This is a genomic window from Micromonospora cremea, from assembly GCF_900143515.1.
GTDB classification, from domain to species: Bacteria; Actinomycetota; Actinomycetes; order Mycobacteriales; family Micromonosporaceae; genus Micromonospora; species Micromonospora cremea.
On the sequence record NZ_FSQT01000002.1, the window covers coordinates 1710719 to 1941404 of the forward strand.

General features: G+C 71.8%; 201 protein-coding genes, 3 tRNA genes, 3 rRNA genes, 1 other RNA gene and 8 pseudogenes (2 of these 216 cut by a window edge). 93 read left to right on the top strand and 123 right to left on the bottom strand.

What is annotated here, in order from left to right; all coding sequences use genetic code 11:
* The 3 genes in view from BUS84_RS21370 to hisC are tightly spaced (each overlapping or abutting the next) and all read left to right on the top strand, a layout consistent with a single transcriptional unit that may run on beyond the window.
* A protein-coding gene (locus BUS84_RS21370) for an RDD family protein (protein WP_074315035.1) crosses the window boundary here: on the top strand, window positions 1–236 show its 3' end. It extends 469 nt beyond the left edge of the window; only the last 236 of its 705 coding nucleotides appear in the window; its start codon lies off the left edge, out of view; the stop codon is at window positions 234–236.
* Complete coding sequence (locus BUS84_RS21375) at window positions 233–1285, top strand: RDD family protein (protein WP_074315037.1); 1053 nt, start codon at window positions 233–235, stop codon at window positions 1283–1285. Before BUS84_RS21370 ends, BUS84_RS21375 begins: the two co-directional genes overlap by 4 nt.
* Window positions 1282–2385: a histidinol-phosphate transaminase gene (gene hisC / locus BUS84_RS21380; protein WP_074315040.1), complete on the top strand. Its 1104-nt coding sequence runs from the start codon at window positions 1282–1284 to the stop codon at window positions 2383–2385. Before BUS84_RS21375 ends, hisC begins: the two co-directional genes overlap by 4 nt.
* 77 nt (window positions 2386–2462) lie before the next feature.
* On the opposite strand, the gene BUS84_RS21385 is transcribed toward hisC, so the two are convergent.
* The 5 genes from BUS84_RS21385 to BUS84_RS21405 form a co-directional block, all read right to left on the bottom strand.
* Complete coding sequence (locus BUS84_RS21385) at window positions 2463–3719, bottom strand: outer membrane protein assembly factor BamB family protein (RefSeq protein ID WP_074315043.1); 1257 nt, start codon at window positions 3717–3719, stop codon at window positions 2463–2465.
* A gap of 104 nt (window positions 3720–3823) precedes the next feature.
* Window positions 3824–4315, bottom strand: coding sequence for an SRPBCC family protein (locus BUS84_RS21390; RefSeq protein ID WP_074315045.1), 492 nt, complete (start codon window positions 4313–4315; stop codon window positions 3824–3826).
* Between the two features lie 135 nt (window positions 4316–4450).
* Window positions 4451–4660, bottom strand: a complete 210-nt coding sequence (locus tag BUS84_RS21395; RefSeq protein WP_074315047.1) for a DUF397 domain-containing protein — start codon at window positions 4658–4660, stop codon at window positions 4451–4453.
* 235 nt (window positions 4661–4895) lie between these two features.
* Window positions 4896–6092, bottom strand: a complete 1197-nt coding sequence (gene fahA, locus BUS84_RS21400; RefSeq protein ID WP_074315048.1) for a fumarylacetoacetase — start codon at window positions 6090–6092, stop codon at window positions 4896–4898.
* Window positions 6089–6958 (bottom strand): hypothetical protein, encoded by an 870-nt coding sequence (locus tag BUS84_RS21405; RefSeq protein ID WP_074315050.1) that lies wholly within the window; start codon window positions 6956–6958, stop codon window positions 6089–6091. Before BUS84_RS21405 ends, fahA begins: the two co-directional genes overlap by 4 nt.
* A 94-nt stretch (window positions 6959–7052) precedes the next feature.
* Between BUS84_RS21405 and BUS84_RS21410 the strand changes: the two genes are divergently transcribed.
* Entirely contained in the window at window positions 7053–8219 is a 1167-nt protein-coding gene (locus BUS84_RS21410; protein ID WP_074315052.1) for a homogentisate 1,2-dioxygenase, read from the top strand.
* Between the two features lie 137 nt (window positions 8220–8356).
* On the opposite strand, the gene BUS84_RS21415 is transcribed toward BUS84_RS21410, so the two are convergent.
* From BUS84_RS21415 to BUS84_RS21430, 4 genes are read right to left on the bottom strand one after another with little or no spacing between them, the layout of a single operon-like run.
* Window positions 8357–9385 carry a tetratricopeptide repeat protein gene (locus BUS84_RS21415; RefSeq protein ID WP_074315054.1) on the bottom strand — a complete coding sequence of 343 codons (1029 nt, stop codon included), beginning with the start codon at window positions 9383–9385 and terminating at the stop codon, window positions 8357–8359.
* Between the two features lie 10 nt (window positions 9386–9395).
* A complete protein-coding gene (gene ispF, locus BUS84_RS21420; protein WP_074315056.1) occupies window positions 9396–9881 on the bottom strand; it encodes a 2-C-methyl-D-erythritol 2,4-cyclodiphosphate synthase in 486 nt (161 codons plus the stop codon).
* A 13-nt stretch (window positions 9882–9894) separates the two neighbouring features.
* On the bottom strand, window positions 9895–10590 hold the full coding sequence (gene ispD, locus BUS84_RS21425; RefSeq protein WP_074315058.1) for a 2-C-methyl-D-erythritol 4-phosphate cytidylyltransferase: 696 nt from the start codon (window positions 10588–10590) through the stop codon (window positions 9895–9897).
* Window positions 10591–10646: 56 nt separating this feature from the next.
* Complete coding sequence (locus tag BUS84_RS21430; protein WP_007073334.1) at window positions 10647–11132, bottom strand: CarD family transcriptional regulator; 486 nt, start codon at window positions 11130–11132, stop codon at window positions 10647–10649.
* A gap of 328 nt (window positions 11133–11460) precedes the next feature.
* Here BUS84_RS21430 and BUS84_RS21435 point away from each other — a divergent pair, with 328 nt between their 5' ends.
* Window positions 11461–12141, top strand: coding sequence for a hypothetical protein (locus tag BUS84_RS21435; RefSeq protein ID WP_074315060.1), 681 nt, complete (start codon window positions 11461–11463; stop codon window positions 12139–12141).
* Between the two features lie 36 nt (window positions 12142–12177).
* On the opposite strand, the gene BUS84_RS21440 is transcribed toward BUS84_RS21435, so the two are convergent.
* From BUS84_RS21440 to BUS84_RS21455, 4 genes are all read right to left on the bottom strand, one after another.
* Window positions 12178–12819 carry a hypothetical protein gene (locus tag BUS84_RS21440; RefSeq protein WP_074315062.1) on the bottom strand — a complete coding sequence of 214 codons (642 nt, stop codon included), beginning with the start codon at window positions 12817–12819 and terminating at the stop codon, window positions 12178–12180.
* 32 nt (window positions 12820–12851) lie between these two features.
* On the bottom strand, window positions 12852–13910 hold the full coding sequence (locus BUS84_RS21445) for a type III polyketide synthase (protein WP_074315064.1): 1059 nt from the start codon (window positions 13908–13910) through the stop codon (window positions 12852–12854).
* A gap of 85 nt (window positions 13911–13995) precedes the next feature.
* The gene (locus BUS84_RS21450; RefSeq protein ID WP_074315066.1) at window positions 13996–15165 is read right to left on the bottom strand and encodes an acyl-CoA dehydrogenase family protein; all 1170 of its coding nucleotides are present in this window, start codon (window positions 15163–15165) and stop codon (window positions 13996–13998) included.
* Between the two features lie 42 nt (window positions 15166–15207).
* Window positions 15208–15984 carry a methyltransferase domain-containing protein gene (locus BUS84_RS21455; protein ID WP_074315068.1) on the bottom strand — a complete coding sequence of 259 codons (777 nt, stop codon included), beginning with the start codon at window positions 15982–15984 and terminating at the stop codon, window positions 15208–15210.
* Here BUS84_RS21455 and BUS84_RS21460 point away from each other — a divergent pair.
* From BUS84_RS21460 to disA, 4 genes are all read left to right on the top strand, one after another.
* Window positions 15983–16870, top strand: coding sequence for a UbiA family prenyltransferase (locus tag BUS84_RS21460; protein ID WP_074315070.1), 888 nt, complete (start codon window positions 15983–15985; stop codon window positions 16868–16870). The genes BUS84_RS21455 and BUS84_RS21460 overlap by 2 nt on opposite strands.
* A 140-nt stretch (window positions 16871–17010) precedes the next feature.
* On the top strand, window positions 17011–17769 hold the full coding sequence (locus BUS84_RS21465) for a hypothetical protein (protein WP_074315071.1): 759 nt from the start codon (window positions 17011–17013) through the stop codon (window positions 17767–17769).
* Between the two features lie 84 nt (window positions 17770–17853).
* Complete coding sequence (gene radA, locus BUS84_RS21470; protein ID WP_074315073.1) at window positions 17854–19311, top strand: DNA repair protein RadA; 1458 nt, start codon at window positions 17854–17856, stop codon at window positions 19309–19311.
* 131 nt (window positions 19312–19442) lie between these two features.
* Window positions 19443–20627, top strand: a complete 1185-nt coding sequence (gene disA / locus BUS84_RS21475) for a DNA integrity scanning diadenylate cyclase DisA (RefSeq protein WP_074318983.1) — start codon at window positions 19443–19445, stop codon at window positions 20625–20627.
* A gap of 6 nt (window positions 20628–20633) precedes the next feature.
* Here the strand turns inward: disA and BUS84_RS21480 are convergent, their stop codons facing one another.
* From BUS84_RS21480 to BUS84_RS21490, 3 genes are all read right to left on the bottom strand, one after another.
* Window positions 20634–21350, bottom strand: a complete 717-nt coding sequence (locus BUS84_RS21480) for an RAD23 family protein (RefSeq protein WP_074315074.1) — start codon at window positions 21348–21350, stop codon at window positions 20634–20636.
* A gap of 117 nt (window positions 21351–21467) precedes the next feature.
* Window positions 21468–22064, bottom strand: a complete 597-nt coding sequence (locus BUS84_RS21485; protein ID WP_074315075.1) for a peptide deformylase — start codon at window positions 22062–22064, stop codon at window positions 21468–21470.
* Window positions 22061–22573 (bottom strand): glycine cleavage system transcriptional repressor, encoded by a 513-nt coding sequence (locus BUS84_RS21490; RefSeq protein WP_074315077.1) that lies wholly within the window; start codon window positions 22571–22573, stop codon window positions 22061–22063. The genes BUS84_RS21485 and BUS84_RS21490 overlap by 4 nt, the downstream gene beginning before the upstream one ends.
* A gap of 96 nt (window positions 22574–22669) precedes the next feature.
* Between BUS84_RS21490 and BUS84_RS21495 the strand changes: the two genes are divergently transcribed.
* Window positions 22670–23581 (top strand): HhH-GPD family protein, encoded by a 912-nt coding sequence (locus BUS84_RS21495; protein ID WP_074315079.1) that lies wholly within the window; start codon window positions 22670–22672, stop codon window positions 23579–23581.
* A 327-nt stretch (window positions 23582–23908) separates the two neighbouring features.
* On the opposite strand, the gene BUS84_RS21500 is transcribed toward BUS84_RS21495, so the two are convergent.
* The 3 genes from BUS84_RS21500 to lysS form a co-directional block, all read right to left on the bottom strand.
* Window positions 23909–26440 carry an ATP-dependent Clp protease ATP-binding subunit gene (locus BUS84_RS21500; protein WP_074315081.1) on the bottom strand — a complete coding sequence of 844 codons (2532 nt, stop codon included), beginning with the start codon at window positions 26438–26440 and terminating at the stop codon, window positions 23909–23911.
* 519 nt (window positions 26441–26959) lie between these two features.
* On the bottom strand, window positions 26960–27304 hold the full coding sequence (locus tag BUS84_RS21505; protein ID WP_074318984.1) for a histone-like nucleoid-structuring protein Lsr2: 345 nt from the start codon (window positions 27302–27304) through the stop codon (window positions 26960–26962).
* A 111-nt stretch (window positions 27305–27415) separates the two neighbouring features.
* On the bottom strand, window positions 27416–28924 hold the full coding sequence (gene lysS, locus BUS84_RS21510) for a lysine--tRNA ligase (RefSeq protein ID WP_074315083.1): 1509 nt from the start codon (window positions 28922–28924) through the stop codon (window positions 27416–27418).
* Between the two features lie 87 nt (window positions 28925–29011).
* Between lysS and BUS84_RS21515 the strand changes: the two genes are divergently transcribed.
* A complete protein-coding gene (locus BUS84_RS21515) occupies window positions 29012–29755 on the top strand; it encodes a class I SAM-dependent methyltransferase (protein WP_074315085.1) in 744 nt (247 codons plus the stop codon).
* Window positions 29756–29774: 19 nt separating this feature from the next.
* Here the strand turns inward: BUS84_RS21515 and BUS84_RS21520 are convergent, their stop codons facing one another.
* On the bottom strand, window positions 29775–30533 hold the full coding sequence (locus tag BUS84_RS21520) for a type III pantothenate kinase (protein ID WP_074315086.1): 759 nt from the start codon (window positions 30531–30533) through the stop codon (window positions 29775–29777).
* Window positions 30534–30651: 118 nt separating this feature from the next.
* Between BUS84_RS21520 and BUS84_RS21525 the strand changes: the two genes are divergently transcribed.
* Window positions 30652–31743: a DUF5919 domain-containing protein gene (locus BUS84_RS21525; protein WP_143728472.1), complete on the top strand. Its 1092-nt coding sequence runs from the start codon at window positions 30652–30654 to the stop codon at window positions 31741–31743.
* A 19-nt stretch (window positions 31744–31762) separates the two neighbouring features.
* On the opposite strand, the gene nadC is transcribed toward BUS84_RS21525, so the two are convergent.
* From nadC to BUS84_RS21555, 6 genes and pseudogenes are all read right to left on the bottom strand, one after another.
* Window positions 31763–32659, bottom strand: coding sequence for a carboxylating nicotinate-nucleotide diphosphorylase (gene nadC, locus BUS84_RS21530; protein ID WP_074315090.1), 897 nt, complete (start codon window positions 32657–32659; stop codon window positions 31763–31765).
* Window positions 32656–34350, bottom strand: coding sequence for an L-aspartate oxidase (locus BUS84_RS21535; RefSeq protein WP_074315092.1), 1695 nt, complete (start codon window positions 34348–34350; stop codon window positions 32656–32658). The genes nadC and BUS84_RS21535 overlap by 4 nt, the downstream gene beginning before the upstream one ends.
* Window positions 34351–34456: 106 nt before the next feature.
* Window positions 34457–35352: pseudogene (locus BUS84_RS21540) on the bottom strand (septum formation family protein).
* A gap of 96 nt (window positions 35353–35448) precedes the next feature.
* On the bottom strand, window positions 35449–35877 hold the full coding sequence (gene panD / locus BUS84_RS21545) for an aspartate 1-decarboxylase (protein ID WP_074315094.1): 429 nt from the start codon (window positions 35875–35877) through the stop codon (window positions 35449–35451).
* Window positions 35878–35918: 41 nt separating this feature from the next.
* Complete coding sequence (gene panC / locus BUS84_RS21550; protein ID WP_074315095.1) at window positions 35919–36767, bottom strand: pantoate--beta-alanine ligase; 849 nt, start codon at window positions 36765–36767, stop codon at window positions 35919–35921.
* On the bottom strand, window positions 36764–37744 hold the full coding sequence (locus BUS84_RS21555) for a Rossmann-like and DUF2520 domain-containing protein (RefSeq protein WP_074315097.1): 981 nt from the start codon (window positions 37742–37744) through the stop codon (window positions 36764–36766). The genes panC and BUS84_RS21555 overlap by 4 nt, the downstream gene beginning before the upstream one ends.
* 406 nt (window positions 37745–38150) lie before the next feature.
* Here BUS84_RS21555 and BUS84_RS21560 point away from each other — a divergent pair, with 406 nt between their 5' ends.
* Both BUS84_RS21560 and BUS84_RS21565 read left to right on the top strand, forming a co-directional pair.
* The gene (locus tag BUS84_RS21560) at window positions 38151–39446 is read left to right on the top strand and encodes an SAM-dependent methyltransferase (protein ID WP_425293496.1); all 1296 of its coding nucleotides are present in this window, start codon (window positions 38151–38153) and stop codon (window positions 39444–39446) included.
* Entirely contained in the window at window positions 39443–40630 is a 1188-nt protein-coding gene (locus BUS84_RS21565; RefSeq protein WP_208869713.1) for an NADH-quinone oxidoreductase subunit D, read from the top strand. Before BUS84_RS21560 ends, BUS84_RS21565 begins: the two co-directional genes overlap by 4 nt.
* Window positions 40631–40652: 22 nt before the next feature.
* Here BUS84_RS21565 and BUS84_RS21570 read toward each other — a convergent pair whose 3' ends face one another.
* From BUS84_RS21570 to BUS84_RS21585, 4 genes are all read right to left on the bottom strand, one after another.
* Complete coding sequence (locus BUS84_RS21570) at window positions 40653–42413, bottom strand: hypothetical protein (protein ID WP_074315101.1); 1761 nt, start codon at window positions 42411–42413, stop codon at window positions 40653–40655.
* A gap of 110 nt (window positions 42414–42523) precedes the next feature.
* Entirely contained in the window at window positions 42524–43528 is a 1005-nt protein-coding gene (locus tag BUS84_RS21575) for a glycine betaine ABC transporter substrate-binding protein (RefSeq protein WP_074315103.1), read from the bottom strand.
* 226 nt (window positions 43529–43754) lie between these two features.
* Window positions 43755–44456, bottom strand: a complete 702-nt coding sequence (locus BUS84_RS21580) for an ABC transporter permease (protein WP_074318986.1) — start codon at window positions 44454–44456, stop codon at window positions 43755–43757.
* A gap of 32 nt (window positions 44457–44488) precedes the next feature.
* Entirely contained in the window at window positions 44489–45175 is a 687-nt protein-coding gene (locus BUS84_RS21585) for an ABC transporter permease (protein ID WP_074315105.1), read from the bottom strand.
* Window positions 45176–45177: 2 nt separating this feature from the next.
* Between BUS84_RS21585 and BUS84_RS21590 the strand changes: the two genes are divergently transcribed.
* Window positions 45178–46182, top strand: coding sequence for an ABC transporter ATP-binding protein (locus tag BUS84_RS21590; protein ID WP_074315107.1), 1005 nt, complete (start codon window positions 45178–45180; stop codon window positions 46180–46182).
* Window positions 46183–46204: 22 nt separating this feature from the next.
* Here the strand turns inward: BUS84_RS21590 and BUS84_RS21595 are convergent, their stop codons facing one another.
* The 7 genes from BUS84_RS21595 to folP all read right to left on the bottom strand — a co-directional run bounded on the left by BUS84_RS21595 (window position 46205) and on the right by folP (window position 50776).
* Window positions 46205–46705, bottom strand: a complete 501-nt coding sequence (locus BUS84_RS21595; RefSeq protein ID WP_074315109.1) for a hypothetical protein — start codon at window positions 46703–46705, stop codon at window positions 46205–46207.
* A 56-nt stretch (window positions 46706–46761) separates the two neighbouring features.
* On the bottom strand, window positions 46762–47070 hold the full coding sequence (locus tag BUS84_RS21600; RefSeq protein ID WP_074318987.1) for a hypothetical protein: 309 nt from the start codon (window positions 47068–47070) through the stop codon (window positions 46762–46764).
* A gap of 53 nt (window positions 47071–47123) precedes the next feature.
* A complete protein-coding gene (locus tag BUS84_RS21605) occupies window positions 47124–48338 on the bottom strand; it encodes an ABC transporter permease (RefSeq protein WP_074315111.1) in 1215 nt (404 codons plus the stop codon).
* Between the two features lie 117 nt (window positions 48339–48455).
* Window positions 48456–48995, bottom strand: coding sequence for a DUF3180 domain-containing protein (locus BUS84_RS21610; protein ID WP_074315112.1), 540 nt, complete (start codon window positions 48993–48995; stop codon window positions 48456–48458).
* Between the two features lie 19 nt (window positions 48996–49014).
* On the bottom strand, window positions 49015–49542 hold the full coding sequence (folK, locus tag BUS84_RS21615; protein WP_074315114.1) for a 2-amino-4-hydroxy-6-hydroxymethyldihydropteridine diphosphokinase: 528 nt from the start codon (window positions 49540–49542) through the stop codon (window positions 49015–49017).
* The gene (gene folB / locus BUS84_RS21620; protein ID WP_074315116.1) at window positions 49539–49904 is read right to left on the bottom strand and encodes a dihydroneopterin aldolase; all 366 of its coding nucleotides are present in this window, start codon (window positions 49902–49904) and stop codon (window positions 49539–49541) included. The genes folK and folB overlap by 4 nt, the downstream gene beginning before the upstream one ends.
* The gene (folP, locus tag BUS84_RS21625; RefSeq protein ID WP_074318988.1) at window positions 49901–50776 is read right to left on the bottom strand and encodes a dihydropteroate synthase; all 876 of its coding nucleotides are present in this window, start codon (window positions 50774–50776) and stop codon (window positions 49901–49903) included. Before folP ends, folB begins: the two co-directional genes overlap by 4 nt.
* A gap of 356 nt (window positions 50777–51132) precedes the next feature.
* Here folP and BUS84_RS21630 point away from each other — a divergent pair, with 356 nt between their 5' ends.
* The 7 genes from BUS84_RS21630 (at window position 51133) to BUS84_RS21660 (ending at window position 59632) form a co-directional block, all read left to right on the top strand.
* A complete protein-coding gene (locus BUS84_RS21630) occupies window positions 51133–51447 on the top strand; it encodes a hypothetical protein (RefSeq protein ID WP_074315118.1) in 315 nt (104 codons plus the stop codon).
* A 12-nt stretch (window positions 51448–51459) separates the two neighbouring features.
* The gene (locus BUS84_RS21635) at window positions 51460–51822 is read left to right on the top strand and encodes a hypothetical protein (RefSeq protein ID WP_007466101.1); all 363 of its coding nucleotides are present in this window, start codon (window positions 51460–51462) and stop codon (window positions 51820–51822) included.
* A 49-nt stretch (window positions 51823–51871) separates the two neighbouring features.
* The gene (locus BUS84_RS21640; RefSeq protein WP_074315120.1) at window positions 51872–55270 is read left to right on the top strand and encodes an ATP-binding protein; all 3399 of its coding nucleotides are present in this window, start codon (window positions 51872–51874) and stop codon (window positions 55268–55270) included.
* Between the two features lie 73 nt (window positions 55271–55343).
* Window positions 55344–57296 carry a hypothetical protein gene (locus BUS84_RS21645; protein WP_074315122.1) on the top strand — a complete coding sequence of 651 codons (1953 nt, stop codon included), beginning with the start codon at window positions 55344–55346 and terminating at the stop codon, window positions 57294–57296.
* Window positions 57293–57850, top strand: coding sequence for a hypothetical protein (locus BUS84_RS21650; RefSeq protein WP_074315124.1), 558 nt, complete (start codon window positions 57293–57295; stop codon window positions 57848–57850). The genes BUS84_RS21645 and BUS84_RS21650 overlap by 4 nt, the downstream gene beginning before the upstream one ends.
* On the top strand, window positions 57847–59019 hold the full coding sequence (locus BUS84_RS21655) for a M23 family metallopeptidase (RefSeq protein ID WP_074315126.1): 1173 nt from the start codon (window positions 57847–57849) through the stop codon (window positions 59017–59019). Before BUS84_RS21650 ends, BUS84_RS21655 begins: the two co-directional genes overlap by 4 nt.
* A 13-nt stretch (window positions 59020–59032) precedes the next feature.
* Entirely contained in the window at window positions 59033–59632 is a 600-nt protein-coding gene (locus BUS84_RS21660; protein ID WP_074318989.1) for a hypothetical protein, read from the top strand.
* Between the two features lie 2 nt (window positions 59633–59634).
* Here BUS84_RS21660 and BUS84_RS21665 read toward each other — a convergent pair whose 3' ends face one another.
* The gene (locus BUS84_RS21665) at window positions 59635–60192 is read right to left on the bottom strand and encodes a hypothetical protein (protein ID WP_074315129.1); all 558 of its coding nucleotides are present in this window, start codon (window positions 60190–60192) and stop codon (window positions 59635–59637) included.
* A gap of 195 nt (window positions 60193–60387) precedes the next feature.
* On the opposite strand from BUS84_RS21665, the gene BUS84_RS21670 reads away from it, so the two are divergent.
* Both BUS84_RS21670 and BUS84_RS21675 read left to right on the top strand, forming a co-directional pair.
* Entirely contained in the window at window positions 60388–62949 is a 2562-nt protein-coding gene (locus BUS84_RS21670) for an FtsK/SpoIIIE domain-containing protein (protein WP_074315131.1), read from the top strand.
* A gap of 28 nt (window positions 62950–62977) precedes the next feature.
* Window positions 62978–63697: a hypothetical protein gene (locus BUS84_RS21675; protein ID WP_074315133.1), complete on the top strand. Its 720-nt coding sequence runs from the start codon at window positions 62978–62980 to the stop codon at window positions 63695–63697.
* A 122-nt stretch (window positions 63698–63819) separates the two neighbouring features.
* Here BUS84_RS21675 and folE read toward each other — a convergent pair whose 3' ends face one another.
* The 4 genes from folE to BUS84_RS38685 all read right to left on the bottom strand — a co-directional run bounded on the left by folE (window position 63820) and on the right by BUS84_RS38685 (window position 67825).
* On the bottom strand, window positions 63820–64485 hold the full coding sequence (gene folE / locus BUS84_RS21680) for a GTP cyclohydrolase I FolE (RefSeq protein ID WP_074315136.1): 666 nt from the start codon (window positions 64483–64485) through the stop codon (window positions 63820–63822).
* 35 nt (window positions 64486–64520) lie between these two features.
* A complete protein-coding gene (ftsH, locus tag BUS84_RS21685) occupies window positions 64521–66536 on the bottom strand; it encodes an ATP-dependent zinc metalloprotease FtsH (protein ID WP_074318990.1) in 2016 nt (671 codons plus the stop codon).
* Window positions 66537–67011: 475 nt separating this feature from the next.
* Complete coding sequence (gene hpt, locus BUS84_RS21690; RefSeq protein ID WP_074315138.1) at window positions 67012–67587, bottom strand: hypoxanthine phosphoribosyltransferase; 576 nt, start codon at window positions 67585–67587, stop codon at window positions 67012–67014.
* Between the two features lie 100 nt (window positions 67588–67687).
* A complete protein-coding gene (locus BUS84_RS38685; RefSeq protein WP_167627077.1) occupies window positions 67688–67825 on the bottom strand; it encodes a hypothetical protein in 138 nt (45 codons plus the stop codon).
* A 150-nt stretch (window positions 67826–67975) separates the two neighbouring features.
* Between BUS84_RS38685 and BUS84_RS21700 the strand changes: the two genes are divergently transcribed.
* Window positions 67976–68938 (top strand): GlxA family transcriptional regulator, encoded by a 963-nt coding sequence (locus tag BUS84_RS21700; protein ID WP_074315141.1) that lies wholly within the window; start codon window positions 67976–67978, stop codon window positions 68936–68938.
* Between the two features lie 34 nt (window positions 68939–68972).
* Here the strand turns inward: BUS84_RS21700 and tilS are convergent, their stop codons facing one another.
* From tilS to dacB, 3 genes are all read right to left on the bottom strand, one after another.
* Window positions 68973–69965 carry a tRNA lysidine(34) synthetase TilS gene (gene tilS, locus BUS84_RS21705; protein WP_074315144.1) on the bottom strand — a complete coding sequence of 331 codons (993 nt, stop codon included), beginning with the start codon at window positions 69963–69965 and terminating at the stop codon, window positions 68973–68975.
* A 10-nt stretch (window positions 69966–69975) separates the two neighbouring features.
* Window positions 69976–71046, bottom strand: a complete 1071-nt coding sequence (locus BUS84_RS21710) for a zinc-dependent metalloprotease (RefSeq protein ID WP_074318991.1) — start codon at window positions 71044–71046, stop codon at window positions 69976–69978.
* A gap of 92 nt (window positions 71047–71138) precedes the next feature.
* Window positions 71139–72545: a D-alanyl-D-alanine carboxypeptidase/D-alanyl-D-alanine endopeptidase gene (dacB, locus tag BUS84_RS21715; protein WP_342199554.1), complete on the bottom strand. Its 1407-nt coding sequence runs from the start codon at window positions 72543–72545 to the stop codon at window positions 71139–71141.
* A 612-nt stretch (window positions 72546–73157) separates the two neighbouring features.
* Here dacB and BUS84_RS21720 point away from each other — a divergent pair.
* Window positions 73158–73664: an inorganic diphosphatase gene (locus BUS84_RS21720; RefSeq protein ID WP_030489937.1), complete on the top strand. Its 507-nt coding sequence runs from the start codon at window positions 73158–73160 to the stop codon at window positions 73662–73664.
* 31 nt (window positions 73665–73695) lie between these two features.
* Here the strand turns inward: BUS84_RS21720 and eccD are convergent.
* Window positions 73696–75128 (bottom strand): annotated as a pseudogene (gene eccD, locus BUS84_RS21725) (type VII secretion integral membrane protein EccD).
* A gap of 227 nt (window positions 75129–75355) precedes the next feature.
* Between eccD and mycP the strand changes: the two are divergent.
* From mycP to BUS84_RS21740, 3 genes are read left to right on the top strand one after another with little or no spacing between them, the layout of a single operon-like run.
* The gene (gene mycP, locus BUS84_RS21730) at window positions 75356–76696 is read left to right on the top strand and encodes a type VII secretion-associated serine protease mycosin (protein ID WP_074315147.1); all 1341 of its coding nucleotides are present in this window, start codon (window positions 75356–75358) and stop codon (window positions 76694–76696) included.
* A gap of 55 nt (window positions 76697–76751) precedes the next feature.
* Window positions 76752–77543 (top strand): phosphatase PAP2 family protein, encoded by a 792-nt coding sequence (locus BUS84_RS21735; RefSeq protein WP_074315148.1) that lies wholly within the window; start codon window positions 76752–76754, stop codon window positions 77541–77543.
* Between the two features lie 37 nt (window positions 77544–77580).
* Window positions 77581–78288, top strand: a complete 708-nt coding sequence (locus tag BUS84_RS21740; protein ID WP_074315150.1) for a phosphatase PAP2 family protein — start codon at window positions 77581–77583, stop codon at window positions 78286–78288.
* Window positions 78289–78300: 12 nt separating this feature from the next.
* On the opposite strand, the gene BUS84_RS21745 is transcribed toward BUS84_RS21740, so the two are convergent.
* From BUS84_RS21745 to BUS84_RS21770, 6 genes are all read right to left on the bottom strand, one after another.
* Window positions 78301–79479 (bottom strand): MarP family serine protease, encoded by a 1179-nt coding sequence (locus BUS84_RS21745; RefSeq protein WP_074315151.1) that lies wholly within the window; start codon window positions 79477–79479, stop codon window positions 78301–78303.
* A gap of 64 nt (window positions 79480–79543) precedes the next feature.
* The gene (locus BUS84_RS21750) at window positions 79544–80236 is read right to left on the bottom strand and encodes an NUDIX hydrolase (protein ID WP_074315153.1); all 693 of its coding nucleotides are present in this window, start codon (window positions 80234–80236) and stop codon (window positions 79544–79546) included.
* Complete coding sequence (locus tag BUS84_RS21755; RefSeq protein ID WP_074315155.1) at window positions 80233–80847, bottom strand: TlpA family protein disulfide reductase; 615 nt, start codon at window positions 80845–80847, stop codon at window positions 80233–80235. Before BUS84_RS21755 ends, BUS84_RS21750 begins: the two co-directional genes overlap by 4 nt.
* Complete coding sequence (gene nth, locus BUS84_RS21760; RefSeq protein WP_143728473.1) at window positions 80844–81632, bottom strand: endonuclease III; 789 nt, start codon at window positions 81630–81632, stop codon at window positions 80844–80846. Before nth ends, BUS84_RS21755 begins: the two co-directional genes overlap by 4 nt.
* A gap of 40 nt (window positions 81633–81672) precedes the next feature.
* Window positions 81673–82851: a CapA family protein gene (locus BUS84_RS21765; protein ID WP_074315158.1), complete on the bottom strand. Its 1179-nt coding sequence runs from the start codon at window positions 82849–82851 to the stop codon at window positions 81673–81675.
* 56 nt (window positions 82852–82907) lie between these two features.
* Window positions 82908–83570: an adenosylcobinamide amidohydrolase gene (locus tag BUS84_RS21770; RefSeq protein ID WP_074318992.1), complete on the bottom strand. Its 663-nt coding sequence runs from the start codon at window positions 83568–83570 to the stop codon at window positions 82908–82910.
* Window positions 83571–83713: 143 nt separating this feature from the next.
* Between BUS84_RS21770 and BUS84_RS21775 the strand changes: the two genes are divergently transcribed.
* The 10 genes from BUS84_RS21775 to BUS84_RS21820 all read left to right on the top strand — a co-directional run bounded on the left by BUS84_RS21775 (window position 83714) and on the right by BUS84_RS21820 (window position 95629).
* Window positions 83714–84391: a Crp/Fnr family transcriptional regulator gene (locus BUS84_RS21775; protein WP_007466162.1), complete on the top strand. Its 678-nt coding sequence runs from the start codon at window positions 83714–83716 to the stop codon at window positions 84389–84391.
* 135 nt (window positions 84392–84526) lie between these two features.
* Entirely contained in the window at window positions 84527–85270 is a 744-nt protein-coding gene (locus BUS84_RS21780) for a metallophosphoesterase family protein (RefSeq protein ID WP_074315160.1), read from the top strand.
* 202 nt (window positions 85271–85472) lie between these two features.
* Window positions 85473–86078: a TetR/AcrR family transcriptional regulator gene (locus BUS84_RS21785; protein ID WP_074318993.1), complete on the top strand. Its 606-nt coding sequence runs from the start codon at window positions 85473–85475 to the stop codon at window positions 86076–86078.
* Window positions 86079–86115: 37 nt separating this feature from the next.
* Complete coding sequence (locus tag BUS84_RS21790) at window positions 86116–86925, top strand: TIGR03084 family metal-binding protein (RefSeq protein ID WP_074315161.1); 810 nt, start codon at window positions 86116–86118, stop codon at window positions 86923–86925.
* 56 nt (window positions 86926–86981) lie between these two features.
* Window positions 86982–88622: an acyclic terpene utilization AtuA family protein gene (locus BUS84_RS21795; protein WP_244298888.1), complete on the top strand. Its 1641-nt coding sequence runs from the start codon at window positions 86982–86984 to the stop codon at window positions 88620–88622.
* The gene (locus BUS84_RS21800; protein WP_074315164.1) at window positions 88619–89815 is read left to right on the top strand and encodes an acyl-CoA dehydrogenase family protein; all 1197 of its coding nucleotides are present in this window, start codon (window positions 88619–88621) and stop codon (window positions 89813–89815) included. Before BUS84_RS21795 ends, BUS84_RS21800 begins: the two co-directional genes overlap by 4 nt.
* A 55-nt stretch (window positions 89816–89870) precedes the next feature.
* A complete protein-coding gene (locus BUS84_RS21805; protein WP_074315166.1) occupies window positions 89871–91472 on the top strand; it encodes an acyl-CoA carboxylase subunit beta in 1602 nt (533 codons plus the stop codon).
* Window positions 91473–91541: 69 nt separating this feature from the next.
* On the top strand, window positions 91542–93542 hold the full coding sequence (locus tag BUS84_RS21810) for an ATP-binding protein (RefSeq protein WP_074315167.1): 2001 nt from the start codon (window positions 91542–91544) through the stop codon (window positions 93540–93542).
* Entirely contained in the window at window positions 93539–94702 is a 1164-nt protein-coding gene (locus BUS84_RS21815; RefSeq protein WP_074315169.1) for an acyl-CoA dehydrogenase family protein, read from the top strand. The genes BUS84_RS21810 and BUS84_RS21815 overlap by 4 nt, the downstream gene beginning before the upstream one ends.
* Before the next feature lie 660 nt (window positions 94703–95362).
* Window positions 95363–95629, top strand: coding sequence for a hypothetical protein (locus BUS84_RS21820; RefSeq protein ID WP_074315170.1), 267 nt, complete (start codon window positions 95363–95365; stop codon window positions 95627–95629).
* 23 nt (window positions 95630–95652) lie between these two features.
* Here BUS84_RS21820 and BUS84_RS21825 read toward each other — a convergent pair whose 3' ends face one another.
* The 8 genes and pseudogenes from BUS84_RS21825 to BUS84_RS21850 all read right to left on the bottom strand — a co-directional run bounded on the left by BUS84_RS21825 (window position 95653) and on the right by BUS84_RS21850 (window position 103815).
* A complete protein-coding gene (locus BUS84_RS21825; protein ID WP_074315172.1) occupies window positions 95653–97164 on the bottom strand; it encodes a serine/threonine-protein kinase in 1512 nt (503 codons plus the stop codon).
* Window positions 97165–97194: 30 nt separating this feature from the next.
* Complete coding sequence (locus BUS84_RS21830; protein ID WP_074315174.1) at window positions 97195–97719, bottom strand: hypothetical protein; 525 nt, start codon at window positions 97717–97719, stop codon at window positions 97195–97197.
* A 350-nt stretch (window positions 97720–98069) separates the two neighbouring features.
* Window positions 98070–100061 (bottom strand): annotated as a pseudogene (locus BUS84_RS41305) (ATP-binding protein); the annotation flags it as partial.
* A 93-nt stretch (window positions 100062–100154) separates the two neighbouring features.
* Window positions 100155–101720, bottom strand: a pseudogene (locus BUS84_RS41310) (adenylate/guanylate cyclase domain-containing protein); the annotation flags it as partial.
* On the bottom strand, window positions 101717–102553 hold the full coding sequence (locus BUS84_RS21840; protein WP_074315177.1) for an MBL fold metallo-hydrolase: 837 nt from the start codon (window positions 102551–102553) through the stop codon (window positions 101717–101719). The gene BUS84_RS21840 and the pseudogene BUS84_RS41310, both read right to left, overlap by 4 nt.
* Window positions 102554–102674: 121 nt before the next feature.
* Window positions 102675–103136, bottom strand: coding sequence for a RidA family protein (locus BUS84_RS21845; RefSeq protein ID WP_074315179.1), 462 nt, complete (start codon window positions 103134–103136; stop codon window positions 102675–102677).
* Window positions 103133–103288, bottom strand: a complete 156-nt coding sequence (gene sp36, locus BUS84_RS37655) for a Sp36 family protein (RefSeq protein ID WP_088950574.1) — start codon at window positions 103286–103288, stop codon at window positions 103133–103135. Before sp36 ends, BUS84_RS21845 begins: the two co-directional genes overlap by 4 nt.
* Window positions 103289–103332: 44 nt before the next feature.
* Window positions 103333–103815, bottom strand: coding sequence for a hypothetical protein (locus BUS84_RS21850; RefSeq protein WP_074315180.1), 483 nt, complete (start codon window positions 103813–103815; stop codon window positions 103333–103335).
* Window positions 103816–104471: 656 nt separating this feature from the next.
* Here BUS84_RS21850 and BUS84_RS21855 point away from each other — a divergent pair.
* The 3 genes and pseudogenes from BUS84_RS21855 to bagB all read left to right on the top strand — a co-directional run.
* A pseudogene (locus BUS84_RS21855) lies at window positions 104472–105032 on the top strand (Rv0361 family membrane protein); the annotation flags it as partial.
* Between the two features lie 26 nt (window positions 105033–105058).
* Window positions 105059–106036 carry an ATPase BagA gene (gene bagA / locus BUS84_RS21860; RefSeq protein WP_074315182.1) on the top strand — a complete coding sequence of 326 codons (978 nt, stop codon included), beginning with the start codon at window positions 105059–105061 and terminating at the stop codon, window positions 106034–106036.
* 54 nt (window positions 106037–106090) lie between these two features.
* On the top strand, window positions 106091–107242 hold the full coding sequence (gene bagB / locus BUS84_RS21865) for an ArsA family ATPase (protein ID WP_074315183.1): 1152 nt from the start codon (window positions 106091–106093) through the stop codon (window positions 107240–107242).
* A 6-nt stretch (window positions 107243–107248) separates the two neighbouring features.
* Here the strand turns inward: bagB and BUS84_RS21870 are convergent, their stop codons facing one another.
* Window positions 107249–107569: a WhiB family transcriptional regulator gene (locus BUS84_RS21870; RefSeq protein ID WP_030328078.1), complete on the bottom strand. Its 321-nt coding sequence runs from the start codon at window positions 107567–107569 to the stop codon at window positions 107249–107251.
* Between the two features lie 405 nt (window positions 107570–107974).
* On the opposite strand from BUS84_RS21870, the gene BUS84_RS21875 reads away from it, so the two are divergent.
* Window positions 107975–110413 (top strand): penicillin-binding protein, encoded by a 2439-nt coding sequence (locus BUS84_RS21875; protein ID WP_074318995.1) that lies wholly within the window; start codon window positions 107975–107977, stop codon window positions 110411–110413.
* 109 nt (window positions 110414–110522) lie between these two features.
* Here BUS84_RS21875 and BUS84_RS21880 read toward each other — a convergent pair whose 3' ends face one another.
* Window positions 110523–110978 carry a GatB/YqeY domain-containing protein gene (locus BUS84_RS21880; RefSeq protein ID WP_074315185.1) on the bottom strand — a complete coding sequence of 152 codons (456 nt, stop codon included), beginning with the start codon at window positions 110976–110978 and terminating at the stop codon, window positions 110523–110525.
* Between the two features lie 25 nt (window positions 110979–111003).
* Here BUS84_RS21880 and BUS84_RS21885 point away from each other — a divergent pair, with 25 nt between their 5' ends.
* Together BUS84_RS21885 and BUS84_RS21890 are read left to right on the top strand one after the other, a co-directional pair.
* Window positions 111004–111897, top strand: a complete 894-nt coding sequence (locus BUS84_RS21885; RefSeq protein WP_074315186.1) for a metallophosphoesterase — start codon at window positions 111004–111006, stop codon at window positions 111895–111897.
* A 204-nt stretch (window positions 111898–112101) separates the two neighbouring features.
* Window positions 112102–112178 (top strand) — tRNA-Pro (locus BUS84_RS21890).
* Between the two features lie 800 nt (window positions 112179–112978).
* Here the strand turns inward: BUS84_RS21890 and BUS84_RS21900 are convergent.
* Window positions 112979–113401 carry an ester cyclase gene (locus BUS84_RS21900; protein WP_074315188.1) on the bottom strand — a complete coding sequence of 141 codons (423 nt, stop codon included), beginning with the start codon at window positions 113399–113401 and terminating at the stop codon, window positions 112979–112981.
* Window positions 113402–113682: 281 nt separating this feature from the next.
* On the opposite strand from BUS84_RS21900, the gene BUS84_RS36740 reads away from it, so the two are divergent.
* From BUS84_RS36740 to BUS84_RS21915, 4 genes are all read left to right on the top strand, one after another.
* A complete protein-coding gene (locus BUS84_RS36740; protein ID WP_159451057.1) occupies window positions 113683–113961 on the top strand; it encodes a TMEM175 family protein in 279 nt (92 codons plus the stop codon).
* An 11-nt stretch (window positions 113962–113972) separates the two neighbouring features.
* Window positions 113973–114299, top strand: a complete 327-nt coding sequence (locus BUS84_RS36745) for a hypothetical protein (protein ID WP_084757545.1) — start codon at window positions 113973–113975, stop codon at window positions 114297–114299.
* Window positions 114300–114389: 90 nt separating this feature from the next.
* Entirely contained in the window at window positions 114390–116987 is a 2598-nt protein-coding gene (locus BUS84_RS21910; RefSeq protein ID WP_074315191.1) for an ATP-binding protein, read from the top strand.
* A gap of 74 nt (window positions 116988–117061) precedes the next feature.
* Entirely contained in the window at window positions 117062–117886 is an 825-nt protein-coding gene (locus tag BUS84_RS21915; protein WP_074315192.1) for a class I SAM-dependent methyltransferase, read from the top strand.
* 25 nt (window positions 117887–117911) lie between these two features.
* On the opposite strand, the gene BUS84_RS21920 is transcribed toward BUS84_RS21915, so the two are convergent.
* Window positions 117912–118385: a hypothetical protein gene (locus BUS84_RS21920; RefSeq protein ID WP_074315194.1), complete on the bottom strand. Its 474-nt coding sequence runs from the start codon at window positions 118383–118385 to the stop codon at window positions 117912–117914.
* Between the two features lie 155 nt (window positions 118386–118540).
* Here BUS84_RS21920 and BUS84_RS21925 point away from each other — a divergent pair, with 155 nt between their 5' ends.
* Entirely contained in the window at window positions 118541–119824 is a 1284-nt protein-coding gene (locus BUS84_RS21925; protein WP_074318996.1) for an MFS transporter, read from the top strand.
* 241 nt (window positions 119825–120065) lie between these two features.
* Here BUS84_RS21925 and BUS84_RS21930 read toward each other — a convergent pair whose 3' ends face one another.
* From BUS84_RS21930 to BUS84_RS21940, 3 genes are all read right to left on the bottom strand, one after another.
* Complete coding sequence (locus tag BUS84_RS21930; protein ID WP_074315196.1) at window positions 120066–121793, bottom strand: bifunctional metallophosphatase/5'-nucleotidase; 1728 nt, start codon at window positions 121791–121793, stop codon at window positions 120066–120068.
* Window positions 121794–122090: 297 nt separating this feature from the next.
* Window positions 122091–122756 (bottom strand): histone deacetylase, encoded by a 666-nt coding sequence (locus BUS84_RS21935; protein WP_244298670.1) that lies wholly within the window; start codon window positions 122754–122756, stop codon window positions 122091–122093.
* Window positions 122757–122770: 14 nt separating this feature from the next.
* Complete coding sequence (locus tag BUS84_RS21940; RefSeq protein WP_074315198.1) at window positions 122771–123550, bottom strand: phosphodiesterase; 780 nt, start codon at window positions 123548–123550, stop codon at window positions 122771–122773.
* A 244-nt stretch (window positions 123551–123794) separates the two neighbouring features.
* Between BUS84_RS21940 and BUS84_RS21945 the strand changes: the two genes are divergently transcribed.
* Window positions 123795–125171, top strand: coding sequence for a GGDEF domain-containing protein (locus tag BUS84_RS21945; RefSeq protein WP_425293497.1), 1377 nt, complete (start codon window positions 123795–123797; stop codon window positions 125169–125171).
* A 153-nt stretch (window positions 125172–125324) separates the two neighbouring features.
* Here BUS84_RS21945 and BUS84_RS21950 read toward each other — a convergent pair whose 3' ends face one another.
* Both BUS84_RS21950 and BUS84_RS21955 read right to left on the bottom strand, forming a co-directional pair.
* Window positions 125325–126383: an aspartate-semialdehyde dehydrogenase gene (locus tag BUS84_RS21950; protein WP_074315201.1), complete on the bottom strand. Its 1059-nt coding sequence runs from the start codon at window positions 126381–126383 to the stop codon at window positions 125325–125327.
* A gap of 5 nt (window positions 126384–126388) precedes the next feature.
* On the bottom strand, window positions 126389–127654 hold the full coding sequence (locus tag BUS84_RS21955) for an aspartate kinase (RefSeq protein ID WP_074315203.1): 1266 nt from the start codon (window positions 127652–127654) through the stop codon (window positions 126389–126391).
* A 269-nt stretch (window positions 127655–127923) separates the two neighbouring features.
* On the opposite strand from BUS84_RS21955, the gene BUS84_RS21960 reads away from it, so the two are divergent.
* From BUS84_RS21960 to leuA, 3 genes and pseudogenes are all read left to right on the top strand, one after another.
* Window positions 127924–128712 carry a hypothetical protein gene (locus BUS84_RS21960; protein WP_244298671.1) on the top strand — a complete coding sequence of 263 codons (789 nt, stop codon included), beginning with the start codon at window positions 127924–127926 and terminating at the stop codon, window positions 128710–128712.
* A gap of 84 nt (window positions 128713–128796) precedes the next feature.
* Window positions 128797–129345, top strand: a pseudogene (locus tag BUS84_RS21965) (nitroreductase family protein); the annotation flags it as partial.
* 287 nt (window positions 129346–129632) lie between these two features.
* A complete protein-coding gene (gene leuA, locus BUS84_RS21970; RefSeq protein ID WP_074315207.1) occupies window positions 129633–131390 on the top strand; it encodes a 2-isopropylmalate synthase in 1758 nt (585 codons plus the stop codon).
* 72 nt (window positions 131391–131462) lie between these two features.
* Here the strand turns inward: leuA and BUS84_RS21975 are convergent, their stop codons facing one another.
* On the bottom strand, window positions 131463–132956 hold the full coding sequence (locus BUS84_RS21975; protein ID WP_074315209.1) for an MFS transporter: 1494 nt from the start codon (window positions 132954–132956) through the stop codon (window positions 131463–131465).
* A 107-nt stretch (window positions 132957–133063) separates the two neighbouring features.
* On the opposite strand from BUS84_RS21975, the gene BUS84_RS21980 reads away from it, so the two are divergent.
* Entirely contained in the window at window positions 133064–133720 is a 657-nt protein-coding gene (locus tag BUS84_RS21980; RefSeq protein WP_074315211.1) for an HNH endonuclease family protein, read from the top strand.
* Window positions 133702–134196: a hypothetical protein gene (locus tag BUS84_RS21985; RefSeq protein WP_074315213.1), complete on the top strand. Its 495-nt coding sequence runs from the start codon at window positions 133702–133704 to the stop codon at window positions 134194–134196. The genes BUS84_RS21980 and BUS84_RS21985 overlap by 19 nt, the downstream gene beginning before the upstream one ends.
* A gap of 70 nt (window positions 134197–134266) precedes the next feature.
* On the opposite strand, the gene BUS84_RS21990 is transcribed toward BUS84_RS21985, so the two are convergent.
* The 9 genes from BUS84_RS21990 to ffs form a co-directional block, all read right to left on the bottom strand.
* Window positions 134267–135367, bottom strand: coding sequence for an ABC transporter ATP-binding protein (locus tag BUS84_RS21990; RefSeq protein WP_074315215.1), 1101 nt, complete (start codon window positions 135365–135367; stop codon window positions 134267–134269).
* Window positions 135364–136350, bottom strand: coding sequence for an ABC transporter ATP-binding protein (locus BUS84_RS21995; protein ID WP_074315217.1), 987 nt, complete (start codon window positions 136348–136350; stop codon window positions 135364–135366). The genes BUS84_RS21990 and BUS84_RS21995 overlap by 4 nt, the downstream gene beginning before the upstream one ends.
* A 112-nt stretch (window positions 136351–136462) precedes the next feature.
* Window positions 136463–137422: an ABC transporter permease gene (locus BUS84_RS22000; protein ID WP_074318999.1), complete on the bottom strand. Its 960-nt coding sequence runs from the start codon at window positions 137420–137422 to the stop codon at window positions 136463–136465.
* A gap of 65 nt (window positions 137423–137487) precedes the next feature.
* Window positions 137488–138495 carry an ABC transporter permease gene (locus BUS84_RS22005; protein ID WP_074315219.1) on the bottom strand — a complete coding sequence of 336 codons (1008 nt, stop codon included), beginning with the start codon at window positions 138493–138495 and terminating at the stop codon, window positions 137488–137490.
* Window positions 138496–138593: 98 nt separating this feature from the next.
* A complete protein-coding gene (locus tag BUS84_RS22010; protein WP_074315220.1) occupies window positions 138594–140267 on the bottom strand; it encodes an ABC transporter substrate-binding protein in 1674 nt (557 codons plus the stop codon).
* Between the two features lie 244 nt (window positions 140268–140511).
* A complete protein-coding gene (gene recR / locus BUS84_RS22015) occupies window positions 140512–141105 on the bottom strand; it encodes a recombination mediator RecR (protein WP_074315222.1) in 594 nt (197 codons plus the stop codon).
* 8 nt (window positions 141106–141113) lie between these two features.
* Window positions 141114–141422, bottom strand: coding sequence for a YbaB/EbfC family nucleoid-associated protein (locus tag BUS84_RS22020; protein ID WP_231931157.1), 309 nt, complete (start codon window positions 141420–141422; stop codon window positions 141114–141116).
* 235 nt (window positions 141423–141657) lie between these two features.
* Window positions 141658–144420, bottom strand: coding sequence for a DNA polymerase III subunit gamma and tau (locus BUS84_RS22025; RefSeq protein ID WP_074319000.1), 2763 nt, complete (start codon window positions 144418–144420; stop codon window positions 141658–141660).
* A gap of 181 nt (window positions 144421–144601) precedes the next feature.
* Window positions 144602–144691, bottom strand: an RNA gene (gene ffs / locus BUS84_RS22030) — signal recognition particle sRNA small type.
* Between the two features lie 82 nt (window positions 144692–144773).
* On the opposite strand from ffs, the gene BUS84_RS22035 reads away from it, so the two are divergent.
* The 3 genes from BUS84_RS22035 to BUS84_RS22045 all read left to right on the top strand — a co-directional run bounded on the left by BUS84_RS22035 (window position 144774) and on the right by BUS84_RS22045 (window position 146702).
* Window positions 144774–144858 (top strand) — tRNA-Ser (locus BUS84_RS22035).
* Between the two features lie 91 nt (window positions 144859–144949).
* Window positions 144950–145666: a DUF3995 domain-containing protein gene (locus BUS84_RS22040; protein ID WP_074315225.1), complete on the top strand. Its 717-nt coding sequence runs from the start codon at window positions 144950–144952 to the stop codon at window positions 145664–145666.
* Between the two features lie 199 nt (window positions 145667–145865).
* Window positions 145866–146702 carry a class I SAM-dependent methyltransferase gene (locus tag BUS84_RS22045; protein ID WP_074315227.1) on the top strand — a complete coding sequence of 279 codons (837 nt, stop codon included), beginning with the start codon at window positions 145866–145868 and terminating at the stop codon, window positions 146700–146702.
* 8 nt (window positions 146703–146710) lie between these two features.
* Here BUS84_RS22045 and BUS84_RS22050 read toward each other — a convergent pair whose 3' ends face one another.
* A complete protein-coding gene (locus BUS84_RS22050) occupies window positions 146711–146950 on the bottom strand; it encodes a flavin reductase (RefSeq protein ID WP_074315228.1) in 240 nt (79 codons plus the stop codon).
* Window positions 146951–147148: 198 nt separating this feature from the next.
* On the opposite strand from BUS84_RS22050, the pseudogene BUS84_RS22055 reads away from it, so the two are divergent.
* Both BUS84_RS22055 and BUS84_RS22060 read left to right on the top strand, forming a co-directional pair.
* Window positions 147149–147909 (top strand): annotated as a pseudogene (locus tag BUS84_RS22055) (DUF5753 domain-containing protein).
* A complete protein-coding gene (locus BUS84_RS22060; RefSeq protein ID WP_074315230.1) occupies window positions 147900–148091 on the top strand; it encodes a DUF397 domain-containing protein in 192 nt (63 codons plus the stop codon). Before BUS84_RS22055 ends, BUS84_RS22060 begins: the two are co-directional and overlap by 10 nt.
* Here the strand turns inward: BUS84_RS22060 and BUS84_RS22065 are convergent.
* The gene (locus tag BUS84_RS22065) at window positions 148066–149301 is read right to left on the bottom strand and encodes an MFS transporter (protein WP_084757546.1); all 1236 of its coding nucleotides are present in this window, start codon (window positions 149299–149301) and stop codon (window positions 148066–148068) included. The genes BUS84_RS22060 and BUS84_RS22065 overlap by 26 nt on opposite strands.
* A 34-nt stretch (window positions 149302–149335) precedes the next feature.
* Between BUS84_RS22065 and BUS84_RS22070 the strand changes: the two genes are divergently transcribed.
* On the top strand, window positions 149336–149785 hold the full coding sequence (locus BUS84_RS22070; RefSeq protein ID WP_074315235.1) for a hypothetical protein: 450 nt from the start codon (window positions 149336–149338) through the stop codon (window positions 149783–149785).
* A gap of 180 nt (window positions 149786–149965) precedes the next feature.
* Complete coding sequence (locus BUS84_RS22075; protein WP_074315236.1) at window positions 149966–150520, top strand: hypothetical protein; 555 nt, start codon at window positions 149966–149968, stop codon at window positions 150518–150520.
* Window positions 150521–150625: 105 nt separating this feature from the next.
* Here BUS84_RS22075 and BUS84_RS22080 read toward each other — a convergent pair whose 3' ends face one another.
* Window positions 150626–152155 carry a hypothetical protein gene (locus tag BUS84_RS22080; RefSeq protein ID WP_244298673.1) on the bottom strand — a complete coding sequence of 510 codons (1530 nt, stop codon included), beginning with the start codon at window positions 152153–152155 and terminating at the stop codon, window positions 150626–150628.
* Between the two features lie 355 nt (window positions 152156–152510).
* Between BUS84_RS22080 and BUS84_RS40090 the strand changes: the two genes are divergently transcribed.
* On the top strand, window positions 152511–152999 hold the full coding sequence (locus BUS84_RS40090) for a hypothetical protein (RefSeq protein ID WP_342199556.1): 489 nt from the start codon (window positions 152511–152513) through the stop codon (window positions 152997–152999).
* Window positions 153000–153105: 106 nt separating this feature from the next.
* Window positions 153106–153648, top strand: coding sequence for a TetR/AcrR family transcriptional regulator C-terminal domain-containing protein (locus BUS84_RS40095; RefSeq protein ID WP_244298674.1), 543 nt, complete (start codon window positions 153106–153108; stop codon window positions 153646–153648).
* Between the two features lie 16 nt (window positions 153649–153664).
* Here BUS84_RS40095 and BUS84_RS22095 read toward each other — a convergent pair whose 3' ends face one another.
* Window positions 153665–154297: a TetR/AcrR family transcriptional regulator gene (locus BUS84_RS22095; RefSeq protein WP_074315240.1), complete on the bottom strand. Its 633-nt coding sequence runs from the start codon at window positions 154295–154297 to the stop codon at window positions 153665–153667.
* Window positions 154298–154424: 127 nt separating this feature from the next.
* Here BUS84_RS22095 and BUS84_RS22100 point away from each other — a divergent pair, with 127 nt between their 5' ends.
* Window positions 154425–155342, top strand: a complete 918-nt coding sequence (locus BUS84_RS22100; protein WP_244298676.1) for a TIGR03620 family F420-dependent LLM class oxidoreductase — start codon at window positions 154425–154427, stop codon at window positions 155340–155342.
* Window positions 155343–155399: 57 nt separating this feature from the next.
* Window positions 155400–156149 carry an SDR family oxidoreductase gene (locus tag BUS84_RS22105; RefSeq protein ID WP_074315242.1) on the top strand — a complete coding sequence of 250 codons (750 nt, stop codon included), beginning with the start codon at window positions 155400–155402 and terminating at the stop codon, window positions 156147–156149.
* 56 nt (window positions 156150–156205) lie between these two features.
* Here the strand turns inward: BUS84_RS22105 and BUS84_RS22110 are convergent.
* Window positions 156206–156292: transfer RNA gene (locus tag BUS84_RS22110), tRNA-Ser, on the bottom strand.
* Between the two features lie 75 nt (window positions 156293–156367).
* Between BUS84_RS22110 and deoD the strand changes: the two genes are divergently transcribed.
* Together deoD and BUS84_RS22120 are read left to right on the top strand one after the other, a co-directional pair.
* The gene (deoD, locus tag BUS84_RS22115) at window positions 156368–157075 is read left to right on the top strand and encodes a purine-nucleoside phosphorylase (protein WP_074315244.1); all 708 of its coding nucleotides are present in this window, start codon (window positions 156368–156370) and stop codon (window positions 157073–157075) included.
* A gap of 263 nt (window positions 157076–157338) precedes the next feature.
* Window positions 157339–158259: a DUF559 domain-containing protein gene (locus BUS84_RS22120; protein ID WP_084757549.1), complete on the top strand. Its 921-nt coding sequence runs from the start codon at window positions 157339–157341 to the stop codon at window positions 158257–158259.
* An 88-nt stretch (window positions 158260–158347) separates the two neighbouring features.
* Here the strand turns inward: BUS84_RS22120 and BUS84_RS22125 are convergent, their stop codons facing one another.
* The 4 genes from BUS84_RS22125 to BUS84_RS22135 form a co-directional block, all read right to left on the bottom strand.
* Entirely contained in the window at window positions 158348–158962 is a 615-nt protein-coding gene (locus tag BUS84_RS22125; RefSeq protein WP_084757550.1) for a nucleoside deaminase, read from the bottom strand.
* Window positions 158963–158990: 28 nt separating this feature from the next.
* Entirely contained in the window at window positions 158991–159518 is a 528-nt protein-coding gene (locus BUS84_RS22130) for a tRNA adenosine deaminase-associated protein (protein ID WP_074315247.1), read from the bottom strand.
* A gap of 117 nt (window positions 159519–159635) precedes the next feature.
* Window positions 159636–159803 carry a hypothetical protein gene (locus BUS84_RS38690; RefSeq protein ID WP_167627079.1) on the bottom strand — a complete coding sequence of 56 codons (168 nt, stop codon included), beginning with the start codon at window positions 159801–159803 and terminating at the stop codon, window positions 159636–159638.
* A gap of 111 nt (window positions 159804–159914) precedes the next feature.
* Complete coding sequence (locus BUS84_RS22135) at window positions 159915–160307, bottom strand: hypothetical protein (protein WP_425293461.1); 393 nt, start codon at window positions 160305–160307, stop codon at window positions 159915–159917.
* A gap of 64 nt (window positions 160308–160371) precedes the next feature.
* Here BUS84_RS22135 and BUS84_RS22140 point away from each other — a divergent pair, with 64 nt between their 5' ends.
* Together BUS84_RS22140 and BUS84_RS22145 are read left to right on the top strand one after the other, a co-directional pair.
* Window positions 160372–161136 carry a M23 family metallopeptidase gene (locus tag BUS84_RS22140; RefSeq protein WP_074315249.1) on the top strand — a complete coding sequence of 255 codons (765 nt, stop codon included), beginning with the start codon at window positions 160372–160374 and terminating at the stop codon, window positions 161134–161136.
* Window positions 161137–161165: 29 nt separating this feature from the next.
* Window positions 161166–162236, top strand: coding sequence for a PHP domain-containing protein (locus tag BUS84_RS22145; protein WP_074315251.1), 1071 nt, complete (start codon window positions 161166–161168; stop codon window positions 162234–162236).
* Here the strand turns inward: BUS84_RS22145 and BUS84_RS22150 are convergent.
* Window positions 162119–163283: pseudogene (locus BUS84_RS22150) on the bottom strand (DMT family transporter); the annotation flags it as partial. The gene BUS84_RS22145 and the pseudogene BUS84_RS22150 sit on opposite strands and share 118 nt — an antisense overlap.
* Before the next feature lie 87 nt (window positions 163284–163370).
* Between BUS84_RS22150 and BUS84_RS22155 the strand changes: the two are divergent.
* Window positions 163371–165041 (top strand): DUF885 domain-containing protein, encoded by a 1671-nt coding sequence (locus BUS84_RS22155; RefSeq protein ID WP_074315253.1) that lies wholly within the window; start codon window positions 163371–163373, stop codon window positions 165039–165041.
* Window positions 165042–165100: 59 nt separating this feature from the next.
* Here BUS84_RS22155 and BUS84_RS22160 read toward each other — a convergent pair whose 3' ends face one another.
* Both BUS84_RS22160 and BUS84_RS22165 read right to left on the bottom strand, forming a co-directional pair.
* Window positions 165101–166675 (bottom strand): DUF6114 domain-containing protein, encoded by a 1575-nt coding sequence (locus BUS84_RS22160; RefSeq protein ID WP_074319005.1) that lies wholly within the window; start codon window positions 166673–166675, stop codon window positions 165101–165103.
* Between the two features lie 77 nt (window positions 166676–166752).
* Entirely contained in the window at window positions 166753–167376 is a 624-nt protein-coding gene (locus BUS84_RS22165; protein WP_074319006.1) for a DUF6230 family protein, read from the bottom strand.
* A 381-nt stretch (window positions 167377–167757) separates the two neighbouring features.
* Between BUS84_RS22165 and BUS84_RS22170 the strand changes: the two genes are divergently transcribed.
* On the top strand, window positions 167758–168501 hold the full coding sequence (locus BUS84_RS22170; protein WP_159451058.1) for a class I SAM-dependent methyltransferase: 744 nt from the start codon (window positions 167758–167760) through the stop codon (window positions 168499–168501).
* A 54-nt stretch (window positions 168502–168555) separates the two neighbouring features.
* On the opposite strand, the gene pgfA is transcribed toward BUS84_RS22170, so the two are convergent.
* Window positions 168556–169692, bottom strand: a complete 1137-nt coding sequence (gene pgfA, locus BUS84_RS22175; RefSeq protein WP_084757551.1) for a cell envelope lipid trafficking protein PgfA — start codon at window positions 169690–169692, stop codon at window positions 168556–168558.
* 136 nt (window positions 169693–169828) lie between these two features.
* Between pgfA and BUS84_RS22180 the strand changes: the two genes are divergently transcribed.
* A complete protein-coding gene (locus BUS84_RS22180; RefSeq protein ID WP_074315260.1) occupies window positions 169829–171028 on the top strand; it encodes an acyltransferase family protein in 1200 nt (399 codons plus the stop codon).
* On the opposite strand, the gene BUS84_RS22185 is transcribed toward BUS84_RS22180, so the two are convergent.
* Window positions 170917–175191, bottom strand: a complete 4275-nt coding sequence (locus BUS84_RS22185) for an alpha-(1->3)-arabinofuranosyltransferase domain-containing protein (RefSeq protein WP_084757552.1) — start codon at window positions 175189–175191, stop codon at window positions 170917–170919. The two genes, BUS84_RS22180 and BUS84_RS22185, sit on opposite strands and share 112 nt — an antisense overlap.
* 68 nt (window positions 175192–175259) lie before the next feature.
* On the opposite strand from BUS84_RS22185, the gene BUS84_RS22190 reads away from it, so the two are divergent.
* Window positions 175260–176450 (top strand): glycosyltransferase family 4 protein, encoded by a 1191-nt coding sequence (locus BUS84_RS22190; RefSeq protein WP_074315264.1) that lies wholly within the window; start codon window positions 175260–175262, stop codon window positions 176448–176450.
* Here BUS84_RS22190 and BUS84_RS38325 read toward each other — a convergent pair.
* The 3 genes from BUS84_RS38325 to BUS84_RS22200 form a co-directional block, all read right to left on the bottom strand.
* Window positions 176435–176593 carry a hypothetical protein gene (locus BUS84_RS38325; protein ID WP_159451060.1) on the bottom strand — a complete coding sequence of 53 codons (159 nt, stop codon included), beginning with the start codon at window positions 176591–176593 and terminating at the stop codon, window positions 176435–176437. The genes BUS84_RS22190 and BUS84_RS38325 overlap by 16 nt on opposite strands.
* Window positions 176594–176629: 36 nt before the next feature.
* On the bottom strand, window positions 176630–178243 hold the full coding sequence (locus BUS84_RS22195) for an MmpA family trehalose lipid delivery protein (RefSeq protein WP_342198462.1): 1614 nt from the start codon (window positions 178241–178243) through the stop codon (window positions 176630–176632).
* Window positions 178244–178337: 94 nt separating this feature from the next.
* Window positions 178338–179075 (bottom strand): methyltransferase domain-containing protein, encoded by a 738-nt coding sequence (locus BUS84_RS22200; RefSeq protein ID WP_074315268.1) that lies wholly within the window; start codon window positions 179073–179075, stop codon window positions 178338–178340.
* Between the two features lie 247 nt (window positions 179076–179322).
* Between BUS84_RS22200 and BUS84_RS22205 the strand changes: the two genes are divergently transcribed.
* The gene (locus BUS84_RS22205; protein WP_208869716.1) at window positions 179323–180606 is read left to right on the top strand and encodes an MATE family efflux transporter; all 1284 of its coding nucleotides are present in this window, start codon (window positions 179323–179325) and stop codon (window positions 180604–180606) included.
* On the opposite strand, the gene BUS84_RS22210 is transcribed toward BUS84_RS22205, so the two are convergent.
* Window positions 180599–181360 carry an FkbM family methyltransferase gene (locus tag BUS84_RS22210; protein ID WP_208869717.1) on the bottom strand — a complete coding sequence of 254 codons (762 nt, stop codon included), beginning with the start codon at window positions 181358–181360 and terminating at the stop codon, window positions 180599–180601. The two genes, BUS84_RS22205 and BUS84_RS22210, sit on opposite strands and share 8 nt — an antisense overlap.
* 88 nt (window positions 181361–181448) lie before the next feature.
* On the bottom strand, window positions 181449–182366 hold the full coding sequence (gene nudC, locus BUS84_RS22215; protein WP_074315272.1) for an NAD(+) diphosphatase: 918 nt from the start codon (window positions 182364–182366) through the stop codon (window positions 181449–181451).
* Between the two features lie 182 nt (window positions 182367–182548).
* Here nudC and BUS84_RS22220 point away from each other — a divergent pair, with 182 nt between their 5' ends.
* Window positions 182549–184366 carry a VanW family protein gene (locus BUS84_RS22220; protein WP_074315274.1) on the top strand — a complete coding sequence of 606 codons (1818 nt, stop codon included), beginning with the start codon at window positions 182549–182551 and terminating at the stop codon, window positions 184364–184366.
* On the opposite strand, the gene BUS84_RS22225 is transcribed toward BUS84_RS22220, so the two are convergent.
* From BUS84_RS22225 to BUS84_RS22245, 5 genes are all read right to left on the bottom strand, one after another.
* Entirely contained in the window at window positions 184311–184787 is a 477-nt protein-coding gene (locus BUS84_RS22225; RefSeq protein ID WP_074315275.1) for a DUF4328 domain-containing protein, read from the bottom strand. The genes BUS84_RS22220 and BUS84_RS22225 overlap by 56 nt on opposite strands.
* Before the next feature lie 165 nt (window positions 184788–184952).
* Window positions 184953–185069, bottom strand: a 5S ribosomal RNA gene (rrf, locus tag BUS84_RS22230).
* An 85-nt stretch (window positions 185070–185154) separates the two neighbouring features.
* Window positions 185155–188263: ribosomal RNA gene (locus BUS84_RS22235) — 23S ribosomal RNA — on the bottom strand.
* A 381-nt stretch (window positions 188264–188644) separates the two neighbouring features.
* Window positions 188645–190161 (bottom strand): 16S ribosomal RNA (locus tag BUS84_RS22240).
* The 16S, 23S and 5S rRNA genes sit together here, the layout of an rRNA operon.
* Before the next feature lie 771 nt (window positions 190162–190932).
* Window positions 190933–191196, bottom strand: coding sequence for an SCO4848 family membrane protein (locus BUS84_RS22245; RefSeq protein WP_074315277.1), 264 nt, complete (start codon window positions 191194–191196; stop codon window positions 190933–190935).
* A 609-nt stretch (window positions 191197–191805) separates the two neighbouring features.
* Here BUS84_RS22245 and BUS84_RS22255 point away from each other — a divergent pair.
* From BUS84_RS22255 to BUS84_RS22275, 5 genes are all read left to right on the top strand, one after another.
* Complete coding sequence (locus BUS84_RS22255) at window positions 191806–192261, top strand: PRC-barrel domain-containing protein (RefSeq protein ID WP_074319008.1); 456 nt, start codon at window positions 191806–191808, stop codon at window positions 192259–192261.
* A gap of 281 nt (window positions 192262–192542) precedes the next feature.
* Window positions 192543–193601, top strand: coding sequence for a tryptophan--tRNA ligase (gene trpS / locus BUS84_RS22260; protein WP_074315280.1), 1059 nt, complete (start codon window positions 192543–192545; stop codon window positions 193599–193601).
* A 224-nt stretch (window positions 193602–193825) separates the two neighbouring features.
* Entirely contained in the window at window positions 193826–194173 is a 348-nt protein-coding gene (locus tag BUS84_RS22265) for a YciI family protein (protein ID WP_208869907.1), read from the top strand.
* A 2-nt stretch (window positions 194174–194175) separates the two neighbouring features.
* Window positions 194176–195456 carry an RNA polymerase sigma factor gene (locus BUS84_RS22270; RefSeq protein WP_074315283.1) on the top strand — a complete coding sequence of 427 codons (1281 nt, stop codon included), beginning with the start codon at window positions 194176–194178 and terminating at the stop codon, window positions 195454–195456.
* A gap of 42 nt (window positions 195457–195498) precedes the next feature.
* Window positions 195499–196098 (top strand): HAD family hydrolase, encoded by a 600-nt coding sequence (locus tag BUS84_RS22275; RefSeq protein WP_074315284.1) that lies wholly within the window; start codon window positions 195499–195501, stop codon window positions 196096–196098.
* 27 nt (window positions 196099–196125) lie between these two features.
* On the opposite strand, the gene BUS84_RS22280 is transcribed toward BUS84_RS22275, so the two are convergent.
* On the bottom strand, window positions 196126–196641 hold the full coding sequence (locus BUS84_RS22280) for a DUF6194 family protein (RefSeq protein ID WP_074319011.1): 516 nt from the start codon (window positions 196639–196641) through the stop codon (window positions 196126–196128).
* A gap of 43 nt (window positions 196642–196684) precedes the next feature.
* Here BUS84_RS22280 and BUS84_RS22285 point away from each other — a divergent pair, with 43 nt between their 5' ends.
* Window positions 196685–197425 carry a TioE family transcriptional regulator gene (locus tag BUS84_RS22285; RefSeq protein WP_244298679.1) on the top strand — a complete coding sequence of 247 codons (741 nt, stop codon included), beginning with the start codon at window positions 196685–196687 and terminating at the stop codon, window positions 197423–197425.
* 12 nt (window positions 197426–197437) lie between these two features.
* On the opposite strand, the gene BUS84_RS22290 is transcribed toward BUS84_RS22285, so the two are convergent.
* The 4 genes from BUS84_RS22290 to BUS84_RS22305 form a co-directional block, all read right to left on the bottom strand.
* Window positions 197438–198409, bottom strand: coding sequence for an NADP-dependent oxidoreductase (locus BUS84_RS22290; RefSeq protein ID WP_208869718.1), 972 nt, complete (start codon window positions 198407–198409; stop codon window positions 197438–197440).
* Between the two features lie 124 nt (window positions 198410–198533).
* Window positions 198534–199613, bottom strand: a complete 1080-nt coding sequence (locus BUS84_RS22295) for a COG1470 family protein (protein WP_074315286.1) — start codon at window positions 199611–199613, stop codon at window positions 198534–198536.
* A 92-nt stretch (window positions 199614–199705) separates the two neighbouring features.
* Complete coding sequence (locus BUS84_RS22300) at window positions 199706–201679, bottom strand: purple acid phosphatase family protein (protein ID WP_074319012.1); 1974 nt, start codon at window positions 201677–201679, stop codon at window positions 199706–199708.
* 141 nt (window positions 201680–201820) lie between these two features.
* Window positions 201821–203086 carry a HupE/UreJ family protein gene (locus BUS84_RS22305; protein WP_244298680.1) on the bottom strand — a complete coding sequence of 422 codons (1266 nt, stop codon included), beginning with the start codon at window positions 203084–203086 and terminating at the stop codon, window positions 201821–201823.
* A 133-nt stretch (window positions 203087–203219) separates the two neighbouring features.
* On the opposite strand from BUS84_RS22305, the gene BUS84_RS22310 reads away from it, so the two are divergent.
* Window positions 203220–203894 carry a type 1 periplasmic-binding domain-containing protein gene (locus BUS84_RS22310; RefSeq protein WP_143728479.1) on the top strand — a complete coding sequence of 225 codons (675 nt, stop codon included), beginning with the start codon at window positions 203220–203222 and terminating at the stop codon, window positions 203892–203894.
* Window positions 203895–204155: 261 nt separating this feature from the next.
* Here the strand turns inward: BUS84_RS22310 and BUS84_RS22315 are convergent, their stop codons facing one another.
* Window positions 204156–204752 (bottom strand): hypothetical protein, encoded by a 597-nt coding sequence (locus BUS84_RS22315; RefSeq protein WP_074315290.1) that lies wholly within the window; start codon window positions 204750–204752, stop codon window positions 204156–204158.
* Window positions 204753–204874: 122 nt separating this feature from the next.
* On the opposite strand from BUS84_RS22315, the gene BUS84_RS22320 reads away from it, so the two are divergent.
* Complete coding sequence (locus BUS84_RS22320) at window positions 204875–205684, top strand: inositol monophosphatase family protein (protein WP_074315291.1); 810 nt, start codon at window positions 204875–204877, stop codon at window positions 205682–205684.
* A gap of 148 nt (window positions 205685–205832) precedes the next feature.
* Window positions 205833–206486 (top strand): DUF998 domain-containing protein, encoded by a 654-nt coding sequence (locus tag BUS84_RS22325; protein ID WP_084757555.1) that lies wholly within the window; start codon window positions 205833–205835, stop codon window positions 206484–206486.
* Here BUS84_RS22325 and BUS84_RS22330 read toward each other — a convergent pair.
* Window positions 206473–207342, bottom strand: coding sequence for an aldo/keto reductase family oxidoreductase (locus BUS84_RS22330; protein ID WP_074315292.1), 870 nt, complete (start codon window positions 207340–207342; stop codon window positions 206473–206475). The genes BUS84_RS22325 and BUS84_RS22330 overlap by 14 nt on opposite strands.
* A 179-nt stretch (window positions 207343–207521) precedes the next feature.
* Here BUS84_RS22330 and BUS84_RS22335 point away from each other — a divergent pair, with 179 nt between their 5' ends.
* Window positions 207522–208388 (top strand): helix-turn-helix domain-containing protein, encoded by an 867-nt coding sequence (locus BUS84_RS22335; protein ID WP_074315294.1) that lies wholly within the window; start codon window positions 207522–207524, stop codon window positions 208386–208388.
* A gap of 58 nt (window positions 208389–208446) precedes the next feature.
* On the opposite strand, the gene BUS84_RS22340 is transcribed toward BUS84_RS22335, so the two are convergent.
* On the bottom strand, window positions 208447–209118 hold the full coding sequence (locus tag BUS84_RS22340; protein WP_074315296.1) for a helix-turn-helix transcriptional regulator: 672 nt from the start codon (window positions 209116–209118) through the stop codon (window positions 208447–208449).
* Window positions 209119–209298: 180 nt separating this feature from the next.
* Between BUS84_RS22340 and BUS84_RS22345 the strand changes: the two genes are divergently transcribed.
* Window positions 209299–209664 (top strand): hypothetical protein, encoded by a 366-nt coding sequence (locus BUS84_RS22345; protein WP_244298681.1) that lies wholly within the window; start codon window positions 209299–209301, stop codon window positions 209662–209664.
* 326 nt (window positions 209665–209990) lie between these two features.
* The gene (locus BUS84_RS22350) at window positions 209991–210749 is read left to right on the top strand and encodes a class I SAM-dependent methyltransferase (protein WP_074315298.1); all 759 of its coding nucleotides are present in this window, start codon (window positions 209991–209993) and stop codon (window positions 210747–210749) included.
* A gap of 153 nt (window positions 210750–210902) precedes the next feature.
* Here the strand turns inward: BUS84_RS22350 and BUS84_RS22355 are convergent, their stop codons facing one another.
* Entirely contained in the window at window positions 210903–211292 is a 390-nt protein-coding gene (locus tag BUS84_RS22355; protein WP_074315299.1) for a VOC family protein, read from the bottom strand.
* A 297-nt stretch (window positions 211293–211589) separates the two neighbouring features.
* On the opposite strand from BUS84_RS22355, the gene BUS84_RS22360 reads away from it, so the two are divergent.
* Window positions 211590–212225 carry a TetR/AcrR family transcriptional regulator gene (locus BUS84_RS22360; protein ID WP_074315301.1) on the top strand — a complete coding sequence of 212 codons (636 nt, stop codon included), beginning with the start codon at window positions 211590–211592 and terminating at the stop codon, window positions 212223–212225.
* A 219-nt stretch (window positions 212226–212444) separates the two neighbouring features.
* Here BUS84_RS22360 and BUS84_RS40730 read toward each other — a convergent pair whose 3' ends face one another.
* From BUS84_RS40730 to BUS84_RS22375, 4 genes are all read right to left on the bottom strand, one after another.
* Complete coding sequence (locus tag BUS84_RS40730; protein ID WP_280175147.1) at window positions 212445–212567, bottom strand: hypothetical protein; 123 nt, start codon at window positions 212565–212567, stop codon at window positions 212445–212447.
* Between the two features lie 102 nt (window positions 212568–212669).
* Window positions 212670–212831, bottom strand: coding sequence for a hypothetical protein (locus BUS84_RS40100; protein WP_244298682.1), 162 nt, complete (start codon window positions 212829–212831; stop codon window positions 212670–212672).
* Window positions 212832–213073: 242 nt separating this feature from the next.
* Complete coding sequence (locus BUS84_RS40735; protein WP_280175148.1) at window positions 213074–213205, bottom strand: hypothetical protein; 132 nt, start codon at window positions 213203–213205, stop codon at window positions 213074–213076.
* A gap of 35 nt (window positions 213206–213240) precedes the next feature.
* On the bottom strand, window positions 213241–213978 hold the full coding sequence (locus tag BUS84_RS22375; RefSeq protein ID WP_074315303.1) for a VOC family protein: 738 nt from the start codon (window positions 213976–213978) through the stop codon (window positions 213241–213243).
* Between the two features lie 335 nt (window positions 213979–214313).
* Between BUS84_RS22375 and BUS84_RS36750 the strand changes: the two genes are divergently transcribed.
* Entirely contained in the window at window positions 214314–214544 is a 231-nt protein-coding gene (locus BUS84_RS36750; RefSeq protein WP_084757556.1) for an LPXTG cell wall anchor domain-containing protein, read from the top strand.
* Between the two features lie 97 nt (window positions 214545–214641).
* Here BUS84_RS36750 and BUS84_RS22380 read toward each other — a convergent pair whose 3' ends face one another.
* The gene (locus BUS84_RS22380) at window positions 214642–215982 is read right to left on the bottom strand and encodes a sensor histidine kinase (RefSeq protein WP_143728481.1); all 1341 of its coding nucleotides are present in this window, start codon (window positions 215980–215982) and stop codon (window positions 214642–214644) included.
* A gap of 14 nt (window positions 215983–215996) precedes the next feature.
* Entirely contained in the window at window positions 215997–216926 is a 930-nt protein-coding gene (locus tag BUS84_RS40105; RefSeq protein WP_074315306.1) for an AfsR/SARP family transcriptional regulator, read from the bottom strand.
* A 351-nt stretch (window positions 216927–217277) separates the two neighbouring features.
* On the opposite strand from BUS84_RS40105, the gene BUS84_RS22390 reads away from it, so the two are divergent.
* On the top strand, window positions 217278–217967 hold the full coding sequence (locus tag BUS84_RS22390; protein ID WP_084757825.1) for a response regulator transcription factor: 690 nt from the start codon (window positions 217278–217280) through the stop codon (window positions 217965–217967).
* A 113-nt stretch (window positions 217968–218080) separates the two neighbouring features.
* Here the strand turns inward: BUS84_RS22390 and BUS84_RS22395 are convergent, their stop codons facing one another.
* Genes BUS84_RS22395 through BUS84_RS41315 form a run of 5 tightly spaced genes read right to left on the bottom strand, consistent with a single transcriptional unit; the run spans window position 218081 to window position 229500 of the window.
* Complete coding sequence (locus tag BUS84_RS22395) at window positions 218081–220273, bottom strand: hypothetical protein (protein WP_074315310.1); 2193 nt, start codon at window positions 220271–220273, stop codon at window positions 218081–218083.
* A gap of 8 nt (window positions 220274–220281) precedes the next feature.
* The gene (locus tag BUS84_RS22400) at window positions 220282–220854 is read right to left on the bottom strand and encodes a hypothetical protein (protein ID WP_074315312.1); all 573 of its coding nucleotides are present in this window, start codon (window positions 220852–220854) and stop codon (window positions 220282–220284) included.
* Window positions 220851–227846 (bottom strand): SdrD B-like domain-containing protein, encoded by a 6996-nt coding sequence (locus BUS84_RS22405; RefSeq protein ID WP_074315314.1) that lies wholly within the window; start codon window positions 227844–227846, stop codon window positions 220851–220853. Before BUS84_RS22405 ends, BUS84_RS22400 begins: the two co-directional genes overlap by 4 nt.
* A 59-nt stretch (window positions 227847–227905) precedes the next feature.
* The gene (locus BUS84_RS22410) at window positions 227906–228832 is read right to left on the bottom strand and encodes a CopD family protein (protein ID WP_074315315.1); all 927 of its coding nucleotides are present in this window, start codon (window positions 228830–228832) and stop codon (window positions 227906–227908) included.
* Window positions 228832–229500, bottom strand: coding sequence for a copper resistance CopC family protein (locus BUS84_RS41315; protein WP_084757558.1), 669 nt, complete (start codon window positions 229498–229500; stop codon window positions 228832–228834). Before BUS84_RS41315 ends, BUS84_RS22410 begins: the two co-directional genes overlap by 1 nt.
* A gap of 1078 nt (window positions 229501–230578) precedes the next feature.
* Between BUS84_RS41315 and ltrA the strand changes: the two genes are divergently transcribed.
* Window positions 230579–230686: the start of a group II intron reverse transcriptase/maturase gene (ltrA, locus tag BUS84_RS22420; RefSeq protein ID WP_074315318.1), read on the top strand. 1350 nt of this gene lie beyond the right edge of the window; only the first 108 of its 1458 coding nucleotides appear in the window; its start codon is at window positions 230579–230581; the stop codon falls past the right edge of the window.

The window sequence follows — 230686 nt, forward strand, 5'->3', positions numbered from 1 at the left end:
GCGGCGGTCAGACGATCGGCAAGAAGGTGATGAAGCTGCGTGTGGTGCCGCTCGACCCGACCCGCGCGCTGGACCGGCGGATGGCCGGCCGGCGGTGGCTGGTGCAGTACCTGGCGGCCTCGCTGGTCCCGGGCATCAGTTACCTCGACGGGTTCTGGCAGCTCTGGGACAAGCCCTGGCAGCAGTGCCTCCACGACAAGTTCGCCGGCACGGTCGTCGTTAAGGTGTCCCAGTGAGCGTGGAACCTGGCTGGTACGTCGACCCCGCCGACCCTGAGACCCGGCGCTACTGGGACGGCGAGGGCTGGCTCGGCGCGCCCATCCCCGTCGACGCGACTCCGCCGGACGGCCCACCCCCGGTGGAGCCACCGCCCGTCTCGGTCACCCCGGCCGCGCCGGCAGCGCCGGCCGCCCCCGGCCCGGTGACCGCCGCGCCAGACTGGCCGCCGCAACCCGGGCCGGGTCCACAACCGGGGCACGGCTCGCAGCCTGGGCACGGCCCAGGCTGGGCACCGCAGGCCGGTCCCCCCGGCTGGGCACCCCAGGGTGCTCCGCCCGGATGGGCACCCCAGGCCGGTCCCCCGGGCTGGGCACCGCAGGGTGCCCCGCCCGGCTGGGCTCCACAGGGCGTTCCGCCCGGCTGGGCTCCACAGGGCGTTCCGCCCGGCTGGCCCGGACGGCCACCGGAGCCGCGCCCGCACGGGCTGGAGTTGGCAGGCTACGGTCAGCGGTTCACCGCCCGACTGATCGACTTCGGCCTCGTCTTCGCGCTGAACGCACTGGTCAACGGCTGGTTCGTCTGGCGTTGGCTCCTGGAGTTGATGCCGTACTGGCGGGAGGTGCTCCGGCGCGCGCAGCAGGGCAACTCCTCCACGGAGGGGCTGCCACCGATCGGCGAGCAGGCCGGGCTCCTCCTGGTGGTGATCCTGGTGATCGCCACCGCGCTCTGGCTGGCGTACGAGGTGCCCGCCATGGCCGCTGGCGGACAGACCGTCGGCAAGCGGGTGATGCGGATCCGCGCCGTGCCGCTCGCCGCCGACCAGCCACTGGGCTTCGGCTCGGCGCTGAGCCGGTGGACCACGCTTGGCATGCCCACCCTGCTCTGGTACTGCGCCGGGCTCGGCCTGGTGTTGCAACTCGTCGACGCCCTCTCCCCACTCTTCGACCACCCGCTCCGTCAGGCGCTGCACGACAAGCGCGCGCAGACGGTGGTCGTCCAGGTCCCCCGCACCACCGGTTCCGACACCCCGAACGACCGCGACCAGCCCTCGGGAGAAACCCCATGACCGACTCCGGACGTCACCAGCCGGCGCTGCGGCTGACCCGCGCCGACCTCGACGCGCTGCCCAACTACGTACCCGGGCGCAGCCCCGCCGACCTGGCGCGTGAGCTGGGTCTGCCGGAGGCGATCAAGCTGGCCAGCAACGAGGTGCCGTACGGGCCACTGCCCGGTGTGGTGGAGGCGGTCACCGAGGCGCTCGCCGCCTCGCACCGCTACCCGGACATGGGCGTGGTCGCGCTGCGTGACGCGCTGGCTCAGCGGTACGGCGTGGAGCCCGACCGGATCGCCACCGGCTGCGGGTCGGTGGCGCTCGCCGAGCACCTGGTGCGGGCCACCTGCCTGCCCGGCGACGAGCTGCTCTACGCGTGGCGGTCGTTCGAGGCGTACCCGATCATCGCCGCGACCAGCGGCGCGACCAGCGTGCGGGTGCCCAACGACGCCGGGCACGGGCACGATCTGACGGCGATGGCCGCGGCGGTGACCGACCGGACCCGGATGATCCTGGTCTGCAACCCGAACAACCCCACCGGCACGGCGGTACGCCGGGCCGAGCTGGACCGGTTCCTCGACGCGGTGCCGGACGACGTGCTGGTGGTCATCGACGAGGCGTACCGGGAGTTCGTCACCGACCCGGAAGTGCCGGACGGGCTCGACTACCTGGACCGGCCGAACGTGGCGGTGCTGCGCACCCTGTCCAAGGCGTGGGGCCTGGCCGGGCTGCGGGTGGGCTGGCTGGTCGCCCAGCCGGTGGTGGCCGCGGCGGTCCGCAAGGTGGTGACCCCGTTCTCCACCAGCACGGCCGCCCAGGCCGGGGCACTCGCCGCGCTGACCCAGGCCACGGAGATGGAGCGCCGTTGCGCCCTGGTCGTCGCCGAGCGGGACCGGGTCACCGAGGCGCTGCGGAAGTTCGTGCCTGACGTGCCGACCAGCCAGGCCAACTTCGTCTGGCTGCCGCTCGGCGACAAGGCGGTGGCGTTCGGCAAGTCCTGCGAGGCGCGCGGGGTGATCGTCCGGCCGTTCGCCGGGGACGGGGTGCGCGTCACCATCGGCACTCCGGCCGAGAACGACGCGTTCCTGGCCGCCGCGGAGGCGGCGCTGGTCTGATCCGTGCCGGCCCGCCACTGACGACGCCGCTGGTCGACCGGGTCACTCCGGTCGCCGGCGGCGGGCCGCCGGCCCGATCAGGTGGCGGCCAGGATCACCGCCTCGGCGGTCAGGTAGTACCGCTGGTCGTCCCCGTCCGGGTCGACCGGCTCGCGAAGCCGTTCCACCGCGAGGTAGCCGTCCGCCGCCGCCACCGCCCCGGGCACCCAGCCGGTCCCATCGGAGCCGACGTTGAGCGAGAAGCGCGAGAGCCGCGTCCCGGTCACCGGGTCGAGCGTCACGAGGTCGTTCGCGTCGGTCAGCAGGTGCACCCGGCCAGGTTGGACGGCGAGCACCCGGGCCGATCCCAGCCCGTCGACCCGCCACAGCTCGGCACCGGAGCGGGCCGACCGACCAACGGCCACCCCGTCGAGCACGGTAACCGCCTGCTCGCTGGCCAGGGTCGCGCCGGAGGCGTCCAGCGCGGGGGCGGCGATCGGCTCGCCGACACCCAGCAGCCAACCCCGGCCACCCGCGTCCCCCGGCCCGGCCGTCCGCAGGCCCGGGCAGTCCGACCGGCCGGTACGGCAACCGAGCGGGGTCGCCACCAGCGCGTCCGGGCCGTTCGGCGGCCGCCAGCGCTCGCGCACCACGCCGGTCGCCGCGTCCCGGAACTCGACCGTGGTCGGCCCGGCGCAGCTGTCCACGCCGATCAGCCGCCCCGAGGAGGTGGTGCCGACGTCGCTGCGGCAGGCGCCGGGCAGGTCGACCCGCCACAGCTCCCGGCCGCCGGCCAACTCCACCCCGCGTGCCTGGGCGTCCCCGGTGACCACCAGCACCCTCCGGCCGTCCGCGAGGTCGGTGAGGTAGAGCCCGGGCGGATCCCAGACGATGGCCGCCCCGGTACGCCGGACCACCGTCTCGTCCCGGGCGGGCACCGGGCCGTCAGCTCGCCAGAGCACCCGCCCGGTCGACGCGTCGAGCGCGACCAGACGCCCGTCGGACCACCGGCTGACCACCGTCCTGCCGCTGGCCACCACCCCGGTCAACTCCGCCGGCCAGCGCCGGTACGACCAGTACGGGGTGGTCCGGTGCCGCCCGTCGACCGGCCGGTCGGCATAGACCTGGCGGTGCGCGGCGTACACCCGCAGCCGGGCGTCCACGATCAACGGGGCGACCGGCAGCCGACCGACCACGCCGACGGCCGGCTGCGCCGCGGCCGGGTACGCACCCCGAGCCTCCGTGCTCACCTCGGCCGGCGCGAGCACCCGGTGGACGATGACCGCGACCGCCGCGGTGGCGAGCAGCGCCACGACCGCCACCACGAGCCGTCGCCGGCCCTTCGGGAACCCCATGCCGCACCTCCGCCCGGCACCCTACCCAGCGGAACGCGCCGGAGCCTGGTCAGGTCACGCCGCCCCGGGCCGGGACAGCGGCGGTGGAATCGGCCGGATGGAGGTCAGGCTGCTTCGACGGAGCCGGCGGAGCCGGCCGCGTTGGCCGCGGAGGTCAGGTCGGCGAGATCACGCCGGAGCGCCACCTCGACCGCCCGGGCGGCGAGCCCACCGAGCAGCAGCGCCACCACCCGGCCGTACGGGGCGGTCGGCACCGCCTCCTGGGTGACGGTGACCGCCGTGCAGCCACGACGGCGACGCTGGACCGACCGCAGGCTCCAGGTGATCCGGTAGTCCACACCGGCCCCGGAGGAACAGAGCACCAGCCGATGCGGGGCGCGCGCCTCCACCACGAGGAACTCCTCGGTCAGCGTGCCGCCGCCCGGCTGGGTGCGCGCCTCACGCCACGCGGTGCCGGGCCCGAACGGACCCGGGGTGAGCAGCTCGACCGGGCCGGCGGCGCTCAGCCGGGCCGCACGGCCGGGCAGGTCGGTCAGTAGACGCCAGACATCGACGGCGTGCGCCTCGATGAACCCGGTAACCGCCACCGTCGACATGCCACCCTCCCGTGTCCTCGACGGTACGCGGGGTGAGGGCTGGACGGGGCCTCCGGGACGGAATTTCCACCACCCGGAGGCCACGTTGTCCGTTTCGCCCGGCCGCTCGGCGCCGGTCAGCGACCGGCCCGGCGGTCAGCGATCGAAGCGACCGCCCCGGAGCGCGCCGATGAACGCCGTCCACCCCGGCGGGCTGACGGCCAGTGTGGGACCGGCCTGGTCCTTGGAGTCGCGAACCCCGACCAGACCGAGGACGTCGACCAGGTTGTCCGCCACCTCCACGCAGAGCCCCTGGTGGTTGGAACGGCTGCTGGTACGCCATACCGCGCCCGCGAAATCGTGCATCGTCCTACCTCCGTGTGCGATGGGATGCCCCACCGCTGGGCAGCCGGGCGCGGCCCCGGCCCGTGCCACGCAGCGGGGCGATGGAATCCGCGACGATCAACGGGGTAACCCGGATCGGTCATCGCACAGCCGGTGCGATCATCAGTCCCATCGGTGAGACGGTCCGCCGGACGGGCCCACACGGGCCCGACCCGACCGCCGGACCAGTCCGGCGGTCGTTCGAGGGCGGCACGGATCAGTGGGCCGGACGGACCGTTCCGGTGACCTCGCCGAGGGCGACGGTGGTGCCGTCCGGGCCGGGAGCGGTGGCGGTGATGGTCACCGTGTCGCCGTCGGCGAGGAAGGTGCGGCTCTCGTCGCCGAGCTTCACCGGCTCCGCTCCGCCCCAGGTCAGCTCCAGGAACGAGCCGACCTGCGAACGGTCCGGGCCGGAGACGGTGCCCGAGGCGTACAGGTCGCCGGTGCGCAGGGACGCGCCGTTGACGGTGAGGTGCGCCAACTGCTGGGCCGGCGTCCAGTACATGGTGGCGAACGGCGGCTCGCTGACAGGTTCGCCGTTCCACTCGACCGCCAGCCGGAGGTCCAGCCCCAGGTGCGGCACGTCCCGCAGGTAGTCGACGACCGGCGGGTCCTGATCCGGGGCCGGCACGAATGCGTCGGCGAGCGCGTCGAGTGGCGTCACCCAGGCCGAGATCGAGGTGGCGAAGGACTTGCCCAGGAACGGGCCGAGCGGCTGGTACTCCCAGGCCTGGATGTCCCGCGCCGACCAGTCGTTGACCAGCACCACCCCGAAGACGTGGTCGGCGAAGTCGTCGACGGACACCCGGGCGCCCAGCGGGCTCGGCACGCCGACCACGAAGCCGACCTCGGCCTCGATGTCGAGGCGTACGGAGGGACCGGTGACCGGACCCTCGGCGGAGGCGCGCTGGCCGGTCGGGCGGACCACCGGCGTCCCGGAGACCACCACGGTGCCGGCCCGCCCGTGGTAGCCGATCGGCAGGTGCTTCCAGTTGGGCAGCAACGGCGGCTGGCCCGGGCGGAAGATCTGCCCGACGTTCGACGCGTGGTGCTCGGAGGAGTAGAAGTCGACGTAGTCGGCCACCTCGACCGGGAGCAGCAGCTGCACCTCGTCCAGCGGCACCAGCAGCGGTTCCACCGCGGCCCGGTGGGCCGGGTCGGTCAGCAGCTCGGTGATCCGCTGCCGCACCGCCGTCCACTGGGGACGGCCCAGGGCCATGAAGTCGTTGAGGGTGGGCCGGCACAGTGCGCCGGCGGCCAGCACCAGCTCGGCGGTCTCCGCCGCGGCCAGGTCGAGCACCCACGAGCCGATCCGCACGCCGATCCGCGGCCGGCCCCCGTCCTGCCGGAACACCCCGTACGGCAGGTTCGTCACCCCGTACGGCGAACCGTCGGCGCCGGTCACCCAGGTCATGCGTCGTAGCCCCCGTTCACCAGCCCCAGCCGGATCAGATCGGTCAGTGGTTCCAGGATGCTGCATGAGCCGAAGCCGACCCAGAGCGGGCGGGCCCCGTCCAGCCGGCCGCTCGTTCGCTCCAGCAGCGGGCGCGGGTCGGCGACGGTGAGCAGCTCGGCGACCGCGCCCACGCCGTCGCCCTCGGCCGCCGCCAACGTCGCGGCCAGCACGTTGGCGTAGCCGTGGTGGGTGAACCCGGTCTCCGGGTCGAGGTGCCGGACCGCCTGGTGCAGTCCGGCGGTCAGCTTGAACGGCAGGTCCCGGTCCCGACAGGCGCAGATCACCGCGGCCAGCTCGGCCGGGGTGGGGAAGAGCTCGGCGGCCAGGCCACCGGTGCGGAACTTGGCCGCGACCGGCACCCCGTCGGCCCGGGCTGCGGCGAGCGCGTCCAACGCGCCCATCAGCCCGAAGGTCAGCGGCAGCTCGGCGTAGACGGCCTCGACGTCCGGCAGGGAGTCGACCACCCGCAGCAACTCGGCGATGCCGGGCAGCGGGTCCTCGCCCCGTCGGGCGACCGCCACCTCGACCTGTCGGGCGGTGACGCCGTCCGGCGTCAGGAACGACAGCGCGAAGGGCAGGCTCCCGACCCCGGTGTCACCGATCACGCCGACCACCAGGCCCTCGGCCGGGTCGACGAGACCACTCAGCTCCCCTGCGGCCACGGTCGAGGCGGGGACCAGCAGCGGGCCGACCAGGTCGGCGTACCAGGCGGTGCGGTGCCGGCGGTGGGCGGCCAGCGCGTCGGGCAGCGCGGCGCTGCCCGGAGGGAAGACGGCGGCGTCGTCCACCAGGCCGTCGAGGAGTGCGGGCACCTGCGTTGACACGGAACAAGAATGTACGGGACGCTACAAGGAACGGACAACAGCGTCCGATTATCGGACGCCCCCGGCCGGCGAACGGGACATATCGGGAGGCGAAATGCCGTACTACCGCAGCGCCGGCGAGGTGCCACGCAAGCGCCACACCCAGTTCCGTCAGCCCGACGGCAGCCTCTACGCCGAGGAGCTGATGGGCCAGGAGGGCTTCTCCTCCGACTCGTCCCTGCTCTACCACCGGCACGCACCCACCGCGATCCTGGCCGCCGACGAGTTCACCCCGCCCGCGTCCACCCGGACGCCGAACCTGCCGCTCAAGCCCCGCCACCTGCGCACCCACAAGCTCGACGCCGGCGGCGCCGACCCGGTCCTCGGCCGGCAGTACCTGCTCGCCAATGACGACGTGCGAATCGGGTACGTGCTCGCCGACCGCCCCTCGCCGCTGTTCCGCGACGCCACCGGCGACCACTGCCTCTACATCGAGTCGGGGGCACTGCGGGTCGAGTCCCCGTTCGGGGTGCTGGAGGCGGTGTCCGGCGACTACATCATCATCCCCACCTCGACCATCCACCGGCTGGTGCCCACCGGTGCGGAGCCCGTCCGGCTGCTCACCATCGAGGCGACCGGGCACATCGGCCCGCCCAAGCGCTACCTGTCGGTACGCGGCCAGTTCCTGGAGCACTCGCCGTATTGCGAGCGCGACGTCCGCGGCCCCGACGCGCCGCTGCTCGTCGACGGCGAGGAGGCCGAGGTGCTGGTGCGCCACCGGCGTGGCTGGACCCGCTACGTCTACGCCCACCACCCGTTCGACGTGGTCGGCTGGGACGGGCACCTCTACCCGTGGGCGTTCTCCATCCACGACTTCGAGCCGATCACCGGCCGGATCCACCAGCCCCCGCCGGTGCACCAGACCTTCCAGGGCCCCAACTTCGTCATCTGCTCGTTCGTGCCCCGCAAGGTCGACTACCACCCGGACTCGATCCCGGTGCCGTACAACCACCACAACGTCGACTCCGACGAGATGCTCTTCTACACCGGCGGCAACTACGAGGCCCGGCGCGGCTCCGGCATCGAGCAGGGCTCGATCTCACTGCACCCGTCCGGCTTCACCCACGGCCCTCAGCCGGGTGCCGCCGAACGCTCCATCGGCGCGGACTACTTCGACGAACTGGCCGTCATGGTCGACACCTTCCGTCCGCTGGACCTCTGCGACGCGGCCCGCACCTGCGAGGACGACGGTTACGCCTGGACCTGGGCGCGTCGGGTCTAGTCGCCCTTGGGGTTTCGCCGGAGCCCACCCGCTCTGGGCGGTCAGGCTTGATCCCGACGCGGGCGGGCTCCGGCGAAACCCTGACCTGGTCGAGCCAGCCGGGCTAGTGATCTTCTGTGGTGCTGCCGGAGCTTGGGTCAGCGGATGGCGGTGCGGGTGAAGATGGCGAATTCGGCGACCGCGGTGGCGGCGATGGCCAGCACCAGCGGCCACGGCGAGCCGACCACCGCGTACACCAGGAGCAGCACCGGTGCGGCGGCCACCGCGTAGATCGCCAGGGCCAGGGTCCGGTCCGAGTGCAGCAGCTCGGGTAGGACGGTCCGGGTCAGCCCCGGCAACCGGGCCGCGAGCTGCCAGACCACGATCCCGCCGGTGAGCGCGGCGAGCACCGCCAGGACGCGGGAGAAGCCGTCGTTCGCCGAGGCGGCGAACGCCACCACCACCGCGGCCACCAGTGACCAGCCCGCGCCGTAGAGCACCAGACGGTGCAGGCCGTAGGCGATGGTCCGCCCGGAGTCCATCCGTTTCGGGCTGATCGTGGCCGCCTCGGCGAGGTGTTCCAACGCCTCCGACCAGCGGCGCTGCTCCAGCCGGATGACACCCACGTCGTGCCGGGCGTCGGCGAGGCGCGGGTCGAGCCGCAGCGCCTCGCGGTAGGCCCGCTCGGCCAGGTCGAACAGCTCTAGCCGGGCCGCGACCAGGCCGAGCACCAGGTGCGCCTGCGGTTCCTCCGGGGCCAGCTCGACCCCACGCCAGGCCGCGTTCAGCGCCGGCTGGCCGTTGCGCGAATCGGCCAGGAGCGCCGCCGCGCTGCGCTGGGCGTACGCGTCGGCCGGGCCGAGCGCGAGGAGGCGGTCGGCGGTGGCGGCCGACTCGGGGTAGCGCTCCAGGTCGGCCAGCGCCATGCCCCGGGCGACCAGCGGCGGGAGCGCCTCGGGTGCGGCGGCCACGGCGGCGTCGGCGGCGGTGAGCGCATCGACCGGCCTACCGGCGGCCAGGTGGACCCGGGCCAGCATGGTGAGTGCTTCCAGGTCATCGGGCTGCAGCGCGAGCCCAAAGGTCAGCTCCCCGGCCGCCTCGTCGTGGCGGCCGAGTTCGGCGAGGAGCTGGGCGCGCTCGAGGTAGCCGTCGGCGGCGGAACGGTCGGAGGCGGGGTCGCTGGACATCGCGGCGAGCCTAGGTGGCCGGCGCGTCGTACACCAGGGCCACGGCGATCCCGGCCAGCCCTTCCTCACGGCCGGTGAAGCCGAGCCCGTCGGTGGTCGCGGCGGAGACGGTGACCGGGGCACCGACGGCAGCGGAGAGAACCTGCTGGGCCTCCGCACGACGGCGGGCGATCTTGGGTCGGTTGCCGATGACCTGCACGGACACGTTGCCGATCTCCAGGCCGGCGGCCCGCACCCGGCGGGCCGTCTCGGTCAGCAGCGCCACCCCGGACGCGCCGGCCCACTCCGGCTGGCCCACCCCGAAGGCGGAACCGAGATCGCCGAGACCGGCGGCGGAGAGCAGGGCGTTGCAGGCGGCGTGCGCGGCCACGTCAGCATCCGAGTGCCCGGCGAGGCCGTCCTGGTCAGGCCAGAGCAGGCCGGCCACCCAGCAGGGCCGGCCGGGCTCGAAGGCGTGCACGTCGGTGCCGACGGCCACCCGGGGAACGATCATGATAAGAGGGTACGCGTCAGCCGGCGCCGGCCAGCAGGTGCTCCGCCAACGCCAGGTCGAACGGGCGGGTGATCTTCAGCGCGTACTCCGAGCCGGGCACGCAGCTCACCGTGACGCCCTGCTTCTCGACCAGCCCGGCGTCATCGGTGAGCGGGTCGCCGGCCGCGGCGTGCGCGGCGGTGAGCACGGACCGGCGGAAGCCCTGCGGCGTCTGCACCGCGCGCAGGGCGGATCGGTCCACGGTGCCGAGCACCACCTCGCCGGCGCCGACCTCCTTGATCGTGTCGACGACCGGCAGCACCGGGATGACGGCGTCGCACCCGTCGCGGACCGCCGCCGCGACGGACTCCACCAGCTCCGGCGGCGTGAGCGCACGGGCGGCGTCGTGCACCAGGATGATCGCCGGACCGGCGGGCACCGCGGCCAGCGCGGCAGCCACCGAGGCCTGGCGCTCCGCGCCGCCGGGCACCACGGTCACCGGGGCGACCGGGGCGAGCAGCTCGCTGACGGCCGTCACCTCGGCGGCCGGGGCGGCCACCACGATCGTGTGCACCGAGGGCGCAGCGGCCAGCCGGCGCACGGCGTGCACCAGTAGCGGCTCCCCGGCGAGCAGGCGCAGCGCCTTGGGTCGGCCGGGGCCGAGCCGTACGCCGGCACCCGCTGCAGGCACAAGGACCGCGACGTCACCGCGCGGATTCAGCTGCGCGGTCACGTCGCGGTCCTCGGTGGTTTCTTCGCTACGAAGTGGGTACGACGATGCTGTGCGGACTAGGCCTCGGTGAGGACCTTGTCGAGCAGCGTCTCCGCCTCATCCTTGGTGCTCTTCTCCGCCAGCGCGACCTCGCCGACGAGAATGTCGCGGGCCTTGGCGAGCATCCGCTTCTCGCCCGCGGAAAGGCCCCGCTCCCGCTCCCGACGCCACAGGTCACGCACGACCTCGGCGACCTTCAGCGGGTTGCCCGAGGCCAGCTTTTCCAGGTTGGCCTTGTAACGCCGCGACCAGTTGGTCGGCTCCTCGGTGTGCGGAGCCCGAAGAACGTCGAAGACCTTGCCGAGGCCCTCTTCGCCGACAACCTCACGCACGCCCACGATCTCGGCGTTCTCGGCCGGCACCCGGACCGTCAGGTCACCCTGCGCGACCCTCAGGACGAGGTACTGCTTGGGCTCGCCCTTGATGACCCGAGTCTCGATTGCCTCGATGAGTGCGGCCCCGTGGTGGGGGTAAACAACGGTCTCGCCGACACTGAAAACCATAGGTTCGAAACCCCTTTCGCTGTGTCTAGGGTAACACGGTCAGGCACCGATGTCTCACCGATGTCCTGACCGTTGGCGCAGCTCAGGGGCCCTGTGAGAGGTCTTTCTTCAGCTTGACAGGCGGTCAAACCGATGGTTCAAACACGCTCCGTAACGCACGGATGACTTCCCGGTACGGGTGAACAGAACGTCGAGATCAAGGGCTATGCGCTCACCTCATGGTATCCCGCCGGACGGGACCGCGCCCAGGTGTAGCGGGAGCCGCCCCTCGTGCGGGACGCTGGAGACAGCACCGCACTCCGCTCTCGAGACGCTGCCAGGGGGTCCGATGGGCAAGCCGGACGCAGAGGGCCACGGGCTGCCCGACCTGCCGCCCGAGTGGGGTCGTGTGGTCGTCCCCGACGACGCTTCCGCGCTCGCCACCGAGGCCGCCCAAGTCCGCCGTGAGCTGCGCCGGGCCGCCGGCCGGCCGGGCGGCCACCGGGCCCTGGCCCTGCCGCTGCTGGTCCTGTTGGTGGCGGTGCTCACCACGCTGGCCGGCCTGCTCGCCGTCACCTGGCCACGCGCCAACCGCGGCACCGACCGCCCGACCCCGGCCCCCTACGCGCCGCCCGCGACCCTCGCCGGACGGGCGCTGCCCGCGCTGGACCTGGTCGACGCCGGCCAGTCGCCGGTGCCGCTGCGCGGCCTGCTGCCGGCCATGATCATCTTGGTGGACGGCTGCCCGTGCCCTGACCGGGTGGCCGAGGCCGTGGCGGCGGCGCCCAGTGGAGTGGCCGTGGTCACCGTCGCCGGAGGGCGGACGGTCACGGGCCCACCGCCGGCCGAGCGCGACGTCCGGGCGCTGGCCGACCCCGCTGGCGGGCTGCGCTCGTTCCTGGGGCAGCCGGCCCGCCCCGGCATCACGACCGCACTGCTGGTCGGCCGCGCCGGCGTGGTGACCCGGGTGTTACCCGAGGTGGGGCCGGTGGAGGCCTACCGGGAAGACCTGACGGCCCTCGCCCGCTGACGGGGGCGTGGCTGCCGAACCGACAGACGGCTCGGGTCAGGGCAGCTCGACGAATTGAGCCTCGGCGTCAACCGGCTCCTCGCCCGCCGTCGACAGCGACACCCGGATCGGGCCACCGATCGCGTTCAACTCGGCCGTGCCGACCGTGCCGTCACAGTCGATCTGGGACGGTTCGGTGAGCCGGGCTCCGGTGACCACCAGCAGCATGGCGCCCGGCCGGGTGCACCGGTACTGCAGCAGATAGCGGCCGCCGTCGACCGCGGCGGACTGCCGGATCACGCTCTTGCCCGGGGTGAGCTCCGATCGCTCCCGCCAGATCGTCTCCTTGAACAGGGGCAGCCCACCCGACGGGTCCCCCTGGTAGAAGAAATCACCCGGAGTGCCTTCGACGTCGGTGATCATGCCCGTCTCCGGGTCGATCCGCACGGTCGAGCTCTCCCCCTCGCGGACGATCTCACCCGATCTGGTGTCCACCTGCACCGTGCGCCGCACGTCGGGCGCGCCGGCAGGCGTGCCGTTCGGCCCGATCTCGTCGAGCCGAACCGTCGGGGTGGGAGCCGGCTGGGCCGTCGGAGCGGGGGCAGCGGCCAGCCACCACCAGCCGCCGACGGCCAGGGCGGCCAGGGCCACCCCGACCAGCGCCGCCGACCGCAGCCGGTCGTCCGCCCCAGCATCCATGCGGCGAGCGTACCGGCCGGGCCGCGCGGCGATCAGCCCTGTCGATCGAGCAGCGCGGCGTACAGGGTGAGGCCGGGACCGAACGCCAGCATGACGATTCGCCAGGGTGCCGCCGCCGTGCGGCTCAGCCGATCCAGGATCAGCAGCACCGTCGGCGAGGAGCAGTTGCCGTGCTCGTCGAGCGTCGCCCGGGACGCCGCCAGCGCCTGCGGCGGAAGGGCCAGCTCCTGCTCGACCACGTTGAGGATTCGCGGCCCGCCCGGGTGCACCGCCCAGCCGTCCACCTCGGAGACGGTGGTGCCGTGCCGGGCCAGCAGATCGTCGACCAGCCCACGGACGTGCCGGGAGAGCACCTGCGGCACCTTCGGCGACAACCCCATCCGGAAGCCGGCGTCGGTGACGTCCCAGGTCATGTGGTCGGCCGTCGAGGTGTCGGTGATCGAGGTGACCTCACGCACGACGTACCCCGGGCCACCCGGAACCACCACGGCGGCGACCGCGGCGTCCGAGAAGAGCGCGTGCGAGACGATCTGCTGGGTGTCCACCCGGGCGCTGGACGGCTGGATGTGCAGGCTGGTCAGCTCCGCACAGAGCAGCAGCGCCGGGCGGCCCCGCGCGGTGACGAAGTCGCTCGCCGCGCCCAGCCCCGGCAGCGCCGCGTAACAACCCATGTGGCCGACGAACATCCGCTGGGTGTTCGGAGCCATACCGAGGTCCCGAGCGAGCAGGATGTCGAGCCCCGGGGTGGCGTACCCGGTGCAGGAGCAGACGATGAACAGCCCCACGTCGCCGGCGCCCAGCCCGGCCGCGGTCAGCGCACGGCCGACCGCCTCCTTGCCCAGCGGCAGCGCCTCCACCTGGTATCGGCGCATCCGGCGTTCGGTCGGCCAGTCGGAGACGTCCTCCAGCAGGGGATTGACCGCGGCCTGCCGCCGCGTCACCCCCGAGTTCGCGAAGATCCGCTGGGCCAACGACCGGGTGGTGCCGGAGAAGTGCCGGGAGAAGAAGCCCTCCCACAACTCGTCCTGCGAAGCGGACGGCGGCTGTGCCGCCCCGAGCCCCGCGATCACTGGTACGGCCACGATCCCCACCTCTCGTCCGACGCTGTCCTCCCCCGGTTCCTCCCCCCGGCCACCTCGGCCGGCCGATCCCCCGCGCTGGTCCAACCGCACCGGCTCACCAACGCGGGGCCGATCCGTCACGGTCCGGGTCCCCGCCCAGCGCGGTGATGCCGAGCCAGTCGGCGCAGACGTCCGACGTGGCCGGGTGCAGCGATCCGCAGCGGGCGTCCCGGTAGAGCCGCTCCAACGGGTGGCCGCGTCGCGTCGCCGAGGTGCCCGCCGCCTCCAGCATCGACGCCGCCACCTCGGCTGCCGTCGTGCCGGCGAGCAGCTTCGCCCGCCACACCCAGCGGTTGGTCTCCGCGTCACCCGGCATCTCGTCCACCCGGCGGGCCGCCTCGGCCACCACCAGCTCGGCCGCGGCCGTCGCCGCGTCCGCCCGCCCCAGCCGGGCGCGCACCGCCGGCAGGCCGGCCAGGTTGCGGGCGTTGAGATGCTCGGCCGCCGCGTCGATCGCCGCCCGGGCCACCCCCACGTAGACCGCCGCGTAGCTGGCCACCAACCAGTGCGGCATCAGCTGAGCGACCACCAGGGCAAGGCCCTCCACTCCACCGAGCAGCCGGTCGGCCGGCACCGTGACGTCCAGGTGCAGGTCGTGCGAGGAGGTGGCGCGCATGCCGAGCGCGTCCCAGGTCGGCTCGACGGTCATGCCCTCCGGACCGGCCTGCACCAGGAACTGGGAGACCACCGACTGGTCCGTGGTGCTACGCGCGGCCACCAGGTAGCCGTCGGCGTGCCCGGCACCGGAGCAGAAGGTCTTGCTCCCCTTGACGTGCCAGCCCGCATCGGTCGCCTCGTAGACCGTGCTGAGCTGGGAGAGCCGGGCCCCGGCGCCGCGCTCGCTCATCGCCACCGCGTACCAGGAGCCCTGCGCCGCGGCGGTGAGCAGCCGGTCCCGAGCGGCCAGCGCCTCGTCCGGCACGCCCAAGGCCTCGGCCAGCTCCTCGGTCACCGCGCCCAGCGCGCCGGTCACCGAGGCGTGCATGTTGAACACCAGGGCAGTCGCCCCGTTGCCTCGGGCAAGTTCGGTCGCCACTGCGGCGTACTCGGCGAAGCTGGCGCCCAGGCCGCCCAACGACCGCGGAACCATCAACCCGAACAGGCCAGCCTCCCGCAGGTCACGGAAGTCCTCGACCGGAAAGGAGCCGTCCCGGTCGTGCTCCGCCGCCCGCGCGGCGAACCGCGGCGCCAACCTGCGGGCCGCCTCCAGCGCGTGCACCGTCATATTGCCCCCTTCTCGGCGTCCCTTACCCCCGCCACGGCCCGACTATCCGTTGCGGACCCCCCGGCCCTGGTACAACACGGCGGTCGACCGGGTCGGCACGATGCGCGGCGCACGGCCCGTGGGCGACGCCGCACCGGACGGCCGGGCCGCGCGGGCCCGCCGCAGCAGCCAGGCGACCAGGCCACCGACCTGCGGTCGGATGCCACGCAGCCGCAACTCGACGCCGTGCCGGGCGCATTCGGCCACCAGCGCCCGGGCGTCCACGAACAACCGTGGATCGTGGATGCCGCGCGGCACGGTCGGCAGCCGCTCGGCGATCCTCACCGCGACCAGCCGGGCCAGCGCCGTGTCGTTCAGGGTGTCCAGCACCAGCAGACCGCCCGGGCGGAGCAGCCGGCACGCCTCCGCCACCGCGCGCGGCCAGGCCGGCACGTGTTCGAGCAGCTCGCCGGCGGAGACCACGTCGGCACAACCATCCGCGAGCGGGACCGCGGTGGCATCGGCCTGGATCACGCGCACCCCGTGGCCGGCGGCCTGGACCAGCGCCGAGCGGGTCAGGTCGACCCCGACATGCCGGTATCCCTTTCCGGCCAGGTGCGGCGCGAGCAGTCCGGCACCGCAGCCCAGATCGACCAGGAGCGCGTCGGGCCGGGGAGCCGGTGGCACCAGCGCCGCGCGGGCCTCGGCCAGCCAGTGCAGCATCGCGAACGCGCCATCCGGCCGCCACCACTCACCGGCCAGATCGTCGTACTGGCGCGGATCGTTGCGCGGCAGCACCCGGGGATCGGTGGACGCCGCGGCCGCAGCCACGTTTCGCATGGCTCCGAGCGTGGCACGACTGCTCGGTAACGACCAGACTTCCCTTATGTCGTCGAGGGTGTTAGGGCTGGTCAGGGCGAGCCATCCGGAACCGGCCGCGGCGGTGACCACAGTGGCGGGTCTGCTGGCCTGGGGCGTGGGGCACCGGCTGGCCGGAGTCGCGTCGGTGGTGCTCGCGGTGCTGGCCAGCCAGCTCGCCGTGGGCTGGACCAACGACGCGCTGGACGCCGAGCGGGACGCCACGGTGGGACGCACCGACAAGCCGGTCGCCGCCGGTGCGGTCGGCCGCCGCACCACCGCCTGGGCCGCGGCGACGGCCGCGGTGACCTGCCCGCTGGTAGCGCTGACCACGAACCCCACGGCGGCGTTCTGGCTGACCGTCGCCCTGGTCTCGGCACTGCTCTACGACTGGCCGCTCAAGGCCACCGCGTTCTCGGTGCTGCCGTACGCGGTCTCCTTCGGTGCGCTGCCCGCCTTCGTGGTGCTGGGCCTGCCCGGCGAGCCGACCCCGCCGGCCTGGCTGCTGGCGGCGGCCGCCTGCCTGGGTGCCGGGGCGCACTTCGCCAACGTCCTGCCGGACCTGGCCGACGACGCCCGCACCGGGGTGCGGGGCCTGCCGCACCGGTTGGGCGCCGCCGGCAGCCGGGTCGCCGCGGCCGGGTTGCTCCTCGCGGCGACCGCAGCCCTGGTCCTCGGGCCGCCCGGGCCACCGTCGGCGATCGGGCTGACGGCGGTCGGCGCGGCCGCCGTGGTGCCGGCGGTGAGCTGGCACGCCGGGCGCTCGGCGGTCCGGGCAGGCCGGCGGCCGGTGGCCGCCTTCCGGGCGGTGATGCTGGTGGCCCTCATCGACGTGGTCCTGCTGGTGGCGAGCGGTCGGGTGGTGTGACCGGCACCCGGGAAGGTGGCATTGCCCGGGTCCGCGTGCGGGCCTCGATCAGCCCCAACTACCCTGGAGCGCGGTCTGCGCGGGTATGGCCACCGTGCCCGGCGTGCGGCCGGGTGGGGATCGTGACGAGGAGGACCGACGTGACGCGCTCGATCAGGGGATCCCGGCGGGCGGCCCTGCTGCTGTCCGGGATTGCGGCGGCGACCAGCCTGCTGGCGTCCGGGTGCGGCACCGGCCAGATCGCCGAGACCGCCAACAAGGAGCCGTCGGTCCAGGGCGTCAACCTCTCGGCCGGCAACGGCGCCTTCGTGGTGCGTGGCCTGCTGGTCGACTACCCGGGCACCGAGGGTTACCGGGCGGGGCAGGACGCAGCGCTCAACGCCGTGATCTACAACGACTCGAAGGACACGGTGACGGTCACCGTCACCACCGAGAGCGCCCGCGAGGTGGTGATCAGCGGCGGCTCCGCGAGCCCGTCGCCGTCCGCCTCGGAGTCGGCCTCCGCCAGCCCGTCCGCCTCCGAGTCCGGCTCGGCCAGCCCGTCGGCGACCCCGTCGGAGACCGGGTCGTCCTCGGCCACCCCGTCCGCCCCGGAGTCGGCGCGGGCGTCGGGCTCGGCCAGCCCCTCTGCTCCGGGCCAGCCCGCCCGGATCGAGCTGGCTCCGCTGAGCTACCTCCAGCTCAACTCCGAGGCCACCCAGCAGCTCCGGCTGATCGGCCTGACCGAGGAGCTGCGCTCCGGCCAGAACGTCTTCGTGACCTTCGACTTCGGTAACGGCAACACGGTCACCGGCCCCGCGCCGATCGCGGTGCCGCTCACCCCGGCGGCTCCCCCCTCGCCGATCATCGAGCGCGAGGGCGGCTACGAGGGTGCCGAGGGCGGCACGACCCACGACTGACCGGATCTGAGATCGACGAACGCCCCGGCGTGGTGCCCACCACGCCGGGGTGTTTTCGTCGTACGCGAGGGCTAGCGTCCTGGTGTGACCACTCCCCGCTCGACCTCTCCGCGCGGCGGCACGGCCGGCGGCGCCCGCGGTCGGTCCACCGCCCGCGAGCCACGACCGGCGTACGAGTGCGACGCCTGTGGCCACCAGCCGCCCAAGTGGGTGGGGCGCTGCCCGGAGTGCGGTGAGTGGGGCTCGGTGGTCGAGTGCACGGTGACCGGGCCGACCGTCTCCGGTCGGGTGGTCAGCTCCCGACTGCCGGCCGAGCCGGCCCGGCCGATCGCCACCATCAGCGCCGCGCCCGCCCGCGCCCGGCCCACCGGGGTGAGCGAGCTCGACCGGGTGCTCGGTGGCGGCCTGGTCCCGGGCGCGGTGGTGCTGCTCGCCGGCGAGCCCGGCGTGGGCAAGTCCACCCTGCTGCTGGACGTGGCGCAGCAGTGGGCCGTCGGCGCCGGCAGTCCGTCGCTGGTGGTCAGCGGCGAAGAGTCGGTCAGTCAGGTCCGGCTACGCGCCGAGCGGATGGGCGCCCTGCACGACCAGCTCTACCTCGCGGCGGAGAGCGACCTGGGGGCGGTGCTCGGGCACCTCGACGCGGTCAAGCCGGGCCTGCTGGTGCTCGACTCGGTGCAGACCATCTCGACGACCGGCACCGAGGGGGTGCCCGGTGGGGTGACCCAGGTCCGGGCGGTCACCGCCGCGCTGGTCTCGGTCGCCAAGGAACGGGGCATCGCCACGGTGCTGGTCGGGCACGTCACCAAGGACGGCCAGGTGGCCGGGCCTCGGGTGCTGGAGCACCTGGTCGACGTGGTGCTGCACTTCGAGGGCGACAAGCACTCCTCGCTGCGGCTGGTGCGCGGCGTCAAGAACCGGTTCGGTGCGGCCGACGAGGTCGGCTGCTTCGAGATGCACGAGGGCGGCATCAGCAGCCTTGCCGACCCGTCCGGGCTGTTCCTGACCCGTTACTCCGAGCCGGTGCCGGGCACCTGCGTGACGGTGGCGATGGAGGGTCGCCGGGCCCTGGTCACCGAGGTGCAGGCGCTGATCGGCGCGGCGGTCGCCGGTTCGCCCCGGCGCACCGTCTCCGGCCTCGACTCGGCCCGGCTGGCGATGGTGCTCGCGGTGCTGCAACGCCGCACCGAGCGGCTCACCCTGCACGACCGGGAGGTCTTCGCGGCCACCGTGGGTGGCATCCGCGTGGTGGAGCCCGCCGCCGACCTGGCGGTCGCGCTGGCGGTCGCCTCCGGCGGGCTCAACCTGGCCATCGCGCCGCACCTGGTGGCGATCGGCGAGGTGGGGCTGACCGGCGAGGTGCGCCGGGTCGGGGCGGTGCCGCGCCGGCTCGCCGAGGCGGCCCGGCTGGGGTTCAAGGTGGCCCTGGTCCCGCCCGGCTGCGGCCCGGCCAGCACCGGTGCCGGTCCCGAGCAGATGCGCGTGACCGAGGTCACGGACGTTCGCTCGGCGCTGCACCATGCGGCCCGCGCGTCCGCCGAGTGACACACCGTGTCGACGGCGACGGCGATACCGGACAGCACGCCGCAAGCGGGAAACGGTTGGAGGGGCGGCATCGTGACACATCACAGTAACCACGACAGCACCCACCGCACGGCAGTCCGTAGACTGTGCCCGTGCCGATCGACCGCGATACCACCAAGCCTGCCGGCGCGCCGCCTCACGCCCGCACCGGCGGCGTGGGCTCGCCCGCCCGTCCGATCAGCGTGAGCGTGACCGCGGGAGCCGCCGGGAGCGCCGGGGACCCGCTGCGGGCGAACCTTGCCCTGATGGCACCCGGCACCGCTTTGCGGGACGGGTTGGAGCGCATTCTGCGCGGCCGGACCGGCGCGCTCATCGTGCTCGGCTACGACAAGGTCGTCGAGGGCCTGTGCACCGGCGGCTTCCCCCTGGACGTGGAGTTCTCCGCGACCCGGGTGCGGGAGCTCTGCAAGATGGACGGCGCGGTCGTGCTCTCCAGCGACGGCACCCGGATCGTCCGGGCCGCCGTGCACCTGATGCCCGACCCGTCCATCCCGACCGAGGAGTCCGGCACCCGGCACCGCACCGCCGAGCGGGTGGCCCGGCAGACCGGCTATCCGGTCATCTCGGTCAGCCAGTCGATGCGGATCATCAGCCTCTACGTCAACGGTCAGCGGCACGTGCTCGACGACTCGGCGGCCATCCTCTCCAGGGCCAACCAGGCGCTGGCCACCCTGGAGCGCTACAAGCTCCGGCTGGACGAGGTCTCCGGGACGCTCTCCGCTCTGGAGATCGAGGATCTGGTCACCGTGCGGGACGCGGTGGCGGTGGTGCAGCGACTGGAGATGGTCCGCCGGATCGCCGACGAGATCGCCGGCTACGTGGTCGAGCTGGGCACCGACGGCCGCCTGCTCGCCCTCCAGCTCGACGAGCTGATGGCCGGCGTGGACGCCGACCGGACGCTGGTCATCCGGGACTACCTCCCGGTCGGCCGCAAGTCCCGCACGCTGGACGAGGCGCTGGTCGAGCTGGACCTGCTCGGCGCCACCGAGCTGATCGACCTGGTGTCGGTGGCCAAGGCGATCGGTTACCCGGCCGCGTCGGACGCGCTGGACGCCGCGGTCAGCCCTCGGGGTTTCCGACTGCTGGCCAAGGTGCCCCGGCTGCCGGTGCCGGTGGTCGACCGGCTGGTGGTGCATTTCGGCAGCCTCCAGCGGCTGCTGGGCGCGACGGTGGAGGACCTGCAGGCCGTCGAGGGGGTCGGCGACGCCCGGGCCCGCGGCGTCCGCGAGGGGCTGTCCCGGCTCGCCGAGGCATCCATCCTGGAGCGGTACGTCTGACCCGGCTCAGCCGGTGATGGTGATCTTTACCGGCGCGCTGAGCTTGGTGCCGACCCGGGCGAACACCTGGTACGTCCCGACCGGCGGGAACGGGCCGGCGGCCAACCCGCCGCCGTCGCACCGGCTGGTGTCCCGCCCGTTCCAACCCACCTCGTAGGCACGCTCGAAGCCGGGCGTGAAGGACTGCACGTCCGAACCCTGGACCTTGCCGCAGGTGTCCGACGACCACACCTTCTCGGCCCCGGACTTGATGAAGATCTCCTGGAGGTCGGCGCCGACGTTCCGGCTGCACGTCCGGTCCGAGGTGTTCTTGATCTTGAGTCGGAGGTCGACCACTGCCCCGCGCTGCACCGAGGTGGGTCGCGCCACGGACGTCACGCTGATCTCCGCATCGGTGCAGGTGCCGTCGTCCACCGACCCGGCAGCCGAGCCCGGTGGCGGCTCGTTGCTGGTGACCTCCGGACTCGGACTCACGGTGTCAGGATCGGCGGACGCCGGCGGAGCGCCGGTCTGCGGGGTCAACACCGGCCCGCCGGGACCCGGGGTCGCGGCGGACGTCGGAGCCGACGTTGGCGTCGCCCCCGCCTGCGGTCGGCCGTTGGAGCGACCCGAGCCTGTGCAGGAGTAGAGCAGGACAATCAGGAAGAGAAGCCCCGCTCCGAGTACGACGGCGCGACGCCGCCAGTACACGGCGGGTGGCAGGGGGCCGACCGTCAGACGCATGATGCCTCCCACCGTAGCGGCGCTGCGCCCGCCAGCCCGGCGCGACGCGCCGGAGCGCCGCCGGCGCGACCCGAGGACCCTCCACTGGGGACGCGAGGATCGGTCGCCCGCGCGCGGTCAGAGGTAGACCTTGCGCTGGTAGACGGCGTGTGCGCCGGCCACCCGATCGAGAAAGAGCAGCCCGGCGCAGTGGTCGATCTCGTGCTGCAACGCCCGCGCTTCGAAGCCGTCGGTCACCAGGCGTACCGGCTCCCCGCTGCCCGGCAGGTCGCCCTCCACCACCAACCGGCTGGCCCGCTTTACGTCTCCGGTCAGGTCCGGCACCGACATGCACCCCTCCCGGCCCGGTTTCCACCGGGTCGCCTCGACCACCCGGGCGTTGCAGAGCACGAAGGTGCCGTGCACGGTGACCGCCTTCGGATGCCCGGTCACGTCGACGGCGAAGACCCGGGCGGCCACGCCGATCTGCGGTGCGGCCAGGCCGACGCAACCCGGCGACACCCGCATGGTGGCGACGAGGTCGGCGGCCAACCGGACCGTCTCCGCCGCGGTCGGATCCACCTCGCCGCCGGCCCGGCTCAGCACCGGGTGCGGGGCGGACACCACTGGACGCACCTCGCCCGGCACGGCCAGCGATTCCGGCGTCCACTCGCCCAGGCCGACGTACGTCCCGACGGTCCGGCCGGCGTCCGGGCCGCTCCGCTCGCCGTTCACAACAGATCCGGATCCGCCGGCCGGAGGGTGACCTCGACACCCAGCTCCGCAGCCGTCCGATGCAACCGGTCGGTCAGCGCGTCGGCGACGCCGGCCGGCAGCTCCACCTCAGCCAGCACCACGTACAGCGAGCCAGCCAACCGCGTACTCAGGTCGGTTACGTTCCCGCCGGCGTCCACCAGCACCCGGGTCATCGCCGCGACGATGCCCATCCGGTCCGACCCGTGCACCGCCATCACGTACGGCTCGCCCACCGGGGCCACGTCACCGTCCGGCGTGACCGCGCGTACCGTCGCCAGAAGCTGGCCCTCGGCGGCCAGCGGTGCCAGTGCGGCCTCGACCTCGGCGGCGGCCGGACCGGTGCAAATGAGGGTCATCGCGAAATGCCCCCGCAGTCGGGTCATCGTGCTGTCGGTGAGATTGGCGCCCAGTCGGGCCAGCACCTCGGCGACGTCGGCCACGATGCCCGGCCGGTCCCGACCGATGACGGTGATCGCGAGCTCGTTCATCCGGGCATTCTGCCCGATCCGCCGGCCACCGCCGTGACACCCCGCCCGAGCCGCCCATCCAGCGGGACCGCGCCTCGTGACATCATCGACGGCGCGATGACTCAACCCGATTTCGCCACCCTGGTCAGCCAGTGGTACCGACAGCACGCCCGTGACCTGCCGTGGCGCGAGCCCGGGGTCAGCCCGTGGGCCATTCTGGTCAGCGAGGTCATGCTCCAGCAGACGCCCGTGGTCCGGGTGGTCCCCGCCTGGCAGGCGTGGATGAGCCGCTGGCCGGACCCGGCCGCGCTGGCGGCGGACAGCCCGGCCGAGGCGATCCGGATGTGGGGGCGCCTCGGCTACCCCCGCCGGGCGGTGCGGCTGCGGGAGTGCGCGGTCGCGATCGTGGACCGGCACGGCGGCCAGGTCCCGGACCGGCTGGAGCAACTGCTGGCCCTGCCCGGGGTCGGCACGTACACGGCGCGGGCGGTGGCCGCGTTCGCGTACGGGCAGCGGCACCCGGTGGTCGACACGAATGTGCGCCGGGTGGTCTGCCGGGCGGTGGCCGGCGAACCGGACGCGGGGGCCGTCACCCGGCCGGCCGACCTCGTCGCGACCGAGGAGCTGCTGCCTGCGGAGCCGGCCGCAGCGGCGCTGGCCAGCGCGGCGTTCATGGAGCTGGGCGCGGTGATCTGCACGGCCCGGTCACCGCGCTGCGCGGCCTGCCCGGTCGAGTCGGTCTGCGCCTGGCGGGCCTCCGGTCAGGAGGCGCCGGCCGGACCCACCCGCCGCCCCCAGCGGTACGCGGGCACCGACCGGCAGGTACGCGGGCTGCTGCTCGGCGTGCTCCGGGAGACCACCGGACCGGTCCCGCACCAACGGCTGGACCAGGTCTGGACCGACGACGTGCAGCGCGCCCGGGCCCTGGCCGGCCTGGTGCAGGACGGGCTGGTGGAACCGGTCGGCACCGACGCCTTCCGCCTCGCCGGCGATGGCCCGTCCCTGCCCACCGCCGACCTCACCGCCTGACCCGCGCCCAACCCGCTGGTGCGCCCCCGCCGTCCGCCCGCCTCGAGGGCGAGGCTGGCCGCAGGCGTCTGCCTGCCGCCCTGCCGGAGGCCCGGCGCCGGGCCGGCCCGTGAGTCGGCGATCGGCTCCATATCGCCGACATCGGGGCCTACCGGCGCCAGGACACCGCGACATCGCCGACACCGAGTCGATCACCGCAACGACCCTGGTCAGAGGCGGACGACGACCACCGGGGTCGAAACCGCGTGGCGGGGCTGACGGACAGCGGAAAAGGCGGGGCCCCGGTGGCTCTCGCCACCGGGGCCCCGCCCCTTGCTGCTGGTCGTACTACTCGTCCGCGCCCGCGGCGGCGGTGCCGCCGAGGTCGGCCGGGACCGCGTCCGGAACTTCGACCGGCTTGTCCGCGCCGTGGAACACGAGCTTGGACTTGTCGATGTCGTTCGGGTCGCCCTCGCAGTCCACCACAACGATCTGACCCGGGGTCAGCTCGTTGAACAGGATCCGCTCGGAGAGGTTGTCCTCGATGTCGCGCTGGATCGTGCGACGCAGAGGACGGGCACCGAGCACCGGGTCGAAGCCCTTCAGCGCCAGGTACTTCTTGGCGTTGTCGGTCAGCTCCAGACCCATGTCCTTGTTGCGCAGCTGCGTCTCGATCCGCTGGATCATGATGTCCACGATCGAGAGGATCTCGTTCTGGCGCAGCTGGTGGAAGACGATGGTGTCGTCGATCCGGTTGAGGAACTCAGGCCGGAAGTGCTGCTTGAGCTCGTCGTTGACCTTCTGCTTCATCCGGTCGTAGGTGGACTCGGAGTCCTCCGACTGCTGGAAGCCGAGCGACACCGCCTTGGCGACGTCCCTGGTGCCCAGGTTGGTGGTCAGGATGATGACCGTGTTCTTGAAGTCCACGATCCGACCCTGACCGTCGGTGAGCCGACCGTCCTCCAGGATCTGGAGCAGCGTGTTGAACACGTCCGGGTGGGCCTTCTCGATCTCGTCGAAGAGAACCACCGAGAACGGCCGACGCCGCACCTTCTCGGTCAGCTGCCCGCCCTCGTCGTAGCCGACGTAGCCGGGAGGGGCACCCACCAGCCGGGAGACCGTGTAGCGGTCGTGGAACTCGGACATGTCCAGCTGGATGAGGGCATCCTCGCTGCCGAAGAGGAACTCGGCGAGCGCCTTGGACAGCTCGGTCTTACCGACGCCGGACGGGCCGGCGAAGATGAACGAGCCCGACGGGCGCTTCGGGTCCTTCAGGCCGGCCCGGGTACGCCGGATCGCCTTCGAGACCGCCTTGACCGCGTCCTCCTGGCCGATGACGCGCTTGTGCAGCTCGTCCTCCATGCGCAGCAGGCGCGAGGTCTCCTCCTCGGTCAGCTTGTAGACCGGGATGCCGGTCCAGTTGCCGAGCACCTCGGCGATCTGCTCGTCGTCAACCTCGCTGACGACGTCCAGGTCACCGGCCTTCCACTCCTTCTCCCGCTGCGCCTTCTGGCCGAGGAGCTGCTTCTCCTTGTCGCGCAGCTGGGCGGCGCGCTCGAAGTCCTGCGCGTCGATCGCGGACTCCTTGTCGCGACGCACCTGGGCGATGCGCTCGTCGAAGTCGCGCAGGTCTGGCGGCGCGGTCATCCGGCGGATCCGCATCCGGGCACCGGCCTCGTCGATCAGGTCGATCGCCTTGTCCGGCAGGAAGCGGTCCGAGATGTACCGGTCAGCCAGGGTTGCGGCTGCCACGAGAGCTGCGTCGGTGATGCTCACCCGGTGGTGCGCCTCGTAGCGGTCGCGCAGGCCCTTGAGGATCTCGATGGTGTGCGCCAGCGACGGCTCACCCACCTGGATCGGCTGGAACCGGCGCTCGAGCGCGGCGTCCTTCTCCAGGTGCTTGCGGTACTCGTCGAGCGTGGTGGCACCGATGGTCTGCAGCTCACCCCGGGCCAGCATCGGCTTGAGGATGCTCGCCGCGTCGATCGCGCCCTCGGCGGCACCCGCACCCACCAGGGTGTGGATCTCGTCGATGAACAGGATGATGTCGCCGCGCGTGCGGATCTCCTTGAGCACCTTCTTGAGGCGCTCCTCGAAGTCACCGCGGTAGCGGGAACCGGCGACCAGCGCACCGAGGTCGAGCGTGTAGAGCTGCTTGTCCTTGAGCGTCTCGGGCACCTCGCCCTTGATGATCTTCTGGGACAGGCCCTCCACCACGGCGGTCTTACCGACGCCGGGCTCACCGATCAGGACCGGGTTGTTCTTGGTACGGCGGGAGAGCACCTGCATGACCCGCTCGATTTCCTTCTCGCGCCCGATGACCGGGTCGAGCTTGCCCTCACGGGCGGCCTGGGTCAGGTTGCGGCCGAACTGGTCCAGCACCAGGCTGGTCGACGGCGCGGCCTCACCCGGCGCGGCGCCCGCCGCGGCCGGCTCCTTGCCCTGGTAGCCGGAGAGCAGCTGGATCACCTGCTGGCGGACCCGGTTGAGGTCGGCGCCGAGCTTGACCAGCACCTGGGCGGCGACGCCCTCACCCTCGCGGATCAGACCGAGCAGGATGTGCTCCGTGCCGATGTAGTTGTGGCCGAGCTGCAGCGCCTCGCGCAGCGACAGCTCCAGCACCTTCTTGGCCCGCGGCGTGAACGGGATGTGCCCGCTCGGCGCCTGCTGGCCCTGGCCGATGATCTCCTCGACCTGCTGGCGGACGCCCTCCAGGGAGATGCCGAGGCTCTCCAGGGCCTTTGCCGCGACGCCTTCACCTTCGTGGATCAGGCCCAGCAGGATGTGTTCCGTACCGATGTAGTTGTGGTTGAGCATCCGGGCCTCTTCTTGGGCCAGGACGACAACCCGTCGCGCTCGGTCGGTGAACCGCTCGAACATGCCCTCGTGCTCCTCACGTGCCGTGCGCCTTGATGGTCAAGATCTTGGCGGGGCCGGTGCACGAACGTCCGGGACGGGCGTCCGTGCCTCCTTACTCTATCGTCGCTGACCGACTCAGCTGAGGTCGTGTGTCTCGGGTACGGGTCGGTTCCACGTCGTTTTACACAACCGTCCGCGCTCAGGAGGTGTTCCGGTACCCCTGTCGCTACGCGCAGAGCGAAATCCGACTGGCGCGACGGAAGCCCTCTCCCGGCTCCGGAAGGCTCCGGGGAGGGGGACCGGCGCTGGCGACGAACGCCGCACCCGGCCCTGGGGGAGGGTTGTCCACAGGCTGTGGATAGCTGCTCCACCGGTTGTGGACAACGTCGGTCGCGCGGGAATGCTTCCCCGGCCCCTGGGCCCGGCCTCCGGCGCCCGGCTCGCGGCCGACGGGAATACGGCGACGCCGGCCCGGAGAGTGCTCCGGCCCGGCGTCGGTGTCGCCCTGCGGCGGCCGCTGGCCACCAGACTGCTGACGGATCAGCGCTTCGCGTGGTACTCGTCGACGATCTCCTGCGGGATGCGCCCCCGGTCCGAGATGTCCTTGCCGGCCTTCTTGGCCCACTCCCGGATCGCCTTGTTCTGCTCCCGGTCGGCGGTCGCGCCGCCCCGGCCGCGGGCGGCCCGTCCACCGATCACCACGCCGCCCCGGCCCACCTTGGTGCCGGCGCCCACGTAGGGAGCGAATACGTCGCGCAATTTCGCGGCGTTGGAACTCGACAGGTCGATCTCGTACTGAACGCCGTCGAGCGCGAACTTGACGGTCTCGTCCGCGTCCCCGCCGTCCAGGTCATCGACCAGCTTGTGAATGATCTGCTTGGCCACGTCCCACATTCCTTTCGAGCAGGGTGCTCCTGCTAACGAGAGCACAATAACCCGCGCGCTGCTCGCCCCGTCAATAGGATGCGGTATCGACGCGGCACGAGCCGAGCCGGACTACTCGGGGCGGACCAACGGGAAGAGGATCGTTTCCCGAATTCCGAGCCCGGTCAGGGCCATCAACAGCCGGTCGATTCCCATTCCCATACCGCCGGCCGGCGGCATTCCGTACTCCATCGCCCGGAGAAAGTCCTCGTCGAGACGCATCGCCTCGTCGTCGCCGCGGGCGCCGAGCTGCGCCTGGGCCACCAGCCGCTCCCGCTGCACCACCGGGTCGACCAGCTCGGAGTACGCGGTGCCCAGCTCGAACCCGAGCACGTAGAGGTCCCACTTCTCGGCCAGCCCCGGCTCGCTGCGGTGCGCCCGGGTGAGCGGGCTGGTCTCCTCCGGGTAGTCCCGGACGAAGGTGGGTGCGTCCAGGCCGGGGACGACCAGCTCCTCGAACAGTTCCTCGGCCAGCTTGCCCGGGCCCCACTTCGGGTCCACGGCCAATCCCACCTTGTCCGCGTACTCAACCAGGCGGGACCGTTCGGTGCGGACCGTGACCTCCTCGCCAAGCGCCTCGGAAAGCACCCCGAACAGGGTCACCGTGCGCCACTCACCACCCAGGTCGAACTCCCGACCGTCGGCGTGGGTCACCACGGTCGAGCCGCTGACCGCGACCGCCGCCTGTTGTACGAGATTGCGGGTCAACTCGGCCATCGTGTCGTAGTCGCCGTACGCCTCGTACGTCTCCAGCATCGCGAACTCCGGTGAGTGCGAAGAGTCGACACCCTCATTACGGAAGTTGCGGTTGATCTCGAAGACACGGTCGACACCACCGACGACGGCGCGCTTGAGAAACAGTTCCGGAGCGATTCGCAGATACAGATCGGTGTTCAACGCATTGCTGTGGGTCACGAACGGTCGGGCCGCCGCACCGCCGTGCAGCAGTTGCAGCATCGGAGTTTCCACCTCGATGAAGCCCTGCCCGTGCAGCGAATCGCGAAGGCTGCGTACCGCCGCGGCCCGGGTACGGACCATCTGCCGGGCCTGCGGCCGGACGATCAGGTCGACGTAACGCTGCCGGACCCGCGCCTCCTCGGAGAGTGGCTTGTGCGCCACCGGCAACGGCCGCAGCGCCTTGGCGGTCATCTCCCAGCGCTCGGCCAGCACCGACAGCTCGCCCCGGCGGCTGGTGATCACCTCGCCGGTGACGCCGACGTGGTCGCCGAGGTCGACCAGCCGCTTCCAGGCCTCCAGCCGCTCCGGACCGACCCGGTCCAGCGAGAGCATCGCCTGCAACTCGGTGCCGTCGCCGTCGCGCAGGGTCGCGAAGCAGAGCTTGCCCGTGTTGCGTACGAAGATCACCCGGCCGGTGACCGAGACCTGGTCGCCGGTGGCGGTGTCGGTGGGCAGGTCGGCGTAGCGCCCCCGGACCTCCGACAGGGTGGTGGTGCGGGGGAATCCGACGGGGTACGCCTCGACGCCGTCGGCGATCATCCGGTCCCGCTTCTCCCGGCGGACCTTCATCTGCTCGGGAAGGTCGTCGGCGGGGTCCACTGGCACGGCGTTCTGCTCGCTCACGGCACGCTTCCTCGTCACGGAGATACGGGGGTCAGGCCCGAGCGTACTCAAGCGTCCCGGGGGTCGTTACCGGATAACCTGCGCCTCATGGCCGATCACACTCATGCCCTCTCCTTCGGCGCCGCCGCGAGCGACTATGACCGGTTTCGCCCTACCTATCCGCAGGAGGCGGTCCGCTGGGCGCTGGACGGGCTGAGCGACAGCGCGCAGGTCGTCGACCTCGGGGCCGGCACCGGCATCCTGACCAGGGTCGTACGGGCACTCGGCCACCAGGTGCGGCCGGTGGAGCCCGACCCCGGCATGCGGGCCCAGCTGGACGCCGCCACCCCGGACGTCACGGCCCTAGCCGGCAACGCCGAGTCGATGCCGTTGCCGGACGGCAGCGCCGACGCGGTGCTGGTCGGCCAGGCCTACCACTGGTTCGACAAGGAGCGCGCGCACGCTGAGGTCGCCCGGGTGCTCCGGCCGGGCGGGACGTTCGCGCCGATCTGGAACGTTCGGGACGAGCAGGCGGCCAGCTGGGTGGTCGAGCTGAGCCGGATCGCCGGCATCCGGGACAACTCGGCCGACCTGCTCAAGCAGGTCACCGGCTTCGGCCCAGCCTTCGGGCCGATGGAGGTGGCCCAGTTCGCGCACCGGACGCTGCTCACCCCGGAGGAGCTGCTCGGCATGCTGCACACCCGCTCCTACTGGCTGACCGCCAGCGGAGAGGAACGGGACGAGGTGGACCGCAAGGCACGAAACCTCCTGGCCAGCCACCCGGACCTCGCCGGGCGGGAGACCTTCGAGCTGCCGTACCGGACGCTGGCCTTCCGCGCCCGACGGCGCTGAACCACCGGGGTCCCCGGAGTCACAGGTTCCGGTCGTAGACCATCCGCAGACCGATCAGCGTGATCATCGGCTCGTGGTGGGTGATGCTGCGGCACTCGTTGATCACCAGCGAGGCGAGGCCGCCGGTGGCGATCACCGCCTTCACCTCGCCCAACTCCTCGGTCATCCGCTCGACGATCCGGTCCACCTGCCCGGCGAAGCCGAAGTACAGGCCGGCCTGGAGGCACTCCACGGTGTTCTTGCCGATCACCGAGCGGGGCTTGGTGGCCTCCACCTTGCGTAGCTGGGCGGCCCTCGCGGCCAGCGCGTCGAAGGAGATCTCGATGCCCGGGGCGAACGCCCCACCGAGGAACTCACCCCGCCCGCTGATCACGTCGAAGTTGGTGGTGGTGCCGAAGTCCACCACGATCGACGGCCCGCCGTAGAGCGTGTACGCGGCCAGGGTGTTCACCACCCGGTCGGCGCCCACCTCCTTCGGGTTGTCGATCGCCAGCTGAACCCCGGTCCGCACCCCGGGCTCGACGATCACGCTCGGCAGATCGGCGTAGTAGCGACCGAGCATGGTGCGCAGCGAGCGCAGCGCGGCCGGCACCGTGGAGCAGGCGGCCACGCCGGTGATCTCGACGTTGTCCCCGGCCAGCAGGCCACGGAACATCAGACCCAGCTCGTCCGCCGTCGAGCGGGCATCGGTCTTGATCCGCCAGGAGTGCACCAGCTTGTCGCCGTCGAAGGTCGCCAGCACGGTGTTGGTGTTTCCGATGTCGATGCAGAGCAGCACGCACGAAGCCTAGACAACGACCGTACGGGCGGGCGCGGACCGGCCGGCGGACCGTATCCTGGTCCCATCACGACATGAGCATAGGTCAATCCACGGCGCGGCCGGACGGGGAGCGGACATGTCGGGGACGTGGTGGGTGCGCGGGCGCAACACCCTGCGCCGGCGCCGGCGACACGTGCTGGTGCTGGTCGCGCTGGCCGGCGGCGCGATCTGGATGATTGTGCAGGCGTGGCAGGCGTCCCGACGGGAGACCGGCAGCTTCGCCGGCGACCTCTACCTCAACATCGGCGCCGCGCTGATCATGACACTGCTGACCTATGTGGTGCTCAACCCGCTCTTTCGCGAACTCCAGACGGTCAGCATCATCGAGCATCCCCGGTTGGACCGGGACGCGCTGATCGAACGGGTCGCCCAGTGCCGGGAGATCGTGGCCATCCTGGAGACCTGGACCAGCATGCTCGAGGGCCCGTACGCGGCCCGGTTCGTGGCCGCGCTGCGCTCCGCGCTCGCCAACGGGGCCACCGTCAAGGTGCTGCTGCTGGACCCGGACTCACCGGCGGTCCGGCTGCGCGGCGAGGAGCTGCGCCGACGGGACGCCTCGGTGGCCATCCTCAACAACCTGTGGCACCTGGCCCGGCTCCGCGAGGAGCTGCCGGAGGCGTCCCGGGCCCGGCTCCAGGTCCGGGTCTACAGCGCCGCCCCCTCGGTGCAGATGTACCGCTGGGACGGCAAGGCGTTCATCTCGTTCTTCCCGGTGCAGGGCAGCACCTTCGACACCCAGCAGATCGAGGCGTTCGTCTCCACCCCCCTGGGCGAGTTCGTCGACGACCGGTTCGCCGAGCTGTGGGACACCGCGCCCCTGGAGGACCTGGAGGCCTGCCTCAGCCTGCGGCTCTGCCTGCGCCAGGCCGGGCGGGACCTGGAGACCTGCGAGGCGCTCTACGTACGCTCCGACGGCGACTGGTACATCGCCGGCACCGACCTGGTGCGCAACGTGGCCCGGCACGGCCTGGCCGGGCTGAACGTGGTGCTGGACCGACCGGAGGCGGCCGGCGAGGTCTTCGCCATCGGCGAGGCCGACGAGCTGGCGCCCGAGATCTACAACCGGGTGCTGGAGCTCTTCCGGGCCAAGTACGGCCTGGACGGCCGGCAGGACACCGAGAACAGGGTCATCTTCAATCTGGCCGCCACCTCACTGACCACCGTCTGAGGCCCGGCCAGGCATCCCCTTATTCGATGCGCAGGTCCATCGCGATGTCCAGGATGGGCGACGAGTGGGTCAGCGCGCCCACCGAGAGGAAGTCCACGCCCGTGGCGGCGTAGCGGGCGGCCACCTCCAGGGTGAGCCCGCCGGTCGCCTCCAGCTCCGCCCGGTCACCCACCGCGGCCACCGCCTCGGCCAGCGTCTCCGGGGTCATGTTGTCGCAGAGCAGGAAGTCCGCGCCGGCGTCCACCGCCTCCACCGCCTCGCCGACCGTGGTCACCTCGACCTGCACCGGCACCTCCGGGAACGCCTCCCGGACCCGCCGGTACGCGGCGGTGATGCCGCCGGCCGCCAGCTTGTGGTTGTCCTTGATCATGGCCACGTCGTAGAGGCCCATCCGCTTGTTGGTGCCACCGCCCGCCCGCACCGCGTACTTCTCCAGCGCCCGCAGGCCCGGCGTGGTCTTGCGGGTGTCCAGCACCATCGCCTTCGTGCCGGCCAGCGCGTCCGCCCAGGCCCGGGTGTGGGTGGCCACCCCGGACATCCGGCAGAGCAGGTTCAGCGCCGTCCGCTCGGCGGTGAGCAGCAGCCGGGTCGGCCCGGTCACCGTCGCCAGCACATCGCCGCGGGCCACCCGTTCACCGTCGCGGGCCACCGGCGACACCTCGACGGTACGGCCGAACCCGGTCACCTCGCCGACCAGCTCGAACACGGCGGCGGCCACGGCCAGCCCGGCCACCACGCCGTCCGCGCGGGCCACCAGGTCGGCGGTATCGGTCTGCTCCGCCGGGATCGTGGCCACGCTGGTCACGTCGAGGAAGTCCGGGCCCAGATCCTCGACCAGCGCGTTCTCGATCACCCGTCGCACCTGCGCCGGGTCCAGTCCGATCGCCTGCAACGCCCGCTGCGTCGACTCCGTCATGGCCTTTCCTCCCACTGCTGCGTCAACCCGCCCTGCGCCCCGATCGACCCGACCAGGTGGCCCAGCCACCGCTCGTCGGCCGTCGGGAAGTCCTCCCGCCAGTGGCAACCCCGGGTCTCGCCGCGCGCGTACGCGGCGGCCACCAGCGCCGACGCCACGGTGAGCAGGTTCGTCGCCTCCCAGTCGGCCGTCCGCGGCCGACCTCGGGCGGTGCCCAGCTCGGTCAACGTCCCGGCCGTCTCGGCCAGCGTGGCAGCCGAGCGGAGCACCCCGGCACCCCGGGTCATCGCCCGTTGCAGGGCCGGCGTCGCCTCGGCCGGCAGCACCCAGCCCGCACCACCGCGCCACGCGCCGGTGTCCGCCGGTCGGACCTGCTCGGGCAGGCCCGCCGCGATGTCGTCGGCGATCCGCCGGGAGAAGACCAGACCCTCCAGCAGCGAGTTGCTGGCCAGGCGGTTAGCGCCGTGCACGCCCGTGCAGGCGACCTCACCGCACGCGTACAGGCCGGGGATCGAGGTGCGGCCGAACAGGTCGGTACGGACACCGCCGGAGGCGTAGTGCGCGGCCGGGGCGACCGGGATCAGGTCGGTGGCCGGGTCCACGCCGATCGCCAGGCAGGACGCCACGATGGTCGGGAACCGCCCGGCCAGGAACTCGCCACCCAGGTGCCGGGCGTCGAGGAAGACATGGTCCGCGCCGGTGGCGAGCAGCACCCGGTGGATGCCCTTGGCGACCACGTCCCGGGGGGCCAGCTCGGCCAGCTCGTGCTGGCCCACCATGAACCGCTTGCCGTCCGCGTCCACCAGGTGCGCGCCCTCGCCGCGCAGCGCCTCGGAGACCAGCGGCTGCTGCGCGTGCCCGGCGCCGGGCACACCGGCACCGGGCGGTGTGATCAGGGCGGTCGGATGGAACTGGACGAACTCCACGTCGGTCACGGCCGCGCCGGCCCGCATCGCCAGCGCCACCCCGTCCCCGGTGGAGACCGCCGGGTTGGTGGTGGCCGCGAAGATCTGGCCCATCCCGCCGGTGGCCAGCACCACCGCCCGGGCCAGCAGTGCGCCGACACCGTCCTCGCTGCCCTCGCCGAGCACGTGCAGGGTGATCCCGCAGGCCCGGCCGAGCCCGTCCGGGCCGTCGCCGGGTGCCCGCAGCAGGTCCAGCACCAGGGCGTGCTCGACCAACCGGATCCACGGGTCCCGCCGCACCGCGGCGTGCAGGGCCCGCTGCACCTCGGCACCGGTGGCGTCCCCGCCGGCGTGCACGATCCGGTCCGCCCGGTGCCCGCCCTCACGGGTCAGCATCAACGAACCGTCCGGATGGCGGTCGAACTCGGCGCCGATCCGCATCAGCTCCCGCAGCCGGATCGGGCCCTCCTCGACCAGCACCTTGACGGCCGCCGGGTCGCACAGCCCGACGCCGGCGATCTCGGTGTCCGAGGCGTGCGCCGCCGGAGTGTCCCGCGGATCGAGCACCGCCGCGATGCCGCCCTGCGCCCACCGGGTCGAGCCGTCATCGATGTTGACCTTGGTGACCACCGTGACGTGCAGGCCCGCCTCGCGCAGGTGCAGCGCCGCGGTCAACCCGGCCACCCCGGAACCCACCACGATCACGTCGGTGGTCTCCACCCAGCCGGGAGCGGGCGCGGCCAGCAACGGGGGCAGGGCCGGCAGGTCGACGGTCGGAAGGTCCATCCCCCCAGTCAACCCGAACCGTCCTCCTCCGGGGCGGCGGGGGCGGGACGAGTGGTATGGGCTACCCCGTCCCGCGCCCACCGCGCCGCGCGGACCGGCGGCCGTGTCACTTCGTCCGGACCGGCAGCCCCGCCGGGCCCGCGCCCCGCAGCGAGGCGGTCACCGTACGGTCGCTGAGCCACAGGTAGCAGCGGACCCCCCGGTCACCGACCCTCCAGCGCCCCGCGCCCGGCGGGCGGACCACCACCCCGCTGCGGAACCGGAGCTCGGCGTCGTCCGGAACCCCGACATACCTGCCCAGGACGCTGCGGCAGCCGGTGTAGAGCGGCGCCCAGTCGGCGTCCCGGGTCGGGTACGGCCGGTCCGGCGCCCGCCACACCCCGACGAACTCGGCGTCGTGCCGGGCAGCGCACTCCACCGGGACCAGCGTCTGCACGCCCCGGCCCGCCCCGCCGCGGGTCTGTTGACAGCCCAACCGCAGCCCGGAGGGCTCCTTCAACGCGTCCCGCAGGCTGCCGGACCGGACCACCACCGTGGCCGCCGCCTCCACCGTGGTCAGCTCGCCGAGGTCGCACCGGTACCAGCGGGACCCGGCCGCCCAGCCCGGCGCCGACGGCAGCGCCGCCGACAGCCGCAGCCGGCCGGCCCGCCAGTCGTCGCCCACGTACCCGGTGGCCCGGGTGTCGCACTCGGCGAACGCGCCACGCAGCTCCGCCGAGCCGCCGCTCGGGGCGGTGGCCCGCTCGACCGGGAAAGCGCCCACGTGCACGGTCTCCACCCGGTGCGGGCCGGCCAGTCCATCGGCTGGCAGCTGGCCAGGGTCACCACGTCGGTGAAGTCGGCGGCCTGACACACCCCGGCGACCGGGGTGAACGCCGCCGCCGGCGGCAGCGCCGCCCAGTCGTCGGTCAGATCATCGTCCAGGCCGCCGGACCCGGCGCAGCCGACCAGCAGAACTGCCGTGACCGCAGCGGCGAGCAGGGTCGTCATCGCACGGCGCATCGCGGCCTCCCCCAGCCACCGACCAGCTTCCGACGGCGTGCCAAGGGTAACCGGACATGACCTTTCGGTGACAGACCGGAATCGTCGGGCGCGGGATCAGGCGCTGGCCACGGCCAGGGGGCTGGGCACCGGGTCGCCGGCCGTGCCGGGAGCCGCCGCAGCCGGATCGGTGCCCAGCTCGACCACCCGGTTGTCGGCGTCCACGTGCACCACCCGCGGCCGGTACGACCGGGCCTCGGCGTCGTCCATCTGCCCGTACGAGATCAGGATGACCAGGTCACCGGGGTGCACCAGGTGCGCGGCCGCGCCGTTGATGCCGATCACGCCGCTGCCCCGCTCGCCCGGAATGACGTACGTCTCCAGCCGGGCACCGTTGGTGATGTCCACGATCGCCACCTGCTCGCCGGGGAGCAGGTCGGCGGCGTCGAGCAGATCCTCGTCCACCGTCACCGAACCGACGTAGTGCAGGTCGGCCTGGGTCACCGTGGCCCGGTGGATCTTCGACTTGAGCATGGTCCGCAGCATCGGGATGGCCTTTCGCGAAAGTGGTGGAGGGTGCGGCCGGGTCAGGGGCGGGGAGCGAGGTGGATCGCCGCGTTGTCGATCAACCGCGTTGCGCCCACCCACGCGGCGATCACCAACCGCGCCGGCCCGGACACCGGCCCCGGCTCCAGTTCGGGATCGGTGAGCACCAGGTAGTCGAGCCGGGCGCCCGGCGTACCGGCGCCGAACGCGGCGTGCGCGGCGGTCAGCACCGCCCCCGCGTCCAGGCCGGCGTCGGCGGCCTGGACACCGGCCCGCAGCGCGGCGGACAGGCTCAGCGCGGCGGCCCGCTCGGGCTCGCTCAGGTAGCGGTTGCGGCTGGACAGCGCCAACCCGTCCGGCTCCCGGACGGTCGGCACGCCGACCACCTCGACGGGCACGTCCAGGTCCCGGGTCATCCGCCGGACCAGGGTGAGCTGCTGGTAGTCCTTCTCACCGAAGAACGCCAGGTCAGGCTTGGTGAGCTGGAACAGCTTCAGGACCACGGTGAGCACCCCGTGGAAGAAGCCGGGGCGGCTCGCTCCCTCCAACTCCCCGCCGAGCGGGCCCGGGTCGAGCCGCACCCGGGGCTGACCGTCCGGGTACATCTCGGCCACCGACGGGGCGAAGACCAGGTCAGCGCCGGCCCGACGGCACACCTCCAGGTCCGCGTCCAGGGTCCGCGGGTAGCGGTCGAAGTCCTCGTTCGGCCCGAACTGCAACGGGTTCACGAAGATCGTCACCAGCACATGGTCGGCACGGTCCCGCGCCGCGCGCAGCAGCGTCTCGTGCCCGGAGTGCAGGGCACCCATGGTCATCACCACACCGACCGTGCCCTTCAGCCCGGCGCGCGCCTCGGCCAGGTCGGCGCGGGTGTGTACGAGCTGCGTCACGCGGCCACCTCCCGGCTCGTGTCGGCGAGCACACCGAGCAGCGACTGCGCGTCCACCGGCCGCAGCCGGCCGGCGGCGATCGCCCGGTCGGCGGTACGCCGGGCCAGCGCCAGGTAGGCGGGAACGGACTCCGGGGCGGTCGCGGCCAACCGGGCCAGATGCCGCTGGACCGTGCCCGCGTCACCGCGCGAGACCGGGCCGGTCAGCGCGTCGTCGCCGAGCCGCAACGCGTTCTCCAGGGCGGCCCGCAGCAGCGGGGCCAGCACCTTCTCCGGCCGGGCCACCCCGGCGTCCCGCAGCCGGTCGGTCGCCTCGTTCACGAGGGTCACCAGGTGGTTCGCGCCGTGCGCCAGAGCGGCGTGGTACAGCGGGCGGTCGGCCTCGCCCACCCACTCGGGCACGCCGCCGAGATCGGCGACCAGCCGGGCGGCCAGTGGGCGCAGCTCCGCCGGTGCCGTCACCCCGTACGAGATGCCGGCCAGCCGGGTCAGGTCGTCCGGCGTACCGGTGAAGGTCATGGCCGGATGCAGGGCGAGCGGCCGAGCGCCCACCGCGGCAGCCGGTGCCAGTACGGCCAGCCCGTGCGCGCCGGAGGTGTGCGCGACCACCTGGCCCGGGCGCAGCGCGCCCCGGTCGGCGAGGTCGGCGACCACACCGGCCAGCGCGTCGTCCGGCACCGCGATCAGCAGCAGGTCGGCGGCGGCGTGGGCGACCGCGGCGACCGGGCGGCGGGGCACCTCGGGCAGCAGCAGGGCGAGCCGTGCGCGGCTGGCTCCGGAGCCGCCCGCGACGGCGACCACCCGATGGCCAGCGGCGGCGAGTGCGGCGCCCAGCACGGCACCGACCCGGCCGGCACCGATGACGCCAACGGTGAGCAGACGGGAGGTGACGGCAGCCGGGGCGCCGATGACGGCGCGATCCCGCGGTGCGGCGGGCCCCTGCGGGGCCGTCGGACGCGGGCGCAGCGGTGCGCTCATGACGACGATCCAGTCCTCGAGAAGGGGTACCGGTCGATCGCAAGTATGCGCCCGGCCTGCCGAACCGGGACAAGCATGTGTGAAAACGTTCACCACCGAAGGAACGGCCCCTCGTTGACGCCTCCGGTTGTACAAGGGACCCTTCCCAACAAGTCAGCGGCCGGGGTGCAGAAGACCAGCGTCGAGGAACTTGACCTTGGTGTCCGTACCGGCCTCGCCGTCCTCGTCCGGGATGTTTTGGCTGTCGTGCACCACCAGCAGGCCACCCGGGTACCCGAGCAATCGCCGGGAGGCCGGCCAGCAGCAGCGGTACGACCACCAGCGCGGGGATCACGAGTCGTCCCATGACCGCTGACCGTAGGGTCGGCACAGTGGCGCACCCTGAACGTGGAGTGAACTGATGTCAATTCCCTGGCGGGACGCGATGAGCCGGGCCCTCTACGGGCCGGACGGCTTTTTCGTCTCCGGCACCGGACCGGCCGACCACTTCCGAACCAGCGTGCACGCCTCCCCAGTGTTCGCCGGCGCGCTGCTGCGCCTGATCGCGGAGGTGGACACCGCCCTGGGCCATCCGTCGCGGCTCGACGTGGTCGACGTCGGGGCTGGGCGGGGAGAACTGTTGCATGAGCTGCTGCGATCCATCGAAGACGCCGCCGGGTTCGCGGTGGGGGTTTCCGGGGAGCCCACCCGCTCCGGGCGGTCAGGCTTGATCCCTCCGCGGGCGGGCTCCCCGGAAACCCTGACTTCCACGGCCTCCGCCCGTCGGTCGCCCGACGATCCGTCGGCCGTCGCCGTTCGTCCGTCGCTCGCGGAACGGGTGCGATTCACGGCAGTCGAGCTGGCACCCCGCCCCGAGCATCTGCCAGAAAAGATCGAGTGGGTCTCCGAGATCCCTGCTGGGATCAACGGCGTGCTGCTGGCAACCGAGTGGCTGGACAACGTTCCGCTGGACGTGGCGGTGCACACCGAGGACGACTGGCGATACGTGCTGGTCGATGCCGAGAACGGCGCGGAAACGATTGGTGAGCTGGTCAGTCCTGATGATCTCGACTGGTTGACCACATGGTGGACCAGACGCACGAGCCCTCGCCGTGCGGACCGTGACCCGAATCCGGCGGCGGCCGGAACGGCCGCGACTGGCGCAACCGAGTCGGGTTTCCGGGCAGCCCGGCCGGCGCAGGGATCAAGCCTGACCGCCCGGAGCCGGCCGGGCTGCCCGGAAACCCCCCACAGCAACCACACACGAGCCGAGATCGGCCGAAGCAGGGACGAGGCCTGGGCGAACGCGGTGAGGAAGATCGAGCGGGGCATGGCGGTGGCCGTGGACTACGGACACCTGCGGGAGGAACGGCCGGTGGACGGGACGCTGACCGGGTACCGGGGAGGGCGACAGGTACCGCCGGTGCCGGACGGGTCGGCTGACGTGACCGCGCACGTGGCCATGGACTCGGTCGCCTCCGCCGGTGCGGCGGTCGCCCGGTGCGCGTACTCCCTGGTCTCCCAGCGGGAGGCGCTGCGGGCGCTCGGGGCCGACGGTGGCCGACCGCCGCTGAGCCTGGCCGGCACCGACCCGGGCGGGTACGTGCGGGCGCTGGCCGCCGCGTCGGCGGTGGCCGAGCTGATCGACCCGGCGGGGCTCGGCGGGCACTGGTGGCTGCGCCAACCGGTCGGCATCCCGCTCGGTCCGGCCGTGGCACGATGACGGGCATGACCACCGACGCCGGGGACCTCCGTGAACTGACCGTCGGCACCGGGGCCGGCCTGGTCGCCGGCACCGGCGATCAGCAGCTCGGCACCGACATGGTGCTGAACATTGGCCCGCAGCACCCTTCCACCCACGGCGTGCTGCGGCTGAAGCTGGTGCTCGACGGCGAACGGGTGATCGCCTGCGAACCGATCATCGGCTACATGCACCGGGGCGCGGAGAAGCTCTTCGAGGTGCGCGACTACCGGCAGATCATCGTGCTGGCCAACCGGCACGACTGGCTCTCGGCGTTCTCCAACGAGCTGGGTGTCGTGCTCGCGGTGGAACGGCTGATGGGCATGGAGGTGCCCGAGCGGGCCACCTGGCTGCGGATGGCACTGGCCGAGCTGAACCGGGTGCTCAACCACCTGATGTTCCTCGGCTCCTACCCGCTGGAGATCGGCGCGATCACACCGGTCTTCTACGCCTTCCGGGAGCGGGAGACCATCCAGGCGGTGATGGAGGAGGTCTCCGGCGGCCGGATCCACTACATGTTCAACCGGGTGGGCGGCCTCAAGGAGGAGGTGCCGTACGGCTGGACCGGCCGGGCCCGCGCGGCGATCGGCGAGGTACGCCGGCGGCTGCCCGACCTGGACCACCTGATCCGGCGCAACGAGATCTTCCTGGCCCGGACGGTGGGCGTGGGGGTGCTCTCCGCCGCGGACGCCGCCGCGTTCGGCGCGTCCGGGCCGGTGGCCCGGGCCTCCGGGCTCGACCTGGACCTGCGCCGCGACGATCCCTACTTGGCCTACGACCAGTTGGACGTGCCGGTGGTCACCCGCACCGCCGGAGACTGCCACGCCCGCTTCGAGGTGCTGCTCGACCAGGTGTACGCCTCGCTGGACCTCGCCGAGCAGTGCCTGGACCGGGTGGACCGGCTGACCGGGCCGATCAACACCCGCCTGCCCAAGGTGCTCAAGGCGCCGGAGGGCCACACCTACGCCTGGACCGAGAACCCGCTCGGCATCAACGGCTACTACCTGGTGTCCCGGGGTGAGAAGACGCCCTGGCGGTTGAAGCTGCGCACCGCGTCGTACGCCAACGTGCAGGCACTGGCCACCCTGCTCCCCGGTTGCCTGGTGCCGGACCTGATCGCCATCCTCGGCTCGATGTTCTTCGTGGTCGGGGACATCGACAAGTGACCCCGAGCGAATCGGCCGCCGGTCAGTGCCAGCGGTCGGTGGCCGGGGCGCCTCCGGCGCGCGGCACGTCGTCCTGCGGCGGGTAGCCGTACCGCTCGTCGACCCGGCGCCGGCCGGTCCGTTCCGGTGCGGGCTCCGCCTGGTGGCCCCGCTGGCGCGGCGGACGCCACTCGTCCGGCACCGGCACGCCGCCCACCGGCAGCGCCGGCCGGTCCGCCGGCTCGTCCCGCCAACCGCCGTCGCGGTCGTAACGGCGCACCGGCTCGTCCCGGGGGTACGGCTCGCGCTCGTCGTACCGGCGCGGCTCGTCGTAGCTGCGCGCGTCCTCGTGGCGGCGGGGCTCCTCGTGGCGGACGGAGGCCCAGCGGTCGGCCACCCGGTACTCGGCGCCCGTGGCGTCGGCGTGCACCTCGGCCCGGCGCTCCCCGACCCGCAGCTCACGGCCGTTCTCGTCGTCCCGCACGGCGGCCCACCGGTCACCGGCCCGCAGCTGCGACCAGTACTCACCGGTGTCGTCCGCCCGCAGGGCCGGTCCGGGCTGCGGCACGGCGGTGGCCCGGTCGGGTTCGCGCTCCTCCGACCAGCCACGATCGTCGGGGCCCGCCCACGAATCCGGCTGCCTCCGGTCCGCGACGGGCTGCGGCCGGGCCCCCCGAACGGACTCGTCGGGCCGGGGGTACGCCTCGCGCGGATCAACCCACTCCGGCTCGTCGCGGCGGTCCGCCCAGCCGTGCTCGTCACCGTCCGGGCCGGGCCCACCCCGCTCGGCCCCCCAACCCGATCTGTCCCGCGAGCCGGTCCGGCCGGGCTCACCACGGGTCGCGGCCTGCGCGCCCCGGGACCGCTCCTCCGCGCTGCCGCCCGGGGTCCACTCCTGCGCCGGCGCGGTCCACTGGCCGGCGTACCCACCGCCGTACCGCCCACCCGGCTCGGCCGGACCGCCGTCGACAACGGTGTGCCGGGTGGTGACGTGCACCGTCTCGGTGTGCCGCACCACGCCGACCGGACGGTGCACCGACTCGGGGCGGTCGTGCTCACGAGGGCGGGGCACGGAGCCGTACCCGGCGGCCGGCCGCTCCGCGCCGTACCCGGCGGCTGGCCGCTCCGCGCCGTACGGCCCGGGGGCCGGTGGCTCGGCGCCGTAGAGCCCGCCGCTGACCGGCGGCTCGGCGCCGGCGTCGGGGGCCTCCGGGTGGTACGCCGGCTCACCATCGTCCGCGCGCTCGGGGCGGCCCCACCGGGCACCGGTGTGCTCCGGGGGCGACACCCGGCCTCGGCCCGCCGGGGCGTCGCCGGGCACCGACACGCGGCTGCGGACGGCCGGGGCATCGTCGACCGGCTCGCCGGCCGGCACCCGCGCCCGGCCGGCACCCGCCGGTTCGGCGGCCGGGGCGGCGCCGGGGAGCGCGGCGCCGCTGGCGTCGAGGCGGCGGCGGACGGCGGCGACGCCCTCCTGTGCCCGCTGCGCCTGGTCGAGCGCCTGGTTACCGCGCTGTGCGGCGGCGACGATTTCGGCGCGCAACTCCCGGCGGAGCTCCTCGATCTCGTCCAGGAGCTCATCGGCCTGTGCCGAGGCGCCGTCGCCGTCCGGCCGCAGCGCGATGGAGAGGCCGATCAGCACCACCGCCAGGATGGCGAGCACCGCCGCGAAGCGCAGCGGCCCGTTGCCGTCGGCGACCAGCAGGATCAGCGCCGCCACCGGGGCGAGGGCCACGCCGGCCCAGAAGAGCATGGTCAGCAGCGGCGGTTGACGCCGGGCATCGGGGGCGACCGGGGCTGGCATGGCTGTGCAGCCTACCGAGGATCTCCAGCTGAGGGAACGGGGTCCCGGGAAGCGCGGACGCCCCCGCCCCGGGTGGGGGCGGGGGCGTCGTCAGCACGCCACGAGGTGGCTCAGCTGGTGGCGAAGGCGCCGTCCGACGAGAAGATCAGGCCCACGCTGATGGCGCCGGTGCGCAGCCCGTTCTTGGTCAGCGGGCCGCCCTGGTCCAGTGAGGAGAACGAGCCCACCGACAGCCCGTACGTCTTCTCCAGGCCCGGCTTGCAGAACGGGCGCTGCTGGCACTCCGGCGGACCGCCCAGCACGGTCGCGTTGCCCGAGCACTTCGCGGCCAGCTCGGACAGGGTCCGCACGCCGTACTTGTCGGCGAAGGCCTGCGTGACCGCGAAGGCGTTCTGGTTCTGTGCGGCGGCCGCGGTGCCGAAGGTGATGCCCACCTTGTCGCCTTCGGCCTTCAGCGCGGTCACGGTCTTGTTGATGTCGGGCGAGGAGACCGGCTGGGCGTTGGGGCCGTTGGCCTTGGTGTTGAGGAACTCCGCCATGGTCGCCGCGTACTCCGGGACGACCTGGACCTCGCCCTTCTCCAGCGCCGGCTCGTAGAGCTCCCGGTTGCCGATCTGCTGCACCTTGACCTGGTAGCCGGCGGCGGTGAGCGCGATCCGGTACAGCTCGCCCAGGGTCTGGCTCTCGGCGAAGTTGCCGGCACCCACCACGATCTCGCCGCCCGGGCCCTTGGCGATGCCCGCGGTGACGTTGTTGGCCGACGCGAACTCCTCGGCCGCCACCTTGGGGGTCTTGCGGTCGTCGGTGACGGCCTTGTTGAGCTGGATCAGCTTCGGCGTGTCGAGCGCGGCCGAGACCTTGTCCAGCGCGGCGATCAACTGCGGGTTGGAAACCTTGCTGTTGACCGCCGGGATGACGTTGTCGGAGTTCTGGAGCTTCTTGTCGTCCTGCAATGCGATGAGCTGCTGCCCGGCGACCGGGGCGCACCCGGCCCCGGAGGCGCCCTGCTGAGGAGCGTCGGTGCCGGACGAGCCGGCATCACCACACCCGGTCAGAAGCCCTGCCGCGGCGACGACGCCGATCGCGCCGATCGCCAGACGTGTACGTGCGCGCATGTGCCCGCCTTCCGTGTCCCGGCGCGACCCAGTCCGGGCCGGCCGCGTGTCCGACGGGCGATCCTGACTGTCGGCCGCCCGCGAATGTCCACCCAACATCCTCCGCGACCGACCGACAACCTGAGGTGGAGTTCGTCACCGCATCGTCACCGGCCGGCTCGCTGCCGGTGGCCGGGCCCGCGACCGCTCACCCGAACGGGTCGTCCGTCGGACGAGCCGGGGCAGATCAGGCGCGGCCGGTGGCGTCAGCGGGCCGGGGCCGCCCCGCGCGCTGCCGGTCGCGCCGCAGCGGACGGGGGGTGATCAGCCGTTCGACGCCGCCCAGGACCACCTCGGCCAGCAACGCGAGCCCGGCCACCAGCACGCCGCCGGCCAGGATCTGACCCCCGCCCACCGCGATGCTGAGGCCGAAGCCGGTACGGATGATCTCGCCGAGGCCGCCGCCGTTGACGAACGACGCCAACGCGGTGGTGGCGATCACCTGCACGGCGGCGGTCCGGAACCCGGCGGCCAGGTAGGGCACCGCGAGCGGCAGTTCCACCCGCCGCAGCACCTGCCCGCCGGACAGACCCATCCCGCGGGCCGCGTCGAGCGCCTCCAGGTCCGCCTGGCGTACGCCGGTGTAGGCGTTGGCCAGCAACGGCGGAACGGCGAAGACGGCCAGCGCCACCACCACCGGCGTGCGGCCGAAGCCGAGGAACGTCAACGGCAGGATGGTCAGCAGCGCGAGGGTGGGGATGGCCAGGGTGGCGTTGGACACCAGCACCACCAGGCCACCACCCCGCCCGGTGTGCCCCAGCCAGAGTCCGAGCGGCCAGGCCACCAGGCAGCCGAGCGCCACCGCTGCGGCGGAGATCTCCAGGTGCTCGCCGAGCCGGTCCAGGATGCCGCCGGGGTTGGTCCAGTTCAGCGGGTCGTTGAGCCACATCACCGCCTGCTGCACCGGGCTCGCTGCGGCACTCACCGGACGCCCCGGGCGGACCAGGGGGTGACCAGCCGGCCGACCAGGACCAGCAGCAGGTCCAGCAGCACCGCGAGCGCCACGCAGAGCACCGTGCCGGTCATGATCTCGGCCTTGTAGAGATTGTTCTGGAAGCCCGCGAAGATCAGCTGACCGAGCCCGCCGTGCCCGACCAGCACCCCCACGGTGACCAGCGCGACCGTCGACACGGTGGCCAGCCGCAGCCCGGTCATGATGCCCGGGATCGCCAGCGGCAGGTCGATCCGGAACAGCCGGCGCCACCGGCCGTAGCCCATCCCCTCGGCGGCATCGCGGACCTCGGGCGGCACCTGGTTGAGCCCCGCCACCACGTTGCGGACGATCAGCAGCAGCGCGTACAGGACCAACCCGACCAGCACGGTGGTGGCGCCGGTGCCCAGGTAGGGCGCGACGAACGCGAACAACGCCAGCGACGGAATGGTGTAGATCACGCCGGTGACGCCGAGGATCGGCCCGGCCAGCGGGCGGAACCAGTACGCGACCACGGACAACGGCAGGGCGATCAGCACCGCGATCAGCACCGCGCGCCCGGTGAGGGAGGCGTGTTCACCCACCGCCGCGAGGATCGTGTCAGAGTTGTCCCGCACGTACTGCCAGGAGAACCAGGGGTTACCCGGGTCGGCCCGGTAGCTCAGGCGGAAGGACATACGTGGACGTTACCCCGGAGGCTGCCGGCGGGGCCGAAGCCCCTCGCGCAGCGTCGATCTCCCTTCAGGGCATCCAGAAGCGCTACCCGAACGGCACCGAGGCCGTCCGGGAACTCAGCCTGGAGGTCAAGGCCGGCGAGCTGGTGGTGCTGATCGGCCCGTCCGGCTGCGGCAAGTCGACGGTGCTCCGCATGGTCAACCGGCTGATCGAGCCGACCGCCGGGCGGATCATGCTCGGTGACGAGGACGTCACCGACGTCGACCCGGTGCGGCTGCGCCGCCGGATCGGCTACGTGATCCAGAACGTCGGGCTGTTTCCACACCAGACGGTCCGGGCGAACGTGGCCACCGTGCCCGGGCTGCTCGGCTGGTCCCGTGACCAGACCCGGGCCCGGGTCGACGAGCTGCTCGAGCTGGTCGGGCTGGACCCGGCCCAGTTCGGCCGCCGCTACCCGCACGAACTGTCGGGTGGGCAGCGGCAGCGCGTGGGGGTGGCTCGTGCGCTCGCCGCCGACCCCGTGGTGCTCCTGATGGACGAGCCGTTCTCGGCCGTCGACCCGATCGTCCGGGCCCGCCTCCAGGAGGAGTTCCTCCGGCTCCAGGCCGAGGTCCGCAAGACGATCCTGCTGGTCACCCACGACCTCGACGAGGCGGTCCGGCTCGGCGACCGGATCGCGGTGCTCTCCCACGGCGGACGCCTGCAGCAGTACGACACCCCGGCCGCCCTGCTCGGCGAGCCCGCCACCCCGTTCGTGCGCGAGTTCGTCGGAGCCGACCGGGGCATCCGCCGGCTGGCGGTCACCCAGCTCGACCGGGACGCGCTGGAGCCGCTGCCCGGCGACGCCGAGACGGACCTGCCCACGGTGCCGCTGGACGGCTCCGCGTACGACGCGCTGGCGGTGCTGCTCACCTCGGGGCGGGACCGGCTCGTGGTCACCGACGACGGCCGACCCGTGGGCGCGCTCAGCCGGCAGCGCCTGCTCGACCTCGGCCGCGTGACGGGCTGACCGCCCGGCTCGACCGGTCCGGTCAGGCCCGACCGCCGAGGCTGGCGGTGCCGATGATCCAACCGGAGAGGAAGCCGTAGCCGGCGCCGCTGCTGGCATCCTGCAACGCGCCCAGCAGCGACGGGTCCGGGCCGAACGGCGCCGCCAGCACGGCGGCGAGCCCACCGGCGAGCACGTAGGCGGCCCAGCCGGAGAAGAACTGGCTGACCGAGCCGGGCACCCGGGCCACCTGGGCGGCGGGCAGCAGATAGAGCAGGGCCACCGCGATGGCCACCAGCAGGACGGCCCGCAGGTCGGCGGCGAGCAATCCGCCGGGCTGCCCGTCCGCGTCCAGCCGCCAGGCAGGCCAGGCGAGCAGGCGCAGGTAGTAATCGCCGGCCGACGCCGGGTCGGCTCGCGTACCGGCCCATCCGGTGTACGCCGGGCTGCCGCAGATGCCGACCAGCAGCAGCACGGCGAGCGCGCCGGTGCCGGCGGCCGTCCCGTAGCGGCTGACCGGGCCGCGGCGATGGAAGAGCCCCATGATCCGCCCAGGGCCCGAGCCGACCGACCGGGCGGACCTGGGCTGCCCCGACCGGCTCAGTGCTTCAACAGGTAGTCGATGAAGGCGGCCCGCAGCAGCGGCTCCGACTCCTCGTAGCCGTGACCGGTCAGCTCCCGCCACAGCGCGTTGGCCTCGTCGATGATCGGACCGATCGAGTTCGGCGCGCCGTCCAGCACCGTCGCCTCGTCCGCGTTCGGCAGGTGCCGCAGCACCGACCAGTAGAAACCCACGTCACGGTGCTCCCGGGCGCGGGCGAACGCCCGCTCCCGCAGCTCCTCGGTGGACAGCGTGTCGAGCTCCTCGAACGAGGTTCCGCCGGGGGTGGCGGCAGGTGTGTCGGTCATGCCGCCGAGCCTAACGGTCGAGATCAGCTCCGGCTCGGCGGACGCGACACGGCTCACCGCTCACCGTCTTCCCACCGGCGCGGGCTGTCCTCCCAGCGCGGATCCCGCCACGGGTCGACCGGTTGCGGCGCGGCCGGCGTCTGCAGGGTGGGGGGCCAGGTGTCGACCGGCTGCGACCGTGGCATCGTCCAGCCCGTGCTGATCGTGCCGTCGCCGACCGGCTCGGACTTGTCGGTGCTGTCCGGCCGGGGCCGTCCGTACGTCTCGACCAACCGGGTGACCAGCAGTCCGACGCCGAGCGCGACCCCGCCGACCGTCCAACGGTCAACCGTCCAGCCGCGCGCCCGCGCGTACGCCTGGAAGACGATGACCAGGCACACCGCCAGCAGGGTGCCGAACAGACCACCCCGACGGCCGTACGCGCTGGTGCCGGCGAGCAGGGCCACCCCGATCGCCAGCACCGTCCAGTCCAGCCCCGGGGCGGGCGTGACCGTCCCCGAGCCGTTGGCCGCGAGCAGCACGCCGGCGAGGGCGGCGAGCACGGTGGAGCCGACCAGCGCGAGCGCGGTGACCACGGCAGCCACCACTCCCCGGCGACGGGCCGGATCGGTGACCGGCCGGTACCGGCCGACCAGCCGGCGGATCGCCCGGATGGCGCCGAACAGCCCGCCGAGGACCGCCACCGCGGCGAAGCCGGCCAAGAGGTAGCCGGCGCTCCGCCCGGGGTCGTAGTCGCCCTGCACCAGCACGGGCGCCGACCGGCGTTCGATGTACACCACCACCCCGGCCGCGCCGGCGAGACTGGCTGCCCAGCCCGGCACGTGCAGCACCACCACGGCCAGCGCCAGCGCCAGCCCGCCCAGCGCGGCGGCCGCGACGGCCGGGCCGACGGACTCCGCCAGACCCTGGTCCCCCTGCTCCGCGTAGTGCAGCGCGGCGGCGACCGCGACCGGCCCGACAGCCAGGTTCGGGGCGGCGGTACGCAGGCTCAGCCCGGCGGCGAGGGCGAGCAGCCCGAGCCCGACCAGGCCGACCAGCAGGGTGCGCAGGTTGTCGCCGCGCAGCACGTCCGAGTCGGCCCGCCAGAGCAGCCAGCCCAGAGTGGCGAGACCACCCAGCAGCAGGATCTCCCACACCAGGTGCACGCCGACCCGGTCCCGGCCGGGCTCACCTTGGCTGGGGTCGTCGAAGACGTGCTCCAGAACGGCGGCGGGCACCCCGGACGAGGGCTCGACCGACCCTTCCCGGCCCGCTTCTTCGTACCCCATGACGCCGCCTCCCCAGTGGCCGGCCGTCCCCGCCCCGGTTCGCGGACGGACCGGGGCGGCCATTGCTCTCCGATCGCAGGCACCGTACCCGCGCCCGGAGCCGGGCGTAACCCCCTGTCAGCGCTGGCCGGGGTGGCTCTCCCGCTGGTCTGGCTCACGCTCGTCGTCCGGGCGCTCCGGCACCCGGCAGGAGCGCTCGAGCCAGAGCGCGGCGCCCACCAGCGCCAGCGAGGCCAGCAGGCCGCCCCCGGCGGCCGGTCGATCCTCCGTGGCGGCCCGGGTGGTCTCGACGAAGAGCCAGCCGGTGAGCCCGGCGTAGAAGCCGGCGAAAATGGCCGCGGCCAGCGCCGACGCCTTGGCCAGCACCACGAACCGGGCGACCATCAGCGGGTTGACCGGATCCCGGCCGGGCTTGCGCTCGATCCGGGCCCGGGTGTTGACCGCGGCGTACGCCTCCAGCACGGCGAGCGCGGCCAGTGTCACCACCGGCAGCCAGGGCAGCCGGGGGATGCCGCTGTAGTAGAGGGTGCTAATCAGCAGCCAGGCCACCGCCGCCGCGGCCAGGGCGGCCACGACCAGGGTGGAGATCCGGGTGGGGCCCACCCGCGACCGGTCCGGGCCCGGCCCGCCCGGTGGTGGGGACTTCGCCTGCGTCATGCCGGCCGGCTCCGCTCGGTCATGCCGTCGACTCTAACGCCAGTTCCGGTCGGGGGCGCAGATCCAGCGCGTCGTCGGCGGCCGGGCCGGCGGTCAGCAGGTCGGTGAGCCAGCCGTGACCGGGCAGCCGCCCGTACGGCTGGATGTCGATCCACGGTCGCAGCACGAAGGCGCGCAGGTGCGCCCGGGGATGCGGCAGGGTCAGCTCGGGGTCGTCGCTGAGCACCGGCTCGTCGTCGTCGCCCCAGACCGCGATCACGTCCACGTCGAGGGTGCGCGGCCCGAACCGCCGCTGCGGGTCACGGACCCGGCCGGCCGCGCGCTCCGCGGCCCGCGCCCGCTCCAGCCAGTCGCGTGGGGTCGCGGCGTCGTCCTGGGCCAGCAGCACCGCGTTGAGGTACGCGGGCTGATCGGCGTCGCCCCACGGTGGAGTCTCGTACACGCCGGAGAGCACCAGCACGCTGTCGCCGAGCGTGGCGACGGCCGTCCGCAGGTGGCCCAGCCGGTCGCCCAGGTTGCTGCCGAGCGAGAGCACGGCCCGGGTCACCGGGCACGCGCCCGGGTCATGGTGACGGCCACGTCGGTGAAGGTGTGCGGCACCGGCGCCTCCGGCTTGTGCACGGTGACGGTGGCGTTGACGACCCGCTCGTCGGCCAGGCAGACCGCGAGCAGGCGGTCAGCGAGGGTTTCGATCAGGTTGACCGGCTCGCCGGTCACCACCGCGACCAGACGCTCGGCCAGCTCGCCGTAGTGGACGGTGAAGGTGACGTCGTCGCTGGCGGCGGCCGGGGCGAGGTCCAGTTCCAGCACGGCGTCGACGACGAAATCCTGCCCCTGGACCCGTTCGAAGTCGTACACCCCGTGCCGCCCCCGGGCCCGCAGGCCGGTCAGCTGGATCCGGTCCATCATCGCTGCACCTCTCGCTCGCGCCCGGCGGGGGCGGGGGCCATACGCGGACTGCCGGTGGCGACCCAGACGGCGAGCGCGTCGGTGGTGGCCTGGACGTCGTGCACGCGTACCCCCCAGGCGCCCGTCGCGACCGCCAGCACGCTGGTGGCGACGGTGGCCGCCTCCCGCTGCGCGGTGGGTCGCGGCGTCCCGTCCGAGCCGGCGAGCAGTCGGCCGAGGTAGGACTTGCGGCTGGCGCCGAAGAGCAGCGGGTACCCGAGGTCGAGCAGCTCCGGCAGGCGGGCGCTCAACTCCCAGTTGTGCGCGGCCGTCTTGGCGAAGCCGAGGCCGGGATCGATGACGATGCGGTCGGCGGCCACTCCGGCGGCCAGCGCCGCGTCGATCCGCTGGGCCAGCTCGGCCCGCACGTCGGCCACCACGTCGGTGTAACTGGCCAGCTCGCGCATCTCTCGGGAGTGGCCACGCCAGTGCATCAGCACCCAGGGACAGCCGGCGTCGCGGACCACCCGGGCCATGTCCGGGTCGGCCAGCCCGCCGGAGACGTCGTTGACGACAACCGCGCCGGCACCCAGGGCGGCCTCGGCCACCCGGGCGCGGCTGGTGTCGATGCTGACCGGCACGCCGGCGGCGGTCAGCTCGCGGATGACCGGCAGCACCCGGTCGGCCTCGGTCGCCGCGTCGATCCTTTCGGCGCCCGGTCGGGTCGACTCACCGCCGACATCGACCAGGTGCGCTCCCGCAGCACGCAGACGGACGCCGTGTCCGACGGCCGCACCCAGGTCGGCGTACCGTCCGCCGTCGGAGAAGGAGTCCGGCGTGACGTTGAGGACGCCCATCACCACCGGGCCCGGGGCCCGCACCAGATCGGTCACGACTAGACGGTACCGGTCGTGGCGGTCGGCCCGGCCGACCCGGGTCCGCCCCCGAGTCACCATCCCTGACGTGCGCATTGGAACAGGTGTACGATCGGTCGTCCGGGCAGTATCGGGCAGTCCCTTCGCGGCTTGTCGCAATCCGGGGCGGGCCGTACGCTTTGGAATTGGCCAGCATCGAGATGGCGAAGCCTGGAGGGAGGGCCGAAGCGGGGAAAAACCGGCCAAAGCTCACCACTCTCCGTGGTGAGTAACGAACGCAGGGTCGAGAACGCTGCGCCCTGTGAGCACATTTCCCGCCAGGCTTGCCTATTGCACCGCCGCGGCACCGCCGGCCGCGATATGGGGAGGTTCCAGTGATCGCCTTCGAGCTCATGGAGACGGCGTCGTCCGGCGTCGCCCACGCGCTCTCCACCCTGGCGTCGACTCCGCTCGCCGAGCCGGCACCGAAGGGGATCGACACCAACAGTGTGGTCACCTTCTTCGCCAGCAAGATCGCGCCGATCCTGCTCGCCGTCCTGGGCGTCATCTTCATCGGGCGGGCCAGCCGGGGCGAGATCTCCAAGGTGCTGACCAGCTCCGCGATCGCGATCGTCGGGCTGGCCTTCATCGCGGGCGCGGCCACACTCTTCTTCGTCGGCGATTACCTGATCGACCTGATCTTCGAATAGGCGCGTTCCCAGATGCGGCTGCGCACCGACGACGACATCTACCGGGCCCGCCTGGTCTACCTCGGGCCGCCCGGCTACACCCTTCCGGTCCACCTGCCGTACGCCCAGTACGGGCTCTTCATGCTGCTCGTCCCCCTCTACATGTTCATCCACTGGCTCTTCACGCTGACGGTCGAGCTCTTCCCGGCCTGGGAGATCGCGCTCGCCATCGTGACCACGTCGTTCATTTTCCGGCACGTCGACCCGGACCGGCCGGCGCGGGTGGTCATCCGCACCGCGCTGACCGACTGGCGACGCACCCGGGAGCCGGCGATCGAGCAGCGCGACCCGCGCCTGGTCGGCAGCCGGATCAGGATCCGGGAGGAGCTGGCATGACCGGGCGTACGCCGATCGGGCCGTCGCACGACGCGGGTGAGGCGGTCGCATGAGTCGCTCTTCCACGCCGGGTTCCCCGGCCGGCCGTCCGGCCGTGCCGGCAGGTCACCGTGCGCAGTCGTTTGACTACACCGAATCCGAGGACGAGGTGGCGCTCGATCCCGCGCTGGTGACCTCGCCCGGGCATGGTGCGGTCGGGGTCTTCCAGGCCCCCCGGCCGGTGCCCCGCCGGACGCCGCCTGCCGAGCCCAGCGCGGTGTCCGGCGAGAACGCCGACATCGACTCCCCGTTCCTGGATCTCTTCGGCGCGTCCCGGCCCGGCGCGACGCGTGCCGTGCCGGCCGGCCCGGCGCAGCGGGAGCAGCCGGCGATCCCGCAGCAGCAGCACGCCACCGAGCCGACCCGGCCGGCCCCCCGGGTGCCGGACCGGGCACCCGACCTGGCACCACCCTGGACCCCCGACGACGCGTCCACCAGCAGCGGGGCGCCCGTCGAGCCGCGGCGCGGCGGCGGCAACCCGGCCGCCGAGTCCCGGGTGCCGCACCAGGCCGGCGACCGGCTGCCGATGCTCCGGCCACCGGCCGAGCCCGAGCCGATCGCCGGGGCTGCGCCGACGTCGTCGTCGAGCACCGATGCGACGACCCGACCGTCCAGCGCCGGGCCGGCGGGCCGGCGGGCGATACCAGCGGCCGGGCCGGCCAGCGCCGCCCCGACGGACCGGCCAGCCCTGGAGCGCGCGCCGCGCCGCGCCACCGGGACCGACCCGGCACGGCCGGGACCGGTCGGCGCGGAGCCGACCGGGCGCGAGATCGCCCCACCCCGACAACGGGCCGTGAGCCGGCAGGACCGGCCGACCCGGCCCGCCCGGGTCCGCGCCCCGAAGATCAAGTTCGGGGACCGGGACCCATCCGTCGAACTGGCCATCACCGAGATCGCCGGGCACCTGACCTTCACCCCGAACACGGTCACCGCCTGGTACTGGCTGCCCGAGGTGCGCTGGGCGTTCCGGCCGGACGCCGAACGCGAGGCGCTGCTCTCGGCGATCTCCGAGCAGTACGCCGGCCTGGCCGGCTTCCGGCTGCACCTGCGCCGCACCACCCGGCCGTTCCCCGCCGACGAGTGGGCCCGCACCATCGACGCGCACACCCCGGCACCGCTGCCCGACGTGCCCGGCACCACCGGCTGGGCCGACCACCTGGTCGCCGCCCAGCGGCACCTGATGGCGGTCAACCACGCCGAGGGGCAGACCTACCTGGGGGTCACCTTCGCCCGCCGGTCACTCGGTGACTCGCTCACCGAGCGGTTGCTGCGCACCTTCGGGCGCGGCACCGCCGACGGCGAACGCCGCAAGCTGGGCCGCACCGTGGAGCAGTTCGACGAGGTGCTCGGCGCGTTCGGCATGCGCGGCCGGCGGGTCACCGCCCAGGAGCTGGAGTGGTTGCTCTACCGCTCGGTGGCGCTGTGCATGGCACCTCCGGGCACGCTCTCCCCGGTGACCAACGGTCGCTGGGAGCGCGGTGACCTGCTCGCCCTGACCGAGCAGGTCGAGCGCTACCGCACCCCGTACGGCTCGACCGTGAAGCTCGTCAACCGGATGACCGGCGAGGAACGGCACGTCGCCGTACTCGCCGTCGGCCGGATGGAGCCACTGGAGATCCCGGAACGGCACGAGCCGTGGCTGCACTTCCACGAGCGGTTGCAATGGCCGATGGAGATCTCCACCCGGGTCGACATCCTCGGCTCCGGCGACTCGTTCCGCAATCTCGAACACCGGCTGCGGATGATCCGCTCCCAGCAACTCGACTACGCCGAGCACGGCATCGACGCGCCACCCGAGTTGGAGCGGCTGGCCAAGCGGGCGCTGGTGATCGGCGACGAGATGACCACCGGGCTGCCGGTCGACTCGGCCCGCGCCCACGGCTGGCACCGGATCGCGGTCGGCGGCCGGACCCGGGAGGAGTGCCTGGAGCGAGCCCGCCGGCTCATCCAGCTCTACTCCCGGGAGCTGCGCATCTCGCTCCAGCACCCGAAGAACCAGGACTGGCTGGCCCGCGAGTTCATCCCCGGCGAGCCGATCGCCAACACCGGCTACGTCCGTCGGATGCCGGTCCCGCTGCTCGCCGCCGCGCTCCCCCAGGCCGCCTCCAACGTGGGCGACCGGCGGGGTGACCTGATCGGCCGGACCGCGGGCACCTGCCGCCGCCCCGTCTTCCTCGACCTGCACTTCCCCATGGAGGTGCGGGAACGCTCCGGGCTCGCGGTCTTCGTGGCGGAGCCGGGCGGCGGCAAGTCGACCCTGCTCGGCGCGCTGGGCTACCTGGCCGCGCGTCGGGGCGTCCAGGTGACCCTGCTCGACCCGTCCGGGCCGCTGGCCCGCCTCTGCGCCATGCCGGAGCTGCGGCCGTACTCCCGGGTGCTGAACCTGACCGGCTCGGAGCACGGCACCCTGGCGCCCTACTCGCTCATCCCGACGCCGCTGCGCAGTGAGTTCGGCGCCGGCGCCTCCGGCGACCGGGAGTTCGAGATCGCGGTCTCCAATGCCCGGGCCGAGCGCCGGATGCTCGTCCAGGACATCTGCATGATGCTGGTGCCGCCGCAGGTGGCCCGTGAGGCGTCCACCGCCACCCTGTTCCGGCATGCGGTCCGCCAGGTTCCCGCCGAGGAGACGTCCACGCTGGACGACGTGGTGAGCTGCCTCGGGCAACTCGACGACGACGCCGGCAAGGAGCTGGCGAACCTCCTGCTGGACACCGCCGAGATGCCACTGGCCATGCTCTTCTTCGGCCGACCGCCGGAGGGGCTGCTCGGCGCCGACGCCGCGCTCACGGTGATCACCATGGCCGGGTTGCGGCTGCCCGACCTCAAGATCGAGCGCGAGTACTGGTCCGCCGAGGAGGCACTCGCCCTGCCGATGCTGCACACCGCGCACCGGCTCGCCGTCCGTCGCTGCTACGGCGGGTCGATGTCGTCGCGCAAGCTCGTCGGCCTGGACGAGGCGCACTTCATGGAGGGCTGGCGGTCCGGACGATCGTTCCTCGTCCGGCTCGCCCGGGACTCCCGCAAGTGGAACCTTGCCGCGCTGGTCGCCTCCCAGAACCCGCGCGACATCCTCGGCCTCGACGTGCAGAATCTCGTCTCCACCGTCTTCGTCGGCCGGATCGCCGAAGACGCCGAGATCGCCTCCGAAGCGCTGCGGCTGCTGCGGGTGCCGGTCAACGACGGGTACGAAGCCACCCTGGCCTCACTCTCCGCCGCCGACACCAGCTCGGCCGCCCGCCTCGGCTTCCGCGAGTTCGTGATGCGCGACGTCGACGGGCGGGTGCAGAAGGTCCGCGTCGACGTCTCGTACGTCGAAGGGCTGCTGGACCACCTCGACACGACGCCCGCTGCGATCGCCGCGGCGGCCGGAGTGCTGCCGAGCATCCCCCTGCCGGATCTGGAGGCGTGACATGGCTAGGGCCCGTGTCAAGGTCCTCGGTCGAGCCGTCTGGGCCCGCCGCAGGCCGACCAGGGGCCTTGACATGGGCCCTAGGGCCCGGGCACGGATCGCGTCGTTTCTGCTCGCCCTCGGCGTACTGGCCGGGGCCTCCCTCACCTGGCCGCTGATCGGCGCCGAGGCCGCTGCCGCCGCCCCGCCCGCCGCCCGGGCCCGGGCCGACCTCTGCACGACGCAGGAGTGGCAGGCCGACTTCCGGGCCTGCGTGGCGAAGCTCAAGGAGGTCAGCGAGGACGAGGTCACCTGCCGAAACGCACCGACCCCCGGCACTCCCGACTCGGGTCTCGCCGGCTGGTTCGCGGCAGCGCCACCGGCAGAGGCGGCGAACGGAGTCGCCGGCCGCTACAGCCTCTACGGCTACGCGGGTTACAGCTATACCACCTACGACATTGACGGTGGCTGCGCGTCAAGTGTGCTGCATCCGGATTACAAGTTCACGACGACCGTCGCCAACGGCGAATTTATGGTCGCCACAGCAGTTATCGGGGCCTCCAACGCGCTAAGAGAAAGGGCTTGGGACCCACGCTCCATGTGGGGTTGGGCCGACCCCTTGGTCGAGCAGGCGACCAAAGCCGTGTATCAGAAGGTGTTCAGCGTCTTCGGCATCATCACCCTTTGCGTCGTTGGACTCTACTTGCTGTGGCGCTCCCGCCAGTCGGACATGAGCAACGCCATGACCACCGCCGGTTGGGCTCTGTTCGTGATGGTTGCGGTCACCGCGTTGGCTGCCTGGCCGGTGAAATCAGCGAACATCGCCGACAGCACGCTGATAACCACCCTCGGCGTCGTACACGACGCAGTCGGCCCTCAAGCGAAGACTCCAGAGCCAGGTCGATGCATCGATCCCACTCGGTGCGAAGACCGACGCACTCCCGCAGCTCGCGCCAGCGACACGGCCACGGAAACGATGCTCTATCGGAACTGGCTCCGTGGAATCTTGGGTTCGTCAGACAGCGAGACCGCACGCAAGTACGGCCCCGCGCTCTACGATGCCAAGTCGCTCTCCTGGGAGGAGGCTCAGAAGCTGCGCGCCAACCCGGCCACCCGGGAGGCGACGATCAAGGCCAAGCAGCAGCAGTGGGCCCGGGTGGCTCAGCAGATCCAGACCGAGGACCCGGAGGCGTACGAGTACCTCCAGGGTGTGCGGGACATGGAGCGGGTGGGCGCTGGGTTCATCGCGGTGCTGGCGTCGGTGTTGTTCGCCATGTTCGATCTGACCGCGTCGCTGCTGGTCCTGCTGGGCTTCCTGATCTTCCGATGGGCGGTGATCGCGGCGCCCATCCTGGGCACCGTCGGTCTGCTCCGACCGGCGAGCGCCGGGCTGCGGCGGCTCGCGAACGCCGTGGTCGCCGCGGTCTTCAACATCGCCATCTTCGGCACCGGGGCGGCGATCTACCTGTTCGCGGTCGACCTGATCATGAGCACACCCACCCTGCCCGGCTGGCTCCAGGTGGTCCTGGTCTGGCTCTGCGGGGTGGTCGGTTGGCTACTGCTGCGGCCCTACCGGCGGATCACCCAGCTCGGCGGCAAGGACAGCAGCGAGGCGGTCAGTTCGGCCGGATCCTGGCACCGCCGGTTCTTCCGGGACATGCGGACCGCAGCGCGGCTGGACGTGGCGGAGCCGGGCGGCACGGCGGAGCCGGTGGGGGGCCGCCGCCGCTCACCAGTGGCGGAGCAGACCACGCTGCGCCCGGAGGCGCGGCGAGAAGACCCGGTCCTGGCACCGACCGCCCCGGTCGAGGGCCGGCGTTCCGACGCCCGACGTCCGGACGGTCAGGAACGCGCGGACGACGTGCCGAAGGAGGAGACCGGGGACCGGGACCGGCCGGTCGCACCTAAACCCCGTCGCCGACAGCCAGCGAGCTGGACCGAGCCGGACGTGCCGGCGGAGAACCCCTCGTTCGTGGTCTACCGACCCGGCTCCGCCGAGCGTGCGCCGGACCGCACCGGACCACGGGTGCGCACAGAGGCACGGTGACAGTGATGCGACCGGCTCTGGAGTTCCTGTTCACCCGGGTCCTGCGGTCCCGGCTGGGGGTGGCGCTGGTGATCGCGGTGCTCGTCTTCGGCGTGCTCGGCGCGGCCCGGCTGGTGTCCGGCCCCGCCGATCCAGCGGGGGGGTTGAGCAGTCGTCCGGACAGTCCGATCACCACCGTGGACCCGACGGCCGGCGACGATGGTGCGATCTCCACTGAAGCTCCGCCCTCGCCGGTGACCCGGCCGGGCGACCGCACGCCCGAGCAGACCGCCGACCGGTTCACCGCGGCCTGGATCGGTCGCCCCGGGATGACCGCCGAGCAGTGGCAGGCCGGCCTGCGACCGTTGTCCACAGCGGCGCTGACCGAGAAGCTGGCCGGCGTCGACCCCGCCGGTGTCCCGGCCGAGGAGGTCGCCGGCCCCCCGGCGGTGCGGGCGCGCACCGAGACGTTCGTCGAGGTGCTGCTGCCCCTCGACACCGGCCGGCTCCGGCTGGAGCTGGTCGCAGCGGATGACGGCTGGCTGGTCGACGTGGTGGATTGGGAGCGGCAATGAAAGCCGGCAGCGGCGCCGCCCTCCGCCGACCGGTACGGGTCGGTGTGATCGCCACAATCCTCACCGGGGTGCTGCTCCTGCTCTGCTGCACCGGGGGGACAGCGGCGTTCTTCCTCAGCGGACTCGGCGGAGAGGCGGAGGACGGGGACACGCTGGCCGGCTGGGGCTGCGGCCCGGTCCGCCCGGTGGACATCGCCGGCGAGTTGCCGCGGTTCACCGAGTACGGCGACGCGCAGGTCCGCAACGCCGCCATCATCATCAAAGTCGGTCAGGACCTGGGGGTGCCGTCGCGGGGCTGGGTGATCGCCCTGGCGACCGCGATGCAGGAGTCCGCCCTGCGCAACCTGGCGAACAGTGGCGTGCCCGCGTCACTGGCCCTGCCGCACGAGGGCGTCGGCGCCGACCATGACTCACTGGGCCTGTTTCAGCAGCGGCCGGGGTGGGGCACCGTCACCGAGCGGATGACCCCCGCGTACACGGCCCGCAAGTTCTACGAGAAGCTGGTCAAGATGCGGAGTTGGCAGCGCCGACCTCTCACGGTGGTGGCGCAGCAGGTCCAGATCAGCGCCTATCCGGACGCGTACGCCAAGCACGAGGAGTTGGCCAGCCGGATCGTCGACGCGCTGGCCGGTGGCGCGGCGCGCACGATCGAGATCAACGGCAAGGCGGTGTGCAACGCGGCCGAGCGCGGCCAGATCGCCGCCTCAGGCTGGACCGCTCCGATTCCGGGCGACGTCGGCTCCGGCTTCCGTACCAGCAGCCGACCCAGCCACAACGGGGTGGACATCGGGGCGGCCAAGGGCACCGAGATCCGTGCCGCCGCCGCCGGTCGGGTGCTGGTCGCCCGCTGCGACCCGGACGACCGCGGCCGGGAGGACTGCGACGTGGACGGGCACCCCGGCAAGGGCGGCTGCGGCTGGTTCGTCGACATGCTGCACGCCGGTGGCTACATCACCCGGTACTGCCACATGGTGGTCCGTCCCCGAGTGTCACCCGATCAGATCGTGCCGGCCGGCGAGGTGATCGGGCAGGTCGGCAGCAGCGGCAACTCGTCCGGCCCGCACCTGCACTTCGAGGTGCACCTGCGCAACGACCGCACCAGCCGCGGCGCGATCGATCCGGTCCCGTTCATGCGTGAGCGGGGCGCCCCGCTGCGCAGCGCGGAGTGAGGCCACCACGGGCATGACCGGACCGCTGCCGGACCCGTTCGCCGACCAGCCCGACTGGGCGCCTCGGCCACCCCGACCACTGGCGATCGTGCCGGCCACCGAACGGGTGGAGCTGCGCGGGCGACGGGTGCTGGTCGGGCTGCCGGGGCTGGGCTGGCGGGGCGACCTGCGCGCGGACGACCGGGTGGTGCAGGGCGCCCGGACCTATGTGCCAGTGATTCCCGAGCACGAGTGGTACCGAGCCGAGGCCGACCAGGTCGAGGTGTTCGCGCCGCTGGTGCCGGTCGATCGGGTCTGGGTGGAGACGGTCGGCGATCGGCCGGGGACGGGCGACACCCGGGGCAGCGGTATCCGGCTGGTCTCGCTGGACGGCCCGTCCCACCGGTCCCCCACACCGGTCTTCGAGGCGGATGCCGTCACCGGGCGCCGGGTGGTGCACGTCGATGGCGGTCTGGAGCACCGCGACCTGCGGGCGGTGACCGAGACCTACTCGGGTGCCGAGGGGGACATCTGCGTCCGGATCGCCCCCGAGGTGGAGTGGTACCGCTGGGCCTGGCGAGGCCAGTCACCCACAACTCTGGAGGTTCCCGTCCATCTGCTGTGGATCGAATGACGTTAACCTAGCTTGGCTCCACCACAGACACGCCAGCCTTCCTGCTGTTTGACATCGAACTGCCACCTGTCAGTCACGCTCTGCTGGACTCCATCGACAGTGGCGCTGCGTCGAATGCCCGTCACAACCGAAGCAGCATTACCCTGCCTGCTGACGTCGAGGCTGCCCCAACTGACCAAGATGGTGACTCCGAGTTGCTGCTCGCGTGCAACCAAGTCAGTCCGTAGCGATCGAAGCGCCTCCAACTCTGTACCGGCCTTACAGGTGAAGAGATCAGCTCTCGTGTCGTTCCGATCTACGAGCAACGCCCGCAAATAGTTGTCAACGACCACATCGGGCGCGCTGCGGTCCGGGGCGGCAGCCCGGTTGTAAAGCACCACCCCTGCGATGATCCCGCTCACCAACAGCAGGGCGAGCACGCCCCCGACCACCGTCAGCACGGTCCGCGCCCGGCGGCGTGGCCGCTGCGGCGCTGGCGCGGCCGGGGCCGGCGGCAGCTGCTCGGACGGCGTCCGCTGGGCCGGTACGCGGGAGACCTGGGAACCGGCGGGGGGCTGCACTGATTCCACCTCCTGAAGCTAACGGCTGGACGCCCCGGAGCCAATGCCTCAAGTCCAGCGGATCGTGACGGACCCCTCCCCACCGGTGACATCCCCGACAACACCGGCGCAGCGCCGTGGCACCTCCCGGAGGAGCGGCCCCGGCTGGGATACCGTCTCTGCTCAGGGAGGGGTTGCCAACCTCGGGCAGAGGGGGTGGACGCGGTGGCCGGTCCGAAGGCACGCACGAACCGCGCCGCAGCCCTGCACCGTCGGGCTGCGGCCGTCGCGACCGCCGCGGCCGGCATCCTCGACGAGACCCGGCCGGCTCCCGCCGATCAGCGCCGCCAGTACGAGGTGGCCGACCGGTTGCGGGCGGTCGCCGCGCGGCTGGCCGCGGGATGGTCGGGGGCCGCCCTGGACTCGCTCACCGTGGACTCGCCGGCTGGCGACGGCCCGCCGCCCTTCGTGCGGGTCGGCACCGCGGCGCCGTTGGACGACGCCCGCTTTCCCGCGCTGGTGCCGCTGGTGGGCACCGGGCACCTGAGTGTGGACGCCGACGCCCGGGAACCTCGGGTGGCTGGGTTGCTTCGGGCTGTGCTGCTGCGGTCGCTGGCGGCGGCACCGGCGGGTGCCCTGCTGGTACGCGCGGTGGACGCCAGGGCGAGCGTCCTCACCCCGTTCGGGGCGCTGGCGGACGCTGGCCTGTTGCCGCCACCGGCGGTTGACGTGGCAGGTCTGCGCGCGGTGCTGACCGAGGCGGAGCAGTGGGTCACGCCGGGGGCGAGCGGACGACGCCGGCATGACCGGACGCTGCTGCTGGTGGTCGCCGCGCTGCCGGAGTTGACCGGCCCGACCGACCTGGCACGGATCGAGGCGTTGGCCGAGCAGGGGCCGGCGGCCGGGCTGCACCTGGTGGTGGCCGGCTGGCCGCCCGCCGGCCCGTATGCGGCCCGTGGACCACTGCCGCGCGCCACCCCGCTGGTGCTGCGCAACGCGTACGCGCTGCTCGGTGACCCGCCGGGGGCGTCCTTCGCCAGCCCTGGCGCCGACCCGCCGGGCGGGCTGAACTCGCCGGTCTTCGTCGAGGCGGACCCGCCGGCCGACCTGGTCGACGCGGTCTGCCGGCGGCTCGCCGCGCAGGTGGAGGCGGGTTCCCGGTTGGCCCTGGCGGATCTGCTGCCGGCAACGGGTGAGCGGCTGTGGGAGTCGGATCCCGCGGAGGGGTTGACCACCACGGTCGGTGACGCCGGGGGTCGCCCAGTGCCGCTGGGGTTCACCGAGCTGACCCCGCACTGGCTGGTCAGCGGCCGATCCGGTGCGGGCCGCGCGGCGTTCCTGACCACCGCGCTGCTCGGGCTCGCGGCCCGGTACGGCCCGGACGACCTGGCGCTCTACCTGGTGGATCTGGGCGACGGCGAGTCCTTCGTGGAGTTCCTCCAGACCGAGCGGGACCGGTCCTGGGTCCCGCAGGTGCGGGCGGCCGCGATGGCCGCCGACCGGGAGTACGTCCGGGACCTGCTCGATCAGTTGACGGTCGAGGTGCAGCGCCGGGCCGAGGCCGGCGGGCGCGCCGGTGGGCAACGCTTCGCGGAGCTGCGCCAGCACCGGCCGCTGCCCCGGATCGTGTGCGTGCTGGACAATCTGCCGCTGATCTTCGCCGAGCGGGACCGGCTGGCCGCCGAGGTGGCCGCCCAGCTGGACGGGCTGGCCCGCGCCGGCCGGGCGTACGGCGTGCACCTGGTGCTGGCCGGCGCGGGCGAGCTGGGGCTGAGTGGCCGGGCGGACACCGGGCATCGGGATTCGGTGCTCGGCCAGTTCCCGGTGCGGGTGGCGCTGCCGGGTGGCGGCCCGGTGCTGGAACCGACCAACGATTCAGCCGCCGGCCTTCCGGTGGGCAGCGCGGTGGTGAACACCGCTGGCGGGCTCGGCGGCCCCCGGGGCGCGATCCGAGGTCACGAGCGGCTGATCCGTCACCCGGATCCGCAGGACCACCCGGAGGTGGTGGATCGGCTGCGGCACGAGCTGTGGACGGCACGCCCGGCGGGGTCGGTGCCGCCGGTGGTGTTCGCTGGGTATGCCCGTCCGTCGCTGGGCAACGATCCGCGACACCGGGCGGCGTTGGCCGGCCAGGCGCACGGGCCGGCCGCTCTGCTCGGCCGGGCGGTGGACGTGGCCCGCTCGACGGTCGCCGTACCGCTGGGGCCGGTGGCGGGGCGCAACCTCGCGGTGCTGGGATCCGGCCCGGCGGCCGGCGGGCTGCTGGCGACGGCGGCGCGCAGCACGGCGGATCACCACTCGCCGGGCACCGCCCGGTTCCTGGTGGCGGCACCGGACCCGGGTTCCCGGCCGCTGGCGGAGGCGTTGGCGGCCGAGCTGGCCGTCCGCCATCCGGCCACCATGGTGGACCTGCCGACGCTGCTCGCGGACACGGACGGGGAGCTGCCTACCTACCTGGTCGTCTTCGGCTTGGACCGGCCGGGGCCCCGTGAGCTGCCGGTGGACCGGCTGCGCGCGCTGATGCGGGACGGGCCGCCGTCGGGTCGGCACCTGCTGGGCTGGTGGCGGGCGGTGCCACCGTTCGCCGCGTTGCTGGAGCCGGAGGGCGAGGTGGACAAGCTCGCAGCCGTGGCCGTGCTGGACGTGCCGGCCGCCCAGCTCGCCGCGGTCTTCGGTCGGCCGGTGGAGTGGCGGGCCCGTCCCGACCGGGCGGTGCTCTGGGACGGACCGGACGAGCGGGGCACGGTCCTGGTGCCGTTCGCCGACGAGGCCGGGTGATCCGGCGGTGCGCGCGGGGGGTGTCGGGATGGGTTCGAACGCGACGGTGACCGGGCCGGGACGGCAGCGGGCCGCCGACCCGGACGGGGACGTCGCGCCGGCGGGCGCCGAGCCCACCACGGCCTGGTCGGAGTATCTCGCCGCGGCCCGTCAGCTGGACGGGGTACGCCGTAGCGCGGCGGCCGCCGCCGGTGAGCAGGCCCGGTCGGCGGAGGCCGCCCGGGAGGAGCTGACGGTGGTCCGCACCGGGCTGGCGAGCCAGCAGGAGCGGCTGCGTGAGCTGGGCGTACCGGCGATCTCGCTGGTGCCGTCCCCGCCGGAGCTGACCGAGGCGGCCCGGTCGATGGCGGGCGGCCCCGCGGCCGTGCTGGCGGCGCTGCGGGCCGCGCGGGGGTGGGCCGAGGCGGCCGAGGCGGCGCTGGCCGCGGGTGGTCGGTTCCGCCCGGGGTCCTGGCCGGCGCGGGGACGCAACATCCTGGTGTACGGGCCCCTGGCGCTGCTGGTGCCGCTGATCCAGGTCGTGGTGTTCGGGGCGACCGGAACGGGCCCGGCCAGTGTGGCGGCGTTGATCTGCGGGCTGCCGATGCCGGCGGTCGCCTTCGTCGCTGGCTGGGTGGGCATCGGTCGGGCGTTCCGCGCCGGCCCCGGCGAGCGGCTGGACCGTACGGTGCGCTTCGGTGCGCTGGTCTGCCTGGTGCCGGCGGTGCTGGTGACGGCCGGCCTGTTGCTGGCCCTGCTGGCCGGCTGACCGACCGCACCGATCAGGAGCCGGGCAGGTCGGCGGATGGATCGGCCGGGGTACGGCGAGCCCCGGAGACGCAACAGCCGGCCGCCCGGGGTGGGTCGGCCGGCCGATAACGCGTCCGGGTGTCAGCGGGGGATGATCAGCGCCATCGCCTCGGCCCGCGACTTTGGGTCGTGCTGCAGGGTGCCGCGCACGGCCGACGTGATGGTCCTGGCACCCGACTTCTGGATGCCGCGCATCGCCATGCACATGTGCTCGCAATCCAGCACGACGACGACGCCCCGCGGGGCGAGTTTGCTCATCAGCAGATCGGCGACCTGCGAGGTGAGCCGCTCCTGCACCTGCGGCCGGCGGGCGAAGACCTCGACCAGCCGGGCCAGCTTGGACAGGCCGGTGATCCGTCCGTCCGGGCCGGGGATGTAGCCGATGTGCGCGCTGCCGCGGAACGGCAGCAGGTGATGCTCGCAGAGGCTCATCACGTCGATGTCCCGGACGATCACCAGCTCTTCGTGGTTGGCCTCGAAGGTGGTGCTGAGCACCTGGGCCGGGTCGACCCGCAGGCCGGCGAAGAGCTCGGCGTACGCCCGGGCGACCCGGGCCGGCGTCTGCTGGAGCCCGTCGCGGTCCGGGTCCTCCCCGACCGCGATCAGGATCTCCCGGACCGCCTTCTCGATCCGACCCAGGTCGATCGCGTCCTCGACCGGGCGGCCGGTCAGCTTGCCGCTGATCAGCCGTGCGGCCACGTAGTCCAGCCCGTCGTCGCCGTCGGGCTCGGTCGCGGAGACGGCCAGCTCCCGGTGAGGGGAGCTGGCCGTCGGGTCGCTGCTCAGTGCGTGCCGTCCGAGTTGTTGGACGAGGCGCCGCCGACCGACGCCTGCGCGCCGTCGGCCTGGGCCTGCGCCTTGAGCGCGTCCTTCTCCGCTGGGGTGAGCACGGGCGGCTCGGTGGAGGGCTGGCGCTTGCCGAAGCCGTTGTACGGAGCCAGCGGCGGGCGCTTGACCACCCGCGCGCAGATCCGGGCCATGTCGGCGGTGGAGAGGGTTTCCTTCTCCATCAGCTCGAGCACGATGTTGTCCAGGACGTCCCGGTACTCGACCAGGATCTCCCAGGCCTCGTCGTGCGCCAGCTCGACCAGCGCCCGCATCTCGCCGTCGATCTCGGCAGCCACCGAGTCCGAGTAGTCCCGCTCGTGGCCCATGTTGCGGCCGAGGAACGGCTCGTCCCCGCTGGTGCCGTACTTGATCGCACCGAGCTTGGAGCTCATGCCGTACTGGGTGATCATCGCGCGGGCCAGCTGCGTGGCCTTCTCGATGTCGTTGCCGGCTCCGGTGGTGGGCTCGTGGAAGACCAGCTCCTCGGCGGCCCGACCGCCCAGCGCGTACGCCAGGGTGTCGATCATTTCGGCGCGCGTCTGGGTGTACTTGTCCTCGGTCGGCAGCACCAGGGTGTGGCCCAGCGAGCGGCCACGGGACAGGATCGTCACCTTGTGCACCGGCGCGGCGTGCGGCAGCGCCCAGGCGACTAGCGCGTGCCCACCCTCGTGGTACGCGGTGATCTTCTTTTCCTGGTCACTCATCACCCGGGTCCGCCGCTGCGGACCGGCGACCACCCGGTCGATCGACTCTTCGAGCGAGTCGTTGGTGATCGCCCGCTGTTCCTTGCGGGCGGTGAGCAGGGCCGACTCGTTGATCACGTTGGCCAGGTCGGCGCCGCTGAAGCCAGGGGTACGCCGGGCCACGGCGTCGAGGTCGACGTCGGGCGTGAACGGCTTGCCCTTGGCGTGCACCCGCAGGATGGCCTTGCGGCCCTCCATGTCGGGGGCGTCCACCGGGATCTGCCGGTCGAACCGGCCCGGGCGCAGCAGCGCGGGGTCGAGGATGTCCGGCCGGTTGGTGGCCGCGATCAGGATCACGCCGCCCTTGGTGTCGAAGCCGTCCATCTCGACGAGCAGCTGGTTGAGCGTCTGCTCGCGCTCGTCGTGACCGCCACCCATGCCGGCGCCACGGTGCCGGCCGACGGCGTCGATCTCGTCGACGAAGACGATCGCCGGGGCGTTCGTCTTGGCCTGCTCGAACAGGTCACGGACCCGGCTGGCGCCGACACCGACGAACATCTCGACGAAGTCGGAGCCGGAGATCGAGTAGAACGGCACCCCGGCCTCGCCGGCGACCGCGCGGGCCAGCAGGGTCTTGCCGGTGCCGGGCGGGCCGAACAGCAGCACGCCCTTCGGGATCTTGGCGCCCAGGGCCTGGTACTTCGCCGGGTTCTGCAGGAAGTCCTTGATTTCGTACAGCTCCTCGACGGCCTCCTCGGCACCCGCGACGTCCGCGAAGGTCGTCTTCGGAGTGTCCTTGGTGATCATCTTCGCCTTGGACTTGCCGAAGTTGAGCACCCGGGAGCCGCCGCCCTGCATCTGCGACATGAAGAACAGCAGCAGGAGCACGAGCAGCGCGATCGGCAGCAGGTTGACCAGCAGGCTCACCCAGATGCTGTCCGACGAGACCTTGGCGTCGGCCGGGCCGGTGACCCGGTTGTTCGCTTTGGCGTCCAGCACCTCGTTCCAGACCTGGTCCCCAACCTGGTACGGGAACTGGGCCTCGATCTTGTTGGTGGTGGTCTCGCCGAACTTCGTCTTCTGGGCCAGGTCCAGCTGGAGCGTCTGCTCCTTGTCCTGGAAGACGACCTTATTGATCTTGGCGGTGTGGAGCTGGTCGAGCGCAACGGAAGTGTCCACGCGGTGGTAGCTGGGACCAGCGGTGAACAGCTGACTGAGCACAACGGCGCCGAGGATGACCAGGATGATCCAGACCACCGGTCGGCGGAAGAAACGCGTACGTTCCATACTGTTGTCGAGCGCCGGAGCGCCCGCATCCTCCTGATCGACGTCCTGACCGTCTGATGGTGTCGCCGCGGTTGTGCGGCGGCCGGAGCCGCCGTGCGGGCCGGCCTCGACCCCGAGACGCGAAAACTGCCGCGCCGCGGTCATTCGACGGTACACCGTGCACGCGAGGAGTGAGCTTGCGAGCCCCGCACTCGGCACACCTTCGCCATCGACGGCGCGCACCGTGGGCAGGCTCGCCAGCCCTCACCGAAACGTACGGCGGGTCCGGGCAGAAGCCGGCGTGGCGGAGAGTCCGGCCCGACCACCCGAACGCCCGGTCACGCGATCGAGGGGGTCGGGCGCGGAGTAGCCTCCGCGCCACCGGACTCCACGGTAGCCGGAACAGCTGAGAGCGCGCTGAACGTCGGCTTGACGAATGCCGATGCGAGTTGACCTCACGCAGCCGCCGGACCGGCGGCGATGGCTCCGGCCGGCCTCAGGACCGGGCGTAGACCTCGGGCTTGAGCACCCCGACGTACGGCAGCTCCCGGTAGCGCTCACCGAAGTCCAGGCCGTACCCGACGACGAACTCGGTCGGGATGTCGAAGCCGACGTACTTGACCGGGACCGGCACCCGGACCGCGTCCGGCTTGCGGAACAGCGCGACCACCTCGACGCTCGCTGCGGAGCGGGACTCCAGGTAGCGCAGCAGCCAGGAGAGCGTCAGCCCGGAGTCGACGATGTCCTCGACGACCACCACGTGCCGGCCGGCGATGTCCCGGTCGAGGTCCTTGAGGATGCGGACCACCCCGGAGGAGGTGGTGCCCTGGCCGTAGGAGGAGATGGCCATGAAGTCGAGCTCGGCCGGGGGGCCGTTGCGGCCCAACGCCCGGGCGAAGTCCGCCATGAACATCACCGCGCCCTTGAGCACGCAGACCAGCAGCAGTCCGTCGCCCACGTGGGCGTAGTCGGCGGAGACCTGTTTGGCCAGTTCCGCCGTCTTCTCGCGGATCTGCGCCTCGGAGATGATCACGTGGTCGATGTCGGCGTCGTACCAGGAGCCGTCAGCCATGACTCCTAGCCTGCCGTACGTCGGATGGCCTCCGTCGGCGGGGCCGCACCTTTTGGCGCGGTCCCGCCTGGGATTTTCGCCGCAAAAGCTACCAAATACATCAGCTGGTACGGGACCGCCAGCGGCGGCCGTCGTCGCTGGGCTTCCAGTCGGCCGAATCGTGGCTGTCCGCGGTGAGGCCGGCCGACGAGGCGGCGGCGAGAAGGATCAGGAACAGGAGGAAGAGTAGGAACTCCATGGCGGCGCTCGCTTTCGCATGGTTGCTGTCGGTTTCGCCGCCGGTGCGCACCGGACTGAGACCAGTCTGCGACGACTCGCGCCGCTCGGACAGTGGCAGTGATGCCACTGGGCATCGATTTACTGCCACCTCTCGGGTTACCCTCGTCACATGCTTCGCTCCGTGGCCGTCCTCGCCCTCGACCAGGTCGCACCCTTCGAGCTCGGCGTGCTCGCCGAGGTCTTCGGCACCGACCGGACGGCCGACGGTTTCCCCGGTTACCGCTTCCGCGTGTGCAGCCCGGACGGCGCACCCGTGCGCACCTCGTCCGGCTTCCACCTCACCCCGCACGCCGACCTCGGCCCGGTGGAGGACGCCGACCTGGTGGCCGTGCCCGCGCACAATCAGGGCACCACCGTTCCCGGCCCGGTGCTCGACGCGCTGCGCCGGGCCGACGCGCGCGGCGCGCACCTGTTCAGCGTCTGCTCCGGCGCCTTCCTGCTCGGCGCGGCCGGGCTGCTGGACGACCGGGAGTGCACCACCCACTGGCGCTACGTCGACGAGCTGCAACGCCGGTACCCGCGCGCCCGGGTGCGCTGCAACTCGCTGTACGTCCACGACGGTCGGCTGCTCACCAGTGCCGGCACGGCGGCCGGCATCGACGCCTGCCTGCACCTGGTCCGCCAGGAGCACGGCTCGGCCACCGCGACCCGGCTGGCCCGGCGGATGGTGGTCCCGCCGCACCGCGACGGCGGCCAGTCGCAGTACGTCGAGGCGCCGATCCCGAAGGCGCCCGAGGCGCCCACCCTGGAGCCGGTGCTGGAGTGGCTGATGGGACACCTGGACCGGACGATCACGGTGGAGGAGCTGGCCGCCAGGGCCGGCATGGCACCGCGTACGTTCGCGCGCCGGTTCCGGGCCGAAACCGGCACCACCCCGCACGACTGGCTCACCAACCAGCGTGTGCTACTCGCCCGACGGCTGCTGGAGGAGACCCCGTTGAGCGTGGAGGCGGTCGCCGACCAGGCCGGCTTCAGCGACGCGGCGGCGCTGCGCCACCATTTCAGTCGCCGGGTCGGCGCCACCCCGCACAGCTACCGGACCACCTTCCGCGACCGGGCGTACAGCGGCTGAGACCAGCCGACCCGATGCACACCCGCACGGCCGATCAGGTGGGGCCCACCGGCGCCAGCCGGTCGGCGCGGCGGAGCACCCGGACACCACCGGGAAGGTCGGTCGGGCCCTGACCGTGCCACCCGGTGACCAGGGCGTCCAGCGCGGCGACGTGCCGGTACGACAGGGCGCCCGGCGGGGCGCCCAGCTCGCGCGCCCACGCATGCAGCACCCGGCCGCGTACGGCGGGGGCCAGACCGACCAGTTCCGGCACCCGGAGCCCGCCCCCGGGATGCCGGGCCGCCGCCAGCGCCGCCTGCGCCACCTCGTCGAGGGCGGCGTTGTCGGCCGCCACCAACCGGGCGGTACGCGCCAGATTGTCCAGTACGCCCGGCCCGAGCGCCCGTACCAGCGCCGGCAGCACGTCCGCCCGCACCCGGGAGCGGGCGTACGACGGGTCGGTGTTGTGTGGGTCCTGCCACGGGCTCAACCCGAGCACCTCACACGCGGCGCGGGTCTGCTCCCGACCGATCTCCAGCAGCGGGCGCAGCAGCGGCACCCCGGACAGCTCCCGCCGGGCCGGCATCCCGGCCAGCCCGCGCGGGCCGGCACCCCGGGCGAGCGCGAGCAGCACGGTCTCCGCCTGGTCGTCACGGGTGTGCCCGGTGAGCACCGCGACGGCGCCGAGCTGCCCGGCGACCTCGGTCAACGCCTGGTAGCGGGCCTCCCGGGCGGCCGCTTCAGGTCCACCCGGCCGCCCGGCCACCTCCACCCGGACCACCGTCGCCGGGGTGAACCCGGCCTCCCGGGCCCAGGCGGCCACCGCCTCGGCGCGCTGCGCCGAGCCGGCCTGCAGGCCGTGGTCGACGGTCACCAGGCCGACGACCCGACCCAGCCGGGGCGCCACGAACGCGGTGGCCGCCGCCAGGGCGAGCGAGTCGGCGCCGCCAGAGCAGGCGACCAGCACCGGCCCACCGGACGGCAGACCGGTCAGCGCGCGGCGGACCGCCACCCGGATCGCGGCCACCGGCGGAGCGAGTGCGGCCACCGGCGGACGGTCAGCCGGCGGCGGGGAGGGTGCCGGCCGGGCCGTGCACCCGGGCCACCCAGGCGTCCGGATCGCCCAGCTCGGAGAGCCGGGGCAGGGTGAGCGGCGAGTTGAAGATCGAGTTGAACCCGTCCATGCCGACCCGCTCGACCACGCCGTGCACGAACTTGCGCCCCTCGGCGTACTGGCGCATCTTGACGTCCACCCCGAGCAGCCGGCGGATCGCCTTCTCCAGCGGGTTGCCCGCTTCGCGCCGTCGGTTGAACGACGCCCGGATCCGCTCCACGCTCGGGATCACCTGCGGGCCGACTCCGTCCATGACGAACTCGGCGTGCCCCTCCAGCAGGGTCATCAGCGCGGTGAGCCGGTCCAGCACCGCCCGCTGCGCCGGGGTCTGCACGATGTCCAGCACGCTGGTCCGGCTCTCCGGGTCGCGGACCGCGTCGGACAGGGTGGCCACCCCACGCCGCAGCCGCTCGAGCAGGTGCTCGCCGCCGCTGGACGAGGCGTCCACGAACGCCTGCACCTCGCTCAGGAAGTAGGCCCGCATCCACGGCACCGCGGTGAACTGCGTCCGATGGGTGACCTCGTGCAGGCACACCCAGAGCCGGAAGTCCCGCGGGTCGGCGCCGAGCTTGCGCTCCACCTCGACGATGTTCGGCGCGACCAGCAGCAGCTGACCCGGGTCGGCGGAGAAGACCTCGTACTGGCCGAGCACCCGGCCGGACAGGTAGGCCAGCACGGTGCCGGCCTGCACCCCGGTCAGCCGGGACCCGATCGCCTCGGTCAGCGCACCGGGCCGCTTGTCGCCGGAGAGCCGGCTGACCAAGGGGGTGATCACCTCACGCAGCCCGGCGATGTTGGCGGCGGCCCAGTCCCGGCGGTCGACCACCCGCACCGGCGGGTGCGCCACCTGCGCCCGCAGCCCCGTGTAGTCGGCCACGTGCCCGGCTGCCTCGTCGGTCAGCCGCCGCAGGTCGCCGACCACGTCGGTGGCCTCGGTGTACGACACCCGGGGGCCCGACTTGCTCAACGCCCCCGCGGTGGCGGCGGCCAGATCCCAGTCCACGAACTGCGCCATGGACCCACCGTACCCGCGCCGCAACACCATGGCCCGGGCTCGCGTCGGCGCTCGCGGCGTCCACCGCCGAGGAGACCCCGGACCGGCGACGGTCAGCGGCAGCCGCAGCTGGCCAGCGCGGCGGCGATGCGGTCCAGTGCCGGTTGGGCTTCTTCCCTCCCGCCGGGCACCTGGTCGGTGAGCACCGCGAAGGTGAGCAGCCGGCCGTCGGCCGTGGTGACCAGGCCCGCAATGGCGTGCACACCGGTCAGCGTGCCGGTCTTGGCCCGCACGGTGCCCGCCCCGGCACCCGTGCCGGGGGCGTCGCGGTAGCGCTCGTTGAGGGTGCCCGACCATCCGCCCACCGGCAGGCCACCGAAGACGCCCGCCAGCTCCGGATGGTCGGGGCTGGCGGCCAGCCGGACCAGGTCGGTCAGCAGGGACGGGCTGATCCGGTTGCGGCGGGACAGCCCGCTGCCGTCGGAGAGGGCGATCTCGTCGGCGGGCAGGCCCAGCTCGGCCACCTCCGCGTCCATCGCGGCGGCGGCCCCGTCGAACGAGGCCGGCTGGTTGCGGGCCAGCGCGACCTGCCGTGCCAGCGCCTCGGCCAGCAGATTGTCGCTCTCGCTGATCATGACGTCGACCAGCCGGATCAGCGGCGGTGACTGCACCACGCCCAGCTCGGTGCCTGCCGCCGGGGTCGCGCCACCGGCGGCGGCGGCCGGGGCCGTGCCGCGCTTGACGGCGGCGGCCGGCACGCCGAGCAGCCGCGCGAACGAACGGCCGGCGGCCAGGTCGGGCTCGGTGACCCGCTCCGCGGAGCCCTGCCCGACGCCCGGGTCCCTGCGCGCCCCGTCGGCCATCAACGCGGTCACCGCCCCACCAGACCCGCCGGTGGGGATGTCGTCGTCCCAACCCGGGCCGTAGACCGGACCGGAGTAGATCGAGCCGTCGACGATGACGCTGGTCGGGGCGACGCCGCCGAGCGCGGTGCGCACCTGGGCGGCCAGGTCGTCGAGGCGCGCCGCGCCCGGGTAGTAGCCCTTCTTGTCGACCGCGAGGGTGGGGTCGCCCCCACCGACGATCACCACCTCGCCGGGCTTGGCACCGGCCACCGCCCGGGTGGGGATCCGGTAGCCGGGACCACGCGCGGCCAGCACGGTCACCGCCGTCGCCAGTTTGGTCACCGAGGCGGGCACCGTCCCGTCGTCCGCCCCCTTGGCGAACAACGTGTGGCCGGAGGTCACGTCGGCCACCGAGACGTTCACCCGGTCACCCAGGTCGGCCACCCCGACCAGTGGGTCCAGCGCGGCGCGTACCCCGTCAGGGCTGGGCAGGGGGGCGTTCGGGTCCGGTCCGGCCAGCACGTCCGACGGGTCGGGCTCGGCGGTCGCGCCGGCTGCGGTCGACGCGGGCCCGGCGTCGTCGCCCAGCCAGCCGGCGACCGGACCGGGCCGGGTCACGCCGACCCCGACGCCGGCGAGCACCAGCAGCAGCACCAGGGCAAGCACGACCGGCAGCCGGCGGCGCGGCGCGGCGGGCGCGGGGAGTGGTTCGGCGCCGGTGGGCGCGGGGGGCGACGCGGCGCCGGCGGACGCGGGCAGCGCGGAGATCGGCGGACCCAGCGGTGGGGCGCCGGTCGGGATCGGGATGGTCGACTCGTCGCCGGACGGCGGGCGGGCCGGGCTGGTCGGGATCGCGGCGCTCCCGCCCGGTGGGGCGCTCGTGGGCCGGTTGCCGTCGAGGGTCGGGAAGCGACCGGTGTTCGGGGCTACGGGAGCCGACCCCGCGGGTGGGCGCCACGGCAGCGGCGGTGGACGCTCGGGAACCGTCTCCGGCGCCGGAGGCGACGGCTCTGCCGCCCGAGGGAGGTGGGCGTCGGGCACCGGGACCCTGCCGGTGGCACCACCGGAGCCGGATCGTCCGGTACCACGCGCGGCGCCCCCGTCCGGGCGGTAGTGTGAATCTTCCCTCCCCACGACCCCCTCCTCCCCCAGCGAAAATCGGCTTGGGTGACACTACTTCGGTCCGAAGACTATGCGGCGGCCGGAGTCGGTGGGTGGGCATTCGCCTGTCCGGGGGGCAGCCAGTGGTTTCCGTTAGCCAGCGTGGGCAGACGAGGGAGCGTGCAGATGGATTTCGACGTGACGGTTGAGATCCCCAAGGGTCACCGGAACAAGTACGAGGTGGACCACGCGACCGGCCGGATCCGGCTGGACCGCACCCTCTTCACGTCCACCCAGTACCCGGCGGACTACGGGTTCATTGAGGGCACGCTGGGCGAGGACGGCGACCCGCTGGACGCCCTGGTGCTGGTCCCCGAGCCGACCTTCCCGGGCTGCCTGATCCGCTGCCGCACCATCGGCATGTTCCGGATGACGGACGAAAAGGGCGGCGACGACAAGGTCCTCTGCGTGCCCTACGAGGACCCCCGCCAGGAGCACCTGCGCGACATCCACCACCTGGGCGAGTTCGACCGGCTGGAGATCCAGCACTTCTTCGAGGTGTACAAGGACCTGGAGCCCGGCAAGTCGGTGGAGGGCGCGACCTGGGTCGGCCGTACCGAGGCCGAGGCCGAGATCCACGCCTCCTACCAGCGGGCGCGCGACGCCGAGGCGCGCGGCGAATCCGCCCACTGACGATCGCTGACGTGCCGGGCCCGTGGGCCGCTCAACCGAGCAGCCCCCGGGCCCCGTCGTACAGGTCGAGCACCGCACAGGCGACCGGCACCACGGCGACCACCAGCGCGTGTCGGTCAGGTCCGCGATCCGGCCCAGGTACGGCGAGACCGGCCGGCGGGCGTACCCGGTGCCGGCCGCGACGGCCACCAGGGCCAGCGCCGCCCCGCCGAGGACCAGCGCCGCCCCGCCGAGGACCAGCGCCAGCCGCCCCGCGTCGTCGGCCCGGCCGACCAGCACCGTGCCCAGCACCGCGTAGCCGGCCAGACCGGCGAGCACCGTCGGCACCCGGTGCCGCAGCGCCACGAACAGCCGCGACCGCAGCAGCAGCACGGCCGAGGTCACCGCCACCAGCACCGGGCCGGCGGTCCCGCCGGCCACCCCGAGCACCGCCGCCGCGGCCACCGCCAGCAGCGCGTGCCCGAGCAGCATCCCGGTGAGCATCTCCTCGGTGCGGGTCACCGCCGCGTGCACCCGGCTCCGGTCCGGCAGGTCCCGGGCCCGCTCCGGCTCCGCAGCGGGGGTGGCGGCCGGCAGGGTGATCGGCGGCAACGGCAGCTTGCCCAACCTGATGGCCAGCAGCGGGATCGCCCCCACGGCGAAGACCAACGTGCTCAGCAGCACCGCCGCCGTGCCAGCCGGAGCCAGCAGCAGACCACCGAGCGCCGCCCCGGCCCCGACCAGCCCCACCGTGACGCCGGCCACGAAGACCCGCAGCCGACTGGCCACCCCGAGCAGCCCGAGCAGCCCGAGCAGCGTGACCAGCAGGAGCGCCACCGAACCGGCCAGCAGTTCGGGCGCGCCGACCCACCGCACCGGCCCGAACAGGCCGACCGGGTCGCCGGAGCCGACCGCGAGGGCGCCCGCCACGAACGCGTACGGCTGGGCGTAGCCACCGAGCGTCGCCCCGGCGGCGCCGTCGCCGTTGGCGCGGGAGGCGACCGTGCCGGCCACCGTGAGCAGCACCGCCACCACGGCCGCCGCGAGCCAGCCACCGCGGTGCGCCGGACCGCCGGCGAGCAGGGCGAGCAGCCCGACGGCGAGCGGCACCGCGGCACCGGCCAGGCCGGCCGTCCGGGTGGCGGTGGGCGACCAGGCGCCGCCGCGGCGGCGCGCGCCGTCGGCGATCGCCTCCACCACGTCGTCGTACTCGAGCTCGGGCCAGTGGGCGCGGGCCGGCACCAGGTGCAGCACCTCACCGTCGCGGACCCCCTGTGGCAGCAGCGCCTGAGCGGTCGCCAGCAGCGCGCCGTCGGTGCGGCGCAGCACCCAGCCGCCGTGCCGTTCGCCGTCGTCGGCCAGCCCCTCACCGGCGTGCCAGAGCACGTCGGGCAGCAGCTCGGCCAGGGGCACCTGCTCCGACAGGGCGACGTCCACCCGCCGTTGCGGCGCGCTGATGGTGACGCGGGCCAGCCCGTTTGTCATCGACTGATCTCCATATCGAGGGGGATCGGAGGCTGCGCGGACGACAGGACTTTACCTACCATGAGCCAGGCTCGGGTTACCCAGCGCAGTCAGGAGGCCACCCGGCGGGAGGGCGTACGCCTCGTCCAGCTCGCTCAGCTGCCACCGCCGTGACCCGTCTCGCCAGTTCCTCCCGTGACAGGTGGGGAAACCGGTAATCTCCGATCGTCATGGTTCCGTCGGGATGAATGGCTGAGGATGTGACTGGGGTTCGGCACAGCTGTCCGGCAGCGGCCCGACGGGCAACCGGCCGGGTGCTGCTCGGTGTGGTGGCGGTCCTCGCCGTCGTGGCCCCGGCCGCGGCCGCCACGCCCGTCGCCGCGTCCGCCACCGGCGGACAGCTCGCCGGCGCGCCGCTGGCGTTCGCCCCCGGTGACAGCGTGAGCCGCACCGACCAGGTCCGCGACGAGCAGTGGCAGCTCGACGAGCTGCGCGCCGAGACGGCCTGGCGCAGCTCGACCGGGCGGGGTGTGACCGTCGCGGTGGTCGACTCCGGAGTGGATGCCAGCCATCCCGACCTGGTGGGCCAGGTGCTGTCCGGCGTCGACATGGTGAGCCCGGACGGCGGCGCCGACCCGGATCCGGTGGGGCACGGCACCACTGTCGCGGGCCTGATCGCCGGTCGGAAGGACGACAAGCGGGGCGTGGTCGGCCTGGCGCCGGACGCGCGGATCCTGCCGGTGCGCGTGCTCGACGACGAGAACCGCTACGACGACGCGCTGATCGTCGCCCAGGGGGTGCGTTGGGCGGTCGACCACGGCGCGAGCGTGATCAACCTGTCGCTGGGCGGCAGCGGCGACAGCCCCGCCCTGGCCGCGGCGCTGGACTACGCGTTCGCCCGGGACGTGGTGGTCATCGCCTGCACCGGCAACGTGGCCACCTCCAGCAACTCAAAGGTATGGTATCCGGCCCGCGAGCCGGGCGTGATCGCCGTCGCCGGTCTGGAGCGCAACACCGACAACCTCTGGTCCGGCTCGATCACCGGGCGGGCGACGGTGCTGACCGCACCCGCCACCGGGCTGGTCGGCGCCAAATCCCCGGACGGGTACTGGCGGGTGCAGGGCACCAGCTTCGCCGCACCGCTGGTGACCGCCACCGCCGCGCTGGTCCGCTCCCGCTACCCGCGGATGCCCGCCGGCGAGGTGGTCAACCGGCTGCTGGCCACCGCGCGCGACCTCGGCCCGACCGGGCGGGACGACCGCTTCGGGTACGGGGCGGTGGATCCGGTGGCCGCGCTGACCGCACAGGTCCCGCCGGTGACCGTCAACCCGTTGGACGATCTGGCGTCGCCGGGCGTGGTCGGCTTCGGCCCGGCCCCCGGTTCCGCCGACAACGACCCGGTGACCGGCGCCGGCAGCGACCCGCTCGGTCTCACCGCACCCCGGCAGCAGACCCGGTGGACGGCCCGGGCGGCGGGCGCGCAGGCCGATTCGGCGCCGGAGCAGCTGTGGACCGGGGCAGCGCTCCTCGTCGCCCTGGTCACCGGCGCGGCGCTGATGGTGCGGCGGTTTCGCCAGCGGGCCCGCTGATCCCTGCCGGCACCGGGAGGGATCAGCGCATCGCACGTGGGGTAGAACCCTCCCCATGAGCACGCCCGGCCCGCGCACCCTCGCCCACGCCCACCACCCGTCCTGGCGGCGCCGCCGCCTCGACCCGGACCATTCGCTGGGCCTGCGGCTGACCCTGGCCGCGACGGCGGCGTTCCTGGTGCTGGTGCCGTTCGCACTGCTCGCCCTGCTGGTGCTCGGGGGCTGGGCGCCGCTGCACCGGCTGGACGCGACGGTCACCGACGCGCTGCACGGCTATGCGCTCGACCATCCGGCCTGGGTCACGCTGGTGCGGATCTGGACCGAGGTGTTCGCGCCGATGCCGCTGCGGGCCCTCGCTCTGCTCGTTGTGATCTGGCTGCTGCGCCGGGGAGCCCGCCGGCTGGCCCTGTGGGTGACCACCACCATGGTGGTGGGTGGGTTGATCGGCCCGCTGCTCAAGCTGCTCGTCGGCCGGGACCGGCCGGACCTGCTCGACCCGGTTGCCCGGGCCGCCGGCTACGCGTTCCCCTCCGGGCACGCGCTGAACGCCGCCCTGACGGCCGGGGTGCTGCTGCTGGTGTTCCTGCCGTACGCCGGTCGGGGGCGGTGGCGCGTCGCACTCTGGATCGCCGCAGTGCTGGTCGCTGTGCTGACCGGCCTGAGCCGGGTGGCGCTCGGCGTGCACTGGGCCAGTGACGTGCTGGGCGGTTGGCTGCTGGGTGCGGCGGTGGTCGCGGCGACCACGGCGGCGTTCACCAGTTGGCGGGCGCACACCGGGCTGCGCCCGGTCCAGCCCGCTCGTGAAGGAGTCGCGCCGGAGGTCGAGCGGCACCCCGGAGCGGCCTGAGGCGTGCCGAAGGCGTCGGCCGGGTACTGGCCGGCCCATGTCCGACACTGTGGTCCAGATCGTCCGGCGGGTGCTGCTGCCGGTGTCCCTGCTGCTCGGCGTCATGGTGCTGCTCGGGGTGCTGGTCACCCGGGTGTTCGCCCGGACCTGGCCGTTCACCGTGGAGGACGCGGTGAACCGGGAACTCGCGGCCGACCGCACCGGCGGCTGGAACGACGTGTCGCTGGTCTTCAGCACACTGGCCAGCACCCAGATGATCGTCGTGGTCACCGTGCTGGTGGCGCTGGCGCTGCGGCTCTGGCTGGGCCGCTGGCGGGAGCCGCTGTTCCTGTGCGCGGCAGTGACCGCCCAGGCGCTGGTGTTCCTGCTGACCACGCTGGCGATCGACCGGCGCCGGCCGGCCGTGGAGCACATGGACGTCTCGCCACCCACGTCCAGCTTCCCGTCCGGGCACACCTCGGCGGCGGTGGCGCTCTACGTCGGCATCGCCGTGCTGCTGGCGCTGCGGTCGCGGCGCACCGGGGCGAAGGTGGCCTGGTGGACGCTGCTGCTGGTGGTGCCGCTGGGCGTGGCGCTGACCCGGATGTACCGGGGGATGCACCACCCGAGCGACGTGGTCGCGTCCTTCCTCAACGGTGGCACCTGCGTCGCGATCATGGCGCGCAGCGTGCTGGACCGCGGGGTGCGGTGGGGGCGGGCGAAGCTGCCCACGGCGGGGCGACCCGCCGAACCGGCCCGGAGCTGAGCCGCGCGGCGGTCAGGTGCACTCCCCGGTGCCCACGCGCCGGTTGCGTTCCGCGCCGGCCAGCGCCACCGGGCGTGCCTCCGCGGCGGTCACCGCGAAGCCGGTGTTCGGGTCGTCGGCCGCCGCCGCGAAGATGACGCCGAGCACCAGGCCGTTGGCGGAGACCAGCGGGCCGCCGGAGTTGCCGCTGCGGACCAACGCCCGGATCGTGTAGATCTCCCGGGTGACGTCCCCGGACGCGTAGATGTCCGGCCCGGTGATCCGGTCGACGTCGCGTACCCGTGCCGACTGGGCGTTGTACGGGCCGTCGAGCGGGAAGCCGAGCACGATGGCGTCCGTACCGCTGCCCGCGTTGCCGGCCGCGAACCGCAGCGACGGACCGGGCAGCCCGGGTACGAGCAGCACCGCCAGGTCCCGGTCCGGGTCGTAGACCACCACCTCGCCGTCGTACCGGTCGCCACCCAGCTCCACCGCCACCGAGCGGGTGCCGGCCACCACGTGGGCGTTGGTCATCACCCGGTCGTCGGCGTACACGAAGCCGGAGCCCTCGATCCGGCGCGAGCAGCCGGGCGCGGAGCCGAGCACCTTGACCACCGACCGCTGGCCGTTGACCACCACCTGGGAGCCGGCCAGCGCCGGGTCGGGAGGTTCGACCTGCCGGGCCCGGGTCGGTGCGAGGTCGCCGAAGACGTCCGGGAAGCCGTCGGTGTCGACGGTGTCCCGCAGCGCGGTGGAGAGCTCGTGGGCCTGCTCCGGCAGGACCTGGTTCACCACGGTGATCAGCGCGCTGTTGCGCACCGAGGCGGCGAGCCAGGGCACCGAGGACGAGCCGAGCGGCACGGCGACCAGCCAGGCGAGCAGGAGCACCGCGAACAGCGAGACGAACGCCCCGCCGACGTCGTCGACCTGCTTGCCGACGTCACTGGTGATCGTCTTGCGCACGTGCGAGCCGAGCCAGCCGGCGAGCGCCTGCCCGACCACGGCCAGCCCGAAGACGGCCACCAGCGAGATCAGCACCCGGATGCCGGGGTCCACGAACTGCCGGGCGAACAGCGGCCCGAGCTGGAGGCCCAGCAGCAGCCCCAGGAAGAAGCCGGAGAGCGACAGGATGCCGATGACGAAGCCCTGGCGATATCCGCTGATCGCGAACACGAGCATGAGCAGCAGCAGGACGAGATCCACGACGGACACGGGGTCCAGCGTACGGGCAGGACGCCCAGCAGATGACCATCGCTATCGCAAGGTGACCGTGGGGTCAGCGCAGGGCGGTCTCGTCGGCGTCGTCCGTGCCGGCCGAGGGTGCCGGCGTCGCCCCGGTCGGCGGCAGCTCGACCACCCGGCCACGCGGCCACGGGCGGGCCCAACCGCCCATCTCCAGCAGGGTGGCCAGCACCCCGGCGGTGAACCCCCAGACCAGCATGCCGCGCGCCGAGAACGCCGGCCCGACCCAGCCGCTCGGGTGGCGGACCCGCAGCCGGTTGGCTGGGTCGACCAGCTCGCTGACCGGCAACCGGGCCACGTGCGCCACCTCGGCGGGCTCCCGGGGGTGCACCGGGTGCGGGTCGTGCCACCAGGCCAGCACCGGGGTGACCACGAAGTCGCTGACCGGGATCCACAGCTTCGGCAGCTCGGCCAGCACGGTCACGCTCGCCGGGTCGAGGCCGACCTCCTCGTTCGCCTCGCGCAGTGCGGTGGCGCGGACGTCGGTGTCCTCGGGGTCGGCCGCGCCGCCGGGAAAGGCCGGCTGACCGGCGTGGTTGCGCAGGGTGGCGGCGCGCTGCAGGACGAGCACGTCGGGGCCCGCGCCGGGCTGTTCGCCGAGCAGCACCAGCACGGCGCTCTCCCGGCCGCCCTCGGCCGGGGTGGTCAGCCGGGTGAAGTCCTCGGCGCGGGCGGTGCCCAGCCGGGTCAGCAACGGCTCGATCCACTCGGGCGGGCGGCGGGTCACGCTGGCACCGCCAGGCCGAGGTGCTGGCGGACCAGCTCGGCGAGCCGGGCGTCGTCGAGCGCCCCGGTGGCGTCGATGTGCCGGATCCGGCCCTGCGCGTCGACGAAGAGGGTCAGCGGGATGGCGTTGCGGTTCAGCGCCCGTTGCAGCGCCTCGCCCTGGTCCACCAGGATCGGGAACCGGACGCCGAAGTCCTCGCCGATGGACTGGGCGCCGTTGCGGCTGTCCCGGCTGTTCACCCCGACCACCTGGAGCTGGCCGGCGGCCCGCTCGCTGAGCCGCTGGAAGGCGGGCAGCTCCTTGCGGCACGGCGGGCACCAGGACGCCCAGACGTTGATCACCGCCGGCCCGGCCACATCCCGCAACGTGACCGGGGCGCCGCCGGTGAAGCAGGACAGCGTCAGCTCCGGCAGCGCCTCCCCGCCGGTGGCGGGTGCCGCCGTGGCCGCGCCGGCCGTGGGTGCCGTGCTCAGCGCGGCGCAGTCCCGGAACGGCGACGGCCGCTGGGCGGCGGTCGCCCGGGGTGCGGGGGCGTCGTCCGCGCCCGCGGTGCACCCGCCGACCACGAGCAGCAGCAGCGGCAGGACCAGCAGAGCGAGGCGCCGGTTCACGGCACCTCCGCGGCAACCGCCTGGGCGGGCACCAACTCCGGGTCGACGCCGGCGGCCGCCGCGAGGTCGCGCGCCCGGGGCCCCTTGAGCAGCTTGGCGGCGGCGGTCGGCTCGGTCGGCCCGGTGCCGTACGAGGGGCAGAGCTTGGCCAGCGTGCACGCGCCGCAGGCCGGCTTGCGGGCGTGGCAGACCCGCCGCCCGTGGAAGATGATCCGGTGCGACAGCATCGTCCAGTCGCGCTTGTCGTACAGCGCGCCGACCGCGTGCTCGATCTTGACCGGGTCCGTCTCGGTGGTCAGCCGCCACCGGTGGACCAGCCGCTGGAAGTGCGTGTCGACGGTGATGCCGGGGACGTCGAAGGCGTTGCCCAGGATGACGTTGGCGGTCTTGCGGCCGATCCCGGGCAGCGTCACCAGGTCGACGAGCCGGCCGGGGACCTGGCCGTCGTACCGGTCGAGGAGGGCCTGACCGAGCTTGAGCAGCGAGTCGGTCTTGTTGCGGTAGAAGCCGGTGGGCCGGATCAGCTCTTCCATCTCGCCCCGGTCCGCGCCGGCGTACGCCGTGGCGGTCGGGTAGCGGGCGAAGAGCTTCGGGGTGACCTCGTTGACCTTCTTGTCCGTGCACTGCGCGGAGAGGATGGTGGCGACGGCCAGCTCCAGCGGGTTGGAATGATCCAGCTCACAGTGCGCGTCGGGGTGCGTCTCGGCCAGCACCCGGCCGATCTTGCGGGCACGGCGTTTGCGCCCGAGGTCGGTCTCGCTGGCACCGGGAGGGCTACTGGTCACGACGGTCAGCCTACGTCGCGCCCCGGACGTTCCCGTTGGGTCAGCCGCCGGTCGGCGCGGAGATCTTGCCCTGCCCGTCGAACCGGGCGCCGCCCTTCGGGAAGTCGCTGCGGCTCAGCTCGGTGACCAGGCCCAGGCCCCGGTCGTCCGGGTCCATCGTCGGCTTGCCGGCGGAGTTCATGTACGTCGAGGTGAACGAGCCACCGGCCCAGCTGCCGTCCGGCTTCAGCGACACCTTCAGCACCCCGCCCCAACCGAGCCGACCGTCGTTGCTCAGCGAGTTGCCCCCACCGGCGAAGTTGCCCAGGCTGTACGCGATCAGTCGACCCTGGTAGAACTCCATGCCGCGCAGCACGTGCGGCCCGTGCCCGACGATCAGGTCCGCCCCGGCGTCGATCATGGCGTGCGAGAACTTCACCGGGTCACCCCGGTTCTCGCCCAGGAACATCTCGGTGCCGGGCTTGACCCGGGTCTTCTCCACGCCCTCGCCACCCATGTGCACCTGCACCACGACCAGATCGGCCATGGTGGCGGCCTTGGCGACCACCGCCTTCGCCTTGGCGATGTCGACGAGGCTGTTGGACCAGACGTACGACGAGAAGCCGGCCACGGCGACCTTGACGCCCTTGACCTCGACCACGGTGATCTGGTCCGGCGCACCGGTGTGCTCCAGGTCGTACTTCTCCAGCGCCCGCTGGGTGTTCTGGTAGCCCTTCGGGCCGTAGTCGTAGCCGTGGTTGTTGGCCTGGTTGAGCAGGTCGAAGCCGGCGTCCCGCAGGTGCGCGGCGTATTCCGGCGGGGCGCGGAACTGGAAGCAGCGGGTGGAGTTGGCACCGCACTTGCCGGTGCCGGTGTCCACCGTCAGGGGCTCCTCCAGGTTGCCCATCACCAGGTCGGCCTTGAGCGCGTCGGTGACCGAGGTGAAGAAGCCCTTCCCGCCAGCGGCGGGCAGCCGGTTCGGCGCGTTGCCCATGATGATGTCGCCGGTGGCGGAGAGCGAGATGGCACCGCCCCCGCCGGAGGCCGACGGGCTGCCGCTGGCCTTCGGGCCGGCCGTCGCCACCGGCGCGCCGGTGCCACCGCCCCCGGCACCCGGCTGCCAGACGGGCTCCTCCCCGGAGTCCGCGCAGCCGTTGACGAGCAGGGCGGCCAGCAGCGCGGCGAGGCCGAGGGCGACGCGGCGGCGCGGACGGGGCGTGAGGGGCTCGGGAGCGTACATCGTTGGCGACCCTACCGGGCGTTAAACGCGCCGACGAGGGCCGATCGGTCGGAAGTTCAGCCGGCCAGCTGGTCTGACCAGGGCACGACCGGCCGGTCGCCGCCGGCGAACACCGCGGCGTGCACCGCTCGGGCCAGCGGGGCGCCCCAGGCGGAGCGCGGTCCGCCGTACGCGGCCTCCGGCCCGTCCACCGGGCAGAGCACGGTGACCGCGTCGGTCGGCGTGCCGGTTCCCGGCAACCCCAACTCCCTGATCGCCTGGGCCTTCGCCTCGGTCGCGGTGGCCACCGCGTTGACCAGAGCCGAGTCGGCGAGCCGGGCCGGCACGTACACCACGATGTTGACCGTGCCGACCCGTTGGGTGAGCGCGGCCGGCGCCGGCGCGGCGGCCGGCACCGGAATTCCGAGCCCGACCGTCGCCCAGGCCCGAACCCCGGTGTCGGTCCGGGCCACCACCTCGGTCACATCGACGCCGGTCAGCAGGCCCACCCCGGGCCCGCCGAGGGCCAGGTCGGTGGCGAGCGAAGCCAGGTGCGCGGCCGGGTCGTCCCGGTGGTACGACATGGGCACGGTGGCGTTGAGCACCCAGCGCCGGACGCCGATACCACCGCCCAGCGGGCCGCTGCTGACGGTCCGCAGCGGCCCGTCCGCGCGCCAGACGATCAGTGGGATGTCCCGCCCGTCTTCGGTGCGGCTGGTCAGTGTCGGCTCGCTCAGCACGTCGGGCAGGTTACGCCCACCGATCAAGATTCCAGGGGCGACCTCTGATTCAAGCTCACGTGCGCCTAGACTTGGCGGCGCGCGAGGGGATCAGCGGACGGCGGACCCGGCCGACGGACGGCACGCGCAACCGGAGGTGCGCGATGGACGAGGTACTGGCCCGCAGCGGGATCTTCCAGGGTGTAGACCCGGAGGCTGCCGAGGCGCTCGCCAAGGAGATGGAGACGATCGAGGTCCGCAAGGGCGAGATCGTCTTCAATGAGGGCGAGCCCGGTGACAGCCTCTATATCCTGCTGTCTGGGAAGATCAAGGTTGGGCGCCGCGCGGCGGACGGCCGGCAGAACCTGATCGCGGTGATGGGCCCGTCGGACATGGTCGGTGAGCTGTCGCTCTTCGACCCGGGTCCGCGTACGGCGACCGCCACCGCGGTGACCGACACCCGGCTGGTGCGACTGCGCAAGCAGGCGCTGCGGCCGTGGCTGAACAACCGTCCGGAGATCGCTGAGCAGCTGCTCCGGGTGCTCGCCCGGCGGCTGCGCCGGACCAACGACTCGCTCGCCGACCTGATCTTCACGGACGTGCCGGGCCGGGTCGCCAAGAACCTGCTCCAGATGGCCGGCCGGTTCGGCACCCGCGACGGCGGTGTGCTGCGGGTGACCCACGACCTCACCCAGGAGGAGATCGCCCAGCTCGTCGGCGCCTCGCGGGAAACGGTCAACAAGGCGCTGGCCGACTTCGCCTCGCGCGGCTGGCTGCGGCTGGACGGCAAGAGCATCATCATCCTGGACCCGGAGCGCCTGGCCCGCCGCGCCCGCGTCTGATCAGCACGTCCGTCCCCGCCCGCCGTCGATGACGGTGGGCGGGGACGTCTCGTTGCGGCCCGGTGCTCACGGCTTCCTCCTCTGCCCGGCGCAGAATCGCTGGACGGGGTGCCGGTCCGGCGCGAGGGTGGAGCGATGCCGAGCCGAGTCGCAGTCCTGTCCGACATCCACGGGGTGCTGCCCGCACTGGAGGCGGTGCTGGCCGAGCCGGACGTCGTCGCCGCCGACCTGATCGTGCTCACCGGCGACATCGCCGCCGGCCCGCAACCGGTCGAGGTGCTCGACCTGCTCGCCGGCCTCGGTGACCGGATCTGCTGGGTCGGGGGCAACGCCGACCGTGAGCTGGTCGAGGCCCGCGCCGGCCGGCCCGCCTCGATCGAGGTGTCGAACTGGGCGGCCGGGCAGTTGCGCGAGGACCAGGTGGCCCGACTCGCCGCGCTGCCGATGACGGTGACCCTGGAGATCGACGGCCTCGGCCCGACGCTGTTCTGCCACGCGACGCCCCGCGACGACGAGGAGATTGTGCTCGTCGACTCCCGGATGGCACGCTGGTCGGAGGTGTTCGCCGGCCTGCCGCCGGAGATCGGAACCGTGGTCTGCGGCCACACCCACATGCCCTTCACCCGCCTGGTCGACCGCCGCCTGGTGGTCAACCCGGGCAGCATCGGCATGCCGTACGGCGGGGCGGGCGCGTGGTGGGCGATGCTCGGGCAGGGGGTGCAGCTGCGCCGCACCGCGTTCGACGTGGACGCGGCCTGCGCCCGGGTGGCCGCTGAATCCGCCTTCCCCGATGCCGCCGCCTGGGCCGACGAGTACGTGCGCTCCCAGTACAGCGATGCCGAGGCGCTGGCCGTCTTCGCTCCCCGCGACGGTCGCTGACGCCAGTCCCGCCTGCCGTTCCCAGAGGCGAAGCCGCGCCTGGCTTGGGCTTGGAGGTCGCCCCCCTCTGCCTGTAGAGCTGCCCCAGATCTGAGACGCTCCGGACGGCGACCGTCCCCGGCCTGCCCGGCACCCGACCTGCGTCGTGGAAACCGAAAAAGTCAGTCTTGACTGTTTGTTTCGTAGGCCGCAGGCTATGCCCGTGTCCACCGCATCGACGCGTGTCCCTCAGCAGGAGCGCAGTCGGGCCACCCAGGCCCGGCTGCTTGAGGCGACCGTCGACTGCCTGGTCGAGCACGGCTGGTCCGGCACCACCACGACCGTCGTCGCGGCCCGGGCCGGCGTCTCGCGGGGCGCCCAGCTGCACCACTACCCCACCAAGGCCGCGCTGGTCACGGCCGCCGTCGCCCACCTGGCCGAACGCCGAGCCGACGAGCTGCGCACCGAGGCGGAGGCGTTGCCGGCCGGGCCGCAGCGGCTGGACCGGGTGATCGACCTGCTCGGCGTGGCCTTCACCGGGCCGCTCTTCGTTGCCGCACTCGAGCTCTGGGTCGCCGCCCGCACCGACCGGGAGCTTCGGGACGCCCTGGTCCCTCTGGAGGCGACCGTCGGCCGGGAGATGCACCGGCTCACCGTCGCCCTGCTCGGCGTCGACGAGCGCCGCCCCGGCGTCCGGGAGGCGGTGCAGGCCACCCTCGATCTGCTTCGTGGGCTGGGCGTGGCGAACCTGCTCAACGACGACTCGGCCCGGCGTACCGCCCTGTTGACCACCTGGAAGCGCCAGCTCGCCACTCTGCTCACGCCCTGACCGCCGGCCGCACCGGCCCGCACCAACCGGAGGCACCATGGTCGACCTCACCGACCTGCTCACGGACCTGGCCGACGAGTCCGCCCAGCTGGACGACCTGGTGGCTCCGCTACCGGCGGCCGACTGGGCTCGGCCGACCCCCGCGCCGGGCTGGAGCATCAGGCACCAGGTCGCCCACCTCGCCTGGACCGACCACGTGGCGTTGCTGGCCGCCACCGACGCGGCGGCCTTCTTCGCGACGGTGAGCGCCGCGCCCGATCCGGCCCGCCTGGTCGACCACGGCGCCGAGCAGTTCCTCGCCCCGCCGGCGGAGCTGCTGACCCGCTGGCGCGCCGGCCGGACGGCGCTCGCCGCCGCGCTGGCCGCCGTCCCGGTCGGCGAGAAGCTGCCCTGGTACGGCACCCGGATGTCGGCCACCTCGATGGCGACCGCCCGGATCATGGAGACCTGGGCGCACGGCGAGGACGTGGCCGACGCGCTCGGCGTCGCCCGCCCCGCCAGCGACCGGCTCCGGCACGTGGCGCACCTCGGCGTGCGTACTCTCGGGCACGGTTTCGCCGCGCACGGCCGACCGGCGCCGACGGCGCCGGTCCGGGTCGAGCTGACCGGGCCCGGCGGCGACACCTGGAGCTGGGGTCCGGCGGACGCCGCCGACCGGCTGACCGGCCCGGCCCAGGATTTCTGCCTGCTGGTCACCCAGCGCCGGCACCGCGCGGACCTCGCCCTGCTGGCCACCGGGCCGGTCGCCGACGAGTGGCTCGACGTGGCGCAGGCCTTCGCCGGCCCGCCGGGCTCCGGCCGGGAGCCGTCCGCGACGCCGGCCGGTGAGCATGGAGTACGGACGTGATCCGCATCGGCAACGCCTCCGGCTTCTACGGTGACCGGTTCACCGCCTGGCGGGAGATGCTCGACGGCGGCGAGCTGGACGTGCTGACCGGCGACTACCTGGCCGAGCTGACCATGCTGATCCTCGGCCGGGACCGGCTGCGCGACCCCGATCTGGGCTACGCGAAGACCTTCCTGCGCCAGCTGGAGACCTGCCTCGGCACCGCCCTCGATCGGGGGACGCGGATCGTGACGAACGCCGGTGGGCTGAACCCGGCCGGCCTGGCCGCCGCCATCGACCGGCTCGCCGGCCGGCTGGACCTGCCGGTGCGGGTCGGGTACGTCGAGGGCGACGCGATCCAGCGACCCGACGCGCTGACGGCGAACGCCTACCTGGGCGCGTTCGGGATCGCCGCCTGCCTCAACGGTGGGGCGGACGTGGTGGTCACCGGACGGGTCACCGACGCGTCGCTGGTGGTCGGCCCGGCCATCGCCCGCTACGGGTGGGGCCGCGACGACCTGGACGAGCTGGCCGGGGCGACCGTCGCGGGGCACCTCGTCGAGTGCGGCGCACAGGTCACCGGGGGCAACTTCAGTTTCTTCACCGAGCTGCCCGATGGTGGGCACCGGCCCGGCTTCCCGATCGCCGAGGTGCACCCGGACGGTTCCACGGTGCTCACCAAGCATCCGGGCACCGGCGGTGCGGTCACGGTGGAGACGGTCACCGCCCAGCTGCTCTACGAGGTCGGTGGGCCGGCGTACCTGGGGCCGGACGTGGTGACCCGGTTGGACAGCGTGACGTTGGGCCCGGACGGGCCGGATCGGGTCCGGGTCTCCGGCGTCCGGGGCACGCCTCCACCGGCCACCCTGAAGGTGGGCGTCAACAACCTCGGTGGCTTCCGCAACTCGATGACGTTCGTGCTCTGCGGGCTGGACATCGAGGCGAAGGCGGCCTTGGTCCGGGGGCAGGTCGAGGAGGCGGTGGGCAAGGACGGGCTGGAGTTCGTGCTGGCCCGCACCGACCATCCGGATGCCACCGACACCGAGGCGGCCAGCGCCCTGCTTCACGTACACCTGCGCGACAGCGACCGGACGCGGGCCGGCCGGGCCTTCTCGGCCGCCGCGGTGGAGCTGGCGCTCGCCTCGTACCCGGGCTGCACCCTGACCACCCTGCCGGGCGACGCGACGCCGTACGGCGTCTTCACCGCCGACACGGTGCCGCAGGACGCGGTGGCGCACGTCGCGGTGCTGCCCTCCGGTGAGCGGGTGCCGATCGCCCCACCGCCGACCACCTGTCTGCATGGGCCCCTTGTACAACAAAATCCGATAACAAGGGGCGCTTCCTCACCTCCTCGGACCCGACGCGGGGCGCTCGGCGAGCTGGTTGGCGCGCGCTCCGGGGACAAGGGCGGGGACGCCAACCTCGGCGTCTGGGCACGCTCCGACGCCGGGTACGCCTGGCTGCGCCACTGGTTGACCGTCGAACGGCTGGCCGAGCTGCTCCCGGAGACCGCACCGCTGGCCGTGCAGCGGTACGAGCTGCCGAACCTGCGCGCGGTCAACTTCGTGATCGAGGGCCTGCTCGGGGCCGGGGTGGCCGCGTCCACCCGGTTCGACCCGCAGGCCAAGGCGCTCGGCGAGCTGCTGCGCTCGCGGATCGTCGACCTGCCGGTCGACGTGCCGAGCGGGCCGGCGACATCGGGCGGGGTGGCGGCGTGAGCATCGTGGACACCCCGGAGCGGCGGCAACTGCGCGAGCTGACCCGGGCCTTCGTGACCCGGGAGGTGCTGCCGCACCTGGACGACTGGGAACGGGCCGGCGAGGTGCCCCGGGCGCTGCACGCCACCGCCGCGAAGCTCGGTCTGCTCGGCATCGGCTTCCCCGAGTCGGTCGGTGGGAGCGGCGGCGACCTGCTCGACTCGATCCTCGTGACCGAGGAGCTGATCCGCTCCGGCGGCTCGTCCGGCCTGGTCGCGGCCCTGTTCACGCACGGCATCGCGCTGCCGCACATGGTCGCGGCATCCGGTGCCCGCACCGGTGGGTCGCTGGGCGGCCGGCTCGGCGGCGCGTCGACGGCCGGTGACGACGACCTGATCGAGCGGTACGTTCGACCCACGCTGGCCGGAACGATGATCGGGGCGCTGGCGATCACCGAGCCGGATGGCGGTTCGGACGTCGCCGGCATCCGTACCGTCGCCCGTCGGGACGGCGACCACTACGTGGTGAACGGGTCGAAGACCTACATCACCAGCGGCCACCGGGCCGACTTCGTGACCACCGCGGTCTGCACCGACTTTCCGGGCAGCGGGGAGCTCAGCCTGCTCGTCATCGACAAGGGCAGTCCCGGGTTCACTGTGGGGCGCCGGCTGGAGAAGCTGGGCTGGCACTGCTCGGACACCGCCGAGCTCTCCTTCGCCGACGTACGGGTGCCGGTGGGCAACCGGATCGGTGCGGAGAACACCGGCTTCCTGGCGATCATGCAGCACTTCGCCGCGGAGCGGCTCTCGCTGGCCACCCAGGCGTACGCCACGGCGCAGCGCTGCGTCGAGCTGGCGGTGCGCTGGTGCCGGGACCGGGAGACCTTCGGCCGCCCACTGGCCAGCCGGCAGCTGGTCCGGCACCGGCTGGCCGAGATGCACACCCGGGCCGAGGCGGCCCGGTCGTACGTGCACGAGGTGGCCGGACGGGTGGCGGCCGGCGAGCCGGTGGTGACCGAGGTGGCGATGGCCAAGAACGTCGCGGTGGCCGCCTGCGACCACGTCGTCGACCAGGCGTTGCAGTTGCATGGCGGCTTCGGCTACCTGCGCGACGCCGAGGTGGAGCGGCACTACCGGGACGCCCGGATCCTCGGCATCGGCGGCGGCACCACCGAGATCATGAACGAGATCATCGCGAAAGGCATGGGCCTGTGAGCGCGAGGAGTGAGCCGGGCCTGCGAGCCCCGCGGTCGCGAGCGAAGGAGGCACGGTGAGCACGCTGGACAGCGCGATCGACCCGTCGGCACCCGGGTACGTGGCGAACCGGGCGGCGTTGCTGGACCGGCTGGCCGAGCTGGACGCCGCACTGGACCAGGCCCGGGCCGGCGGCGGCGAGAAGTACGTGACCCGGCACCACGCCCGCGGCAAGCTGCTGCCCCGGGAGCGGATCGAGCTGCTGGTGGACGCCGACAGCCCGTTCCTGGAGCTGTCGCCGGTCGCCGCCCACGGCACGGACTTCCCGGTCGGGGCCAGCGTGGTCACCGGAATCGGCGTGGTCGAGGGCGTGGAGTGCCTGATCGTCGCCAATGACCCGACGGTCCGCGGCGGAGCGGTCAACCCGTGGTCGCTGGCGAAGACCCGGCGGGCCGGGGAGATCGCGCTGGCCAACCGGCTGCCGATGGTCAATCTGGTCGAGTCGGCCGGGGCGGACCTGCCCACCCAGGCGGAGATCTTCATTCCGGGCGGCCGGGTGTTCCGTGACCTGACCCGGCTCTCGGCGGCCGGCATCCCCACGGTCAGCGTGGTCTTCGGCAACGCCACGGCCGGTGGCGCGTACGTGCCGGGGATGTCCGACCACGTGATCATGATCCGGGACCGGTCGCAGGTCTACCTGGCCGGGCCGCCGCTGGTGAAGATGGCCACCGGCGAGGTCACCGACGACGAGTCGCTGGGCGGCGCGGCGATGCACGCGGTCACGTCCGGGCTCGCCGACTACCTGGCCGAGGACGAGCGGGACGGCATCCGACTGGCCCGGCAGTGCGTCCGCCGGCTGAACTGGCGCAAGCAGGGCCCGCCGCCGCGCACCGCCGTCCCACAGCCACCGAAGTACGACCCGGAGGAGCTGCTCGGCATCGCCAGCGCCGACCTCAAGGTGCCGTTCGACCCGCGCGAGGTGCTGGCGCGGATCCTGGACGGCAGCGACTTCGACGAGTTCAAGCCGGCGTACGGTGGCGCGCTGGTCACCGGCTGGGGCGAGCTGCACGGGTATCCGGTGGGCGTGCTGGCCAACGCACGGGGTGTGCTGTTCAGCGAGGAGGCGCAGAAGGCGGCCCAGTTCATCCAGCTCGCCAACGCCGCCGACACCCCGCTGGTCTTCCTCCAGAACACCACCGGCTACATGGTCGGCACCGAGTACGAGCAGCGCGGCATCATCAAGCACGGCGCGCTGATGATCAACGCGGTGTCGAACTCGACGGTGCCGCACCTGACGGTGAACCTGGGCGCCTCCTACGGGGCCGGCAACTACGGCATGTGCGGCCGGGCGTACGAGCCGAGGTTCCTGTTCACCTGGCCGAACGCCAAGTCGGCGGTGATGGGCCCGGCGCAGCTCGCCGGGGTGCTGTCCATCGTGGCGCGGCAGGCCGCCGCCGCGCGCGGGCGCGACTACGACGAGGAGTCGGACGCGGCGATGCGGATGATGGTCGAGCAGCAGATCGAGTCGCAGTCCGGGGCGCTGTTCCTCTCCGGCCGGCTCTACGACGACGGGGTGATCGACCCCCGGGACACCCGGACCGTCCTCGGGCTCTGCCTGTCGGCGATCCACAACGGACCCGTGAAGGGCGCCGACGGCTTCGGCGTCTTCCGGATGTAGCCGGTGAGCGCGAGGAACGCAGCGCGGCCGAGCCCCGCAGTCGCGAACGAGAGGCAGGCTCAGAGGAACATGATCAACCGACTTCTGGTGGCCAACCGGGGGGAGATCGCCCGCCGGGTCTTCGCGACCTGCCGGGCGCTGGGCGTGGAGACGGTCGCCGTGCACTCGGACGCGGACTCCGCCGCGCCGTTCGTCGCCGAGGCCGACCAGGCGGTCCGGCTGCCGGGGGACACGCCGGCAGAGACGTACCTGCGGATTGAGAAGATCCTGGACGCGGCCCGCCGCAGCGGCGCGGACGCCGTTCACCCGGGCTACGGCTTCCTCGCCGAGAACGCCGAGTTCGCGGCGGCGGTGACCGACGCCGGCCTGACCTGGGTCGGGCCGCCGGCCAAGGTGATCGCCGCGATGGGCGACAAGCTGGCCGCGAAGGCGCTGCTCGCCGAGGCGGGCGTGCCGACGCTGCCCAGCTGGACCGACACCGACGAGATCACCGACTTCCCGGTGCTGGTCAAGGCGTCGGCCGGCGGCGGCGGGCGCGGGATGCGGATCGTCCGGGACGCCGGGGGGCTGGCCGAGGCCGTCGCCTCGGCGCGCCGCGAGGCGGCCGCGGCGTTCGGTGACGGCACGGTCTTCATCGAGCGGTACGTCGAGCGCGGCCGGCACGTCGAGGTACAGATCATCGGCGACACCCAGGGCCGGGTGGTGTCCCTCGGCGACCGGGAGTGCTCGATCCAGCGCCGGCACCAGAAGATCGTCGAGGAGGCGCCGGCGGTCGTCCCGGCGCAGGTGCGGGCGGCGTTGCACGAGGCGGCGGTGGCCGCCGGCCGCGCGGTCGACTATCTGGGCGCCGGCACGGTGGAGTTCCTGCTCGCCCCGAGCGGGGAGTTCTTCTTCCTGGAGATGAACACCCGACTCCAGGTGGAGCATCCGGTCACCGAGCTGTGCACGGGTTTGGACCTGGTCGGGCTGCAACTGCTCGTCGCCGAGGGTGAGCCACTGCCGGCGGCGCTGCCGGACAGCACCGGACACGCGATCGAGGTACGCCTCTGCGCCGAGGACGCGACCGCGAACTGGCGGCCGGCAACCGGCACCCTGCACCGGTTCGCGGTCCCCGGGGTGGCCTCCGAATTCGGCGCGCCGGCCGGGCCCGGCCTGCGGCTCGACTCGGGCGTGGCGGCCGGTTCGGCGGTCGGGGTGCACTACGACTCGATGCTGGCGAAGGTGGTCGCCTGGGGCCGGACCCGGGCCGAGACGACCCGGCTGCTGGCCACCGCGCTGGCCCGGGCCGAGCTGCACGGGGTGACCACCAACCGGGACCTGCTGGTCCGGGTGCTGCGCAGCCCCGCGTTCGCCGCCGTGGAGATCGACACAGGATTCCTGGATCGGCATCCCGAGGTCTTCGCCCCGCTGCTGCCGGCGGCGAAGCTTCCGCTGGCCGCGCTGGCCGCCGCGCTCGCCTCGGCCGCGGGCCGCCGCGCCGGGTCCCGGGTGCTCGCCGGTCTGCCGTCGGGCTGGCGCAACGTGCCCGCCGTCCCGCAGGGCACCCGCTTCACCGGGCCGGACGGCGAGATCGAGGTCCGCTACCGGCTGGACCGTACGGGCGGGCTCGCCGACTGGTCGGCGACATCGACCGGTGACGCGGTGACGACGGGTGGCAGCGAAGGACCGACCGTGGCGCTGGTCGAGGCCGCCCCGGACCGGGTCCTGCTCGACGTCGACGGCGTGCGGCGCGCGTACCGCGTACACCGGGTGGGGTCGGCGGTCTTCGTGGACGGCCCGGACGGGGCGGCGAGCCTGGCCGAGCTGCCCCGTTTCCCGCTACCTACCGCGGAGCTGGCCGCCGGGTCGCTGCTCGCGCCGCTGCCCGGCGCGGTGGCCCGGGTGCACGTCCAGGTCGGCCAGCGCGTCGCGGCCGGCGATCCGCTGCTCACGCTCGAAGCGATGAAGCTGGAACATCCCGTGCTCGCCCCGACCGACGGGGTCGTCGCCGAGCTGCCGGTGCCGGCCGGCGGTCAGGTTCGCACCGGTGCCGTGCTCGCCGTGGTCAATGCTGAGGAGAACCCACGATGACCTTCGACCTCACCCCCGAGCAGGACCAGTTGCGCGACGCCGTGCGGGCGTTGGGCCGCCGGTACGGCCACGGCTACTTCGTCGAGAAGGCGAAGACCGGCGAGCACACCACCGAGCTGTGGGCCGAGGCGGGCCGGCTCGGCTACCTGGGGGTCAACATCCCCACCGAGTACGGCGGTGGCGGCGGCGGCATCACCGAGCTGGCCATCGTCTGCGAGGAGTTGGCGGCGGCCGGCTGCCCGCTGCTGCTGCTGGTGGTCTCCCCCGCCATCGCGGCCACCGTCATCAACCGACATGGCACGGAGGAGCAGCGCAAGCGCCACCTGCCCGGCCTCGCCGACGGCTCCCAGAAGATCGTCTTCGCCATCACCGAGCCCGAGGCCGGCTCCAACTTCCACCGGCTCGGCACGGTGGCCCGCCGCGACGGCGACGACTGGTTGCTCTCCGGCCGCAAGTGCTACATCTCCGGCGTGGACGAGGCCGGCCACGTGCTGGTGGTGGCCCGAACCGAAGACTCGTCGACCGGCAAGCTGAAGCCCGCGCTGTTCCTCGTGCCGACCGACGCGGTCGGGCTGACCCGGTCCAAGCTGGACATGGAGATCCTGTCTCCGGAGAACCAGTTCCTGCTCTACCTGGACGACGTGCGGCTGCCCGCCGACGCGCTGCTCGGCCAGTCGCTGGAGGCGGGCCTGCCGGCGCTCTTCGCCGGGCTGAACCCGGAACGGATCACCGTGGCCGCGATGGGCGCCGGCACCGGCCGGTACGCCATCGAGCGGGCCACCGAGTACACCGCCACCCGCAAGGTGTGGGGCGGCCGGACGATCGGCTCGCACCAGGGCGTGGCCCATCCGCTGGCGCACGCGGCGGTGCAGGTCGAGCTGGCCCGCCTGATGATCCAGAAGGCGGCCACCCTGTACGACGCCGGCCGCGACCTGGAGGCCGGGTTGGCCGGCAACATGGCCAAGTACGCCTCCGGGGAGGCCGCCGCCCTCGCCGTGGACACCGCCGTCCAGGCCCTCGGCGGAGCCGGCATGACCACCGAGTACGGGGTGGCCACCCTGCTCGGGGCGGTCCGGGCCGGCCGGATCGCCCCGGTCAGCCGGGAGATGATCCTCAACTTCGTCGCCCAACACGTGCTCGGCCAGGAGAAGTCGTACTGAGGACGACGGCTTGTCGGGCGGCCGAGGCGGTCCAGTTCGCGCGTGACGGTCTGAAGCCGCATTGGCAGGTCGACGTCCTGCTGGCCGGCCTCCTCAAGGTGGCGGTGCAGCTTCGGACGACGGCCACTGCACGACTCGCTCGAGGGCCTGCGAGCGCGCCGGCCGTTCCCGACGATGCACGATCGCCACGGCCACCGCGAAGGACAGCGTGGGCACCAGCGCAAGTGTCAGCCACTGGGCCGGGGGGGGGGAGCGCGTCGGACACTCCGTCATGGACTGCGCGCTCGGCGAACAGCCGGGTGCCGAGCCCTACCCGGGTCAGCAACAGCGTGACACCCAGCGGGACGATCAACGCAAGTAGGCATCGCCGCAGAACCAACGGTGCCGACACAATGGCCAGGGCGAAGAGCAGGTAGCCGGCAATCAGGAGGAGCGCTTCGATCTGGTCGACACCGACGGTGAATATCCAGGTGCCTCGCACGGGACACTGAGAGTAGCGGCTCCGGTCCACTCCGTGTTGACACCGATCGGCCATGTCGGCTGGTCCGGCTGGTGGCGTCGATCGGCATACCGGGGCGGCTCTGCGGTTGACAGCGGGCCCCGTGACGACATGCTGGAGCGGTGAGTCGATTGTCCAGGTCCGATGCGCGGACCATAGCGGTGGTCGCGGCACTGGGAGCCCTTGCGCTGCTGGTCACGCTGGTCGTCTGGCGCCGCCAGGATCTTCTCGGCGTGGCCCTCGCGTTGCTCTGCGTCCTGCTGACCATGGTGGCCGGGGTGTCCGTGTCCGCCGCCGGGCAGGACGACGACCAGGAGCCGGGGGACCGTCCAATCGTGGCCGGGCCGCCGGAGCTGATGCCGTACGGGATCGACGCGGACACCCTCGAAGCCCTGGACCAGCCGGGACGCGTTGCGTGCGGTGCGTGACCGGCGGCGCGGTCTGGGCGGGCTCAGCGACCGGTGAGCGTGGGTGCCGTGAGCGCGTCCACGCCCCGCCCGGCCAGGCACCGGTAGGTCCGGTCGACGCTGCCGTCCACCGGCGGCAGCACCTCCAGGTGCCAGCCGACCGGCTCGGTGATTCCGGTGGTCAATCGGAACGTGGTCGCGCTGCACACCTGGCGTACCGGCTCGGCGGCGACCACGTCGTCGTACTCGGCGCCGACCAGCGACACCGGCAGGATGCCCTCGGCGTACGTCTCCCAGGTGTGCCGCCCGGTGCAGGGGACACGGGCCGCCTCGGCGCGGGTGCCGCGAATCCGCACCGGGCCGAAGCACTCCAGCTCGGGCAGGCACCGGGCACCTTCCGGCAGAGCTGTCGGCGCGCCGGCATCGGTCGTGCAGCCGGGCAGCGGCCCGGTCGCTGGCGCGGCGACCCGGCTGACCGAGGGGGACGGGCCGGGTTGTGGGCCGCTGCCGGCCACCCAGGCGCCGGCGCTGGCGGAGGCGGCGAGCGCGAGCGCCCCGGCACCGCCGAGGAACCAGCGCCGCCAGCGCCGACCACTGGGGACCGTCGGGTGGACGTCCTCGACCGGGGGTCGGGGCACCGGCTGGTTGGGGGCATACGGGCGAACGTGGCCCGTTCCGCCACTGACCGGGGCGCCGCTGACCGGGGCACCGCTGACCGGCGCCGACGGCGGGCCGAGCGGCAGGCTGGCGAGCAGGTCGTGCAGTTCGAGGGCGGTGGGCCGATCGGCCGGGTCGTTGACCATGCCGGCGCGGAGTACGTCGATCAGCTCGTCCGGCACGCCGGGCAGGCGGGGGACCGGCTGATTGAACATCTCCAGCACGGTGACGAGGCTGGGGTTGCGCTCGGACTGCCAGCGCGGCGGCCGGCCGTGCATCACCGCGTAGAGGGTCGCGCAGAGCGCGTACACGTCGACGGCCGGCGACGGTGGGCTGTGGTTGAACATCTCCGGCGGCGCGTACGCCGGGGTGAGCACCTCCAGGGTGACCGAGGCGTCCCGGGCCTCGGCCAGCACGGCCAGCCCGAAGTCGGCCAGCACCGCCGAGTTGAAGGGCGAGTAGAGGATGTTCGCCGGCTTGACGTCCCGGTGCAGCACGCCGGCCGCGTGCGAGTGGGCGAGCGCGTCAGCGATCTTCAGGCCGAGGTCGCGGGCCTCGACCGGGCCCAGCGGCGAGGTCCGCATCCGTTCGGCGTACGACCCGTCGCAGAGCTCCATGATCAGATAGGGGTGCTGGTCGACGGTGACCCCGACGTCGAAGAGGTCCACGACGTGCGGGTGTGACGACATCCGCCCGGCCGCCCGCGCCTCGCGCAGGAAGCGGGCCTGGTCGCGCTCGCTGTCCAGCGTGCGGTTCTCCACCTTGACGGCGACCTCACGGCCCACGGAGATCTGGGTGGCCTGGTAGACGGTCGCGTAACCGCCTCGGGCAAAAACCCGCAAGTCGGTCAGACCGGGCACGTTCGGCACCGGCAAGCCGCCGGTCGGGGTGTCGGTCACTGCTCGAAAATACCCAATCCGGCCGGCGGCTCAGCGCACCGCGTCCGCCGGAGCGGCACCGGCCGCGCCGGGCCCCTCTCCGACATCGCGTGCCACGTCGGTGCCATCGACCGTCGCAGCGGTCCGCTCCGGCGTCGCGCCGGTGCCGGCCGGCACGCCCCTGCGGGCGTCCAGGCGCAGGCCGACGGCGGTGGCCAGCGCGCCCAGGCCCTCCCAGGCGGCCACCCCGAAGAACCGGTCGGGAGCGATGTCAGCCAGCACGGCGATGCTGAACACGGTGAAGGTCACCAGCCGGAACACCACCGTGAACCGGTAGAACGCCCGCCACTCGGTCACCGTGGCGAGCAGGTAGTAGACGCCCATGTTGAACGACGCCATCGAGGACGCCAGCAGGAAGGTGCCGGTGTGGTCACCAAGGGCACGGGTGGCCGGCACGTCCAGCCCGAGCAGGCGCAGCAGCGCCTCCGGCCAGAGCAGCCCGAGCGCACCCATCAGCAGGGCCAGCACGCCGAAGACCGCGATGGTCCAGCCCGCGACGGAACGCGGCAGCTTCATGAACGGCCTCCCCAGGCACGGCGATGGTCCCCACTGTGGACCCCGCACGGTGTTGACACGCTAGCGGCTCCCTCCGACCACCACATCCCCGAAACCGTCAAAAACGGATCCCCGTCCCGCCCACCCCGCCTCACCGCCCGCCCCACCCCGCCCCCCGTTCCGCCGCCCCCCGCCGCGCGCCTCGCCCCCGGCCTCGCCGATCTAGGGCAAATCGCGGCGAGTTGATCTCCTAGAACAGCGATCGTCCCTAGATCGACGCACGCGGGGGTGGCGCGGGCCGCGGGGGCGGGGTGGGGCGCGGGCGGCGGGGTGGGGCGCGGGCGGGGTGGGGCGCGGGCCGCGCGGGCCGGTTAGGTGGTGGCGGCGAGTCGGGCGCGCAGGGCGTCCGCGTCGGCGCGCTCGCTGCGCTGCTCGGTGGCGTACGCCAGGCGGACCGCTTCGTCCGCACAGGACAGGGCCTCCACCGGGCGACCGCAGGCAGCCAGCGCCTCGGCCAGCACGCTGGCCGCGATCACCTGGCTGCGCACGTCCTCGGCCGGTGCGGTGACCGCCCGCCGCGCCCAGTCCAGCGCCTGCTCTCGCTGACCATGGGCGAGCAGCGCCGACGCGTACCGGGCCATCGTCTGGCGGCGGGAGAAGAGCAGCGATGGCGCGTTCGCGGCGGCGGTGGCCACCGGGGCTAGCAGCCCGACCGCGGTCGCCGGGTCGCCGGCCGCCAGCCGGGCGGTCGCCAGCAGGACCCGGGGCGCGACCTGCGCCGGGGCCTGCGGGTTGTGTGGCTCCACGGCGGTGAGCACCGCGCGGGCGGCCTGCTCGGCGGTCTCACAGTCACCCATGTCCAGCGCCACGAAGCCCCGCAGCGTGCCGGCCATTCCGGTGAGCAGCGGGTGCGAGGTTTGCTCGGCGTACGCCAGGGCGTCGGTGAGCAGGTCGGCCGCGTGCTCCGGCTCGCCCAGCCCGCGCGCCACCACGGCCCGGACCACCAGCGCGAACCCGCGTCCCCAGTCGTCGGAGGCGGCGGCGAACTCCCGGTACGCCCGTCGGGCCTCGCGATCCGCCTCGGCCAGGTCGCCCAGCTCGGCGGTGGCGAACGCCGCCACCGCCCGCAGTGTGCCCACCGCCCACGCCTCGCCGACCCGCTCACCGAAGGGCAGGAAGACCTGCGCCAACCGGCACGCCTCGCGCAGCCGGCCGGCGAGCAGCCGGGCGAACGCCGTGGTGCCTCGCAGCCAGGCCCGCCCGTACGGGTCCTTCAGCTCGGCGAAGAGCCGGGCGGCCCGGCCGAGCACCGCGTCGGTGCCGGCGAAGTCGCCCCGGGTGGTGGTCACCCAGGCCAGGTTCTGCAACGACCAGGCCTGTCCCCGTCGGTCCTGCGCGCCGAGGCTGACCTGGTATGCGGCGGCCAGTCGGCTGCTCGCCTGGCTCAACCGCCCGGTCACGAAGTCGGCCATGCCGAGCCGGCGCATCGCCGAGGCTCGCAGGGTGGGCAGCCCGCCGGCCGTGGCCACCTGCAACGCCTCCTGCCAGGCGGCCACCGCCCGGCCCTGGTCGCCGAGGGTCTGCTGGGCCTGCCCGGCGAGCAGCAGGGCGCTGGCCCGAACGGCCTCGTCCCCGGCGTTCGCGGCGATCTTCTCGGCGTACGCGAGCGCGTCGACGACCCGGCCGATCTGGAGGAGCGCCCGCGCGTGCACCACCCGGTCGGCCGCCGGCACCCCGTCGCGGGCCAGTTCGGTGGCGCGCTCGGCGTACTCGACGGCCAGCGCCGGCTCGCCGGCCGACAGCGACCGGCGGGCGGCCCGGCCCAGCGCGGCGATCCCGAGCGGGACCACCGCGCGAGCTGGCGCGTCGGGGCGCAACTTGACCGCGTCGGCGAGCGTGGCGGCCCGCTCGACATGGGTGGCCACGAAGTCGTCCCGGGCCTCGTCGGTGAACCCGCCCGGCGTGCCGGCGGCGGCCTCGTCCCGTGGCGCCGCCCAGCGGGCCAGCGCGGCGTGCCGCTCGGCCAGTTCCGCCTTGCTCACCCCGGCGTACGCCGCCTCCCGCATCAGCGGGGTGGCGAACGCGTAGCCGAGGCGGGTGCGGTGCAGCATCCGGCGTTGCAGCAGCTCATCGACGGCCCGGTCGAGTTCCACCGCGGCCACGGCCGAGGGCCGGCCATCACGACCGCCGTGCTGTTCGCGCAGCGCCTCCAGCGCACCGGTCGGCACCGTGTCACCGATGACCGCGGCGTCGCGCAGCACCGCGCGGGCGTCCGGCGGCAGCGCGTCGATTCGGGCGGCGAGCACGGCGGCGAGGTCCCGGGAGAGCAGTCGGCTGCCCAGCGATCCGGGCACCAGCCGCCAGCCGGCCGTCGAGCCCTGGTCACGTTCGCCGGGTGTGGCGCGGACACCACGTGCCGGCTCCACCGTGTCGCCGACACCGCGCCCGGGCTCCACTGTGGTGAGCGCCCCGCGCTCGATCAGCAGGGTGACCAGCTCGGCCAGGTAGAACGGGTTTCCCTGGGCGGTGGCGAGCAGCCGGTCCGCGTCGGCCGGTGGCAGCTTGCCGCCTCCGAGGTAGCTGGTGAGCAGCCGGGCCGCGTCGGCGCCACGCAGCGGCGGCAGGGAGTGCACCTCGGCGTCCGCGACCCGGGTCAGCGCACCGGCGGTACGGACCAGCTCGGGGCGGCCGAGCAGCAGCACCAGCACCGGGCCGGTGAGGCGGGACAGGGTCAGCCCGAGGGCGCGGATCGTCTCGGTGGTGGCGTCGTGCAGGTCGTCCACCACGATTACCAGCGGCGCCTCCGCGGCGAGCCCGCTGAGCAGGTCGGCGACCGCGTTCGGCACCGCCTCGGCGTCGGCCGCCGGCACCCCCGCGCCCCACTCGCCGTTGTCGGTGCCGCCGTGTGCGGGAAGCTCGGCGTAGCCGAGCAGCGCGAGCAGTTGGTCGGTGGCGATCGGTGCGGTCTCACCGCTGGCGCGGGCGAGCCGCTGGCCGAGCCGGCGGAACCGCTCCTCGACCGCCGGCCGGGTCAGCGCGGTGGCCGCGTCACCGGGCAGGCCGACCGCGGCGCGGACCAGGTCGGCCAGCGGCGCGAGCCGGCGTCGCTCACCGAAGGCGGCGCAGCGCACCGAGAGCACCCGGGCGCCGGTGTGCGCGGCGTACCGGCCGGCGCCGACGTCGTATCCGGCGGCGAGCCGTTCCACCTCGGCGGCGAACCGGGACTTGCCGATGCCCGCCTCGGCGGTCATCAGCAGCACCCGCGGGTCGCCCTGGTCGATCACCTCGGCGAGCCGGCCCGCGACCCGACCGATCTCGGTCTCCCGACCCACGTAGGGCGCCTCGTCACCGAGCCCCGACCGGGTGCCCGGCGCGTCCAGCAGACCCAGCAGCTCGTACGCCTCGACCGGTTCACGCTTGCCCTTGAGCCGCAGCGGGCGCAGCGCCCGCCACGAGGCCACGTGCCGGGTGGCGGCGGAGGTCCGCCCGCCGGCGTAGACCGCGCCGACGGCGGCGGCGTCGGCCAGCCGGGCGGCGGTGTTCACCGTGTCGCCGATGACCGTGTATTCGATGGCAGCCTGGATGCCCGCGATGACGTCGCCGGTGTTCAGCCCGACCCGCAGCCCGAGCGGCGCGCCGCCGCCCCGCTCGTCGTCGAGCACCCGGCGGACCGCCCGCTGCATGGACAGGGCGGCCCGGACGGCCCGCTCGGCGTCGTCCTCGTGCGCCACCGGAGCGCCGAAGACCGCCATGATCCCGTCACCGGTCAGCTTGTCGACGTGCCCGCCGAAGGTCTTCACCGCGCCGGCGAGGGCGGCGAGCACCCGGTCGGTGACGGCCCCGACGCGTTCCGGGTCGAGGTCCTCGGACCAGGAGGTGAATTCGGAGAGGTCGCCGAAGAGCACCGTGACCACCCGACGCTCGGCCGCCGGTAACGTCGCGGCGGCCGGCAGCGCGGCACCACAGTTGTGGCAGAACCGCGCGCCGGGAACGGCGACGGTTCCACACACGGGGCAGGTCACATGTGCTCCAACCCACTGACCCCCGGCCCGGATTCCCCGGTGCTGACCCCCAGGTACTCGAGCTGGGCGCGGACCGACCACTCGGCGGCCCACCAGAGCGAGCGGTCCACGTCCGCGTAGACGGCGGCGACCACCTCACCGGGGGTGTGGGCGCCGGCGTCGACGGCCGCCCGGACCTGGTCGAGCCGGGCCCGGCGGTGGGCCAGGTAGAACTCTGCGGCGGCGGCGCAGTCGGCCAGCGCCGGGCCATGCCCGGGCAGCGCCGGGATCCCGCGGTACGCGGACAGCAGCTCCAGGCTGGTCAGGTAGTCGCCGAGGTGCCCGTCCGGGTGCGCCACGACGGTGGTGCCCCGGCCGAGGATGGTGTCACCGGTGAGCACCACCCGCTCGTCGCCGCACTCGACCAGGAAGCAGACCGAGTCGGCGGTGTGTCCCGGGGTGTCCAGCGGACGGATCTTGAGGCTGGAGCCGCCGAAGTGATCGCCCGGCTCGGTCAACGGCTCACCGCCGATGGTGTGCGCCGGGTCGACGGCGAGGACGTGCACGCCGCCGAGCAGTTCACTCAGCCGCGGCGCGCCCTCGGTGTGGTCGGGATGGCCGTGGGTGATCAGCACGAAGCCGACGGGCGCGTGCGCGGCGATGGCCGCCAGGTGCCCCTCGTCGGCCGGCCCGGGGTCGATCACCACTGCCGGCTCGCCCGGGGCCGCCCGAAGCACCCAGGTGTTGGTGCCGTCGAGGGTCATCGGGCCCGGGTTCGGCGCACGCAGCAGCGTCACCCAGCTCGGCAGCTCGTCGGCGAGCGCCGCCGCCGGCGCCGTCACGTGCCCGCTCATGGCTGCGATCGTACGACCCCGCTCGCCACACCCCGCGATCTTGCACTTGCGGTCCCTGATTCGTCCCCGTTCAGGGCTTTCATCCGGTCATGAAGTGCATGATCGCGGGGGCGGCGATGCGTCAGGCGACCTCGACGATCAGTTCGATCTCCACCGGGGCGTCCAGGGGAAGCTCGGCCACGCCGACGGCGCTGCGAGCGTGGCGGCCGGCCTCACCGAAGACGGTGCCGAGCAGGTCGGACGCGCCGTTGACCACTGCGGGCTGGCCGGTGAAGCCGGGCGCGGAGGCCACGAACCCGGTCAGCTTGACCACCTTGACCACGTTCTCCAGGCCAACCAGCGAGTCGACTGCCGCCAGCGCGTTGAGCGCGCACCGCTGGGCCAGATCCTTCGCCTGCTCTCCGGAGATTCCGGCGCCGACCTTGCCGGTGGCCAGCATCTTGCCCTCGGCGATCGGCAGCTGCCCGGAGACGTACACGTGCTGCCCGGACTGCACGGCTGGCACGTAGCTGGCCACCGGCGGCACGACCTCGGGCAGTTCGAGCCCCAGCTCGGCGAGCTTCGCGTGCGGACCGTTGCTCATGCCTTGGGCCGCTTCAGGTACGCGACCAGCTGGTCCGGGTTCGGCCCGGGGATCACGGCGACGAGTTCCCACCCGTCCTCGCCCCAGTTGTCGAGGATCTGCTTGGTCGCATGGACCAGCAGCGGGACCGTGGAGTATTCCCACTTCTGCATCGCTGGAGGGCTCCCTCTCGGTGCGGACGTATTCGAGGCACAGCCTACGGTCCGCTGGCGGGGCGAGGTGCGGGACGCTGCTCAGGCGCGGCCAGCAGCTCCCCGCAGGGCCCCTCGTGCTCGTACCCCTGGGGGCAGCGGGAGCGGTCGGGCAGCAGCAGGTCGCAGAAGACCCGGTGCCGGTTGTTCTGGTCGTCGGCGTTGGACACGGTGGTCTCACCGGCGTCCAGCTCCGGCAGGAAACCCAGGGACACCGCGACCCGACCGGCCAGCGCGGTCGCCGCCGCCAGGTCGGGCACCCGGGTCGGCAGGTGTATGACGAAGCCCGGCTCCTCCTCGTCCCGGCCCCGCTCAGCGGGGCGACCCGACGCCAGGAGCACCTCGGTCGGCTCCGGCACCCGGCGGTATGACCGCTCGTTGACCGGCAGGCTGCCGACCGGCCCGTCGACCTCACCGCGGGACCCGGGCTGGCGCGGCCGCTCGTTGGTCGGGAACTGGGTGCGAGGGATGTTGTCCACGTCGCGCATGCACTGCCTCCGGTCGTACCTGTCGGATCACGCTTCCGGTCCGGACCATTCATCCGCTCCGGGCCCCCGCACCCGGGTCGAAGGTAGGTGGGTGGCCGCAGTCCCGCCAACAGGACGCGCACGCCCGGTAGCCCCTAGTCACATATGCGACACATCGCAGGTGAGAGGCCCGGCGGGGCATCGCACCAGAGACCGCTTCGGCCGGATCCGTGGCCCGCGCGGTCCGGCCGGGGCGACACCGGTTCGGTGATTGACCGCTACCCTTCCGGTCGGACGGACGCGCAGTGCCGGCCGCCCGCTCGATCACGCTCGGCGCCAGGGGTGGCGGCGGGCGCCGCACCCCCCGGGGGAAAGACATGACCCAACCGCCCAGCGGCGACCAGGCCGGCTCTCCCGCACTCCCGCCGGCCCACCCGGATTCCGCCGGTCAGGCCGGCGGTCCGACCCTTCCCGACCAGCCGGCCCCCGCGGCGCAGCCCGGCCAGCTCGCCCTACCCGCACAGCCCGACAGGCCGGCGCTCCCGGCCTCACCGGCCGAGCAGGCAGCGCCGGCCGGCTTCCCGGCCGGACCAACCTTCCCAGCGTCGCCGGCTGGACCGACCTTCCCCACCCAGCAGGCCTTTTCCGGGCAGGTCGGCGCGGCCGGTGGCGGCGCTCAGCCCGAGGGTCCGGGCAGCGCGGCCACAGCACCGGCGGGGCCCGGCGCCTCGGACCCGTCGACGATCCCGCCACCCCCGGCCGGCTACCCGCCGTACCAGCGCACCGCCGGACCCACGAAGAAGCGCGGTCTGCTGATCGCGGCGATCGCGCTCGTCGTGATCATGGTGCTCTGCGTGGGCGGCGGCGTGGTGGCGTTCCTGACCCTGCGCAACGCCGAGACCGGCGAGGGAGCCAAGGAACCGGCGGTCGCCGTCGACGAGTTCCTCACCGCGGTCTACAAGGATCGCGACGCCACCAAGGCGGCCAGCCGCGTCTGCGCCGCCTCCCGCGACGACGAGAAGATCGCCGCAAAGGTTGCCGAGGTGCAGAAGTACGCCACCGAGTACCAGAACCCGCGTTTCCGGTGGACCAGCCCCAAGGTGGACAACGAGACCGGGGAACGAGCCACCGTCTCCACCCGGGTCACCATGACCACCTCCGACGAGAAGGTGGCCGACCAGGACCTGCGCTTCACGGTGGTGCAGAAGTCGGGTTGGTGGGTCTGCGAGGTCGCGTGACCGGCAAGCCTGGATAGGCTCGACGGGTGCGTGCAGCTGAGCGGCCGACCGACCCGGCCGGTACCGGATGGTCGGCCCGTCTCCACGTGGTGACCGGCAAGGGCGGCACCGGCAAGACCAGCGTGGCGGCGGCGCTGGCCCTGGCGCTGGCCGCCGGTGGCCGGCGCACTCTGCTGGTGGAGGTCGAGGGGCGGCAGGGCATCGCCCAGCTCTTCGGCATCGACCCGCTGCCGTACGAGGAGCGGCACCTCGCTGACGCCCCGGGTGGCGGTGAGGTGCGCGCGCTGGCGGTGGACGCCGAGGAGGCGTTGCTCGAATACCTCGACATGTTCTACAAGTTGGGTGCGGCCGGTCGGGCGCTGCGCAAGCTCGGCGCGATCGATTTCGCCACCACCATCGCCCCGGGCCTGCGCGACGTGCTGCTCACCGGCAAGGTGAAGGAGGCCACCACCCGCACCTCGGGGCAGCGGCGCGCGTACGACGCGGTGGTGCTGGACGCCCCGCCGACCGGGCGGATCGGCCGGTTCCTCAATGTCACGGCCGAGACGGCCCGGCTGGCCAAGGTGGGCCCGATCAAGACCCAGAGCGAGGGGGTCGCGGCGCTGCTGCGGTCCCCGATAACCGCGGTGCACGTGGTCACGCTGCTGGAGGAGATGCCGGTGCAGGAGACGGTCGACGCCATCGCCGACCTGACCTCGCTCGGCTTCGGGATCGGGCGGGTGATCGTCAACGGCACGCGGCCACCGGTGCCCGCCGGTCGGGCGGTCACCGCCGCCGAGCTGAGGCGCGGGCTGGCCGCCGCCGGGCTGCCGGCCGACCGGGAGACCGTCGCCGGCCTGCACGACGAGGCGCGCGACCAGCTCATCCGGCGCGAGTTGGAGGATTCACTCCGGGCCGAGCTGGTGGAGTTGGGGCTGCCGATGACCGAGCTGCCGTTGCTGCCCGACGGGGTGGACCGGGCGGGGCTCGCGACACTGGCCCAGGCCCTCGTCCGGGCGGATTGACTCACACCTGAGGTCGGCACGGGCGCACGGACCCACCCGGCCCGATACGCTCGATTGGTGCCTTCCGAAGACGCGGCGCCGCAGCTGGACCTCGACAAGATCCTCGCCGACCCGGGCGTGCGGATCGTCGTGTGCTGCGGTGCCGGAGGGGTGGGAAAGACGACCACGGCCGCCGCGCTGGCGCTGCGGGCCGCCGAGCACCACGGCCGGCGCACGGTGGTGCTCACCATCGACCCGGCCCGCCGGTTGGCCCAGTCGCTGGGCCTGACCGAGCTGGACAACACGCCCCGCCAGGTCAAGGGGATCGACGTCGAGGCCAGCGGCGGCGAACTGCACGCCATGATGCTGGACATGAAGCGCACCTTCGACGACGTGGTGCTGCAGCACACCGATCCGGCGAAGGCGGCGGAGATCTTCGCCAATCCCTTCTACCAGGCGATGAGCTCGACCTTCGCCGGCACGCAGGAATACATGGCGATGGAGAAGCTCGGCCAGTTGCACGCCCGGGGCGAGTGGGACCTGATCGTCGTGGACACCCCGCCGTCCCGCTCGGCGCTCGACTTCCTGGACGCGCCGGCCCGACTCTCCCGCTTCCTCGACGGCCGCATGCTGCGACTGCTGCTGGCCCCGGCCCGCAGCGGTGGCCGGAGCATGTTCAGCCTGGTCACGGCCTCGTTCGGGATGTTCTCAAAGGTGGTGCAGAAGGTGCTCGGCGCGCAGCTGCTCACCGACCTGTCCGGCTTCGTGGCCGCGCTGGATTCCATGTTCGGCGGTTTCCGGCAGCGGGCCGAGCAGACGTACCGCATCCTCCAGGCGCGGGAGACGGCCTTCGTGCTGGTCGCGGCGCCGGAGCCGGACGCGGTCCGGGAGGCCGCCTACTTCGCCGGCCGGTTGCGGGAGGAGAAGATGCCGCTGGCCGGCCTGGTGCTCAACCGGGTGCACCGGCCCGCGGTGCCGGAGTTGGACGCCGAGCGGAGCCGGGCGGCCGCGGAGCGGCTGACCGACCTGGGTGGGCACGAGGCCACCGCCGACGTGCTGCGGGCGCACGCCGCGCTGGCCCGCCAGGCGGTACGCGAGCAGCAGGTGGCCGCGCGGTTCACCGAGGCGTTCCCGGCGGTGCCTTCGGTGTCGGTGACGGCGCAGCCCGCCGACGTGCACGACGTCGACGGGCTGCGGACGATCGGCGCGGCGATCAGCCGGCCGTGACCGGCGTCAATTGGCCGCGCTAACGAGGATCTTGTCCTTGCCGGCCTTGTCCTTGCTGTTCTTCTTCATCGCGGCCTCGAACATCTTGCGCCAGCTCGTCACCTGCGGGTGACGACGCAGCAGCGCCCGGCGTTCGCGTTCGGTCATGCCACCCCACACACCGAACTCGATCCGGTTGTCCAGCGCGTCAGCCAGGCACTCGTACCGAACTGGGCAACTCCGGCAGATCCGCTTCGCCACGTTCTGTTCGGCGCCCTGTACGAACAACGCGTCCGGGTCCCCGTTCTGACACGCCGCCAGCGACGGCCAGTCAGTGATCATGCCCATGTGTACACGTCCCCCCTTGCAGTACCTACCGACCTCGTTGCACGTCAGCCGGCAATTCCCCCCGATCGCCCGGCTCGCCTTCCCCAAGGCGGCACGAACGACATGTGGCGCTGTCGCCGCCCCCCATCATGCTCTGTAGTCGCCTGATTACGCAACGTTGTCGGCGAAATCCATCATTCCGGACACTCCCGGCTTCCCGGGCTCTCGACCGCCGCTTACCCCGCCGAGGTCGGCGAAAACGCTGCGCTGTCTCCTCTGGTCGGAGGAGACTCACGCCAGGTCACACGCAACCACGCACCGGGGGTCGTGCGTTTAGCACAACGAGGGCAGCGCGCGCAGGAAATGGGGAAAGAACGCCCCAGCGCCCCTCGTTCCCTACTCGCGTACTCTGTCGAGGTGACCTGGATGCGGAAACGTGACCACAATGTGCTGACCAACGCCGCATCGCTACTCGTATGTGGCCTGCTGGCCGGCGTGGTGGTCGCAGCGGCGGCCTTCCCCGCGGTGGCGATGTCCGGCTTGGCCGCCAAGGCCGGCGCCGAGACCTTCGGCGCCCTGCCCACGGAGCTGACGGTGGCCCGCGCGCCACAGATCAGCTACCTGCTGGCCTCGGACGGCAAGACACCGCTCGCGACGATGTACGACGAGAACCGGCGCGACGTGAAGCTCGCCGACATCTCGCCGTACATGCAGAAGGCCATCATCGCGGCCGAGGACCATGACTTCTACAAGCACAACGGCGTCGACATCAACGGTGTCGCCCGCGCCTTCGTGAACAACCAGAACGAAGGCGCCGGCCGGCAGGGCGCCTCAACGCTGACCATGCAGTACGTCCGGCTGGCCATCGCGTACTCGGCCACGCACCCGGCCGACGTGGTCGCGGCGACCGAGGACACCAGCGCCCGCAAGCTCCGCGAGATGCGGCTGGCCCTCCAGGTCGACGAGGAGTTCTCCAAGGACGAGATCCTCACCCGCTACCTCAACCTCGCCTCGTTCGGCAATGGCGCGTACGGCATCTACGCCGCCAGCCAGGTCTACTTTGGCAAGCCGCCGAGCAAGCTGACGATCGAGGAAGCAGCGCTGCTGGCCGGGATGGTGAAGGCGCCCACCACCAACGACCCGACCACCAAGGCGGGCTACCCCCTCGCGCTGAACCGACGCAACTACGTCATCCAGAACATGCTCGACATCAAGGCCATCAGCCAGCAGGAGGCCGACACGGCCAAGGCGACCAAGCTCGTGGTGAAGGACAAGCGCACCCCGAACGGCTGCGTCGCCGCCAACCTCAACAGCTGGGGCTTCTTCTGCGACTACTTCTACCGCTGGTGGATGCAGCAGGAGACGTTCGGCTCGACCTCGTACGACCGGGAGCGGCGGCTGAAGAGCGGCGGCTACACCATCGTGACCTCGCTCGAGGTTCAGGCGCAGAAGGGCGCGGACAAGGCGGTCCGCAAGGCCAAGAGCGAGAACAGCAAGGAAGCCGCCATGGTCGCGGTGGTCGAGCCCGGCAGCGGCCGGGTCCGGGCGCTCGCGGTCAACCGCCAGTTCAAGCTGGACGACCCGAAGAACCCGAAGAACAAGATCTCCAGCGATCCCGCGAAGAAGCGGAAGGGCATCCGGGGCAACTACCCGGCGACGGTCAACCCGCTGCTCACCGGCGGCGACGGCATCACCGGCTACCAGGCCGGCTCGACGTTCAAGATGTTCACCATCGTGGCGGCGCTGGAGAAGGGCATCCCCCTCAGCTACACCATCAACGCGCCGAAGCAGTTCAAGTCGGAATACATCATTGACAGCAGTAGCGACGCGGCCTGCCGCGGCACCCACTTCTACTGCCCCACCAACTCGACCGACAGCATGGCCGGCGTGCACAACATGTGGGGCGCGTTCGGCCGGTCGGTGAACACCTACTTCGTGCCACTCCAGCAGCAGGTCGGCGCGGAGAACGTGGTCAAGGCCGCCAAGAGGCTGGGCATCAACTTCCGGGCCCAGGAGGATCTGGACCTGGAGCGGGGGGCGCACCAGTGGGGCGCGTTCACCCTGGGCGTCTCGCAGACCACCCCGCTGGATCTTGCCAATGCCTACGCCACCCTGGCCGCGGACGGCAAATTCTGCGAGCCGATCCCCGTGCAGGAAATCCGGGACCCGGAGGGCAACAAGCTGGACATCGCCAACCCGCGCTGCGAGAAGCGGTTCAGCACCGAGGTGGCCCGTGCCGCTGTGGACGCGGCCCGTTGCCCGGTCGGTGACCGGTCGTCGTCCTCCAAGTGCACGGGAGCCACCGCGGGCAACGTGCGGAGGGATGTCGGTGCACCGGTGGCCGGCAAGTCCGGCACCACCGACTCGGAGAAGACCGCCTCCCTGGTCGCGATGACCAAGCAGTACGCGGTGGCCGGCATCATGGCCGACCCGGACTGGCCGCAGACCAACGTCAAGATGAAGCACGCCGAGAAGGACGGCATCAACCCGCCGGTGTGGGAGACGCTGCGGGACGCGATGAGAAACAAGCCCAAGATCCAGTTCGAGCCGCCGGGCCAGAAGATCTCCGAGGGTGACCAGCGCAACATCCCCAGCGTGAAGTGCGCGTCGGTGGACACCGCGAGGTCCCGGCTCAAGGACGCCGACTTCGAGCCAATCGTCTCCAGCACGAAGGTGACGTCGACGTGCCCGGCGGGCAGCGCCGCCGGCACCAGCCCGGACGGGCGCACCATCAAGGGTGGCGTGGTCACCATCGAGGTCAGCAGCGGCGGTGGCGCTCCTCCGCCGGGTGGCACCACCCCGGGCAACCCGAACCAGCCCGGCAACCCGCCTAATCGACCCGGCACGGGCCGCCCCGGCGGCTGAGCCGACGAGCGGACAAGCGAACGGGCGGGCACCCGAGGGTGCCCGCCCGTTCGCTTGTCCGAACTGCGTCTGCGGTGTCGGGACCGTGCTGGTCTGGGTGCCGCCGGGTTCAGAGGCCGAGCTGGCGGCGTACCTCAGCGGCCACCCGGCCACCCTCGGCCTGGCCGGCCACCGCGGCCTGGGCCGCCTTCATCGCCGGGCCCATCTGGGCCTTGCCGGTGAAGCCGCCCGCGGCGAGCGCCCCGGACACCAGCTCGGTCAGCTCGGCGTCCGAGAGCTGCTTGGGCAGGTAGCGGTCCAGCACCTCGCCCTCGGCGGTCTCCTTCGCGGCCTGCTCGGCGCGGCCGGCGTCGGCGAAGGCGGTGGCCGCCTCCCGGCGCTTCTTCGCCTCCTTGGTCAACACCGCGAGCACCTCGTCGTCGGTGAGCTCGCGCTTGGCCTTGCCGGCGACCTCGGCGGTGCCGACGGCGGCCAGGGCCATCCGCAGCGTGGAGGTGGTCAGCTCGTCGCGCGCCTTGAGGGCGGAACGCATGTCGGCGGTGAGGCGATCCTTCAGCGTGCTCATGGACGGTCAAACTACCCTGAACGGCATGCGAAAGCGCACACTATTCCGGCTCGCCGCCGGAACCGCCGCGGTCGGAGGGGCCACCCTCGCGTACGCGTCACTCGTCGAGCGCAACATGTTCACCCTGCGGCGGTACGACGTACCGATGCTGCCGACCGACGCGGAGCCGCTGCGCGTGCTGCACCTGTCGGACCTGCACATGATGCCGGACCAGGCGCGCAAGCAGCACTGGGTGGCGTCGCTGGCCGCCCTCGACCCGGACCTGGTCGTGGTGACCGGTGACAACATGGCGCACCCGGGCGCGGTGCCCGGGGTGCTGCGGGCGCTGCAACCGCTGCTGGACTACCCGGGCGCTTTCGTGTTCGGCTCCAACGACTACACCGGGCCGGTGTGGAAGAACCCGTTCACCTACTTCCTGCCGGACCGGGAGTACACCGAGGGCGTCGAGCTGCCCTACGAGGAGCTGCGCCAGGTGTTCACCGGCGCCGGCTGGTTGGACCTGAACAACGCCCGCACCATGCTCAAGGCTGGCGGCCGGCAGATCGACCTGGTGGGCGTGGACGACCCACACATCGAGCGCGACGACTACGGTGCGGTGGACGGCGCGGTCTCGTCCTCGGCAGACCTGTCCATCGCGCTGGCGCACTCCCCCGAACCGCGGGTGCTCGACCAGATGGCCGCGGACGGCTTCGGGCTGCTGCTGGCCGGGCACACCCACGGCGGGCAGGTCTGCGTACCGGGCGTCGGGGCGCTGGTGACCAACTGCGGGCTGCCCCGCTCGATGGCGCGGGGGCTGCACCGGTGGCCGGGCTCGGACTCCTGGCTGCACGTCTCCGCCGGCCTCGGCACCCACCCGACCGCCCCGGTCCGCTTCGCCTGCCCCCCGGAGGCGACCATCCTCACCCTGATCCCCCGCTAACCCGCCCCGGCGCGCCCGGTGCCGCGGCCCGGCCGCCCCGCGTCAAGATCCGCGCAACTTCAGGGAAACAGCTGCCTCACCGCGCCGCTAGACCACAACATCCCTGAAGTTGCGCGGATCTTGGCTGCTCCGGGCGGGGTCCGACCCTCGGGGGTACCGAGTTTGACCATCGGGGCGGGTGGGCTACTATTTGTCGGCACGCCTCGGGGTGTGGCGCAGCTTGGTAGCGCGCTTCGTTCGGGACGAAGAGGTCGTCGGTTCGAATCCGGCCACCCCGACCAGGTCAGAGGGCACATCCGATCCATGGATGTGCCCTCTAGTGCTTCCTGGGGACCAACTGAGTGATTATGCCTCAGCAGCCGGCGCGAAGATGCGATCCATGACAGCCGCGCCTTGAAGCAGCACGGGTCGGAGCTGATGACGGTAGATCAGGCTCACCCCACTGTCAGGCAGCAGCGACACGAAGCTGTGCCGCAGCTCACGAGGTGTCCAGGCAGCCGGATCGAGGCCAGCCAGGGTGACGACTCGGCGAAAGGCCCGACGGACGTTTGCCGTATCAAGGGCAATGCCGGCAGTCGGAAGCGAAGACCAGCCCCGAGCGGCTGCCAGTCCTTGCCGGCACAGGAGTCAGGTAGGTCCTCGAAACCGAGTCCCCCGCTGTGCGCAACACGATAATTTCGTGATATGGGCATCACCGGGGGCATAGCATGCTTTTTTCTGGTCGTCGTCATCGTGGCGGTCATCGCGTTCTGGGTGGTGCGGTACGGGTTGGGTCCGAAGAACCCACCGCCACCATCGGAGGTTCTAGAGCCGCCGCAGGACCCACGCGACCGTCGCTAATGCGGCGACCGACGAAAACCGGGCTTCCGAGTTTCAGCAGCAAGAACAATTGTCCTCGCCGGACGGGCAGACAACCAGGATGATCCACAGCCCCGACCGATCGGGGAGGGTGGTGGTTGCGGGACGGAGCCATCCCAGCCATCTGCCCAAGGAATGCCGGCGCGGTGCCGGCATGACGAAGCCCGCCGCGGCTCGACAACCCATCGGGACAGCCCGGACTGGAGGAAGGAATGGGCTGCGCTTACCGCGTGCGGTCGGTGAGTTGCTGGTAAACCTCGAACGCGTTGCGCTCGACACGGTTCGAAAGCAACATGCCGTCCTCGCGTACCGCCCAGACGGCCGTACCGGATATCTCGAGTGGCGCGCCGTCCGGGGCGGTTCCGAACACGCCGTTGTTGTTGCCCGTCAACCAGAAGATGGACGCCACGCGCGAACCGTCGTGGTTCTCGAACGACTCGATGATCTTGAAATCGAGATTGTCGATGACCGCGCTGAAGCCCCGCACCCACTCCTTGAAGCGGGCGCGCGACTCGACGCGCTTGCCACCGGAGATGAGGACGAAGTCCTCCACCACGAGCTCGTCGATGGCTTCGTAGTCCTGCGGCGCCTGCCAGACACGCGCCCAGAAGTTGTGCACGGCGTCGATACCGGAACGCTTGGTCACGCTGTTCAACCCTTCGCAACGGAAAGCCCGCAGACGCGCTGCGGGTATCAGGCAAGGCCGCACGCCAACGAGGGTCGGGAAGGTACGCCCGTACTTACCGTAGTCACCCGGCGACGCCTGGAGCCCCGGGATCCGGGGTTGAGTAGGACCGGACGAGGGAGAACGAGAGGGCTGGCGGATGATGCCGGCCCGCTGACCGGGGCGGCGTGGCGGCGACCGGGCCGGCGGTAGCGGAACGGGTTGATTCTCCGCGGCCCGTCGAGTGTTGCGGTAGAAGTCGAGTGAGCCGAACTCGGCTGGAGGTATTCAGTGATGCGGTCTTCGCCGTCGCGATCACGCTGCTCGCGCTGAACCTGTCGGTGGCCGGCCCGGGTCATGGCCCGCTCCTGCATCAAGTCGCGGACCACTGGTCTTCATTCGTCGCCTACCTGATCAGCTTCTCCACCATCGGGCTCATCTGGGTCAACCACCACGCCCTCATCGCGAACCTCGCCGTCGTCGACCGATCCTGGCCCTGCTCAACCTCATCCTGCTGCTGTTCGTCGTCCTCATCCCGGTAGACACGGCGACGGTGGCCAAGTACCTCACGCGGGGCGGGCAGGACGCCCAGGTGGCGGTGATTCTGTATGCGGCCGCCTTCCTGGGGATGGGGCTGAGCTTCGCCGTGATCTTCGAATGGACGTTGCGGCCCGGGCGGCTCCAGCAGCCAGTGCCGGAGCGGACCCGTTGGAAGGTGCGGCTGCGATTTGGCGCAGCGTCGGTCCTGTATCTGGCCGCGATCGCCGTCGCCTTCGTCAGCCCGCCGGTGGCACTGGTCATCGTCGCCGCCGTCCCCGTCTACTACATCTTCGAACGCGCCCCGGCGCTCGGCTCCCCCGCAGGCGCTCGGCAGCAATGAGCCGCTGCTGAGCGAGGGTCCAACCCGGAGGTCGTCGAGCGTCTCCACCGGAACACCGGCAGGACGCTTTGCTGACTAGCATCGACCGTGATGGAGCTGCTGGAGCGCACGGAAGCGCTCGCCACCCTGGACAGGCTGCTGGCCTTCCCCGGCGGCGCGATCGCGCTCGTCGCAGGCGAGGCGGGTGCCGGCAAGTCCGTCCTGGTCAGCAGGTTCGCGGCGACGGCCGCGCCCCGCGCCCGGGTGCTCTGGGGCAGCTGTGACCCGCTGCTGACGCCGCGGGCACTCGGCCCACTGCACGACATCGCCCGTCAGGTCCGCGGCGTACTCGCGGAGCGACTGACCGCGCTGCACGCGGCGGCGGAGGCCGAACGCCGCGGCGCGGTGTTCGACGCGCTGCTCGACGAGCTCACCGACCCCCGGCCCGGGCGCCCGACGGTGATGGTGGTGGAGGACGCGCACTGGGCGGACGGGGCGACTCTGGACCTGATCGCGTACCTGGGGCGACGGCTGGCACGCCACCCGGCGCTGCTGGTGCTCACCCTGCGCGACGACGAGGTCGGGGCGGAGCATCCGCTGCACGGTGTGCTCGCCGGCCTGCCCCGGCCGCTGGTCCACCGGCTGCCGCTGCCCGCCCTGTCCACGGACGCCGTCGCGGCGTTGGCCCGCCGCGCCGGCCGCGCCCCGGCCGGGTTGTACCAGGTCACCGGGGGTAACCCGCTGCTGGTCACCGAGGTGCTGGCCGCGACCGGTCCGGGTGTGCCGCCGACCGTACGCGACCTGGTGCTGGCCCGGCTGGCCGCGCTGTCGCCGCCAGCGCGGGAGGTCGCCGCCCAGGTCTCGGTGGTGCCGTCCCGGGCCGAGCCGTACCTGCTGGACGATCACCCGCCGGCCGCCGTGCAGGAGTGCCTGGACCGGGGCGTGCTGGTGCCGGCGGGCAACGCGGTGGCCTTCCGGCACGAACTGCTGGGCCGGGCGGTGCGGGAGTCACTGTCTCCGGTGCGCCGGGCCGCACTGCACGCCGCCGTGCTGGCCCGGCTCACCCCGCGGGCCGACGTCGACGCCGCCCGGCTGGTGCACCACGCGCACCACGCCGACGATCCCACGGCGGTGCTGCGCTGGGCGCCCGTGGCGGCACTGCGCGCGAGCCGGGCGGGTGCGCACCGGCAGGCGGCCGACCACTACACCGTCGCGCTCCCGCACGCCGCGAATCTGCCGCCGGCACGCCGTGCCGACCTGCTGGAGGCGTACGCGACCGCCGCCTATCTCGCCGGGCTGGGCGCGCAGGCGCTCGCCGCGTGGCGGGACGCGCTGGCCCTGCGGGAGGCCGAGGGCGATCCGCTGCGCATCGGCAACAACCTGCGGTGGGTGTCCCGGCTCTGCTGGTGGACCGGGGACAGCACGGCAGCCCGGGCGGCGGGCACCCGCGCGGTCCAGGTGCTGGAGTCCGCGCCCCCCGGCGTGCAGTTGGCCATGGCGTACAGCAACATGTCGCAGCTGCTCATGCTCGGCGACGACAACGACCGGGCCATCGACTGGGGTGGCCGGGCCCGGGAGCTGGCCCGGCGGCTCGGCGACGTGGAGACCGAGGCCCACGCCCTGGTCAACGTCGGCTCGGCGCGCCTTCAGCGCGGCGATGTCGCCGGGGTCATCGAACTCGAACGTGGGCACGCGCTGGCCGCCGCCCACCACCTCGACGACCACGCGGCCCGCGCGCTGGTCAATCTCGCCACCATGTCGGTGGACTGGCACCGGTTGGCGCCGGCCGCCGAGGCGCTCGACCGCGCGCTGCGCTTCACCACCATTCGGGACCTCGACGGGTACTCCCGCCATCTGCTCGGCTACCGGGCCCGGCTGCGGCTGGCCACCGGGGACTGGTCCGGCGCCCGCGCCGACGCCGAGCAGGCGTTGACCGGCACCGAGCAGCCCGGAGGGAGTCTGGCCCCGGCGCTGGTCACGCTGAGCCGGCTCGACGCCCGGTGCGGCGGCACGGCCGGGCCACCACACCTGGACAGCGCTACCCGCTGGGCCGTGCAGAGCCAGGAACTCCAGTTCGTCGTGCCGGTGGCCGCGGCCCTGGCGGAACGGCACTGGCTGGCCGGCGAGCCGACACGAACAGTCGCCGAGCTGCGCCGCGCCCATCGGCTCGCGGTCGAGGCGGGCCAACCGTGGTTCGCCGGCGAGCTGGCGTACTGGCTGTGGCGGGCCGGGGAGCCGGTCGGGGACACCGGCACGCTGGCGTCGCCGTACCGGCGGCTGATCGAGGGCGACTGGGCCGGTGCGGCCGAGGAGTGGCGCCAGCTCGGCTGCCCGTACACCCGGGCGGAGGCGCTGGCCTGCGGCGACGACGCCGCGGCCGGCGAAGCGCTGCGGATCCTGGCCGGGCTGGGTGCGGTCGCCGTGGCCCGGCGGGTCCGGGCCGAGCTGCGCGGACGCGGGACAGCCCGGGTACCACGGGGGCCGCGCCCGGCGACGGCCGCACACCCGGCGGGCCTGACCGCCCGGCAGCGGGAGGTGCTCGCGCTGCTGGCCGAGGGGCTGAGCAACGCCGAGATCGCGGCCCGGCTCTCGCTCTCCACCCGGACCGTCGGTCACCACGTGTCGGCGGTGCTGGACAAACTCGCGGTGCCCAGCCGAGGTCAGGCGGTCGCGGCGGCCCGCCGGCGGGGCCTGGTGCCCCCAACATAGGTGTTTCTGCCGATCCCCCTGGGCAGCGCGGCACCTAGCGTCGGTGGCACAACGATCCGTCCGAGGGGGGCAACATGACCACCGCACTCGATCTCAACGCCGTGAAGGCACGCCAGCAGGTGACCTGGGCCAGCGGCGACTACGGCGCGGTCGCCGCACTCATCCACCCGATCGCCGAGTGGCTGGTGGCGGCGGCCGACCTGCCGGCTGGCGCCCGGGTGCTGGACGTGGCGACCGGCACCGGCAACGCCGCCATCGCCGCCGCGCGCTGCGGCTGCGTGGTGACCGGCGTCGACTACGTACCCGAACTCCTGGAGCGCGGCCACGCCCGGGCGGCGGCGGAGCGGCTGCCGGTCACCTTCGTGACCGGCGACGCGGAGCGGCTGGCGTACCCCGACGGTTCCTTCGACGCGGTGCTCTCCGTCGTCGGCGTGATGTTCGCGCCGGACCAGGAACGGGCCGCGGCGGAGCTGGTCCGGGTCTGCCGACCCGGCGGCACGGTGGCGTTGGCGTCGTGGACGCCCCAGGGGTTCATCGGCGACCTGTTCCGCACGGTCGGGCGGCACGTGCCGCCGCCGGCCGGGCTACGCCCGCCGGTCCAGTGGGGCGACGAGGGCCGGCTCCGCGAGCTGCTGGGCGGGTCCGTGGGCGAACTGCGGGCGATACGCCGTGAGTTCGTCTTCCGGTTCCGCACTCCGGAGGAGTTCGCCGACTTCTTCCGGGCCAACTACGGCCCGACGCTAAAGGCGTTCGAGGCGCTGCCCGAGGAGCGACGACCGCAACTGCACGCCGACCTGATCGAGCTGGCCCGGACGAACAACCGCGCCAGCGACGGCACGGTACGGATCCCGGCGGAGTACCTGGAGGTGGTGGCGCAGCGGACGCCCGAGCCGGCATGACCCGGGGAGCGCACCGGGCGTGGCGTCAGTCCTGCCGTTCGGTGCGCTCGATCTCGGCGAACGCGGCGGCCAGGTAGCCGTCGAGCGGCCGGCCGGCGGCCGACACCAGGTCGGCGACGAGCAGCGGGGCGTGCCGGGCGATCGCCTCCGGGCCCGGCGGGTTGTCGTCGTCGCCCGGGTCGTACACACCGAGCGCCCCGGCGAGCAGCACCAGCACCACGTGCGGGTCGATCTCCGGAAGCCAGCCGGCGGCCGAGCGAACGCAGGTCTCCAGCACCTGGCGGACGTCGTTGCCGTCCAGCCCGTCCGGATGTGTCTCCTCCATCAGCAGCCGGACCGCCGCGCCGAGCACCAAGCCGGACCGGTCGGCACCGGTGAGCCGCTCCACGGCCGCCGCGTACGCCGTGGGGTCGCGCTGCTGTGCGGCGGCGACGGCCTCGCCGGCGGCGACGGCGATCTCACGGGCCGGTGCGGGTAGATGTCGCCAGGTCACGCTCACCGGGCCAGCATGGCAGAGCGCACCGACAGCCGGCGCGCGCACCGACCGGGCGGGACGGGCCGCGTCGTGGGATCCGTCACGGACCGGCGACGGGCGCGCGGGGGCCGCGGTAATCGGGTCGCCAATCGTCACACCCGGCGAAGAGAATGCCGGACATGCTGCGTCGCTCCCTCCCCCGCCGTTCGGAAGCTCGCCGGCTCCTCATCGGCACCCTGCTGTCGGCGATCGGGCGCGGGCTGACCCTGCCGTTCCTGTTCATCTACCTGACCGACGTGCGCGGGCTCACCGACACCCGCGCCGGCCTGGTGATCGGCTGGTACGGCGCGGTCACCCTGGCACTGTCGCCGCTGGGCGGGACGCTGATCGACCGGTTCGGCGCCCGCCGGGTCGTGGTCCCGTGCCTGCTGATCGAGGCGGTGGGCACCGGCTCGCTGGCGCTGGTCCACTCGACCGATTCGGCCCTGCTGGTGATGACGGTGGTCGCCATCGGCAGCTCGGCGATCTGGTCCGGGCAGAACACGATCCTCGCCTCGCTCACCGACGACGACGAGCGGCAGCGCGTCTTCGGGCTGAACTTCGCCCTGCTCAACCTCGGCATCGGTATCGGCGGCATGACCTCCGGCGCGATCATCGACACGGCCCGACCCGCCACGTTCCAGGTGATCTACCTGCTGGACGCGGTCAGCTACCTGATGCCGGCGCTGATCCTGCTCACCCTGCCGGGCGTCGGCCACCGGCTCGGCCAGCGTCGGTCCGGCGACGAGCCGTCGCCCGGCGGCTACCTGACCGTGCTCCGCGACCGCCCGTTCCGCCGGCTGGTGATCTTCGGCCTGGTCCTCACCACCTGCGGGTACGCCCAGATCGAGGTGGGCTTCGCCGCGTACGCCGTGCGGGTCGCCGAGGTCAACCCCCGGGTGGTGGCCTGGGCGCTCGCGGCCAACACCGTGATGATCGTGCTCGCCCAGCTGCTGGTGATCCGCCGGATCGAGGGGCGGAGCCGCACCGGTGCGCTCGCGGTGGTCGGCGCCGTGTTCGCCACCGCCTGGTTGGTCCTCGGCGCGGCTGGCCTGGTCAGCACCGAAAGCGCCCTGGTGGCCGCCCTGTGCGTGGTGGCCTGCTCGGCGATCTTCGGCTTCGGCGAGACGATGCTGTCGCCGGTAATGCCGGCGCTGACCAACGCCCTGGCCACCGACGAACTGCGCGGCCGGTACAACGCGATGAGTTCGATGATCTTCGGAGTCAGTGGCGTGATCGGTCCGGTGACGGCCGGCCCGCTCATCGGCGCGGCCAACGGCATGGTCTGGGTGGCCGTCGTGGTCGGCGGCTGCCTGGTCGCCTCGCTCGTGGCGCTCTCCCTGCGCCGGCTGCTCACCGCCGAGCAGGACGGTCGGGTGACGACCGGCTCGACCTCCCCCGAGCCGGCACCCGCCCACGCCTGAGCCCGGCCGGTCCGGCCCGGCCCGGCAAGACCTTGCTCGATCCTGGATCCAGTGGCATCGACGACAAGGGGCACAGAGGCCACTACTTCCATGTTCGAGTGTGATCATGGGACGTCGCCGGAGCAGCGCGCCCGGCCGGGTGGCGCGTGGTGTTGGCATCCCGCCGGTGGCGCGGCGTTTGCTGGGACGGGTCGGGCCCCGGAGCGGGTGCTCCGGGGCCCGATCGTCGCGGGGTCGTCCGTCAGGCGGCGGGGACCTCGGCGGTGGTGCGGATCCGGTCCAGCGCCGGAGCGGAGACCGGCGACTGCGCCGTCAGGTACGCCACGAACGCGTCCAGGTCGATCATGCCGGTGACCAGGTTCGTGCCCGCGGTGAGCGCGCTGAACCCGTCGCCGCCGCCGGCCAGGAAGTTGTTCACCGTGATCCGGTAGGTGGCGGCGGGGTCAACGGCGGTGCCGCCGATGGTGAGGCTGCCCGGGACCACGCGGGTGCCGGCGCACGGGTTGGCCGCGGTCGCGGTGGTGCCGTTCAGGTCGACCACGTAGCGCAGGGTCGAGGACGGGTAGAGCGTCCGCCCGGTGACGAACTGCTGCTCCAGTACGCAGTAGAGCTGCGCGCCGGTCAGGTCGAGCGTCACCAGGTTGTTGGCGAACGGCTGCACCGTGAACGCCTCCCCGTAGGTGACGGGTCCGGCGTCCAGGCCGGCCCGGACCCCGCCCGGGTTCATGAGAGCGGCGACGGCGTTTTGCTCGTCGTCGGTGGCGGCCAGCTGAGCGTCCGCGATCAGGTTGCCCAGCGGCGACTCGCCGCACGAGTTCGGCACCTGGGGCGAGCAGGTGGCGAGCAGGTTCTCCTGGGTCGTCCCGATCGCGGTGGTGGTCACGCCGACCTGGCGGTCGGCGACCGGGCCGAGCACGGTCTTGTAGCGGTCGATCAGCTCGGTCTGCTTCGGGTCCTTCGCCACGTCGCGGCTGACCACGACGTTGTTCGCGGCGGCGGAGAGCACGTCCCCGCTCCGACGGTCGATCTTGAGGTCGATGTCGGTGACCAGGCGACCGAACGAGCTGGCGCTGGTGACCAGCTTGCCGTTGATGTCGCAGTTGTACGCCTGGTGGGTGTGCCCGCTGACCACCACGTCGATCGACGGGTCCATCCGGTTGGCGATGTCCACGATGGGGCCGGTCATGCCGACGCAGTCGTTGATGCCGCCGGTCGCGGCCTGGGCGCCACCCTCGTGCAGCAGCACGACGATCGTCTCCACGCCCTTGGCGCGCAGCTCGCGGGCGTACCGGTTGGCGGTGAGCGCCTCGTCGGCGAAGGTGAGCCCGGCGACGCCCTGCTGGCTGACGATCTGCGGGGTGCCCTCCAGGGTCATCCCGATGAAGCCGACCTTGACGCCCTGCACCTTGTGGATCGCGTACGGCGCCATCAGCGGCTTGCCGGTCGCGGTCGTGAAGGCGTTCGCGGACAGGTACTGGAAGCTGGCGCCCCGGTACGGGGTGCCGTCGGCGCAGCCGTCCACCGGGTGGCAGCCGCCGTTCTGGATCCGCAGCAGCTCGGCGGCGCCCTCGTCGAACTCGTGGTTGCCGACGCTGGCGTAGTCCAGGCCGGCCATGCTCAGTGCTTCGATGGTCGGCTCGTCGTGGAACGCCGCGGAGAGCAGCGGGGACGCGCCGATCAGGTCGCCGGCGGCGACCGTGATGGTGTTCTGCTTCTTGGCGGCGGCGCGCAGCTCGGCCAGGTGGGTCGCCAGGAACTCGACGCCGCCCGCGGCCTGCCCGGCGATGGTGCCGCTGGTCCCGGTCGGCGGTTCGAGGTTGCCGTGGAAGTCGTTGAGGGCCAGCAGGGTGACGTCGACCGGCTTCGGTCCCGCCTCTGCCTGCTCGGGAGTGGTGGCGACCGCGCCGAACGCGGCCAGCGCGAGTGCGGTCAGGCCGACGGCGGCCCGACGCATCCCGGGGATGGACATGGAACTCCTCGTGAGAATCGGCGTGTGCGGTGCCCGGACTGTGGGTCGACCGGGCCGCCGACCGACGCCGTCGGAAGGGTCGATCGCGGATGCCGGCGGTTGGGATCGCCGCCCGCCCGGACAGCCTCTCATTCAGACGCCCACCGGTCGACCCGGGCAGCACATCAGAGCTGCGGATACACCGGACGGCCCGGGGGCGGCGGCCGATCGGGCCGACCTGACCGTCGGTTGACGGCAGTCCGACGGACATGGTCGGACGAGTGGTCCAGAAAGGACGCGATCAGCGTGCCGCGGCGGTCAGCCGGCGGCGAGCGCCTCCGTGACCAGCGCCACGACGGCGTCGGGCGGCCAGCCGTCCGCGACCCCGGGGCGCTGCGCCAGGTAGCCGGCGATCCGTTCGGCCGGCCAGCCGTGCGACTCGTGCAGCCCTCGGGCGATCATGCCGAGGTAGACCGGCGCCGGCGGCCGGCAGCGCACGGCGGACGCCGGCTCCGGCGCGGTGAAGGTGAGCATCGGGGCCTCCGCGCGGTGGCCCGGGCAGACCAGCGTCTCGTAACGCCCCGGGCCGAGCGTGGCCCGTCCGTCGGCGACGGCCGCGTCGATCGCCGCGCCGGTCGCCGCGATCAGGTCGGCGTGACCTGCTGGTCGGTACATCTCCTGCGCCGCGATGTCGGTGAACTGTTCGAGGGTGACCAGGTAGGCGCGGGCAGCGGCGACGCCCGGCAGCTGCGGGTCGTAGAACGCCATCCCGCCGGTCCAGGCGCCGGACTCGCCAGCGAAGTAGATGCCGCCGGGCAGCGACACCGGCACCGACCGGCTCGGTGGACGGCGGTCCCGGCAGCCCGGGTAGGTTCGCCGCCCACCGGGCGGGCAGCCGCCGCCGATGTACCACGCCAGCCGGGCGGCGCGCATGTTCGAGCCGTACGCGACGTACCAGACCAGCCGCTCCTCGGTGTCGGCCACGACGGGCGGCGTCCTCAGAAGCCGCACGTCTGGCCGGCGGAGTGGCTGACCTGCGCCGTGTGCGTCACGCAGCCGCCCGGCTCGACCGCGTGCAGCAGGAAGGCCGTCGGCTCGGCGACCCAGCCGATCAGCTCGTCGGCGCTCATGGTGAGCGTGCTCTGTCGCCAGGTGCTGGGCGCCACGGTGAGCACGGTGCCGGCGTACCCCGTGGCGACCGGGCGGTGCAGGTGCCCGGCGGCGACCCGCACGACGTGCCGGTGCCGGCCGATCACCTCGGCCAGCGCGTCGCCGTCGGCGAGCCGGATGGCGTCGGCCGCCGGGATGCCGACCGCGACCGGCGGGTGGTGCAGGCAGACCACCGCGGGCACCTCGGGCCGCCCGGCCAGCACGCCGTCGAGCCAGCCGAGCTGCTCCTCGCCGAGCTGGCCGCCGTCGCTGCCGGGGATGAGCGAATCGAGCACCACGACGGTCGCCGCCTCATGGACGACGTGGTAGTAGGCGGAGAACCCGCCGCCGAGCCAGGGCGTACCGCCGAAGGCGTCGAGCAGGGACTCCCGGTCGTCGTGATTGCCGGCGACCAGGTGCACCGGCAGCGGGAACCGGCCGATCAGCTCGCGCAGCGCGGCGTACTCGTCGGGCCGGCCATGGTCGACCAGGTCCCCGGTGATCACCACGCAGTCCGGTCGGGGCCGCAGCGCCAGCACCCGGCCGAGCGCGCGGTGCAGCCCGGCGGCCGGCTCGGCGGCGAGTATGCCGGTGGTCAAATGGGGGTCACTGAGCTGGGCGATGAGCATGGGCTCGCCTCCTCGGTGCCGGAAGCTCCACGCTATCGCCGGCCGACGCCGTCCGGGGACCGCGTCGCCCACAGGCTGCGTCCACAGGCTGTGGATGGCACATGTGTACGAAGCCCGGCCGACCCCGAGCGGCCGTGAGTACGCTTGATCGTGCGGCTTGGCGCCGGCCGGCCCCTCCCCTACCTGGAACGACGTGCGAGTGGATCATCAGCGAGTCATCCGTGACGTCACCGTCCGCCTGCCGATGGCGTCGAGCGCGCAAGAGGCCTGCCGGTGGACGGTCACCGCGCTGTCCCGCTACACCCCGGCGACCATCTCCGTGCTGCTCCAGGTCCACGACCGGCTGCGCTGCGTCGCGGCGACCGGCGCCTGGCAGGTCTTCGCCACCGTGCCGCCGGGGACCGGGATCGTCGGCCGGGTGTACGAGACCGGCACCGCGGCCGTCGTCCCGGACGTCACCGCCGACCCGGACTACCTGCCGGTACGCCCGGACGTGACCGCGGAGCTGTGCGTACCGGTGCTGGATCCGTCGGGCCGGCCGCTCGGCGTGCTCGACCTGCAGTGGAGCGGGCCGGTCGACCTGGAGCCGTGGCGGGAGACCGCGCAGCGGCTGGCCGCCCGGCTCGGCGCGCGGATCATCGCGCTCGGCGGCCCGCCAGCGGAGAGCCGCAGCGAGAAGTTGCTCCGGCACGCCGCCGCCGTCTCCTCCGCGCCGACCGAATGGGATCTGATGGGCGCGGCGAGCTGCGCCGCTCGGGAGGTCTCCACCCTGTCCACGGCGGTGCTGCTGATCGCCGGCCCAGAGGGTGCCCTGCTGGGGCCGTCGCCGCTGGTCCCGGGCGAGCTGGAGACCCGGATCCGCGCCGAGCTGACGGAGGCGGGTCCGACCGCACTCGGTCGGATGGTCGACCGGGCGCACCGGTACGGCGCCGGATACACCCTGGGCGAGGCGGGTCAGCCCCCGACCGAGGACTACCGGCCGTTGACCCGGGCCGGGGTGCGCACGCTCGTCGCCGTCCCCGTCGGGCCGGCGGACGCGGGCGGGGTGCTGCTCGTCGCCGACGAGCGGCTGCTGCGCCCCGACCCGACCACGGTCAGCCTGATGGAACTGCTCGCCGGGCAGGCCTGGACCAGCCTGGACCGGCTGCGCACGCTGGCCCGGCTGCGGGAACAGGCCAGCTCCGACCCGCTGACCGGGCTGCGACACACCGGCCCGTTCGGGCAGCGGATCGCGGCAGCCACCCCTGGCCGTACGGCCCTGCTCGCGATCGACGTGGACGGTTTCAAAACCGTCAACGACACGTACGGCCACCAGGCCGGCGACCGGGTGCTGGTCGGGCTGGCCCGGGCGCTGGAGGGGGCGCTGCGGCACGGCGACGAGCTGTACCGGATCGGCGGCGACGAGTTCGTCGCGGTGATCGAGGTGAGCCGCCCGGAGGAGGCGGTCCGGATCGCCGAGCGGCTGACCGAGGCGGCTCGGCGCACCGGCCGCACGATCAGCGTGGGTGTCGCGCTGCCCCGCCCCGGTGAGTCTCCCGATCTCACCCTCCGCCGCGCCGACCAGGCCCTCTACGCCGTCAAGCGCCAGGGCCGCGACGGCGTCCACCTGTCCGCCGCCTAACCCCGCCCCGCCCCTCCCGCGCCCCGCGCCCTCTCGCGCGCGTCTCCCGCCCCAGCCCGCGTCGATCTAGGGCATATCGCTGCGTCAGGAGATCAACTCGCGACGATGTGCCCTAGATCAACGGGGCTGGGCGGGGAGAGGGCGGCGCGGGGGTTAGGCGGTCAGGTCCTTGGCCAGGAGTTCGGCGATCTGGGCGGTGTTCAGGGCGGAGCCCTTGCGCAGGTTGTCGCCGGTGATGAAGAGGTCGAGGGCGCGCGGGTCGTCGAGGGCGCGGCGGATCCGGCCGACCCAGGACGGGTCGGTGCCGACCGCGTCGATCGGCATCGGGAACTCACCCGCGGAGGGGTCGTCGACCAGGATCACTCCGGGGGCGTTGCGCAGCACCTGGCGGGCGCCTTCGGCGTCCACCTCGGTGGCGAAGACCGCGTGCACGGCCACCGAGTGGCCGGTCACCACCGGCACCCGGACGCAGGTGGCAGAGACCTTCAGGTCGGGCAGGCCGAGGATCTTCCGCGATTCGTTGCGGAGCTTCAGCTCCTCGGACGACCAGCCGCCGTCGGCGGGTGAGCCGGCCCAGGGCACCACGTTGAGCGCCAGTGGCGCCGGGAACGGCCCCAGGTCGTCGCCGACCGCCTGCCGCACGTCGCCGGTCCGCGAGCCGAGCCCGCGGCCTCCGGCGACCTTGGCGAGCTGGTCGTGCAGGATCTCCACGCCGGCCTGGCCGGACCCGGACACCGCCTGGTAGGAGGCGAGCACCAATTCCCGCAGGCCGTACTCGCGGTGCAGCGGGGCGACCGCCACGATCATCGCGAGGGTGGTGCAGTTGGCGTTCGCGATGATGCCCCGGGGCCGGTTGCGGACCTGCTCCGGGTTGATCTCCGGGACCACCAGCGGAACGTCCCGGTCCATGCGGAAGGCACCGGAGTTGTCGACCACGATCGCGCCACGGCCGACGGCGACCGGCGCCCACTCGGCGGAGACCTCGTCGGGTACGTCGAACATCGCCACGTCGACGCCGTCGAACGCCTCCGGGGTCAGCGCCTGGACGACGAGTTCCTCGCCCCGGCAGCGCACCCGCCGCCCGACCGAACGCTCCGAGGCGAGCAGCCGGATCTCGCCCCAGACGTTGCGACGCCCGGTGAGCAGCTCACACATCACGGTGCCGACGGCACCGGTCGCTCCGACCACGGCGAGGGTGGGCAGCGCCGTCATCGGCGCTACCTACCCGTCCCCGCGTAGACCACGGCTTCGGTGTCGCCACCCAGCTCGAACGCGTCGTGGATGGCGCGGACCGCGGCGTCGAGGTCGGTGTCCCGGCAGACCACGGAGACCCGGATCTCGGAGGTGGAGATCATCTCGATGTTGACCCCGGCCGCGCCGAGGGCGGCGAAGAAGCCGGCGGCCACACCGGGGTGCGAGCGCATGCCGGCGCCGATCAGCGAGACCTTGCCGACGTGGTCGTCGTAGAGCAGGCCCTTGAACTTGACCGACTCCTGGATCTTGCTGAGCGCGGCCATCGCGGTCGGGCCGTCGGTCTTGGGCAGGGTGAACGAGATGTCCGTCCGGCCGGTGCCCTCGGTGGAGACGTTCTGCACGATCATGTCGATGTTGATCTCGGCGCCGGCGACCGTGTCGAAGATCCGCGCGGCGGCACCCGGCTCGTCGGGCACCCCGACGATCGTGATCTTGGCCTCGCTGCGGTCGTGCGCGACCCCGGTGATCAGTGCCTGCTCCACGGAAAGGTCCTCCATCGATCCGGTGACCATCGTGCCGGTGTTGGTCGAGTATGACGAACGGACGTGGATCGGCAACCCCGCACGCCGGGCGTACTCCACGCTACGCAGGTGCAGGACCTTCGCGCCGCACGCGGCCAGCTCCAGCATCTCCTCGTACGTGATCTGCCGGATGTGCCGGGCGTTGGGCACGATCCGCGGGTCGGCGGTGAAGATGCCGTCGACGTCGGTGTAGATCTCGCAGACGTCGGCGTGCAGCGCGGCGGCGAGCGCGACAGCCGTGGTGTCGGAACCGCCCCGGCCCAGCGTGGTCACGTCCTTGGTGTCCTGCGAGACGCCCTGGAAGCCAGCCACGATGACCACCGAGCCCTCGTCGAGCGCGCCCTTGAGCCGCCCGGGGGTGACGTCGATGATCCGTGCGCGGCCGTGCACCGAGGTGGTGATCACGCCGGCCTGCGAGCCGGTGAACGAGCGTGCCTCGTACCCCAGGTTGTGGATGGCCATGGCCAGCAGCGCCATGGAGATCCGCTCCCCGGCGGTGAGCAGCATGTCCAGCTCGCGGCCCGGTGGCAGCGGGCTGACCTGGTTGGCCAGGTCGAGCAGCTCGTCGGTGGTGTCCCCCATCGCCGAGACCACCACCACCACGTCGTCGCCGGCCTTGCGGGCGGCGACGATGCGCTCGGCCACCCGCTTGATGCGCTCGGCATTGCCGACGGAGGACCCGCCGTACTTCTGCACCACGAGTGCCACGACGGTGCACTCCCTCCCAGTGACCCTGAGCGTGCCGACGCCGCCGGAACCGGGGCCGGCGGCGCGTGTCAGACCCTTTGAGGGTATCCGGCGGGTCGCGGCGCCGGGTCGGGTGATCCCACCATCCGGCCCGACCGGACCCGGGGGCAGCGCGGGCGGCCAGGTCCGCGGGGTCGGGCGGTACGCCGGGGTGCTCGGGCCCGACACGCCGGGGCGAGCCGGGTACGGGGCGGCCCCCGCCGGCCGCCGGCACCCACCAGAATGGGCCGGTGCCCGTCCTCATCCGCTCGGCCTGCCGCGTGCTCGGGCCGCTCGTGTTCGCCCTTCCGGCGCTCCTGGTCGCCTGCACCAGCGAGCAGCCATCGACCCCGCCACCGACCGATCCGGGACCAGTGGAGGTCGACGCGACCCGGGACGAGTTGGCCGCGCTCGCCGCTGCGGCCCAGGACCGCCACCTGGTGGCGCAGTACGCGTTCAGCCAGGCCGGTCAACCGGATCGCACCATCGTGTTCACCAGCGCGAACGACGGCAGCTGGCGGGTGGACGTGCCGGGTGGCGCGCTGGGGGGCACCGCCGACGTCTCGCTGGCCGCCACCGCCGACGGGCTCTTCCAGTGCGCCCTGCCGTCGGCCGGGCGGCCGGAGCCGACGCGCTGCGTACGCCTCGGCGAGCGTGATGACGCGCTCCCGCGCCGGCTGGACCCCCGGATCCAGCACCCGCTCACCGACTGGCTGGACGTGCTCACCGACCGCCGCGCGCCGCTCGCGGTCGCCCCGGCCGACACGCCCAAGGGCCTCACCGGCACCTGCTACTCGGTGGACTCCACCAACGCCTCGCTCAACGCCCCGTTGGACGTCGGCATCTACTGCTACGACCGGGACGGCACGCCGACCGGTGTCCGGACGGCGACCGGGACGTTGAAGCTCGCCGCCCCACCCGGCCCGGCGCCGGCGACCGTGCAGCTGGCCGGGCCGGTGGTGGTGGACGGGGAGCCGCTCGACACCGCAGCTCCGCCGACACCCGACCCGTCCAGCAGCCCGAGCGCGGGAACGCCCTGATCTTCATCCCGTTACGGGTGCCATTGCCCACATTTAGATCCCCCCGCGCTGGGGGGCGAATCACCCATACAGGACGATCCTCGTATGACCGACCTCACCCCACTGCTCGCCTACCGCTGGAGCCCGCTGGCCTTCGACCCCACCGAGGAACTGTGCGAGGCCGAGGCGGTCTCGCTGCTGGAGGCGGCCCGCTGGGCGCCGTCCCTGGGCAACCGCCAGCCCTGGCGGTTCACTCTCGGTCACCGTGACGACGAGACCTGGAAGCGGATCCTGGTCAACCTGCCCGAACACGACCAGCGCTGGGCCCACCGGGCCGCCGCGCTCCTGCTCGCCGCGCACGTCGACACCGACACCGGGCCGGACGCCGCACCTGCGGACGGGGTCGCGTACGACCTGGGGCAGGCGGTCGCCCACCTCACTGTGCAGGCCACCGCACTCGGGCTGCACGTGCGCCAGGTGCTGACCGTGGACCGCGTCGGCCTCGCCGCGGACCTGCAACTGCCGCCCGGCGTGCGGCCGTACGCGGTGGTCGCCGTCGGGAAGCTCGGCGACCCGCTCAGTCTCCCGGCCGACCTGGTCGCCGAGGAAACCGGCCTACGCCGTCGCCGACCCCTGGCCGACCTGCTGCTCAGCTGACCGGCGCCCGGGTCGGCGATCAATGTGCGCGTGAAGTCCGTCCCACAGTCCGGACCGACCTTCCCACACCTGATCCCATCACGTAGGGTCACCCTGTCATGTGGCAGGCGCACCTCCTCCTTGGTCGCCGCGACGAGGCCTGACGGCCGGCACCTCGTCGCGGAGTCGGACCGCGCCGCCCATCAGCACGCAGCACACCTCGGCCCGCCGGGCAACGACGCACCGGCAGTGACGCCGACTCCGTCCGATTGCTGAACGCCACGTGACCACGGGAGCACTCCGCCATGGCTCAACCAGCCGGCACCACCGACGCTGATACCGATCCGATCGCCCGGCAACGCCCGAGCCGGATGCCGTACCACCGCTACCAGCCCTACCGCGAGCAGTTCCGGGTCGACCTGCCGGACCGCAGCTGGCCCACCCGGCACATCGACGCCGCTCCACGCTGGTGCGCGGTGGACCTGCGGGACGGCAACCAGGCGCTGATCGATCCGATGTCGCCCGAGCGCAAGCGCCGGATGTTCCAGCTGCTGGTCCAGATGGGCTACAAGGAGATCGAGGTCGGCTTCCCGTCGGCCAGCCAGACCGACTTCGACTTCGTCCGGCAGCTCATCGAGCAGGACATGATCCCGGACGACGTCACCATCCAGGTGCTCACCCAGTGCCGGGAGCACCTGATCGAGCGCACGTTCGAGTCGCTGCGCGGGGCGAAGCGGGCAATCGTGCACTTCTACAACTCGACCTCCACCCTTCAGCGTCGGGTGGTCTTCGGCCTGGACCGGGACGGCATCACCGACATCGCCACCTCCGGTGCCCGGCTCTGCCAGAAGTACGCCGAGATCCACACCCCGGACACCGACATCTACTACGAGTACTCGCCGGAGTCGTACACGGGCACCGAGCTGGAGTTCGCGGTGGAGGTCTGCGCCCGGGTGATCGACGTGATCGACCCGACGCCCGACCGGAAGCTGATCATCAACCTGCCGGCCACCGTCGAGATGGCGACGCCGAACGTGTACGCCGACTCGATCGAGTGGATGCACCGGCACCTGCCGCGCCGGGACAGCCTGGTGCTCAGCCTGCACCCGCACAACGACCGGGGCACCGGGGTGGCCGCCGCCGAGCTGGGCCTGCTCGCCGGCGCGGACCGGATTGAGGGCTGCCTGTTCGGCAACGGCGAGCGCACCGGCAACGTGGACCTGGTGACGCTGGGGCTCAACCTCTTCTCCCAGGGCATCGACCCGATGATCGACTTCTCAAACATCGACGAGGTCCGGCGGGCCGTCGAGTACTGCAACCAGCTGCCGGTGCACGAACGCCACCCGTACGCCGGCGACCTGGTCTACACCGCCTTCTCCGGCTCCCACCAGGACGCGATCAAGAAGGGCTTCGACGCCCTCACCGCCGACGCCGTGGCTGCCGGCGTACCGGTGGACGAGCACACCTGGGCGGTGCCCTACCTGCCGATCGACCCGAAGGACCTGGGCCGCACCTACGAGGCGGTCATCCGGGTCAACTCGCAGTCCGGCAAGGGCGGCGTCGCGTACATCATGAAGAGCGAACACCAGCTGGACCTGCCCCGCCGGCTCCAGATCGAGTTCTCCGGCGTGGTGCAGCAGGTCACCGACCACGACGGCGGCGAGGTCGACCCGGCCGCCATGTGGGAGATCTTCGCGACGCACTACCTGCTCGACCACCAACCGGATCCGGCCGTGCGGCTGGCCGGCTACACGATCGGCACCACCGACGGCAAGGTCGAGATCGAGGCCCAGGTCGGCGTGGGCGCCGAGCAGCGGTCACTCGCCGCGGTCGGCAACGGTCCGATCGACGCGTACGTCAACGCGCTCCAGTCGGTCGGGGTGGGCGTCCGGGTGCTCGACTACCACGAGCACGCGCTCTCCTCCGGCGGGGACGCGCAGGCCGCCGCGTACGTGGAGTGCGAGGTGGACGGCCAGGCGGTCTGGGGCGTGGGCACCGACGCCAACATCGTCACCGCCTCCATCAAGGCGGTCACCAGCGCCGTCAACCGCGCCCGAAGCTGAACGCCAGCTCCCGACGCCGAAGTGAAAGGAAGGGCCCCTTATCGACGCCTGGCGTTGAGAAGGGGCCCTTCCTCAGTGCGGGGGTGTGGCGGCGGGCAGCGAGTGGCCGGGCTGCGACGGCGGGGCCGAGCGGGGCGGTCGGTGGACCAGGACGAGGGCCAGCACCGCGCCGGTCAGCAGCAGGCCGGCGCACCAGACCATCGCGGCCCGGAACGCGTGCGTCAGCTCGGCCTTCTCCTCGTACCCGCCGCCGGAGAGGCCGACGAGCAGCGGCAGCGAGGCCACCGCGAGCAAGCCGCCGGCCCGGGACGCGGCGTTGTTGAAGCCGCTGGCCACGCCGGAGAACCGGTCCTCCACCGCAGCCAGCACCGACGCGGTCAACGGCGCCACCACCAGGGTCAGCCCGAGGCCGAAGAGCAGCACCCCGGGCAGCACGTCCCGCCAGTACGACGCGCCCGGGCCGACGCCGCGTAACAGCAGCAGACCGGCGGCCGCCACCACCGGCCCGATGGCCAGCGGCAGCCGCGGGCCGATCCGCGCCGACAGCGCGCCGGCCCGGGCCGACCCGATCAGCAGCAGCACCGTCATCGGCAGCAGCGCGATCCCGGTGCGGAACGCCGACCACTCGACCACGTTCTGCAGAAAGACGGCGAAGAAGAAGGTGAAACCGCCGAGCGCGGCGTAGACCACGACGGTGAAGATGTTCAGCACCGAGAAGAGCCGGCTGCGGAACAGCCCGGTGGGCAGCATCGCGGTGTCGGCGCGCCGCCGTTCCAGCAACACGAAGGCCACCGCGGCCAGCACCCCGACCAGTGCCGCGACCACCACCGGGGCCGAGTCGAAGCCGCGCGCCGGCGCGTCGATCAAAGCGTACGTGACGCCGGCGAGCGCGAGCGCGCCGAGCAGCGCCCCTGCCACGTCGAACCGGCGTCGGGTCCGGCCCGGCCCCTCGGTCCGGGAGGCGTTCTCGTCCCGGCTCTCCGGCACCCAACGCAGGGCGGCCAGCACCACCAGCACGGCGATCGGCAGGTTGAGGAAGAAGATCCACCGCCAGGACAGCGCATCGATCAGCCAGCCACCGATGAACGGACCCAGCGCGGTGGAGACGCCGGACAGCCCGGCCCAGGCGCCGATCGCCCGACCCCGGTCGTCCGGGTGGAAGCTGGCCTGGAGCACCGACAGCGACCCGGGGGTGAGCAGGGCGCCGCCGGCACCCTGGAGGAACCGGGCCGCGATCAGCCAGCCGGTGCCCTGGGCCAGCCCGCAGAGCACCGAGGCGGCGCTGAACCAGACCACCCCGATCAGGAAGACCCGTCGCCGGCCGAAGCGGTCCCCGAGCGCGCCGCCGAGCAGCACGAACGCCGCCAGCATCAGCAGGTAACCGTTGACGGTCCATTGCAGATCCGCCACGTTGGCATCGAGGTCCTGGCCGAGCTTCGGCAGCGCCACATTGACGACCGTGCTGTCCAGGAAGACCATGCCGGAGGCGAGCACCGCGGCGAGCAGGGTCCCCCGGCCGGCGGCGGTACCCATCCGCAGTGCGGGCGCCGGTGCAGGTGCGGTCATCCCACCAATCTTCCTTGCAGCATGTGGGAGACGCCACGAAACGCCGAAACCATGCCCGGGTACTGTGCGCAATCGCCGGGAGACCGCAAGCTGGAGAGGTGTCGTCTGTGCGTACCAGATCAGGACCGCGTGCGGCGGTGGCCGCGCTCGTCGCGGCGCTGGCGCTCGGCGTGGCCGGTTGCGTCCCGTCGGATGAGCCGGACTCGCCGCCACCGAGTGACGGCGGCAACGCCGTCGAGCAGTTGGGCCAGCTGACGGTCGCCAGCGCCGGCTCGATGAAGGGCTACAGCCGGGAACACTTCCCGCACTGGCGGAACACCGGCAAGAACTGCGATGTGCGGGACACCATCCTGCAGCGCGACGGCAAGGACGTGAAGCTCTCCGGCTGCAACGTGGTCGGCGGGCGCTGGGAGAGCGTGTACGACGGCCGCAGCGCCACCGATCCCTCCGACGTGGACATCGACCACATGGTGCCGTTGGCCAACGCGTGGCGCTCGGGTGCCGACGAGTGGGACGACGCGAAGCGGGGCGATTTCGCCAACGACACCAAGCGGCCTCAGCTCATCGCGGTTTCCGCGTCCTCCAACCGGGCAAAGGGTGACCAGGACCCGTCCCAGTGGAAACCGGCGAACCGGTCGTACTGGTGCCAGTACGCCGAGAGCTGGGTGACGGTCAAGCACCACTGGCGGCTGACGGTGACCAGTGCCGAGAAGGCCGCCCTGACCGACATGTTGGAGGGCTGCACATGGGCGAACAAGCCGTAACGGGCGCAGGGGCGACCCCCGCCCCGGAGCAGACGCCGGACGCGGGCGGCGACGACGCGGCGGCGGCGACCGGCAGCGCGCCGACAGGGCCGTCGACCGCGGGCATGACCGTGGACGGCAGCACCGGCACCACCGGCACGGTGCCCGGCGCGGGGATGAGCGCGGACGGGCCCAACCCGCCCGACACCGCGTCGCCGGGAGCCGGCATGGACGCCGACGCGGCCAGCGGCGCCACCCGCACCGCGGACATCGTGCCGGGGCCGGGCGGGGTGATGACCGACGAGGTGGGTGTGGTGACCGGGGAGCTGACCCTGCGCACCAGCTACGCCGACGGCAAGGTCACGTTGGGCGTGCAGTACAAGGACGCGGACGAGTGGTACGCGGTGACCGGCGGCGCGGTGCCGCTGCCCGACCCGTCCGGTCTGGACGCGGTGCACGGCGTCGCGGTGGCCCTGCTGCACCGCCCGGAGGGCTGAGCCGCACGCCGGAGCTCGTCGAGCCGTACCGCCCAGGGGCCGTCCTGTGACAGGACGGCCCCTGGCGGCGTCACGGGGTCGGGATCAGCTCGCCCGGCGGGTCGATCGGACCGGTGCCCTCGGCCGGGCGGACCAGCTCCACCTCGACCTCGTGCGGTCGGAGCCGACCGGCGGCGATGTCCTCGGCGAAGTGGCAGGCCACGCGGTGCCCGCCGACCACGTCGCGTAGCGCCGGCCGCTCGTCGGCGCAGCGGGTCGGCTGCGCCCACGGGCACCGGGTGTGGAATCGGCAGCCCGACGGCGGGTTGGTCGGCGAGGGCAGGTCGCCGGCGAGCAGGATCCGCTCCCGGCGGTCTTCGACCACCGGGTCGGGCACCGGTACCGCGGACATCAGCGCCCGGGTGTACGGGTGCATCGGCTCGCGGTACAGGTCGTCGCTGGACGCCTCCTCCACCAGCCCGCCGAGGTACATCACGCCGACCGTGTCGGCGATGTGCCGGACCACCGCCAGGTCGTGCGCGATGATCAGGTACGTCAGGCCGCGCTCGTTCTGCAGGTCCTCCAGCAGGTTGAGCACCTGGGCCTGGATCGACACGTCCAGAGCGGAGACCGGCTCGTCGGCGACGATCAGGTCCGGGTTGAGCACCAGCGCCCGGGCGATGCCGATCCGCTGGCGCTGACCGCCGGAGAACTCGTGCGGGTACTTGCCCAGCGCCGACGCGGGCAGGCCGACCGCCTCCAGCGTCTCGCGCAGCCGCCGGTTCGTCTCGGCCTTGTCACCGGCCAGGCCGTGCGCCTTGAGCCCCTCGACCAGCAGCGATTCCACCGACTGGCGGGGGTCGAGGCTGGAGAGCGGGTCCTGGAAGATCATCTGCATCCGGCGGCGGGCGTGCCGCATCGCCTCGCCCTTGAGCGAACGCACGTCGATGCCGTCGAAAATGATCTCGCCGTCGGTCGGCTCGACCAGTCGCAGCAGGCCCCGGCCCAGCGTCGACTTGCCGCAGCCCGACTCGCCGACCAGGCCGTACGTCTCGCCCTTGCGGATGCTCAGCGACACGCCGTCCACCGCGTAGACGTACCCGACGGTGCGGTCGAAGAGCAGGCCACTCTTGATCGGGAAGTGGACCTTGATGTCGCGCAGTTCGACCAGAGGTCCGGTCTGTTCGGTCATCGGACCGCCACCTCCTCGGAGACGGGGTTGTTGCAGCGGAGGTCGCCGCCGGTGGCGGTGGGTTCGAGCGGCGGGGACCCTTCGAGGCACGCGTCCACGACGTTGTCGCAGCGCGGCGCGAACGCGCACCCCTCCGTCCACGGGATGTTGTCGGAGACCGACCCGCGGATCGCGTGCAGCCGCTCACCACGCGGTGAGTCGAGCCGGGGCACCGAGTTGAGCAGCCCGTGCGTGTACGGGTGCCGGGCGTGCGCGAACAGCTCGTGCCGTCGTGCCCGCTCGACCACCTTGCCGCCGTAGAGCACGTTGACCGTGTCGCAGAGGCCGGCCACCACTCCCAGGTCGTGCGTGATCATGACGAGCGCGGTGCCGGTCTCGTCGACCAACTGCTTGAGCAGGGTGAGGATCTGCGCCTGGATGGTCACGTCGAGCGCGGTGGTCGGCTCGTCGGCGATCAGCAGCCGGGGCTTGCAGGCCAGCGCGATGGCGATCAGCGCGCGCTGGCGCATCCCGCCGGAGATCTGGTGCGGGTATTCGCTGAGCCGCCGCTGCGGATCCGGAATCCCGACCGCGTCGAGCAGCTCCCGGGCCTCCCGCAACGCCTGCTTGCGGTCCCGGCCCTGGTGGCGCTCCAGCACCTCGGCGACCTGGATCCCGATCGGAATGACCGGGTTCAGGGAGGAGAGCGGGTCCTGGAAGATCATGCTGATCTCGCGGCCGCGCCGGTCGCGCATGTCGTCCGGCCGCAGCTTCAGCAGGTCGGTGCCCTCGAAGAGCACCTCCCCGGTGACCTTGTTGCCTCGCTTGGGCAGCAGGCCCATGATGGCCAGGCTGGTCACGCTCTTGCCGCAGCCGGATTCGCCGACCAGGCCGACGGTCTGCCCCGGCTCCACCGTGAAGCTGACCTTGTCGACGGCGGTGAAGGGCCGCTCGCCGCGTCGCTGGAACACCACGCTCAGGTCACGGACGTCGAGCAGGCTCATCGGGTCACTTCCTCACTGCACTGGTGCTTCGCCCGCGACTGCGGAGCTCGCAAGCTCACTCCTCGCGTTCGCCGCTGGCGCTCGTTGGTCGTGCTGCTCACTCGCACCGGCGTCACCGCCGGTTCTTCGGGTCGATCGCCTCGCGCATCGCCTCACCGAGCAGGGTGAAGCCGAGCGCGACCACGATGATCGCGAGCGCCGGGTAGTACGCCAGCTCCGGGCGGACATCGAAGTAGCGCTGACCGTCCACGCCGAGCATCAGGCCCCACTCGGCCCGGTTGATGTCCGGGTCACCGAGGCCCAGGAAGGAGAGCGCCGCGGCGTCCAGGATGGCCACCGCGAAGGTCAGGGTGGCCTGCACGATCACCGCGGTCAGCGAGTTGGGCAGCATGTGCCGCAGCACGATGTTGCGCTCCTTGACGCCGAGCGCGCGGGCGGCGAGCACGTGGTCGCTCTCCCGCTGGGCCAGCATCGAGCCGCGCAGCAGCCGAGCGAAGATCGGCACGCTCACGATGGCCACCGCGAAGATGACCGTCCACTGGCTCGACCGGCTGGCCATCGCGACCAGGGTGATCGCGAGCAGCAGGCTCGGCAGGGCCAGCATCACGTCGGTGAGCCGCATCAAAACCACGTCGACCCAGCCGCCGAAGGCACCGGCGATCGCGCCGATCAGGACGCCGAGCGCGAGACCGATGAGAGTGGCGAGGACGCCGACGAAGAGCGTCTGCCGGGCACCGTAGATCATCCGGGTCAGGAAGTCCCGGCCGAGCGGATCGGAGCCCAACGGGAAGTCGCCGCTGGCACCCGGGATGCTGTCCACGGTGAGGTTCTTCGTCAGCTCGTCAAAGCGCTGCACCGGATCATGCGGCGCGATCAGCGGCGCGAAGATCGCCATCAGGACGAACAGGCCCACGATGCTGGCCCCGACGATGGCGACCGGATTGCGCCGCAGCCGGCGCACGGCGTCGCGCACGAGGCTGATGCCACCCCGGTCGGCCGCGCTCGCCCGGGCCAGCTCGTCCAGTCGCGCCTTCTTACGGTCGCCGAGCAGGCCGATGCTGCGCTCGCTCATGCCGGGGCGTGGCTTGTCGTCCCCGCTACGGGGAGCCGGCGCGCCGGCCTGGGTGATCGGGTCACTCATCGCACACGCACCCTCGGGTCGATGAAGGCGTAGGAGAGGTCGACCAGCAGGTTGACCACCACGAAGACCAGCGCGGCGAGCAGGATGATCGCCTGGAGCACCGGGTAGTCCCGGCCGCCGCTGATCGAGTCGGTGATCAGCGTGCCGAGGCCGCCCCAGTTGTAGACCTTCTCGGTGAGCACCGCGCCGGAGAGCAGCGCACCGGTCTGCAAGCCGATGGTGGTGACCACCGGCAGCAGCGCGTTGCGCAGGATGTGCCGGCCCCTGATGGTGCGGTGCCGCAGGCCCTTCGCCTCGGCGGTCCGTACGTAGTCCTCGTTGAGCACGTCGAGCACGCTTGCGCGGGTGATCCGCACGATCACGGCGAGCGGGATGGTGGCGAGCGTGACCGCCGGCAGGATCAGGTGCCACAGCGCGTCGGCGCTGGCGTCGAACTCCCGGGTGAGCAGGCCGTCGAGCACGAAGAAGCCGGTGACGTTGGTGTTGTCCAGACCGGTGGTGAGCCGTCCGGACGGCGGGAACCAGTGGATGTTCTGCGTGAAGACGTCCTTGAGCAGGTAGCCCAGGAAGAAGATCGGGATCGAGATGCCGAGCAGAGTGCCGGCGATGGTGAGGTTGTCCAGGGACCGTCCACGCCAGCGGGCGGCGAGGTAGCCCAAGGGCACCCCGAGGCCGACCGCGATGATCATCGCGGCGATGGCCAGCTCGATGGTGGCCGGGAAGGCCCGGCTGATGACCTCGGTGACCGGGTCACCGGTCCGGATCGAGTTGCCGAAGTCGCCGGTCACCACCCGCTGCATGAACTTGCCGTACTGCACCAGGATCGGCTGGTCGTAGCCGAGCGCCTTGGTCAGCAGGGCGCGGCGTTCGGGCGTGGCCCGCTCGCCGAGCAGCGCCTCGACCGGGCCACCGGGCAGGTTCCGCAGCCAAATGAAGATCAGCGCCGACAGCGCTATGAGGGTCACCACCAACTGCAGCAGGCGGCGGACTATGACTCGCAACATCTCTCACACACCAGACTCTCGATGGTCGCGCGATCGGCCCGGGCCGGGAGGAGCCCCGGACCCGGGCCGATCACGCCTACGGCGTCAGCCGACAAACGTCACTTGGTGACGCTGACCGTGTTGAACCGCTCGTCGGTCAGCGGGCTGGCAACCAGACCCTTGACATCCTTGGTGACGACGATGGCCGGCGGGGCGTGCCAGAGCGGCACGGCCGGCAGCCACTTGGCGGCGACGTCCCGGTTGACCTGCTCCCAGGCCGCCTTCTTGCCCGCCTCGTCGACGGTGGCGTCGGCCTTGGTGATGGCCTCGAACATCTCGTTCATCGCCTGGTCGCCGAACTCGGCCTTGCCGCGGCCGAAGAACGTACCGACGAAGTTGCCCGGGTCGTTGTAGTCACCCGTCCAGCCGAGGATGTGCAGGTCGTGCTTGCCGAACTGCTGCACGTCGTCCTTGAAACCACCGTTCCACGGGCGAGGCACACCGTTGACCTTGATGCCCACGGCCTGAAGGTCGTTGGCCAGGACGGTGAAGATCTCCTGCGGGTTCGGCATGTACGGCCGGGTGACGTCCGGCGGGTAGTAGAAGTTCAGCGTCAGACCCTCGGCGCCGGCCTCCTTGAGCAGCTGCTTGGCCTTGTCCGGGTTGTACTCGTACTTCTGCACGTCCGGGGCGTAGCCGAGCACGGTGTCCGGCATGAACTCGTCGGCGACCTTGGCGCCACCCGGGCCCTTGGTCTGCACCAGCTGCTGGCGGTTGAGCGCGTAGGCGATCGCCTGCCGCACCCGCAGGTCCTTCAGCTTCGGGTTCTTCTGGTTGATGCCCAGGTACAGGATGTTGAACGCCGGGCGGTTGACGACCTGGAAGCCCTCACCCTCGAGCGCCTTGCGGTCGGCCGGGGCCGGGAAGTCGATGCCCTGCACGGTGCCGGCACGGAGCTCCTGCTTGCGGGTGCTCTCGTCCTTGATGATCTTGATGATCATCTTGTCCACCTTGGCCTTCTCGCCAAAGTAGTCCGGGTTCCGGTTCAGGGTGATCTCGTTCTTGGCCTTGTCCCACCCGCCGAAGGTGAACGGACCGGTGCCGACCGGGTGCTCGTTGGCGAACGCGCTGTACGAGAACGAGTCACCGTTCTGCGTGACCGTGTTGGCGTCGTACTTCTTGAGCGCCTCTGGGCTCGCGATCGACAGCGAGGTCAGCGCGAAGGCACCGGGGAAGGCGCCCTTGTACTTGTTCAGGGTCAGGACGGCGGTTCCGTCGTCCTTGGCCTCGCACTTGTTGTAGATCGACTCGCCGGCGCCCTCGGCCTCGTTCTTGGCGAACCCGCCGAAGGTGTCCATGTAGTAGATCATCTGGGACTGGGCGGCAGCGCCCTTCATGTTGTACCAGCGGTCGAAGTTGAAGCAGACCGCGGCGGCGTTGAAGGGCGTACCGTCGTGGAACTTCACGCCCTGGCGGAGCTTGAAGGTCCAGACCTTGCCCTCCGCGTCGTGCTCCCAGCTCTCAGCCAGGCCGCCCTGAAGCTCGGCGGTGCCCGGCTTGTGGCTCACCAGGGTGTCGAACATCTGCCGGACCGGCCGGAACGACTCACCGTCATCGTTGAAGATGGGATCGAAGTTCTTCGGGTCACCGGCACCCGCGAAGATGAAGGTGCCGCCAGTCTTGGCCTCGCCACTGTCGCCGTCGCGCTCGCTCTCCGCGCAGCCGGCCGCGCCGACCGCCAGAGCGGCAACGGCCGCGATGGCCACAGCCGTTTTTAGCCTTCTCGCCTGCATCTCTCACCTCTGTCATGCGCATGACCACGCCGAGTTGTGGCTCGGTCCGTGTGCGGGAGGCTATGACATGTCACACGTGAAGCGGAACGGGCGTCAGGCAATCGCTATCAAGCCGACACCTTGCGCGGGGGTCTGACAGTCGACGGCACGGCGAATACATGGGGCGACACATCGATCCGCGCGGAGCCGGGCACCCCGACGGGGGTGGCATCGTCATGGACGACACCACCCCCGGGGGTACGAATCAGACGGCCCGGCGCCCCTCGAACGCCCGGCCGAGGGTGATCTCGTCGGCGTACTCCAGGTCACCGCCGACCGGCAGCCCGCTCGCCAGCCGGGTCACCGCGATCCCCATCGGCTTCACCATCAGAGCCAGGTAGGTGGCGGTCGCCTCGCCCTCGGTGTTGGGGTCGGTCGCCAGGATCAACTCGCGCACCGCGCCGCCACTCAGCCGGGTCATCAGCTCCCGGATGCGCAGATTGTCGGGCCCGATCCCCTCCAGCGGATTGATCGCGCCGCCGAGCACGTGGTAGCGGCCGCGGAACTCACCGGTCCGCTCGATGGCCACCACGTCCTTGGGCTCCTCAACCACACACAGCACCTCGTCCGTGCGGCGTGGGTCGCGGCAGATCCGGCACTGCTCCGACTCGGCCACGTTGTAGCAGGTCGTGCAGAACCGCACCAGCTCCTTGACCTTGCGCAGCGCGCCGGCCAGCCGGTTGACGTCGGCCGGATCCGCCGACAGGACGTGGAACGCGATCCGCTGGGCGCTCTTCGGGCCCACGCCCGGCAGCCGACCCAGCTCGTCGATCAGATCCTGGATGGCACCTTCGTACATCTGCCGGCTCAGAAACCGGGCAGGCCGAGGCCGCCCATGCCACCGGTGACCGGACCCATCTTGCGCTCGGTCAGCTCACGCGCGGCCTCGGCGGCGTTGTGCACGGCCGCGACGACCAGGTCCTCCAGCGTCTCCACGTCGTCCGGGTCGACGGCCTTCGGGTCGATCTTGATGGCCTTGAGCTCCCCGGAGCCGGACACGGTCGCGGTGACCAGCCCACCGCCGGCGGTGCCGGTCAGCTCGGCCTCGGCCAGCTCGGCCTGGGCGGCGGCGATCTGCTGCTGCATCTTCTGCGCCTGCTTCAGCATCTGCTGCATGTTCGGCTGTCCACCTGGGCGCACGGATGGCTCCTTCTCGCACTCGTCTGCTCGGCCGCCGCCCAGCCTATCCGCTGGGACCGACCACGCCCCGCCCGGTGCGTCCGCCCACGCCGGGCGCGGCACCACCCCTGGACGACCGACGGCGGAGCGGCTCAGAGTCGCTCGTACTGTCAGAGGCAACGCACCCGGTCGGCAGCGCCGACCGGCCGGTGATCACCGCGGGGCAGCGCCGCTAGCGGGCGTCGACCTCGTCGATCTTCTCGGCCCCGAACGTCTCGCGGAGCAGCCGTACCGCCTGCTCCTCGCTGGACTCCCGGGCGGTCTTCTCGTCGATGACCTCGTCAAGCGGCTCGTCGCCCGGGTCGAACCCCTCGTAGGTCGGTGTGGCCGCCGGCGCCGCAGCACCTGGCTTGGCGCCGCGCAACGGACCGTCGAAGTCCGGGTCGTAGGGCGGTTCGCCGGCCCATTCGGCGTCCGCGGTGGGCCGGGCCGCCGCTCCGGTACGTGGACCGCGCCCCGCCGCTGCCGCGCGGGCGGCGGCGATGGCACTGCTCACCGGGGCACCGCCGGTGGCCGGCTGGCGGGCCGCCGGCGTCGGGTTGGCCCGCGCGTTCGGCTTACCGCCGCCGGTCGTCGTGGCTGGGCCGCCGCCGTTCGCGCCGGTGCCGCCACCGGCCGTGCGGCCCGGGTCGGTGCTGTTCGCACCGGTGCCCGTTGCGCCAGCGCGGCCCTGGTCGGCCGGTGCGGCGGGTGCCGAGCCGGAGCCGGCCGGCGCGGTGTCGGACACGGCGGCGACGCCGCCCGGCAGGGCGGCCTCCGGCCAGTCCTCGTCATCCGTCGCCTCGGCGGCAGGGGCGCTGCCACCGGGGCGGGCCGCCTCCGGCCAGTCGTCCTCGGCTTCCGCCGGCGGGGTCGACCCGGACGGCTGCCCGCCGGGCTGCCGACTCGTACCGCGACCGCTGGACGCGCTCGCAGCGGCACCCGCGCCGGAGGAGACACCGGGCGCACCGGACGGGCCGCCGGGCAGGCCAGCGCGGGCATCCGGGCCGCCGGTGGGGCCGCCGCCGGCGATCGCGTTCGTCGGCGTGGGTGAGGTGTCCGCCTGCGTGGGCGACGAAGCGGGTCGGGCCGGCGCGGCGGCCTGCGAGCGTGGCGGGCCGGACAGCGACACGCCGCCCCGCTCGCCGGCCACGTCGCAGCGGATCTGCCAGCGCCCGCCCAGCTCCTCGTAGAGCGCGTCGGTGAGCACCGCCGCGTGGTCGGCCATCATCTTGGCCAGCACGGTGGACTTGACCGTCAGCACCAGCGTGTCGCCGTCGAGGTCGCGCACCACCGCGTCGCGCATCAGGGCCGCGATCCGCTTGTTGGTCCGGTTGACCTTGCCGACGACGTCGGGCCAGACCCGGCGGACGGCGACCGCATCGAGCGCCGCGGCCGGCGCACCGGGTCGGGGCGGCTCCGGCGTCGCCGGATCGGGCAGCACCGCCGACGGCGGCACCGGACGACGGGCGGCCGGCGACCCACCGGGCGAGCCGGGTCCGGCCGGCGAGACGGGTGCGGACCGGTCGGCGGTTGCCGGCCCGGCGGCCGTCGCCGACGCGCCGGGGGGCACCGGGATGGGCGTGTCAGCGGCCGAGACGGGAGCGCTCGGGGCGGCCGAGGACGGAGTGTTCGTAGGCGCCGCCGGGTCGACCGTCCACGGGGGCGCGGAGGTCGGGGCGGCGGCGGGTGCCGGGGCGGCGGCAGCCGGGACGGGGGAGGCCGGCTGTGGACGTACCCCCGGGTGGGTGGCTGGCGCGGAGCCGGCGGTGGCCGACGGCGCGTCGGCGCCGCTCAGGGTGAGCCGGCGTTCCATCCGCTCCAGGCGCTGGAGCAGGCCACCGGTGGAGTCGTCCGCGCCGGGCAGCAGCATCCGGGCGCAGATCAGCTCCAGCAGCAGCCGGGGCGCGGTGGTGCCGCGCATCTCCACCAGGCCGTCGTGCACGATGTCGGCGCAGCGGGAGAGCGTGCCCGGGCCGAGCTGCGAGGCCTGGGCGGCCATCCGCTCGATCTGGTCCGCCGGGCCGTCGATCAGGCCCTTCGCGGCGGCGTCCGGCACCTGCTGGATCACGATCAGGTCGCGCAGCCGCTCCAGCAGGTCCGCTGCGAACCGGCGCGGGTCGTGCCCGGCCTCGGCCACCCGGTCGACGGTGGCGTACGCGGCGGCGCCGTCCCCGGCGGCCAGCGCGTCGCACATCTCGTCGATCAACGCGGCGTCGGTGACACCGAGCAGCGCGGCGGCCCGGGCGTAGCTGACCCCCTCCGGCCCGGCACCGGCGATGAGCTGGTCGAGCACCGAGAGGCTGTCCCGGGCGCTGCCACCGCCGGCCCGGACCACCAGCGGGAAGACCGCCGGCTCGACGGTGACGCCCTCGGCCTGGGTGAGCTGCTCCAGGTAGGGGCGGAGCACCTTCGGCGGGATCAGCCGGAACGGGTAGTGGTGGGTCCGCGACCTGATCGTGCCAAGAACCTTCTCCGGCTCGGTGGTGGCGAAGATGAACTTGACGTACTCCGGAGGCTCCTCGACCAGCTTGAGCAGGGCGTTGAAGCCCTGGGTCGAGACCATGTGCGCCTCGTCGATGACGTAGATCTTGAAGCGGCTGCTGGCTGGCGCGAAGAACGCGCGCTCGCGCAGCTCGCGGGCGTCGTCGACACCACCGTGGCTGGCCGCGTCGATCTCGATCACGTCGATCGAGCCGGCGCCGTCGGTGGCCAGTGAGCGGCAGGACTCACACTTGCCGCACGGCTCGGGCGTGGGGCCCTGCTCACAGTTGAGCGAGCGGGCCAGGATCCGGGCGCTGGAGGTCTTGCCGCAGCCACGTGGGCCGGAGAAGAGGTAGGCGTGGTTGAGCCGGCCGCTGCGCAGCGCCTGCGACAGCGGCTCGGTGACGTGCTCCTGCCCGATGACCTCGGCGAAGGTACGCGGCCGGTACTTGCGGTAGAGCGCCAGCGTCACTCGTCCCGCCTCCTCTCGACCGAGCCATTCTGCGCCGGTCGGGTGCGGGTGACCACCCACCACCCCGGCCCGGCGCTGGGTTGCCCGCTTGATCGACTCCACGTCGGCGACATGGCGGTGTCCACGGCCCGGGACAACCCCACATCGGTGACCTGGAGTGGATCGAGGGCCCCGGAGACAGAAAGGCCTCCCGTGCACCCGGCAGAGCTCGCTTATCCTTGCTGCCTTCCGGCCCTGGGGAGGTTCACGAGATACCGCCGCACGGGAGGTGACGCCAAGCCTACCCGACCGCCCGTCGATCTTCAGGGGGTGGTGGGGTGGCCGGGCCGACGGGGCCCTGTATCCTTGCTCGCGGAGGATTCGCCTAGAGGCCTAGGGCGCACGCTTGGAAAGCGTGTTGGGTTTACACCCTCACGAGTTCGAATCTCGTATCCTCCGCTCGCTTGATCACAAACGCGAGGGTCGGCCCCACCGGGGACCGGCCCTTCGTCGTCTCTACGTCGCTCCCGGGCCGCTCGGGCAGCCACCCATGAGTGACCCGTACGTCGGGACGAAGCGTGGGCGCCGCTCCCGGGTCCGGTCGCTAATCCATGTTGCCGATCTCCCCTTCGAGAGGGAGGACCTGGCTGCGGGACTGCTGTTGACTACCGGGATGACAGCCGCTGCTTACGCAACCGATCGTCCCGAGGCCCCTGCGCGACCCGGCATCGGCATCACCGCGACCGGCCGTCTGATGGCCCTGTGCTGCATCGGGTTCGCGGTCGTCAACATCGTTTTCGAGCTGACCGACCGCTTCGCCGACGGCCCCTATGCCGAATATTCCACCGGGATCGCCGTGATGAACTGGCTCGTCGTCGGGCTCAAGGCGGTGGGCGCGGCTGTGGCACTGTTGTCGGTCGCCAGCCGCCCGAGATTTCTTCCTCCGGTGTTTCTGGGCGTGTTGGTGTGGGGAGCGTTTGCGATGCTCGCCGTGTACGCCCTGGGCAGCGTGGTGCAAGCGATCGGCATGGCCTCGGGCCTGGCTGGCAGCGCCGACCAGATCGACCTGGCCGGGGTCGCTTACGTGCTCTTCTTCCTGTTGGTTGCGGCCGGCTTCGGCGTCCTGGCGATCTCATACTCGCGGCGCTTCAGACTCCGGAAGGGCGTCGTCGTCCTCGGCGCGCTCGGCGCACCCGTGGCGTTGGGCGTGATCCTGCTGGCCGCGCCCATGCTGCTGGCCGCCCTCGGCGTCATGCCCGCGCCCTGAGCCCTGACTCCCGCACAGATCACCGCTGTCACGGCTTGCCACAGGCTGGGCCGGACGCTGGCACGCGGACTTGGAAAGCGTGTTGGGTCCACACCCGCAGGAGTTCGAGTCTCGTATCGTCCGCTCACTCGAGCAGGACCGACGCCGGGCAGATCATAATCGGTCCGTCGGGCGTTGATCTTGTGGTCTCATCGACGTCGTGGCGGACACGGCGTGGCAGTGGGACGAGACGTTGTACGCGGGCAGCGCGAGCCACTACCGCATCGGGCGCATGCCGTACCCGCCGCGGCTCGCCGACGCTGTCGGCGAGGCACTTGACCTCGACGGCACCGGCCGGCTCCTGGACGTCGGCTGCGGGCCCGGATCGCTGACGCTCCTGCTCGCGCCCCTGTTCGAGGCGGCGGTGGGTGTCGACGCCGACCGGGACATGCTCACCGAGGCGCGACGCAGAGCCAGCGAGGTCGGAGCCACCACCATCGAGTGGCGGCACCTACGCGCCGAGGCCCTGCCCGCGGATCTGGGCACGTTCCGGGTGGCCACGTTCGCCCAGTCGTTCCACTGGATGGATCGGCCTCTCGTGGTCCGTCGCGTCCGCGGCATGCTCGCGCCGGGCGGGGCGTGGATCCACGTTTCCGCCAGCACGCATCAGGGCGTGGCCGACGACGAGATGCTGCCGTACCCCCGTCCGCCGTGGCGGCAGATCGACGACCTGGTCGCCAGCTACCTGGGACCGGTCCGCCGGGCCGGTCAGGGGTGGCTGCCCACCGGCACGCCCGGCGGGCAGGAGGAGATCATGCGGCAGGCCGGCTTCACCGGCCCCACCCGGATCGAGGTCGACGGGGGAACGCTGGTGGAGCGCCCCGTGGACGAGATCGTCTCGGCGGTGTTCTCCCTGTCCAGCTCGGCACCACACCTGTTCGCCGACCGGCTTTCCGCCTTCGAGGCGGATCTGCGTCACCTCCTGTCCGAGGCGGCGCGAGATGGCCGCTTCGCTGAGCGGAGACGAGAGATCGCCGTCGCGATCTGGCGGCCCTGACCACCCCGTCACCCGCGAGCGCGTGCCCAGGAGAGGAAGCGCTCGGCCAGGCCTGCCGGATCCATCCCGGTGAGCTGTTCGGCGGCCTCGGCCTGGAGGGTCGCCAGGTAGACCATCAACGCCACCCGGTCGTGCCGGTACTCGGCGAGCAGGCGCAGCTTCGCCGCCGAGCAGGGCCAGGCGATGCCGCACGCCGCGCAACGCCAGGTGGGACAGGTCGGCAGGTGGTCCCGGTGGCGGCGGGGCATGGGCGGGCCTCCTTCGCGGTGGAAGGGGGCCGCCCGGCCTCCCCGCCCGGGCCGCCCCCTGACTGACGCCGACCGCCGGGCTCCTTCGCCTCCACCGGCCGCGCCGTCCTCTGCGGATCACCCTCGCGCGCGTCACCAGACAGATACACCGCGTAGCGATATGGTCGGCAGATATTCGAGACATCCGATGGAGGGGCCGTGAACGACGCGCTTCGGGTGGCGCTCAGCGACACCGGGCACACCACGAGTCCCTCGCCGAGACCGTCGGCGTTGACCCGAAGACCGTGGCGCGCTGGCTGACCGAGGGCCGCATTCCGCATCCTCGGCACCGGTTCGCCGCAGCGGAAGCCCGGGACGTGTCGGACATCTGGCCGGACACATCGAGACGTCGGGACCCCATCTGGTTCCGTCCCTGGCAGGGGATCGAGCGCGAGGCGGTGTCGCTGCGGTCCTACGAGTCGGTGGTTCTGCCGGGCCTACTCCAGACCGAGGCGTACGCCCGCGCCGTGCTCAGCGGCGCGGGCCTGATCCCCCGGGCCGACATCGAGCGGCATCTCACGGTCCGGCTCGCCCGGCAGGGCGTACTCAAACGGGACGACCCGCCGCAGTTCACGGCGGTCATCGACGAGGCCATCCTCCGCCGGCCGGTCGGTGGCCGGTCGACCATGCGCGAGCAGCTGCTCGCCGTGGTCGCGGCCTGCGCCGAGCCGCACATCCGGGTGCACGTGGTGCCCGCCTCGGTCGGCGCCTACGCCGGTCTCAACGGGCCGTTCGTGATCGCCCACAGCCACGACCACCGGGTCGCCGGCTACCTGGACAACCAACTCCAGGGACATCTCGCTAGCGACCCGGAGGACATCGCGGCCATGATGGCGGCGTGGGAGAACGTGCGCGGCGAGGCGCTGTCCCACTGGCAGTCGGTCGATCTAATGGCGGAAGTGGCGGAGACATGGAGCTGAACGGCGCCCGGTGGCGCAAGAGCAGCCGCAGCAGCGGCAACGGTGGCAACTGTGTCGAGGTCGCCGACAACCTGCCCGGCGTGGTGGCCGTGCGGGACTCCAAGGACCCGACCGGTCCGGCGCTCGCCTTCGCGCCGGCGGCCTGGCGCGCGTTCGTCAGCCGGCTCGCTCGGCGGGCCTGACCGAGACCGGCGCGTCCGGTCCGCTCGGCGGGGTAGGCGGGGTGCGGAGGGACCAGAGGGCCAGGGGTACGGCGGCGACCGCGGCGGCCAGCAGGATCAGGCGGTGGTCGACGAGTTCGAGCAGGCTCGCGCCGGCCAGCAGGGCCACGGTGGACGGGCCGAAGGTCAGCGTGTTGACCGTGGACGCCACCCGGCCGACCAGCTCACCCGGCGTCTCGCGCTGCACCGCCGTCCAGACGGTGACCAGCACCAGCGGCACGCCGAGCCCCACCGCGAGCCCGCCGGCGACCACCAGTCCGACCGAGGTCGTGGCCCGCAGGGCCAGCCCGACGGCGAAGACCGCGACGGCTCCGGCCACCACCCGCCGGTCGCCGAAGCGGCGCAGCAGCGATCCGGCGGCCAGGCCGCCGAGGAGGGACCCGACGCCCTGCACGGTGGCGAGCACGCCGTTGAACTCGGGCGGCTGCCCCAGGCCGGCGTCCACGACGGCGTACGCGACGGCGCCGTTGAGCCCCATCAGCACCATGGTCAGGGCGGCGCAGCCGACGATGTGCCGCAGTGCGCGATGCCGGCGCAGGTGTCCCCACCCGTCGGCGAGCTGCCGGCTCCAGCGCTCGGGGCGCCCCGGCGGCTGCTCCCGAACCCGGAGCGACCAGAAGACGATGCCGGCCAGCACGAAGGTGGCCGCGTCCAGCAGCACCACGGGATGCGCGCCGTACGCGGCGAACAGGCCTGCTCCGGCCAGCGGGGCGAGCAGCTTCATCCCCTCGTTGATCGTGGTCCGCAGCCCGTTGAAGTCACCGAGCAGCGGGCCGGACACCACCGCCGGAACCAGCGCGGCCTCGGCCGCGTCGCTCAGCACGAAGCTGATTCCGTACGCGGTCATCACCACGAAGATCAGCCACACCCGGGTCGCCGAGTCGACCAGCAGCAGCACCGGCAGCAGCGCCGCCATCACCGCGTGCAGGACGATCAGCAGCGGCCGTCGGCGGAACCGGTCGGCGAGCAGCCCCAGCAGCGGCCCGACCAGGGTGGGCGCCCACACCCCCAGGGTCACCAGGGCGGCGAGACTGCTCGACCCGCTCAGCTCCTTCACCCAGATGCCGGAGACCAGCAGCATCGCCGCGGTGCCGAAGCCGGACACCAGCACCCCGCCGAGATAGCGGCACGCGTGGCGGTCGGTCAGAACTCTGGCCGTACCCCAGCTCATCGCACCTCCCCCACCAGCGGCAGATTCTGCCGGAGTGGTCGCCGCGGCGGGCATCCAGGCGAGCGCCGCCGCCGACCGGCTGGCATCCATTGATGCCTTAGGGTTGGCCGTGGACGGCTGGAAGCACCGCCCACGCGCGGAGGGAGTCGCAATGGCAACCCGCAGGACCGCGATTGCGGGGATCGTGGGCGTGCTGATGCTGCCTTTCGGGTTCGGTGCCGTGATTGCTGGGCTCGTCGCGTTGCTCGGTGGTCTGCTCAGCTCCGACGACGGACCTGCAACGTGTGATGGAGAGGTCATGCGTCCCACCGACTGGTGCAACGTCGTGCGGGACGGGCGGGGGGAGCTAGTCAGCTACGAGGGAATGGTGCGGCGCAAGGAAAGCAGCCCACGGGACGGGCTGATCATCGGCGGCACCTTCCTCGCCGGAGGAACGGTGCTGCTGCTCGGCGGTCGGTCGCTCCTACGCCGCGACCAACCGTGACCTGACCGGCGGGTGAGCCTTGGCGAGCGGGTCGCGAAGCGGACCGCTGCAACTGTCCCGCGGAACCTCACATGGGTAGGGCCGCACCGACGGCGGGTACCGTCCGGGGATCGACGCGGGCCGGCCCGGAATGCGTCGTACACATGTTCTATCCACAGGCTGTGGACGGCGGAGGGTTCGATGGGTTATCAGCTCAGCGCGGTCGTCGCGGACGCGGAACTGCTCCGCGAGCAGACCGCCGAGCTGGATCACGCGGTGCTCGGTGAGCTGCGCCAGGATTTCGCGCTTCTGCCGGTCACCCCACAGTTGGTGGTGGAGCTGACCGGGTCGCTGCCAGATTTCGCGGTGGACGAGCGGAGTGCCGAGCACCCGTTCGGCCTGGTGTTGTCGCCGGCACTGGTCGAGCTGCTGGCCCGCTGGTCGCAGTCCGGACCGGTGGCGTACCTGGAGGCGGAGTTCGGCGGTGGCGCCGGCTACCAGTCGGCGGCGGTGTGGCTGGGTGGCGCGCTGTCCTGGGGGCCCCGGTTCGACGACGTGCTCAACGGGCCGCGCGGGGAGTGGCCGATCAACATGGCGCTCACCCGGCTCGGCGTCGAGCCGGGCACGTGGATCGACCCGTTCGCCGAGCTGGGGTTGCACCTGGAACGGAACACCGACGGTTGGCTGGCGCACGGGCGGCGTCGGCTCAGCGCCGACTACTGGGACGAGCTTGTCGAGCAGTGGGAAAACCGGTGATCCGCCGAACGGCATCGACCGTCGCCGGCCAGGCCTGACAGCTGGCACTTACGCAGAACGCCCGGCCGGTTCCTGACGGACCGGCCGGGCGTTGCCGTGCACAGCTCAGAACAGCGGGCCGCCACTCTGCGGCCCGGCGATCCGGAGGCCGTAGCGCTGGGGCCAGACGACCTCGGTGCGCAGGGACAGACCGGTCCACGACTTGTTGAGCGGTTCGAGCCCGCCGGTGGCACCGTGGAACGGCATGACGACCCCGGACGGATATCCGGCAGAGTCACCGCCCACCTCTTCCCCGGTCGACGCCACGACGGCGTCGAGCCCGCCGGTGCCGTTGAGGTTCAGCAGAGCGACGGAGGCACCGAAATGGTCTCCGCGCTCGGACCCGCCCGGAATGGCCGGGTGGTTCTGGTCGAATCCCTGCGCACCGCTCCCCGTCAGCCCGGCGGCGGAGCCCTTGAGCAGGGTCAGGCCGCCGGCCTCACCCTGCGAGCCGATGTCCTCGCCGGGGGCGCCGACCAGCACGTCGGCTCTACCGTCGCCGGTCACGTCGCCGACGGCCAGCGCACCACCGAAGCGGTCGTCGTCCCCAGGGTCTCCCGGTACGCCGGCCGTGCGCTGCGTGATGATCTGTGCCCCAGTGGGGGACAGGCCGCCGGAGCGGCCGGTGATGACCGCGACGAGGCCGCCATTGATGTGCGGGGTCTGTGCGCCTGGAGCCCCGGCAACCACCTCGCCCAGCCCGTCGCCGTTCACGTCGCCGATCGCGAGCGTGTCACCCAGGTACCAGGCGATGATGCCGCTCTCATCGTTCGGCCCTACCGCCGCACCCGTGACCGCGGTGGCGCCGGTGGACGACACACCACTGGCCGAGCCCCACATCAGGGTGACCATGCCGGTGCCGTCCCAGGACACGCCGTCGTTCTCGCGAGGAGCGCCGATGACCAGGTCGTTGTAACGGTTGTTGTCGACCTTCCCGATCGCGAGTGTGAAGCCGAACTGGTCGTTGACCTCAGCCCCGCCGGGCACCGCGGCCAGGTCCTGGTGGAGGTGCTGCGCTCCGGTGGCCGTGAGGCCGGTCGATCCACCGAAGAGGACAGTGACCGCGCCCGCGCTCGTCTTGCTGCCGATCGCCTCCCCGTACGCGCCGATGGCGAGGTCCTCGCGGCCATCCCCGTTGATGTCACCGGCCGCGAGGGCGGCGCCGAACTGGTCGTAGCTCTCCGGGCCATCCGGAACGCCCGGCGAATCCTGGCTGAAGTGGACTGCCGAGTCGACCACCAGGCCCGCCCGGCTGCCCGGGATGACCCAGACCGCGCCGGCGTGGGTCCCGGTCCGGGGATCCGCCTCGTCGCTGCTGCCGATCGCCAGGTCGTCGTAACGGTCGCCGTTGAAGTCCCCCGCCACGAGAGCCAGACCGAAACAGAGGCAGCCGCCGTCCGACGGCACGACGCCCATGAGGTAGTCGACCTGCGCGGCCGAAGAGTAGCGCACGGTGACCACACCGGCCGGGCTCAGGGGCACGTTGTAATAGGACGGGTCGCCGCTGGCCGCGATGTCGTCGACGCCGTCGCCGTCGAAGTCGGAGCGGCCGACGCCCGTGCCCCGTACCGGGGTGATCGTCCTCGGCAGCTTCACCCTGTGGTGCTGAAGAACGGCGCCCTCCCGGGTGATGGTCCGGACGCCTTCCGCAGCCTCCGCCGGGACACTGAGTGCCAGGCTGGCCAGAACGGTGGAAACAACTAGAATTGGTGCGCTTCGCTGCATAGAAACCCCGCTTCCGGTAGGCGCCTGGACACCTTAGACGGACGATTGGATTGCCGAAATACGGCGAACGGGCAGGGCAGGCGACAACCGGGCATCCCCCTCGACCGAACCACGCTCCTCAGGCCACCCAGAAATCCGCCGACCGGCAGCAACCCGAACGCCTTGGTTCCGTTGGGGACTGAGGGCTTCCATGAAATTGCGACAATTTGCGTTTATTGCCACGCTGCTGACGGCTGCCTCGATCGCCGGCAGCGGTGTGCAGCCACCGGTCCTGGACGGCCGGCCCGCCGGCAGCGTGGAGATCATCGATCTGAACGGCCTGCGCAACATCGAGTTCGGTGACACCGAGGCCGAGCTGACCCAACGGGGCATCCTGCGTACCGACCTGGACGCCTGCGGCCCGATGCTCGCCGGCCACGACACGGTCAGCCCGGTCTTCGCCGGGGACAAACTGGTGCTGCTGTGGGTCGGAGACCCGATGCGGACACCGGAGGGCATCACGGCGGGCTCACCCGTTGACCAGGTCTGGTCCCGCTATCCGTCGGTCACTCGGCTGCGGGCTCCTCAGGGGAGGTACCGGCTCGACGGGCTGCTCGCCCGCCGCGGGGACCGCGCGTACCTCTTCCTGCACGACGGGCGCACGGTCCGGAAGACCATCGCCGGGTACGCCGACTGGGCCCGCCGCCTCTTCGACGAGGGCGCCGGCCCCTGCTGAACCGGACGTCGAGCGAGTCGGTCCACGTAGGACCGGCCCGCTCGACGCGCCGATCCATGGCATCAGCCGCGGAACGACCACCGCGGGTGAGTTGGACGTGCCGACCATGTCGCTGTACCGGCAGGTCTGCGGCAAGGAACAGCTTCTGCTGCTGATGGCGGACGCGGCCTTCGCCGCACATCGGCTGCCCCACACGTTCCCGCCCGGGTGGCGAGCCCAACTGGAACTGCTGTGCCGGCTCCAGTGGTCGATCTATCGGCGGCATCCCTGGCTGGCCCAGGTCATCTCGCTGACCCGCCCACTCATGGCGCCGCACGCCGTCGCGCACACCGAATGGGCCCTGCGCGCCCTGGCCGGGCACGGCCTGGACCAGCACGACCAGCTCCACCTGGTCGCCGCGCTGACCAACCACGTACGCGGCACCGCCGTGAACCTGGACCGGGAGGCCGAGGCGGAACAGGACACCGGCCTGACCGACGACGAGTGGATGGTGGCCCAGGCCGACGTGTTGACCGCGCTGCTCGCGGCGGGCGAGTTTCCGCAACTGGCCCGGCTCACCCGGTCGGCGGTCGACCTCAACGTCGAGAGCCTCTTCGAATTCGGCCTGCAACGGCTGCTCGATGGGGTGGCTGCGCTGCTCCGACGGTGAGCGCCGGTCGCCGGGCTCAGGCGGTGTCGGTGGCGCGCTCGGGCGGCCGCGCCCCCGACGCGGCGGCGAAACCGGCGAGCGCGATCTCGGCCGCCTCCTGCAGGTCCTCCCGGCTGACCCCGGCGGCGGCGTGCACCGCCTGACCTTCGGTGACGATCATGACGAAGCGGGCGAGCGCGGTCGGGTCGGCGTCGGCGGGTAGGTCGCCTTCGGCGACGGCGCTGGCGAACCGGTCGGCGAGGGCTCGTTCGCCGGCCAGACGGCTGGCGGCGAGGAACCCGGCGACCGGTGCGTTCTCGGTGGAGCAGGCGGTGCCGCCCTGGATCGACAGGCAACCGGCCGGACGGTCGGGCCGGGTCACGGCGAGCACGTTCTCGCGCAGCAGGGTGCCGACGACCTGGTACGCGGTGGGTTGGGCGATCGCGTTCCGGGCGTACCCCATGTCCTGTTCGGCGTAGCGGGCCACGACCTTGCGGAACAGCTCCTCCTTGCCGCCGTAGGCGGCGTAGAGGCTGGGTTTGTTGATGCCCATGGCGGCGGTGAGGTCGCTCACCGACGCGCCCTCGTACCCCTGGCGCCAGAACACCTCCACCGCGCGCTCCAGCGCCGCGTCGGCGTCGAAACCCCGTGGTCGTCCTCTCTGCGGCACGGCTACACCACCTCCCGCCAGCCATGCTACCCGCGGCGCAACCGATCGGTACAGAAATTTGCGGACCGGGCCGGTGGTTGCTACGGTCAGATAAGTACCGCTCGGTACAGAATTCTTGGAGGATGGTGTGACGACTCGACTGAACACCTCGCTGCCTGCGGTCGGGCTCTGGAGCATGGAGCTGCGTGGCGCCGCGAACCCGGCCGTCCGGGATGCGGCGACCGAACTCGACGAGCGGGGCTTCCGGGCGCTGTGGGTGCCCGGCCTCGACGGTCGCGGGGCCGTCGACGACGTCGCACACCTGCTTGCGGCCGCACCGCACGCCACGGTCGCACTGGGTGTGCTGGCGATCTGGGGCCAGGACCCGGTGGCTCTCGGTGACCGGCTGGCCGCGCTGGACGCCACGCACGGGCCCCGGGCGATCTTCGGCTTCGGGGTGAGCAACGCCCACTCCGCCGCCCAGGCGGGCCAGGACTACGGCCGGCCGGTGGAGACGATGGGCCGCTGGCTGGACGCGCTGGACGCCGCGCCCCGGCCGGTTCCCGCCGGGCGCCGCATCCTCGGCGCGCTCGGCCCGAAGATGGCGGACCTCGCCGCCGACCGGACGGCCGGATGGCACCCGTTCCTCGTGACCCCGGACTACACGGCGACGCAGCGGAACCGTGTCGGCGCGCAGCCGTTGGTCGCACCGCACCTGGCCGTCGTCCTCGAAGACGACCCGCAGCGGGCCCGCGCCGCCGCTCGGGCGGGGATCGGCATGTTCATCGGCTTTCCGACCTACCGGGCCAACCTGGCGCGCCTGGGGTTCACCGACGACGACCTGGTCCCCGGCGGCAGCGACCGCCTGATCGACGCCGTGGTCGCCTGGGGTGACCTGGACGCGGTGGCCACGCGCATCCGGGAGCACCTGGACGCGGGCGCGGACCATGTCGCCCTCCACGTGCTGCGCCCCGACGGTCCGGATCGGCCGGCGCTGCCCCTCGCGCAGTGGCGCGACCTGGCGACCCTCCTGCCGAGCTTCGCCTCCACCCCCGCAACCCAATGACCACCGGCCGACCACAGCCCGGCAGGACAAAACGGAAACAGTAGAAGGAGATCCATCGTGGGACAGCTTGACGGCAAGACCGCCCTCGTCACCGGGGGCACCGCCGGCATCGGCCTGGCCGCCGCCCGCCGCTTCGCCGCCGAAGGCGCGTACGTCTTCGTCACCGGCCGGCGCAAGGGCCCGCTGGACGAGGCCGTGACCAGCATCGGCGCCAACGCCACCGGCATCGCCAGTGACGTCAGCAACCTCGACGACCTGGACCGGGTGATGCGGGCGATCGAGGCCCGCGGCGCGGGGCTGGACGTGGTGTTCGCCAACGCCGGGGGCGGCGAGTTCTCCCCACTTGGCTCGATCACGGTCGAGCACTTCGTGAGCACCTTCGACAGCAACGTACGCGGCACCCTCTTCACCGTGCAGAAGGCCCTGCCCCTGCTCAACGAGGGCGCCTCGGTCGTACTGTCCGGCTCGACCGCCGCGGTCAACGGCACCCCGGCGTTCGGCGTCTACGCCGCCTCCAAGGCCGCGATCCGCTCGTTCGGCCGCACCTGGGCCGCCGAGCTGGTCGGCCGGAACATCAGGGTCAACACCCTGATCCCCGGCCCGACCGAGACCCCGGGCGTCGCCGGCCTGGCGCCCAGCCCGGAGGAGGCACCCGGGCTGTTGCAGGCCATCGCCTCGGGCGTGCCCATGCGCCGCATGGCCCACCCGGACGAGATCGCCAACGCCGCGCTCTTCCTCGCCTCCGACCAGAGCAGCTTCATGACCGGCGGCGAGCTCTTCGTCGACGGCGGCCAGCAGCAGCTCTGAGCGAAAACGCCCGGTCGATCCTCGCGGATCGACCGGGCGTTTTCGCATCTCAGGAGCGGTGGCGGAGGGATTTGAACCCTCGGAGGGCGTTAACCCTCACACGCTTTCGAGGCGTGCTCCTTAGGCCGCTCGGACACGCCACCGCCGACGAGGGTACAGGACCCCCGGTTGGGACGCCGAACCGGTATCACCGGCAGCGGCCTGGCAGGATCTTTGCCATGAGTACGCACATCGGCGCGAAGCCGGGAGAGATCGCCGAGCGGGTCCTGATGCCGGGCGACCCGCTGCGGGCCAAGTGGATCGCGGAGACCTACCTCGAGGGCGCCACCTGCTACTCGACGGTCCGGGGCATGCTGGGCTTCACCGGCCGCTGGAACGGCGTCGAGGTCTCCGTCCAGGGCTCCGGCATGGGCATGCCGTCCGCCTCCATCTACGCCCATGAGCTGATCAACGAGTACGGCGTGAAGACGCTGATCCGGGTCGGCTCCTGCGGTGCCCTCAGCACCGACCTCCAACTGCGCGACGTGGTCGCCGCGATCGGGTCGTCCACCGACTCGAACATGAACCGGATGCGCTTCGACGGCTTGATCGACTACGCCCCGGTGGCCGATTTCGGGCTGCTGCGTACCTCGGTCGAGGTGGCCGAGCGCCGCGGCATCACCATGCACGTCGGGCCGATCCTGGCCGCGGACGCCTTCTACACCGACCGGCCGGACCTCTACGACACCCTCGCCGACTACGGCGTGCTGGCGGTGGAGATGGAGTCCGCGGCGCTCTACACGATCGCCGCCCGGTTCAAGGCCCGCGCGCTGACCGTCCTGACCGTCAGCGACCACATCAAGACCGGCGAGAAGACCACCTCCGAGGAGCGCGAGCAGACCTTCAGCCAGATGGTCGAAATCGCCCTGGACACCATCATCGCCTGACCCCCCGCCCCCGCCCGCCGCCCCGCCGTCCCGCCGTCCCGCCCCGCCGCCCCGCCTCGTCGATCTAGGGCATCTCGCTACTAGTGGATCTCCACTTGCGACGACATGCCCTAGATCGACGGTGGCTGGTGGGCGGGGCGGGGGGGTGGGGCGGGTAGCACGGGGGTGGAGCTCATGGGGGTTGTCCACAGGTCGGGGGGTTATCCACAGGTGTCGGCGGTGGGTGAGCGCAGCGACGGCGAGCGGGGGCAGCGTTCCCCGTCGTGGACCTCTACTCGCAGGCGGCTGAGCTACCCTGGCGGATCCCGATCGACCTTCAGCCGACCCGCTACCGCCAGCTACTGGATGCGGGGTTGTCGCCGAGCGCGATCCGGTGGCGCTCAAACAGAGGGCGACTGCACCGGCCGTACCACGGCAGGTACATCGCCGGCCCGGACGTGCCCGGGCTGTCGGGGCGGGCCCGAGCCGCACTGATGGACAACCCGGAAGCTGTGCTCGGCTTTCACAGCGCTGCCCAACTCCACGGCTTCGGGATTGCACCGACCGACAACGTTCACCTGCTCACGCCCGCGGGAAGGCCCTTCCCGCAACGGCGCGGGATCACCTCACACCAGACAGTCTTGTCGACTGCTCCACCCGTCTTCATCCTTGGCCTGCCCTGTGCGAGAGCACCCCGCGTCGCCGTTGATCTGGCCCGTACGCTCCCCCGGCTCGACGCCCTGCCGGTCCTCGACGCCGCGCTCTTCGCCGGTGCGGTGACACCGGAGGAACTGCTCGTCGAGGTGAGCCGGCACGATGGTCTACGTGGTGTGCGACAGGCTCGCGAACTGGTGGCGATCGCGGACGGGCGCGCGGAGTGCAGGCAGGAGACCGAACTCCGTCTGCTCCTCATTGACGCCGGCATCAGGGATTTCGTACCCCAGTTGCCGGTGCGCGACGGCACAGGTCGTGTCCGGTGCCGCCTCGACCTGGGCGATCCATGCCGCATGATCGCCGCGGAGTACGACGGCTCCTCCCACCTCAACCGCCACGCTCTGCGGCGGGACCGATCCCGCCACAACTGGCTGGAGCAACAGGGGTGGGCCATGCGCTACTTCACCGCCGCAGACCTGTACCACTCCCCGGAAAACGTCCTCTCCACCATCACCACCGCCCGTCGATCTAGGGCAAATCGTCGCACATAGAGATCAACTAACGCTGATCTGCCCTAGATCGACGTGTAGGAGGGGGCGAGAGGGGCGGCGCAAAGGGGGCGGCGCAAGGGGGGTGGGGTCAGCGGAAGAAGGCTCGTAGGACGGCTGCGGTTTCGGTCTCCAGAACGCCGCCGTAGACCTCAGGGCGGTGGTTGAGCCGGCGGTCGCGCAGCACGTCCCACAGTGAGCCGGCCGCGCCGGTCTTCGGCTCCCAGGCACCGAAGACGACGGTGGAGACCCGGGCCAGCACCAGCGCTCCCGCGCACATGGTGCACGGCTCCAGGGTGACCACCAGGGTGCAGTCGTCCAGCCGCCACCGGCCGGCCCGTTCGGCGCCCCGGCGCAGCGCCAGCACCTCGGCGTGGGCGGTGGGGTCGCCGGTCAGCTCCCGTTCGTTGCGTCCGATCGCCAGTTCGGTCCCGTCCGGGCCGTAGAGCACCGCGCCCACCGGCACGTCGTCCACGTCGGCAGCGCCCGCGTCGTCGACGGCGGGGCCGGTGACCGCGACCTCCAGGGCTCGGCGCATCCACAGCTCGTGCTGCTGGCGCCGGCCGACGTCGTCCGGGTCGGCCAACCCCTCGTGGGCGCCCGGTCCGGCGCGGCCCACCGCGCCGGGGGTCGGCTGCCCCGGCCGGATCGTTTCGAGCCGAGGATCGGTGGCGTCGGCAGGCTCCCCACCGCCGACGGGCGGCATCCCACCGCCCGATCCCGATCCGGCGGGATCAGACCTCACGCAGGTCCTCGACCTCGTCGGCGCAGCCGAGCACCTCGCAGATCTCGGCAGTGACATCGGCCGGCAGCATCCCCTCTTGCGTGCACAGGTTCAGCAGTTTCTGCGCGGAAATGCCCAGGTTGGCCAGCAGGTCGGCGTCGCCCACCGGGTCGGCCTCCGGGTCGACGGCGGGCTGCTCGCTCTCCTCGTCGCCGCTGGCCGCCGGGCGCGGCTCGTCGCCGTCGTCGAGCCCGGTGACCGAGGTCTTCAGATCACCGACCAGCAGCGAACCCAGCCGGGACTCCTCGGCGAACGCGGAGTCCGATCCGAACACCCGCAGGTCCTCGCCCTCGTCGAGGCGCAGGATCACCAGGTAGGCGTCGTCCGCCTCGACGAAGAGCAGCGAGATGTCGGCCTCCTGGTCGACGTCACGCAGCCGGTCGGCGACCTCGTCGATGTCGGTGGCGCCGCGCAGGCTGACCTCTGCGGCGGTCCAGCCGCTGTCATCGCGCACCACGGCCGCAGCGAAGTACGACACGGTCCCCCCAATAGCCCTCGGCACTGCGCCGACTCGTTACGCGTGCACGTTAGCCGGTCGGGTCGGCAGGCGACCGGTCAACGCCCCGACAGGCCGGTCATTCCTGACAAAGTCGGATCAGCCGGCTACCCGACGGCGGGTGGCGATGAGCTGGCGCAGACGCTCGGTGCGCAGACGCTGGGGCCGGTTGCGCTGGCGTACCGCCCGGGCACCCGCCAGCTCGGCGAGCAACTGCAGGCGGCGGCGGCTTCGATCGGGGTCCTGCCGCGGGGTGGTCCAGGCCATGGTGCCGAGCGTGCCGAGTCTCGGCGGCCACGTCAAGACGGCGTTCGCTACGCAGCCAACCGGGCACGCGGCGCAGTCACCGGCGACCAGATCCGGGGCTCGCCGGCCCGGTCACCACAGCGGCCAGTCACCACCGGTCGCCCATCGGACCGCCACCACGGCGGCGGCGATGCTCCAGCCACCGGCGGTGACGATGGCGACCCCGGTGGCCACTCCCCGGTCGCCGAAGCGCACGAGCACCAGGGCGGTCAGCCAGGCCAGCAGACCGGCCACCACCGTCCACCACGCGTAGCTGGCCACGTCGGTGCCGAGCAGACCGAACAACACTAGCCACGCGGCTGCCGCACCGCCGCCGGCGGCGACACCACCGCCGGTGACCGGGTGCGGTTCGCGGTAGGTGGGGCGGGTCGGTGGCCCGGCCGGAAAGAGCCCCGAAGGGGTACGCGACGCCGGGCGTGCGACGGCGCCGGGATCCGGGCCGGGATCGGGCCGGGCGATGGCCACCGTCGCTGCCCCTCCCTCACTCGCGTCGCTCGTGCCCACGGTACCGGTCTGCCAGGATGACCGGATGCCCTCGCCGACGATCGGCCGCCGCACGCGTCCGGCGTACCCGATCCTGCTGCTGCTCGCCCCGGTGCTGGCCGCCGGCTGTGCGACCACCCGGCCTGGAGTGCCGCCGGACGGCGCCGCGCCGACGCCGCCGGCGGTCTGGGCGACCGACGAGCAGCCGGCGGCACCGTCGGCCGCGACGGCACCGACCGGCCCCGCCCGCCCGGCGCCGTCGTCAGCCGGGCCGCCGGCGACCGCACCCCGCGCCGGGCTGCGGCACGTCTTTCCGGTACGCGCCGACGACGTCGCCTATCACCCGACGCACGGCGCTTACCCGGCGACGGACATCTTCGCCGACTGCGGTGAGCCGTTCGTCGCGGTGACCGACGGGACGGTGGTCGAGGTGAGCCGCACCGACCGGTACGACAAGCGCGGGCCGCAGGGTCCGGAGAACGGGGGCCTGTCGGTCGCGCTGCTCGGCGACGACGGGGTGCGGTACTACGGCTCGCACCTGAGCGTGGTGACGACCGGCGTCGACGCCGGGGTCCGGGTGCGCGCCGGGCAGCAGCTCGGCAAGGTGGGCCGCACCGGCAACGCGAACAACGTCTGCCATGTGCACTTCGGCATCTCGCCGCCGTGCCCGGGCAGGGACGGCTGGTGGATTCGGCGCGGGGTGCTCTGGCCGGCGCGCTACCTGGACTCCTGGAAGCGTGGCGGCAATCGGGAACCGGCCGCCGAGGTGACCGCGTGGCAGCGCAAACACGGCTGTCCGAAGGCTCCCTGACGGGCCCCGCAACGGCTAGGTTCGGTGGGATGAAGGCCCGGGACCCCATCGCCGACCTGCGCCGGATCGCGTTCCTGCTGGAGCGGGCGAACGAGGCCACCTACCGGGTGCGGGCGTTCCGGTCGGCGGCCAAGGCGCTGGCCGGCCTGCCGGCGGCCGAGGTGACCGAGCGGGCCGGCAACGGCACGCTCACCAAGTTGGCCGGGGTCGGTGACGTCACGGCCCGCTGCGTGGCGGAGTCGCTGGCCGGTGAGGAGCCGGTCTACCTGCGCCGGCTGGTGGCCACCGAGGGCAGCGACCTGGACGCCGAGGCGACGGCGCTCCGCGTCGCGTTGCGCGGCGACTGTCACACCCACTCGGACTGGTCCGACGGCGGCTCGCCGATCGAGGAGATGGCGCTGGCCGCGGTGGAGCTGGGCCACGAGTACATGGTGCTGACCGACCACTCGCCCCGGCTGAAGGTGGCCCGGGGGCTGACCGCCGATCGGCTGCGCCGTCAGCTCGACCACGTGGCGCAGGTCAACGCGGCGCTGCCGGAGGGTTTCCGGATTCTGACCGGGATCGAGGTGGACATCCTCGCCGACGGCTCGCTGGATCAGGACGAGGAGCTGCTGGCCCGGCTGGACGTGGTGGTCGGCTCGGTGCACAGCGGCCTGAACGACGAGCGGGCGAAGATGACCCGGCGGATGCTGACCGCGGTCGCCAACCCTCACCTGGACATCCTCGGTCACTGCACCGGCCGGATGGTGTCGTCCCGCCCGGCCGGGGTGACCGGGCCGGGCGACCGGGGGCACCGGGCCCGGATCCGGGGGGAGAGCGACTTCGACGCGGACGCGGTTTTCGCCGCCTGCGCGGAGCACGACACCGCCGTCGAGATCAACTCGCGGCCGGAGCGGCAGGACCCGCCGAAGCGGCTGATCCGCCGCGCCCTGGAGGCCGGCTGCCGGTTCGCGATCAACACGGACGCGCACGCGCCCGGCCAGCTCGACTGGCAGCGGTTCGGCTGCGAGCGGGCCGCCCGCTGCGGCGTCCCCGCCGATCGGGTGGTCAACACCTGGTCGGCGAAACAACTCGTGGAGTGGGCCGGCGACCGGTCCTGAGCCGGCCGAGCCTCAGCGGCTGACCGGTTCCGCAGCGGGGGCGGCGGGCGCACCGATGCCGGCCACCGGTCGTGGCCGCCGCCGGCCGAGCACGCCCTGCGAGACCGCGACCCCCAGCAGCACGATCAGCGCGCCGACCGGCTGGTGCCAGTTGAGCCGCTCATCGAGCGCCACGGCCCCGATCAGCACCGCGAAGATCGGGATCAGGTAGGTGACGGTGGACGCGGTGCTCGCCCCGGCCACCCGGATGTTGCGCATGTTGATCACGAAGGCGAGCCCGGTGCCGAGCGCGCCGAGGGTCAGCACGCTGGCCACCACCGTCGCCGACAGGTCGGTGGGCAGCGGCGGCGCACCCGCGACGAACGGGGTGACGATGGCCAGCTGGCCGGCGGCGAGCAGCAACTGTGCCGCGGAGAGCGACAGCCCGGAGTGGGTGCTGCCCGCGATGAACCGCTTCTGGTACGGGATGGCGAGGCCGTAGCAGGCGGCCGCGCCGAAGCACATCAACTGCCCGGTGAAGTGTGCCCCGCCGATGCCCTCCCAGACCCCGAGCACCACGAGCACGCCCAGAAAGCCCAGCCCGAGCCCGACCGCGCGACGCACGGTCAGCCGCTCGGTGCGGAAGACCAGCACCGCCAGCGGCAGCACGATCAGCGGTGTGGTGGCGTTCCAGATGCCGGCGAGCATCGACTCGACCCGCTGCTCGCCGTAGCCGAAGAGGGTGAACGGCACGGCCACGCCGAACGCGGCGACCACGAACAGATGCGCCCAGACCCGGGGCTCGCGGGGCAGCCGGTCGCGCAGCGCCGCGAGCACCACCAGCAGGGTCAGCGCGCCGGCGACGACCCGGTAGAGGGTGAGCTGGACCGGGTGCAGCTCGGCCACCCCGACCTTGATGAACAGGAAGCTGGAGCCCCAGATGGCGGCCAGGGCGATGAATCCCGGAAGCCAGGCGCGCAACGGCGCCTTGTCAGGAGTGATGTCGGTGTTCACCCCTGACACTCTGCCGGAGGCGTACGACAAAGTCGCGCGACTTTCGGACAACATCTCCGACCACCACGGTGCCGCCAACCGCTGGCTGAACACGACAAACGTCGTCGACACCGGGGCGGGTTGGTCACGTAGGGTCGCACCGTGGGACGAATCGATGAACTCGCCAACCGCTACGTGGCCGAATGGGCGCCGTTGAGCCCGACCGGCGCCACCTACGTCGGCATCGCCGGCCATGACGACCAACTGGACGACCTCTCACCCGAGGGTTACCGGGCACGCGCAGAGCTGACCCGCCGGACGCTCTCCGAGCTGGAGGTGACCGAGCCGGACACCGAGGCGGAACGGACCGCCAAGGAGGCCATGCAGGAACGGCTCGGCCTGGACCTGGCCCGGTACGAGGCCGGCGAGACGACGAGCGAAATCAGCGTGATCGAGAGCGGGCTGCACGAGATCCGCATGGTGTTCGACCTGATGCCGACCACGACGGCCGACGAGCAGGCCAACATCGCGGCCCGACTCAACGGCTTCGCCGGCGCGCTGGAGGGTTACAAGACCACCCTGCGCGAGGCGCTCGCCGCCGGCCAGGTCAGCTCGAAGGTGCAGCTGGTCGAGGTGGCCAAGCAGTGCGACATCTGGACCGACCCGACCGGGGACAACTTCTTTCACGGGCTGGTCGAGCGACTGGGCGCGGACGGCACGCTCGGCGCCGAGCTGCGCCGGGGCGCGGCGGCGGCCACCGCGGCGACCGCGGAGTTCGGCCAGTTCCTGCGCGCCGAACTGGCGCCGCACGGGCGGGACAAGCAGGCCGCCGGGCGGGAACGCTACGAACTCGCCTCGCAGTACTTCCTCGGCGCCAAGGTCGACCTGGACGAGACGTACGCCTGGGGCTTCGCGGAGTTGGCCCGCCTGGAGGCGGAGATGCGAGTCGTCGCCGGGCGCATCGCGGGTCCCGGCGCCAGTGTCGACGAGGCCGTGGCCGCGCTGGACGCCGACCCGGCGCGGACCATCCAGGGCAAGGAGGCGTTCCGGGACTGGATGCAGGCGCTCGCCGACAAGGCGATCAGTGAGCTGCACGGCACCCACTTCGACATCCCGGAGCAGGTCCGCCGGATCGAGTGCTGCCTCGCTCCGACCAGCGACGGCGCCATCTACTACACCGGGCCGAGCGAGGACTTCTCCCGCCCGGGTCGCATGTGGTGGGCCGTGCCGCAGGGCATCACCGACTTCTCCACCTGGCGGGAGGTGACCACGGTCTACCACGAGGGCGTGCCCGGTCATCACCTCCAGGTGGCGCAGACCGCGGTCCGCGCCGACCTGCTCAACCGCTGGCAGCGGCTGCTCTGCTGGGTCTCCGGGCACGGCGAGGGGTGGGCGCTCTACTCGGAGCGGCTGATGGACGAACTGGGCTACCTGGAGGACCCGGGCGACAAGCTGGGCATGCTCGACGGCCAGGCGATGCGCGCGGCCCGGGTGATCGTCGACATCGGCATGCACCTGGAGCTGGAGATCCCGAAGGACAACCCGTTCGGCTTCCACCCGGGCGAGCGGTGGACGCCGGAGCTGGGCTGGGAGTTCATGCGGGCCCACTGCCGGGTGCCGGACGAGAACCTGCGCTTCGAGCTGAACCGCTACCTGGGCTGGCCGGGGCAGGCGCCCTCGTACAAGGTCGGTGAGCGGATCTGGCTCCAGGCCCGCGAGGACGCCAAGGCCCGCAAGGGCGCGGACTTCGACCTGCGGGAGTTCCACCGGCAGGCGTTGGACCTGGGCGCACTGGGCCTCGACCCGTTGCGCAAGGCGCTGGCCCGACTCTGACCCGTCACCGCCCCTCGCCGGTACGACGTCCGGCGAGGGGCGGTGCGGCTCCGGTCCGCTCAGCCGAGGCTCAGTGCCAGCGTCGGCCGGGCGGTCAGCGTGTCACTGCTGATGTACGCCAGGTCCATGACGGGCTCGGTGAACGTGATCGAGAAGGGCAGGGTGACCGGGATGCCGCCCGGCAACGGCAGGTCCGGAGTCAGAGTCAGCTTGACACCGAGCAGCTTGCCGACGAACCGGGTGGCATAGAAGGCCACGTCACCGCGCACGGTGAGCCGGTCGGTCGCGTACCGCTGGCTGCGCCCGTCGGGACCGTCCGCGCGCAGCAGGAAGTCGTCGGTCACCGCCTCCCGCATGCTGAACTTCAGCACCTCGAGGTAGCCCTTCTCGGACTGCAGCTCAGTGATCCCTTCGAACCGTAGCCCGGTCATGGTCACCGAGGACCCGGTGAGCTTGGACGGCGTCTGCGCCACCTTCGGCAGGCCTGGATCGGCTGCGATGCGCGGCAACGGCTTGCCCGGTTCCACGGTGCCCGGCTTGCCCGGTCGGCCCGGAGTCGACGGCGGGCACGCGGTGGCCCCCGGGCGGGACGGCCCGGTCGGCTTCGCCGTCGGCGTGCCGGTCGGGCTCGCCGACGGCGTGGCGGTCGGGCTCGCCGACGGGGTCGCGGTGTCCTTCCCGCGTCCGCCGGTGAAGAGGTCCCCGATCCCGTCCAGAATGTCGGTGATCAGGTTGCCGTCCGAGCTGCGCTCCGGCTCCGGGCTCGGGCTGGCCGTCGGTGTCGCCGTGGGCCCGCTCCGGCTCGGCGACGGGGTGACGGCCCGGGACGGGGTGGGACAGGCGGTCGTGGTGGGCCGGCTCGGGGCCGCCTGCACGGGTCGGGGCTGGGTGGCCAGTCCGGCGGCGGCGAGGCCGAGCAGCACCAGGGCGACGCCGAAGGTACGCGGATCAATGGAGCGTCCCGGCCACTCGGGCGGCGCCCCGGCGTCGGCCGGCCTGGTCGAGGCGCTGGTTGGCGCCGGCACAGCAGTGGCCGTCGACTGATCCAGCCGTGCGTGGGCCCCGCCGGCCCGCTCCGCTCCGGCCCGCTCCGGGTCGACCGGCTCCGGGTCGACCGGCTCGACGTCGGCCTGCTCGACTCCGTCCTGTTCCACGTCGAACCGCTCCGCATCGGCCTGCTCGGCGTCGGACTGCTCCGCATCGGACTGCTCCGCATCGGACTGTTCGGCGGCGGGCGGAGCCGGTCGGGTGGGCGTCCAGGCGAAGGCGAGTGCGCTGCCGACCATGCCGAGCAGCAGACCGACGAAGAAGCCGCCGAGGTTGAGCCCGATCAGTGAGTAGACGGTGGTGACGGCCGTGACGACCGAGTAGAAGAGCCGCTGCGCCGGGCTGAGCCAGAGCAGCAGGCCACAGGTCACCAGGATGACCGGGATCAGCAGCGAGAGCAGGCCGGTGGCTCCGCTGTGGAAGCTCAGGCCGTTCAGCGTCATCCGGGTGGAGGCGAACATCTCCACCCCGGCCAGGACGGTGAACATACCGCCCCAGAACGGTCGGCTCCGCTGCCAGCGGCGGAAGATCCGCCACGCCTGAGCCGGATCGCCGGGCCGGGCGTGGGACGGGTTGTCGGTTGTCACGTACTCCTCCTGGCGGAGCGGGGACGGGGACACGGACGTGGCCCGCCGCGGTCGGCCACCGCGGGCCACGCCTCAGCTCAGAAGCACTCCTTGTCCTTGGCGTCGTCGCCCACGTTGACCTTCAGCCGGAGTCCGACCAGGTTGAAGGTGGCCGCCGTGGTGTACCGCGACACCTGCCGGAGGTTGGTGATGGTGATGTGGTCGGAGTTCTGACCGAACGAACCGGCCTTCGCCGTCGGGTTCAGGTCGGTCGCGTCCCGACCGATCTTGATGTTGGTGAACGTCGCGTTGCCGTTCAACGAGTCCATCGCGATCAGCAGGTCCTTGGCCCGGGCGGGGTCCTTGCCCTCACCGGCGTTGATGGTGAGCACCACCGGCAGGCCGGGCAGGTCGGCGCGGACGGACTGGCAAAGGCTGTACAGCTCGGCGCTGCTGATCTCGGAGAGGGCGATCGGGTGGACCTCGCCGGCCTTGCCGTCCTTGCCCTTCTCCCGGACGATGCCGCCGTACTGCTTGAAGCCGTCGCCCTCGAGGCGCTCGGCGCCAATCTTGAACGTCTGTCCGGACACGGTGATGTCGGAGGCGATCGCGCCGGTCGACATCCCGAACAGGATGGCGCCGGCGGCGGCCGTGGCGGGCACCATCATGGCGGCGAACCGCCGCCACCGGGTACGGCCCTGATTGTCAAACCGATCCTGCACGGGTTCCTCCTCAGGCGGATGCGCGCGGGTGGCCGGTTCCGGACTGGCGGCCCGCACCGGGCCCGTCACCTGTTACCGGCGGGTAACGATCGAGCCTGATCGTGCACCCGTCGCGGTGCAGCTCACAACCCCCTGATTACCCGGCAGTAACAGGCGGTTGATCGAGCGGCAGCACGGCGTCACGATGGGTCAATGAATTCACGGCCAAGAGCAGCCGAATCAGTAACAAATCCGCCCTTAACCCATGGTCAGACAACAGAGAGTCACTGACGCATCGACCGATTACAATCACGTAACGAATGTAAAGTACGCAGGCACGCGGGACCGATCCGGTACCGCGCGGCCCCCCTCTGCCACAGCTGGATGGCTATGCTCTGCGGCGTGCCGCTGATCGATTACTACGGCCCGCAGGGCTGGGGCAGCCAGTCACCCCCGTTGCGGCAACGCCAGCACGTCGCGACCGACCTGATCTTCGCCGCGATAGCCGCCGACCCGGCAGCGCAGACCGCCGTCCTCGATGTCGGATGCGGCGACGGCAGTTTCCTGGCCCATCTCGCTTCCAGTGCCCCCGACCGGGACATCCGTTGGATCGGGATCGACTACTCGGAGCACCAACTCGCCCGGGCGGCCGAACTGCCGTACGAGTTCCACCGCTGCGACCTCGGCGACGGCCTACCCTTCCCGGACGCCTCGATCGACCTGGTGCACGCGGGTGAGGTGCTCGAGCACCTGTACGACCCCGACCACCTGCTGGAGGAGTGCGCGCGCGTGCTCCGCCCGGGCGGCCACCTCGTCATCACCACGCCGAACCTGCAGGCCTGGTACAACCGGGCGCTCTTCCTGGCCGGAGTCCAGCCGATCTTCTACGAGACCTCCACCCGGTCGACCGAGGTGGGCGCTGGGCCACTGCGTCGCCTCAAGACCGACACCATGCCGGTCGGGCATCTACGCCTGTTCAACCGCACCGCGCTGCTCGACCTGCTGCGTCGCGAAGGGTTCGAGCCAGTCACACTGCGGGGCGCGGGGTTCCACGGGGTCCCGTCGAGCATGGCCTGGTTGGACGCGGCCATGTGCCGGCGACCGTCTCTCGCCTCGATCCTCGTGGTGCTGGCCGTCAAGCGGTGAAAAGCAGTTCGGTGGGCCCGGCGAACCGGGCCCACCGAACTGGTACGTCAGGGTTCAGCGCGCCGCAGGGCGCTCGGCCGACGACCGTTGATCGGGCACCGTCCGTTCGGTCGAGTCGGCTGACGGCGCTTCCACCGTCGGCGCGTCTGCCGTCGGCGCTTCCGGCTCGGCGTCCTTGCCATCCTCGTCGGCCCGGTGGCTGCCGGCCCGCTCTTCCTCGACCGGCTCGACGGCCGCACGCCTCCCGGCGCCGCGCATCGCCAGCCATGCGCCGCCGACGATCGCCAGCAGACCGAGCACCCCGAGGGTGATGGGCCCCCACAGGCGCACGAGCTGGATGGACGCGGCGTTGTCCGCGGCACGCTCGGCACTGGCGATCACCGTCGCCTCGTTGTAGCGGAAGTCGGCGTTCAGCAGCACGGTCGGCTGGCCCACGTCCGGCACCAGCACCTTGCGCGGCTGGTCGCGGACGTCCACGTACGAGCCGGTGACGGGCTCCACCCAGAAGCTGCGCGTGTTGGTGTACATGAGCCGGGCGGTCGTGGCCTCGGGAGCGAAGCGCGCGAGCAGCAGCTTCAGGTTGCTCTCGGCCAGCACCAACTGGGCCTCGGGGACCGTCTGCTCGAAGCGGTAGGCCTGGACCCCGCGCACCTCGGTGACCTCTTTGAACTGCGCCGGGACCGTCTTGCGAATCTCACGGTCGTAGACCGGATAGTCCTTCTTCTCGGTGCCGAACGGGAACTTGTAGACCTGGCCCGCGTAATTCGCGGGTTGGTCCGTTCCGTCCTCGAGCCAGGCAGGATCCCACTTGGCGGCCGCACCGCTGACACGGTCAATGGCGAGTTGCGTGCTGTACTCGCTGATGATCTCGTTGTTGTCGATGCGCCGGACGGACTGGAACACGTCCCAGACGACCGTCTTGCCCTCGAGGTCACCAGTCATCTTCTCGTCGGTGATCTTCGGCTGCGGGACCACCTCCACAGTCGACCGCAGGCCGCCCCGCTCGACGTTCGCCGCGCCTGCCTTGATCTGGAGGAACTCGGCGTTGGCCGACTCTGCCACGGACTCCGAACGCTCCAGGTCGTACGGCAGTTGACTGACCGCGGGTGCGACGTAAAGTGGCAGCCCCACAGCGGCGACGACCAGCAGGACGCCAAGGCCAAACAGCATGGCGCCGACAATCCTCTTCACTGCTCCTCCTTCATTGACAAGGCGAAAAGGCACCAGCCAGCCATACGCTGAAGACATCGACGTCACGGCAGGACGCCTCTGGCATGGCGGCACGTTACTCTCCAGTCACCTCTCTCCGCGACCCCCGGGAAGCTTGATGTTTGCTGCCTCCTCAGCCCCCGCGCTTCCGCGTCTACCGGCCCTCGACGGGGTGCGGGTAATCGGTGCGGCCGCGGTGATTGCCCAACACGTCGGATTCATCACGGGCGTCACCACCCGGGAAAGCTGGGGCGGCTGGGTCGCCATGATGGATTTCGCGGTCGCGCTCTTCTTCGTGCTTTCGGGTTTCTTGCTCTTTCGCCCCTGGGCACGCGCGGCCGCTACCGGTTCCACCACGCCAGGTGCCCGGCGCTTCTACTGGAAGCGCGCCATACGCATCCTGCCGGCGTACTGGCTCGCCGTCATCGTCTGCCTCACGGTGCTCCCGGAGGGCGGCGTCGCTCCGTTGGGCGACTGGTTGCGGCACCTCACATTCACCCAGATCTACGAGCACGCCCAGATCAGGCGCGGGCTCGGCCAGACCTGGAGCCTCGCCACGGAGGTGCTCTTCTACCTGCTGCTGCCGTTCGCGGCGGCGGCACTCCTGGGGAAGCGGTGGCGGCCCGCCCGGACGGTGACGCTCGCCGGCGCCGGGCTGGTGATCACGGTGGGCTGGATCGCCGCGATGGGCACAGGTCTCCTGGACACCGGCCTGCACATCATGTGGCTCCCGTCGTACGCGCTGTGGTTCGCCGCGGGCATCGTCATCGCCGCGGTCCATGTGGCCCTTCGGACGTCGACGGCGCCCCGCTCGTGGCAGGTCATCGATCAGCTCGGCTCCGCGCCACTGGCCTGCTGGGGCATCGCGCTCGGGCTACTCGCGGTGGCCAGCACGCCGGTCACCGGGCCGCGTGGCCTCGCCGCCCCGACGGCCGGGCAGTTCGCGACGCAGATGGGGCTCTACCTCGGCGTCGCGGTGATGGTCATGATCCCCCTCGTGTTCGGCCCCACCACGCTGATCTCACTGGCTCTCGGTAGCGCACCGATCCGGTGGCTCGGCACGCTCTCGTATGGAATGTTCCTCTGGCATCCGCTGGTGCTCGACCTGATCTACCGGGTCGAGGATCGCACCTACTTCACCGGCAACCCGTTGCGGATCTACGCGCTCACCCTCGGCGGGGCGATCGCGATGGCGGCGGTCAGCTACTACGTCGTCGAGCGACCGGTGCTGCGCTGGGGATCGGCGACCGCGAGACGCCGCGCGGGCAGGGCGACCGAGCACCAGAGAGCGGTGAGCGCGGCCAGCGCCGCCAGCTGAGGCGCTGCGGATGTGTGATGGAGGGGATCGACGAGCGAGATCCACCCCGCCACACCGAAGCAGAGGACCGGGAGCAGCCATGCCACCAATCGGCTGATCCGACGAAGTCTGCGCAGCTCACTGCGGTGCAGGTGCGGCGCGAGCACCCCGAGGGCGACCAGCACCAACGCACCAACGGTGGCCAGGACGACCGCCCAGATTCCGCCGACGGTCAGCAGTGCCGCAGCGCCGACAACGCCGGGTAGCAGCCACTCTCGCCGGCGTCGTCCCGGCGCGGCGGCGAGTGGCCTCGGCGGCCGGCGGGTTGGCAGCACCGCGAGCAGCAGGACGACCCCGAGCAGCACCGCGCCCGCCACCAGGCCAGCCCGGTAGGTCCGGTCCGGCGTGAAACGGAGTACGACGTCGCCGCCCAGACCGGGTGGCAGCAGCCACCCCTGCTGCCACCCGTCGACGGTGATGGGCGTCAGCTTCTGTCCCGCCACGGTTGCCTGCCAGCCAGGATTCTCGTTCTCCCGCACCGCGAGGACGGTGCCGCCCGGGTTCGCGGCGACATGCAGCCGTCGCTCCGTCGCCGACCAGTCGACGATGCGTACGGGGCTCGGCGTGGCGGTCGGGCCGGTGCGGCCGGCCGGGTCCAGAACGAGCCTGGTCGGTGTGGTCAGATCACTCCCGGAGGCGACCACCCGCAGCTCGCCGGCAGGCAGCTCCAGTGGCTTCGACACCTTCTCGCCGCACGCCGTGGCTCGTACCTCCCTGAGCTCCAGCAGCTCCCGGCGGCTTGCCGTGACGGCCGTCCGCATCTGCTTGCCGGCGACCTGAAGCGTTGGTCCGCTGCCGCACGGCAACGTCACGCGCTCGTCGAGATTCACCGCGATCGGCGGGCCGGCGGGCAGGGTGCTCACCTCGCCGATACCCAGCGGCAGCCGCTCCGACCTGCCCTTGTACGGGTCGAAGCTCTTCACCGACGTGGACGCGCGGAAGAGGATCGTGACCTCGTCGGTGCGCAGCGGCCGGTCGAACCTGAGCAGGCCGTCCTTGCCGACCGTGCCTCCGCGCACACCGCCATCGCCGATGACGGTGACTCGCCACGGGCGTGCCCGGGCGACCGAGTCCGCCGACGACAACCGCAACCCGTTGATCGTGCGAGTGGTGAGCCAGTTGAGTTTCAGCCACGGGGCCTCGTCCTCCGACGCGGGCAGCCAGGCCGTTGCCGGGTCACCGTCGAGGACGGCGCCGGGACGGGCCGCCGGGTCGGGCACCGCGGTCGACGAGGCGGTGACCCGGGGCGCCAACGTCAGCGGCCACGACTTCGCCACCTCCGCGTCGAGCAGCGCGTTGAGCTGCGGTCCGGCCTTCGGTCGGGCCCAGATCGCCGGGGTGTACGACGCACCGGCCGGCAGGACCACCGTCCGGTCGAGCTGCCCACCGTCCTCCGACGCTCGGCCCACGCCCGAGCCGCAGCGCGGCACGTCGTCGACGAAGAAGCAGGAGTCGGTGGTCGGCGACGAGGTGAGCACCACCGTCGCGGGCTGCGTGGTGGCCGGCCCCTGGGGTGTGACCAGCGTCCGCGTCGCCTGCACCCCGGGGATCTCCAGCTCCGCGATGCCGACCCGACCCTGCCCGGTGCGGACCGGCAACGCCGATTCGATGGTGACCCTGATCCGGGTGCTGGAGTGCACTCCGGGAAGCCGCACGGTCAGCGTCGGGTCGAAGGAGTCGACGGTGACCCGCTCCGCGCCGCTGCGCACGGTCACCTTCGTGGGCAGCGCGTCCGCCTCCGTGTCGAAACGCAACCGCACGTCCGAGATCTTCATGGGCTCGGCGAGTTCGACCTCCAGCCACTGACGGGTGGGGGCACTTGGGGCGGTACGCCAGGAGGTGGACGGGTCGCCGTCGACCGCCGCGTACGGGTGGTGGGCGGGACGGGATCCGGTCAGCGGGTGCGGCTGAGCCCAGGAGCTGGACGCGGTGACGCCACTGATCCCGGCGTACCGCGTCACCGTGGAGTACTCGTCCCCCCAGGGCGGCAGGTAGTCTCGCGCGACCCCACTGAGCAGGGATCGCTGGTCAGCTTCGGTGGTGGCCGACGCGTTGTCGTGCAGCAGTCCGAAGGTCACCTCCCGACGCCGCATACCGTCGGTCAGCAGCACCGGCCCCAGGGCCTGACCGTTCGGCAGGTCACCGGCGAGCACCGTGGGCGCCCCGTTGAGCCTTCGGGCCGCGGCGATGTCCAGCAGTGACTCGGGTCCGCCGACCACCGTCGAGATCGCCGTGGCGTCGTACGCGACGACCGGTTGCACCACCTGTTGGACCTCGTACACCTCCAGTGCCCGGGTGGGCACGTCCAGGCCCTGGTCGCGGTAGCCACCGAAGGCCTGGCCCCCGCCGACCATCGGGCCGAAGGCGGCGACCAGCCGCAGCCCCGGGGAGCGGCCGAGGGCCTGCCGAACCTGCACGGGGCGGGCGGCACGGGATTCCCCGTAGTTGAGGTCCGACCGGAGCAGGACGTACCGCACTCCGGAACGGGCGAGCAGATCGGTCAGACCGTCCGAGCCGGCGCCGGTGGCCAGCACCGATTCGAACGCGTCGAGGAGCCGGATCGTCGTCGGCGGGGTGAGCGGGATCGAGTTGCGCACCGCCCATGAGCTCTTCAGCAGCGGCTGAGTGATCTCGTCGGCCGGGCCGCCCCAGCGGTAGTTCGGAAAGCGCGCGGCCGGTGCCACCAGGACGCGGTCGCGCCCGAGGTTGGCGTCCAGCCAGCTGCCGGCGGCCTGCCAGTAGCCGGGCACGCTGTCGAAACTGCCCTTGATCGGCAGTTGGCCGGCGAGGGCGGGGCTCGCGATGGCGGCGATCCCGGTCAGCGCCACGACCTTCACCACGATCGCCCGCTTTCGCGCCGAGTGCCATCGGCGACCGGTCATCGCGGCGGTACGGGCCAACACGCCGAGCAGGTGGGCCGTGCCGAGGATCAGCGGCAGCCGCACCACCACGTCGAACTTGTGCACGTTGCGCAACGGCGCTCCGGCACCGTCGAGGAAGGACCGTTGCGACTCGGCGAAGAGCCCGTCGACGGCGGCGACGTGCCCCATTCCGACCAGGGCGACGCCGACGAGCAGGCCGGTGACGAGGAAGCGCCGGTGCGGCATTCCGCTTCGGGCGAGGCCGGCGAGACCCAGACCGGCGACCACCATGGTGGCGATGATCAATGGGCCGTCGAGTGCGAGCTGGGCACCGGCGTCCCACGACCGACCGTAGGCGAGCCAGTGCGATGCCCCGCGCATCGTCGTCGTCAGATCGGTCACCCGGGTGGTCACGGGGGCCGTCTCGATGTAGTCGAGGAATGGCGGGCTGTACCGGCCGAGCACCAGCAACGGGACCAACCACCAGGCGGTCGCGGCGGCGACCGCCACGCCCCACGCGCCGATCGCGACGAGGCGACGCCGCATCGGCCGCAGCGTGGCCAGCCAGAGCACCGCCAGCGGTACGACCGCGAGCACGGCTGTGGCGTTGACGCCGCCGGCGCAAGCCACGGCCAGTGCGGACCAGGCGACGGCACGACGCAGCGAGGAGCCGTGGGCCAGCCCGACCAGGGGTACGAGCACCCAGGGGGCGATGGCGCTGGGCCATGCCTCGACCGAGATGGGGCCGAGTTCGGTGATCATCCGAGGGGAGAGCGCGAACGCGACCCCCGCGATGATCCGGGCGGCGGGCGTGCCGATGGCCAGCCGCTCGGCCAGTTGCATGACCCCGATGCAGGCGACGCACATCAGCAGTGCCCACCAGAGACGCTGCACGACCCATGCGGGCATGCCCACGGCATCGCCAGCCGCGAAGAATGGCCCCATTGGCCATAGATAACCGTACGTTTGGTTCTGCAGTTGGCCGAACGACCCCGCAGGATTCCAGACGTGCAATGAGCGTTCGAGCCATCCGACGGGATTTGTCGCAAGATCGACCTTGGTGTCCATCACGATCTTGCCGGGTTCCTGAAGGAACGCCAACGCCGTGAGTGCGACGCAGACCGATGCCGCCCGCAATCGCCATACCGCCGAGGAAGCGCCGCCGGGCGCCGACTCTCTCGCCGGTTGCGATGCCTTGCGCATTTCGCCCCTCCCGTCTGCTGCCGGCCGCCTGGCACACAAGGGACCGACGCGTCGACCCATTGCGGGTTCGGACACGAGCGCCTTAGGGTGGCGCGATCGCGAACACTACTCGGCAGTAGGAGCAGCGGGTGCAGACCCTCGACGGCCCTGGACGGCACGTACTGTTCCTCAACTGGCGTGACACGCGCAATCCGGAAGGCGGCGGCTCGGAGGTGTACGTCGAGCGCATCGCCGAAGAGTTGATAGCGCACGGGCACCGCGCGACGCTGTTGTGCGCCAGCCACCCCGGCGCACCCGACGAGGAGACGACCGAGTCCGGCCTACGGATCCTCCGTCGCGGCGGTCGACACACCGTCTACCTGCGGGCGGCGCTCGTCTACCTGGCCGGCCTGGCCGGATTCGGCCCGTTGCGGGCGCGGTCGCTCGGCCGACCCGACCTGATCGTGGACGTGTGCAACGGGTTGCCCTTCCTCTCCCCGCTGTACGCGCGCTGCGCCGTCATCATCCTCGTGCACCACGTCCACCGTGAGCAGTGGCCGGTGGTCCTCGGCGCCTGGGGCGCCCGCATCGGGTGGTGGATCGAGTCGAGCTTCGCGACGCGCGTCTACCGGAGGTGCCGTTACGTCACCGTCTCGGCCGCCACCCGCAGCGAGCTGGCATTGCTCGGCGTCGACCCGGGTCGCGTCACGGTGGTGTACAACGGGACCCCGGAATTGACGCCCGAGACCGCCCCTCGTACCCCTTATCCTTCGCTTTTGGTGCTGTGCCGGCTCGTCCCCCACAAGCGGGTGGAGATTGCCCTGGAAGCGGTGGCACGTCTCGCCCCCGAATTTCCGGGCCTGCGACTGGTCGTCGCCGGGCAGGGCTGGTGGGAAACGCGACTACGCGACGTCGCGGACAAACTGGGCATCGGCGATCGGGTGCATTTCGCTGGCTTCGTGACGGAGCCGGATAAGCACGAACTGCTCTGCTCGACATGGGTGGCCCTGACCCCCTCGCTGAAAGAGGGATGGGGCTTGACGATTGTCGAGGCGGGAGCAGTGGGCACGCCGACCGTGGCGTTTCACGACGCGGGGGGCGTCACCGAGGCAATAGTCGCCGGGGAAACCGGCCTACTCGCCCACGATACGGCTGACTTCGTCGCGCAGGTACGGAGCCTCTTGGCCGACGACGTGTTTCGTCATGAGATGGGAAAGGCGGCGCAATCGCACGCCGCCCGCTTCACCTGGTCGGCATCGGGAGACCGTTTCGCCGACCTCGTTCGGACCGTCACCGACGGCCGGCCGAGGCCGGCGGCGGAACGCTACCTGACGCCGTAGTACTGGGGGTTGCCGTTGTCTTCGGAGGTGCTCGCCGCGGTGCCTGACGAAACGACGAGTTGCTGCGTCATGGCACCCAGCGCCACCACCGCCAGCACCGCACCGACCACCGCGGCCAGCATCAAGGTAAGCGGCTTCGGCATTGTGTACCCTCCTCCATCGACATGCGTGGCGGCACGTTACCACGCGGTAGGGCGGCGCAACAGGCTCAGAATCGCGAGCAGGAGCAGCGCCAGGGCGAAACAGAGGCCCAGAATCAAGGGCCACCCGCCGTGCCGCTCCGTCTCGGTCGGTGGCGCTGTCGGATTCCGGTAGAGCGTCAACTCCGGACCATTGTGGACAACCTGGAGACCTTCCAGCACCTGCGGCGGGACAGTTCCTCCCGATCGATGCTGGACGACGACCCACCGCAGGTCGCTGCCCGCCAACGAGCGCCCTTCGGCGAGCGTCCCGCGGATCTGCGCCACCCGGCCGCTCTCCCCGGCCACCGACCGGCCTCCGACGATGAGGGTGTCATCCGTGATGACCTCCACCGGGAGGTAGCGTGCCAGCGGATCAATCACCACCGTGCCGTGGTTCCAGCGGTACGACCGGTACATGCTCATCGGCAACGAGAGGGTTGGCCCCGGCTCCTGGGCGACCGCCCGCGCGACAACGCCCCATTCCTGCGGGTACCGGACCGGCTGCAACCGGCCGGCCACGCCGTAGGCCAGATCGGGCAGGACGGCCACCGGCAGGAGCACCAGGCCCACCAGCGCCAGACGGTCCCCGGGGTGCTTGAGCCGGACTGCCATTCGTTCCCCACCAAGCGCGGCACACAGCACCAGACAGAGGTCGTACGGGACGAGCAGCTTCTGTCCGTCGCGGAGCAGGCCGGCGCCCGGCACCTCCGCCACCAGCCAGCGCAGTGCGGCCGCGCCTCCGGGTAGTGCCGCGAGAGACGCGACCGCGAACGAGCCGACGGCCAGCACGCCCAGTCGGGCCGCCGCACCCGCTGGCCAACGGTCGCGCAGCACCGGATAACCGAGGGTGGCGAGGATGAGCAGCCCGACCGTGACGGCGGGCACGAGCGGGGCGTCACGGCTGGCGGGCGCCGTCAGCGAATTCCAGATCCCACCCGTGCCGGCGAGCGCAACGAGTGGCCCGCCCCAGTTCTCGCCACGGGCGGCGAAAGCCGCCACACCCTCGGGATCCGAACGGCCACCGGCGGTCGTCACTGCGGCTGCGACCAGCCACGGCAGGTTGAGCGCGGCGACGGCACCGAACGCCGCGCCGAACGCACGGCGACCGGGACCGCCGCGGCCCAGGAGAAGAACCGAAACCGTCGTCAGGGCCAACAGGCCTCCGGTGGGAGTGATCGCCGCGGCGGCAGCCGCCACGATGACCCGTGGCAGCGCCCCGCGCCGGCCTTCGCGCAGCCCGATCGCGGCCCGGACCAGCCAGGGCATCGCGGCGTACGCCAGCAACAGACCCCACTGCCCGAGCAGCAGCCGTTCGGCCATGAACGGCGTCCAGGCATACCCGATGGCCGCGACGAGGCGGGTCAACTCCCGTCGAGCCGGCACCAGACGGCCCGCGCCCACCACGGCGAACCAGATGATCGCAACGAGCGCGATCCGCTGCAGCAGCCAGCCGGGCACCGCCAGGTTGAGCAGGGAGACCACCGCGTCCTGCGGAACGGCGCGTGGCAGTGCGTCGCCCGAGGCGAACAGGTCCCACCGCAGAGGCTGCCGGGGCACGAAGACCATGTCGTACCGCAGCACGTAGCCCGGCCGGGCCAGGGGCGCCAACACGAGAAGCGCGGTAACGGCGGCCGCGACGTGCAGACGCAGCCGACCACGCACGGATCCGGTTCTCTCTGGGACGTCCGGGCTCGGGCCGAGCTGGTCAGCGCTTACGGAGGACAAGGACCAGGTTCCAGGTGAGGACCTCGCGTACGCCAGGCACTCGGACCACTCCCTTGGCCCACGTTGGCAGGTAGCGCGGCAGGATGTCGATGACCTCCGCCTCGGACTGCTGCCGCGCCCAGCGGAGCATCTCGCCGACCGAGACCGCGTACATGCTCTCGCCGAAGACGTTCTTCGGCCGCCGGCCCTGCTTGCGTTCATACCGCTGCGCCGCACGGTGGCCGCCCAGATAGTGCCAGGGCGACGTCTCGTGGCCGCCCCAGGGCGAGAGCCAGTTGGTGAAGGACAGGAAGATCGTGCCGCCGGACCGGGTCACCCGGAGCATCTCGTCGGCCATGACGTACGGCTGCGGCACGTGTTCGAGGACGTTGGAGGAGAAGCAGACGTCGACCCCGCCGGTGCGAACGGGCATGTTGAGCGCACTTCCCATCACACCGCCCGGTACGACCTCACCTCGCGCGGACATCTCGCCCGCGTCGCAGTCCACGCAGACGATCCGCGCGCCGGCCCGGGTCAGGGCTTCGGCGAAGTAGCCCGCACCGCCTCCGACGTCCAGAACGACGGCACCGGTGAGGTCGGCGTACGTCTGGAGTTGGTCGACGGTGTCCTGCGCGAGCATGCCGTAGAAGAAGTCGGGATCGGTCTGCTCCACGCGAAACGCACGGAACAGGCGCACCGATCGTGCCAGGTCGGCACGGTGGGCAGCAGGGAGCTTCACGCGTGGCTCCTACTTGTGGCCAGGACGGGACGGTGTGCTGATCGACGCCGGGTTGGCGGTCATGGTGAGACCCGGCCCGAGCCGGTCATGCCGGAAGACGTTAGCCCGTCCGCGGGCGCAGGTCGACCGGCCAGCTCGATCTACTACCGCTCCACGCCGCCCCGCCGGCCTCTGTACCCTGTGGGCGCCCTACGGTTGCTCACCCCTTCGTCACGACGGCGGGGAGAAGTGGAGTCAGACGGCCGGCATGAGAGGGACGACCGCACAGGTTTCCGACGCCGGCCGGATGGCGGTGACCGGCAGCGCCGTCATGGCCGCGGCCACCCTGACAAACGGGCTGGCCTATCTGGTGCCCATGCTCGGCGCCCGCCACCTCACCGCCGCCGACCTCGGAGCACTGGCGACCGTGCAGGCTCTCGTCGCGATCGCCGGCGTGGCCGGCGCGGGTCTCCAGACCGCCGTCGCCGTTCATCGGGCACGTCACCCGCAGGCACCGACCGCGCGTGTCACCCTCACCGCGGCGGCTGTCACCGGTGGCACCCTGGTCGCCGCCATTCCACTGATCGTCACAACCCTGCACCTGCCGGTCGAGGTGGTGACCCTGCTGGTGGGCATGACGCTTCCCGTCGTCCTGGCCGCCAGGTGGCTCGGCGAGTTGCAGGGGGACCAGCGTTTCCTGCGCCTGGCGCTGGGCATGGGCGTGCTGGCCATCGGACGTTACGCGGGCGTGATCGCCGGGCTCGTCCTCGGCGCCGGGTTGGTCGGGTCATTGCTGGCCGGTCTCGTCTGCTCCTACGTCGCCCTGCCGATCCTGCGGCTGACCGCCGGGTCAGGAGCCACGGCGGCGCAAGCCGCGGCAGGGGCTCACCCGGCGAGCGGGCCGGCCCTGGGGCTGAGGCAGGTCATGACGGCCAGTAGCGCCACCCTGGCGATGCTGGTCGCGTCGTACGCCGACCTCATCCTGGCCCGGCAGTTGCTGTCGCCGGCGGAGTCCGGCGCGTACTCCGTCGGGACCGTGCTCACCAAGGGGGCGCTCTGGGCGCCGCAGGTGGTCACCGTGCTGGCCCTGCCCCGGATGGCCCGCCAGGACGGCCGGACGCGGCGGGCCGCCTGGGCCGTCGTCGGGGCGTGCGGTGCCGCACTCGTCATCGCCTCGGCGCTGGCCGGTGGGCTCGCCTTCCGGCTCGCCGGCGGGCAGGACTACGCCGTTCTCGGCAGATACGCACCGTTCTTCGCCGCCACCGGCGCTTTCTATGCTCTGGCCTTCGTGCTGATCAACGCGCAGATCGCGAGCGGCGCCCGCTGGCCGTCGGTCCCGCTCTGGGTGGCGGCGGCCGGGCTCGTGCTCGTGGCGGTCTTCGTGGCACCACACACCTTCGCCGGCATCATGTGGACCGCCACCGCCGCTGCTGCGTCCGCGGCGCTCGCCCTGGCGGTGGTCGTCCGCGCCTCGGCAGGGCGTCGCGGCCCTCCGGCAGGGCCGTCGCCGGAACCCGTCGGGCCTCAGGACCTTGCGGACCGGGTCAGCTGACGTCCCGTCTGAACAGGACCGAGTTGACGTAGCGCGGGCGGGGGAGCACGACCCGTCGCGCGAAGCTCTGGTGAACTCGCGCTATCGCCTCGCGCTGATGGCCACGGATGTCGAAGTCAGCGAGCGGCAACCATTCCCGCTCCGGCAGCACATAGCCTCGGTAACCCCACTCGGCCAGCAGATCGATGATCGGCGCAACCGGTTGGACCCGCTCCTCGACCTCCACCAGCAGCACCGGGCCGTCCCGGCGAATCGTCTCGGCCGCACCCCGCAACGCCGGCAGCTCGTGCCCCTCGACATCGATCTTGAGGAACCGCACGTCGCTGAGGCCCAGGCCGTCGATCGTCACAGAGGGGACGGTCACCGGGCTGCCCTCGCCGTACTCGAGCGAGGAGGTGCCGACAGCGGGACCGTTCTCCGGCAGATAGAGTTCCGCGCTTCCCTCATGGTCGGACGCCACCGCGCGGACCACCCGTACCTCGGGGAAGGCCCTTGCGATGCTCCGCGCAAGCTCGTCGTTCGGCTCGATGGCGACAACCTGGTCAGCCAGCTTGCGCATGCGTCGGGTCCATGGCCCGTACCAGGCGCCGACGTCGAGTGCGGTGCCGCCTTTCGGCATGAACTCCGCGAGGCGCGCGAGCTCGGGCTCGACCCGCGGGTAGACAGCGCGGATGGCTCCCGCCACGACCCGATCAGGCAGCAGCGACGCCACGTGCGAGCTCACTGCGGTCAGCGGACCGGTGGAGGACGGCATGGGCGCCAAGGTTAACGGTCAGGGGCGCAGCTGACCAGACATGCGGACCGTTGACAGGGTTGGACCTGACGCCGACGGGCTGACCGGGTCAGTCCTCCGCGAGCCAGTCGTGCAGCAGCTGGTGGTCGATCGAGTCCACCCGACCGAGCGGACGACCCTCCGCGACCCGCTCCCGCAGTTCCGCCCGGGTGAACCAGCGTGCCTCCAGTAGTTCCACGCCGTCGACGCGGATCTCCTCGGACATGGCGGTGGCCCGGAAGCCCACCATCAGGCCGGCGGGGAACGGCCACCCCTGCGACCCCTGGTACGTCACGTCGGTGACGGGCACACCCGCTTCCTCGGCCATCTCCCGGCGGACCGCGTCCTCCAGGCTCTCGCCGACCTCGACGAAGCCGGCCAGCGTCGAGTACGACCCCTCGGGCGCACCCGCGTGCCGGGCCAGGAGGCAGCGCTCCGGCCGGTCGGGCGCCTCCACCAGCACGATGATCGCCGGTTCGATCCGGGGAAACAGCAGCCGCCCGCACTCCCCGCCGGTGCACGTCCGGACGTGCCCACCGCCGCCAGCGACAGCCGGCGCGCCGCACGCGCCGCAGTACCGCTGCTGCCGGTGCCAGTGCAGCAACCCCCGCGCGTACGCCTGGACGGCTGCCTCTCCCGGCTCGAGCCGTCCGACAAGTGCCCGTACGTCGACGGCCCGCGCCACACCGGCCATCTCGACGGCGGACTGCTCGCTGAGCGCGGAGAGGTCCGCGGCGAAAACGGCGGCGTCCCCGTCGAGCCCCAGGAAGACGGTCTCGCCGGCGGCGGACCGGACGAGAGACGCCCGCTCCGCGGTCAGCCGCACCGGGCCGTTCCCGTCGACGAGACAGCGGTCCCGCCACAGCGGCAGCACCACGGTGGTCGCATCGGTGAGCAGTGCGCTCAGCCGGGCCGGATCGGTGCGCAACTCGCCCGCCCGGTCCAACCACCCGCCGCCGTACGCCAACACCCGCTCCGCAGTGTTCACAGCGTCACCGTGCCACGTCAGCGGTCCCACACGGGCACCACCCCCCGCCCCGCGCGACACGCCGGGACGACACGCGATACCGGCACGGGTGGGCGCAGCCCACGAGGACGGCCCGGCATTCGTTACCGTAGGTGTCCTCCGGGAGGGGGGACCTCCCGCGGCACCTGGCGATCGAGGTTGCAGTGACGCTGTACGGCGAAAAGAGTCCACCCGCCGACGACCGGCCCACCGTGCAGGTCACCGCGGTCACCTGGCCGGACGACGGGCCGGGGCCGGTCACGGTGCCCACCGGAGAGCCGGAGGGCGGCCGGAGCCGGCCGCGCCGGGTACGGATGCTCCTCGCCGCCGGCGTCACCGGCGGCGTGCTCGCCGCCGTGGCGGGCGCCGGCGCCTGGGCGTACGCCGGGGACGTTCCCCGCGGCACCACCGTGCTCGGCACCGAGCTGGGTGGCCGGAGCCGCACCGACGCCGACCGGGAGTTGCGGGCGGAGCTGGATCGGCGGGCGGCGGCCCTCGCCGCGCCGCTGCGGGTCACCGTCGGGGAGCGCACGGCCGAGATCAAGCCCACCGACGTGGGGCTGGCCGTCGACGTCGCGGCCACCGTGGCGGCCGCCGCCGAGACCGACGCGCACCCGGTCAGCCGGCTGGTCGGCTCCCGCACCGTCGACCCGGTCGTCACCGTCGACGTGGATCGGCTCGACGCCGCGCTCCGTAAGGTGCTCGGCGACCAGGCCCGCCCGATGACGATGCCGGCGATCACCTACCAGGGCACCACGCCGAAGGTGGTCCAGCCCAAGCCGGGGCTGGCGTTCGACCCGCAGCGCTCCGCCGACGCCGTTCGCGCCGGGTGGCTGGCCGGCGCCCCGGTCACCGTGCCGCTGGTGGAAAGCCAGCCGGTGACCACCGCCGAGGAGTTGGACCGGCTGGTCGCCGAGCTGGCGAAGCCGGCGGTAGCCGCACCGGTCACCGTGCGCACCGACAAGGGTTCGGTGAAGATCCCGCCCGCCGCCATCGCGAAGAGCCTGCGGTTCAACGCCGACAAGGCCGGCAAGCTGACCCCGGCGGTGGACGTCAAGCGGCTGCGCTCGGCGCTCGGCGACGACCTGGACGCCATCGAGGTGCCGCCGAAGGACGCGACGATGACCATTTCCGGTGGCCGACCGAAGGTCACCGACGGGCGGCCCGGGCAGCAGCTGGACACCGCCACCCTGGGCCGTGACCTGCTGGCCGTGCTGCCCAAGTCGGACGGCCGCGAGGTGACGGGCGAGCTGAAGCCGACGCCTCCCGAGCTGACCGCGGAGAAGCTGGCCGGTCTGGGCATCAAGGAGCGGGTGTCCACGTTCACCACCCGGTTCACCGGGGGCATGGCCTCGTCGCGCAGCCAGAACATCGCCACGATCGCCAAGGAGGTGGACGGCACGGTCGTGCTGCCAGGGAAGACGTTCTCGCTGAACGGGCACACCGGCGAGCGCGCCTACGCGCAGGGCTACCGGGACGCGCCGGTGATCCTGGACGGCAAGCTGGTGCCGGGGGTCGGGGGTGGCACCTCGCAGTTCACCACCACGTTGTTCAACGCCACCTACTACGCGGGGCTGGAGGACGTCGAGCACAAGCCGCACTCGTACTGGTTCGACCGGTACCCGGCAGTCATCGAGTCGACCATCTTCTGGCCCAACCTGGACTTCAAGTTCCGCAACAACACCCAGTACGGCCTGCTCATCGACACCTCCTACACGTCGAGCACGATCACCGTGTCGATCTGGAGCACCAAGATCTACGACAGCGTGAAGACGGAGTACGGCCCGCGCCGCAACGTCACCACGCCGAAGCTGATCCACCTCGAACCCGGCCCGACGTGCATCCCGAGCAACGGCATCAACGGCTTCACCCAGGACGCGTTCCGGGTCATCAAGAAGGGCGGGGTGGTGGTCAAGCGGGAGAAGTTCACCTGGCGCTACGACGCGGAGCCCCGCTACGTCTGCGGCCCGAAGCCGTCCTGAGCGTCGGGATCGACAGGTTGACGACCGGAACGAACCACCCGCCCACCGCCCAGCCGGGTGACCACGCCAGCCCGCCGCCCAGGCGTCCGGCGGTGCGCCGTGCCTGGTGGAGCCAGGTGACGAAGGCCGCGGCCGCGACCATCGCACCGAGAATCCACAACCGGTCGGCCGCCGCGGGCACCGCGCCGCGCGGCACCAGGTCAGCCATCAGGTGGTACGCCGGCCAGGCCGGCAGGACGTCGACGTTTCCGTGGGTCGCCACGTTGATCCGCTCTTCGTAGTAGCCCACCACGAAGATGGCGCGGAGCACGTCGACACCGACCCACAGAGTCAGTGCGGCGACCGCCAGCTGGACCGCACGTCGTCGCCCGGTCATCGCCAGCGACGGGCCGGCCGATTGGTCGCTGATCGTCGGTTCCACCGGGGTCCGTCCCTTTCGAGGGTCACCAGCGAGTATTGGCCGGCCGACGACTCCAACGAGGCCCTGATCCGCGTGCCCACGAACGGTGTCCCGGATCGGTCCCGATTTTGGGTATGGAAGTGCGTCAGGGCCACCCCAGATATGGGGTGGCCCTGACGAATGTTTGTCCGGCGGCGTCCTACTCTCCCACACCCTCACGAGTGCAGTACCATCGGCGCTGGAGGGCTTAGCTTCCGGGTTCGGAATGTGACCGGGCGTTTCCCCTCCGCCATGACCGCCGTAACTCTATCGACATGTCAAACAACACCACACAGTGTGGTCTGTTGTTCGTTTATCGAGAGTTGCACAGTGGACGCGTAGCAGCTTAGTAGTCAAGTCCTCGGCCTATTAGTACCGGTCAACTGAACCCGTTACCGGGCTTACATTTCCGGCCTATCAACCCAGTCGTCTAGCTGGGGGCCTTACCCCACAAAGTGGGTGGGATACCTCATCTTGAAGCAGGCTTCCCGCTTAGATGCTTTCAGCGGTTATCCCTTCCGAACGTAGCTAACCAGCCGTGCCCCTGGCGGGACAACTGGCACACCAGAGGTTCGTCCGTCCCGGTCCTCTCGTACTAGGGACAGCCCTTCTCAAGTATCCTACGCGCACGGCGGATAGGGACCGAACTGTCTCACGACGTTCTAAACCCAGCTCGCGTACCGCTTTAATGGGCGAACAGCCCAACCCTTGGGACCTGCTACAGCCCCAGGATGCGACGAGCCGACATCGAGGTGCCAAACCATCCCGTCGATATGGACTCTTGGGGAAGATCAGCCTGTTATCCCCGGGGTACCTTTTATCCGTTGAGCGACACCGCTTCCACTCGCAAGTGCCGGATCACTAGTCCCGACTTTCGTCCCTGCTCGACCTGTCAGTCTCACAGTCAAGCTCCCTTGTGTACTTGCACTCAACACCTGATTGCCAACCAGGCTGAGGGAACCTTTGGGCGCCTCCGTTACCTTTTAGGAGGCAACCGCCCCAGTTAAACTACCCACCAGACACTGTCCCTGAACCGGATAACGGTCCGAAGTTAGATACCCAAATCAACCAGAGTGGTATTTCAAGATTGCCTCCACCCATACTGGCGTATGGACTTCACCGGCTCCCACCTATCCTACACAAGCTAATTCGAGTACCAATGTCAAGCTATAGTAAAGGTCCCGGGGTCTTTCCGTCCTGCCGCGCGTAACGAGCATCTTTACTCGTACTGCAATTTCGCCGGGCCTGTGGTTGAGACAGTGGGGAAGTCGTTACGCCATTCGTGCAGGTCGGAACTTACCCGACAAGGAATTTCGCTACCTTAGGATGGTTATAGTTACCACCGCCGTTTACTGGCGCTTAAGTTCTCCGCTTCGCCCCGAAGAGCTAACAGGTCCCCTTAACGTTCCAGCACCGGGCAGGCGTCAGTCCATATACATCGAATTACTTCTTCGCATGGACCTGTGTTTTTAGTAAACAGTCGCTTCCCCCTGCTCTCTGCGGCCATACAACGCTCCACCCGCGTGGGGCTTCACGTCTCCGGCCCCCCTTCTCCCTAAGTTACGGGGGCAATTTGCCGAGTTCCTTAACCACAGTTCGCCCGATCGCCTCGGTATTCTCTACCTGACCACCTGTGTCGGTTTGGGGTACGGGCCGCTAAGAACTCGCTAGAGGCTTTTCTCGGCAGCATAGGATCACTGACTTCACCTGAATCGGCTCGGCATCACGTCTCAGCCTTCATGTGTTGCGGATTTGCCTACAACACGGCCTACACGCTTACCCCGGCACAACCACCGGCCGGGCTCAGCTACCTTCCTGCGTCACCCCATCGCTTGACTACTACCCGTCAGGTTCCCACGCTCCCCACCATCAGCCCGAAGGCGTCAGACAGTTCGGGTGGTTAGCACAACGAGGTTCGTCAGGGACGCTCTTTCGCGGGTACGGGAATATCAACCCGTTGTCCATCGACTACGCCTCTCGGCCTCGCCTTAGGTCCCGACTCACCCAGGGCGGATTAGCCTGGCCCTGGAACCCTTGGTCATCCGGCGGAAGGGTTTCTCACCCTTCTTTCGCTACTCATGCCTGCATTCTCACTCGTGCCGCGTCCACAACTGGGTCACCCCGCTGCTTCACTCGCGGCACGACGCTCCCCTACCCATCCACACACCTGCACAAGGAATCAAGTCCAAGCGAGGTTAAAATGTGAATGCCACAGCTTCGGCGGTGTGCTTGAGCCCCGCTACATTGTCGGCGCGGGACCACTTGACCAGTGAGCTATTACGCACTCTTTAAAGGGTGGCTGCTTCTAAGCCAACCTCCTGGTTGTCTATGCGACCCCACATCCTTTTCCACTTAGCACACGCTTAGGGGCCTTAGCTGGTGATCTGGGCTGTTTCCCTCTCGACTACGAAGCTTATCCCCCGCAGTCTCACTGCCGCGCTCTCACTTACCGGCATTCGGAGTTTGGCTGATTTCGGTAAGCTTGTGGGCCCCCTAGACCATCCAGTGCTCTACCTCCGGCAAGAAACACGCGACGCTGCACCTAAATGCATTTCGGGGAGAACCAGCTATCACGGAGTTTGATTGGCCTTTCACCCCTAACCACAGGTCATCCCCCAACTTTTCAACGTTGGTGGGTTCGGCCCTCCACGCGGTCTTACCCGCGCTTCAGCCTGCCCATGGCTAGATCACTCCGCTTCGGGTCTAGGACACGCGACTGAATCGCCCTATTCAGACTCGCTTTCGCTACGGCTCCCCCTCACGGGTTAACCTCGCCACATGCCACTAACTCGCAGGCTCATTCTTCAAAAGGCACGCCGTCACCCCGTAAGGCTCCGACGGATTGTAGGCGAACGGTTTCAGGTACTATTTCACTCCCCTCCCGGGGTACTTTTCACCATTCCCTCACGGTACTCGTCCGCTATCGGTCACCAGGAAGTATTTAGGCTTACCAGGTGGTCCTGGCAGATTCACGGCAGATTTCAGGGGTCCGCCGCTACTCGGGAACACCCACAGAAGGTCAGCAACTTTCACCTACCGGACTTTCACCGTCTACGGTCAGCCATTCCAGACTGTTCGACTAGCCACTGACTTTGTAACTTCTCGAACAAGTGTCAGCTTGTTCAGCAGGGTCCCACAACCCCGACCACGCAACCCCTGACAGGTATCACACGCAGCCGGTTTAGCCTCAATCCGCTTTCGCTCGCCACTACTCACGGAATCACTAAATTGTTTTCTCTTCCTACGGGTACTGAGATGTTTCACTTCCCCGCGTTCCCTCCACACACCCTATGTGTTCAGGTGTGGGTGACACCACATGACTGGTGCCAGGTTTCCCCATTCGGACACCCTGGGATCACAGCTTGGTTGACAGCTCCCCCAGGCCTATCGCGGCCTCCCACGTCCTTCATCGGCTCCTGGTGCCAAGGCATTCACCGTTCGCCCTTGACAACTTGACCACAAAGATGCTCGCGTCCACTGTGCAATTCTCAACAAACGACCAACCCACAACCCAACAGCCCCACACCAGACCCGACAACCGCCGGCGGTATGTGGAACCAGGCCATGCCTGGCAGCCCATGAAGCGCTCACGCTCCACAACAGGCTTTCCGAAAGAAACAACCCATGGTTGTTCTTTCAGGACCCAACAGGGTGCTCTACGCCATCTCCCAGCCGCACCGAAGAACCAACCGTTCCCACCACCGCAAAGGGTGGCTGTACTAGGCGTCCCGGCCGTTGCCAGCAGAAAACTCACCAGTGTCTCCGCCATCTGAGCACCCCGACCCGACATCCGCGGGCCGCGGGCTCCTTGCACCCTTTCAGGTGAAGGTGCTCCTTAGAAAGGAGGTGATCCAGCCGCACCTTCCGGTACGGCTACCTTGTTACGACTTCGTCCCAATCGCCAGCCCCACCTTCGACGGCTCCCTCCCACAAGGGGTTGGGCCACCGGCTTCGGGTGTTGCCGACTTTCGTGACGTGACGGGCGGTGTGTACAAGGCCCGGGAACGTATTCACCGCAGCGTTGCTGATCTGCGATTACTAGCGACTCCGACTTCACGGGGTCGAGTTGCAGACCCCGATCCGAACTGAGACCGGCTTTTTGGGATTCGCTCCACCTCACGGTATCGCAGCCCATTGTACCGGCCATTGTAGCATGCGTGAAGCCCTGGACATAAGGGGCATGATGACTTGACGTCATCCCCACCTTCCTCCGAGTTGACCCCGGCAGTCTTCGATGAGTCCCCGCCATAACGCGCTGGCAACATCGAACGAGGGTTGCGCTCGTTGCGGGACTTAACCCAACATCTCACGACACGAGCTGACGACAGCCATGCACCACCTGTGACCGCCCCCGAAGGACCTCACATCTCTGTGAGTTTTGCGGCCATGTCAAACCCAGGTAAGGTTCTTCGCGTTGCATCGAATTAATCCGCATGCTCCGCCGCTTGTGCGGGCCCCCGTCAATTCCTTTGAGTTTTAGCCTTGCGGCCGTACTCCCCAGGCGGGGCGCTTAATGCGTTAGCTGCGGCACAGGGAACCGGAGAGGCCCCCCACACCTAGCGCCCAACGTTTACGGCGTGGACTACCAGGGTATCTAATCCTGTTCGCTCCCCACGCTTTCGCTCCTCAGCGTCAGTATCGGCCCAGAGACCTGCCTTCGCCATCGGTGTTCCTCCTGATATCTGCGCATTTCACCGCTACACCAGGAATTCCAGTCTCCCCTACCGAACTCTAGCCTGCCCGTATCGACTGCAGGCCCGCAGTTGAGCTGCGGGTTTTCACAGTCGACGCGACAAGCCGCCTACGAGCTCTTTACGCCCAATAAATCCGGACAACGCTCGCACCCTACGTCTTACCGCGGCTGCTGGCACGTAGTTGGCCGGTGCTTCTTCTGCAGGTACCGTCACTCTCGCTTCGTCCCTGCTGAAAGAGGTTTACAACCCGAAGGCCGTCATCCCTCACGCGGCGTCGCTGCATCAGGCTTCCGCCCATTGTGCAATATTCCCCACTGCTGCCTCCCGTAGGAGTCTGGGCCGTGTCTCAGTCCCAGTGTGGCCGGTCGCCCTCTCAGGCCGGCTACCCGTCGTCGCCTTGGTAGGCCATCACCCCACCAACAAGCTGATAGGCCGCGAGCCCATCCCAAGCCGAAAAACTTTCCACCAAACCTCATGCGAGGCCAGGTCCTATTCGGTATTAGCCCCGGTTTCCCGGGGTTATCCCAAAGCTTGGGGCAGGTTGCTCACGTGTTACTCACCCGTTCGCCGCTCGAGTACCCCGAAGGGCCTTTCCGCTCGACTTGCATGTGTTAAGCACGCCGCCAGCGTTCGTCCTGAGCCAGGATCAAACTCTCCAACAAAAAATTGTCGAACAGCATCCTGACAACAAACAAATGTTGCCAAAGGAATCCCAACCAGCAATCCAAAACGGATTACCAGTCCGGGGTATAAATCATAATTGGCACTGGCTTTTCAAGCACCCTGTTGAGTTCTCAAAGAACAACCACACACCGATCAAAAGCCCCACTCACTGGGACCCCGTTTCGGGGCTTTCCGTCCGCGTCCCCGCCGCTCAGTGGCGCCGGGCACTTTTACTACGTTACCTCACCGTCTTCGCCGTGTCAAACCGTGTGTCCCGGTCTGGCGTGCTTCGTACGGGTTGGTCCCGGCGCACTCACGCAGCAGCGAACCGCTGCGTCAGGTCGTCGGATTCGGCAGGCCGGCCGCTGCGGTGTCCCGCAAGCTCGCCCGGTGCCCTGCCGGTGGTGAACCTTACCCGGTCGGTTGCGCTGCACCAAATCCGCCTCGCGGCAGTTTCGGCGAGCCCCGCCCGGACCGTGCCCCGCAGGAGCGAACCCCTGCCTGACCCGGCTGCCCGCCCGATCCGGTGCTCCAGGACTTCGTCCCGTTTGCCCCGTTCCGCGCTGGCAGAGAGAAAGTTACGCGTCCGTGGTTTGATCGTCAAATCCGGGGGTAGCGTCCCGCGTCACACTTGCTGCGTAGCCGAGTATCCCCAGGTCAGACGTTGGACAGTTCCTCGAAGGGTCGGCACCGCTGCTCAAAGGGAGCTCTCCAGCCTCACCCACGGTGACTGGATCGCGCGGATCCTGTGCCGAAGTGCGCGAGGACCGTCAGGCGCCCGGAAGGCTCTGGCGGCGGCGGGCGGCGAACCAGGCGCGGACACCGAGGACGCCGACGGTGGTGCCGATCGCCAGGGACGCCCCGATCAGGAGCGCGTGCACCCACAGAAAGCTGGTAGGCGAGCCGTCTCCCACCGCACCGGATGTCCAGGAGCGCGGGTCCTGCCAGATCGCGACCGCGAACCTCGGCCAGATCACCCAGGTCCAGATCCCAACTCCGACCAGGAAGAGAGCCCACCCTCGCGACAGCACCATGGCAGCCGAGTATGCCAGCGGAGCTGGTCACGGACCGGAGCGCCGAGGTGAACCGGGTGAGCGTGCCCGGGTGGGCCGACTTCACGGTCGCCGCGCAGCCGAACCCGGTTACCCGGTTGTACAGCAGATGGACGGTGCCGAGTCGGCTGCCGATCTGCGCGTCCCGAATCGGGTCCTGGTCGACCGGGTCGTAGCCGAACCCACAGAGCGCCTGCGGGGAGGATGGATCGAGCGTCCCAGCCTGGGCCGCGCTCCCGGTTCCCGTGACGATGCCCAGCGCGAGCGCCAGCACGGCGCCGAACCGTCGAACGGTGCGGTACATCTGCGTCCCCCTTTTTCGACACTGCCTGCCTGCGGGGAACAGAATGGTTGGCGGCGAGCCCGCGATCGAATGTGCCGGGCGGCCACAGCACCGCTGCGGCCGATGTGCGAAACGCGGGGTACGGCCGTGCTGACCTGCGCATTGTCCCTGCTGGTCGTCCGCACACGACGGCTATGACCTATTTCGCAGCGGCATTTCCGTGAACTCGAAATTGCCGAACTGTTTCCGGCCGCAGTGGGGTGGGCACTGCGGAACGGTACGAACGAAGACCGTCACCGGAGGTGCCCGTGCAACCCTCGATCTTCAATCCGTGGGCCTGGCGCGACCCGTCCGCCCTCGCCGGCGGGTACGCGCAGACCACCCCGTCGGTCACCCCGCCGGAGGGCTCCGACGGTGGGCACGAAGGGCCGGACGCTCCCGGCCCCGGCACACCCGTCGACCTGGTCGGCTACCGGGTGCAGGCGAGCGACGGGCGGATCGGCACCGTCGACGAGGCGAGCAACGAGGCGGACGCGCAGTACCTGGTGGTCGACACCGGGCCGTGGATTCTCGGCCACAAGGTGCTGCTGCCGGCCGGCACGGTGGCCAGGGTGGACCACCTGGAGCGCAGCGTGCAGGTCGAACTGACACGGCAGGAGATCAAGGACGCTCCGCCGTTCGACCCGGACTCGGCCGGCCCGGAGTACCGGGAACGCGTCGGCAGCTACTACGCCGAGAGCTACCGGCCACAACAGGCGCGGTAACACGGGTAGCGTGAAGCCGTGGTCCGGACGGGCAGCACGGCGGAGGCGGTCGACATGGTCGACGGTCTCCCTCTCGGTGTCGTGCCCGGTTTCCCGACCAGCTCCGGCGATGGCCGTGAGCAACTCCTGGACGTACTCCGTGCTGGTGGTCTGCGGTACCGCGCCGGCGCGCGATGGCGGACGGCTCGCTGAGCCGATCCCGCTGACCGAGGGGGCGAATTCGCCCCGCTCAGCGCGCGCCCACGCGTGATCCAACCTTTCCGCACGAGAGGCACACCACCATGTCCATCGCACGAATGCTCACCGGGGACCGGCCCACCGGCCGCCTGCACCTCGGCCACTACGTCGGCAGCATCGCCAACCGGGTGCGGCTGCACCACCGCTACGAGAGCTTCTTCATCATCGCCGACCTGCACATGCTCACCACCAGGAATCGCCGCGAGGACATCGACCAGGTCTCCGGCAACGCCCGCGAGATGGTGACCGACATCCTCGCCGCCGGCGTCGACCCGGCGCGGGCCACCTTCTACCTCCAGTCCGCCATCCCGGAGGTCGGCGACCTCAACACCCTCCTTCAGAACCTGGTGACCGTGCCCCGGCTGGAGCGGGTGCCGTCGTTGAAGGACATGGCCCGGGACGCCGGCAAGGAGGAGATGCCGTACGGGCTGCTGGGTTACCCGGTGCTCCAGGCCGCGGACATCCTCTGCGTGAAGGGGGAGGTGGTCCCGGTCGGCCGGGACAACGCGGCGCACGTCGAGGTGACCCGGGAGATCGCCCGCCGGTTCAACCACCTGTACGGCCGGGTCTTCCCGGTCCCCGAACTGATTCCGGCGGACACGCCGAGCCTGGTGGGCACCGACGGCGCGGCCAAGATGAGCAAGAGCCGGGGCAACACGATCGCCCTCTCCGACGACCCGGCCACGGTGCGTCGCAAGGTGCTCGGCATGTACACCGATCCGAACCGGGTGCGGGCCGACGTGCCGGGCAAGGTGGAGGGCAACCCGGTCTTCGCGTACCACGAGGTGTTCAACCCGGACCGGGACGAGGTGGCCGACCTGGCCCGGCGCTACCGGGCCGGGCGTGTGGGCGACGTCGAGGTCAAGGAGCGGCTGATCGTCGCGCTGGAGCGGTTCCTGGAGCCGATCAGGGAACGTCGGGCCGCGATCGAGGCCGACCGCGGGCTGGTCGACCGGCTGATCGTCGAGGGCACCGAACGGACCCGTCAGGAGGTACGGCAGACGCTGATCGAGGTCCGTCGGGCGATGGGGCTGACCGGCGCGTACCAGCAGGTTCGCCGGCGGGCCGAGCGGAGCAGGCGGCGGACGGACGCCCCGGCCTGACGTAGGGGCGCCGCCGGACGGTGGGACCGGCTGAACCGTCCGGCGGCCCGCTCCCGCGTCGAGCGGCGGGTCGACCGATGCGGCCCGCAGATCCAAGCAGCGCCGCCGGTCAGTCCGTGAGCCTCGGAAAGTTTTCCGGCCGCCGTGTCGATATCCCCGGTGCCCGTCCGTCGTCATGCTGTACGGCGACCCGCCGCACCGAGAGGAGCCGAAACGTGAAGTACATGCTGCTGTTCATGAGCCCCACGACGGAATGGGACGCGCCCGTCGACGGGTGCGACTTCGAGGACTGGATCCGCTACGACCGGGAGATGAAGGACGCCGGGATCTGGGTGTCCGGGTACCCCTTGCAGGATCTGACCACCTGCACGACCGTGCAGGTCGGCCCGGCCGGCGATCGCACGATCACCGACGGACCGTTCGCGGAGACCCGCGAGGTGCTCGGCGGGTACGACATCATCGACGTGCCGGACCTCGACGCCGCACTGGAATGGGCGGCCCGCAGCCCGGGTGCCCTCGGCGGCGGGTCGGTCCAGGTGCGCCCGGTCGCCGAGATCGAGGTCGAGGTCTGACGGTGCCCGACAAGGGGGCAGCCGGAACGGGGCCGGTCGGGTCGTCCGTCGAGGCGGTGTTTCGGGAGGAGCGTGGCCGGCTGCTCGCCTCGCTCGTGCATCGCTTCGGCGACCTCGACCTGGCCGAGGAGGTCGCCTCCGAGGCCATCGAGGCGGCGTTGGTGCACTGGCCGACCGACGGCGTCCCGAGTCGGCCGGGCGCCTGGCTGCTCACCACGGCACGCCGCCGCGCGGTGGACCGGCTGCGCCGCGACCGGGTGCTGGCCACCCGGCTCGCCGTGCTTCAGGCCGAGGCCGAGCGGGCGGACGCCGCACCGCCCGCCGACGCGGACCGCGACCTGCCCGACGACCGACTGGCGCTCTTCTTCACCTGCGCCCACCCGGCCCTGCCCGCACAGGACCGCGGCGCGCTCACCCTGCGCTTCCTCGCCGGCCTCACCACGACCGAGGTCGCGCGGGCGTTCCTGGTGCCACCCGCGACCATGGCCCAGCGACTCGTCCGGGCCAAGCGGAAGATCCGCGACGCCCGTATCCCGTTCCGGGTACCGGGCGCCGACGAACTACCCGAACGCCTGCCCACGGTGCTCCAGGCGGTCTACTCGATCTTCACCGAGGGGTACGCCGCCAGCTCCGGCCCGGATCTCCAGCGGACCGACCTCGCGGAGGAGGCCATCCGGCTGGCCCGGATCCTGCGCCGGCTGCTGCCCGCCGAGCGGGAGGTCGCCGGGCTGCTCGGGCTGATGCTGCTCATCCACGCCCGGCGCGCCGCGCGTACCGGGCCGGACGGCGGGGTGGTCCTCCTCGACGACCAGGACCGCGGACGCTGGGACCACCGCATGATCGACGAGGGGCGCCGGCTGGTGCTGGTCGCGCTGACCGGCGGACCACCCGGCCCGTACGGGCTGCAGGCCGCCATCGCCGCACTGCACGACGAGGCCGCCGACGTCGCCAGCACCGACTGGCCCCAGGTGGTGGCGCTCTACGACGTACTGCTCGGCCTGGTTCCCTCGCCGGTCGTCGCGCTCAACCGGGCCGCCGCGGTGGCCATGCGGGACGGGCCGGAGGCCGGGCTCGCCCTGCTGGACGAGTTGGCCGATGATCCGCGGCTGCGTGGCTACCACCTCTATCCGGCCACCCGGGCCGACCTGCTGCGCCGGCTCGGCCGGTACGGCGAGGCCGCGGCGGCGTACCGCAGCGCCCTGACGCTGGTCGGCACCGAACCGGAACGGGCGCACCTGCTCCGCCGGCTGGAATCCGTCATCGCCGAGGAGCCGGCCGACTGAGCGGATCCGCCGGTGGGGCGGCGTCCGCTGTAGCCTGCTCCGGTGAGTCTCCCTCTGCCAGCCGGCGAGTTCGCGGCGTACCTGTTCGACTGCGACGGCACCATCGTCGACTCGATGCCGCTGCACTACATCGCGTGGCAGCGGGCCCTGGACGAGTGGGGCTGCGAGTTCCCCGAGGACCTCTTCTACGCGTGGGGCGGTCGGCCGGCCGCCGACATCATCGTCGCCCTGAACGAGCGGCACGGCCTGACCATGCCGGTGGCGACCGTCGACGAACGCCGGGAGAGCTACTACCAGGAGCAGCTGCCGCAGCTCGCCGCCGTGCCCGAGGTGCTGGCGCACATCCACGCCGCGCACCGGCGGGTCCCGTTCGCTGTCGTCTCCGGCGGCACCCGGGCCTCGGTCACCGCCTCGCTCGACGCGCTCGGCCTGCTCGACCGGTTCGACGTGCTGGTCTGCGCCGACGACTACACGCGGGCCAAGCCCGACCCGGAGGCCTTCCTGCTCGCGGCGGAGCAGCTCGGCGTACCCCCGGGCTCCTGCCTGGTGTTCGAGGACACCGACCTGGGCATCCGGGCCGCCACCGCGGCCGGCATGGCATCGGTACGCGTCCCGCAACCCCGGGACCGATCCGAGGTGTGACGAAGCCGCCGGTGCCGGCGCGTGGGATCAGTCCGGGCGGTGCTGGCGGTCGAGCGAACGCTGGTGGCGCCGTAGCGCCCGGTGATGCGCGTGCGCGAGCAACCGGTCGACCTCGGTCAGGCTGCGCGGACCCGGGTTGAGCACGCACGCCCACCCGTGGGTGCCGTACGCGGGATGGGGAACGATCTGGTCGAGCGCCGTGAAGTCGATCGCGGAGCGATGCTCGGCGGACTGCGCCGGCGGGTAGCCGAACCGACGCTCGAACTCCTCCCGGCCGAGGTCCAGGCTGAGCCGGAAGACTCCGGGCCGGTCGAGTTCCGAGTCCTCGTCGAAGCCGGCGGTGTCCTGCCCGACGAGGGTGGCGAACGGCCGGCGGCGGTCCGGCCCGACGAAGAAGAACCGGTCGCCCCAGCTGGACCGTGGTGCGCCGGAAGCCTCGTCGGCGAGGACGACGGCCACCTCGGGCAGGGCGAGGATGAGCTCGGCGATGTCGTCGGCGCCGAGGTCGAACGACCAGGCGGCGGGCATGGATGAAGAAGCCATGACCTTCACCGTATCGTTGAACCGCCCGTTGAGACTCTTGCCGTTGCCGCCGTTGGAGCCCGAGCTGAACCCTCAAAGCGCAGGACATGCCTACCGGCCGGTGGACCTGGCCCGGGAGCACGGCATCTCCAGCCAGGCCGTCCGCAACTACGAGCGCGACGGCGTCATCCCCGCAGCCCGGCGTACGCCAAGCGGCTACCGGGTCTACACCGAGGTGCACGCCGCGGGGCTGCGCGCGTACCTGGCGCTCGTCGCGGCGCACGGGTACGCGACGGGTGGCGAGATCATGCGGGCCGCCGTCGGCGGCGACCTGGGCACCGCCCTGCGCGCCGTCGACACCAGTCACGCGCAACTGCTGCGCGACCGCGAAACGCTCGACGCCGTCGAGACGACCATCGGGGTGCTCACCGCCGCGCCGACCCCGACCCCGCCCGGCCGACCGCTGACCGTCGGCGACCTCGCCCACCGGCTCGGGGTGACACCGGCGACGCTTCGGAAGTGGGAGCGGGCCGGCGTCCTGTCCCCGGCGCGCGACCGCCCCTCACAGCAGCGGCAGTACGGCCCCGAGGACGTCCGCGACGCCGAGCTGGCCCATCTCCTGCGCCGGGGCGGTTACCGGTTGGACCACATCGCGACCGTGATGCGGCAGGTACGCGCGGCCGACGGCCCGGGGCCGCTGGCGGCGTCCCTGCACGCCTGGCGGGAACGGCTGGCCACGCGCGGACACGCGATGCTGGTGGCCGCCGGTCACCTCGCCGGCTACCTGGCGACGACCGGGCCGTGATCGCCCTCGCCTCTAGCGGATCGTCAGCAGCAGCTTGCCCGGAAAGGAGGTCTTCAGCCGCCGGTGGGCCTCCACCACCTTGCCCAGCGGGAACGTCTCGGCGACGTGCACCTCGAACGGCCCCGCCTCGATGAGCTCGTTGAGGCGCTGCAACTGCCCGGGGTTGGCGACACCGTCGTACGCGCGGACCGGAGCGCCCGGCCGCTCGCGCGGCTCCGGCCGCACACCGTGGGCGTACGCGACCACCCCGCCGTCGGACAGCGTTTCGGTGAGCCGGTCCAGCGTCTCGCCGCCGGCCATCGCCAGGATTCCGGCCACGCCATCCGGGGCCGCCTCCCGGATCCGCGCGATCACCTGGGTGTGGTCGCCGTGGCCGTCGAGGGACACGTCGGCGCCGATCCGGGTCACCAGTGCCACGCCGTCCGGCCCGGAGGCCACGGCGATCACCTTGAGCCCCTGTCGCTTGGCCAACTGCACGGCCAGGTGGCCCTGACCGCCGCTCGCACCGAAGATCAGCAGCCAGGCGCCGGTCGGCAGACCGAGGGCGTCCAGCCCGGCCAGCGCGGTCAGCGCGTCGGTGGGCATGGCGCCCGCGTGCTGCGCCGACACACCCTGGGGCAGCTTTGCGGCGTACTCCGCCTTCGCCACCGCGTACTCGGCGTAGAAACCGCCCTTCGGCCGGGTGGTGGCGGCGACGTAGACCAGGTCACCGACCGCCACGTTGGTCACCTGGCCGCCGATCGCGGCGACGGTTCCGGCACCGTCGGAGCCGGGCACGATCGGGAACGCGGCGCCCTCGGGCACCAGCACGCCCTCCCGCTCGTACGCGTCCCACACCCCGACGCCGGCGTTCCACACCTTGATCAGCACCTCGTCGTCGGCGACCTCCGGCACCGGCAGAATCCGCAGGGTGATCACCTCCGGCCCGCCGAACTCGTCGAAGGCCGCGGCCTGCATCTGCTCGGGCACATCCCCGTCAACCATGTGGATTCCCCCTCCGGGCCGGCGTCACCGTCGCAGCATGCCGGCTCCGGAACGGGCCCGGTCCGGGGCTGAGCAGCGTTCACCCACAAGGGCGACCGACAGCGGCGGTGCTGGTGACGCGCGCTCAGGACGCCTGGGGCTCCTGGCCGCGGAGCGCCTGCTCGACGGCGTCGCGCACCCGGGCCTCCTCACGCGTCCTGCGCCGGACCTGGTTGCGGCGTCGGTACTGAAGCGTCCCCACGAGTGCGGCGACCAGTACGACGAGCACCAGCGCCAGCATCCATGGCAGGGCCCAGCCGTGCGTCGTGGCCTGGACCGGCTTGAGCGAGGTGGTGGAACCCGACGCGTCGGTGAGCCGGGGTGTGAGGGTCGCGGTCGCCGCCAGCCACACGGCGGGCGCCACGCCACGTACGGGCACCGTCACGGTCCAGCTCTCACCCGGCAGCAGCTCCGGCGGTGCCGCGATCCCGGCCGCTCCGACCCGCAGCGAACCGAACGGCCCTGAGACCGACACCGCCTGCTGGCCGGAGAGGGCGGCGTTGCCGGAGTTGTGAATCTTGTAGGTGACCGTGGCGTCGCCCCTGCTGAACGGGTTGAACGTGCCGCCGTACGTCACGTGGAGATCCTCGATCGCGAGGCTCGGCTTCAGCTCGCCGCCGACCCGCAATTTGATCCGGATACCGAGGCGCCGATCCACGTTGATGCCCTCGGCCTGGTCCGCCTGTGTCAGCGAGGTGAGGACGCCGCCGACGTAGTCGCCGGGCGTGGCGTTGTCGGGAACGGTGATCTTGAAGGGGACCTGGGCGGTCTTTCCCGGCTGGATCGTGACGCTGCCGCGATCGGCGTGGACCCAGGCGCCGACCGCCACGGACTTTCCATCCTTGGCGAGCAGGTCGAGCTGGCCCGCGCCGGTGGTGAAGCCGTCGGCGGCGTAGACGGCAAGACTGAGCGGGACCGGGCCGCGGTTGGCGACGACCATCGCGTCCTCGACCTGCCCACCGGGGTTCACGGCGTAGCTGAAGCTGGACCGGGCGGCGCCGTAGCTGTTGGAGGCCGTCCGGACCGTCCAGGCGACGTCGCCTTCCCTTGCCAGCGCGGGGCCCGGAGCCAGGCCGGCAACGGCGGCGGTGGCGAGCAGAGCCAGGGCGGCGGTACGGAGGAGGGCGGCGACGGTCGATTTCCGGCGCGTTGGGGTCGTAGACATCTCGGGGTCCTCAGGCGGTATGGGTTGGTTCTGGAACGAGCGGCGGGGTAGACGCCCGAAGGCACCCACCCCGCCAGCTCAGGAGGGTCTGATCAGCTGCTCAGGGCAGTGATCGTGAGGGTGGTGCGGTAGCTGCCCTTCGCGATGCTGTCCGGGATCTTCAGGTCCAGGTCAGCGCCGAGCTTGGCGCCACCCCGGGCGTGACCCTGCGCGGCCGCGGCGAGGCCGCTGGAGACCGAGAGGCCCTTGCCCTGGTCGTCGTAGGACGATAGGACCGGAGCACCGGCCTCGGCACCCGCGCCGCCGTCGAGCACGTACGGGGTCCAGCCGAGGTGGGAGCCGGAGAACGTCTTGTCGGCGTCCTGGAAGTCGCCGACGTTGGCCGAGATCGACCACGGAGCGAGCGAGCGGCGGCTGTCCGACACGAGGATCGGGTTGATCTTGCCGGCCGCCTCGAAGTAGGTGCCGTCGCGCTCCTGCGCGGTGCCCAGGTCGACCAGGCCGTTGTAACCGTCGATCGTCCAGCCGAACTCACCCGGGGCCGGGTTCGGCACGTTGACCTGGATGGCCTGGCCGTCACCGTGGTACGGGTGCACGGTCACCTTGTCGGTGACCGAGCCGATCGGCTGACCGTCCGGGGTGTTGACGCAGGAGAGGCCCTTCTCGACGGCCGCGTTCGGCGCCGCGCAGGTGCCGCTGCGGACGTTCGCCAGAACCAGCTTGTCGCCGCGCACCTGCACCTTGACGTAGCTGCGGACGTGCTCCTGGTTCTGCGTCGAGTTGTACCAGTACTTGGCGGGGTCCAGCGGGTCCGGGCCGTTGCCACGGATGCCCGTGCCACTGGTGTCCGGCTTCTTGATGTCGTAGTACTTCGAGCCGGAGGCCGAGTTGGCCGTCACGTAGATGACGCCACCCGGGCCGGGGAACACGTCGGCAGCACCGGGCTGCTCGGCCGGGTTCTCCTTCTGGCCGTTCTTGATGGAGTAGCTGCGGGAGTAGCTGTGGTCGTGACCCTGCAGCACCATGTCGACGCCGAGGTTCGAGAAGGCAGTGGTGAAGTCTTCCCGCCGCTGCTTGTTGTCGCTGTCGGTCGCGTGGCTGGCCGGCGAGTAGATGGAGTGGTGGTAGACCAGCACCTTCCACTTGGCCTCGGAGCCGTGCTTGTTGATGACGTCGGTGACGTACGCGACGTGCGCCGCGTCGCCACCGGGGGAGCCGTCCGCCGGGTTGGCGTAGCTGTTGCTGTTGAGGTCGATGAACAGCACATCCTTGTGGATGAACCAGTAGTCACCGCCGGACCGGGTCGCCTGGTCCCCGCTGTAGTACTGGGACGAGCGATCGGTGTTCGGGGTGAAGTGGTGCTGCTCGTAGGACTTGCCGCCGACGTCGTGGTTACCGATGGTGGCGACGAGGGGGTACTGGCGCAGCTGCTCGGGGGCCAGGAACGAGGTCCACTGACCCTCGTCGTTGGCGCTCTCCACGTGGTCGCCGGCGGACACCAGCAGTTCGGCGTTCGGGTTGGCCGCGGTGGCGACCTTCAGGGTCTCCTCCCAGCCGGCCTGGTCCTTCAGCCGGTCACCGGAGGAGCCGATCTGCGGGTCACCGAAGAACAGGAAGTCGTAGTCGCCCTCGAAGTCCTGCGTGTTGAAGGCGTACGCCGGGGACCAGCTGCCCTCGGAGCCGACCCGGTACGAGTACGCCACGTTCTCACGCAGGTTGGTGATCGTGGCGTGGCGGTTGAAGCCGGTGGTGGAGGTGTTCGCCGCACCAACGGCGTCGAAGCTGACGGCGCCAGCCGGGAACTCGCCGTTGACCAGCTCGGCGGTCGGGGCGAGCTGGATCTTCTGAGCGGTGTCGGCGGAGGAGTACCAGCTCACGATGCGCTGGGTCTCGTTGGCGCCGACGCCGAGGACCACGCCGGTGATCGTGGTGGACTCAGCCGCGCTGGCGGTGGCCATCAGGCCACTGCCGAGGGCCGCGCCCATTCCCAGGAACCCGGCTGCGACCCCGGCGACCACGCGCCGCCGCACGAGCCCTGGGGCCCGTGTCGAGGTGCTCAATGTCATCGACATTGTTCCCTTTTCAAATAGAGAAATGGATGTTCTTCTCCCGACGATGGGGAAGCAGACCCAAGCTCTCGTTGCGGAATGAACCGACCGTGAACGTGATCTTGCGGCTGGCTGCACTTCCCGAGTTATTGAGCCTGCTCAGGACCCCGACACGCGTTGCGCGAACCAGACCACTCCCATAATGGACACGCAGGCGGAAATAGCGCCGGTCGCCCAGAGCCCGGTTTTCGGCGTACGACCCCGCAACGCGATCAGCAATGGGAAGACGAGCGCGATAATCGCCAACTGCACGACCTCGATGCCGACGTTGAACACCAGCAGGGACCACAGCAGGGTCCACGACCACGCCTCGTCGATGCCCAGCGCGCCCGCGAATCCCAGGCCGTGTACGAGGCCGAAGCAGAACACGACACCGAGGCGGATCCAGCCGGAGCGATCCAGGCTGAAGTGGCCACGGCCCGCCGGATCGAGATCGGTGGCGTGGTCACCGCGCCGCCAGATTCCCCACAGGTGCCAGCCGGCGACCACGGCGATCGACAACGCGATGATCGGCTCCACCACCCTCGCCGGCACGTCGACCAGGCCGAGGGCGGCGAGCATGAACGTCACCGAGTGGGCCAGGGTGAAGCTCGTGGCGGCGAGCACGATCTCTCGCAGGCGCCGCGACCCGGCGATGAGCGCAAGCAGGAACAGGATGTGGTCGATCCCGGACAGCAGGTGCTCGGCGCCCAGCAGGAAGAACTCCCGGAACCGCTCGTACCAGGACTGGCCGGTGGAGAAGGAGGGGTTGCCGGCGTCGAGCGCCGCACTGCCCGAACGGCCGTCGATCTCGTAGGTGACGATCGTCTTGGTGCCCTTGACGTAGCCCTCGTCGTCAGGGAACAGCGCGCTGCGCACCCCGTGCTCGTCGGTCCGCTCGGGGCAGGCCCAGTCGAGCAGCAGATTCGCGTACGGCACGCCTTCGCGCTCGCCGATCGTCGCGTCGCCCACCCGCGCCGGCTGGCAGGCCGCACCCTTGGAGGTCACCGCGAAGCGGTCGGCGACGTACCTGAGCGTCGTCTCGGCATGCTTGTTCAACGAGGCGGCCTGCGCCTCGGAGTCACCCGCGTCGAACGCGGCCGTTCCCTCCTGAAAGAGCGGATCATCGTCACCGGAATCGGCGGCGGACACGACGAGGAGGTCGTATTCGAGCTCCACTGCCGTGCGTATGTGACCCTCGTCTCCCGGGGTGATTTTCGCGTAGACGGTCGACGAGAAGCCGTGGGCGGAAGCCGACTCGCCGCCCAAAAGGGGGATAACCGCGGCAGCGGTCCCGACAACAATGGCGATAACGGTACGGCGGACGCGGCCGAACATGCGACTCCCTCGGTTGGCCAGTGCACGCTGCATGTCGTGGGTGAACACGAGCCCGCACGTCGACGAACCGCCGGAAAACAAATTCCCGGAGCGGCCACCCGCGCATCGAGAGCGGCCGGAATTGGGATAGGAATACGAGCAGTACGCGCACTTTTCCGCCACCAATCGGAGGACGATCGCCTTGCGCCCCCCGCTTCGGGCCGTTGCCATGCTGGCCGCCGCCGTCGCGCTGGTCACCGGATGCAGCTCCGGCGACGACTGGTCACAGCCGCATCCGAGACCCAGCGCCATCGGCTCCCTCGGCCCGGGGTTCGTCGACCCTTCGACCACGCCCGCTCCGGAGGGGACGGTCCGGCCGCGGCCCGGCTCGTGGACCGGTGTCCACCCGCCACGCGACTACCGGGTGGTGCTGCTTACGACCGGCGACGACCAGCCGACCAAGACTCTCGTGACGGCGGTCGAGGGCTGGGCCGACGACGAGCACCTCGGCCTCAGGAAGATCGTCGTGGGTAACGCCCACGACGCCGTTCCCAGCATCACCAAGGCCATGGGGATGCGTCCCGACCTCATCGTCAGCGCGGGCAACGGTCTCATCGACCCCCTTGCGCTGGTCACCCCGAACCACCTCGAACAGCAGTTCCTCGTGGTGGGGGCGGAGCTGGCCGAGCCCACCCACAACGTGACGGCGGTCGACTGGTCCGGCGCGTCGTTTCGTGGCGAGGGGCTCGGCATGTCCTCGACGTACGACCCCGGCTCGTTCACGGCCGAGCGCTGTACGGCAGCCATCCGGGCGGGCGTGGCGGCCGTGCTCAACGAGCTGACCGGGATCGTGATCTGGCTCGACCAGCCCGAGTGATCGAGGCCGTACTAGGTCGCAGGTGTCTCCGCTCCGGTTGGCGTTCCAGGCGTTGGTGACGCTGGCGCCCGGCGGCAGGGTCATGGCCACCGTCCAGCCGTTGACCGGCGACGAGCGCCGGCCCCGACGTCACCGACGAAAAAGGTGCCCGAGCAGCGTTTCCGCTGTTCAGGAGCCTCATGGTTGCCGTCCGGACGCGACGGGCAGGTCACCGGGCCGGCCTGGTGCGGCACGACCGCAGCGACCCCTTCGGCCGGACCGTCAGTTGACCTGCCGCCACAGGGGGAGGAGTCCGGAGAGGATCAACGCGGCGCCGATCGGCAGCAGGTCCAGGTTGACGGCGATCGACACGAAGCCGAGCAGCACCAGCGGCGGGCCCCAGCCTGGAATGAGTCGTGGCCTGCCGACAGCGGCCCGTACCAGCATGGTGAGAAGGCCGAACTGGAACAGCAGCGGCCCCGCCGCCATCGCCGGATCCGGCAGTGGCGCGGCGTCGGCCAGCCGGGGGAAGAGGTCACCGAGGATCACCCACAGGAAGGCAGCCGCGCCGACCAGACCGGCGGCCGTCGCCACGTCCAGAAGCACCCGGAGCCCGGTGCGCGGCCTGGTGCTTGAATCAGCGGCACCGGCGGACGCGAGCAGCCGCCGCAGACCGACGACCAGACCGGCGAAGAGCACGAACGCGACCAGGAACAGGGCGTGGCCCAGATCCCACGCCCAGCCCGGGCCGTGGTCGCCGTCCAGGCCGTCGATGATCCGCAGGATGCCGTAGAGCAGCAGGAGCACGGGCGCGCCGACGGCCGCCGTCCGCACCAGGCGGATCGGCTGGCGGGAGACCCGTATATCGGTGTCGGTCATCGCCCCAGCCTGGCAGGACGGCAGGTGAGGCTCCATCAGGAAATCCCCGTACCGGTCCCGGAGCTACGCACCCCGAGTCGCTGAGGGGTTTCCGGTGCGGCAGCCGTGCCTATCCTGCTCGCATGCTGATCAAAGACGTAGACGTGGCGATCACGGCGGCGGAGGCGGGAGCCGCTGTCGTGCGAACCATGTACGGGGCCTCGCTGGCGCGCTTCGAGAAATCCGGGGGCGACTTCGCCACTGCCGCCGACATCGAAGCGGAGAAGGTGATCCTCGACGTTCTTCGTTCCGCCCGCCCGCAGGATGCCGTCACGGGTGAGGAGAGCGGACGCACGGGCGCCAGCACCGCCGAGCGGATGTGGCTGGTCGACCCCCTCTGCGGCACGCTGAACTTCGCCGCACGCAACATGCTGGTCGCGGTGAACGTCGCGCTGCGGACGGGTTCGACAGTCACCGCGGCGGCCTCAGCCGACCCGTTCGCCGACGAAGTGTTCTGGACTGACGGCGATCGCGCTTACGTGCGCCGCAACGGCGTGGACGAGCAGCTCAAGCCGTCGGCCGAGTCGGTGTTGGTGGACGTCAACCTCGATCCGCCGTTCCCGAACGCTCCGGAGTTCCGCGCTGTGCGGCTGCTCGCCGACGCCGGGTTCGTCGAGCGGTTCCGCCCACGCGTGGTCTCCACCAGCCTGGCGGCGGCGTGGGTGGCAGCCGGCCGGCGAGCCGCGTACGTGACCGACGGCGACCTGCGGGACAGCGTGCACTTCGCCGCTGGAATCGCCCTGTGCAAGGCAGCGGGATGCGTGGTGACCGGTATCCAGGGCCAACCGCTGCATACCGGCGCGGGTGGGCTCATCGTTGCGGCAGATCAGCCGACGCACGCCGCCTTGCTGGCGCTCGTCGGGAACCAACTCTCCCCGGCCTCGGATCGTTGACCCTGGGTAAACGACGACGGTGCGATCGCGCCTTGATGGGGTGGGGCCGGTAGCGAATCGTGAAGGTCACCGGACGGGGATCAATCCGCCGTCCCGCAGGTGCCGCCGTGTTCGCCGGCTTTGCGACCATCATGAGGGAGTACGCGCTGTGACCACTGCATTCGCCTCGACCGCACCCGGATTCACCACCTCCCACCCCACCACTCTCCTGCTGCTCCGCTGCGGTGTCGCGGCGGGCCCGGTGTTCCTCGCCGTGGGTGCGGCGCAGGGCCTCACCCGGGATGGCTTCGACTTCGGCCGCAACGCGATCAGTCAGCTCAGCCTCGGCGCATGGGGCTGGATCCAGATGGTCAACTTCGTGATCACGGCCGCCCTCCTGATCGCCGGGGCGACGGGTCTGCGCCGAGCGTTGCCTAACGGTGGCGCGCGGAGGTGGGCACCGCCGTTGGTCGGTGCCTTCGGCGCGACGTTCCTGATCGCCGCGATCTTCCCCGTGGATCCGGGCGCCGGCTTCCCCGCCGACGCCCCGCCGGCACCCACCGTGACGTTGAGTGGGCCCGGCACCGTGCACATGGTCGCCGCCAGCCTGGGTTTCGTGGCGCTCTGCGTCGCCTTCATCGTGCTGGCCCGCCCGTTCGCGGTCGCGGGGCACCAGGGCTTGGCGCTGGTGTGCCGGATCGCGCCGGTCGTGATTCTCGCCGGCCTGGCCGCCTCGTCCGTCACCGTGCTGGCCTTCACCGCGGGCGCCGCAGTGGCGCTGCTGTGCCTCTCCCTGGTGACCGCCCGCCTCAGCCGGCGCTGATGGCATCCAGCTCGGCGAGCGCGTCCTCGGGAAGGGTCAGCGCGGTGGCGGAGACGTTCTCCCGCAGGTGCGCGACGGATGAGGTGCCGGGGATGAGCAGGATGTTCGGAGAGCGCTGGAGCAGCCACGCCAGCGCGACGGCCATCGGTGTGTTGCCGAGACGCGTGGCGACCGCGTTCAGTTCCGCGGACTGCAGCGGGGAGAAGCCGCCGAGCGGGAAGTAGGGCACGTAGGCGATGCCCTGCGCGGCGAGAGAATCGATCATGTCGTCGTCGTCCCGGTTCGCGATGTTGTAGTAGTTCTGCACGCACACGACCGGGGCGATCGACTGCGCCTCGACGATCTGCTCGGCGTTGACCGTGCTGAGACCGAGATGCTTGATCAGCCCCTCCTGCTGCAGCTGCGCGAGCGCGGCGAACGGCTCGGAGATGGAGCCGGGGGTGGGCCTGTCGAAGCCGCCGACGCGCAGGTTGACCACATCGAGTACGTCGAGCCCGAGGTGGTCCAGGTTGTCGTGCACAGCCTGGCGCAGCTGCTCGGGAGCCAGCGCCTTCGGCCAGTTCCCCTCGGCGTCCCGCACCGATCCGACCTTCGTCACGAGGTGCAGGTCGTTCGGGTACGGGTGCAGGGCCTCCTTGATGATCTCGTTGGTGACGTACGGGCCGTAGAAGTCGGCCGTGTCGATGTGGTTGATCCCCAGGTCGACGGCCTCGCGCAGCACCGCCACCGCGGCGGCGCGGTCGGCCGGCGGACCGAAGACGTGCGGGCCGGCCAACTGCATCGCGCCGTACCCCATCCGGGCGACCACCAGGTCCCCCATGGTGAACGTTCCGCCGGGAACTGTGGTTGACGTCATGACGATTCCTCTCACTGATGCCGTAAAGCGGACGCTCTTCCCGCCACCGCAGGCGCCGGACGGCGGCGCCAGCGGGTGACTGCTCCACCCTCCACCCAACGGGGTGAAACAGGATGAGCCCCGGTGATCCTGGGAGTGGCAGGGACAGGCTTGCCGCAATCCGCGCGGTTAACCTGGGGATGGTGCGCGACAACAATCTGCTCGGTGGCTACCTGCGGGCCCGCCGCGAGCTCGTCCAGCCTGACAGCGTCGGCCTGCCCGCCGACGGCGTGCGACGCGTCGCCGGCCTACGGCGTGAAGAGGTCGCCATGCTCGCCGGTATCAGCGCCGACTACTACCTGCGACTCGAGCAGGGCCGCGACCGCAATCCCTCGATGCAGGTCCTCGAGGCGCTCGCCCGCGTCCTGCGCCTCGACGACGCGGCGACCGACTACCTGCTGAGCCTGGCCACACCACAGCCCCGGCACCGGCGACGCCGTCCACGGCGAGAGACCGTACCGGTCAGCATCCGTCAGCTGCTCGACGTCGTGGGCATACCTGCGTTCGTCGAGGACCGCTACTTCGACGTGCTCGCCGCCAACAGCCTCGCCCGCGCGCTCTCGCCCAACCTGCATGCCGGCCAGAACCGGCTCACCGCCGTGTTCCTCGACCCAGCCGAACGCGCGATGTACCCCGACTGGGACCTGGCCACAGCCAACCTGGTCGGCAGCTTCCGCAAGGCCGTGGGCACCGATACCGACGACCCGCGATTCGTCCAGCTGGTCGGCGAGCTGTCGCTGGCCAGCCCACGATTCCGACAGCTCTGGGCCCGGCACGACGTACGCACCTGCGAGGGCGTGCCCACCCGCATGCAGCACCCTCAGGTCGGCGACCTCGTTCTCAACCGCGAGAAGCTCAGCATCGGCGGCGCCAAAGGCCAATTGCTCGTTGTCTACCACGCCGAACCGGGCTCGAGCAGCGCAGAGAAGATGGCTCTGCTCGCTTCCCTGACCATCTCGGCCGCTCCGGTCACCCACGCCACGGCCGCCGACATCGCCGCGGCCTGACACCCCCGGGCGCCTGCCGAGGCTGTGACGCCGGGCGGAAGCCGCGTGAGGCGCTGGTTCAGGATGCTGCCGGCGTCAGCTGCACACAGCAGTGGCCCGGGCTAGGGTCGAGCACCACGAGGTGCGGTTCGCCCGCACCGTCGGCGACGCCCCGCAGCAGCTGAAGGTTGACCCCGCACACGAGTGCCGTGAACTGCTGGGCGAGCCGGTGGAACGGACAGTTGCCCAGCGCCAGAGCGCCGCCGTCGTGATCCTCGCGCCGTGGCTCGTAGCCGGCCTCCTCAAGCGCCGCCACGACATCGTCTGCCGCCGCGCCGATCGACCTCCCGGCCTCGTAGGCCGTTCGATCAAGCACCTCCTTGACGGGAGCCCCGGTGTCGATCGACTCTGCCACGGCCGCCGCGAGCAACCCGCCGACGAGGTCGTAGTGCCGCTCGGGCACCGACACCGCCACCTCGCCCGCCATCCGTCGGTACAGCTTCGCGGGGCGACCCGCGCCGGGCCCCGTGCGGCCCGGCGGCCGGCGGTACTCGACGGCCAGCAGGCCCTGCTCTGCCAGCCGGTCGAGATGGAATGCGGCAACCCGCCGGCTGACGCCCAGAGCGTTGGCCGCCGCGTCGCGGCTGATCGCCGTCGCGCTGCGGGCGACGAAGTCGAACACGGCTCGGCGTTGCGGGTCGTCGAGGGCGGCCAGGGCGGCGATGCGGTCGGGCCGGGGGCGAGGAGCCATGACCAAAGTGTAAAACACGCGTCTGTTGACTTTAGAAGGGTGCGCCCCTAGCGTCTAAAAGACAGACAATGCGTTTCTAGAAGATTGGGGACTCTCGTGGCCACCACCGCATCGAGCTCATCAACGATCGCCGGACTGACCGCACGCGCAGGAGACGGTGCCCAGCAAGCGTTCCTGTTGTTGCGCACCGTCTTCACGGTGGCGCCGATCGCGTTCGGTCTGGACAAGTTCTTCAACCTGTTGGCCGACTGGCCGAGCTACCTCGCGCCCTTCGTCGACCGGCTCGTCCCGGGCACCGGGCAGCAGGCGATGTACGCCGTTGGCGTGATCGAGATCGTGGCCGGCCTCCTCGTGGCGGCCCGGCCGAAGTACGGCGCTGTCGTGGTGGCCGCCTGGCTGGCCGGGATCATCGTGAACCTTCTGCTGCTCGGCGAGTTCTACGACGTGGCCCTGCGCGACTTCGGCCTGCTTGTCGGCGCGCTCGCGCTGTGGCGGCTCGCCTCCGGCCGCCGGCCCGCAGACCGTCCGCGCTCCGCCGGTAGCTGACGGCCGGCGGGCACCAGAGCAGCTCGACGTACGAGCACCAATGCGTCCACCCGGTCAGGAATGACAGGAGGCGTCTGGCCGCCTTCCGGCAGGTCAGACGCCTCTCATCCGTGCGCCCCAAGGAACTCGGAGCAGAGGGGGCCGCGCGACCAGGGCGGTGGTGACCTCCGCGGCCAGAAGCCCGCGGGTCTTGTCGAGTGGGTCGCCGGTGAAGGTCCGGTCGCACAGGCACCTTGTGGGGTGACGCGATGACGAATATCGTGCCGATGTATCGGGCTGATATATCGGGGCGACGTTCGTGGTCGTCCGGCCAAGCGGGAGGTGCGATGAGGTCCATCGACTACGACACCGAGCAGTACCAGGACTACGCGCGCGGCCGCGCGCTCGCCCAGCAGCAACTGCAGGTGTGGATGAGCGCCTTTGAAGCGGTACTGCCCGAGCGGCGTCCGCTGGCGGGGCTGGACATCGGCTCGGGGACCGGCAGGTTCAGCCCCGCACTGGCAGAAGCGTTCGGGCCAGTCACGGGCATCGAGCCGTCGGTCCGCATGCGCGAGGTTGCGCAGACGCAGTCCCAGCATCCCGGAGTGCGATATCTGGCAGGCGCCGCCGAAGACATGCCAGTGCCGTCCAACAGTGCCGACTACGCTCTCATGTTCCTGTCCTGGCACCACGTCCAGGACAAGCCCCGTGCAGCCCGGGAGCTGGCCAGGGTGCTCAGACCCGGTGGGCGGCTGCTACTGCGCGCGAATTTCAGCGACCACCATCCGCGGCCGTGGTGGCTGCAGCACTTCCCCAACGGATACGAGGTGGACGCCTCGCTGTTTCAGCCGCTGCACGAGGTCATCGCGATGTTCACGTCGGTCGGCTGGCGCGTTGCCAGCTTTGGCACGGTCACTGAGCCGTCCTCGGGCACCTGCGGCGACATGCTCGAACGGCTGCGCCTGCGCACCCTCTCGTTCTTCGGGCAGCTGGGTCCGGACGACCTGGAGGTCGGCTTCCGCCGACTGGAGCAGGCTGTTGCCGCAGACCCCGGCGCACCAGCGCCTGTGTTCGCTGAGCCGCTGCTCACGCTCGAACTGCGCTGACGTGTGAAGGCCGACGTGCACCGGCAGGCCCGCCTCGGCCACCGGCGGCAGCACGGCTGAACAAGCACCGTCGCTACGAAAGAGCCCCCGACCTTGCCATTTCGGCTGTTCGGGGGCTTTCCGTTGCTCCACATCGAGTGGGACGTCGGCGGGTCAGCCGGCGGCGGGCGTGGCCCACTCGACGAACTGGATCACCACACCGTTGGGGTCCGTGACCTGGAACAGCCGCTCACCCCACGGCTCCTCGCGCAACGGGAGGGTGATGGTGACCCCGTCGTCCTCCAGCCTGGCGAGCACGTCGGCCAGGTCCGACACGGTGAACGCCAGGATCAGCCCCGACGCCCGCTGATCGCGTTGCCCCTCGGGAAGGACCTCGATCCCCCGTTGCAGCAGCACGATGTCGGCCGCCGCGTCAGCCCGGCTCAGAGAGGCGAATCCGTCGGCTGCGGCCGTCTCGTGGTAGCCGAGGTGCGTGGTGAGGAAGTCGCGGGACGCGGTGACGTCGTCGACGGTGAGGGACAGGGTCGTGGTGGTGACGTTCATGGTTCTCCTCCGAGGACGGGCTGGGCTGGGACTGGACTCGGCGCGGCGCGGCGCGGCAGGTCTACCGGGCCCGTCGATGTGGCAGCCGCACGGATTGGACACCACGCGGAAGGGGCTGGCCGCCCTTCGGCGTCTTCACAGTGCCGCGGACTCGGGGCGCGGGGCCAGTGGCGGGAACCGCGTGAGTGGTACGGAGATTCAAGTGCCCTCCTCGGCTTAGGTACGACATAAGTTTAGGCTCGACACACAAACTATGTCAAGGACAAAGTTGGGTCGGACCTATGCGAGACTGTCGACATGACCGCATCGCCCTCCCCCTTGCGTGAACAGAAGAAGCGGGAGACTCGCCAGGCGATCTCCGACGTGGCGACCCGGCTCTTCATGGAGCGCGGCTTCGAGACCGTGACCATCGCCGAGATCGCCGCGGCGGCACACGTCGCCAAGATGACCGTCACCAACTACTTCCCCCGCAAAGAGGACATGGCCCTCGACCTGCGGGACGAGTTCGTGGGCTCCCTCGCCCGCACCGTGGCGGGGCGGGCCGTCGGGGAGTCGGCGCTCGCCGCTCTGCGGCGGGAGTTCCTGGCCGCCGTTCACCGCCGCGACCCGGTGATCGGCTTCGCGGGCCTCCCCTTCGTCCGGATGATCGTGGAGAGCCCGACCCTGACCGCCCGCCTGCGCGAGTTCCACGACCTGCGCGAGAACGCTCTGGCCGACCAGCTCGCGGACGAGGTGCACGCCGAGCCCGACGACGTCGTACCCCGGGCGGTCGCCGCCCAGCTCGGCGCCGCGCACCGGGTCCTCTTCACCGAGACGCTCAGGCGCACGCTCGACGGCGACGACCTCGATGACGTCGCCGCCGCGTTGAGCGACGCCGGCACGCGAACGTTCGACCTACTAGAGCCGGGTCTCGGGGCCTACGCGATCCGCTGAGGTTTCTGACCTCTGACGCGGTGGAGCTGACCTCCGTGGCAGTGGGCGGGGCACGGGCAGAGTCGCCCTTACGAGATCCTGGTTCCGCTCGCCTATATGACTCCGGGCCGCGACGCGCTGCGCCGCGAGCTGGCCCGCCGGCTGCCGGCCCTCCATCGTTGGGCCCCTGGCTGAACCGTGGCAGGGGTATCTGGTCCTACGACATGCTTGGCGTTCGGCCTAGTTGCCCTGCTCCGACTTCCTCCGGTTGGGCAGCTCCTCAAGGAAGAACGTCACGTCATCCAGGTCGGAGAAGACCCGGCCGTCGAGGTCCGAACGCTCGGCGAGCTGGCGGACGAGCATGACTGACTCGGGCTCCAGATACCCGAAGCGTCGAGCGAGGTGACCCAGACAGAGCGACGCTGTCGCGACGAGCCCCCGGTCAGAGCTCTCGTGCGCAATCCGCTAGCACCAGCGCTCGACAAAGAGGCGGTCGTCGTCGTAGAGCGCCAGTCCCACCAACACAGAGTTGGGCTCAAGCGCCTGGTCCCTGCCCTCTAGAGCAGCAGTAAGCGCCTCATCCGCCAGACCGTGCGACACCAACGGCGGATTCTCGTAAGCGTCCACGCCGGGAGGTTACGGCAGCGCCAAGCATGTGGTGGGACGCGAGTGTCAAGCATGTCCCGTGACGGGAAGCGCTCTGACAGCGTGTCGTATCAGAGCTTGGGCACGACCGTTGAGGGCAGCATGTCGGCCCACTCGCTGAGGCGGAACGGCTGGCGATCGTCCTGGCGCTGACCGCACCGACGCCGTCGAATACCGCGGCGGTGGACATCGATGACTCACCTCGGCTGCTGGATGATCTTATTCTAGAGCAAGAAGTACTCGGCCATGAAGCGCGTGGCCCATGCCGGTTGCCGGACGTCGGTGGGTTGGAACTCGATCATCGCCGGTTTCAGGTCGACGACGGGCGTGCCGGTCACGGCGTCGAGGCCAAGCACCTCGAGGCTCCGGCCGCGGCTGACGAGGGTTCGGGTCAGCTTGGCGTGAGGAGGCAGAATTCGTTGCCTTCCGGGTCTGCGAGGACGGTCCACGGGACATCGTTCTGGCCTAGGTCGATGGCGGTGGCGCCGAGGGCCCGCAGTCTGGCCGCCTCGGCCTCTAGGTCGTCACCTGAGTATGGGCGGACGTCGAGGTGGACGCGGTTCCACACGGTCTTCACGTCGGGTGTGCGGAGGAACTGCAGATATGGGCCGACGCCCTTGGCGGAGCGCAGTACCGCCCTGTGATCGGTCACCTCGTGCAGGGCCCAGTCCATGGCCTCGCCCCAGAAGCGGGCCATGGCTCGCGGATCCGCGCAGTCGACCACTACCGCGGCGATCGGTCCGGTGTCTCGGTAGAGCGGTCGGGGGTCCAGCACACAGAACTCGTTGCCCTCCGGGTCGGCCATGACCGTCCATGGGACGTCGCCCTGGCCTATGTCGGCAGTTGTCGCGCCGAGATCCTTCAGGCGCGTGACCACCTCCGCCTGATGGGCAGCCGAGCTGGTGGCAAGGTTGACGTGCACGCGGTTCTTCACCGTCTTGGGTTCGGGGGAGACGATGAGGTCGAGGCAGACAGCGACAGGGTCGGGGTAGACGAAGCCCTCGGGTTCGAGGTTGGTCACGCCGGGTCCCTCGCTGGAGACTCCCCAGCCGAGCGCCTCCGCCCAGAAACCGCCCAGCGCGGAGTCGTCCCGAGCCTTCATGTTGATCTGAACGAGCCGCGTTGCCATGCCGGCGATAGTAGGGCCCGCCGAGTCGGCGGTGGTGCCCGGACTGAAGTGGTCGTTCAGCGACCAGGCAAAACCTCAAACCGGAGGCCGTCAACTTCCAGGCGGTCGAGCCGGGCGCCGAACCGACGAAGACGCCGACCACCCCGCCGACCAGCCAGCCCGAGGAGCCGCGCGACTGCGAGGCGTACGTCTACACCGGCACTGAGCAGAACCTGTGCGCCGACTTCGCCAACCCTGCGGGCACGGTCAACTGCTCTGACGTCCAGTACAGGTCACGTTGGTGGACGTGAACAACGACCCGCGGGGCCTGGACGGCAACAGGGGCACGCCGGGGATTGGCTGCGAATCCAACCCCCTCAAGCCGAACACCGCCCCGCCCCACCACCAGCCCCGCCCCGGGCGCGAGTGACGCCCCGCCGACCACCAGCCCCGCGCCGGGCGCGGGCGGCGGCCTTCCCGTCACCGGTGTCAACGCCACTGCGCTCGGCGCCGTCGGTGTGATCGCGGTGCTGGCTGGCGTGGCGCTGGTGGTGGCGCGCCGCCGTCGGGTCCGCTTCGACGCCTGACCTTCACCGGAACGCCCCCGCTGCCGTGAGGTGGTGGGGGCGTTCGTGTTTGCCAGCGGCGGCACGTCGTATGTTCCGCCTCTGCAGGTGTCGCGGCCTACCGGCGCCACGGCACCCATCGCCGTTGCTGACCGCTGTCGTCGAGCGGCAGGACAACGGTGACCACGGTGCCGACCCCCGGCGCGCTGGTGACGGAGAGCGTGCCCCGGACCTCCCGGACCGCCTCGCCGAGAAGCCGCATTCCGAGGTGATCGGGCTGGGGCGGATCGGCCGCGTCGAAGCCGACGCCGTTGTCGTCAACGGTCAAACGCACCTGATCGCCGAAGGTCTCGACGGTGAGGTCGATCCGGTCGGCGTGGGCGTGCTTGTCTATGTTGCGTAGCGCTTCGCGGGCGCTGCGGTAGAGCAGTTGGCGGACGTTGACCGGCAACTCGGACGTCTCGACGACCTGCACGTGGCAGACCTTGCCCGTCGCGCGCATAGGTTCGGCCAGCTCGTTCAGAGCGGTCGGGAGTCTGGTGACGGACAGGTCCGGCGGATGGATGTCGACCATGGCCCGGCGCAGCGCCCGTACATCCCGTTGCACGGTGGCGGAGAGCCGACGGACCGTCTCCCGGAGCCGCTCGCCCCCACCGGACAGATGCAGCTCCACCGCCCCCAGGGAGTAGCCCACCCCCGCCAGATCCTGGATGACCTCGTCGTGCAGGTCGCGGGCGATCCTTCGCCGTTCCAGCTCGGATGCGGCGATGGCGTGCTCCAGCAGACGGCCCCGTTCGCGATGGGCGTGGTCCAGTCGGCGGGCGAGCGCCAGCGCCAGCGGAAGCTGGAACAGCTGCAGGACGACAATGGCCAGCAGCGCCAGCGGCGCGAGCCGCCAACCGATGTACCGTGCGTCGTCCTCCAGCCGGTCCGCCGGGAAGTACGCCTCGAACAACACCGGCTCCCCGTCGGTCCCCGACAGGCTCAGGTAGACCTCGACCAACCGCTCGACCTGTTGTTCGTACTCGTGCTCGGCCCGGTCCAGCTCGCTGATCGCGGCCGTCACCCGGTTGGTACCGGCGAGTGCACGGTCCTCGGCAGCGAGCTCGTAGCGGCGCCCGATCAGCTCGGCCTGGTCGGAATAGAGCACCCGTCCGTCGACACTCCACACCTTGACCCGGACCACCGAGCCGTCCCGCATCCGGGCCCGTACCGCCTCGTCGAGCGCCCGCAGCGCCGCCGGATCTCCGGCCCGCAGCCTCGGCGTGCAGTGGGGCGAGATCAGCCACTCGGCCATACCGCGCGCGCTGTGCTCGGCGAAGTGCACCGCCTGTTCCCGGGCCAGATGGACGCTCGCCAGGGACACTGCGACCGCTACCCCGATGATGGCCAGCGCGTTGAGGCAGAGGAAGTAGCGGACCGCCCGACGGAGTTCGGGACGCGGCGTGGATCGGCGCACAGCGCGGCGCACGATCACGAAACCGCGGAGAGCGGGGTACGGGCGGGCGGGTCGGCCAACTCGGTCGCCTGGGTCAGCAGTTGCGCCAACCGCCGCGCCGAGGTGCCGGCGCCCTCGCCGACCGCGCGCAGGTCGCCCACCGCGGCGAGTTCGCGGGCCATGGCCCGGATGGCGGCCACCACCCCGTCCACGCAGCCGGCGGGCACCTCCTGCCGGAGCAGGTCGAGGAAGAGGTGCCGCAGCTCCGCCGACGGCTCGACACCGAGCTCATGACTGAGCAGCCGCCGGCACTCGTCGTACGCCCGGAGCGCCGCGGCCCGGTCGCCGTGCGCCCGGTGGGCGGCGACCCGCAGGTACCACCCGCGCTCCGCGAGCGGGTCCCACCGCAGGGCCCGCGCGGCGAACTCCAGCGCCGCCGGGGCATCGCCGACGGCGAGGGTGTGAGCGGCGGCGCCCACCAACGCGTCGACGATTCGCTTGCGGTAACGCTCGCGGGCGTCGACCGCCCAGTCGGCGAACGGCTCGTCGACCAGCAACGGCTCATTCGCCAACGTCAGGGCCGCGCGCAGCGGAGGTAGGGCTCGGCTCGGGCCGCAGCCGGCAGCAGCAGCGAGCAGGGCGTCGAAGCGAGTCACGTCTACGCTGACCCGGTCACTGTCCAGGCGGTAGCCGCCGTTGCGAGTGAGGATCACCGATCGCCGCACCGATCCCTGCGGATCCAGGCGACGCCGCAGCACGGACACGTAGCTCTCCAGGGTGGCCACGTGGTTCGCCGGCGGCCTGCCCAGCCACAGCAGCTCGGCCAGCTCGTCCTTGGGCAGCGCGCCCCAGAGGGCGAGCAGCGCCAGGATCTGGCGGGGCTTCACGCCCCCGAAGTCACGGCCCGACAGCACAGCTCGGCCGGCCCGCACCCGGACCGAGCCGAACAACTGGATCTCGTACATCAGGCCCCCTGCCCCCGCTCATTCTTCCCCGGCTTGACTCTGCAGGTTGGCGCTACCGCGCGGTAGCCACTTCCGTCGCCAGTGGACCCCCGAATCCTTGGGGGGTGCCATGTCGGACCGGCGCAGCCCGGCCCTCGCTCAGCCGATGCGTCACGCCGGTTGGAGTCCGCTCCTCGCCAACCGGTACCGGCGGCGCCCGATGGCGGACAGGCGAGGTGCCGGGAAATGGTTCGGCCATCGCCGTCCGGCCGAGAAGGGCGGGCCGTTAGGACGGATCGATGACGTGCAGTCACTTTCTAGACTGCCAAGGGCGGGCGAGCGGCACCGGCGCGCCAGGAGCAGGAGGTCATGATGCGGTCCGTCGGGTCATCGGAGTCCGAGCCCGACCGGGCGATCCGGGTGCTGGTGGTTGACGACCACCAGACCTTCGCCGACCTGCTCGCCCTGGCGCTCGACGGGCAACCCGCCCTGACCTGCGTCGGACATGCCAGGACCGCCGCGGACGCGCTGCGCCTGGTCGACGAACTCCGACCCGACGTCGTGCTGATGGATGTCGGGTTGCCCGACCTCGATGGCATCGCGGCCACCGAGCGCCTTCACCTGCGGCATCCGGACGTGCGGGTGGTCGTGCTCACCGCACGTACGGAGCCCGCGTTGCTGGGTCAGGCGATGGCGGCCGGTGCGGTCGGCTTCCTTGCCAAGGACGGCGCGCTCGGGGATGTGCTGCACGCTCTGCGGGCCGCGCACCACGGAACGACGACCGTCTCCGCTCACCTGCTCACCGGTCTGCTCGCCAACGCGCGTTCCCAGGCTGCGCAGGACGCTGCGCCCGGCGGGCTGACCGGCCGGGAGTATGAGGTGCTGCGGTTGATGAGCCAGGGCCAGGACGTGCGGGCCATCGCCCGCGCGCTGGGCATCACGCCGCACACCTGCCGGGGGTATGTGAAGCGGCTACTGGCCAAGCTGGACGCGCACAGCCAACTCGAAGCGGTGGCCATCGCGACCCGTCGTGGGCTGTTGCCCCCGGCTGATGCCGTCTGACCCCGCACCACCCACCAGGACCCCGCCGATCGGGGCCTCGTGCGCGTGGTGGAGTCGCTCCGTGCCACGAGACGAGGCCCTGACCGGCGGGGTTGCTTCGGCGGACGCGCCGTCTATCCGGCCGTGACGGCGTAGTTGAGCACCTGCGAGCCGGCCCCGCTGACCGCGTCGATGCGCAGGTTCGCGGCGTTGCCGGTTACGCCCGCAGGCAGCGGACCGCGGTACTGCCAGTCCCCGACCTGGTCGACGGTGACCGGGCCAAGGGTCCCGGACACGCTGGTCGCCGTGTTGCGGACCGTCAACGTGACCGTGTTTGTGCCGGTGGCCACGCTGGAGGTGCCCCGAACCCTCAGGTCGGGCGCGTCGTATGTGGCCGAGGTGATGGCCAGGTCGTCCACGACCTGGAAGACCTGCACGGTGACGAAGTGCGTCGTGCCGTCCCCGCCGCTGACCGTCAATCGGAAGTGCAGCGGCACGGCCGGATCGGGCAGCCGAGGCATGGTGAACGTGGCCTTCGGCGAGGTGGGGTTGACCAGGGTCACCATCGGGTTGCTCCCGATCTGGACCTGTGCCCAGCGGTAGCGCACGACGTTGAGGCTGCCGGAGCCGTCGAGGGTGACGGTGCTGCCGATCTGCCCGTCGAGGCGGCCGACCGCGACCGCTAGCGGGGAGGCGGGGGCGTCCACCGCCACCTGGAACCGGACCGTGGCGCTCAACCCCGTCTGGTCGGTGACCTTGAGTGCGAGGTGAACCGTGCCCGGGTTGAGCGGCGCGAGGAAGCTTGTCGCGGGCTCGGACGGGGCGGCGATGACGACCCGGTCCTGGCCGAGACCGATCTTGAACGGCGTCCCGTCGGCGTTGACCTGGGACCAGGCGTAGGTGAGTGCGCCCATCCCGATCGACTTGGTGGCGTCGAGTGCCACCGAAGCGCGCGGCTGCACGTTGGTCGGGTGGACCGGCGCCGCGGTGGGCGGAAGGATCGGCGTCGGGGTGACCGTGGCCTTGACCGGTACCTCGATCGAGCCGCCCTTGTCGGAGCGTACGGTCACCTTGAGTGGCGGGGCTTCCAGGTTGAGGATGCGGGCCAGCCCGGTGGAGTCGACGGCGCCGCTGGTGCCGGCGGGGCCGTGCAGCGTGAGCTTGGCGGCGGGGTCGGTGCTGGTTGCGCGTACGGCGAGGACCGGCCGTCCGGCCGCGTTGAGCAGCCAGGTCGCCGCCGTGACGTTCACCCCGTCGACGACCTTGACCGTACGGGTGGCGACAGGGGTGTCGCTGAGGTTGCGGATGGTCAGCGTTCCCGGCGCGCTCTGCCCGGCGTAGGAGACGTTGGCTACGTACCGGCCGTGGCTGCCGTACATCTGCCGGCGGGCCACGTGCCCCTGGTCGCCGAGGGCGCCATTCTCCACCACGATGACCTCGTTGTCGTCGGAGGTGGCGTGGACGAGGATGGTTCCGCCGTCGGTGCCGTCGGTGTTCCGTGTGTAGATCGCCGACTCCGGTGCCACGTCGGCGTTGACGGCCTTCTTGCCCAGGATCGACCACTGTGCCTGCTGGATGCAGTCGGTGGCCGCGACTCCGACCGGCAGGGGGTTGCACAGCGCGTTTGACGGCGCACCGGCCGCCACGTCGGGTCCGATGAGCTGGAAGTAGTTGGTGTTGTACGGGCTGCCGGTGAACGTGTGCTCGGCGTTCGGGTCACCGACGTACCCGTCCGGCGGGGCCGGGTTGCGGGTATCCCAGCGCAGGAACGGTCCGAGTCGGCTGTTCAGCGCGCCGCTGAAGTTGTTGGTGCCGATACCGATGTCTTCGGTGAAGTTGATCTCGCCGCCCTCGGCGGTGAACACCTCCTGGCCGTACGGGTGGACGACCCGATAGGTCTCGCCCGCCTGGAGCCCGTCCACCCGGATGCGGATCCGGCCGAACGTGATCTGGTCGCCCGGACGCGCGACCTCCAACGCGAAAGCGCCCTCCAGCGCCGTCTCCACCTGCGCCGAGAGGTTGCCGACGTCCAGCTCGCCGACCGCCGCGTTGTAGAAGAACTCGTCCGGGAAATGGTCGGGCATCGACGCCACACCGGTGAAGCCGTCGGCCACCAGACCGCACAGATCTGCCGGCGCCGTGTCCAGACACGGCTCCAGGCGCAGGCCAGTCTTGTCCGAGTACCAGGCGGGGAAGCCGTGCTCCGCGATCGGCCCCATCGCCTGCAGGCCGGCATTTTCCGGCACCGCGGCGCTCGCGGGCACCACGAGCAGGGCCGTCGCGGTGAGGGCGGCTACTGCGGCCCCCAGTGCCTTTCGTCGATTCATCTTCGTCCTCACTTGTCGTTGGTCGCTGGGGACGCGGCAGTCGGTCCGCCGTGGCCGGGGCCGTGGTTGGCAGGGTCGTCGGCAGCAGGAGTCCTGGCCGCCTCGGGCGGCAGGACCACCTCGGTGCTGCCACCGCCGTGGTAGGCGAGCACGCCGTTGGTGGCCTCGACGGGAACATCGAAGATGAGCGTTCCCGACAGCTGGGTGTCCGCCGGGAGGCGTGTCCCGGGCAGGACGGACCTGTGCGGTTTCCGGGCGATCGCGCCGGGAACCTGCAGGGAGAACCGGTCAACGGCGTACGCCAGCGGCTGATCCGCCGAGGCCCGCAGGGTGACGTCGATCGACACTCGGCGTTCCCCTTCGGCGACCGGGTCGGCGTCGGTCCCCATCCCCGGCATGGCGTGTCGGGGTCGGGCCGCCGAGACGACCTGGTCGACGGCGACAACTCCCCCGTCGGGCAGGGCGAGCCGGCCGGGTCCGGCATCCGGGGGCGGAGCCGACGCCACTGCCCAGGCCGCGCCGGCGAGCACCGCGGCCACGCCGGCCGCGACGGCGGCAAGCCGAACCAAGCGCTTCGTCATCGGTTCACCGCCGTCACCGTGAGCTGATCGACCGACAGGTCGAACGGGTACGCCAGGTCACCGATAACCCTGATCCGGACCGTTCCGTCCGCCGCGACGGCCCGGGCGGGGGCGGCGATGTCGACATCCACCCGAGATTCGTCCAACCCCTGGGTGTACGTGCCGAGCGCCCGCCACGTGCTGGTCGCAACGTCGTACCACTGCAGCCGGACCCGCGTGTTGCGCATGCTCGACCGCAGCGAGGCGGACACGTTGAGCGCCGCGGCCGACCGCAGGTCAGCCGGCACCGCCACCGTCGCCGTCACGTCCGCCGTCGGACGCCCCGCCACCGTGGCGGACGCGACGACCAGGCAGCGCCCGTCGTCGGCTGCGGTCTCCGCCACGTCGCCACGGATGCTGCCGGTTGTCGCCGACCAACCGGACGGTGTGAGCACCGCCGTCCGGCCGGTCCACGGCAGGTCGTACGCGACCGCGAGGTCGGCCGACACGTTGCCGACCGCGTCGATCGCCACCGCCCGCAGCACCCGGTCCATCGAGACCCGCACCGCAGCGGTGTAGAGCATGCCTCGGGTGGCCGTCGGCGCCGTGCCGTCCAAGGTGTACCGGATGCTGGCGCCGGCCTCAGCGGTCAGCGCAACCGAGGTCGGCCCTGCCAGCGCGCCGGCGCCTGGGTTGGCAACGGGTGGTTGCGGCGAGGTGCGATCCACGGTGTTGTAGTGGCCCACCTCGACGCTCGCCTGGCCGCCGTCGGCCGGCGCGGTCACCGGCACCCGGGCGACGACGGCACCGTCGGCGACCGGGCCGGTCGCCCGCCAGCCCGTCGGCACCGTCACCTCGACGCCGTACCGAACGCCGGCCTTCACCGGGAAGGCCACCCGGCCGGTGCCGTCGGTGATGGCGGCGGTCAGCACCTGGCCGGCGGTGTCGAACAGCCGGACCGTCCGATCGGCGAGGGGATGCTCACCGGCCTCCTGCACGCCGTCCGAGTCATGGTCGTGGAACACGCCCACCGAGACCGAGCCGGGCTGCACCCAACCGCCGGCGGCCTGAGTGTTACGGGCGCGGGTGACCTCAACGTCATAGATGCCGTCGGTGTTCACCCAGGCGATCGGCGACACCGGCGGCATCGGCACGATCTCGTACCGCCCGGGCGGCACGACGGCACCGGCGGTGCCAGTCTCGTCGGTGGTCGTCCGCGCCACCTCGACGTGCTCGTCGGCGGTCACCACAGCGACCGGCCAGTCGGCGAGTGGTGCGTCGCTGGCGTCGCGCCGGCCGTCCCGGTCGGCGTCGTCGAACAGCGTGGAGGTGACCACCCCGTCGGCGAACGCGCCCAGCACGACGAGCTCGGTCGCACCGGCCGGGACCTCGACCGCCCCGTCCGGTCCGCAGTCCATCAGTGTCACCCCGGTGGGGGTGGTAACCAGCGCCTTCGCGCACTGCCACGGGAGACCCGAGTCGGGGCGCAGCACCTGGATCCGCACGGCGCCGCCCGCCGGGTCGACCACGGCACCGTCGTCGGCGGTCCTGGCCGAGGCGATGCGATCCCCGGCGGTCAGTTTCACCACCAGGCCGCCGACGGTCGGCTCACCGTCGTCGGCCGCAGCGTTGCCGTTGGCGTCGTCGACGGGCCGGACCAGCAGGCCGGGCACGCGCGTGACGCCGATCGCGACGCTGGCGCGGCCGGTGCCGACCGTCACGCCGGCGGGCAGCGCGGTGGTCGCCCGCCAGCCGGTACGCGGCCGCAGGTCGGCCGACCAGTTACCGGCGGTCACGCCGGTGAAGGTCGCCGAACCGTCGGCACCGGTGGTGGCCGGTGCCAGCGTGGCGGCACCATCGAGCGTCACGGTCCAGCCGGGCAGGCCGGTCTCGCTCGAGTCACGGACACCGTCGGCGTCCTGGTCGTCGAAGACCAGGGCCTGCACGGTCGCGAGCGTCGACAGGCCGACCGTCACCTCCGCCCGTCCGGCGCCGTCCGACAGATCCAGGCGCCGCTTGGCGAGACCCACGACCGCCATGCCCGAGGGGGCCTCGACCGCGACGTCGTACGACCCGGGGGCCGGCGAGAACGTCGCGGTGCCATCGACGGCGGTGGTTGCCGTCGCGACCTCGGCGCCGGCCGGGGTGAGCAGGCGCACCTTCACGCCCCGCCGGGCCAGCTCGCCCGCGTCCTGCACTCCGTCGGCGTCCTCGTCGTCGAACACCCGCACCACCGCGTAGCTACGCTCCAGCGGCATCAGCGGCCAGTACGACGCCGCGTAGGGGTTGTCGCGCGCCTTGCGTGGGCTTGGTTGGAAGCCGGCGTCGGCCTGCGGCCTGGCGTAGACGCGGGCCATTCCCCAGATCCCGTCCGGCAGGGCGAAGCTGGTCGGTGAGGACCACAGGTGGTCGCCGACGGCCGGCAGTCGCACGTGCGCGTTCACGGCCTTACCGGCACCGATGCCGCCCTGGACGCCGACGAGTTCGGTCTGTGCGTCGTACGGCTCCTGCCGCCAGGCCGCGCCGTCGAGTTGGAATCCGGTCTGCCGCGGCTTGTTGCCACCCAGCACCCGCACCCTCACCTGGTCGTTGGCGTAGGCGCGGATGATCGGTGTCGCGGGGTCGCCGTACGTGACGGAGCTGAACACGTTCGCCCAGCCGGACGTGGTCGTCCCGATGGCCTTGCCGCCGGGCACCGCGCCGAGGCGTCGGTGCAGCGGGGCGTTGGCGTAGTTCACACCCTTTTCACCGCCGTCCTCCGTGCCGCCGGCGTGCACGTCACCACCGTCGGGCTCCGGCGGCGCATTGCCTTCGGCGCCCCCCTCCGCGTCGGGCTTGTCCTTGATCTCCGCGCCGGTGGCCGTCCGCAGGTCCATACCGTCCTGGTAGATCAGCGCGGACTCGCGGAAGTCCTGCCGGCCCGGTACCCGGATGTCGGCGGCGGTGCCGCTGCGAATCTCCGAGCCGGTGACCGGGTCGTGGTAGGTGGCGTGCTGCGGCTCGATGACCAGGGCGCCGGCCAGGCCGTGGTGGCGGTGTCCGCGTACGTCGCCGTAGTCGACGATGTTCGTCGCGCCCAGCTCGTTGTCGGCGAACCACTCGTAGCTGATCGTCTGCCCGATTCCCACCGTCGAGTCGGGGTTGAAGCCGATCGCGGCGCCGTCGGACAGCCGCACGTCGTGACGTACCAGCTGCGGGTGCATCGACACGCGGGTGCCCATCGGCGTGCCGGTACGCGGTTCGAGGATCTGCGGCACGTCACCGCCCACGCCGTTGCGGTGGTTGGCGTACTCCGGCGGCAGCGCGTTGCGCAGGTTGACCCGGACGCAGTCCCCGGCGTTGGCGCGGATCACCAGCGGTTCGGGCTCCTTCATTCCGGAACGCACGGCCTGCTCGTCCTGGGCGAGGACGTACATCAGCGCCTTCGGGTCGTTGTCGCCGTACTCGTTGTACGTCACGCCGCGGTTCAGTGCGACCACGTCGATGGTCCGCACGGGAGCGGCGGGCGGGCAGGCCACGCCGGGCCGTTGCGCGGGCGGCGGCGCCTGCCGCGACGCCGGGGTCGGGGCGGGGCCCGCCGTACCGGTGGGTTGGTTGTCGGGCAGCGCGAGCAGACCCGCAACAGGTGCGCCGTGCACCCGCATGATGCCCCACATGCCGCGCCACTGGTCGTCGATGGAGGTGCCGCCGTACAGGTAGTCACCGCGGCACGGGGTGTCGGTGTTCTTGCAGTCGAACCCGGGCAGCTCGGCGTTGAACGCCTCCGAGATGCCGATGGTCTGGGCGTTGACCAGCGGGGAGTCGGGGTCGTCCGGCTCCTCACGCCAGCGCAGCCCGTTCACCTGGAACAGGTGCTGCTCCTCCTGCGAGCCTTGGACGACCCGAACCTTGACGTTGTCTCGGGTGTAGCCCTGCAGCAGAGGGGTCATCGGGTCGCCGAAGACCCAGGAGCTGAACTTGTGGGCGGGATCGACCGGCTTGCCGTCACGGGTACTTCGTTCGCTCAGCGGCGCGTTGCGGTAGTTGATCGCGTACGTGCCGGGGTCGCGGTCCGGGTACGCCTCGGGCGCGCCGGGCGCGTTGACCACGTCGTGCGAGTTGCGCGGATCGCCGCCCTTCTTCACCAGGGGTACGAAGTCCGCGATGGCGAGGCCGTACTCGCGGTAGTCGTCGTTGGCGCCCGGGCCGATCAGGTCGACGCTCTCCCCGACCGCCCCGCCGACGCAGCTCGCTGCGCACGGGGTGCCGTGCGCGGGGTTGTTGACGGGCTGCATGAACGCGCCGGTGGCCGGGTCGCGGACGTCGAAGCCCTGAGGCTCGATGATGAGGGCGCCGTAGTGTCCGCGGTGCTGCACGATCGCCGGGAAGTGATGGTCGTGGGTGAAGGCCGTCCGCAACTCGTAGTCGGCGTACCACCGCTCGTGCAGGGTCTGGCCCCACAGCCCGCTGGAGTCGGCCGGCGGCGTCCACTCCTGGCGTTCGTCGAGCCGGCAGCCGGTGCTCTGACCGCCGAAGAAGGTGTTGCTCGGTTTACAGGTAACGTCGCCGGACGCCTGCTTGGCGATGAGCGCCGCCTGCTCCGAGGTGAAGGCGGCCTGCTGGTAGTTCCAGCCGTTGGAGCCGCCGTCGGAGGCGGTCACGTCGAACTTGACCAGGTGGACGTGCCCACCGGCCATGTTCGTCTGCTTGAGCTGCTGGAAGGCGTCACCGCCCACCCAGTTGGGCGCCATCATCGTGAGCGAGAAGTTGATGCAGTCGCCCGCGTTGGCCCGGATGAACAGCGGCTCGACCTTCTTACGGCCGGCGAGGATGTCCGACACGTCCTTGGTCAACACCATGACCCGGGCCTGCGGGTCGTGATGGCCGGCCTCGTTGTACACGAGATCGCGTTGCAGGACGGTGACTTCGTAGTCGACCTCGCGCGCGCCGTCGGGGCACGGGTCGGCGTACGGCGCACCACGCGGCGCGGTAGCGCCGTCGTTGTGCCGCGCCACGACGGCGCGCTCGACGGCGAGCTTGGCCTCCTCGATGGTCTTGCCGCCAACCAGCCGGGGTGCGTTCCGCTCCGGTGTCCCGTCGGCGCCGCCCTCGGTCACCGAGCCCGGCGGCTGCGGCGCTCGGAACCCGTAGGTTCCGGGGATCATGCCGGGGAAGCCGGGGTTGTCCGCGGTCGGAGCGGGTGGCGTGGGTTGGCCCTTCAACGGGATGAGGGGCCGGACGTTCACCCCGTCGGGCGTGGCGGTGGAACCGTCCAGGCGGACGTCGTGCACGCGCATGATCGCCCAGTAACCCTCGGCGAAGTGCGGGTAGAGGTGGCAGTGGAAGATCGAGTCACCGAACGTCCGGTTCTGCGACCCGGCGCCGTAGAGCAACTCCGCGGTGTAGGCCTCCCCCGGCCCGTAGCTCTGGGAGTCGAGAGTCGACGACGCCGGCTTGGCGCCCGGCCCGTCGCCGCTGGCGCCGTCTTCGCGCGGGTCGGCCAGCCACTGATGGGCGTGCAGGTGGAAGACGTGGGTCTCCTTCACCCCGGACAGGCCGAAACGGATCTTGGTGGCGTCACCGGTGTAGGTGTGGAAGACGTTGGACACGTAGCACGACTCGGGCAGCCCGCAGTCCTCGGCCTCCTTGCGGTCGCCGCTGCCCTTGGGCAGCCACGGCCCCTTGCCACTGGCCAGCTTGATGAGCGCCGGGTCGCCGTACGGCCACGACGACAGCCACGTCTCCTCGCCGATGCAGTCCGGGCACGCCTTGGCCTCGCGGTCCTCCATCGGCTCCGAGCCGTAGTTGAAGCCCATGCCGACGTACGGGATCTGGTCCTGGGCGAGCTGGATGCTCTCCCGGAACGATGGCGCGCCCGGCGGATGGATGTCGGCCTCGACGTACAGTTCGCCGCTCTGGGTCTTCGCGGCCGTATAGGTGGAGCTGGGGTTGCCGTTCCCGGACAGCACGGCGCCGCTGCGCGGGTCGGTCCACACCGAATCCTTCGGCTCGACGGCGAGCCCGCCGTAGAGCCCGATCCCCCGGGAGCCGGCGTCATGCTCGCCGCCTGCCGGGGTGGCCATGTCCTGGAACAGGAACAGTCCCTCCTGCGCCGGCACGCGCCAGAAGTAGGTGATGGACTCGCCGATGCCGACGGTCGGGTCGGCGTTGTAGCCCACTCGTGCACCGCCGTCACCGCGGACGTCCACAACCACGCCGGTGGCCTGGATACCGACCCGCGGCGCGGCGGGCAGCCCGTACACGGGGTCGGACGACAGCCGGTTGGTGAGCGTGACCCTGACGCACTCGCCTTCGTTGGCGCGCAGCACCAAAGGACGCGGGCGCAGCCGACGGTTGCCCGCGGGATCGTCCGCCGCGTTCTCGGCCAGCGGGCGCCACCAGTTGGTGATGGCGGCGATGTCCTGGTCGAGGGCGAAGATGCGGGCGTTGCGCAGCGTCCTGCCGAATCGATTGAACGGCACGTCCACCGTGATCGCCGATACCGAGTAGATGCGCTGCTGCTGACCTGCGACGCAGGGGGCTACCTCCGCCGGGTCCGCGGCGGCCGCCGGTTGCGCGGGCACCGCGAGCAAGCCGCCGACCATCATCGTGGCCACGGCCGGACGCGACGCGGCGCGGATCAGCCGCACCGGCCGCGGCCGCCGCCACCGCGACAGCGCGGCCGCGGTCACCACCAGCAGGGCCGCCGCCGCCTGCACCGGCACCTGCCGCAACGCCTCCGCCAGGGGCACGCCGGCGGCCCACGCCACGGGTACCGCTGTCGCGCTCGCCGTGATGAAGACCGTCCCGGCCGCAGCCAGGCCCGCCGACACCGGCCGCGATACCCGCCACGACAGCCAGGCGGCTGCGGCGACGGCCGTGACGGCAACCGGAATGGCCACCAGCAGCCGTAGCAGCCCCGTCAGGCCACCGCCGGAAGCCTCCGGAACAACCGCCAGTGCCAGTCCCACCATCACCGTCGTGACGGCCAGCGCTGCCGCCGACGGCCGATGCGAATGGACCATGCTCTTCATTGACTTTCCTCCCGCACTTTCAGGGTTGCGGCGTGGACGGTTGCGGGCGTGGCATCGGTTCACGGCGGCGGCGTCGAGACGAGCAGCGCCGCGGCGAGAACCGTCGCGACGCCGAGGACGACTTCGAGGGAGACCACGCCGAGTAATGCGGCTGCACTGTCGTCGACGCGGACCCGGGATCTGGCCCGCCTCAGCCGGCCTATCAGCACCCGGTGATTGACCCCACCGGCCACGACGATGGCCACGACGAGCAGGAGCTTCATCGTGGCGGCGGCGCCCCAAGTCGTGCCGGACAGCGACCGAAGATCGACGCCGGCCAGGAAGGGCTGCGCGAATCCGGTGACGACGGCGACCGAGACGGCCAGCACGGCGAGCCGGGAGAAGCCGGCCGCGCACGACAGCAGCACCTGCCGGCGCCGGTCCGCCGTGCCGGCGCGCAGCGCGAGAGGGACTACTACGGCAAGGGCCAACACGCCGGCGACCCAGACCCCGCCGGATGCCAGGTGCAGCAGGTCGACAAGGATTCCGACGGCGTTGGTGACACCGGCGTGGCTGGTCATCGGCAGGCTGGCGGCCAGCACCACGGCCGGCGCCGCCCAGCTGAGCCAGCCGGCCGGCGAGGGGGCGGCGAGGGCGATGGCGACCACGAACCAGAGCACAACGGCCACCGGCACGCGTAAGGCCGTCCAGCTGCCGAACTGGCTCGACAGGGCCTGCCGCACGGCGTCGCCGGCGTCGTTTGTGGCGGAGGCGGCCTGAAGTTGGTCGGCGAACCGCCAGAAGGTGAGCAGTGCGGACGCCCCGACGGCGACGGCGGCGCACCGCAGAATCCGGCGGAAGCGCGTGAGGGCCCGCGGGACCTCTCGCTGTGCGGCGCCCAGCGACCGCAGGAACTGCATCGCCACCGGGAGCGCGCCAACCAGGAGCAGCGCGGACCCGAGGGTGACCGTCCGCAGCGCCAGATCGATGGGCGCTGGGCCCGTCATCATGTGTTCCTGGTTGGTACGGGCGGGCCGCGGCGGCGACTGGCGAGAACCGCCGCGCCGGCTCCAAGTAGCACGACGGCCAGTGCTAGGACGATGTTGGTCGGAAAGGTCCCGCTCTCCGACGAGACCGCCACAGCCGTGTCCTGGGTGTCGGTGCCATCGGCTGCCGCCGTGGCGGTGACGCTCGGGCTGTCGTCGCGCGAGGCGGACGAGGCACAGTTGGTCGTACCGGCCACCGTGAAGGGCACCGTTCCGGAGATGGGGTGCCCGTCCTCGCTCACCGCCCGCCACCGGACGGACCACGCACCGCTGGGCGGCGCCTGGTCACCGGGCCGGAGCGTCGCCTGAACGTTGCGGCCGCGGACGGTCACCTGAGCCGGCACGGTACGACCGCACCCGTCGGTTACGGTCAGCGACGCTGACAGGACGCCCTCATTGAAGACCAGCCCCACGGCGGCGGGTGCCGCCTTGGTCACCGATCCGGCCGCGGGGCTGGCGGACTTCAAATCGCTGTGTGCGACGGCCGGGTCGGCTGCGGTCATGTCCACCGCGAGAAGCCCGACCACAAGCATGGCGAACAGGATCAGGCCCGGCACACGGCTGGCCCCGCGTTTCCGCGCTGCGCGTATGCGGCTTTTCCTCGCTGTCCCCATCCCCGGCGTTCCCATGAGGAGACGGTGCGGGGCCGACCTTAGGAAAAGCTTGGGGATCCCTTATCCCGTCGTTATCGATATGCGCGCCAGCAGTACCGCCGCGGCTTCGGCTGGCCGCTGTCCCACCGCCGACTCGTTGTCCCACACCAGCGCGTTTGGCGCCCGACCCCAACGCGATCGATGCGACGCCCCCCATCCCGGCTGGAACTGGCTTGTCAACTCCAAAGCTCGTTGCCGCCCGCCATGATGTAACGGCACCCTGCACGAGCGCGGTGGACGGCTCGCCCCCGCCCACACGCAGCGGCATCGCAGATCGGCCATGCCTTACCCAAGCGGACGTTGACGGACAGGCTCGGACGTAGGACACGCTCGTCGTGCGAGCACCAATGCGCCCATGGGCACGAAACGACAAGAGAGGCCTGACCCCCATTTTGACAGGTCAAACGCCTCTCGATCTTGTGCGCCCGAAGGGACTCGAACCCGTAACCTTCTGATCCCGTGCGCCGTGAGGCGCTGTTGTTCGAGTGGAGGTGAAAGACCGCCACCGCCTGTCTGTCGCAGCAGGTGGGCGTAGCTGAGGGCAGCCTGCCGTGGGTGGTGCCGCGGAGGGTGGGAAGCAGCCCTGACAAAGCCGGGACGTGCCAGCACTGCCAGATGATGCGGGTCCGGCGAGCGAGACGAAGAGGAGTACGCGAGGAACCGGCGTCATTACGTCCCTTAATGGGTTACCGGCTCGAACCTGGTGGATGAGGGCCGGAGGGCGGTTATTCCCTGGTCGCCTGCGCGGGCGGGGAAGCTTCCGGGTTGGGCAGGATCGCGGGTCCGGGAGGCCACGGGGAAGGTCTGCGGCGTACCCGTGGCAAGGCCGTCAGGGGCAAAGTCGGGCTCCTCCTTCGACGAACGAGCAGCAGTGAACACGGGAACCACCCGGTCGCGGTTCCCGACATCGCCGGTATCCAGCCGGAGGGTCGGGATAGGCGCACCGACCGCTGAACGGGCCGGGTGGGGCGGAGCCGCCGTAGTACTCCGAGCCGGGGAGAGCCCGGCACATGGGGAAGGGCGGCAGCGGTTACGCGAAGGGACGGATGCTGTAATGCCGCAAGACGCGCCGCCGAACGGCGACGCCCGCCCGGACGAGAGTCCGGTTCGGCGGGTAGCGGAGATGCAGGCCAAACTTCATCGTTGGGCGGCGGCCGATCCC

Bases quoted from the DNA above. Each gene is read 5' to 3' on its own strand.
- leuA (WP_074315207.1), top strand. From the start codon at position 129,633: ATGGCTCAACCAGCCGGCACCACCGACGCTGATACCGATCCGATCGCC.
- folB (WP_074315116.1), bottom strand. From the start codon at position 49,904: ATGATGGACCGGATCCAGCTGACCGGCCTGCGGGCCCGGGGGCGGCAC.
- BUS84_RS22335 (WP_074315294.1), top strand. From the start codon at position 207,522: ATGGTGCGCGACAACAATCTGCTCGGTGGCTACCTGCGGGCCCGCCGC.
- BUS84_RS22410 (WP_074315315.1), bottom strand. From the start codon at position 228,832: ATGACGGGCCCAGCGCCCATCGATCTGGCGCTGCGGACGGTCACCCTC.
- BUS84_RS22180 (WP_074315260.1), top strand. From the start codon at position 169,829: ATGTTTGCTGCCTCCTCAGCCCCCGCGCTTCCGCGTCTACCGGCCCTC.
- BUS84_RS21480 (WP_074315074.1), bottom strand. From the start codon at position 21,350: ATGCGTCTGACGGTCGGCCCCCTGCCACCCGCCGTGTACTGGCGGCGT.
- hpt (WP_074315138.1), bottom strand. From the start codon at position 67,587: ATGGCTGACGGCTCCTGGTACGACGCCGACATCGACCACGTGATCATC.
- BUS84_RS22320 (WP_074315291.1), top strand. From the start codon at position 204,875: ATGCTGATCAAAGACGTAGACGTGGCGATCACGGCGGCGGAGGCGGGA.
- BUS84_RS21600 (WP_074318987.1), bottom strand. From the start codon at position 47,070: ATGACCGACACACCTGCCGCCACCCCCGGCGGAACCTCGTTCGAGGAG.
- panD (WP_074315094.1), bottom strand. From the start codon at position 35,877: ATGCTGCGGACCATGCTCAAGTCGAAGATCCACCGGGCCACGGTGACC.
- BUS84_RS38690 (WP_167627079.1), bottom strand. From the start codon at position 159,803: ATGGCCTGGACCACCCCGCGGCAGGACCCCGATCGAAGCCGCCGCCGC.
- BUS84_RS22040 (WP_074315225.1), top strand. From the start codon at position 144,950: ATGAGTGACCCGTACGTCGGGACGAAGCGTGGGCGCCGCTCCCGGGTC.
- BUS84_RS22315 (WP_074315290.1), bottom strand. From the start codon at position 204,752: ATGACCGACACCGATATACGGGTCTCCCGCCAGCCGATCCGCCTGGTG.
- BUS84_RS38685 (WP_167627077.1), bottom strand. From the start codon at position 67,825: ATGGAGTTCCTACTCTTCCTCCTGTTCCTGATCCTTCTCGCCGCCGCC.
- BUS84_RS22405 (WP_074315314.1), bottom strand. From the start codon at position 227,846: ATGAAGAGCATGGTCCATTCGCATCGGCCGTCGGCGGCAGCGCTGGCC.
- BUS84_RS22000 (WP_074318999.1), bottom strand. From the start codon at position 137,422: ATGAGCGAGCGCAGCATCGGCCTGCTCGGCGACCGTAAGAAGGCGCGA.
- BUS84_RS21415 (WP_074315054.1), bottom strand. From the start codon at position 9,385: ATGTCCAGCGACCCCGCCTCCGACCGTTCCGCCGCCGACGGCTACCTC.
- BUS84_RS21845 (WP_074315179.1), bottom strand. From the start codon at position 103,136: ATGAGCAACGGTCCGCACGCGAAGCTCGCCGAGCTGGGGCTCGAACTG.
- BUS84_RS22280 (WP_074319011.1), bottom strand. From the start codon at position 196,641: ATGGCTTCTTCATCCATGCCCGCCGCCTGGTCGTTCGACCTCGGCGCC.
- BUS84_RS21585 (WP_074315105.1), bottom strand. From the start codon at position 45,175: ATGTCCTTCCGCCTGAGCTACCGGGCCGACCCGGGTAACCCCTGGTTC.
- BUS84_RS21395 (WP_074315047.1), bottom strand. From the start codon at position 4,660: ATGCACGATTTCGCGGGCGCGGTATGGCGTACCAGCAGCCGTTCCAAC.
- BUS84_RS22145 (WP_074315251.1), top strand. From the start codon at position 161,166: ATGAAGGCCCGGGACCCCATCGCCGACCTGCGCCGGATCGCGTTCCTG.
- BUS84_RS22390 (WP_084757825.1), top strand. From the start codon at position 217,278: ATGCGGTCCGTCGGGTCATCGGAGTCCGAGCCCGACCGGGCGATCCGG.
- BUS84_RS21700 (WP_074315141.1), top strand. From the start codon at position 67,976: ATGCTTCGCTCCGTGGCCGTCCTCGCCCTCGACCAGGTCGCACCCTTC.
- BUS84_RS22075 (WP_074315236.1), top strand. From the start codon at position 149,966: ATGGGTTATCAGCTCAGCGCGGTCGTCGCGGACGCGGAACTGCTCCGC.
- BUS84_RS21780 (WP_074315160.1), top strand. From the start codon at position 84,527: ATGCCGAGCCGAGTCGCAGTCCTGTCCGACATCCACGGGGTGCTGCCC.
- BUS84_RS22350 (WP_074315298.1), top strand. From the start codon at position 209,991: ATGAGGTCCATCGACTACGACACCGAGCAGTACCAGGACTACGCGCGC.
- BUS84_RS22360 (WP_074315301.1), top strand. From the start codon at position 211,590: ATGACCGCATCGCCCTCCCCCTTGCGTGAACAGAAGAAGCGGGAGACT.
- BUS84_RS21605 (WP_074315111.1), bottom strand. From the start codon at position 48,338: ATGGGGTACGAAGAAGCGGGCCGGGAAGGGTCGGTCGAGCCCTCGTCC.
- BUS84_RS21575 (WP_074315103.1), bottom strand. From the start codon at position 43,528: ATGCGCGCACGTACACGTCTGGCGATCGGCGCGATCGGCGTCGTCGCC.
- BUS84_RS22265 (WP_208869907.1), top strand. From the start codon at position 193,826: ATGCTGCTGTTCATGAGCCCCACGACGGAATGGGACGCGCCCGTCGAC.
- BUS84_RS21675 (WP_074315133.1), top strand. From the start codon at position 62,978: ATGGGTTCGAACGCGACGGTGACCGGGCCGGGACGGCAGCGGGCCGCC.
- BUS84_RS21595 (WP_074315109.1), bottom strand. From the start codon at position 46,705: ATGGGGCTCTTCCATCGCCGCGGCCCGGTCAGCCGCTACGGGACGGCC.
- BUS84_RS21885 (WP_074315186.1), top strand. From the start codon at position 111,004: ATGCGAAAGCGCACACTATTCCGGCTCGCCGCCGGAACCGCCGCGGTC.
- BUS84_RS21655 (WP_074315126.1), top strand. From the start codon at position 57,847: ATGAAAGCCGGCAGCGGCGCCGCCCTCCGCCGACCGGTACGGGTCGGT.
- BUS84_RS22210 (WP_208869717.1), bottom strand. From the start codon at position 181,360: ATGCCGTCCTCCACCGGTCCGCTGACCGCAGTGAGCTCGCACGTGGCG.
- mycP (WP_074315147.1), top strand. From the start codon at position 75,356: ATGGCTGAGGATGTGACTGGGGTTCGGCACAGCTGTCCGGCAGCGGCC.
- fahA (WP_074315048.1), bottom strand. From the start codon at position 6,092: ATGACCTGGGTGACCGGCGCCGACGGTTCGCCGTACGGGGTGACGAAC.
- BUS84_RS21430 (WP_007073334.1), bottom strand. From the start codon at position 11,132: ATGGTTTTCAGTGTCGGCGAGACCGTTGTTTACCCCCACCACGGGGCC.
- BUS84_RS21525 (WP_143728472.1), top strand. From the start codon at position 30,652: ATGTCGGGGACGTGGTGGGTGCGCGGGCGCAACACCCTGCGCCGGCGC.
- BUS84_RS22185 (WP_084757552.1), bottom strand. From the start codon at position 175,191: ATGGGTCGACGCGTCGGTCCCTTGTGTGCCAGGCGGCCGGCAGCAGAC.
- BUS84_RS21795 (WP_244298888.1), top strand. From the start codon at position 86,982: ATGCTCGACGGCGGCGAGCTGGACGTGCTGACCGGCGACTACCTGGCC.
- BUS84_RS22010 (WP_074315220.1), bottom strand. From the start codon at position 140,267: ATGCAGGCGAGAAGGCTAAAAACGGCTGTGGCCATCGCGGCCGTTGCC.
- BUS84_RS22290 (WP_208869718.1), bottom strand. From the start codon at position 198,409: ATGGTTGACGGGGATGTGCCCGAGCAGATGCAGGCCGCGGCCTTCGAC.
- sp36 (WP_088950574.1), bottom strand. From the start codon at position 103,288: ATGCAGAAGTGGGAATACTCCACGGTCCCGCTGCTGGTCCATGCGACC.
- BUS84_RS21765 (WP_074315158.1), bottom strand. From the start codon at position 82,851: ATGTACGCTCCCGAGCCCCTCACGCCCCGTCCGCGCCGCCGCGTCGCC.
- BUS84_RS21660 (WP_074318989.1), top strand. From the start codon at position 59,033: ATGACCGGACCGCTGCCGGACCCGTTCGCCGACCAGCCCGACTGGGCG.
- BUS84_RS41315 (WP_084757558.1), bottom strand. From the start codon at position 229,500: ATGGGAACGCCGGGGATGGGGACAGCGAGGAAAAGCCGCATACGCGCA.
- BUS84_RS22330 (WP_074315292.1), bottom strand. From the start codon at position 207,342: ATGACGTCAACCACAGTTCCCGGCGGAACGTTCACCATGGGGGACCTG.
- BUS84_RS21925 (WP_074318996.1), top strand. From the start codon at position 118,541: ATGCTGCGTCGCTCCCTCCCCCGCCGTTCGGAAGCTCGCCGGCTCCTC.
- BUS84_RS21720 (WP_030489937.1), top strand. From the start codon at position 73,158: ATGGATTTCGACGTGACGGTTGAGATCCCCAAGGGTCACCGGAACAAG.
- BUS84_RS40730 (WP_280175147.1), bottom strand. From the start codon at position 212,567: ATGCTCGTCCGCCAGCTCGCCGAGCGTTCGGACCTCGACGGCCGGGTC.
- ftsH (WP_074318990.1), bottom strand. From the start codon at position 66,536: ATGGAACGTACGCGTTTCTTCCGCCGACCGGTGGTCTGGATCATCCTG.
- BUS84_RS21500 (WP_074315081.1), bottom strand. From the start codon at position 26,440: ATGTTCGAGCGGTTCACCGACCGAGCGCGACGGGTTGTCGTCCTGGCC.
- BUS84_RS21850 (WP_074315180.1), bottom strand. From the start codon at position 103,815: ATGCGCGACGTGGACAACATCCCTCGCACCCAGTTCCCGACCAACGAG.
- BUS84_RS21875 (WP_074318995.1), top strand. From the start codon at position 107,975: ATGCGGAAACGTGACCACAATGTGCTGACCAACGCCGCATCGCTACTC.
- BUS84_RS21910 (WP_074315191.1), top strand. From the start codon at position 114,390: ATGGAGCTGCTGGAGCGCACGGAAGCGCTCGCCACCCTGGACAGGCTG.
- BUS84_RS21390 (WP_074315045.1), bottom strand. From the start codon at position 4,315: ATGTCGACGGTGGCGGTTACCGGGTTCATCGAGGCGCACGCCGTCGAT.
- BUS84_RS21515 (WP_074315085.1), top strand. From the start codon at position 29,012: ATGGCCGATCACACTCATGCCCTCTCCTTCGGCGCCGCCGCGAGCGAC.
- BUS84_RS22355 (WP_074315299.1), bottom strand. From the start codon at position 211,292: ATGAACGTCACCACCACGACCCTGTCCCTCACCGTCGACGACGTCACC.
- BUS84_RS21995 (WP_074315217.1), bottom strand. From the start codon at position 136,350: ATGAGCCTGCTCGACGTCCGTGACCTGAGCGTGGTGTTCCAGCGACGC.
- BUS84_RS21870 (WP_030328078.1), bottom strand. From the start codon at position 107,569: ATGGGCATGATCACTGACTGGCCGTCGCTGGCGGCGTGTCAGAACGGG.
- BUS84_RS22020 (WP_231931157.1), bottom strand. From the start codon at position 141,422: ATGCAGCAGATGCTGAAGCAGGCGCAGAAGATGCAGCAGCAGATCGCC.
- BUS84_RS21455 (WP_074315068.1), bottom strand. From the start codon at position 15,984: ATGCGAAACGTGGCTGCGGCCGCGGCGTCCACCGATCCCCGGGTGCTG.
- BUS84_RS21930 (WP_074315196.1), bottom strand. From the start codon at position 121,793: ATGTCCATCCCCGGGATGCGTCGGGCCGCCGTCGGCCTGACCGCACTC.
- BUS84_RS21440 (WP_074315062.1), bottom strand. From the start codon at position 12,819: ATGGATGCTGGGGCGGACGACCGGCTGCGGTCGGCGGCGCTGGTCGGG.
- BUS84_RS21495 (WP_074315079.1), top strand. From the start codon at position 22,670: ATGACTCAACCCGATTTCGCCACCCTGGTCAGCCAGTGGTACCGACAG.
- BUS84_RS21555 (WP_074315097.1), bottom strand. From the start codon at position 37,744: ATGAGCGCACCGCTGCGCCCGCGTCCGACGGCCCCGCAGGGGCCCGCC.
- BUS84_RS21740 (WP_074315150.1), top strand. From the start codon at position 77,581: ATGTCCGACACTGTGGTCCAGATCGTCCGGCGGGTGCTGCTGCCGGTG.
- BUS84_RS21640 (WP_074315120.1), top strand. From the start codon at position 51,872: ATGAGTCGCTCTTCCACGCCGGGTTCCCCGGCCGGCCGTCCGGCCGTG.
- BUS84_RS21940 (WP_074315198.1), bottom strand. From the start codon at position 123,550: ATGCTCATCGCCCAGCTCAGTGACCCCCATTTGACCACCGGCATACTC.
- BUS84_RS21450 (WP_074315066.1), bottom strand. From the start codon at position 15,165: ATGACGGTGCACGCGCTGGAGGCGGCCCGCAGGTTGGCGCCGCGGTTC.
- BUS84_RS21565 (WP_208869713.1), top strand. From the start codon at position 39,443: ATGACGGGCATGACCACCGACGCCGGGGACCTCCGTGAACTGACCGTC.
- BUS84_RS21645 (WP_074315122.1), top strand. From the start codon at position 55,344: ATGGGCCCTAGGGCCCGGGCACGGATCGCGTCGTTTCTGCTCGCCCTC.
- BUS84_RS21435 (WP_074315060.1), top strand. From the start codon at position 11,461: ATGGGCAAGCCGGACGCAGAGGGCCACGGGCTGCCCGACCTGCCGCCC.
- deoD (WP_074315244.1), top strand. From the start codon at position 156,368: ATGAGTACGCACATCGGCGCGAAGCCGGGAGAGATCGCCGAGCGGGTC.
- BUS84_RS22205 (WP_208869716.1), top strand. From the start codon at position 179,323: ATGAGAGGGACGACCGCACAGGTTTCCGACGCCGGCCGGATGGCGGTG.
- BUS84_RS22050 (WP_074315228.1), bottom strand. From the start codon at position 146,950: ATGCCCCGCCGCCACCGGGACCACCTGCCGACCTGTCCCACCTGGCGT.
- recR (WP_074315222.1), bottom strand. From the start codon at position 141,105: ATGTACGAAGGTGCCATCCAGGATCTGATCGACGAGCTGGGTCGGCTG.
- BUS84_RS21735 (WP_074315148.1), top strand. From the start codon at position 76,752: ATGAGCACGCCCGGCCCGCGCACCCTCGCCCACGCCCACCACCCGTCC.
- BUS84_RS22140 (WP_074315249.1), top strand. From the start codon at position 160,372: ATGCCCTCGCCGACGATCGGCCGCCGCACGCGTCCGGCGTACCCGATC.
- BUS84_RS22400 (WP_074315312.1), bottom strand. From the start codon at position 220,854: ATGACGAAGCGCTTGGTTCGGCTTGCCGCCGTCGCGGCCGGCGTGGCC.
- BUS84_RS21810 (WP_074315167.1), top strand. From the start codon at position 91,542: ATGATCAACCGACTTCTGGTGGCCAACCGGGGGGAGATCGCCCGCCGG.
- BUS84_RS21775 (WP_007466162.1), top strand. From the start codon at position 83,714: ATGGACGAGGTACTGGCCCGCAGCGGGATCTTCCAGGGTGTAGACCCG.
- BUS84_RS21790 (WP_074315161.1), top strand. From the start codon at position 86,116: ATGGTCGACCTCACCGACCTGCTCACGGACCTGGCCGACGAGTCCGCC.
- BUS84_RS21570 (WP_074315101.1), bottom strand. From the start codon at position 42,413: ATGCCAGCCCCGGTCGCCCCCGATGCCCGGCGTCAACCGCCGCTGCTG.
- BUS84_RS21710 (WP_074318991.1), bottom strand. From the start codon at position 71,046: ATGGCGCAGTTCGTGGACTGGGATCTGGCCGCCGCCACCGCGGGGGCG.
- BUS84_RS21880 (WP_074315185.1), bottom strand. From the start codon at position 110,978: ATGAGCACGCTGAAGGATCGCCTCACCGCCGACATGCGTTCCGCCCTC.
- BUS84_RS21945 (WP_425293497.1), top strand. From the start codon at position 123,795: ATGGCGTCGAGCGCGCAAGAGGCCTGCCGGTGGACGGTCACCGCGCTG.
- BUS84_RS21580 (WP_074318986.1), bottom strand. From the start codon at position 44,456: ATGTGGCTCAACGACCCGCTGAACTGGACCAACCCCGGCGGCATCCTG.
- BUS84_RS22375 (WP_074315303.1), bottom strand. From the start codon at position 213,978: ATGGCAACGCGGCTCGTTCAGATCAACATGAAGGCTCGGGACGACTCC.
- BUS84_RS21535 (WP_074315092.1), bottom strand. From the start codon at position 34,350: ATGGACCTTCCGACCGTCGACCTGCCGGCCCTGCCCCCGTTGCTGGCC.
- BUS84_RS21815 (WP_074315169.1), top strand. From the start codon at position 93,539: ATGACCTTCGACCTCACCCCCGAGCAGGACCAGTTGCGCGACGCCGTG.
- BUS84_RS22300 (WP_074319012.1), bottom strand. From the start codon at position 201,679: ATGACATTGAGCACCTCGACACGGGCCCCAGGGCTCGTGCGGCGGCGC.
- BUS84_RS22395 (WP_074315310.1), bottom strand. From the start codon at position 220,273: ATGAATCGACGAAAGGCACTGGGGGCCGCAGTAGCCGCCCTCACCGCG.
- BUS84_RS22245 (WP_074315277.1), bottom strand. From the start codon at position 191,196: ATGGTGCTGTCGCGAGGGTGGGCTCTCTTCCTGGTCGGAGTTGGGATC.
- BUS84_RS22125 (WP_084757550.1), bottom strand. From the start codon at position 158,962: ATGCCGCCCGTCGGCGGTGGGGAGCCTGCCGACGCCACCGATCCTCGG.
- BUS84_RS21985 (WP_074315213.1), top strand. From the start codon at position 133,702: ATGGGCGAACAAGCCGTAACGGGCGCAGGGGCGACCCCCGCCCCGGAG.
- BUS84_RS21385 (WP_074315043.1), bottom strand. From the start codon at position 3,719: ATGGGGTTCCCGAAGGGCCGGCGACGGCTCGTGGTGGCGGTCGTGGCG.
- trpS (WP_074315280.1), top strand. From the start codon at position 192,543: ATGTCCATCGCACGAATGCTCACCGGGGACCGGCCCACCGGCCGCCTG.
- BUS84_RS21410 (WP_074315052.1), top strand. From the start codon at position 7,053: ATGCCGTACTACCGCAGCGCCGGCGAGGTGCCACGCAAGCGCCACACC.
- BUS84_RS40095 (WP_244298674.1), top strand. From the start codon at position 153,106: ATGTCGCTGTACCGGCAGGTCTGCGGCAAGGAACAGCTTCTGCTGCTG.
- BUS84_RS22340 (WP_074315296.1), bottom strand. From the start codon at position 209,118: ATGGCTCCTCGCCCCCGGCCCGACCGCATCGCCGCCCTGGCCGCCCTC.
- BUS84_RS21840 (WP_074315177.1), bottom strand. From the start codon at position 102,553: ATGAGCGGGCACGTGACGGCGCCGGCGGCGGCGCTCGCCGACGAGCTG.
- BUS84_RS22295 (WP_074315286.1), bottom strand. From the start codon at position 199,613: ATGTCTACGACCCCAACGCGCCGGAAATCGACCGTCGCCGCCCTCCTC.
- BUS84_RS21460 (WP_074315070.1), top strand. From the start codon at position 15,983: ATGGCTCCGAGCGTGGCACGACTGCTCGGTAACGACCAGACTTCCCTT.
- BUS84_RS21950 (WP_074315201.1), bottom strand. From the start codon at position 126,383: ATGACGGCGCTGCCCACCCTCGCCGTGGTCGGAGCGACCGGTGCCGTC.
- BUS84_RS22060 (WP_074315230.1), top strand. From the start codon at position 147,900: ATGGAGCTGAACGGCGCCCGGTGGCGCAAGAGCAGCCGCAGCAGCGGC.
- BUS84_RS22065 (WP_084757546.1), bottom strand. From the start codon at position 149,301: ATGAGCTGGGGTACGGCCAGAGTTCTGACCGACCGCCACGCGTGCCGC.
- BUS84_RS22005 (WP_074315219.1), bottom strand. From the start codon at position 138,495: ATGTTGCGAGTCATAGTCCGCCGCCTGCTGCAGTTGGTGGTGACCCTC.
- nadC (WP_074315090.1), bottom strand. From the start codon at position 32,659: ATGACGGAGTCGACGCAGCGGGCGTTGCAGGCGATCGGACTGGACCCG.
- BUS84_RS21990 (WP_074315215.1), bottom strand. From the start codon at position 135,367: ATGACCGAACAGACCGGACCTCTGGTCGAACTGCGCGACATCAAGGTC.
- hisC (WP_074315040.1), top strand. From the start codon at position 1,282: ATGACCGACTCCGGACGTCACCAGCCGGCGCTGCGGCTGACCCGCGCC.
- BUS84_RS21635 (WP_007466101.1), top strand. From the start codon at position 51,460: ATGCGGCTGCGCACCGACGACGACATCTACCGGGCCCGCCTGGTCTAC.
- BUS84_RS21610 (WP_074315112.1), bottom strand. From the start codon at position 48,995: ATGACGCAGGCGAAGTCCCCACCACCGGGCGGGCCGGGCCCGGACCGG.
- BUS84_RS38325 (WP_159451060.1), bottom strand. From the start codon at position 176,593: ATGCCGAAGCCGCTTACCTTGATGCTGGCCGCGGTGGTCGGTGCGGTG.
- BUS84_RS40105 (WP_074315306.1), bottom strand. From the start codon at position 216,926: ATGTACGAGATCCAGTTGTTCGGCTCGGTCCGGGTGCGGGCCGGCCGA.
- BUS84_RS21975 (WP_074315209.1), bottom strand. From the start codon at position 132,956: ATGACCGCACCTGCACCGGCGCCCGCACTGCGGATGGGTACCGCCGCC.
- BUS84_RS21915 (WP_074315192.1), top strand. From the start codon at position 117,062: ATGACCACCGCACTCGATCTCAACGCCGTGAAGGCACGCCAGCAGGTG.
- BUS84_RS21830 (WP_074315174.1), bottom strand. From the start codon at position 97,719: ATGAAGCTGCCGCGTTCCGTCGCGGGCTGGACCATCGCGGTCTTCGGC.
- BUS84_RS21490 (WP_074315077.1), bottom strand. From the start codon at position 22,573: ATGAACGAGCTCGCGATCACCGTCATCGGTCGGGACCGGCCGGGCATC.